The 217,701-nt window shown below is 62.1% G+C and carries 210 protein-coding genes, 3 tRNA genes and 4 pseudogenes (2 of these 217 only partly in view); 93 read left to right on the top strand and 124 right to left on the bottom strand.

Annotated features, from left to right (window positions below; translation table 11 throughout):
* Positions 1-924: the 3' portion of a M23 family metallopeptidase gene (locus QM694_RS16900; protein ID WP_415008086.1), read on the top strand. It extends 699 nt beyond the left edge of the window; only the last 924 of its 1,623 coding nucleotides appear in the window; its start codon lies beyond the left edge, outside the window; the stop codon is at positions 922-924.
* 21 nt (positions 925-945) lie between these two features.
* Entirely contained in the window at positions 946-2,127 is a 1,182-nt protein-coding gene (locus QM694_RS16895) for an MFS transporter (RefSeq protein WP_415008085.1), read from the top strand.
* On the opposite strand, the gene QM694_RS16890 is transcribed toward QM694_RS16895, so the two are convergent.
* Positions 2,117-2,899: a 3-hydroxybutyrate dehydrogenase gene (locus QM694_RS16890; protein WP_415008084.1), complete on the bottom strand. Its 783-nt coding sequence runs from the start codon at positions 2,897-2,899 to the stop codon at positions 2,117-2,119. The genes QM694_RS16895 and QM694_RS16890 overlap by 11 nt on opposite strands.
* 13 nt (positions 2,900-2,912) lie before the next feature.
* Positions 2,913-4,046 carry a patatin-like phospholipase family protein gene (locus tag QM694_RS16885; protein WP_415008083.1) on the bottom strand — a complete coding sequence of 378 codons (1,134 nt, stop codon included), beginning with the start codon at positions 4,044-4,046 and terminating at the stop codon, positions 2,913-2,915.
* 127 nt (positions 4,047-4,173) lie between these two features.
* On the opposite strand from QM694_RS16885, the gene QM694_RS16880 reads away from it, so the two are divergent.
* Entirely contained in the window at positions 4,174-4,656 is a 483-nt protein-coding gene (locus QM694_RS16880; RefSeq protein ID WP_415008082.1) for an SRPBCC family protein, read from the top strand.
* 3 nt (positions 4,657-4,659) lie between these two features.
* Here QM694_RS16880 and prmC read toward each other — a convergent pair whose 3' ends face one another.
* From prmC to QM694_RS16845, 7 genes are all read right to left on the bottom strand, one after another.
* Positions 4,660-5,499: a peptide chain release factor N(5)-glutamine methyltransferase gene (prmC, locus tag QM694_RS16875; protein ID WP_415008081.1), complete on the bottom strand. Its 840-nt coding sequence runs from the start codon at positions 5,497-5,499 to the stop codon at positions 4,660-4,662.
* The gene (gene prfA / locus QM694_RS16870) at positions 5,489-6,562 is read right to left on the bottom strand and encodes a peptide chain release factor 1 (protein ID WP_415008080.1); all 1,074 of its coding nucleotides are present in this window, start codon (positions 6,560-6,562) and stop codon (positions 5,489-5,491) included. The genes prmC and prfA overlap by 11 nt, the downstream gene beginning before the upstream one ends.
* A gap of 294 nt (positions 6,563-6,856) precedes the next feature.
* The gene (locus QM694_RS16865; RefSeq protein WP_415008079.1) at positions 6,857-7,414 is read right to left on the bottom strand and encodes an NYN domain-containing protein; all 558 of its coding nucleotides are present in this window, start codon (positions 7,412-7,414) and stop codon (positions 6,857-6,859) included.
* Positions 7,415-7,555: 141 nt separating this feature from the next.
* Entirely contained in the window at positions 7,556-8,374 is an 819-nt protein-coding gene (locus QM694_RS16860) for a hypothetical protein (RefSeq protein WP_415008078.1), read from the bottom strand.
* Positions 8,375-9,073: 699 nt separating this feature from the next.
* Positions 9,074-10,627, bottom strand: a complete 1,554-nt coding sequence (locus QM694_RS16855; RefSeq protein WP_415008077.1) for a DHA2 family efflux MFS transporter permease subunit — start codon at positions 10,625-10,627, stop codon at positions 9,074-9,076.
* On the bottom strand, positions 10,624-11,721 hold the full coding sequence (locus tag QM694_RS16850) for an HlyD family efflux transporter periplasmic adaptor subunit (protein ID WP_415008076.1): 1,098 nt from the start codon (positions 11,719-11,721) through the stop codon (positions 10,624-10,626). Before QM694_RS16850 ends, QM694_RS16855 begins: the two co-directional genes overlap by 4 nt.
* A complete protein-coding gene (locus QM694_RS16845) occupies positions 11,718-12,200 on the bottom strand; it encodes a MarR family winged helix-turn-helix transcriptional regulator (protein WP_415008075.1) in 483 nt (160 codons plus the stop codon). The genes QM694_RS16850 and QM694_RS16845 overlap by 4 nt, the downstream gene beginning before the upstream one ends.
* A 122-nt stretch (positions 12,201-12,322) precedes the next feature.
* On the opposite strand from QM694_RS16845, the gene QM694_RS16840 reads away from it, so the two are divergent.
* Positions 12,323-12,736 (top strand): GFA family protein, encoded by a 414-nt coding sequence (locus QM694_RS16840; protein WP_415008074.1) that lies wholly within the window; start codon positions 12,323-12,325, stop codon positions 12,734-12,736.
* A gap of 8 nt (positions 12,737-12,744) precedes the next feature.
* Here QM694_RS16840 and QM694_RS16835 read toward each other — a convergent pair whose 3' ends face one another.
* From QM694_RS16835 to QM694_RS16825, 3 genes and pseudogenes are all read right to left on the bottom strand, one after another.
* Positions 12,745-13,833 carry a helix-turn-helix domain-containing protein gene (locus QM694_RS16835; protein WP_415008073.1) on the bottom strand — a complete coding sequence of 363 codons (1,089 nt, stop codon included), beginning with the start codon at positions 13,831-13,833 and terminating at the stop codon, positions 12,745-12,747.
* A gap of 113 nt (positions 13,834-13,946) precedes the next feature.
* Positions 13,947-16,212, bottom strand: a pseudogene (ptsP, locus tag QM694_RS16830) (phosphoenolpyruvate--protein phosphotransferase).
* Between the two features lie 88 nt (positions 16,213-16,300).
* Entirely contained in the window at positions 16,301-17,557 is a 1,257-nt protein-coding gene (locus QM694_RS16825; protein WP_415008072.1) for an aspartate kinase, read from the bottom strand.
* Positions 17,558-17,697: 140 nt separating this feature from the next.
* On the opposite strand from QM694_RS16825, the gene ubiG reads away from it, so the two are divergent.
* The 6 genes and pseudogenes from ubiG to QM694_RS16795 all read left to right on the top strand — a co-directional run bounded on the left by ubiG (position 17,698) and on the right by QM694_RS16795 (position 21,185).
* Complete coding sequence (gene ubiG / locus QM694_RS16820) at positions 17,698-18,441, top strand: bifunctional 2-polyprenyl-6-hydroxyphenol methylase/3-demethylubiquinol 3-O-methyltransferase UbiG (RefSeq protein ID WP_415008653.1); 744 nt, start codon at positions 17,698-17,700, stop codon at positions 18,439-18,441.
* Positions 18,441-18,920, top strand: a complete 480-nt coding sequence (locus QM694_RS16815; RefSeq protein WP_415008071.1) for a GNAT family N-acetyltransferase — start codon at positions 18,441-18,443, stop codon at positions 18,918-18,920. Before ubiG ends, QM694_RS16815 begins: the two co-directional genes overlap by 1 nt.
* Positions 18,917-19,384: pseudogene (locus QM694_RS16810) on the top strand (deoxyribodipyrimidine photo-lyase); the annotation flags it as partial. The gene QM694_RS16815 and the pseudogene QM694_RS16810, both read left to right, overlap by 4 nt.
* Positions 19,385-19,537: 153 nt before the next feature.
* Positions 19,538-20,335, top strand: coding sequence for a cryptochrome/photolyase family protein (locus tag QM694_RS16805; protein WP_415008652.1), 798 nt, complete (start codon positions 19,538-19,540; stop codon positions 20,333-20,335).
* Between the two features lie 69 nt (positions 20,336-20,404).
* Complete coding sequence (locus tag QM694_RS16800) at positions 20,405-20,950, top strand: NADPH-dependent FMN reductase (RefSeq protein WP_415008070.1); 546 nt, start codon at positions 20,405-20,407, stop codon at positions 20,948-20,950.
* 4 nt (positions 20,951-20,954) lie between these two features.
* Positions 20,955-21,185, top strand: a complete 231-nt coding sequence (locus QM694_RS16795) for a hypothetical protein (RefSeq protein WP_415008069.1) — start codon at positions 20,955-20,957, stop codon at positions 21,183-21,185.
* A gap of 31 nt (positions 21,186-21,216) precedes the next feature.
* Here the strand turns inward: QM694_RS16795 and QM694_RS16790 are convergent, their stop codons facing one another.
* From QM694_RS16790 to QM694_RS16775, 4 genes are all read right to left on the bottom strand, one after another.
* Complete coding sequence (locus QM694_RS16790) at positions 21,217-22,440, bottom strand: MFS transporter (protein ID WP_415008651.1); 1,224 nt, start codon at positions 22,438-22,440, stop codon at positions 21,217-21,219.
* Between the two features lie 80 nt (positions 22,441-22,520).
* Entirely contained in the window at positions 22,521-23,189 is a 669-nt protein-coding gene (rpe, locus tag QM694_RS16785; RefSeq protein ID WP_415008068.1) for a ribulose-phosphate 3-epimerase, read from the bottom strand.
* Between the two features lie 5 nt (positions 23,190-23,194).
* Positions 23,195-24,205, bottom strand: coding sequence for a type I glyceraldehyde-3-phosphate dehydrogenase (gene gap, locus QM694_RS16780; RefSeq protein ID WP_415008067.1), 1,011 nt, complete (start codon positions 24,203-24,205; stop codon positions 23,195-23,197).
* Between the two features lie 106 nt (positions 24,206-24,311).
* The gene (locus QM694_RS16775; RefSeq protein WP_415008066.1) at positions 24,312-25,337 is read right to left on the bottom strand and encodes a phytanoyl-CoA dioxygenase family protein; all 1,026 of its coding nucleotides are present in this window, start codon (positions 25,335-25,337) and stop codon (positions 24,312-24,314) included.
* 81 nt (positions 25,338-25,418) lie between these two features.
* Between QM694_RS16775 and QM694_RS16770 the strand changes: the two genes are divergently transcribed.
* Positions 25,419-26,693 (top strand): DUF3422 family protein, encoded by a 1,275-nt coding sequence (locus QM694_RS16770; RefSeq protein WP_415008065.1) that lies wholly within the window; start codon positions 25,419-25,421, stop codon positions 26,691-26,693.
* Here QM694_RS16770 and QM694_RS16765 read toward each other — a convergent pair.
* On the bottom strand, positions 26,620-27,396 hold the full coding sequence (locus tag QM694_RS16765; protein WP_415008064.1) for a DUF2161 domain-containing phosphodiesterase: 777 nt from the start codon (positions 27,394-27,396) through the stop codon (positions 26,620-26,622). The genes QM694_RS16770 and QM694_RS16765 overlap by 74 nt on opposite strands.
* Here QM694_RS16765 and QM694_RS16760 point away from each other — a divergent pair.
* The 8 genes from QM694_RS16760 (at position 27,395) to QM694_RS16725 (ending at position 34,745) form a co-directional block, all read left to right on the top strand.
* Complete coding sequence (locus QM694_RS16760) at positions 27,395-28,462, top strand: fatty acid desaturase family protein (protein WP_415008063.1); 1,068 nt, start codon at positions 27,395-27,397, stop codon at positions 28,460-28,462. The two genes, QM694_RS16765 and QM694_RS16760, sit on opposite strands and share 2 nt — an antisense overlap.
* A 29-nt stretch (positions 28,463-28,491) precedes the next feature.
* The gene (locus QM694_RS16755; protein WP_415008062.1) at positions 28,492-28,806 is read left to right on the top strand and encodes a MocE family 2Fe-2S type ferredoxin; all 315 of its coding nucleotides are present in this window, start codon (positions 28,492-28,494) and stop codon (positions 28,804-28,806) included.
* A 3-nt stretch (positions 28,807-28,809) separates the two neighbouring features.
* A complete protein-coding gene (locus QM694_RS16750) occupies positions 28,810-30,030 on the top strand; it encodes an NAD(P)/FAD-dependent oxidoreductase (RefSeq protein WP_415008061.1) in 1,221 nt (406 codons plus the stop codon).
* A 64-nt stretch (positions 30,031-30,094) separates the two neighbouring features.
* On the top strand, positions 30,095-30,700 hold the full coding sequence (locus tag QM694_RS16745; RefSeq protein ID WP_415008060.1) for an FMN-binding negative transcriptional regulator: 606 nt from the start codon (positions 30,095-30,097) through the stop codon (positions 30,698-30,700).
* Positions 30,701-30,773: 73 nt separating this feature from the next.
* Positions 30,774-31,655, top strand: a complete 882-nt coding sequence (locus QM694_RS16740; RefSeq protein ID WP_415008059.1) for an ABC transporter permease — start codon at positions 30,774-30,776, stop codon at positions 31,653-31,655.
* Positions 31,652-32,455 carry an ABC transporter permease gene (locus QM694_RS16735; protein ID WP_415008058.1) on the top strand — a complete coding sequence of 268 codons (804 nt, stop codon included), beginning with the start codon at positions 31,652-31,654 and terminating at the stop codon, positions 32,453-32,455. Before QM694_RS16740 ends, QM694_RS16735 begins: the two co-directional genes overlap by 4 nt.
* A 17-nt stretch (positions 32,456-32,472) precedes the next feature.
* Positions 32,473-33,615 (top strand): extracellular solute-binding protein, encoded by a 1,143-nt coding sequence (locus QM694_RS16730; protein WP_415008057.1) that lies wholly within the window; start codon positions 32,473-32,475, stop codon positions 33,613-33,615.
* A 50-nt stretch (positions 33,616-33,665) separates the two neighbouring features.
* Complete coding sequence (locus QM694_RS16725) at positions 33,666-34,745, top strand: ABC transporter ATP-binding protein (protein WP_415008056.1); 1,080 nt, start codon at positions 33,666-33,668, stop codon at positions 34,743-34,745.
* A gap of 3 nt (positions 34,746-34,748) precedes the next feature.
* On the opposite strand, the gene QM694_RS16720 is transcribed toward QM694_RS16725, so the two are convergent.
* From QM694_RS16720 to QM694_RS16685, 8 genes are all read right to left on the bottom strand, one after another.
* Positions 34,749-36,395 carry an ABC transporter ATP-binding protein gene (locus QM694_RS16720; RefSeq protein WP_415008055.1) on the bottom strand — a complete coding sequence of 549 codons (1,647 nt, stop codon included), beginning with the start codon at positions 36,393-36,395 and terminating at the stop codon, positions 34,749-34,751.
* Complete coding sequence (locus QM694_RS16715) at positions 36,392-37,288, bottom strand: ABC transporter permease (protein ID WP_415008054.1); 897 nt, start codon at positions 37,286-37,288, stop codon at positions 36,392-36,394. The genes QM694_RS16720 and QM694_RS16715 overlap by 4 nt, the downstream gene beginning before the upstream one ends.
* Positions 37,285-38,256: an ABC transporter permease gene (locus QM694_RS16710; RefSeq protein WP_415008053.1), complete on the bottom strand. Its 972-nt coding sequence runs from the start codon at positions 38,254-38,256 to the stop codon at positions 37,285-37,287. Before QM694_RS16710 ends, QM694_RS16715 begins: the two co-directional genes overlap by 4 nt.
* Positions 38,257-38,404: 148 nt before the next feature.
* Positions 38,405-40,009 carry an ABC transporter substrate-binding protein gene (locus QM694_RS16705; RefSeq protein WP_415008052.1) on the bottom strand — a complete coding sequence of 535 codons (1,605 nt, stop codon included), beginning with the start codon at positions 40,007-40,009 and terminating at the stop codon, positions 38,405-38,407.
* 192 nt (positions 40,010-40,201) lie between these two features.
* Positions 40,202-41,797: an ABC transporter substrate-binding protein gene (locus QM694_RS16700; RefSeq protein WP_415008051.1), complete on the bottom strand. Its 1,596-nt coding sequence runs from the start codon at positions 41,795-41,797 to the stop codon at positions 40,202-40,204.
* Positions 41,798-42,084: 287 nt separating this feature from the next.
* The gene (locus tag QM694_RS16695; protein ID WP_415008050.1) at positions 42,085-43,032 is read right to left on the bottom strand and encodes an Hsp33 family molecular chaperone; all 948 of its coding nucleotides are present in this window, start codon (positions 43,030-43,032) and stop codon (positions 42,085-42,087) included.
* On the bottom strand, positions 43,025-43,957 hold the full coding sequence (gene argF, locus QM694_RS16690) for an ornithine carbamoyltransferase (RefSeq protein ID WP_415008049.1): 933 nt from the start codon (positions 43,955-43,957) through the stop codon (positions 43,025-43,027). Before argF ends, QM694_RS16695 begins: the two co-directional genes overlap by 8 nt.
* Positions 43,958-43,964: 7 nt before the next feature.
* Positions 43,965-45,146, bottom strand: a complete 1,182-nt coding sequence (locus QM694_RS16685) for an aspartate aminotransferase family protein (protein WP_415008048.1) — start codon at positions 45,144-45,146, stop codon at positions 43,965-43,967.
* Positions 45,147-45,545: 399 nt separating this feature from the next.
* Here QM694_RS16685 and QM694_RS16680 point away from each other — a divergent pair, with 399 nt between their 5' ends.
* Positions 45,546-46,079 carry a GcrA family cell cycle regulator gene (locus tag QM694_RS16680; protein ID WP_415008650.1) on the top strand — a complete coding sequence of 178 codons (534 nt, stop codon included), beginning with the start codon at positions 45,546-45,548 and terminating at the stop codon, positions 46,077-46,079.
* Positions 46,080-46,094: 15 nt separating this feature from the next.
* Here the strand turns inward: QM694_RS16680 and phoB are convergent, their stop codons facing one another.
* The 7 genes from phoB to phoR all read right to left on the bottom strand — a co-directional run bounded on the left by phoB (position 46,095) and on the right by phoR (position 53,443).
* Positions 46,095-46,796: a phosphate regulon transcriptional regulator PhoB gene (phoB, locus tag QM694_RS16675; RefSeq protein ID WP_415008047.1), complete on the bottom strand. Its 702-nt coding sequence runs from the start codon at positions 46,794-46,796 to the stop codon at positions 46,095-46,097.
* A complete protein-coding gene (gene phoU / locus QM694_RS16670) occupies positions 46,797-47,522 on the bottom strand; it encodes a phosphate signaling complex protein PhoU (RefSeq protein ID WP_415008046.1) in 726 nt (241 codons plus the stop codon). It abuts the gene before it with no gap.
* 20 nt (positions 47,523-47,542) lie between these two features.
* Positions 47,543-48,358: a phosphate ABC transporter ATP-binding protein PstB gene (gene pstB, locus QM694_RS16665; protein WP_415008045.1), complete on the bottom strand. Its 816-nt coding sequence runs from the start codon at positions 48,356-48,358 to the stop codon at positions 47,543-47,545.
* A gap of 20 nt (positions 48,359-48,378) precedes the next feature.
* Positions 48,379-49,686 carry a phosphate ABC transporter permease PstA gene (pstA, locus tag QM694_RS16660; protein WP_415008044.1) on the bottom strand — a complete coding sequence of 436 codons (1,308 nt, stop codon included), beginning with the start codon at positions 49,684-49,686 and terminating at the stop codon, positions 48,379-48,381.
* Positions 49,683-51,140 (bottom strand): phosphate ABC transporter permease subunit PstC, encoded by a 1,458-nt coding sequence (pstC, locus tag QM694_RS16655; RefSeq protein ID WP_415008043.1) that lies wholly within the window; start codon positions 51,138-51,140, stop codon positions 49,683-49,685. Before pstC ends, pstA begins: the two co-directional genes overlap by 4 nt.
* 85 nt (positions 51,141-51,225) lie before the next feature.
* Entirely contained in the window at positions 51,226-52,257 is a 1,032-nt protein-coding gene (locus tag QM694_RS16650; RefSeq protein WP_415008042.1) for a PstS family phosphate ABC transporter substrate-binding protein, read from the bottom strand.
* Between the two features lie 100 nt (positions 52,258-52,357).
* A complete protein-coding gene (phoR, locus tag QM694_RS16645; protein WP_415008041.1) occupies positions 52,358-53,443 on the bottom strand; it encodes a phosphate regulon sensor histidine kinase PhoR in 1,086 nt (361 codons plus the stop codon).
* A gap of 81 nt (positions 53,444-53,524) precedes the next feature.
* Here phoR and QM694_RS16640 point away from each other — a divergent pair, with 81 nt between their 5' ends.
* Positions 53,525-54,478, top strand: coding sequence for an alpha/beta hydrolase (locus QM694_RS16640; protein ID WP_415008040.1), 954 nt, complete (start codon positions 53,525-53,527; stop codon positions 54,476-54,478).
* Between the two features lie 18 nt (positions 54,479-54,496).
* Here QM694_RS16640 and QM694_RS16635 read toward each other — a convergent pair whose 3' ends face one another.
* The gene (locus QM694_RS16635) at positions 54,497-55,108 is read right to left on the bottom strand and encodes a L,D-transpeptidase (protein WP_415008039.1); all 612 of its coding nucleotides are present in this window, start codon (positions 55,106-55,108) and stop codon (positions 54,497-54,499) included.
* Between the two features lie 152 nt (positions 55,109-55,260).
* Here QM694_RS16635 and QM694_RS16630 point away from each other — a divergent pair, with 152 nt between their 5' ends.
* Together QM694_RS16630 and QM694_RS16625 are read left to right on the top strand one after the other, a co-directional pair.
* Positions 55,261-56,211 carry an alpha/beta hydrolase gene (locus QM694_RS16630; RefSeq protein WP_415008038.1) on the top strand — a complete coding sequence of 317 codons (951 nt, stop codon included), beginning with the start codon at positions 55,261-55,263 and terminating at the stop codon, positions 56,209-56,211.
* Complete coding sequence (locus tag QM694_RS16625) at positions 56,208-58,226, top strand: CocE/NonD family hydrolase (protein WP_415008037.1); 2,019 nt, start codon at positions 56,208-56,210, stop codon at positions 58,224-58,226. The genes QM694_RS16630 and QM694_RS16625 overlap by 4 nt, the downstream gene beginning before the upstream one ends.
* Before the next feature lie 41 nt (positions 58,227-58,267).
* Here the strand turns inward: QM694_RS16625 and argE are convergent, their stop codons facing one another.
* Positions 58,268-59,416, bottom strand: coding sequence for an acetylornithine deacetylase (gene argE / locus QM694_RS16620; protein ID WP_415008036.1), 1,149 nt, complete (start codon positions 59,414-59,416; stop codon positions 58,268-58,270).
* A gap of 6 nt (positions 59,417-59,422) precedes the next feature.
* On the bottom strand, positions 59,423-59,815 hold the full coding sequence (apaG, locus tag QM694_RS16615) for a Co2+/Mg2+ efflux protein ApaG (RefSeq protein ID WP_415008035.1): 393 nt from the start codon (positions 59,813-59,815) through the stop codon (positions 59,423-59,425).
* A 74-nt stretch (positions 59,816-59,889) separates the two neighbouring features.
* Between apaG and QM694_RS16610 the strand changes: the two genes are divergently transcribed.
* The 5 genes from QM694_RS16610 (at position 59,890) to nhaA (ending at position 63,699) form a co-directional block, all read left to right on the top strand.
* Positions 59,890-61,026, top strand: coding sequence for a 2'-deoxycytidine 5'-triphosphate deaminase (locus tag QM694_RS16610; protein ID WP_415008034.1), 1,137 nt, complete (start codon positions 59,890-59,892; stop codon positions 61,024-61,026).
* Positions 61,023-61,520 (top strand): GNAT family N-acetyltransferase, encoded by a 498-nt coding sequence (locus tag QM694_RS16605; RefSeq protein ID WP_415008033.1) that lies wholly within the window; start codon positions 61,023-61,025, stop codon positions 61,518-61,520. Before QM694_RS16610 ends, QM694_RS16605 begins: the two co-directional genes overlap by 4 nt.
* A gap of 13 nt (positions 61,521-61,533) precedes the next feature.
* Positions 61,534-61,608 (top strand) — tRNA-Gly (locus QM694_RS16600).
* A gap of 205 nt (positions 61,609-61,813) precedes the next feature.
* Positions 61,814-62,323, top strand: a complete 510-nt coding sequence (locus QM694_RS16595) for a hypothetical protein (RefSeq protein ID WP_415008032.1) — start codon at positions 61,814-61,816, stop codon at positions 62,321-62,323.
* Positions 62,324-62,484: 161 nt separating this feature from the next.
* Positions 62,485-63,699 (top strand): Na+/H+ antiporter NhaA, encoded by a 1,215-nt coding sequence (nhaA, locus tag QM694_RS16590; RefSeq protein WP_415008031.1) that lies wholly within the window; start codon positions 62,485-62,487, stop codon positions 63,697-63,699.
* Here the strand turns inward: nhaA and QM694_RS16585 are convergent.
* Both QM694_RS16585 and QM694_RS16580 read right to left on the bottom strand, forming a co-directional pair.
* Positions 63,665-65,014 carry a sensor histidine kinase gene (locus tag QM694_RS16585; protein ID WP_415008030.1) on the bottom strand — a complete coding sequence of 450 codons (1,350 nt, stop codon included), beginning with the start codon at positions 65,012-65,014 and terminating at the stop codon, positions 63,665-63,667. The genes nhaA and QM694_RS16585 overlap by 35 nt on opposite strands.
* Positions 65,011-65,676, bottom strand: a complete 666-nt coding sequence (locus QM694_RS16580; RefSeq protein ID WP_415008029.1) for a response regulator transcription factor — start codon at positions 65,674-65,676, stop codon at positions 65,011-65,013. The genes QM694_RS16585 and QM694_RS16580 overlap by 4 nt, the downstream gene beginning before the upstream one ends.
* 124 nt (positions 65,677-65,800) lie before the next feature.
* On the opposite strand from QM694_RS16580, the gene QM694_RS16575 reads away from it, so the two are divergent.
* The gene (locus QM694_RS16575; protein WP_415008028.1) at positions 65,801-66,301 is read left to right on the top strand and encodes a hypothetical protein; all 501 of its coding nucleotides are present in this window, start codon (positions 65,801-65,803) and stop codon (positions 66,299-66,301) included.
* A gap of 44 nt (positions 66,302-66,345) precedes the next feature.
* Positions 66,346-66,735, top strand: a complete 390-nt coding sequence (locus QM694_RS16570) for a hypothetical protein (protein ID WP_415008027.1) — start codon at positions 66,346-66,348, stop codon at positions 66,733-66,735.
* Positions 66,736-66,779: 44 nt separating this feature from the next.
* On the opposite strand, the gene QM694_RS16565 is transcribed toward QM694_RS16570, so the two are convergent.
* Genes QM694_RS16565 through QM694_RS16550 form a run of 4 tightly spaced genes read right to left on the bottom strand, consistent with a single transcriptional unit; the run spans position 66,780 to position 70,752 of the window.
* On the bottom strand, positions 66,780-67,178 hold the full coding sequence (locus QM694_RS16565; RefSeq protein WP_415008026.1) for a cupin domain-containing protein: 399 nt from the start codon (positions 67,176-67,178) through the stop codon (positions 66,780-66,782).
* Complete coding sequence (locus QM694_RS16560) at positions 67,178-68,200, bottom strand: ABC transporter permease (RefSeq protein WP_415008025.1); 1,023 nt, start codon at positions 68,198-68,200, stop codon at positions 67,178-67,180. The genes QM694_RS16565 and QM694_RS16560 overlap by 1 nt, the downstream gene beginning before the upstream one ends.
* A 9-nt stretch (positions 68,201-68,209) precedes the next feature.
* Positions 68,210-69,715: a sugar ABC transporter ATP-binding protein gene (locus QM694_RS16555; RefSeq protein WP_415008024.1), complete on the bottom strand. Its 1,506-nt coding sequence runs from the start codon at positions 69,713-69,715 to the stop codon at positions 68,210-68,212.
* A gap of 11 nt (positions 69,716-69,726) precedes the next feature.
* Positions 69,727-70,752 (bottom strand): sugar ABC transporter substrate-binding protein, encoded by a 1,026-nt coding sequence (locus QM694_RS16550; RefSeq protein WP_415008023.1) that lies wholly within the window; start codon positions 70,750-70,752, stop codon positions 69,727-69,729.
* Positions 70,753-70,962: 210 nt separating this feature from the next.
* Here QM694_RS16550 and mtnK point away from each other — a divergent pair, with 210 nt between their 5' ends.
* Positions 70,963-72,249, top strand: coding sequence for an S-methyl-5-thioribose kinase (gene mtnK / locus QM694_RS16545; protein WP_415008022.1), 1,287 nt, complete (start codon positions 70,963-70,965; stop codon positions 72,247-72,249).
* Positions 72,250-72,252: 3 nt separating this feature from the next.
* Here mtnK and glpK read toward each other — a convergent pair whose 3' ends face one another.
* From glpK to QM694_RS16530, 3 genes are all read right to left on the bottom strand, one after another.
* Positions 72,253-73,737 (bottom strand): glycerol kinase GlpK, encoded by a 1,485-nt coding sequence (gene glpK, locus QM694_RS16540; RefSeq protein WP_415008021.1) that lies wholly within the window; start codon positions 73,735-73,737, stop codon positions 72,253-72,255.
* Between the two features lies 1 nt (position 73,738).
* Entirely contained in the window at positions 73,739-75,232 is a 1,494-nt protein-coding gene (gene glpD / locus QM694_RS16535; RefSeq protein WP_415008020.1) for a glycerol-3-phosphate dehydrogenase, read from the bottom strand.
* Positions 75,233-75,313: 81 nt separating this feature from the next.
* Positions 75,314-77,050, bottom strand: coding sequence for a glycosyltransferase family 2 protein (locus QM694_RS16530; protein WP_415008019.1), 1,737 nt, complete (start codon positions 77,048-77,050; stop codon positions 75,314-75,316).
* Positions 77,051-77,144: 94 nt separating this feature from the next.
* Here QM694_RS16530 and QM694_RS16525 point away from each other — a divergent pair, with 94 nt between their 5' ends.
* Positions 77,145-77,939, top strand: a complete 795-nt coding sequence (locus QM694_RS16525; protein ID WP_415008018.1) for a transporter substrate-binding domain-containing protein — start codon at positions 77,145-77,147, stop codon at positions 77,937-77,939.
* Here QM694_RS16525 and QM694_RS16520 read toward each other — a convergent pair.
* Both QM694_RS16520 and QM694_RS16515 read right to left on the bottom strand, forming a co-directional pair.
* Positions 77,915-79,003 (bottom strand): quinone-dependent dihydroorotate dehydrogenase, encoded by a 1,089-nt coding sequence (locus tag QM694_RS16520; RefSeq protein ID WP_415008017.1) that lies wholly within the window; start codon positions 79,001-79,003, stop codon positions 77,915-77,917. The genes QM694_RS16525 and QM694_RS16520 overlap by 25 nt on opposite strands.
* Positions 79,000-79,338 carry a DUF952 domain-containing protein gene (locus QM694_RS16515; protein ID WP_415008016.1) on the bottom strand — a complete coding sequence of 113 codons (339 nt, stop codon included), beginning with the start codon at positions 79,336-79,338 and terminating at the stop codon, positions 79,000-79,002. Before QM694_RS16515 ends, QM694_RS16520 begins: the two co-directional genes overlap by 4 nt.
* Before the next feature lie 93 nt (positions 79,339-79,431).
* On the opposite strand from QM694_RS16515, the gene QM694_RS16510 reads away from it, so the two are divergent.
* Positions 79,432-80,067, top strand: coding sequence for a S24 family peptidase (locus tag QM694_RS16510; protein ID WP_415008015.1), 636 nt, complete (start codon positions 79,432-79,434; stop codon positions 80,065-80,067).
* A gap of 61 nt (positions 80,068-80,128) precedes the next feature.
* Here QM694_RS16510 and QM694_RS16505 read toward each other — a convergent pair whose 3' ends face one another.
* The 4 genes from QM694_RS16505 to QM694_RS16490 are packed head-to-tail and all read right to left on the bottom strand — an operon-like array spanning position 80,129 to position 84,651.
* On the bottom strand, positions 80,129-81,547 hold the full coding sequence (locus QM694_RS16505; protein ID WP_415008014.1) for a hypothetical protein: 1,419 nt from the start codon (positions 81,545-81,547) through the stop codon (positions 80,129-80,131).
* Positions 81,504-82,151, bottom strand: a complete 648-nt coding sequence (locus QM694_RS16500) for an ATP-binding protein (protein WP_415008013.1) — start codon at positions 82,149-82,151, stop codon at positions 81,504-81,506. The genes QM694_RS16505 and QM694_RS16500 overlap by 44 nt, the downstream gene beginning before the upstream one ends.
* Before the next feature lie 3 nt (positions 82,152-82,154).
* Positions 82,155-83,771, bottom strand: coding sequence for a lysine--tRNA ligase (locus tag QM694_RS16495; protein ID WP_415008012.1), 1,617 nt, complete (start codon positions 83,769-83,771; stop codon positions 82,155-82,157).
* 55 nt (positions 83,772-83,826) lie between these two features.
* Complete coding sequence (locus QM694_RS16490) at positions 83,827-84,651, bottom strand: dienelactone hydrolase family protein (protein ID WP_415008011.1); 825 nt, start codon at positions 84,649-84,651, stop codon at positions 83,827-83,829.
* Between the two features lie 37 nt (positions 84,652-84,688).
* On the opposite strand from QM694_RS16490, the gene QM694_RS16485 reads away from it, so the two are divergent.
* Together QM694_RS16485 and QM694_RS16480 are read left to right on the top strand one after the other, a co-directional pair.
* The gene (locus QM694_RS16485) at positions 84,689-87,511 is read left to right on the top strand and encodes an ATP-dependent DNA helicase (protein ID WP_415008010.1); all 2,823 of its coding nucleotides are present in this window, start codon (positions 84,689-84,691) and stop codon (positions 87,509-87,511) included.
* Between the two features lie 24 nt (positions 87,512-87,535).
* Positions 87,536-87,934: a hypothetical protein gene (locus QM694_RS16480; protein WP_415008009.1), complete on the top strand. Its 399-nt coding sequence runs from the start codon at positions 87,536-87,538 to the stop codon at positions 87,932-87,934.
* A 198-nt stretch (positions 87,935-88,132) separates the two neighbouring features.
* Here the strand turns inward: QM694_RS16480 and QM694_RS16475 are convergent, their stop codons facing one another.
* On the bottom strand, positions 88,133-88,336 hold the full coding sequence (locus QM694_RS16475; RefSeq protein WP_415008008.1) for a type II toxin-antitoxin system CcdA family antitoxin: 204 nt from the start codon (positions 88,334-88,336) through the stop codon (positions 88,133-88,135).
* A 101-nt stretch (positions 88,337-88,437) separates the two neighbouring features.
* On the opposite strand from QM694_RS16475, the gene QM694_RS16470 reads away from it, so the two are divergent.
* Positions 88,438-88,851 (top strand): tellurite resistance TerB family protein, encoded by a 414-nt coding sequence (locus QM694_RS16470; protein WP_415008007.1) that lies wholly within the window; start codon positions 88,438-88,440, stop codon positions 88,849-88,851.
* Here QM694_RS16470 and QM694_RS16465 read toward each other — a convergent pair.
* A complete protein-coding gene (locus QM694_RS16465; RefSeq protein ID WP_415008006.1) occupies positions 88,839-90,164 on the bottom strand; it encodes an MATE family efflux transporter in 1,326 nt (441 codons plus the stop codon). The two genes, QM694_RS16470 and QM694_RS16465, sit on opposite strands and share 13 nt — an antisense overlap.
* Before the next feature lie 48 nt (positions 90,165-90,212).
* On the opposite strand from QM694_RS16465, the gene QM694_RS16460 reads away from it, so the two are divergent.
* Both QM694_RS16460 and pdeM read left to right on the top strand, forming a co-directional pair.
* Positions 90,213-92,684: a ligase-associated DNA damage response DEXH box helicase gene (locus QM694_RS16460; protein ID WP_415008005.1), complete on the top strand. Its 2,472-nt coding sequence runs from the start codon at positions 90,213-90,215 to the stop codon at positions 92,682-92,684.
* Positions 92,677-93,354 carry a ligase-associated DNA damage response endonuclease PdeM gene (gene pdeM / locus QM694_RS16455; RefSeq protein ID WP_415008004.1) on the top strand — a complete coding sequence of 226 codons (678 nt, stop codon included), beginning with the start codon at positions 92,677-92,679 and terminating at the stop codon, positions 93,352-93,354. Before QM694_RS16460 ends, pdeM begins: the two co-directional genes overlap by 8 nt.
* Here the strand turns inward: pdeM and QM694_RS16450 are convergent.
* Positions 93,347-93,787, bottom strand: coding sequence for a DUF3429 domain-containing protein (locus tag QM694_RS16450; RefSeq protein WP_415008003.1), 441 nt, complete (start codon positions 93,785-93,787; stop codon positions 93,347-93,349). The genes pdeM and QM694_RS16450 overlap by 8 nt on opposite strands.
* A gap of 1 nt (position 93,788) precedes the next feature.
* Complete coding sequence (locus tag QM694_RS16445) at positions 93,789-97,076, bottom strand: peptidoglycan-binding protein (protein ID WP_415008002.1); 3,288 nt, start codon at positions 97,074-97,076, stop codon at positions 93,789-93,791.
* Positions 97,077-97,362: 286 nt separating this feature from the next.
* Here QM694_RS16445 and QM694_RS16440 point away from each other — a divergent pair, with 286 nt between their 5' ends.
* Positions 97,363-97,803 carry a MerR family transcriptional regulator gene (locus QM694_RS16440; protein WP_415008001.1) on the top strand — a complete coding sequence of 147 codons (441 nt, stop codon included), beginning with the start codon at positions 97,363-97,365 and terminating at the stop codon, positions 97,801-97,803.
* A 75-nt stretch (positions 97,804-97,878) separates the two neighbouring features.
* Positions 97,879-98,736, top strand: coding sequence for an NAD(+) diphosphatase (nudC, locus tag QM694_RS16435; RefSeq protein ID WP_415008000.1), 858 nt, complete (start codon positions 97,879-97,881; stop codon positions 98,734-98,736).
* On the opposite strand, the gene QM694_RS16430 is transcribed toward nudC, so the two are convergent.
* Positions 98,724-99,596, bottom strand: a complete 873-nt coding sequence (locus QM694_RS16430; RefSeq protein WP_415007999.1) for a prephenate dehydratase — start codon at positions 99,594-99,596, stop codon at positions 98,724-98,726. The two genes, nudC and QM694_RS16430, sit on opposite strands and share 13 nt — an antisense overlap.
* Positions 99,593-100,342 (bottom strand): 3-deoxy-manno-octulosonate cytidylyltransferase, encoded by a 750-nt coding sequence (locus QM694_RS16425; RefSeq protein ID WP_415007998.1) that lies wholly within the window; start codon positions 100,340-100,342, stop codon positions 99,593-99,595. Before QM694_RS16425 ends, QM694_RS16430 begins: the two co-directional genes overlap by 4 nt.
* 117 nt (positions 100,343-100,459) lie before the next feature.
* On the opposite strand from QM694_RS16425, the gene QM694_RS16420 reads away from it, so the two are divergent.
* The 8 genes from QM694_RS16420 (at position 100,460) to QM694_RS16385 (ending at position 109,589) form a co-directional block, all read left to right on the top strand.
* Positions 100,460-101,005 carry a c-type cytochrome gene (locus tag QM694_RS16420; protein WP_415007997.1) on the top strand — a complete coding sequence of 182 codons (546 nt, stop codon included), beginning with the start codon at positions 100,460-100,462 and terminating at the stop codon, positions 101,003-101,005.
* 110 nt (positions 101,006-101,115) lie between these two features.
* Entirely contained in the window at positions 101,116-102,015 is a 900-nt protein-coding gene (locus QM694_RS16415) for an ABC transporter substrate-binding protein (RefSeq protein ID WP_415007996.1), read from the top strand.
* Positions 101,966-102,976 (top strand): ABC transporter substrate-binding protein, encoded by a 1,011-nt coding sequence (locus QM694_RS16410; RefSeq protein WP_415007995.1) that lies wholly within the window; start codon positions 101,966-101,968, stop codon positions 102,974-102,976. Before QM694_RS16415 ends, QM694_RS16410 begins: the two co-directional genes overlap by 50 nt.
* Positions 102,973-104,742, top strand: a complete 1,770-nt coding sequence (locus QM694_RS16405) for an extracellular solute-binding protein (protein WP_415007994.1) — start codon at positions 102,973-102,975, stop codon at positions 104,740-104,742. The genes QM694_RS16410 and QM694_RS16405 overlap by 4 nt, the downstream gene beginning before the upstream one ends.
* Positions 104,743-104,792: 50 nt before the next feature.
* Entirely contained in the window at positions 104,793-105,911 is a 1,119-nt protein-coding gene (locus QM694_RS16400) for a microcin C ABC transporter permease YejB (RefSeq protein WP_415007993.1), read from the top strand.
* Positions 105,912-105,915: 4 nt separating this feature from the next.
* The gene (locus QM694_RS16395; RefSeq protein ID WP_415007992.1) at positions 105,916-107,010 is read left to right on the top strand and encodes an ABC transporter permease; all 1,095 of its coding nucleotides are present in this window, start codon (positions 105,916-105,918) and stop codon (positions 107,008-107,010) included.
* A complete protein-coding gene (locus QM694_RS16390) occupies positions 107,007-108,635 on the top strand; it encodes an ABC transporter ATP-binding protein (RefSeq protein WP_415007991.1) in 1,629 nt (542 codons plus the stop codon). The genes QM694_RS16395 and QM694_RS16390 overlap by 4 nt, the downstream gene beginning before the upstream one ends.
* A 9-nt stretch (positions 108,636-108,644) precedes the next feature.
* Positions 108,645-109,589, top strand: coding sequence for a 2-hydroxyacid dehydrogenase (locus tag QM694_RS16385; RefSeq protein ID WP_415007990.1), 945 nt, complete (start codon positions 108,645-108,647; stop codon positions 109,587-109,589).
* A 150-nt stretch (positions 109,590-109,739) separates the two neighbouring features.
* Here QM694_RS16385 and QM694_RS16380 read toward each other — a convergent pair whose 3' ends face one another.
* The 3 genes from QM694_RS16380 to QM694_RS16370 all read right to left on the bottom strand — a co-directional run bounded on the left by QM694_RS16380 (position 109,740) and on the right by QM694_RS16370 (position 112,381).
* On the bottom strand, positions 109,740-110,582 hold the full coding sequence (locus QM694_RS16380) for a C40 family peptidase (protein ID WP_415007989.1): 843 nt from the start codon (positions 110,580-110,582) through the stop codon (positions 109,740-109,742).
* Positions 110,583-110,591: 9 nt separating this feature from the next.
* Entirely contained in the window at positions 110,592-110,936 is a 345-nt protein-coding gene (locus tag QM694_RS16375) for a MarR family transcriptional regulator (RefSeq protein WP_415007988.1), read from the bottom strand.
* Between the two features lie 74 nt (positions 110,937-111,010).
* Positions 111,011-112,381 (bottom strand): leucyl aminopeptidase family protein, encoded by a 1,371-nt coding sequence (locus QM694_RS16370; protein WP_415008649.1) that lies wholly within the window; start codon positions 112,379-112,381, stop codon positions 111,011-111,013.
* Positions 112,382-112,510: 129 nt separating this feature from the next.
* On the opposite strand from QM694_RS16370, the gene QM694_RS16365 reads away from it, so the two are divergent.
* On the top strand, positions 112,511-113,290 hold the full coding sequence (locus tag QM694_RS16365; protein ID WP_415007987.1) for a tetratricopeptide repeat protein: 780 nt from the start codon (positions 112,511-112,513) through the stop codon (positions 113,288-113,290).
* 73 nt (positions 113,291-113,363) lie between these two features.
* Here the strand turns inward: QM694_RS16365 and QM694_RS16360 are convergent, their stop codons facing one another.
* From QM694_RS16360 to QM694_RS16320, 9 genes are all read right to left on the bottom strand, one after another.
* Positions 113,364-114,335, bottom strand: coding sequence for a type II secretion system F family protein (locus tag QM694_RS16360; RefSeq protein ID WP_415007986.1), 972 nt, complete (start codon positions 114,333-114,335; stop codon positions 113,364-113,366).
* A 15-nt stretch (positions 114,336-114,350) separates the two neighbouring features.
* A complete protein-coding gene (locus QM694_RS16355) occupies positions 114,351-115,376 on the bottom strand; it encodes a type II secretion system F family protein (protein WP_415007985.1) in 1,026 nt (341 codons plus the stop codon).
* Between the two features lie 26 nt (positions 115,377-115,402).
* Positions 115,403-116,899: a CpaF family protein gene (locus QM694_RS16350; protein WP_415007984.1), complete on the bottom strand. Its 1,497-nt coding sequence runs from the start codon at positions 116,897-116,899 to the stop codon at positions 115,403-115,405.
* A gap of 2 nt (positions 116,900-116,901) precedes the next feature.
* A complete protein-coding gene (locus tag QM694_RS16345) occupies positions 116,902-118,164 on the bottom strand; it encodes an AAA family ATPase (protein WP_415007983.1) in 1,263 nt (420 codons plus the stop codon).
* Between the two features lie 49 nt (positions 118,165-118,213).
* On the bottom strand, positions 118,214-118,924 hold the full coding sequence (locus QM694_RS16340) for a CpaD family pilus assembly protein (RefSeq protein WP_415007982.1): 711 nt from the start codon (positions 118,922-118,924) through the stop codon (positions 118,214-118,216).
* A gap of 11 nt (positions 118,925-118,935) precedes the next feature.
* Entirely contained in the window at positions 118,936-120,387 is a 1,452-nt protein-coding gene (locus QM694_RS16335) for a type II and III secretion system protein family protein (RefSeq protein WP_415007981.1), read from the bottom strand.
* A gap of 10 nt (positions 120,388-120,397) precedes the next feature.
* Positions 120,398-121,231 (bottom strand): Flp pilus assembly protein CpaB, encoded by an 834-nt coding sequence (cpaB, locus tag QM694_RS16330; protein ID WP_415007980.1) that lies wholly within the window; start codon positions 121,229-121,231, stop codon positions 120,398-120,400.
* Positions 121,232-121,330: 99 nt separating this feature from the next.
* On the bottom strand, positions 121,331-121,831 hold the full coding sequence (locus QM694_RS16325) for an A24 family peptidase (protein ID WP_415007979.1): 501 nt from the start codon (positions 121,829-121,831) through the stop codon (positions 121,331-121,333).
* A 198-nt stretch (positions 121,832-122,029) separates the two neighbouring features.
* Positions 122,030-122,209 carry a Flp family type IVb pilin gene (locus QM694_RS16320; protein WP_415007978.1) on the bottom strand — a complete coding sequence of 60 codons (180 nt, stop codon included), beginning with the start codon at positions 122,207-122,209 and terminating at the stop codon, positions 122,030-122,032.
* Positions 122,210-122,723: 514 nt separating this feature from the next.
* On the opposite strand from QM694_RS16320, the gene QM694_RS16315 reads away from it, so the two are divergent.
* The 4 genes from QM694_RS16315 to QM694_RS16300 all read left to right on the top strand — a co-directional run bounded on the left by QM694_RS16315 (position 122,724) and on the right by QM694_RS16300 (position 125,409).
* Complete coding sequence (locus QM694_RS16315) at positions 122,724-123,179, top strand: pilus assembly protein N-terminal domain-containing protein (protein WP_415008648.1); 456 nt, start codon at positions 122,724-122,726, stop codon at positions 123,177-123,179.
* Positions 123,180-123,378: 199 nt separating this feature from the next.
* Positions 123,379-123,945: a TadE/TadG family type IV pilus assembly protein gene (locus QM694_RS16310; protein ID WP_415007977.1), complete on the top strand. Its 567-nt coding sequence runs from the start codon at positions 123,379-123,381 to the stop codon at positions 123,943-123,945.
* 9 nt (positions 123,946-123,954) lie between these two features.
* Positions 123,955-124,509, top strand: a complete 555-nt coding sequence (locus QM694_RS16305; protein ID WP_415007976.1) for a TadE/TadG family type IV pilus assembly protein — start codon at positions 123,955-123,957, stop codon at positions 124,507-124,509.
* Positions 124,510-124,566: 57 nt separating this feature from the next.
* Complete coding sequence (locus QM694_RS16300) at positions 124,567-125,409, top strand: EamA family transporter (RefSeq protein ID WP_415007975.1); 843 nt, start codon at positions 124,567-124,569, stop codon at positions 125,407-125,409.
* A 56-nt stretch (positions 125,410-125,465) separates the two neighbouring features.
* Here QM694_RS16300 and mbfA read toward each other — a convergent pair whose 3' ends face one another.
* Positions 125,466-126,422: an iron exporter MbfA gene (gene mbfA, locus QM694_RS16295; RefSeq protein WP_415007974.1), complete on the bottom strand. Its 957-nt coding sequence runs from the start codon at positions 126,420-126,422 to the stop codon at positions 125,466-125,468.
* A 125-nt stretch (positions 126,423-126,547) separates the two neighbouring features.
* On the opposite strand from mbfA, the gene QM694_RS16290 reads away from it, so the two are divergent.
* The gene (locus tag QM694_RS16290) at positions 126,548-127,696 is read left to right on the top strand and encodes a phosphatase PAP2 family protein (protein WP_415007973.1); all 1,149 of its coding nucleotides are present in this window, start codon (positions 126,548-126,550) and stop codon (positions 127,694-127,696) included.
* Positions 127,697-127,767: 71 nt separating this feature from the next.
* A complete protein-coding gene (locus tag QM694_RS16285) occupies positions 127,768-128,940 on the top strand; it encodes a phosphatase PAP2 family protein (RefSeq protein WP_415007972.1) in 1,173 nt (390 codons plus the stop codon).
* On the opposite strand, the gene QM694_RS16280 is transcribed toward QM694_RS16285, so the two are convergent.
* Complete coding sequence (locus QM694_RS16280) at positions 128,880-129,407, bottom strand: hypothetical protein (protein ID WP_415007971.1); 528 nt, start codon at positions 129,405-129,407, stop codon at positions 128,880-128,882. The genes QM694_RS16285 and QM694_RS16280 overlap by 61 nt on opposite strands.
* The gene (lepA, locus tag QM694_RS16275) at positions 129,407-131,209 is read right to left on the bottom strand and encodes a translation elongation factor 4 (RefSeq protein ID WP_415007970.1); all 1,803 of its coding nucleotides are present in this window, start codon (positions 131,207-131,209) and stop codon (positions 129,407-129,409) included. Before lepA ends, QM694_RS16280 begins: the two co-directional genes overlap by 1 nt.
* 453 nt (positions 131,210-131,662) lie before the next feature.
* Between lepA and QM694_RS16270 the strand changes: the two genes are divergently transcribed.
* Complete coding sequence (locus QM694_RS16270; protein WP_415007969.1) at positions 131,663-132,499, top strand: hypothetical protein; 837 nt, start codon at positions 131,663-131,665, stop codon at positions 132,497-132,499.
* Between the two features lie 45 nt (positions 132,500-132,544).
* Here QM694_RS16270 and QM694_RS16265 read toward each other — a convergent pair whose 3' ends face one another.
* Genes QM694_RS16265 through QM694_RS16255 form a run of 3 tightly spaced genes read right to left on the bottom strand, consistent with a single transcriptional unit; the run spans position 132,545 to position 136,485 of the window.
* Positions 132,545-133,045 carry a GNAT family N-acetyltransferase gene (locus QM694_RS16265; RefSeq protein ID WP_415007968.1) on the bottom strand — a complete coding sequence of 167 codons (501 nt, stop codon included), beginning with the start codon at positions 133,043-133,045 and terminating at the stop codon, positions 132,545-132,547.
* 49 nt (positions 133,046-133,094) lie between these two features.
* Positions 133,095-135,575, bottom strand: a complete 2,481-nt coding sequence (gene hrpB / locus QM694_RS16260; RefSeq protein ID WP_415007967.1) for an ATP-dependent helicase HrpB — start codon at positions 135,573-135,575, stop codon at positions 133,095-133,097.
* Positions 135,562-136,485, bottom strand: coding sequence for a carbohydrate kinase family protein (locus QM694_RS16255; RefSeq protein WP_415007966.1), 924 nt, complete (start codon positions 136,483-136,485; stop codon positions 135,562-135,564). Before QM694_RS16255 ends, hrpB begins: the two co-directional genes overlap by 14 nt.
* A gap of 165 nt (positions 136,486-136,650) precedes the next feature.
* Between QM694_RS16255 and zwf the strand changes: the two genes are divergently transcribed.
* The 4 genes and pseudogenes from zwf to eda all read left to right on the top strand — a co-directional run bounded on the left by zwf (position 136,651) and on the right by eda (position 141,260).
* The gene (gene zwf / locus QM694_RS16250) at positions 136,651-138,129 is read left to right on the top strand and encodes a glucose-6-phosphate dehydrogenase (RefSeq protein ID WP_415007965.1); all 1,479 of its coding nucleotides are present in this window, start codon (positions 136,651-136,653) and stop codon (positions 138,127-138,129) included.
* A complete protein-coding gene (gene pgl, locus QM694_RS16245; RefSeq protein ID WP_415007964.1) occupies positions 138,126-138,782 on the top strand; it encodes a 6-phosphogluconolactonase in 657 nt (218 codons plus the stop codon). The genes zwf and pgl overlap by 4 nt, the downstream gene beginning before the upstream one ends.
* Before the next feature lie 22 nt (positions 138,783-138,804).
* A pseudogene (gene edd / locus QM694_RS16240) lies at positions 138,805-140,620 on the top strand (phosphogluconate dehydratase).
* Between the two features lies 1 nt (position 140,621).
* Positions 140,622-141,260, top strand: a complete 639-nt coding sequence (eda, locus tag QM694_RS16235) for a bifunctional 4-hydroxy-2-oxoglutarate aldolase/2-dehydro-3-deoxy-phosphogluconate aldolase (protein ID WP_415007963.1) — start codon at positions 140,622-140,624, stop codon at positions 141,258-141,260.
* A 2-nt stretch (positions 141,261-141,262) separates the two neighbouring features.
* On the opposite strand, the gene QM694_RS16230 is transcribed toward eda, so the two are convergent.
* The gene (locus tag QM694_RS16230) at positions 141,263-141,982 is read right to left on the bottom strand and encodes a DUF599 domain-containing protein (RefSeq protein WP_415007962.1); all 720 of its coding nucleotides are present in this window, start codon (positions 141,980-141,982) and stop codon (positions 141,263-141,265) included.
* Positions 141,983-141,986: 4 nt separating this feature from the next.
* The gene (locus QM694_RS16225) at positions 141,987-143,570 is read right to left on the bottom strand and encodes a peptide chain release factor 3 (protein WP_415007961.1); all 1,584 of its coding nucleotides are present in this window, start codon (positions 143,568-143,570) and stop codon (positions 141,987-141,989) included.
* Positions 143,571-143,684: 114 nt separating this feature from the next.
* On the opposite strand from QM694_RS16225, the gene QM694_RS16220 reads away from it, so the two are divergent.
* From QM694_RS16220 to QM694_RS16205, 4 genes are read left to right on the top strand one after another with little or no spacing between them, the layout of a single operon-like run.
* Positions 143,685-144,632, top strand: a complete 948-nt coding sequence (locus QM694_RS16220) for a glucokinase (RefSeq protein WP_415007960.1) — start codon at positions 143,685-143,687, stop codon at positions 144,630-144,632.
* A 4-nt stretch (positions 144,633-144,636) separates the two neighbouring features.
* On the top strand, positions 144,637-145,242 hold the full coding sequence (gene pncA, locus QM694_RS16215; protein ID WP_415007959.1) for a bifunctional nicotinamidase/pyrazinamidase: 606 nt from the start codon (positions 144,637-144,639) through the stop codon (positions 145,240-145,242).
* Between the two features lie 26 nt (positions 145,243-145,268).
* Positions 145,269-145,901, top strand: a complete 633-nt coding sequence (locus tag QM694_RS16210; protein ID WP_415007958.1) for a fumarylacetoacetate hydrolase family protein — start codon at positions 145,269-145,271, stop codon at positions 145,899-145,901.
* Entirely contained in the window at positions 145,898-146,767 is an 870-nt protein-coding gene (locus QM694_RS16205; protein ID WP_415007957.1) for a DMT family transporter, read from the top strand. The genes QM694_RS16210 and QM694_RS16205 overlap by 4 nt, the downstream gene beginning before the upstream one ends.
* 148 nt (positions 146,768-146,915) lie before the next feature.
* Here the strand turns inward: QM694_RS16205 and QM694_RS16200 are convergent, their stop codons facing one another.
* On the bottom strand, positions 146,916-148,352 hold the full coding sequence (locus QM694_RS16200) for an aldehyde dehydrogenase family protein (protein WP_415007956.1): 1,437 nt from the start codon (positions 148,350-148,352) through the stop codon (positions 146,916-146,918).
* 73 nt (positions 148,353-148,425) lie between these two features.
* Between QM694_RS16200 and QM694_RS16195 the strand changes: the two genes are divergently transcribed.
* The 3 genes from QM694_RS16195 to QM694_RS16185 all read left to right on the top strand — a co-directional run bounded on the left by QM694_RS16195 (position 148,426) and on the right by QM694_RS16185 (position 151,307).
* On the top strand, positions 148,426-149,292 hold the full coding sequence (locus tag QM694_RS16195; RefSeq protein WP_415007955.1) for an NAD(P)-dependent oxidoreductase: 867 nt from the start codon (positions 148,426-148,428) through the stop codon (positions 149,290-149,292).
* 162 nt (positions 149,293-149,454) lie between these two features.
* Positions 149,455-150,954: a malonate--CoA ligase gene (locus tag QM694_RS16190; RefSeq protein WP_415007954.1), complete on the top strand. Its 1,500-nt coding sequence runs from the start codon at positions 149,455-149,457 to the stop codon at positions 150,952-150,954.
* A complete protein-coding gene (locus QM694_RS16185; RefSeq protein WP_415007953.1) occupies positions 150,954-151,307 on the top strand; it encodes a VanZ family protein in 354 nt (117 codons plus the stop codon). Before QM694_RS16190 ends, QM694_RS16185 begins: the two co-directional genes overlap by 1 nt.
* On the opposite strand, the gene QM694_RS16180 is transcribed toward QM694_RS16185, so the two are convergent.
* Positions 151,291-151,989 carry a cyclase family protein gene (locus tag QM694_RS16180; RefSeq protein WP_415007952.1) on the bottom strand — a complete coding sequence of 233 codons (699 nt, stop codon included), beginning with the start codon at positions 151,987-151,989 and terminating at the stop codon, positions 151,291-151,293. The two genes, QM694_RS16185 and QM694_RS16180, sit on opposite strands and share 17 nt — an antisense overlap.
* Before the next feature lie 132 nt (positions 151,990-152,121).
* Between QM694_RS16180 and QM694_RS16175 the strand changes: the two genes are divergently transcribed.
* Complete coding sequence (locus QM694_RS16175) at positions 152,122-152,865, top strand: siderophore-interacting protein (RefSeq protein WP_415007951.1); 744 nt, start codon at positions 152,122-152,124, stop codon at positions 152,863-152,865.
* Between the two features lie 15 nt (positions 152,866-152,880).
* On the opposite strand, the gene QM694_RS16170 is transcribed toward QM694_RS16175, so the two are convergent.
* The gene (locus QM694_RS16170; protein WP_415007950.1) at positions 152,881-153,714 is read right to left on the bottom strand and encodes an aldo/keto reductase; all 834 of its coding nucleotides are present in this window, start codon (positions 153,712-153,714) and stop codon (positions 152,881-152,883) included.
* A 2-nt stretch (positions 153,715-153,716) separates the two neighbouring features.
* Entirely contained in the window at positions 153,717-154,382 is a 666-nt protein-coding gene (locus QM694_RS16165) for an RraA family protein (RefSeq protein WP_415007949.1), read from the bottom strand.
* Positions 154,383-154,611: 229 nt separating this feature from the next.
* On the opposite strand from QM694_RS16165, the gene QM694_RS16160 reads away from it, so the two are divergent.
* Positions 154,612-155,373: a hypothetical protein gene (locus tag QM694_RS16160; RefSeq protein ID WP_415007948.1), complete on the top strand. Its 762-nt coding sequence runs from the start codon at positions 154,612-154,614 to the stop codon at positions 155,371-155,373.
* Positions 155,374-155,489: 116 nt separating this feature from the next.
* On the opposite strand, the gene megL is transcribed toward QM694_RS16160, so the two are convergent.
* From megL to QM694_RS16140, 4 genes are all read right to left on the bottom strand, one after another.
* A complete protein-coding gene (gene megL / locus QM694_RS16155; protein WP_415007947.1) occupies positions 155,490-156,692 on the bottom strand; it encodes a methionine gamma-lyase in 1,203 nt (400 codons plus the stop codon).
* 272 nt (positions 156,693-156,964) lie between these two features.
* Positions 156,965-157,330 carry an AraC family ligand binding domain-containing protein gene (locus QM694_RS16150; protein ID WP_415007946.1) on the bottom strand — a complete coding sequence of 122 codons (366 nt, stop codon included), beginning with the start codon at positions 157,328-157,330 and terminating at the stop codon, positions 156,965-156,967.
* Positions 157,323-158,774, bottom strand: a complete 1,452-nt coding sequence (locus tag QM694_RS16145) for an FAD-dependent oxidoreductase (RefSeq protein ID WP_415007945.1) — start codon at positions 158,772-158,774, stop codon at positions 157,323-157,325. The genes QM694_RS16150 and QM694_RS16145 overlap by 8 nt, the downstream gene beginning before the upstream one ends.
* A gap of 21 nt (positions 158,775-158,795) precedes the next feature.
* The gene (locus tag QM694_RS16140; protein WP_415007944.1) at positions 158,796-159,758 is read right to left on the bottom strand and encodes a 3-keto-5-aminohexanoate cleavage protein; all 963 of its coding nucleotides are present in this window, start codon (positions 159,756-159,758) and stop codon (positions 158,796-158,798) included.
* A 127-nt stretch (positions 159,759-159,885) separates the two neighbouring features.
* Here QM694_RS16140 and QM694_RS16135 point away from each other — a divergent pair, with 127 nt between their 5' ends.
* The 5 genes from QM694_RS16135 (at position 159,886) to QM694_RS16115 (ending at position 164,190) form a co-directional block, all read left to right on the top strand.
* Positions 159,886-161,241: an aspartate aminotransferase family protein gene (locus QM694_RS16135; RefSeq protein WP_415007943.1), complete on the top strand. Its 1,356-nt coding sequence runs from the start codon at positions 159,886-159,888 to the stop codon at positions 161,239-161,241.
* Positions 161,242-161,322: 81 nt separating this feature from the next.
* Positions 161,323-162,045, top strand: a complete 723-nt coding sequence (locus QM694_RS16130) for a GntR family transcriptional regulator (RefSeq protein ID WP_415007942.1) — start codon at positions 161,323-161,325, stop codon at positions 162,043-162,045.
* A 101-nt stretch (positions 162,046-162,146) separates the two neighbouring features.
* A complete protein-coding gene (locus tag QM694_RS16125) occupies positions 162,147-163,031 on the top strand; it encodes a substrate-binding periplasmic protein (protein WP_415007941.1) in 885 nt (294 codons plus the stop codon).
* 37 nt (positions 163,032-163,068) lie between these two features.
* Complete coding sequence (locus QM694_RS16120; RefSeq protein ID WP_415007940.1) at positions 163,069-163,737, top strand: amino acid ABC transporter permease; 669 nt, start codon at positions 163,069-163,071, stop codon at positions 163,735-163,737.
* Between the two features lie 15 nt (positions 163,738-163,752).
* Entirely contained in the window at positions 163,753-164,190 is a 438-nt protein-coding gene (locus tag QM694_RS16115) for an acyl-CoA thioesterase (protein ID WP_415007939.1), read from the top strand.
* Positions 164,191-164,371: 181 nt separating this feature from the next.
* On the opposite strand, the gene QM694_RS16110 is transcribed toward QM694_RS16115, so the two are convergent.
* Positions 164,372-164,983, bottom strand: coding sequence for a TetR/AcrR family transcriptional regulator (locus tag QM694_RS16110; RefSeq protein WP_415007938.1), 612 nt, complete (start codon positions 164,981-164,983; stop codon positions 164,372-164,374).
* Positions 164,984-165,065: 82 nt separating this feature from the next.
* On the opposite strand from QM694_RS16110, the gene QM694_RS16105 reads away from it, so the two are divergent.
* Positions 165,066-165,530, top strand: a complete 465-nt coding sequence (locus QM694_RS16105) for a cupin domain-containing protein (RefSeq protein WP_415007937.1) — start codon at positions 165,066-165,068, stop codon at positions 165,528-165,530.
* A 323-nt stretch (positions 165,531-165,853) separates the two neighbouring features.
* Here the strand turns inward: QM694_RS16105 and QM694_RS16100 are convergent.
* Positions 165,854-165,943 (bottom strand) — tRNA-Ser (locus QM694_RS16100).
* 112 nt (positions 165,944-166,055) lie between these two features.
* Here QM694_RS16100 and msrA point away from each other — a divergent pair.
* Together msrA and QM694_RS16090 are read left to right on the top strand one after the other, a co-directional pair.
* Positions 166,056-166,709 carry a peptide-methionine (S)-S-oxide reductase MsrA gene (msrA, locus tag QM694_RS16095; protein ID WP_415008647.1) on the top strand — a complete coding sequence of 218 codons (654 nt, stop codon included), beginning with the start codon at positions 166,056-166,058 and terminating at the stop codon, positions 166,707-166,709.
* Positions 166,710-166,735: 26 nt separating this feature from the next.
* Positions 166,736-167,641 (top strand): hypothetical protein, encoded by a 906-nt coding sequence (locus tag QM694_RS16090; protein ID WP_415007936.1) that lies wholly within the window; start codon positions 166,736-166,738, stop codon positions 167,639-167,641.
* 3 nt (positions 167,642-167,644) lie between these two features.
* Here the strand turns inward: QM694_RS16090 and gyrB are convergent, their stop codons facing one another.
* The 5 genes from gyrB to rpsT form a co-directional block, all read right to left on the bottom strand.
* Positions 167,645-170,095, bottom strand: coding sequence for a DNA topoisomerase (ATP-hydrolyzing) subunit B (gene gyrB / locus QM694_RS16085; protein ID WP_415007935.1), 2,451 nt, complete (start codon positions 170,093-170,095; stop codon positions 167,645-167,647).
* Complete coding sequence (recF, locus tag QM694_RS16080) at positions 170,092-171,255, bottom strand: DNA replication/repair protein RecF (RefSeq protein ID WP_415007934.1); 1,164 nt, start codon at positions 171,253-171,255, stop codon at positions 170,092-170,094. Before recF ends, gyrB begins: the two co-directional genes overlap by 4 nt.
* A 9-nt stretch (positions 171,256-171,264) precedes the next feature.
* Positions 171,265-172,377 (bottom strand): DNA polymerase III subunit beta, encoded by a 1,113-nt coding sequence (dnaN, locus tag QM694_RS16075; protein WP_415007933.1) that lies wholly within the window; start codon positions 172,375-172,377, stop codon positions 171,265-171,267.
* Positions 172,378-172,475: 98 nt separating this feature from the next.
* Positions 172,476-173,891 (bottom strand): chromosomal replication initiator protein DnaA, encoded by a 1,416-nt coding sequence (gene dnaA, locus QM694_RS16070; protein ID WP_415007932.1) that lies wholly within the window; start codon positions 173,889-173,891, stop codon positions 172,476-172,478.
* 705 nt (positions 173,892-174,596) lie between these two features.
* Positions 174,597-174,863 (bottom strand): 30S ribosomal protein S20, encoded by a 267-nt coding sequence (gene rpsT / locus QM694_RS16065; RefSeq protein WP_415007931.1) that lies wholly within the window; start codon positions 174,861-174,863, stop codon positions 174,597-174,599.
* A 176-nt stretch (positions 174,864-175,039) separates the two neighbouring features.
* Here rpsT and QM694_RS16060 point away from each other — a divergent pair, with 176 nt between their 5' ends.
* Together QM694_RS16060 and QM694_RS16055 are read left to right on the top strand one after the other, a co-directional pair.
* Entirely contained in the window at positions 175,040-175,381 is a 342-nt protein-coding gene (locus QM694_RS16060) for a phosphomannose isomerase type II C-terminal cupin domain (RefSeq protein WP_415007930.1), read from the top strand.
* Positions 175,378-176,274 (top strand): ROK family protein, encoded by an 897-nt coding sequence (locus QM694_RS16055; RefSeq protein WP_415007929.1) that lies wholly within the window; start codon positions 175,378-175,380, stop codon positions 176,272-176,274. Before QM694_RS16060 ends, QM694_RS16055 begins: the two co-directional genes overlap by 4 nt.
* 4 nt (positions 176,275-176,278) lie before the next feature.
* On the opposite strand, the gene QM694_RS16050 is transcribed toward QM694_RS16055, so the two are convergent.
* Complete coding sequence (locus QM694_RS16050) at positions 176,279-177,268, bottom strand: Gfo/Idh/MocA family protein (RefSeq protein ID WP_415007928.1); 990 nt, start codon at positions 177,266-177,268, stop codon at positions 176,279-176,281.
* 215 nt (positions 177,269-177,483) lie between these two features.
* Between QM694_RS16050 and QM694_RS16045 the strand changes: the two genes are divergently transcribed.
* The 3 genes from QM694_RS16045 (at position 177,484) to choV (ending at position 180,546) form a co-directional block, all read left to right on the top strand.
* Positions 177,484-178,440, top strand: a complete 957-nt coding sequence (locus QM694_RS16045; protein ID WP_415007927.1) for a choline ABC transporter substrate-binding protein — start codon at positions 177,484-177,486, stop codon at positions 178,438-178,440.
* Positions 178,441-178,504: 64 nt separating this feature from the next.
* Positions 178,505-179,356 (top strand): choline ABC transporter permease subunit, encoded by an 852-nt coding sequence (gene choW / locus QM694_RS16040; RefSeq protein WP_415007926.1) that lies wholly within the window; start codon positions 178,505-178,507, stop codon positions 179,354-179,356.
* Complete coding sequence (gene choV, locus QM694_RS16035) at positions 179,356-180,546, top strand: choline ABC transporter ATP-binding protein (protein ID WP_415007925.1); 1,191 nt, start codon at positions 179,356-179,358, stop codon at positions 180,544-180,546. The genes choW and choV overlap by 1 nt, the downstream gene beginning before the upstream one ends.
* Here choV and QM694_RS16030 read toward each other — a convergent pair whose 3' ends face one another.
* From QM694_RS16030 to QM694_RS15985, 10 genes and pseudogenes are all read right to left on the bottom strand, one after another.
* Complete coding sequence (locus tag QM694_RS16030; RefSeq protein ID WP_415007924.1) at positions 180,547-181,716, bottom strand: phosphopentomutase; 1,170 nt, start codon at positions 181,714-181,716, stop codon at positions 180,547-180,549.
* Positions 181,716-183,026 carry a thymidine phosphorylase gene (deoA, locus tag QM694_RS16025; RefSeq protein WP_415007923.1) on the bottom strand — a complete coding sequence of 437 codons (1,311 nt, stop codon included), beginning with the start codon at positions 183,024-183,026 and terminating at the stop codon, positions 181,716-181,718. Before deoA ends, QM694_RS16030 begins: the two co-directional genes overlap by 1 nt.
* Before the next feature lies 1 nt (position 183,027).
* Positions 183,028-183,811, bottom strand: a pseudogene (locus QM694_RS16020) (purine-nucleoside phosphorylase).
* On the bottom strand, positions 183,808-184,203 hold the full coding sequence (locus tag QM694_RS16015) for a cytidine deaminase (protein ID WP_415007922.1): 396 nt from the start codon (positions 184,201-184,203) through the stop codon (positions 183,808-183,810). Before QM694_RS16015 ends, QM694_RS16020 begins: the two are co-directional and overlap by 4 nt.
* Position 184,204: 1 nt before the next feature.
* Complete coding sequence (locus QM694_RS16010) at positions 184,205-185,167, bottom strand: ABC transporter permease (protein WP_415007921.1); 963 nt, start codon at positions 185,165-185,167, stop codon at positions 184,205-184,207.
* Between the two features lie 4 nt (positions 185,168-185,171).
* Positions 185,172-186,269, bottom strand: coding sequence for an ABC transporter permease (locus QM694_RS16005; RefSeq protein WP_415007920.1), 1,098 nt, complete (start codon positions 186,267-186,269; stop codon positions 185,172-185,174).
* A complete protein-coding gene (locus QM694_RS16000; RefSeq protein WP_415007919.1) occupies positions 186,269-187,786 on the bottom strand; it encodes an ABC transporter ATP-binding protein in 1,518 nt (505 codons plus the stop codon). Before QM694_RS16000 ends, QM694_RS16005 begins: the two co-directional genes overlap by 1 nt.
* A 165-nt stretch (positions 187,787-187,951) precedes the next feature.
* Positions 187,952-188,953, bottom strand: a complete 1,002-nt coding sequence (locus QM694_RS15995) for a BMP family lipoprotein (protein ID WP_415007918.1) — start codon at positions 188,951-188,953, stop codon at positions 187,952-187,954.
* A 109-nt stretch (positions 188,954-189,062) separates the two neighbouring features.
* Entirely contained in the window at positions 189,063-189,821 is a 759-nt protein-coding gene (locus QM694_RS15990) for an SDR family NAD(P)-dependent oxidoreductase (RefSeq protein ID WP_415007917.1), read from the bottom strand.
* Positions 189,808-190,587: an SDR family NAD(P)-dependent oxidoreductase gene (locus QM694_RS15985; RefSeq protein ID WP_415007916.1), complete on the bottom strand. Its 780-nt coding sequence runs from the start codon at positions 190,585-190,587 to the stop codon at positions 189,808-189,810. The genes QM694_RS15990 and QM694_RS15985 overlap by 14 nt, the downstream gene beginning before the upstream one ends.
* Before the next feature lie 106 nt (positions 190,588-190,693).
* On the opposite strand from QM694_RS15985, the gene QM694_RS15980 reads away from it, so the two are divergent.
* Positions 190,694-191,116, top strand: a complete 423-nt coding sequence (locus QM694_RS15980; protein WP_415007915.1) for an Hsp20 family protein — start codon at positions 190,694-190,696, stop codon at positions 191,114-191,116.
* 4 nt (positions 191,117-191,120) lie between these two features.
* Positions 191,121-191,384, top strand: a complete 264-nt coding sequence (locus QM694_RS15975; RefSeq protein WP_415007914.1) for a DUF1150 family protein — start codon at positions 191,121-191,123, stop codon at positions 191,382-191,384.
* Between the two features lie 54 nt (positions 191,385-191,438).
* On the opposite strand, the gene ptsN is transcribed toward QM694_RS15975, so the two are convergent.
* The 8 genes from ptsN to QM694_RS15935 form a co-directional block, all read right to left on the bottom strand.
* Positions 191,439-191,912 carry a PTS IIA-like nitrogen regulatory protein PtsN gene (gene ptsN, locus QM694_RS15970; protein ID WP_415007913.1) on the bottom strand — a complete coding sequence of 158 codons (474 nt, stop codon included), beginning with the start codon at positions 191,910-191,912 and terminating at the stop codon, positions 191,439-191,441.
* Between the two features lie 25 nt (positions 191,913-191,937).
* Positions 191,938-192,513 carry a ribosome hibernation-promoting factor, HPF/YfiA family gene (gene hpf, locus QM694_RS15965; RefSeq protein ID WP_415007912.1) on the bottom strand — a complete coding sequence of 192 codons (576 nt, stop codon included), beginning with the start codon at positions 192,511-192,513 and terminating at the stop codon, positions 191,938-191,940.
* A gap of 180 nt (positions 192,514-192,693) precedes the next feature.
* Positions 192,694-194,223: an RNA polymerase factor sigma-54 gene (gene rpoN, locus QM694_RS15960; protein ID WP_415007911.1), complete on the bottom strand. Its 1,530-nt coding sequence runs from the start codon at positions 194,221-194,223 to the stop codon at positions 192,694-192,696.
* A gap of 18 nt (positions 194,224-194,241) precedes the next feature.
* Complete coding sequence (lptB, locus tag QM694_RS15955) at positions 194,242-194,994, bottom strand: LPS export ABC transporter ATP-binding protein (RefSeq protein WP_415007910.1); 753 nt, start codon at positions 194,992-194,994, stop codon at positions 194,242-194,244.
* A gap of 45 nt (positions 194,995-195,039) precedes the next feature.
* Complete coding sequence (locus tag QM694_RS15950; RefSeq protein ID WP_415007909.1) at positions 195,040-195,573, bottom strand: LptA/OstA family protein; 534 nt, start codon at positions 195,571-195,573, stop codon at positions 195,040-195,042.
* Positions 195,570-196,220, bottom strand: coding sequence for an LPS export ABC transporter periplasmic protein LptC (gene lptC, locus QM694_RS15945; RefSeq protein WP_415007908.1), 651 nt, complete (start codon positions 196,218-196,220; stop codon positions 195,570-195,572). Before lptC ends, QM694_RS15950 begins: the two co-directional genes overlap by 4 nt.
* The gene (locus QM694_RS15940; protein ID WP_415007907.1) at positions 196,204-196,815 is read right to left on the bottom strand and encodes a ribonuclease D; all 612 of its coding nucleotides are present in this window, start codon (positions 196,813-196,815) and stop codon (positions 196,204-196,206) included. The genes lptC and QM694_RS15940 overlap by 17 nt, the downstream gene beginning before the upstream one ends.
* A 25-nt stretch (positions 196,816-196,840) precedes the next feature.
* A tRNA-Leu gene (locus tag QM694_RS15935) sits at positions 196,841-196,925 on the bottom strand.
* 145 nt (positions 196,926-197,070) lie between these two features.
* Here QM694_RS15935 and QM694_RS15930 point away from each other — a divergent pair.
* Positions 197,071-198,051 carry a complex I NDUFA9 subunit family protein gene (locus QM694_RS15930; protein ID WP_415007906.1) on the top strand — a complete coding sequence of 327 codons (981 nt, stop codon included), beginning with the start codon at positions 197,071-197,073 and terminating at the stop codon, positions 198,049-198,051.
* On the opposite strand, the gene QM694_RS15925 is transcribed toward QM694_RS15930, so the two are convergent.
* Complete coding sequence (locus QM694_RS15925) at positions 198,018-198,839, bottom strand: undecaprenyl-diphosphate phosphatase (RefSeq protein ID WP_415007905.1); 822 nt, start codon at positions 198,837-198,839, stop codon at positions 198,018-198,020. The two genes, QM694_RS15930 and QM694_RS15925, sit on opposite strands and share 34 nt — an antisense overlap.
* A gap of 134 nt (positions 198,840-198,973) precedes the next feature.
* Here QM694_RS15925 and QM694_RS15920 point away from each other — a divergent pair, with 134 nt between their 5' ends.
* From QM694_RS15920 to QM694_RS15910, 3 genes are read left to right on the top strand one after another with little or no spacing between them, the layout of a single operon-like run.
* Positions 198,974-199,657, top strand: a complete 684-nt coding sequence (locus QM694_RS15920) for a glutathione S-transferase family protein (RefSeq protein ID WP_415007904.1) — start codon at positions 198,974-198,976, stop codon at positions 199,655-199,657.
* A 4-nt stretch (positions 199,658-199,661) separates the two neighbouring features.
* A complete protein-coding gene (gene queG / locus QM694_RS15915) occupies positions 199,662-200,774 on the top strand; it encodes a tRNA epoxyqueuosine(34) reductase QueG (protein WP_415007903.1) in 1,113 nt (370 codons plus the stop codon).
* Positions 200,771-201,631, top strand: a complete 861-nt coding sequence (locus tag QM694_RS15910; RefSeq protein ID WP_415007902.1) for an SDR family oxidoreductase — start codon at positions 200,771-200,773, stop codon at positions 201,629-201,631. The genes queG and QM694_RS15910 overlap by 4 nt, the downstream gene beginning before the upstream one ends.
* On the opposite strand, the gene QM694_RS15905 is transcribed toward QM694_RS15910, so the two are convergent.
* A complete protein-coding gene (locus tag QM694_RS15905) occupies positions 201,621-202,415 on the bottom strand; it encodes an alpha/beta hydrolase (RefSeq protein WP_415007901.1) in 795 nt (264 codons plus the stop codon). The genes QM694_RS15910 and QM694_RS15905 overlap by 11 nt on opposite strands.
* 137 nt (positions 202,416-202,552) lie before the next feature.
* On the opposite strand from QM694_RS15905, the gene QM694_RS15900 reads away from it, so the two are divergent.
* From QM694_RS15900 to QM694_RS15890, 3 genes are read left to right on the top strand one after another with little or no spacing between them, the layout of a single operon-like run.
* The gene (locus QM694_RS15900; RefSeq protein WP_415007900.1) at positions 202,553-203,830 is read left to right on the top strand and encodes an efflux RND transporter periplasmic adaptor subunit; all 1,278 of its coding nucleotides are present in this window, start codon (positions 202,553-202,555) and stop codon (positions 203,828-203,830) included.
* On the top strand, positions 203,827-204,531 hold the full coding sequence (locus QM694_RS15895; RefSeq protein ID WP_415007899.1) for an ABC transporter ATP-binding protein: 705 nt from the start codon (positions 203,827-203,829) through the stop codon (positions 204,529-204,531). The genes QM694_RS15900 and QM694_RS15895 overlap by 4 nt, the downstream gene beginning before the upstream one ends.
* On the top strand, positions 204,531-205,739 hold the full coding sequence (locus QM694_RS15890; RefSeq protein ID WP_415007898.1) for an ABC transporter permease: 1,209 nt from the start codon (positions 204,531-204,533) through the stop codon (positions 205,737-205,739). The genes QM694_RS15895 and QM694_RS15890 overlap by 1 nt, the downstream gene beginning before the upstream one ends.
* On the opposite strand, the gene QM694_RS15885 is transcribed toward QM694_RS15890, so the two are convergent.
* The 7 genes from QM694_RS15885 to hisS all read right to left on the bottom strand — a co-directional run bounded on the left by QM694_RS15885 (position 205,740) and on the right by hisS (position 213,373).
* Positions 205,740-206,936, bottom strand: coding sequence for a lytic murein transglycosylase (locus QM694_RS15885; protein WP_415007897.1), 1,197 nt, complete (start codon positions 206,934-206,936; stop codon positions 205,740-205,742).
* Positions 206,937-206,975: 39 nt separating this feature from the next.
* Positions 206,976-208,646 (bottom strand): SulP family inorganic anion transporter, encoded by a 1,671-nt coding sequence (locus QM694_RS15880; protein ID WP_415007896.1) that lies wholly within the window; start codon positions 208,644-208,646, stop codon positions 206,976-206,978.
* Positions 208,647-208,759: 113 nt separating this feature from the next.
* Complete coding sequence (locus QM694_RS15875) at positions 208,760-209,101, bottom strand: plastocyanin/azurin family copper-binding protein (protein WP_415007895.1); 342 nt, start codon at positions 209,099-209,101, stop codon at positions 208,760-208,762.
* 4 nt (positions 209,102-209,105) lie between these two features.
* Entirely contained in the window at positions 209,106-209,756 is a 651-nt protein-coding gene (locus tag QM694_RS15870) for a hypothetical protein (RefSeq protein WP_415007894.1), read from the bottom strand.
* Between the two features lie 147 nt (positions 209,757-209,903).
* Positions 209,904-210,599, bottom strand: coding sequence for an ATP phosphoribosyltransferase (gene hisG / locus QM694_RS15865; RefSeq protein WP_415007893.1), 696 nt, complete (start codon positions 210,597-210,599; stop codon positions 209,904-209,906).
* Positions 210,596-211,735 (bottom strand): ATP phosphoribosyltransferase regulatory subunit, encoded by a 1,140-nt coding sequence (locus QM694_RS15860; protein WP_415007892.1) that lies wholly within the window; start codon positions 211,733-211,735, stop codon positions 210,596-210,598. The genes hisG and QM694_RS15860 overlap by 4 nt, the downstream gene beginning before the upstream one ends.
* A gap of 138 nt (positions 211,736-211,873) precedes the next feature.
* Positions 211,874-213,373 carry a histidine--tRNA ligase gene (gene hisS, locus QM694_RS15855; protein WP_415007891.1) on the bottom strand — a complete coding sequence of 500 codons (1,500 nt, stop codon included), beginning with the start codon at positions 213,371-213,373 and terminating at the stop codon, positions 211,874-211,876.
* A gap of 87 nt (positions 213,374-213,460) precedes the next feature.
* Between hisS and QM694_RS15850 the strand changes: the two genes are divergently transcribed.
* Positions 213,461-213,688: a hypothetical protein gene (locus QM694_RS15850; protein ID WP_415007890.1), complete on the top strand. Its 228-nt coding sequence runs from the start codon at positions 213,461-213,463 to the stop codon at positions 213,686-213,688.
* A gap of 39 nt (positions 213,689-213,727) precedes the next feature.
* On the opposite strand, the gene QM694_RS15845 is transcribed toward QM694_RS15850, so the two are convergent.
* The 5 genes from QM694_RS15845 to QM694_RS15825 all read right to left on the bottom strand — a co-directional run bounded on the left by QM694_RS15845 (position 213,728) and on the right by QM694_RS15825 (position 216,664).
* Positions 213,728-214,321, bottom strand: a complete 594-nt coding sequence (locus QM694_RS15845) for a hypothetical protein (RefSeq protein WP_415007889.1) — start codon at positions 214,319-214,321, stop codon at positions 213,728-213,730.
* Between the two features lie 4 nt (positions 214,322-214,325).
* Positions 214,326-215,171 (bottom strand): fumarylacetoacetate hydrolase family protein, encoded by an 846-nt coding sequence (locus QM694_RS15840; RefSeq protein ID WP_415007888.1) that lies wholly within the window; start codon positions 215,169-215,171, stop codon positions 214,326-214,328.
* 13 nt (positions 215,172-215,184) lie between these two features.
* Positions 215,185-215,763, bottom strand: a complete 579-nt coding sequence (locus tag QM694_RS15835) for a hypothetical protein (RefSeq protein WP_415007887.1) — start codon at positions 215,761-215,763, stop codon at positions 215,185-215,187.
* Positions 215,760-216,218: a hypothetical protein gene (locus tag QM694_RS15830; RefSeq protein WP_415007886.1), complete on the bottom strand. Its 459-nt coding sequence runs from the start codon at positions 216,216-216,218 to the stop codon at positions 215,760-215,762. Before QM694_RS15830 ends, QM694_RS15835 begins: the two co-directional genes overlap by 4 nt.
* Positions 216,219-216,286: 68 nt before the next feature.
* Positions 216,287-216,664, bottom strand: coding sequence for a c-type cytochrome (locus QM694_RS15825; protein WP_415007885.1), 378 nt, complete (start codon positions 216,662-216,664; stop codon positions 216,287-216,289).
* Between the two features lie 99 nt (positions 216,665-216,763).
* On the opposite strand from QM694_RS15825, the gene QM694_RS15820 reads away from it, so the two are divergent.
* Positions 216,764-217,701 carry the 5' portion of an FAD-linked oxidase C-terminal domain-containing protein gene (locus QM694_RS15820; protein WP_415007884.1) on the top strand. 553 nt of this gene lie beyond the right edge of the window, so the window shows 938 of its 1,491 coding nt (coding positions 1-938); its start codon is at positions 216,764-216,766; its stop codon lies beyond the right edge, outside the window.

Raw genomic sequence — 217,701 nt, 5'->3', positions numbered from 1 at the left:
GGCCCCAAGGAAACCATCACGGTTGATTCCGACGAAGACGGCCAGTTCACCGCCGCCATCGAGGGCGCCAAGGACGGCACCAAGTCGCAATATGCGCAGTACAATCACTTCCACGCCAAGGCAAAGGTGGGCGCCAGCCTCTATGCCACGGCGAAGGACAACAACATCCCCGACTACATCATCTCCGAATTGACGCGCGTGTTCGGCTATGACGTCGACTTCCAGCGCCAGGTGAAGCCCTCCGACACCTTCGAGGTGTTCTACGGCAACCCGCTCACCGGCTCTTCCTCCAAGCGCAAGGTGCTGCATTACGCGCAGCTCACCCTCGGCGGCAAAACCAAGACCTATTACCGCTACACCACCGCCGACGGGCAGACCGATTATTACGACGAGAACGGCCAGAGCGCCCAGCGCGCCCTGCTTGCCACCCCGGTGTCTGGCGCCCGCATCACCTCGGGCTTCGGCATGCGCATCCATCCGCTGCTCGGCTATTCCAAGATGCACACCGGCATTGATTTCGGCGTTCCCTATGGCACGCCCATCCGCGCGGCGGGCACCGGCACCATCACCAAGGCGGGCCGCTATGGCGCCTATGGTATCGCCGTCGAAATCGCCCACACTTCCAAATACGAAACGCTCTACGGCCACATGAGCAAGCTCGCCTCCGGCATCCGCCCGGGAACGCGCGTCAACCAGGGCCAGATCATCGGCTATGTCGGCGCCACCGGCCGCGCCACGGGCCCCCATCTTCACTATGAAATCCGCATCACCGAGCGGCCCGTCAATCCGGCCACCGTCAAGGTGGCGGGTGGCAAGCAGCTGGGCGGCAAGGAGCTGGGCAAGTTCCGCATGCTGAAGCAGAAGGTCATGGCGATGATGCAGCAGGCGCCTTCGTCCACGCAGGTGGCGCAGGCCAATCAGTAAGCAAAGCGGGAGACGCCTCCGTTGCGCGTCTTCCTCACTTTTCTCGCAGCCTATATTCTCAGCCAGTTCTACCGCTCCTTCCTGGCCGTCATCGCGCCTGAACTGGCGCGCGCGCTTGCACTCGACCCGCAGGCGCTCGGCAATCTGCAAGCGCTGTGGATCGCCGGATTCGTGGCGATGCAGTTTCCGGTCGGCTTCGCGCTTGACCGTTTCGGCCCGCGCCGCACCGTGTCGCTCATCATGCTGGCGGCGGTGGCAGGCGCCATTCTTTTCGCCAGGGCGCAAACGGCCTTCGCGCTCAACGCAAGCATGGTGCTCATCGGCATCGGCTGCAGCGCCATCTACATGGGCGGCATTTTCGTCTTCGGGCGGATGAACAGGTCCGAGCATTTCGCCCTTCTCTGCTCGCTGCTGCTCGGCATCGGTTCGGCTGGAAACCTGCTCGCCGCCACGCCCTTGGCCTATGCGGCGGAAACCATCGGCTGGCGCGGCGCGATGCTGGGCATGGCGGGCCTCACCGTGCTCTCGGCGCTTGCCACGTTCCTGCTGATCCGCGATCCGCCGCGCCTCACCCACGACGGCGGCGGCAGCTTCATCTCAGGGGTCAAGACGATCCTCTCCATCCGGGCGCTGTGGCCGCTGCTGCCGCTCACCGCCGTGGGCTATGCCATCGTGCTGGCCGAACGCGGCCTGTGGGCGGGCCCCTATTTTTCCTCCGTACACGGACTTGATGCGATCCAGCGCGGCAATGCGCTCTTGATCATGGCGGCGGCCATGTCGGCGGGCGCCATTCTCTATGCGCCGCTCGACCGCTGGCTGGGCACGCGCAAATGGATCGTCGTCACCGGCAGCGCCCTCACGGCCTTCTGCCTGTTGGCCCTCTCGCTCCTCAATCCCGCAACGCCCATGGCCGTCCTCATCATGGCGGCGCTGGGCGGCTTCGGCATGACCTATGGCGTGTTGATGGCGCATGGCAGGAGCTTCATTCCCGATGCGCTGCTCGGCCGCGGCATCACCATGCTCAACATCCTGTTCATCGGCGGGGCAGGCGTGTTGCAGCCGATCAGCGGTTGGGCGATGAAAGCCATGTCGGCGCTGCCGCCGGCTCAAGCCTACGCGCATCTGCACATGGCCTTCGCGCTGGCGCTGATCGCGGCGCTCGCCTTCTATCTCCTGTCGCGGGAAAAGCGCGTCAGTTCATGAACCAGCCGTGGCTCGCCACCACGGATTGCCCGGTCAGCGCATTGCTTGGGAAGGCCGCGAAGAACAGCGCCAGTTCGGCAATGTCCTCCACGGTGGTGAATTCGCCATCCACCGTATCGCCCAGCATCACCTTCTTGATCACCTGCTCCTCGCTGATCCCCAGGGCCTTCGCCTGCTCGGGGATCTGCTTGTCAACGAGCGGCGTCCGCACGAAGCCGGGACAGATCACATTGGTGCGCACGCCATGGGGCCCTGCCTCCTTGGCGATGGTGCGGGCCAGCCCCATTAGCCCGTGCTTCGCCGTCACGTAAGCCGATTTCAGCGGCGAGGCGAGCTTGGAATGCACCGAGCCCATATAGATCAGGCTCCCGGCATTCTGCTTGTACATCTGCGGGATCGCCGCCTTGGTGATCAGGAACGCGCCATCAAGATGGATGGCCAGCATGCGCTTCCAGTCGGCGAATGAAAAATTCTCGACCGCATTGACGATCTGAATGCCGGCATTGCTGATGGCGATGTCGAGCCGCCCATAATCCTTGATGGTGCGGGCGATGCCATCGTTCACCTGCTCCTCGCTCGCCACATCCATGGCAATGCCGATGGCCTTGCCCGGCCCCTGCGCCGAAAGCTCCCGCGCCGCCGCCTGCGCGGCCTCGGCCTTGAGGTCGGCGATCACCACGGTCGCGCCCTCGGCCACATAGCGTCTGGCGATGGCAAGGCCAATGCCGCCCGCCGCACCCGTCACCACCGCCACCCGGTTTTCAAGTTTCATGGAATATGTCCTCTCATTTTACTTTCTCGCCGCGGGCGAGGTCATAGGTCACCATATCGGCGCGGGCGCCGCCGCGCTTCGCCCAGGCCGCCCTGGAAAGGCTGGCCGCCACATCGGCACGGCCCTGCTCCCAGTGTTCCGCCATGGAAACGCGGGAGAAATCATAGTCGCGCGCATGGCCCTCGTAGGCGGGCGCGCTGTGGATGAGATGCATGACCGACACTTCCGGCTCATCCGGCAGGGCGGCCAGCAGCTTCACATCCGGGTCGTCGCGCAGATTGGCGGGAAGTTTCCGCAACACGCGCTTCATGGCGCGGCGCAGCTTCACCTTCTCGCGCAGCATGTCGGTGGAAAGCCTGGTGCGGCTGGAATAGCGGATTTCCTTCTCGCGCGCGGCGGCGTCGAGAAGCGTCTCCGGCACCTGCCCTTCGGCGCTGAACAGGTCGACCTGAAAGATCGACAGCGCCGGGGCCGGGGCCGGCTCGTCCAGCACATATTGCAGCGGCGTGTTGGAGACGACGCCGCCGTCCCAGTAATAGTCGCCGTCGATTTCAATGGGCGGCAGGCCCGGCGGCAAGGCGCCGGAGGCCATCACATGCTCCACTCCCAGCGTCTGCTTGGCGGAATCGAAGTACGTAAAATTGCCGGTGCGGATATTGACGGCGCCCACCGAAAGCCTGACCGGGCTGTGCGCGAGGCAGTCGAAATCGACCAGTTCCCGCAGCGTTTCGCGTAAGGGTTCCGATGAATAATAGCCAAGGCTGGCGGGCGTCGCCGCAGGCGTCAGCACCGGCGGGAACAGCCGCGGCGTGAAAAAACCCGGCGCTCCGCCCGCCAGTCCCATCAGCGCGCTCGCCCCGTTGAAGGCATTGCGCACGTGCACATGGGAGGAGAACGGCTGGCATTGCAGCCCGCTGGTCACCCGGTTCCAGAAATCGCGGAGGCGCGCCACGCGGTTTTCAGGCCGGTTTCCGGCGATGATCGCCCCGTTGATGGCGCCGATCGAAATGCCCGCCACCCAGTCGGGCGCATAGCCCTGCTCGGCCAGCGCCGCATAGGCGCCCGCCTGATAGGCCCCAAGCGCGCCGCCGCCCTGCAGCACGAGGATGCGGTATGGGCCGGGCCGGGACTCTGACTTGTCAAACATGCCCTTCACTTAGGAGCGTTGATGCTGCGGCGCAACACGCGGAGGCGTGTGATTGCGATGCCCCCTCCGGGCAGGAACCGAATGGCTCTGCAGGCGTTTTCGTCCGTCTGGCAGCGCGGAGCCTCGCATGGACATTCACGACACCGATCCCGCCCTCGATCTGGTTCTGGAACGCGATATCCCCGTCCCGCGCGCCAAGGTGTGGGAGGCGTGGACGACGCCGCATCTCCTCAAGCAATGGTTCTGCCCCAGGCCATGGATGGTGTCGGACTGCGAAATCGATCTCCGCCCGGGCGGCACGTTTCACACCGTGATGAAAGGCCCGGAAGGCCAGGAGATGAACAACACCGGCTGCGTCCTGCAGGCGGTGGCGGAGGAATTGCTGGTCTTCACCGATTGCCTCGGTCCCGATTTTCGCCCGGCGGCCAAGCCGTTCTTCACCGGCATCATCCTGCTCACCGATGCGCCCCATGGCACGCATTACAAGGCCATCGCCCGCCACGGCAGCGAAGAGGCCGCCAAAACCCACGCCACCATGGGCTTCGAGCAAGGCTGGGGCACAGCACTCGACCAGCTTGTCGAGCTGATGACAAAGGGAAAGGTGGGATAGCCCTCACACGAAGCGCAACACCCTCACACGTCCTCCCAGATCGCGGTGGCGGGCGGCTTCGCGGAAGCCTGCCCCGGCAAAGATCGCCGCAATATCCGCCTCCTGGCCTACGCCGATTTCCACCAGCACATGCCCGCCGTCCTCGAGATGCGCCCCGGCCCCTGCGGCGATCCTGCGGTAGGGGTCCAGCCCGTCGCCGCCGCCGTCCAGCGCCAGATGCGGGTCGAAGCCCTTCACCTCGGGGACAAGCCCGGCGATCTCCCCCCTGGGGATATAGGGCGGGTTGGAGACGATCAGGTCAAAGCGGCCCTCCACGGCTTCAAACCAGTCAGACCTGAGCAAGGCCAGCCGCCCCGCCACCCCCAAATCTTCCGCATTGCAGCGTGCCACCGCCAGCGCCCCGGGCGACACATCCACCGCCACACCGCTCGCGCCCAAACACTCCGCCAGCAGCGTGATGGCGATGATCCCTGAGCCGGTGCCGAGGTCCAGCACGCGGCTGCCCTCACCCATCAGCGGCAATGCTGCTTCGATCAGCGTCTCGGTATCAGGCCGGGGATCCAGCACGGCCTCCGTCACGCGGAAGGGCCGGCCATAAAACTCCCGCTTCCCTAAAATCCGCGACACGGGTTCAGCCTCAAGCCGCCGCGCCAGCATGGCCCGCAGCCGCACCACGGCCTCCTCCCCCACCACGCGCTGAGGCTCGGCCACCAGCTCCGCATGGTTCAGGCCTGCCGCCGCCTGCAGCAAAAGCCTCGCATCGAGTGCTGCCGTCTCAAAGCCCTTCGCCTCCAGCGCGGCGCGGGCCTCCTTCAGAAGACCTGCCGCCGCCTCAGGCTTCATCCTGCGCCGCGAGCAGTTCCGCCTGGTGATTGTTCATCAGCGCCTCCACCATCTCCTCCAGCGCCGGGCCTTCCATGATCTGGTCGAGCTTGTAGAGTGTTAAGTTGATGCGATGGTCGGTGCAGCGGCCTTGCGGAAAATTATAGGTGCGGATGCGCTCCGAGCGGTCGCCCGATCCCACCTGCCCTTTCCGCGAGGCCGAGCGTTCGCTGTCGATCCGCTGGCGCTCGATTTCATAGAGCCTCGCCCGCAGCAGCTTCATCGCCGCGTTCTTGTTCTTGAGCTGCGATTTTTCCGTCTGCTGCGCCACGGCGATACCGGTCGGGATGTGGGTGATGCGCACGGCGGAATCGGTCGTGTTCACCGATTGCCCGCCGGGGCCGGATGAGCGGTAGACGTCGATCCGCAAATCCTTGTCCTCGATTTTAATGTCCACCTCTTCCGCCTCCGGCAGCACGGCCACGGTGGCGGCGGAGGTGTGGATGCGCCCCTGCGTTTCGGTGGCGGGCACGCGCTGCACGCGGTGAACGCCCGATTCGAATTTGAGATGCGCGAAGGCCCCCGCGCCATAGATGTTGGCGATCACTTCCTTGTAGCCGCCATGCTCGCCTTCGCTGGTTGAGATCACCTCGACGCGCCAGCCCTTGAAAGCCGCATAGCGCTGATACATGCGGAACAGGTCACCGGCGAAAATCGCCGCCTCGTCGCCCCCCGTGCCGGCCCTCACTTCGAGAATCACGTTCCTGTCGTCGGCGGCATCCTTGGGCAGAAGCAGGATGCGGAGCGCCTGCTCCATGGCGGGAATGGTTTCGTCGAGCGCCGCGCGCTCGGCCTCCGCCATCTCGGCCATCTCGCCGCCCGCCTTCACCATCTCCTCCGCCTCGGCGCGCTCGGCATAGGATTTCTTCAGCGCGATCGCCGCCTTCGCCGTGGGCTCGAGATCGGCATATTCGCGCGACAGCTTCACAAACGCCTCGCCTCCCGCCCCGCTCGAGAGCTCATGCTCCACGGCGGCGAAACGGTGAATGATGCGGTCCAGCTTTTCAATCGGAAGGGCAGCCATGGCGGGGCCTTGTAGCGGAAGGCCGGATGATCCGGCAACGGGGGGCTTTGCTATGCCCTATCCCTGCAAATGCGCCTCAATGTCTTCGCCCCGCGCGAGCGGGGAGAAGAAGGGGACCCATCGCCCTTGCGATGGGGGAGATGAGGGGCACCCGGATATTGCGAGAACGTTTGTTGGCCTGAATTAGGTGTGCCAATACCACAAGGATTTTATGTGGGCACATCATACTCTTTGGGGCACCGGATCGGATATCCGCCATTGGTCGGCATTATTATTGAAGGAAATCGGCACTTCTCAAGGTCTTCTTTTGTCAACTTTCGCTTTCCCGCGGCATAGTTGGCAATGTTTGTGGAGATATCTTTTCCAGGCGGGACAACAGTAACAAGAACTCTTGCCCTCAAAATGGTCGCGAAGGAATCTTGCGGTTGCGGCTTGGTCGGAGTCCGCGCTCAGTAGATAAGCCCAGTCGAACCTATCGTGCATTGCGTCAGAGAACACGCTAAGAGCCAAATTGATGTCCGTCTGCTTTTCCGTTTCTTTTGTCCCTACAATACCACAATGCCTGCAAGCATCGGTTTCTTGTTCCATGTAGTGCCCCAGCACAGTCTCGACCAATCCAGTAGATTCCAGAGCCTGGATATACTTTTTGTGCCTAGCCAAACGGTTTGGGTCGTTCCTTTGATAGGCTGTACAATACGTTACGCCTACAAGCTCATGGCCTCTGTCTTGGCAGATAAGTCTACCCAAAGCCGTTAAGTCCAGCCATTTAAGATGACTGGCGCCTAATCTCTGAATTGGGTGGTAAAGATTGAAGCCATCGACATAGAGGATGGCTCTAGGGTTCTGCGGCATTCTCGACTCTTGATTTTAACGCCTCTTCGCATTATAAAGAAAGCACGACGCTGAGTAACGCCAGCACCCAATGGGTTACGGTCTATTGGTCTAATGTTTAGAAAACCCCGGTCAAAAGCCGGGGTTTTTTATTTCTGTTAGCTAATCGGGACCAGTATCCGTGGATGAATCTTCATAGACTAGATCAAGGCTGTTTGCGAGAATTTGCAACCATAGCTTTCGCTTGTTTGCAGCCCATACCGCACCCGAAGGTGGCAATTTATTGATTAACCCTTGAATAATAGGGTCAATTTCGCGGAGCGGTGATGAGGATCCACCACCCGCAAAGATTGTTGGAGGTTTAACTTCTTGGGATAGCGGCAACGTCTTAGCCGGTTCAACCACTCCTGGTTGTGACGCCCCTTCCATACGCGGACGTACTAGACGTTCCTTCCCACTATCAAAAAAACCAGCCAATTGAGCTGACTTTTCAAATGCTTGGCGCGCTCTGTCGGTGACTTTTCCTGAGACACCAAGCGTTTCCATTTCACGCTCAAGAGCCTTAGCAGGCGGCAAATTATGTCCGCGAAATTTGTCAAATATCTGATTATAGAGCGGAACCGCCAGAAATGCCTCAACCTTTGCAGACTTTTCGTTTTCGGGAGACACAATACGTTTGCCCAAATCAGTCAGCAAGAAGGCGCTACGCCCATCTTTTGCAACAAGCCCAAAGCTCCGCGCGGCAGATGTTTTTTGACGAAATGCCCCAGAGAGGGTTTGCCCCATTTGAGCTGCCAACTCATCCTGATCGCAAGTTCCAAAGCCGCATCGGCTATAGATAGCCTTTGCAACCTCTATTGCAAAATCCAGCGCCATGTAGGGAAAATCGATCGATGACATTTCCCTAAATTCTTTAGATTGGTCTCGTGTAACCGCAGAAGCCTTTGACGCCTCTTGAAAATCAACCTTTTCGACTGTCATAAGAGCACCTCACGCCTATACACAGGCAGCACAATACACGAACGGGACAATGTTTCAAGGCGTGAAAATATAATTATGCGCTTTCGTTATGCGCAACGCTTGCGCGCAATACGAATCAGATGTATTATTTTGACCGTTGCCTGGTAATGAAAACGGCACGGGGTTAGGAGCCCGTGCCGTCTTAAGTTGCCAGCGTCTCCCGGTGCCTGTGAGTGCCAACCCAGGAGCGATAGCGGTCGGATAGTTAAGTGTGTATATACGCCGATTTGCCTGAGAACGCAACTGGCACGCCCTCAGATAGGAGGTGCCAAATGACAGCGATTGCTTGTCATTGGGTGTCCCCATACACTCGTGTTCGCTTCGGCAAAACCGAGTTTGTATGCGGACATTGGCGGTGCTGCTGGTAACGGCTGACCGTTAGATAACCCGCTCTGGCTCCGCGTGACGCGGTCAGAGCGGGCCTACTAATGGACCCACCGCGGAGAGGACCAAGAGACGAAATTGACAGAGTCAATTTGGGAGGCATGTTTTTGGCACCTTAAATGCACGCTGCACCACCCCAAAAATCACCCCGCACCACAAGTTTTCACGCGAAAATGCACCAAAAACCATGTATTTTCAGACCTAGGAAATGTTTCACATGAAACATCTGCGGCCAAAAAATCCATGCCTTTCCCCGGCCATTTTCCGACCCAGAACTCAGTGATCGGCGGTGGCCACGGGGGCAGCCTTGGCGCCCTTCTTCTGCCCTTTGAAGGCGAGGATCAGCGGCACGCAGACGAGGCCCATGAGGGTCATCAGCAGGAAGTCATTCTGATAGGCGATGATGGCCGCCTGGCCGCTCACCAGCTGGTCGAGCATCGCCACGCCGGTGGTGGTCGAAGGGTCCAGCACCGGGCTGGGGTTCAGCTGCATCCCCAAATTGAACGGCGTCACATATTCGGCGAGCCTGGCATGCATGGCGGTGGTGGTGCTGGTCAACTGCGCGATGACGATCGACACGCCGATCGAAGACCCCAAGTTGCGGATCAGCGTCCAGATGGCGGCGCCCTCGGTGCGGAGCGTGGCTGGCAGCGTGGCGAAGGCCACGGTGTTGAGCGGCACGAAGATCAGCCCCAGCCCCACGCCCTGCACGATGCTCGTCCACACGATGGTGAACACCGAAACATCGGGCGAAATCCCCACCATCACCCACAGCGACAAAGTGGAACAGGCCATGCCGATGCCGATCAGGATGCGCGCGTCGATGTAGCTCAGAAGCCTGCCAACGATCATCATCGAGATCATGGTGCCGACGCCGCGCGTTCCCAGCAGGAAGCCCGCATCGAGCACCGGATAGCCCATGATGTTCTGCACGAAAGGCGTGATCAGCGCCACCGAGGCCAGCAGCAGAATGCCGACGATGAACATGAAGAAGACGCCCAGCGAGAAATTCCAGTCCCTGAAAATCGCCACGGGAATGAAGGGTTTTTCGGCGGTCAGCGTATGGGCGAGGAAGAAATAGGCGGCAGCGCCGGCGACGATCGCCTCGATGATGATCTCGTTCGATTCAAACCAGCTCAGCGTTTCGCCGCGGTCGAGCATGAGCTGCAGCACGCCGATGGCGAGGCTCAGCGTGATAAAGCCGAACCAGTCGAAGCGCATCTCGCGGGGCTTGGTGTCGGGCATGAAGAACAGCAGGCCCGCCACCGTGGCGATGCCGAAGGGCAGGTTGATGAGGAACACCCAGCGCCAGGTGTAATACTCCGTCAGCCAGCCGCCCAGCGTCGGCCCCATGATCGGCCCCAGCATCACGCCCATGCCCCAGATGGCCATGGCTTGCCCCCGCTTTTCGGCCGGGAAAATATCCATCATCACCGCTTGCGACAGCGGCACGAGGCCAGCGCCGAAGACGCCCTGCAGCATGCGGTAGGCCACCATGTCGGTGATCCCCTGCGCCGCGCCACACAGCACGGACGCCACGGTAAAGCCTGCTGCGGCAATGATAAACACGCGCTTCCGGCCATAGCGCACGGCCAGCCAGCCGACGGGGGCCGTCATGATGGCGGCGGCGACGATATAGGAGGTCAGAACCCAGTTCACCTGGTCGATGGTGACCGAGAGCGAGCCCTGCATATAGGGCAGCGCCACATTGGCGATCGTCGTATCCAGCGCCTGCATGATGGTGGCCAGCATCACGCAGACGGTGATCAGCACGCGGCGCGGTTCAGCGGCGGCCTGCGGTGCCGGGATGGAGATTGCGGCGGCGCTCATTCCCCAACGGTCTGGGCGGCCGCCTCCATGCCGATCATGCCCGCCAGCGAGCGGCTGCGCTTGGTGTCGATGTCAACATTGGCGCTCATGCCGGAGCGCAGCTTCGAGGTGTCGGCGCCCGGATCGAAGGTGATCCGCACCGGCACGCGCTGCACAACCTTGACCCAGTTGCCGGCCGCGTTCTGCGCCGGGATCACCGAGAATTGCGAGCCGGTGCCGGGGCTTATCGATTCGACATGGCCCTTGAGCGGCGCTTTCGGGAAGGCATCGACGGTGATCGTCACCTCTTGGCCCGGGATCAGATAGGTGATGTCGGTTTCCTTCGGGTTGGCGTCCACCCACACGTCATCGGTGCTCATGATGGCGAACACCGTGGTGCCCGCCGCAAGATAGCGGCCAAGCTGGATGTTGGTCACCTGGGTGGCCACGCCATCCATCGGCGCTTTCAGCACCGTGCGGTCGAGGTTCCATTGTGCCTGGTCAAGCGCCGCCTTGGCCTGCTGCCACGGCGGATAGGATTCAATCGGAGCCGCGGCATTGCCGCCGATCTGGCTCAGGATGTCGCGCTGGCTCTGCTGCAGTACCTCGAGCGCCGCCTTGGCGTCCTGCAGCGAGATGCGATAGGTGTCGACATCGGAATTCGAGACGACCTTGCTGGCGAGCAGCGATTGCTTGCGGTCGAGATCGGCCTGCCTCAGGGCAACCGTATCTGTCGCCAGCGCGATCTGCGGCTCAAGCCCCTGATATTTCACCTTCAGGCTGTCGAAATCGGTGGCAGCGCGGGCCAATGCGGCCTTTGCTTCGTTGAAGGCGAGTTCATAGGGCGCGCGGTCGAGCGTGAAGAGCACGTCGCCCGCCTTCAGGTGCTGGCCCTCGGTTACGGCAATCTTGTCGATGGTGCCGGAGATCTCGGGAGTCACCAGCACCTTCTGCGCGCCGACATAGGCGTTGTCGGTCGAGATATAGCGTCCGCCATTGAGATAGACAGCGGTGCCGCCGCCCAGCGCGATCAGAGGCACGCCAATCAGCAGGATCGACCTCAGCCAGCGGCGGCGCGGTTTTGCAGGGGTTGGGGTTTCCGGAGTGTCGCTCATGATGCACGTGCCTTCCTTGCGCGGGCGCCGGTTTCATCGGCGGCCTGCATGATCTTGAGATTGCGGTGGAGGTGATCGAGCGTCGCCATCATGCGGTGGATGTCCGTCTCAGCCACGCCGTCGAACAGCTCGTCAGCCAATTGCTCCTTGAAATCATCCATGCCGGCGATCCGCTCTTGGCCAGCGGCGGTGATATAAAGCCGGTTGCAGCGGCGGTCGGCCGGGTCCTGGCGGCGCTCGATCAGGCCTTCGGCCGAAAGCTGGTCGGCCACCCGCACCATGGCGATCGGCTGCACTTCCAGCCCCTCCGCCAATTCAGTTTGAATCTGCCCGTCCTGCCGCGCCAGCCGCGCTAGCGTTGAATATTGGACGCGTGTCATCCCATAGGGGCGGAGGCGCTGTTCCACGAGAAGCCTGATGGCCCGGGCGGTTTCAACAATCCGGATGCCCGCCTCGCGCAATGTCTCTGTCTTGTTCATGGCATATAATATACAAGCGATATTATATTCTTCCCATACCGGAATTGCGGGGCTGGTTTGCCAAAGGTGAAGGAACGGCGGTACGGTGCGGAAAGGAAGACTTAACCTGCCGGAAGATGCCGATGGGACAAACGATCACCGAGGGCCGCTGCCATTGCGGTGCCGTGCACTGGCAGTTTGCAGGCGAAATTCCTGACGCCACGGTGTGCAACTGCACGATCTGTCAGAGGACTGGCGCGCTCTGGGCCTATGATTTCGTGGACGATGCGATCCGCGTCTCGGCCCCGCCAGACGGCCTCACCTATTATATCTGGGGCTCGCGGTCACTGGCCTATGAGTTCTGCGCGACCTGCAAGAACCTTGTGAGCTGGCGCGCCATGTCGCCGGGCAAGGACGGCCGGACCCGCATTGCCGTGAACCTGCGGCTTGCAGACCCCAAGGCGGTGGCGGACATTCCGCTCCTTATCTTTGATGGCCTCAATACGTTCGAAGACCTCCCGCCCGATGGGCGGAAGGTCTCCGATCTCATGTTCTGAGAGACGTCTTAGCTATTGACGCCGAGATTCTTGAGATCGAGCGAGCGGCCGACGAGAATTTCACCTGGCGTGCCGAGGATGCCCTTCTCTTTCCCGTCGATCACGTAGCTCAACAAACCACCGTCGCGGGCAATGACCACGAGGCCATTGCGGTTAGGAACCTTGTAGGTGTCGCCCTTCATCAGCATCTGGGTCATCACCACATTGCCCTGCTGATCTTCGATTCTGACCCAGACGGGGGCCTTGGCCTTGAGGATCAGGCGCGAGCCTTCATTGCGGGAGCCGAATTCGCGGCCATCCTTGGTGAGCGTGGTGTCATCGGCACTCGCGACCTTGGCGCCGGGCAGATTGCCCGTCTTGGTGTCGACGTTGTTTTCGATCAGCGCCGTCAGTCCATCAAGATTGGTACCGGCGGTTTCATCCGTATCGGCATCAGCCGTCGCGGGGGCTTGCGCATCCGGCAGCGGCTCATCCGTGACCGCCACAGTAGCGGTGTCGGTACCCGTGGAGGCTGTGGGCATGGGGTCGGCCGCGGGTGCCTGGGCCTGCTGGGCCGAGGCCGTGTCTTCGGATGACGGCGTCATCATCACATAACTGACCGTGGCGAAGAGGAACATAGCGCCGGCAATCGACGCGATAAGGCCACCCGTTCCGCCGGGAATGCCATCCAGCCTGAAATTGAACTTCGGCATCGCCGGAAGCTTCGCGAAGCGCAGAATCTTGGCGCTGGACAGCGGTGCGGGATTGGCGGGATGCGGCGCTTCCGCAGCCATTTCGGGATAGGGCAGGAAATGCGCGTAATGCGTGACCAGCGGCTCGGGATCGAAGCCCAGATAATAAGCATAGCTGCCAATCATGCCCAGCGCTTCGCTGCGCTCGGGCATGCGCGTCATGTCGCCATATTCGATGGCTTCAATATGATAGGGGTGAATGCCTGTCGCTTCCGAAGCATCCTCAAGGCTCAAGCCCCGCTGCTCGCGCTCGCGCTGCAGGAACCAGCCCGCCTCCCCGGCGGGATCGAGATGGCCATCGGGCTTCTCGCGGAAGTGCGCTTCAGAATCTTCGGAAATCACAGAACCGGGAATCTGTTCGTTCATCGCTTACTCTCAGGAACCTGACGGTTAACCGTCCACTAACGCTGTCTTTTCCTGAGAATGCCGTGAAATGGTGAACGCGAGGCTAACGCGCCGGAAAAATTAACCCTAAGGCTTCAAAGCGCCACGCCGTTGCGCTGCGCGAATTCCAGTAACTCGGCGCGAATGGAATGAAGCGGGCTCTTCAACAATGGCTCGACGAAGGCCCAGAGCTTGCGCTGGTCTACGCTCCTTACCATCGCCTTCACCGGCCCGATGGCGGAAGGCACCATGGAGATCGAGGTGAGACCAATGCCGATCAGGCCCATCGCCTCGAGAGGCCGTCCACCCAATTCACCGCAGAGCGTGACCGGCTTGTGATGCTGGTTTGCCTTTTCGACGATTTGCCGCATGGCTCCCAGTGCCGAGGGACTCAAAGGATCGTAGCGGCCGGCAAGACGGGGATTTCCGCGATCCGACGCGAAGAGAAACTGCACCAGATCATTAGAACCAATCGATGCGAAATCGACCATCGGCAGCAGCTGGTCGAGCTGCCAGATGAGCGATGGAATTTCGATCATCACGCCCAGCTTCAGCGGCGACGGCAACTTGTGCCCTCGGGTGAGAAGATAATTCTTCTCGATCTCCAGCACTTCCAATGCGCGGCGGTATTCATCTACATCGGCGATCATCGGAAACATGATCTTGAGCGGGACACCTTCCGCCGCGATCATCAGTGCACGGAGCTGCAGCCTGAGCAACGCCGGCCTGTCGAGCGACATGCGGATCGAACGCCAGCCCATGGCGGGGTTTTCTTCCTTCGGCTGCTTCAGATAGGGAAGAACCTTGTCGGCCCCGATGTCGAGCGTGCGGAAGGTGACGGGTTTGCCCTTGGCTTGCTCGATGATGGTTGAGTAATGACGGACCTGCGAGGCGAGGCGCGGAAAGCGCTGCGCCATCATGAACTGCAATTCGGTGCGGTAGAGACCTATTCCTTCCGCGCCCGAAATCGTGGAGATGCGGCAGGTCGACGATCAGGCCGGCATTGATGTTCAGCTCGATTTTCACGCCATCCTTGCTGATCGCCGGCTGGTCGCGAAGAGCCGCAAACTGCGCCTGCTTGCGCGCATAGAAGCGAACCTTCTCGGCATAAGCTTTCTGCAGATCAGAGGATGGGCGGACAAAGACCTCGCCCGTGCCGCCGTCTATGATGAGCGGGCTTCCCGTGTCGACGAGATCAATGAGCCCTTCCGCCTGGCCAACAGCGGGAATGCCAAGTGCCCGCGCGACAATGGCCACATGGCTGGTGCGCCCGCCCTCTTCAAGGATTACGCCGCGCAGTTTGGAGCGGTCGTAGTCAAGAAGTTCGGCTGGGCCCATGTTGCGCGCCACGACGATGGAATTTTGCGGAAGGTCGCCGCGCGAGGCCGTTGCCACGGCACCCGTCAGGATGCGCATGAGCCGGTTCGACAGATCGTCGAGATCATGCATGCGTTCGCGCAGATAGGGATCGGGCGTTCGCATCATGCGGGCGCGATTGTCGCTTTGCACGCGGTCCACCGCCGCTTCCGCCGTGAGGCCGGTATCAATGGCCTCACGCAGCCTGTTCACCCAGCCCTTGTCATGAGCGAACATGCGGATGGTTTCGAGCACGTCGGAATATTCATTGCCCCGCAGCGCGTCTGAGCCATCCACCAGTTCATCGACATGGGCACGAAGCTGGGCCACGGCATCATCAAGACGCCTGCGCTCCTTGGGGATCAACTCGGCAATCAGGTTTTCAATGACGACGCGTGGCTCGTGCAACACTGCATGGCCCAACGCCACGCCGTCGGCCAATAAATCCCCCTTGAGATGGTGGGCGCGCTGATGCGCGACGTCGGCGGCGACCTCGCTCGCCACTTCCTTCAATTCGCCGGACGCAATGATCTCCGCCAGCACCATGGCGGTGGTCTGCAGCGCCTCTTCTTCTTCCTCGGAATATTGGCGGCGGGTGCGGTTTTGCACCACGAGCACGCCGATCACCGTACCCCCGCGCATAATAGGCACGCCGAGGAAGGCGTTGTAAATTTCTTCGCCGGTCTCGGGCAAATATTTGAAGGCCGGGTGGTTCTGCGCATTGGCGAGGTTGAGGCCGATGGCCTGCTTGGCGATGGTGCCGACGAGTCCCTCGCCCACCTTCAGCTTGGATTTGTGCACGGCCTCATGCTTCAGGCCTTCGGTGGCGTATAATTCCAGAACGTCGCCCGGGCGCATGACATAGATCGAGCACACCTCGGCAACCATGTTGCCGGCGATCAGGGCCGCGATCTTGTCGAGCCGGGTTTGCGCCGTGACCGGCTCCGCCATGACCTCGCGGAGCCGCCGGAGCAGGACACGCGGGCCAAGGGCGGAAGTAGCCATCAGCCGGTGTCCTCGCGCACAGCAGCACGTACCGTTTTCCAGCGGCCGCCGCATTTGATCAGTGAACGGAGGGTGAGGTGCATCTGTGTCAGGCCTTGGCGTCCAGCCCATAAGCGGTGTGCAAGGCACGCACCGCGAGTTCCGTATAGGCTTCGTCGATCAGCACGCTGACCTTGATCTCCGAGGTGGTAATGGCCTGGATGTTGATGCCCTTGTCGGCCAGCGCCCGGAACATGCGGGATGCCACGCCCGCGTGGCTGCGCATGCCGATGCCAACGACAGAAACTTTCGCCACATCGGCGGAGTGGGTCAACTCCATGAAGCCCAGCTTGTCCTTGATGCCGTTCAGCACTTCCAGCGCCTTGCGCAGATCCTTGCGGGCGACGGTGAAGGTGATGTTGGCATTGGTACCGTCAGTCGAGATGTTCTGGACAATCATGTCGACGCTGATATCGGCTTCGGCCAAGGGCCCGAAGATCGAGGCAGACACACCCGGCTGGTCCTTCACGCGGCGGATGGAGACTTTCGCCTCATCACGCGAATAGGCGATACCACTGACGACATGCTGTTCCACGATACGATCCTCATCGCAAACGAGTGTTCCGGGCCCCGTGCCATCGGGCTTGTTCTGGTTCGGCGAATCGGGCGCCTCGAAGCTCGAACGCACCTGCAAGGGTACCTTGTAAACCATGGCGAGTTCAACCGAGCGCGTCTGCAGCACCTTGGCGCCCAGCGAAGCCTGCTCCAGCATTTCCTCATAGGAAATGCGGTCGAGCTTTTGTGCTCCCGTCACAATCCGGGGATCAGCAGTGTAGACGCCGTCTACATCCGTATAGATGTCGCAGGCCGCATCGAGCGCCGCCGCGACGGCCACCGCTGAGGTGTCAGACCCGCCACGGCCCAGTGTGGTGATCCGCCGATCGGGGCCGATGCCCTGAAAGCCGGCGATGACCGCCACCTGGCCCTGCTCCATGCGCTTGCGGATCTCATCACCCTCAATGGCGGCGATGCGCGCGGCGCCATGCACGCCATCAGTCTTGATCGGAATTTGCCAGCCCGCCCAGGAGCGCGCCGGGATGCCCATATCCTGCAGAACGATGGCCAGCAAGCCGGCAGTAACCTGTTCGCCTGAGGCGACCACGGCGTCATATTCGCGCGCATCGTGGACAGCGGCGGCTTCCCGGCACCAGCCCACCAGCCGGTCGGTGGTTCCCGACATGGCGGAAACGACCACGGCGATGTGGTGGCCTGCCTTCACCTCGCGTTCGACGTGGCGGGCGACATTGCGGATTCTCTCGATATCCGCAACGGACGTCCCGCCGAACTTCATAACCAGACGGCCCATCGGCCAAAACCTTTCAATTCCCTGCGAACAGGCGCGGGGGCCAAATGCGTTTAGACTGAACCCTTGATGCGGTGCGGTGTTCTCATAGATGACAGGCTTCGCTTATGCAATAATGTGACGGAGCAAAAATGGACCCTGACATGACCGCCGCCGCCACCCAGACACTCGACCCTTCGGAAGTGGAGAAATTCTCAAGGCTCGCTGCCGAATGGTGGAATCCCAAAGGGAAGTTCGGCGTGTTGCATGTCTTCAATCCGGTGCGTCTCGCTTATATCAAGGAACAGGTGTGCGCCCGCTTCGGCCGCGACCCTATGGAACGCAGGCCTTTCACGGGTTTGCGGTTTCTGGACATTGGTTGCGGGGGCGGCCTGTTGTCGGAACCCATGGCGCGGCTTGGCGCCAGCGTCGTGGCTGTCGATCCGTCGGAGAAGAATATCCGCACCGCATCCGTGCATGCCGGCGAACAGGGGCTTGCCATTGATTACCGGGTGGGAACGGCGGAAAGCCTTGCCGCCGCCGGCGAGGCCTTTGATGTGATCCTGAACATGGAAGTGATCGAGCATGTGGCGGATCCTGAAGGCTTTACCCGCGTGTGCGCCGCCATGCTCAAACCTTCCGGCCTGATGTTCGTGGCAACGCTCAACCGTACCCTCAAGAGCTTTGGCCTTGCCATCATTGGGGCTGAATACGTCTTGGGCTGGCTGCCCAAGGGCACACACCAGTGGGAGAAGTTCATCACGCCGCAAGAATTGAGAGACTGGCTTTCCGGGAATGGCCTTGTGGTGAAGGATAAGTCGGGGGTCACGTTCAGCCCTATACGGAATATCTGGCGGAAATCCCGGGACATGGACGTGAATTACATGCTGGTGGCCCGGAAAGATTGATGCCGCCGGGATTTTCGATCCGGCGCTATCGTCCATCCGATGCGGCGGACTTGGCGCGCATCTTTGAACACTCGGTAAAGGGGCTTGCCAGCCGCCACTACACAGCCGGACAAGTCGCGGCCTGGCTATCCGATGCCCCGGACGAAAATTCGATTGCCGAAGAGAATGAAGATGGGCAAGTCTTCCTGGCTGTTACCCAAGATGATCACGCCGTAGCTTACATCGATCTCGAACCGGATGGCCACATCGACATGCTTTTCTGCCTCCCAGAATTTGCGGGGCGTGGCATTGGCTCAGCTCTTTGCCGCGAGGCCGAACTGGCTGCACGCGAAGCGAGCCTCCAGCGGCTGTTCGTTGAGGCCAGCGAATCGGCAAAACCGGCATTTGAGCGAAACGGCTTTCGCATCGTCGCCCGGAACGACTTTGAGATCAATTCCGTCGCCATCCACAATTATCGGATGGAGAAATTTCTGCGGTGACCATTCCCTCCCTTTTGTGGCTGCGGCAGGATCTTCGCCTGTCGGATCATCCCGCGCTGGTTGCGGCGGCGGCACAGGGGCCGGTCATATTCCTGTATATACAGGACGAAAATGCTTCTGATTGGAAACTTGGCAGCGCTTCGAATTGGTGGCTCTATCAAAGTCTTACCGCGATCGCGAAGAAAACCCACATCGTCCTGCGGCGGGGACGGCCAGAAACCGTGGTCGCGGACGTGTTACGACAGACGGGCGCGGGCAGCGTGCATTTTACCAGAGGCTATGCGCCATGGTCCGCCGTCGAGGAAGTGCGGGTAAAGGCGGTTGCAGACGCGGCAGGGGTGGCGTGCCATCGCTATGGCGGGTTTCTGCTGCATGAACCCGAAGCAATCCGCAACGGGCAAGGCGACCCCTACAAGGTTTTCACGCCTTTTGCGCGAGCCTGCTTCTCGCGCGGAGAGCCGCGATTGCCGAAGCCTGCGCCGGCATTCACTCCTTGGACAAAATTCATTGATAGCGAGTCGCTATCGGATTGGAAACTTGTTCCCGATTGGGCGGCTGGCTTTTCCAACTGTTGGCAGCCGGGCGAGGCCGGAGCGCAAGAAAGACTGTCCCAATTCGTGGATGACGTTCTCGCTGGCTATGGCGCTTCACGTGATTTGCCGGCGATGGACGGCACATCGCGCCTTTCACCACACCTGCATTTCGGGGAAATTTCCCCTGCACAATGCTGGCATGCGGTACGAGCCGCAGCAGCACAACGGCATGGTGCTGTGGACGCGGATGCGGAGAAATTCCTGACGGAACTGTTGTGGCGGGATTTTTCATGGCATCTCCTGCATCATTTCCCTGAGTTGCCGGAAAAACCTTTCCGGCCGGAATTCGCCGATTTCCCTTGGGAGACCAATCCCCAGAGCCTCAAGGCCTGGCAGAAGGGCCTTACAGGCTACCCGATCATCGATGCCGGGATGCGCGAGTTGTGGGCCACCGGCTTCATGCACAACCGGGTGCGGATGATCGCAGCATCCTTTCTCATCAAGCACCTGCTCATCCCCTGGCAGGAAGGCAAACGCTGGTTCTGGGATACGCTGGTGGATGCCGACCTCGCCAACAATGCCGCAAGCTGGCAGTGGGTCGCGGGATCGGGGGCGGATGCCTCACCCTATTTCCGGATTTTCAATCCCGTGCTGCAGGGCGAGAAATTCGATTCCCAGGGCGATTATGTGCGGCGCTGGGTGCCGGAATTGGCAAAACTCCCGGCACAATGGATTCACAAGCCGTGGGAAGCGCCTCCATCCATCATGAGCAGCGCGGGAGTCATTATCGGCAAGACCTACCCCGCGCCCATCGTGGACCATGGCTTTGCCCGGAGCCGCGCATTGGCAGCGCTCAAGACTCTCAAAGGCGCTGATGCCTGAGGCCTTCGCGATGGACTGGCCGCCCCGGGCGAGGCTAAGCTCAAGTTCCGGGCGGGAGGGACAAGGACCATGCAGCTTCTGGCGATCAGCGGCGCGCTCCGCAAAGGCTCCACCAACACCGGGCTCCTGCGGGCGCTGAAGGAGATGGCGCCCGAGGGCGTCACCATCGACATCGCCACGCTGCATGGCATCCCGCTTTATGACGGCGATGAGGAAGAGGCGCATGGCAAGCCCGAAGCGGTGAAGGCGCTCGATGCTAGGATCGCCAAGGCTGACGGGCTGATCTTCGCCTGCCCCGAATATAATTTCTCGGTGCCGGGTGTTCTGAAAAACGCCACTGACTGGCTGTCGCGGCGCTCCACCTCCTTCAAATGGAAGCGCACCGGCATCGTCGGCGCGGGGGCCGGTTTCTTTCACGGCACGGGCCGGTCGCAATATCATTTCCGGCAAAATCTTCAGGCCCTGCAATGCATCGTCATGCCAAGGCCGGAAATCTTCGTGAACCACAATGAGGAGAAATTCGACAAGGACGGCAACCTCACCGATCCCACCACGCGCAAATTCCTCGGCGAATGGCTCACGGCTTTCATCGAATGGGTGGAAAAGAAGCCGTAACGGGATGGAACGGGCCAAGCGGGAATTTCTTGCTGTTCACGATTATCAGACTGGTGGGGTGTGGGTTATCGTCTATGCCCGCTCCAAGGAAGAAATCGCGAAACGGTTTCCGCTGCTTCATGTTGTATTGTCTAGACCCGCTTGGCTAACAGAAACGCACTACGCCGACATCAGGTCAAGGTTCTATCAGGATATCGACAAGCCGTCCGAGGTTTGGTTTGCGGCATTAAGTTAGAGAGGATCCGTTCGCTGGCAAGCAATGAACCTCAAGGAACTGTTTGTGGCGCGAGCACTTCCGTCCGTTTGCGAAATGGCCGGAACAGCATGGCGATGAGAAAAGCCCCGATGCCCATGCCGAAGCAGGAGATATAGAGCCAACCATAATTGCCGGTATGGTCGAAAATCCAGCCCCCGAGCAAGGGGCCCGTCGACATGCCGAGGCTTCCCGCCATGGCCGTGCCGCCGATGATGGTGCCCATCATGCGGAGCGGAAAATTCTCGCGCGCCAGAACCGAATAGAGCGGCATGATGCCCGCATAAGTGAAGCCGAAGATCACCGCCACCGCATAGAAGGAGGCGAGGTTGCTGGCGAAGAAATAGCCAAGCGCGCCCACGGCCTGAATGAGCAGGCCAGCCACCAGCACATGCTTGGCCCCCAGCCTGTCGCCCAGAAGGCCAAAGCCGATGCGGCCGCCCATCCCCGCCAGCCCTTCGAGGCTGTAGATGGTCACCGCCGTGATGGCGGGAATGCCACAGGCGATGGCATAGCTCACGGTATGAAAGATCGGGCCTGAATGCGTAGCGCAGCAGAAGAAATTGGTGAGCGCCAGAATGACGAATTGCGGCGACCACAGTGCCTGCGAGACCGACATCTCCGGCACCGCGTCGGCGGATTGTGCGGCAGCCGGTGCTCCCGCCTCGAGAGCCGGAGGGCGGCGAATAAGGAATGCGGCGGGGATCATCAGCACCGTGACGATGAGGGCGATCCACAGATAGCTCGCCCGCCAGTCCATGCGTTCCACCAGCCAGGCGGCCAGCGGCGACATGGTGAGCGGCGCCATGCCCATGCCGGCCGAGACGAGCGAGACGGCAAGGCTCCTGTGCGTGTCGAACCATCCCGTCACCGCCGCCATCATGGGCGCGAAGATCGCCGCCACGGCGATGCCCACCAGCAGCCCGAACACAAGCTGGAACTCCCACAGCGTGCGGCACTGGCTCACCAGCGCGATGCTCACCGCCAAAAGGATGGAGCCGATCAGCACCACGGCCCTGGGGCCGATGCGGTCGGCCAAGCTGCCCCAGAACATGCTGCCAAAGGCCATGGCGAGGAAAGCAATGGTCATGGCGCTGGAAATGCCGGTGCGCGACCAACCCGTCGCCTCAGCCATCGGCACGATGAACACCGGCAGCGCGAACATGGCCCCGATCGCCACGCAGCCCATAAGGCCGCCCGCCGCCACGATCACCCAGCGATAATGCTTCTCAAGCATCGTCATTCCTCCAAGACTTCCCTTGCGCCAAAGGAAAGGCAGGAGTTTTATACGCAACCTATTGGTTGCCTGTCAATCCTTCAAGCTGAAATGCTCTCAGCCCCCACGCGCAGCGCCTTGATGGCGGCGGCGTAGTCTTTGGACTTGAAGATATTGGAACCGGCGACCAGCACATTGGCGCCGGCCCTGACGACAGCGCCCGCGGTCTCAGGCGTGATGCCGCCATCAACCTCGATGTCGATGTTCCGCCCACGGACGAGTTCGCGCACCTCTGTGATCTTTTCCAGCATGGCGGGAATGAAAGCCTGGCCGCCGAAGCCGGGGTTCACCGTCATGACCAGCACAAGGTCAAGCCGGTCCAGCACATGGCGGATGGCGCTGACGGGTGTTGAGGGATTGAGCGAGACTCCGGCGCGCTTGCCCAGTGAACGGATGGCCTGCAGGGAGCGGTCGAGATGCGGCCCTGCCTCGGCATGAACGGTGATGCCGTCCGCCCCCGCCCTGGCGAAGCTTTCGAGAAAGGGATCCACCGGCGAGATCATCAGATGCACGTCGAAGGGCTTTTTGGTGACCGACCGGATCGACTGCATCACCGGCACGCCGAAGGAGATATTGGGCACGAAATGCCCATCCATCACGTCAATGTGGATCCAGTCTGCGCCGCCCGCATCAAGCGCCCGCACCTCCTCGCCCAGCACCGCGAAATCGGCGGCGAGGATCGACGGCGAGATCAGCAGCGGTCGGGCCATGGATTTCAGATCAGCTTGCCAAGCGCCACTGCCGTGTCGCCCATGCGGTTCGAGAAGCCCCACTCATTGTCGTACCACGACAGGATGCGCACCAACGACCCTTCAATGACCTTCGTCTGGTCCATGTGGAAGGTCGAGGAGTTGGGATTATGATTGAAGTCGATCGAGACGTTGGGATCATTGGTATAGCCCAGGATGCCCTTGAGCTTGCCATCGGCCGCTGCCTTGATGGCCGCGTTCACCTCTTCAGCACTCGTCTTCTTCTTGGCCACGAACTTGAAATCGACAACCGAGACATTGGGAGTGGGGACACGGATCGAGGTGCCGTCGAGCCTACCCTTGAGCTCAGGGATCACCAGGCCGATGGCTTTGGCAGCGCCGGTGGAGGTCGGGATCATCGACATGGCGGCGGCGCGGGCGCGGTAAAGGTCCTTGTGCATGGTGTCGAGCGTCGGCTGGTCGCCCGTATAGGCATGAATGGTGGTCATGAAGCCGTGATCGATGCCGATGGCGTCATTCAGCACCTTGGCCACAGGAGCCAGACAGTTGGTGGTGCAGGAGGCGTTGGAGATGACGATGTGGTCCTTCGTCAGCTTGTCGTGGTTCACGCCATAGACGACCGTGAAGTCCGCGCCATCAGCAGGCGCCGAAACGATGACGCGCTTGGCGCCGGCTGTGAGATGCGCCGCCGCCTTGTCGCGGGCGGTGAAGATGCCGGTGCATTCGAGCGCGATGTCGACGCCCAGATCCTTCCACGGCAGCGTGGCCGGGTCCTTGATGGCAGTCACCTTGAAAGTGTCGGTGCCGATGCCGATCGAGTCGCCCTTCACCGTCACCTCATGCGGGAATTTTCCGTGCACGGAATCATAGCGCAGCAGGTGGGCATTGGTTTCGACAGGCCCCAGATCGTTGATCGCCACCACGTCGATGTCCTTGCGGCCGGATTCATAAATGGCGCGGACAACATTGCGGCCGATGCGGCCAAATCCGTTGATGGCAACGCGAACCTTCGTCATGGCGGTCTCCGATTTTGCTCTGTCCGGGCGCCGTTATAGCCGTTTTCAGGCGGCGCGGAAGGGGGATGGCGGAATCAGCGAAAATTCTGATGGGCGCACCGCAAGCTCAATCCTGAAGCGGTGTTTTCAGTCCCTTGGCGACCCAGCTGTTGCGGACAATCCCGAGTTTTGCTCCCGCATCCAGCGCCGACCACAGTGCGGGAATGCGGCGTTCGGCGAGGCCCGGCACACTCATGAGATCAAGGCCAGTCCACGGCAGAAAGGGATTGCGCCGCCCGAAGGACCAGATTTCCACCCGGCGCGACGGCCTCGCGCTGAACCCCCGCGCATGGAAGCCCACCGTATCGGCCACCACCAGCGTATTGGCGGGCACCGCAAAGGTGCGCGGTGAGGGCAGCTTCATGCGGGCGAGGTCATCGGGGCCGACGCGGAATGAACCGCGAGCGGAATAGCGGTCGGGATTGTCCGCCGCCTTCAAACTCATCCCGGTTTCCCAGTCCAGCCTTTCGGCGGTCATGCGATGCGATCCGGGCACATAAACAAAGGGGCCCTCATCTTTAGCCACATCGGTCAGGAACAGCCAGGCCTTAACGCTGGGATGAAAGGTGTCGGCATGAATATTGGTCTGCGGATCAGGCACCCCCTCGCGGACATGGGACAGGATGGTCTGGATATAATGCAGCGGCTCCTGATCGAAGGACCCAACATAACGAAGAAGCCCGCGCCAGTCCGGCCGGGCCAAAAGAGCGCGCACCGCCGGCATCGCACTCAGTGCCTTTGGATCGAGCGCCAGCCGGCGGGTGATGGTGTCGCCCTGCACCATCTCGCGTGCTGGCCCTTCAAAGGCGAAAACCTGCTCCCGCAAGCGTGAAAATTCCTCAGTAGGCAGGTAGTTTTCTTTCACCACGAAACCGTCGCGGTCAAAGGCCGCCCGGTCCTCATCACTCACGCGCGCAGCGAGGCGGCGGCGGCGCGACCACGCCAGATCATGCGCCAGCTTCACGCGCGCACGGTGTAAACCCCAGCGATTCAGGGTGGGAGAGCCGATCACCTTGTTGTCCCGGAAGGATTTCGCGCCGCTCGCCAGGGCGAGCGTCCAGAGCGGCAGCTTCACAATATCGGCGGCTTTCATGGGGGCAAGTCTAGCGCCGCATATTTGCAAACGCCACTCCGCCGCATTGACCCATTTTCACGCCATCCCTATGCGATGGACATGGCGATGATCGATCACGAATTGAGACTGGTTCTCAATGACGAGCTGCACGGGCGGCCAGGCATGGCGGTCACCGCGCCCTGCCGGATCACGCATCTGGCCTTCACCGTGGATGATGGCGGCGGCGAGCCCCTGAACGCCATCGCGCGGCTGTGCGATGCGCTGGGCGTCAAGCCGCCGCAGGCCGGCGCGGTGCACCATACGGCGGAGCTGCAGGGTGGTTCGCTTAAATATGAGCGGCATGGCGAGTTTTACCGCATCAGCATCATCGCCAATGGAGACGGCAAACCGGAAGCCATTGCCCTGCTGCCGCTGGGCTGGCTCGATACACTGCCGGGCAAGCGGCTGGTGGCGATTCATACCCACATTCTCGCCCAGTCTGCTCCCGCCCCCACCTTGAAGAGCCTTGCGGCCTTGTTTCACGACGGCGAAGTGGCGGGGTCGCTGGTGACGCGGGGTGGCGCCACCCTCTACACGGATTTCCGCATCGGCGACGATGGCTACACGCGGATGCTGGTGCATGACCATGGCGTTCAGCCACTCAGACTTGGCCGCGTCGCCCGACGCATCCATGAGATCGAAACCTACCGCATGATGGCGCTGCTTGCCTTTCCGTTGGCGCGGCAGCTTCAGAAGGAGCTGGGGCCTCTGGAAAAGGGGCTCGCCCGCACCATCGACGGCATGCTGGCGGCGCAGGCGCCGGACGAAGATGCGCGGCTTCTGGGCGAACTCAGCCACATCGCGCGCGATGTGGAAGAAATGTCCAATCGGGCGAGCTACCGTTTTGCCGCCGCGCGTGCCTATGCGTCACTGGTGGCAAAACGCGTGGCGGAACTGGGCGAGGAGCGGGTGGCGAATTGCCAGCGCCTCGGCGTGTTTCTTGACCGCCGTTTCAGCCCGGCGATGACCACTTGCCAGGCGGTGAGCGACCGGATTGCCGGGCTGGCGGCGCGCACCGAGCGGGCCTCCAACCTGTTGCGCACCCGCGTGGACATCGCGCTTGAGGCCCAGAACCAGCGGCTGCTGCGATCGATGGAATCGCGCTCGCGCCAGCAGGTGATGCTTCAGGAAACGGTCGAAGGCCTCTCGGTGGTGGCGATCAGCTATTATTCCATCGCCATCGTGTCGAAAGTCTTCGAGGCGCTTGGGCCTTACATTCCGGCGCTGGAAAGCAAGTCCGCCATGCTCGTTGCCATCCCCATCATCCTCGGGCTCGTCTGGCTTGGCCTGCGGCGGATTCATGCGCGGGTGCAGCGCGCGGTTCATCGCGGGTGAGCAGCAGGGCGATGGCCCCGGCATAGTCACTCAATGCGGCAACACCTTTGGGCGTCAGGCCATAGACGCCGCGCTCAACGCGCTCGAACCAGCCATAGACATCGCCGTGCAGAATGGCCTGGGCCCGCGCCACATTCGTCTGTTCACGGAGCAGCTTCACCTTGACCGGACCATCCTTCAGCGCCTGCGCGATGCGGAGCGCATCCTGCCGGTAGGCGGTCATCAATGGCCTTCGCGTGCTGCCGCCGGCATTGGGATCGCCGACGCGGTTGGCGAATTCCCTGAGCAGCCGGGTTTTGCGCGGCGCCAGTTTGCGGGGCGCATAGGGTGCGGGATCACACACCGCTTCCACCGTTTCGCCGCGCACCGTCAAAAGCCCCAGCCCCAGCCTGCGGCAGAGCTTCACGAGATCGTTTCTGAGGCTTCTCTTCGGTTCGGCGATGGCGAGATAGACAGTGTCCGTCACCGCCTGCCGGTCAATGCCCTGCAGCAGCAGTTTCAATGAAAACCCGGTCTTGAGTTCGACGATTACCGGCGGTTCGTCACCCCGGACAGCCAGCACGTCGCAACCGCCGATTTCAGCCTTGGCGGCGTAGCCCTGTGCTTCCAGAAAGCGCTTGATCGGCGGGTAAAGATCGGTTTCCTTCACGGCACCAGTTCCTACACGATCAGCCGCTGCGCCGTAAGCCGGAACCTGTTCCATGAACATGCCCTTCACACCCCGCGACTACAGCCTGACCGGCCCCGAGGCTCAGCATGCGCTGGAGAGAGGCCTCGCCTCCGCCGAATGGTACCGTGCGCCCATCCCACGCAAGCGCATGAAGGAGCTGATGCAGCGATCCGACGGCCCGGCCATTCGCGATACCATCCTGTGGGTTCTGGGCTTTTTAATCACCGGCGGGCTGGCGGTGTGGTTCTGGCCGACACTTTGGTCTATTCCGTTCTTCCTCGCCTATGGCGTTCTCTATGGCTCCTCCAGCGATTCGCGCTGGCATGAATGCGGGCATGGCACCGCCTTCAAGACGCCGTGGATGAACGATGTGATCTATCACATTGCCTGTTTCATGATCATGCGCGAGTCGACGGTCTGGCGGTGGAGCCACACCCGCCACCACACCGATACAATCATCGTTGGGCGCGACCCGGAAATCGGCGTGATGCGGCCCACTGTCGTTCTGAAGGTGATCTCCATGTTCTTCGGCATTCCGCAGATCATCGGGGAAACCAGAAGCCTGCTCCTGCATGCCTCGGGCAAGCTCACGCCGGCGGAAGAAACCTTTATTCCTGAGATGGAGCGCTACAAGGTCTATCTGGTGGCGCGTATCTGGCTTCTCATCCATTTCGCGGTGATCGCGCTGGCAATCTATATGCGCTCCATCCTGCCAATGCTGCTGGTGGGGCCGCTTCCCACCATGTATGGCGCGTGGCTGCATATCGTCACCGGCCTCACGCAGCATGCGGGCTTGCGCGAGGACGTGCTGGACCACCGGCTCAATTCTCGCACCGTCTACATGAACCCGCTCATGCGCTTCATCTACTGGAACATGAACTATCACATCGAGCACCACATGTTCCCCATGGTGCCCTATCACCAGTTGCCCGCACTTCATGAAGAGATGAAACCCTATTGCCCCACGCCCTATCCCAGCATTTTTGCGGCCTACCGCGAGATCATCCCGGCGCTCATCCGGCAGGTGAAGGAACCGGGATGGGCGGTGGAACGCACCCTGCCGCCCACGGCGGTTGCAACGCCCGCAGCGGCGGAATAGACAGGCGCTCCGGAGTTTGGGAGCGTGTCATGGCGCAATGGGTTCAGGCCTGTGCGGAAGGCGATATCGACGAGGAAGACGTGAAACGGTTCGATCACGCGGGCCGCACCTTCGCGCTCTACCTGTCGCCCGATGGCCAATATTACGCGACTGACGGCCTGTGCACGCATGAGAAGGTGCATCTGGCCGATGGCTTGGTGATGGGCGGTATCATCGAATGCCCCAAGCACAATGGCCGTTTCGACTATCGCACGGGAGCCGCCAAGGGTGCCCCTGTCTGCGTCGATCTCAAGACCTATCCGGTCAGGCTCGAGGGCGGCAAAGTCCTCATCGATATCGGGTAATCCATGACTGAAGCAGCAATGGTGATCATTGGCGCGGGGAAAGCCGCGGCGCGGGCCGTGGTGGGCCTGCGCGAGTTCGGATGGGAAGGCCCCGTCACGCTGATCGGCGAGGAGGTGCATCCGCCTTACGACCGGCCGCCGCTGTCCAAGGCGGCGATCATGGCGGATGAGCATCCGGAACCTGTGGTGCTGCTCGATGAAGCCACCATGACCTCGCTCAATGCGCAGTGGATCAGGGGGCGCATGGCCACCGCCATCGACGCCAGTGCGAAAAGCGTCACGCTCTCGGACGGCCAGGTGATCCCTTATGCGAAACTCCTGATCTGCACCGGCGCCAAGCCGCGCAAGCTGCCGATGCCGGGTGCGGAGCGCGCCCTGTTGCTGCGCGACCATGAAGACTGCATCGCCCTTCGCCAGGCGTTTTCGCCGGGTGTAAGCGTGGCGATCATCGGCGGCGGCTTCATAGGGCTTGAACTCGCCTCCAGTGCCGTCAAGCGCGGCTGCACCGTGTCGGTGATCGAGGCGCTGCCGCGTATTCTGGCGCGCGCCGTGCCGGAAGAGATTGCGAAAGTGGTGGCGGCGCGCCATGCGGAAGCGGGCGTCGAGATCATCACCCAGGCCCGCATTGCCTCAATCACGGAAGACGCCGTGCTGCTGGAAGATGGCCGCAGCGTTCCCGCCGATATTTTGATTGCCGGCATCGGCGCTTCGCCTGCCATCGGGCTTGGCGAGTCGGCGGGCCTCGCCATCGACAATGGCATCGCCTGCGACGCGCACATGCGCACCAGCGATCCCGATATCTATGCGGCGGGGGATTGCTGTTCCTTCATCCATCCGCTGTTCGACAACCGCCGCATGCGGCTCGAAACATGGCGGAGCGCCCAAGACCAGGCGGCGGTTGCTACGGAGAATATGTGCGGCGGCAGCAAGCCCTATCTGGCCGTGCCGTGGTTCTGGTCAGACCAATACGAGCTCAGCCTGCAGATCGCGGGCGTTCCGGCGGATGGTCCCACCATCGTCCACCGGCCGCTCAAGGATGGTGCCTTCGTGCTTTGCCATCTCCGCGACGATGGCACGCTGGTAGGCGCCAGCGGCATCGGCTCGGGCAACAGCGTCAGCCGCGACATCAAGATGCTGGAACTGCTGATCGGCAAGCAAGCCAAGATCCCCGCCGAGGTGCTCGCCAATCCCGACACGCAGCTGCGGACATTGCTCAAGGGCTAGCGGCCTGCCGTAAAGCCTTGAAACTGGCTTTTCCCCGGCAGGGCTGCCGGCCTATGCTCCAGCCATGTACATTCCGCCTGCATTCCTTGAAACTGACCACGCCGCCATCTCTGCCGCCCTGAAGAACAGCGGCCTTGCCAATCTCGTCACCATGACGGAGGACGGCCTGATCGCCACGCCCCTGCCGCTGCTTTTCGATGAAGCGGAGGGCCCGTATGGCACGCTTTACGGCCATGTGGCGCGGGCCAATCCGCAATGGCGTTTGCCCGTCACGGGCGACGCGCTGGCGATCTTCATGGGACCTGACGCGTACGTCACGCCATCCTGGTATGAAACCAAGCGGCAGACCGGCAAGGTGGTGCCGACGTGGAACTACGTCACTATCCACGCCTATGGCAGAATTGAATTTTTCGAGGATGAAACACGGTTGCTTAGCCTCGTGACCCGGCTGACGCACTTTCACGAAAGCCAGCGCGCCGATCCCTGGGCCGTATCCGATGCGCCATCGCAATTCATCGCCTCGCAGCTTCGTGGCATCGTGGGATTACGGCTGCCGATCACGCGGATCGAGGCCAAACGCAAGATGAGCCAGAACCGTTCGGCGGAAGATCGCGCCGGGGTTGCAGAGGGGCTACGCGATACTCCGCTTGCAGGGCTCATCGCGCCATAACGCGCATTGACAGGATGGCAGACGGGTTCCTAATCTCTCTCCAAGAATAAAAAGTGCGCGGGAGTAAACGTAATTGCAGGCGTCGCTTCTTTCAGCGGCGGAACGGCGAAGGCCTTGGCTGCTGCTGTCCCCCACGCTCGCCGCGCTGATCTTCCTGATGGTGATCCCGATCATCATCATGTTCATCTACACTTTCTATACGTTCCAGACGGCAGGCGTTGAAACGCGGAGTTTCAACACCGCGAACTGGCACGAGTTCTTCACCGATCCCTACTACCACCGCTTCCTGCTGAAGACCTTCCGCATCGCGCTGGAAACTGCCGTGCTATGCGGCATCATGGCGTATCCGCCCGCCTATTTCATCGCCATGAGCCAGTTCAAGCACAAATGGCTGCTCCTGCTCCTGCTCATCGTGCCATTCTGGATTTCCTTCACCATCCGCACCTTCTCGTGGATTCACATCCTCGGCGAACAGGGCGTCATCAATGCGTCGCTGATGGGGCTGGGCATCATCACCGAACCACTGCCGCTGCTTTACAATGAGGGCTCGGTGATCATGGGCATGATCCATTTCCTGCTGCCCTATGTGATCCTGAACATCTATGTGAGTCTGGAGGGCATCGACCGGAACCTGATTTCGGCGGCGCGCACGCTGGGCTGCACGGAGTGGCAGGCCTTTCGCGAAGTGACGCTGCCGCTGTCGCTGCCGGGCCTGGGCGCCGGATTACTGCTCAGCTTCGTACTGGCGGCGGGCAGCTATGTAACGCCGCAGATCCTCGGCGGGCGTTCGGACTCGCTGTTCGGCAACTTGATCTTCAACACCATCATGAAAGAACTGAACTGGCCGATGGGCTCCACGCTGTCCATCGTCCTGCTGGTGCTTCTCGGCATCCTCGCGGTGATCTACAGCCGCTACATGGGCCTCTCCACCATCTTCAAGGGGCTCAGCCGATGACGGATACAAAGGGCTGGGGGTGGCGCGCCATCCAGGCGGCAACGGTGCTGGTTTACATTTTCATGTTCGCGCCGATCCTTGCGGTGGTGATCCTGTCCTTCAACGCCTCGCGCTTCGGCGGCTTCCCCATGACGGGCTTCAGCCTCCACTGGTATGCGAAGCTTACGGAAAACGAAGCCGTGCTCAGGGCTTTTTATACATCGCTCTGGATCGGCTGCCTCACCGCCGTGATCTGCACCGTGCTCGGGGTCATGGCGGCGGTGGCGCTGGTGCGGTATGAATTTGCCGGGAAGGAATGGGTGAACTCGCTCATCGTCGGGCCGGTGCTGGTGCCCGAAACGGTGCTGGGCGTCGGCCTTCTGCTTGCCAATCGGTGGATCGGCTCCAAGCCCAACTTCGTGCTGCTGTTATGCGGGCACATCCTGCTGTCGCTGCCTTATGTGGTGCTGGTGGTACAGGCCAGGCTCATCGGCGTGAAGCGCGTGTTCGAGGAAGCGGCGATGTCGCTGGGCGCCAACCGCTTTCAGACCTTCCGCGAAATCACTCTGCCGCTCATCATGCCTGCGGTGTTCGCAGGCCTTTTGCTCGCCTTCACCATTTCCTTCGACAATGTCACGGCCTCCGTCTTCTGGCGGCCGCCGGGGGTTGAAACAATGCCCACGCAGATCCTGTCGATGCTGAAAGTCTCGATCAGCCCGGAAGTCAACGCGCTGGGCACCTTGATGATTTTGGTCACCATCGGAGTACCGCTCATCGGCGGCGTGGTTTCGCGCCTCATGATGCGGCGGAGCGTTGAATAACCAAGGGAGACGTCACTATGAAAATAAGCCAGACCAAACGCCTTGAGCGGCTGCTTGACCGCTATCAGAATGGCGGCCTCGACCGCCGCACCTTCCTCGGCCTTGCAGCGGCTGCGGCCGCGACGACGGGCCTCAGCACGCGCTGGACGGGACAGGCGCTCGCCGCCGTGAGCGAGGTGCGCTTCGACGGCTGGGGCGGCGTGGTGCAGGAGGCGATCGACAAATACGCCTTCCAGCCGTACACGGCCAAGACCGGCCGGAAAGTGGTGCAGGGCACCTTTGACGACGAAAACGTGGTGCTCACCAAGATCAAGAGCGCCAATCCCGGCGATTACCAGATCATCCATTCCTCGGGCGTGGAGTACTACAAGAAGTACATCGACGGCGGCTATGTGTCGGAGATCGACGAGTTGAAGATCCCCAACATGGCGAATGTGATGACGGCGATGATCGCGCCGTTCCGCAAGATGACGCCGAAGCTCTCCTGCGTGCCGTTCGATTACGGCACCACCGGCATTGCCTATAACACCAAGGTGATCTCGAAAGAGGAAGCCGAGGAGAAGGGCGCGGCTCTTCTCGCCGACAAGAAATATGCCGGCAAGATCGGCGCCTATGGCGATATGGTTACCCGTGTCTGGTATGCCTCGCTGCAGACCAATCAGGACCCCAACGACGCCAAGGACATGGACGCCGTGTGGGCGAAGATCCGTGAAGCGCGTGACCTCACGAAGAAATACTGGGGTTCGGGCGCCGAGCTCATGGACCTGCTCGCCAAGGAAGAGATCGTCGTCACCGATGCCTGGTCGGGCCGTATCGCGGCACTGCAGCAGCAGGGAACGCCCGTCGCCTACCTCGACCCCAAAGGCAGCTACGCCTGGATGGAGGACATGCTGATCCTCAAGGGCTCGCCGATGGACGAGTGCGAAGAGCTGGTGAACTTCATGCTGGAGCCCGCGACGTCCATCGCGGTCGCCGAGGGCCAGAACTACCCGCCATCGCTTGATCCCAAGAAGGTGAAGCTCACCGAGAAGATCGAAAAACTTCCCGCCTTCGATCCGACTGGCGAGATGAAGTCCTTGACCTTCGCAAATCCTGACTATTGGGCCGCTCACAACGACGAATGGACCAAGGAATGGAACCGCATCTCCAACGGTGATTGATCAACACGCCCCTTCCTCCTCACGGGGGAAGGGGTTTTCCGGAATTCATGATGTCCTCACCCGCCGCAGACCTTCAGAATGTCACGCTCCGCTATGGCAATTTCACCGCCGTAAAAGACGTTTCGCTTTCCATCGCCAAGGGCAGCTTCGTGACACTGCTCGGCCCCTCTGGCTGCGGCAAGACGACGATCCTCAGATCGCTTGCGGGCCTTGTCACGCCAACGTCGGGTGAAATTCACATTGCCGGCAAGCGCGTCAACGATGTGCCGATCCATCAGCGCAACATCGGGCTGGTGTTCCAGAATTACGCACTGTTCCCGCACAAGACGATTTTCGACAATGTCGCTTTCGGCCTCAAATACCGCAGCGTGCCGAAAGACCAGATCGCGGCCAAAGTGAAGCGGGCGCTGGAGATCGTGCGCCTGCCGGGCGTGGAAAAGAAGCTGCCATCCGAACTTTCGGGCGGCCAGCAGCAGCGCATCGCGCTAGCTCGCGCCATCGTCATCGAGCCGCATGTGCTGCTCCTCGACGAACCGCTCTCAGCACTGGACGCAAATCTGCGCGAGGAGATGCGGATCGAGATCAAGACCATCCAGCGCGAGGTGGGCATCACCACTCTCTTCGTGACGCATGACCAGGAAGAAGCGCTCGCCATGTCGGACGTCATCGTGGTGATGAACCATGGCGTGGTGGAACAGATGGGATCGCCTGAAGAGGTTTATAATTCGCCCGCCACGCGCTTCGTCGCGAGTTTCCTCGGCCAGTCGAACCTGCTTGACGGCACAGTTACCGAAACGGCGCCGGGCCGTGCCACCGTCGCCGTGGATGGCGGGCCGAAGATCGAGGTTGCCGCGCCCAAATCCATGAAGGCCGGAGACAAGGTCACGGTGATCGTCCGTGCACAGAAGATCACGGTCGGCGGAACGGGCGGCAATGTGCTTCCCGCCCGCATCGCCGCCACCGCCTATCTGGGCGGCACGGCGTCTTACGTGCTGGATGTCGGAAAGCTGAAACTGCAGGCGATCAATCCCATCGCCGGGAAAGTCTATCGCGAAGGCGAAGACGTGAAGATCAGCTTCGCGCCCGGTGATACGGTGCTGCTCGACAAGGACGGCAAGCGGATCGGCTGATCTTTACGCCGGAGCCTTGACGCCGCGCTTTTCGAGCAGGCGCGTGAGCCAATCCGGATCCATTTCAGGCACGGACGACAGCAGCAGCTCGGTATAGGCGGGATAGGGCGGCGACAGGACTTTTGACTTCGGCCCCTGCTGCACCACCTTCCCCTGATACATCACCACGATTTCATCCGAGATGGCGCGCACCGTGGCGATGTCGTGGGTAATGAACAGGTAGGAAATGTTCATGTCCTTCTGCAGCCGCATCAGCAGCGAGAGGATTTCCTCCTGCACGATCTGGTCGAGCGCTGAGGTCACCTCATCGCAGATGATGAGATCAGGCTCAGCCGCCAATGCGCGGGCAATGGAGATGCGCTGCTTCTGGCCGCCCGACATTTCGCCGGGCAGGCGGTCGATAAAGCTTTCATTCAGTTCGATCATTTCCAGAAGTTCGACCACCTTGCGGTCGCGCGCCTGGCCGGTGAGGCCGAGATAGAACTCAATCGGCCTGCCGATAATATCGCGCACCCGCTGCTTGGGGTTCAGCGCCGTATCGGCGGACTGATAGATCATCTGGATCTTGCGCAGCGTGTCCTTGTCGCGGCCTTTGAGATCGCGCGGCAGCGGCTTGCCGTTGAAATAGATTTCGCCCTTGGAGGGCGGCAGCAGGCCGGTGATGGCGCGCGCCAAGGTAGACTTGCCCGATCCCGATTCTCCCACGACCGACACGGTGCGCCCGCGCGGCACCTGCACGGTGACGTTATCAAGCACCTTCACTACGCCGGAATAGCTGGCGTCGACATTATGGATGCGGAGAATGATATCGTCGCTCAGAGACTCGGGCTTCTGCAAAGAGCGCACGGCCCACAGCGTCTTGGTGTACTCCTTGGTGGGTGATTTCAGCATTTCGCGGGTGGGCGCTTCCTCCACCTCATTGCCATAGCGCAGCACCATGATGCGATGGGCCATCTGGGCCACCACGGCAAGGTCGTGGGTGATATAAATCGCCGAGGTGTTGAACTGCTCGACAATGTCGCGCATGGCCGCCAGCACTTCCACCTGGGTGGTCACGTCAAGGGCTGTGGTGGGTTCGTCGAAGATGATGAGGTCAGGCCGGCAGGACATCGCCATGGCCGTCATGGCGCGCTGCAACTGGCCGCCCGATACCTGGTGGGGATAGCGCTCGCCGATGGTATCGGGCTTCGGCAATTGCAGGCGCCTGAACAGGTCGCGCGCATCGGCCTCGGCCTTGTCGCGGGGCATGATGTGATGGCGCACCGCCGTTTCGACCGTCTGGTCGATCAGCTTGTGGGCGGGGTTAAAGGATGCGGCGGCACTCTGCGCCACATAGGCGATGCGCGAGCCCATGAGCTGGCGCCGTTCTTCGTCCGATGCATTCACCAGATCGATGCCGTCAAACATGATGGTGCCGCCGGAGATACGGCAGCCGGGCTTGGTATAGCCCATGGCGGCGAGGCCCAACGTGGATTTGCCGGCACCCGACTCGCCGATCAGTCCCAGAACTTCGCCGCGCTTCAGCGTCAGGTCGACGCCCTTGACGATGGGATGCCAGACATCATCCGACATGCCCTCGATCTTGAGGCCCCTGATTTCCAGAAGGGTCTCGCCTTTGACGCGCTTCTTGTCCGCAGGCTTTTTGCTCATTCGCGCAAACCACTTGTCTTGTGCAGGAACCAGTCGACCACGAAATTCACCGCCACGGTCAGCAGCGCGATGGCGCCGGCGGGATAAAAGGGAACCGGGATATAGGGAAAATGCACGGCGGGCATCGCGATAAGGGTCTTGTTCTCGGCCACCATCGAACCCCAGTCGGCGGTGGGCGGCTGGATGCCGACGCCCAGAAAGGACAGCGCGGAAATGGTGAGAAACACGAAGCAGAAGCGCAGGCCGAATTCGGTGATCAGCGGCGGCAGGATGTTTGGAACGATTTCCCGGAAGACGATCCAGCGCAGTTTTTCGCCGCGCAGCTTGGCCGCTTCGACGAAATCCATCACCACGACGTTCAGCGCCGTGGCGCGCGCCAGGCGGAACACGCGGGTTGAATCGAGCAGCGCCAGGATGAGGACCAGAATATAAATGTTCTTGCCAAAGACGGCGAGCAGCATCAGCGCGAAGATCAGAACAGGAATGGCCAGGAACGCATCGACGATGCGCGACACCGTTTGGTCCAGCCAGCCCCTCTGCAGCGCCGCCAGAACGCCCATCGTACCGCCGATGAAGAAGGAGATCAGCGTGGTAATCAGGGCAATGGCGATGGTGTTGCGGGCGCCAAAGATCAGCCGCGAAAACACATCGCGGCCGATCTGGTCGGTGCCCAGCCAGAACTGCGCGCTGGAGGGCTGATAGGCGCGGCCCGCCACGTCGGCTTCGCCATAGGGCGCGATCCACGGCGCGAAAATCGCGGCAAGCGCGTAGATCAGGATGACGATGATGCCGAACCAGGCGGTCAGCGGCGCTTTCTTGAGTTCGCGCCAAGCTGTCTCAACCCAGCTGCGGCGCTGGCGGATGGAGCGGATCGGTTGGGTTTCAGCGGTCATTTCGGGTGCAGCAGCCTCGGATTGGTGACAATCGAGATGACGTCGGCGGTGAGATTCAACAGGATATAGGTTGCGGCGAAGATCAGGGCACAGGCCTGCACCACCGGCATGTTGCGGCTGGACACCGAGTCCACCATCAATTGCCCGATGCCGGGATAAACGAACACCACCTCCACCACCACCACGCCGACCACGAGATAAGCAAGATTGAAGGCGATGACAGTGACAATGGGCGCCCAGGCGTTGGGAAGCGCGTGCTTGAGGATCACCTCGCGCGGCGGAATGCCCTTGAGCCTTGCCATTTCGATATAGGGGCTGGCCAGAAGATTGATGATGGCGGCGCGCGTCATGCGCATCATGTGGGCGATGATCACCAGGGTCATGGTGAGGGCCGGCAGCGCCGCGCGGTATACGTGCTCGAAGAACGGCGTATTCGCGTCGACTGTCGACATGGTGTAGAACCACCGGTACTTCAGCGCGAAAAAGAACATCAGAATATAGGCGATGAAGAACTCCGGCGTGGCGATCGTCGTGAGGGTCACGGCGTTGACGATGCGGTCAAACCATGAATTGCGCTTGAGCGCCGCCAGAAGGCCGAGCGCCAGCGATACCGGCACGGCGACGATCGCCGCCATCATCGCGAGAAAAAAGGTGTTGTAGAGGCGCGGCGCGATGACACTGGCGACGCTCAGCTTCACGCTGCCGCCCACGCCCGCGTAGGAATTGCCGAAATCGCCGTGGAGCACGCCGAATATCCATTCGAAGTAACGGATATAGGCGGGGCGATCCAACCCAAGTTCATGGTTGAAGGCAGCAACCGTCTCAGGCGTCGCGCCCTGGCCCAGAATATTCTGCGCATAGCCGCCGGGCAGCATTTCCAGCGACAGAAAAATCACCAACGACACAATAAACAGGGTCAGAAGCCCAAGGCCCAAACGCTGCAAAACCGTCCGCAAGACAGGATGCATTTCGACTCCCCGTTGATCCTCTTTGCGGGATCATTAGTTCCGTCATTGAACTGTAGCAGATCACAATCGTGACGCTAGAGAAAACGAGAGGAGCCGGTGCGCCATCTGACGCACCGGCCCAGCGTGAACTACCCCAAACGCGTCACGCTCAGGCAAACCACCAGCGTTCGGCGATCTTCATGCCGTCCATCGGCCAATTGGCGGCCGTGTCGCCATGCGCCAGCGTGTTGGCATGGGCATCGACGAAGGAGTTGAAGACGACATTGATGAGACCGCCATCATCGTGCAGAAGCTGCTGCATCTCCGCATACATGGCGGCGCGCTTCTTCTCGTCCGTCTCGACGCGGGCGGCGACGAGCAGTTCGTTGAAGCGCGTGTTGTACCACTTGGTGTCGTTCCAGGCCGCATCCTTGGCGTAGGCGGTGGTGAACATCCAGTCGCAGTTGGGCCGCCCCGACCAGTAGGTGGCGCAGATCGGCTTCTTCATCCACACGTTATCCCAGTATGAATCTTCGGGCTCGCGGATGACGTTCACCTCGATGCCGCAGGCCTTAGCGCTTTCCTGCCAGATCAGCGCCGTGTCGGTGGCCCCGGTGAAGGCCGTCTCGGCGACCGAAACATCGATCTTGAGCGAGTCGAGGCCCGCCTTTTTCAGCAGGCTCTTCGCCATGGCGGGGTCATAAACATGCTTGGGCATCGGATCGACGGCGAATTTCACCGCCGGGGAAATCGAGTTGTCGTTGCCCACCGTGCCGTGATTGAGGAAAATCTTCTCGAGCACCGACTGACGGTCGATCGAGTATTTGATGGCGTTCCTGACATCAGGATTGTCGAGCGGCTTCGACGTGCAATCCATCACGTAGATATTGTGCGCGTAGCCAGTCTTCTCGAAGATCACGAGGTTGGGATTGGCCTTGAGCAGGTCCAGCGTCTTGAGATCGCAGGACTGCATGTAGTCGATCTCGCCGGCATTCAAGGCGTTGGTGCGCGCCGTGGTATCCTTGATCGACAGGCCGACGACGTCATCGAACCACGCCTTTCCGGTCTTGAAGTAATGAGGATTGCGCGTCAGTTCCGTCTTGACGCCGGGATCGAACTTCACCAGCGAATAGGGGCCGGTGCGCACGCCCGAGGACCAATCCGCCGTGCCGTCCTTGTTGGCGGGCATGATCGGCAGATGGTAGTCGGAACAGATATAGGAGAAGTCGGCGTTGCCGCCGCTCAGCGTGATGACGACGGTGTGCTTGCCATCGGCCTTGATGGACTCCATGGGCGCCAGGAGCGATTTGGCCGCCGATTTGGTGCCGGCGATCGAGTGATGCTTGTAAGACGCAACGACATCCTCCGCCGTCACGTCCTTGCCGTTGTGAAAGACGGCGCCCTTGGGCAGCTTGAATACCCATTTCTTCGCGCCATCGGAGGATTCGAAGCTCTCCGCGAGATCGCCCACGGCGTTGCCCTTGGCATCCACTTCGGTGAGGCTGTTGGACAGGGTGCCCCACATGCAGGTGCCAGTATACTGGTCATAATAGAGGCCGGGATCGAGGGAATCCGTGGTGGCGCCCTGCGACAAACCCAGCCGCAACGTGCCGCCTTTCTTGGGCTCGGCACGGGCGGCGCGTGAAAACATGGTGTCGGCCGCGGCCAGCGTCAGGCCAGAAGCAAGCGCCAGCTGCGTGAAGTCGCGGCGCGACATCTTTCCCTTGCCAGCAAGTTTCGCGGCATCGTTCAGTTTATTCATGGTCTCGGACATTGGTCACTCCCCAAGGTTTGCTTTTTCCCATGCAGAGTGTGGACCACAGCGTTGTTCCTTGCGGGCGGCCTTGTCATGCCGCTCGTGAGCTGCGTTCCCGCAATTGCTGCACAGAGTTTTTCATAGAGATGTGGCCCCGTCAATCGTCCGGCGGGGCCACGCATCGTTACATCGTTGAGATGCAGCGATGGCTTACGCCATCCACCAGCGCTCCCAGCAATAGCCGCCATCATCGTCGAAGTCGGAATTGAAGTCGCCGTGGCCGATCTTGTTATTCATCGCGCCAACGTAGTTGTTGTACATCAGCACGATCTGGCCGCCATCGTCGTGAACGAGCTGCTGGCACTCCGCATACATTTCGGCGCGCTTCTTGTCGTCCGTCTCGGCGCGGGCCGCGACGAGCAGTTCGTTGAAGCGCGGATTCTTCCAGTGCGTGTCGTTCCAGGCGGCATCAGCCGCAAGTGAAATCGACAGGAAGGCGTCGACCGACGGGCGGCCGCCCCAGTAGCACATGCACCACGGCTTCTTGAGCCAGACGTTGTCCCAATAGGCGTCGTTCGGTTCGCGGATCACGTTGATGTCGATGCCCGCCGCCCTGGCATGCTCCTGCATGAGGAGCGCCGTGTCGGTGGCTCCGGCGAAGGCCGCCTCCGAGGTGGAGAGATCGACCTTGATGGTCTCAAAGCCGGCCTTCTTGAGGAGCGATTTCGCCTTGTCGGGATCGTAGCTGTATTTCGGCTGCGGATCGATGGCGAATTTCATCGCCGCCGAGATCGGATTGTCGTTGCCGGGCGAGCCATAGCCGAACAGGATCTTGTCGACGAGTTCCTGACGGTTGATCGCGTATTTGATGGCCTGGCGCACGTTCACGTCGTCGAACGGCTTCTGGTCCACCATCATGGGCGCCGTGTAATGCGCGAAGCCCGACACGTTGTAGAGCGAGGTATCGGGCGCACTCTTCAGCATGTCGATGGTCTTGAGATCGGCGCGGTTGATGTAGTCAACTTCGCCGGACAGGAAGGCGTTGGTGCGCGCCGCCACGTCGACGATGGCAAGCTGCTCGATGGCGTCGAACCAGGCGTCCTTGAAGTAGTTGGGGTTGCGCTCATAGCTGGCCTTGACGCCCGGCTCGAAGGACTTAAGCACATAGGGACCGGCGCCAATGCCCTTGTCCCACATGATCTTGCCGCCCTCGGAGGGATACATGCCGAGGTGATAATCGGTGACGAGATAGGGGAAGTCACCGTTGCCGGCGGAGAGTTCGAAGATCACCGTGTCGGGGCCATCGGCCTTGACGGATGTGACGGCCGAGAGAACCGCCTTGGCGGGCGACTTGGAGTCAGCGCCAATGTGATAATTGATGGTGGCGACGACATCATCGGCGGTCAGCGTCTTTCCATTGTGGAAGGTGATGCCCTTGCGGATCTTGAAAATCCACTTCTTGGCCCCATCGGCGGCCTCGAAGCTTTCGGCCACATGCGGCACGGCCTCGCCCTTCACGCCCACCTGTACGAGCGGAGCGCCGAACAGCGACTTGCCGAAGTGGAAGGTGAAGCCGTTGGACCACGTCGCCGGATCGAGCGAGTCCGTCGTCTGGCCGTGACCCATGGCGGCGCGGAAGGTGCCGCCCTTCTTGGCTTCGGCGCGGGCGGCGGTAGAGAACAGCGTATTGGCCGCCGCGATCGTGACGCCCGAGGCGACGCAGAAGGACATGAAGTCGCGGCGCGACAGCTTGCCCATGCTGACGGCTTTTTGCGCCTGCTTGAGCTTGAATTCAAATTCGGTCATGCGTTTCTCTCCTTGAGTGACCTGATCTTCGGTATAGCGGAGCAGAGACGGTGAACCGGCGCGCAATCCATGGCGAACCCTGTGCCATGACCGGCGCGCAAGACGTCTCCCCTGTTTTTCTTCTTCGTGGGGAGCTTGACGCCCCCTTTCCATTTTTCAGCCTCTCACGCCGTTTAGCGGCGGTCAATGCTGGCGATAGCAAGGTTTGACGATTTCATCGTGAAAACTGTGAGAGATGCGACGGCTTCATTCCAAAAACCGACATCGCGCAATTTTCTCACCAGGACTCAGGCGGCGGGGAAGTCCGCGGGATCGAAGCTGTAGGCGGTGGAGCAAAATTCGCAGGTGACGGTGATCTTGCCATTGTCCACCATATCGGCACGGTCTTCCGGCGGGAAACGTTCCAGCATGGTGGTGATCGCGTCCCGAGAGCAGGTACAATGGCGGTGGAGCGGTGCCGGGGGATAAACCGTCACGCCATCCTCGTGGTAGAGGCGGTAGAGAAGCTGCTCCGGAGTGAGAGTCGGGTCGAGCATCTCGTGGTCCTCAACCGTATCAAGCAGCAGCCTGGCCTTCACCCAATCATCATGTTCGGCAGGCTGGACAGCGCTGCCTTCGGGGGCATCGCCGGACTGGACCGGCAGCGGGCTTGATCCGCCTTCGCGCGGCAGATGCTGCACCATGATGGCGCCCGAACGCCAATGTTCGCCGCGTTCTCCGCGCGCCAGAAGCGGCCCCGCCGCCAGCCGGATTCGGGTGGGGATCTGTTCGGACTGGGCAAAATAGGTGTGCGCCGCCGCCGTCAGGTCGCCGCCATCCAGCGGCACGATGCCCTGATAGCGTTCCATGTCGACGCCCTGATCCACCGTCATGGCAAGATAGCCCTTGCCCAAGAGCGTGGCCTGTGTGGGCGATTGCAATGCCTCAACTTTGGCACGGTCGAAGCGCGCGTAGCCCCGCACGCCGCCCGGCGAGAGGTAGTCGGCCACCAGCATGTCCACCGGGCCATCGGTGCGCGTCTGCAGGATGAACTTGCCCTCGAATTTCAGCGTCGCGCCCAGCATGGCGGTGAGCGCAACGGCCTCCGCCAGCAGGCTTGAAACGGTGGCAGGATAATCATGGCGGTGCAGAATGTCGTCTACCACCGGCCCCAGACGCACGAGGCGGCCGCGCACGCCGAGCGGCTTCACCTCGAAAGGCAGAACCAGATCGTCGTGAGCAACCCGATCAGCCATTGCCGCCCAGGCAGTGCAGCAGGATGCTCTTCTGGATGTGCAGGCGGTTTTCCGCTTCGTCGAAGATCAGCGAGTTCGGCCCGTCCATCACCGCATCCGTCACTTCCTCGCCTCGATGGGCGGGCAGGCAATGCATGAACTTGGCATTGGGCGCGGCGAGCTTCATCAGCCGCTCATTCACCTGATAAGGTTTGAGCAGATTATGGCGGCTCGCCACGTCTGTGTCGTGCATGGACACCCATGAATCGGTGATGACGCAATCGGCATTCTTCACCGCCTCTTCAGGCGATTCCGTCACCGTCACATGCGCCTTCTGCGCCTTGGCCCAGTTCAGCAGTTCGGAGGATGGCATCAATGGCGCGGGGCAGCCAAGCCGCAGCGTGCCGCCCAGCTTCGCCACCGCATGAATCCATGAGGCGGCGACATTGTTGCCGTCGCCCACCCAGGCCACCGTCATCTTTTTCAGCGGGCCTGAATGCTCTTCCAGCGTCATCACATCGGCCATCACCTGGCAGGGGTGGGATGCCGGGGTGAGCCCGTTGATAACCGGCACCGTGGCGTGTTCGGCCAGTTCCGTAAGGCTCGAAAGCTTGGAAGCGCGGATCATGATGGCATCGACATAGCGCGACAGAACCCGCGCGGTGTCCGCCGCCGTCTCGCCGCGGCCTAGTTGCATGTCGCCTGCGGAAATCACCAGCGTGTCGCCGCCAAGCTGCTTCATGCCCACCTCGAAGGACACGCGCGTGCGGGTGGAGGGCCGCTCGAAGATCAGCGCCAGAACCCTGCCCTTGAGCGGTTCCCCGGGCTCGCGCTCACCTTTGGGCTTGCCCCGGCGGGCATCCTTCATGGCGCGGGCTTGCGCAATAATGCCTTCGAGCGTGGAAGCCGAAAAATCGGACAGGTCGAGAAAATGCCGTGGTGCCATGGAAGCCTCACGCGGCCTTCGCTTCAAGCGCGCGGCAGGCGCGGTCGAGACGGTCCACGGCGTCAGAAATATCGGCATCGGTGACGACGAGCGGCGGCAGAAGCCTCACCACATTGTCGCCCGCCCCGATGGTAAGGAGATGCTGGTCCAGGGCCGCAGCCTGCAGCGCCGTATTCGGCACCTTGCACTTGATGCCCATCATCAGCCCCGTGCCGCGGATGTCCTCAATGATCGCGGGATGCTCGTCCTTCAGCCGCGCCAGCTTCTGTTTGAGGGTCAGGGCGCGCTGCTGAACGCCGTCGAGAAAGCCATCGGCCAGCACCACGTCCAGAACGGCATTGCCGACAGCCGTGGCCAGCGGATTGCCGCCGAAGGTCGAGCCGTGGGTGCCCGCCGTCATGCCCGCCGCCGCCTTCTCCGTGGCAAGGCACGCGCCCACCGGAAAGCCGCCGCCAATGCCCTTGGCGATCGCCATGATGTCGGGCGTGATGCCCGTCCATTGATGGGCGAAGAATTTGCCGGTGCGGCCGACGCCCGACTGCACTTCGTCAAGCACCAGCAGCAGGCCGTTGTCATCGCAGATCTGCCGCAGCGCGCGCAGGAATTCGGCCGGAACGGGCCGCATGCCGCCCTCGCCCTGCACCGGCTCGATCAGGATGCCGGCGGTCTCCGCCGTGATGGCCTTCTTCACCGCTTCGAGATCGCCGAACGGCACCTGATCGAAGCCTTCGACTTTGGGGCCGAAACCCTCGATGTATTTCGCCTGGCCGCCCGCCGCGATGGTGGCCAGCGTCCGGCCATGGAACGCGCCTTCAAAGGTGATGAGCCGGAATTTCTCGGGGTGGCCATGGAAGGCGTGATATTTGCGCGCCATCTTGATCGAACACTCCAGCGCTTCGGCGCCGGAATTTGTGAAGAACACGGTATCGGCGAAGGTCGCATCGATCAGCCTGCCGGCCAGCTTCTCCTGCCCCGGCATCTGGTAGAGGTTCGAGGTATGCCAGATCTTGTGCGCCTGTTCGGTCAGCGCCTTCACCAGATGGGGATGGGCATGGCCGCAGCTCGTCACTGCGACGCCCGCACCGAAATCCAGATATTCCTCGCCCTCCGGCGTGAAGACGCGCACGCCCTCGCCCCGCTCAAAGGAAACCTTGGCGCGCGCATAGGTGGGGAGAACGGGCGAAATCATGGTCCTGGGCCTTGGTTGCAAAGGGAAATGGCGCCCACCGGGGAGCGGACGCCATCCATTGTGGAAAACTTATAAGTCCATGATCGCCAAGGGTCAATTGCGGCTTTGGAGGCCCATATCAGGGGTGAGTCAAAACAGCGCATGGACCGGCGATTCGGGCGGGTTGTAAGACTTCGTTAACCATGACCCTCAGGCGAATAGCTGGGGAAAACACGAGAAACGGCGGGTTCGGGTTGTTGCAGACGAGTCACCGCGTATTGTAGTGTCGGCGTACTGAAGCTACGAAATGTAGCGTTTCATGGGCAATGAAAACTGTTGGGCGTCAGGACTTGGGTTCTGGCGAAGGATGAGGGATTCCGCGTGACGACAGACCTTCAAGACATGCAGGGCGGGGCGAAACTGTCCTGGACCGATGAACGTGTGGAACTGCTGAAGCGGCTGTGGGCGGAGGGCCTGAGCGCCAGCCAGATCGCCGGACGTCTGGGCCAGGGCGTCACCCGCAATGCGGTGATCGGCAAGGTTCACCGCCTCAACCTGTCGGGCCGCGCCCAGCAGACGCGCACCGCCGCCCCGCGGGCGCCCCGCAAGCAGCGTGAGCCGTCGATCCCCGGCCGCAGCACCGGCATGCCGTCATTGCCATCGGCGGGCGCTACGGCGCTCAAGCCGATGATGCGGGCCGAGCCGCAGATGCGCCTGCAAACGCTTCCCGCCCCCGAGCCGGTGCGTTTGGTGGACCTGCCCAAGGGCGGTCGCGTGACCATCCTTCATCTTTCGGACAAGACCTGCAAATGGCCGATCGGCGATCCGGGGGCGGAAGATTTCTGCTTCTGCGGCCATGGCCCGCGTGAAGGCTCGCCCTATTGCGAATATCACGCAAGGCTTGCCTACCAGCCGCTGCAGGACCGGCGGAACCGCCGGGTTTCATACGGCTGACAATAAAGGGAAAGCCTAAGCGGCTTTCCCAAATCTCTCGTCGAAGGAATAGCCCATACCGCGCACCGTGCGGATGGGATCAAGCTCGCGGCCGCGGCTCAGCGATTTGCGCAGGCGGCCGACATGCACATCCACCGTACGCTCATCCACATAGACATCCCTGCCCCACACCGTATCGAGCAATTGGGCGCGCGAATAGACGCGGCCCGGGTTCTGCATCAGATGCTCAAGCAGGCGGAACTCGGTGGGTGACAGGCCGATATCGCGCGCCGAGCGCGTCACCCGCCTCGTCTTGCGGTCAAGTGACAGGTCACCGGCCTTCAGGATATCAGCCACCGCCTCGGGGTTGACGCGGCGCAGAATGGTACGCACCCGGGCCAGAAGCTCCGGCACGGAAAACGGCTTCACCATATAGTCGTCGGCGCCCGTCGAAAGGCCCCTTACCCGCTCGGCCTCTTCGCTCCTCGCGGTGAGCATGATCACCGGAATGTCGCGCGTCTCGGCGCGGGTGCGGAGAAGGCGGCACACTTCGATGCCGGAAATTCCGGGGAGCATCCAGTCGAGCAGGATCAGGTCCGGGCGTTCCTCGCCCACGAGATGCGGCACATCCTCGCCCTGCGCGGTCACGCGCACGCGATAGCCTTCAGCCTCGAGATTATAGCTCAGCAAAATCTGGATCGGCTCTTCGTCTTCGACGATGAGAATGGATGCGCTCATTTAGAGGGCCTTTCCACCCGGCATGTCGACAGTCATCGAGGATGTTGCATCCTTCTTGGGCCGCTCTTCGGCGATCGACCGGCCCGTCACCAGATAATGAATGTTCTCGGCGATGTTGGTGGCGTGGTCGCCGATGCGTTCCATGTTCTTGGCGCCGAAGAGAAGATGCGTGCACAGGCCGATGTTGCGCGGGTCTTCCATCATGTAGGTCAGCAGTTCGCGGAAGATCGAGTTGTAGAGTGCGTCCAGCTCTTCGTCCTCGCGCCACACCTGCATGGCCTTTTCATCGTCAAGCTGGGCATAGGCATCGAGCACCGAAGCCAGCTGATGCTGCGCGCGCTCACCCATGCGCGACAATCCCGTCACCAGCTTGCGCGGCAGCGTGTCTGATATGGCGTGGGTGCGCTTGGCGGTGTTTTTTGCCAGGTCGCCGATGCGCTCGAGGTCGGACGAAAGCCGGATCGCCACCATGATCTCGCGCAGGTCCCTGGCCATGGGCTGGCGCTTGGAGATGGTGAGGATGGCTTTTTCTTCCACTTCGCGTTCGAGGTCATCGATGCGCCGGTCGGCGGCAATGACCCTGTCGGCCAGCGCGGTATCGCGGCGGATCAGCGCGTCGATGGAGCCATCGAGCTGCTCTTCGGCCAGACCGCCCATGCGGGCCAGCAGCGTCTTGAGGTGCGCCAGTTCCTCGTCATAGGCGCGGACAATGTGATTGTCGGACATCGTAATCTCCGTAAACGGGCTCAGCCGAAGCGGCCGGTGATATAGTCCTGGGTGCGCTTTTCCTGCGGCGTCGAGAACACCTCGTCGGTGTCGCCGAACTCCACGAGATTGCCGAGATGGAAGAAGGCGGTGAGCTGCGACACGCGCGCCGCCTGCTGCATGGAATGGGTGACGATGACGATGCAGTAATTCTGCCGGAGTTCGTCGATCAGTTCCTCGATCCTCGCGGTGGCGATGGGATCAAGCGCCGAACAGGGTTCGTCCATCAGGATCACTTCCGGGTTCACCGCAATGGCGCGGGCGATGCACAGGCGCTGCTGCTGGCCGCCGGAGAGGCCAGTGCCCGGCGCATTGAGGCGGTCCTTCACCTCTTCAAACAGGCTCGCCTTCTTTAGCGAGTTGACGACAATTTCCTCAAGGTCGGTCTTATTGTGGGCGAGGCCGTGGATGCGCGGGCCATAGGCCACGTTCTCGAAGATCGACTTCGGAAACGGATTGGGCTTCTGGAACACCATGCCGACATTGGCGCGGAGCTGCACCACATCAAGGTCGCGGTCATAGACATTGCGGCCATCGAGCGTGATGTCGCCGGTGACACGGCAGGAGGGGATCGTGTCGTTCATGCGGTTGATCGAGCGCAGGAAGGTAGACTTGCCGCAGCCCGAGGGGCCAATGAATGCCGACACGGCGCGGTCGGGAATGTCGATCGAGAGATGCTTGATGGCGTGTTTCTCGCCGTAATAGACGTTCACATCGCGGGCCACGATCTTGACCGGGCGCTCCGCGATGATGCGCGGGTGGGCTGGCGTCACGACCGTCTGGGGCATCATGTTCATGTCAGGAAAATCCTTTCGGGTTACCAGCGCCGCTCGAAGCGGCGGCGGAGATAGATGGCGCCGGCGTTCATCGCGAAGGAGAACAGCAGCAGGATGATGGTGGCCGCACCCGTCCGCTCGGTGAAGCCGCGTTCGGCCGAGGTGGCCCACATATAGATCTGGATCGGCAGCGCGGTGGCGGGTTCAAGCGGCGTCTTCGGCGGATCGACCACGAAGGCCACCATGCCGATCATCAGCAACGGCGCCGTTTCGCCCAGCGCGCGCACGAGGCCGATGATGGTGCCGGTGAGAATGCCAGGCACCGCCAGCGGGAGAACATGGTGGGCGATGGTCTGCATCTTCGACGCGCCGACGCCGAGTGCGGCCTCCTTGATCGACGGCGGCACGGAGGCCAGCGCGGCGCGGGTGGCGATGATGATCGTTGGCAGCGTCATCAGCGACAGCACGAGGCCGCCGACGATCGGCGCCGAGCGCGGCAGGCCCATGGTGTTGATAAAGATGGCGAGGCCCAGAAGGCCGTAGACGATGGAAGGCACGGCAGCGAGGTTGTTGACATTCACCTCGATGATGTCCGTCCAGCGGTTCTTGGGCGCGAACTCCTCGAGATAGACGGCACCGGCCACACCAAAGGGCACGGCCAGCAGCACGACGATGAGCATCATGTAAAGCGAGCCGACGAGCGCTACGAGAAGCCCTGCGGTTTCTGGCTGGCTGGAGGCGCCCGCCGTCAGCAGCGTCCAGTTGAAGCTCTTGCTGATTTGGCCTTTCTGCACCATGGCATCGATCCATGAGAGCTGCTGATCGCTCAACTGGCGGTTGGCCTCCGGCACCTTGCGGTCGATAGCGCCCTTCAGCAGCGCATCGACATCGCCTGCCGCCGTCACCTCGACGGTTTTTGTCTGGCCGATGATCGAAGGGTCAGCCAGCACCATGTCGCGCAGCTCAACGTCGACGCCGCGCGACAAGAGATCGGCTGCCTTCTTGCGCAGCGGCTTGTTGTTGGGATCGACGCCAACTTCGGCATAGATGGCGTTCTTCGCCAGCTTGGCATAGTCGGCCTGAAACAGCGTGGTGCGGTCACGCTTGCCGTCCGGGTCGATGACCGCCGCATCGAAGGTTACCGGCAGCGCGATGTGGCTCTGCTGGAAGGCGGTGTAGCCCCGCGAGATGATCGACGCGAACAGCACGAACACCGCCAGGAAGCAGAAGGCGATGGCAGCGATGCCATAGGCACGGAAGCGGCGTTCGGCGGCGTTGCGCTTCGCCAGGGCCTTGGCCTGCGCATCTCGGCTGACCGCGGCGCGGGAAATTTCGGCGGTGGCGGTCATTCATACTGCTCCCGGTATTTGCGGACGATATAGAGGGCCACCACGTTCAGCCCCAGCGTGATGATGAACAGCGTGAGGCCGAGCGCGAAGGCGACGAGCGTCTGCGGTGAGTTGAATTCAAGGTCGCCCGTCAGCTGGCTGACGATTTTCACCGTCATGGTGGTGACCGGCTGGAAGGGATTGAGCGTGAGATTGGCGGCAATGCCTGCGGCCAGAACCACGATCATGGTTTCGCCAATGGCGCGCGACACGGCCAGCAACACAGCACCCACGATGCCCGGAAGGGCGGCAGGCAGTACGACGCGCTTTATGGTCTCGCTCTGCGTGGCGCCCAGCCCATAAGAGCCTTCGCGCAATGAATTTGGAACGGCGCTGATGATGTCGTCGGAGAGGCTCGAGACGAAGGGAATGATCATCACGCCCATCACGAAGCCCGCCGTCAGCACGCTGTTGGCGGAAATGTCGAGACCCACAAGAGAACCCGTGTTGCGCAGGAACGGCCCCATGGTGGTGAGCGCAAAGAAACCGTAGACGATGGTCGGAATGCCGGCGAGGATTTCCAGTACCGGCTTTGAGATGCCGCGCACCTTGCTGGACGCATATTCCGACATATAAACAGCCGCCAGCAATCCAATGGGCACCGCCACCAGCATGGCGACGAAGGTGATGAACAATGTGCCCCACAAAAGCGGCAACAGGCCGAATTGGCCAGCGGATTCACCGCCGCCCGCCGCCGAGAAGCGCGGGTCCCACACGGTTCCGAACAGGAAGTCGAACACCGGCACGCTGCGGAAGAAGTGGATGCTCTCGAACAGCACCGACATCACGATGCCGACGGTGGTCAGCACGGCGACGGTCGAAGCAAGGATCAACCCGCCTTCGACCACAAGCTCTACGGCATTGCGGGCGCGGAACTGCGCGGTGAGTTTCCGGGAGGCGTAGAAGAAGCCCAGAACCGCAAGCCCCAAGGAAATGATGGTGAGCGCGATCCGGCTTGCGCCTTCGAGATTGGCCTTATGGAGCGCCGCATCGATCATGAAGGGCTGCGGCGCGGAGCCCATCAGGATGCCCTTCTCCTTGAGAAGGTTCATGGCCGCATCGCCGCCCTGCCGCAGCACGTCGAGATCGGCGGCGCTGAGGATGTTGATGCTGGACGCCAGCTTGTCGATGGCGCTGAAAATCAGCGAGCGGTCGCCGCTCGAGAGCGCCTGCACATCGGCAGGCAGCGCCGAGGCAACCGTGTGTTCAATCACACCGGGCGCGAAGGCCAGCCAGCCCAACGCCACAAGCAAGGCGGGTATGGCGGTGGCGATGGCGAGATAAAAACCATGGTAGGTTGGGCGCGAATGGGTATTCTCATTGCTGGCCGCAAGTCCCATGGCGCGCGAGCGCCCCACGATATAGGCGGCGAGGCCCAACACGATCAGAAGCAGAAGCAGATAGCCTGCAGGCATGTTCGTCCCCGAGCCTTAACGCCTTGACGTCTCACAAAGAGGAAAAGCGCGGGAACACTTGCCCCCGCGCTTCTGTTTCAAAAGATCAGTTGCTGAGAACCGTGCCGGCCTTGACGGCGTCCTGGATGGACTTGAGTTCAGCCGCGGGTTCCGGCACGAGGCCCTCATCCGCCAGCGCGCCATCGCTGCCCGACATTTTGTCGGATACGAAGAACTCGGTGTATTCCTGCAGGCCCGGCACCACGCCGATGTGCGCCTTCTTCACATAGAAGAACAGCGGGCGGGAGACGGGATAGGTGCCGTTGGCAACCGTCTCGACCGACGGCACGATGCCATCAACTGTCGCGACCTTCAGCTTGTCGGCGTTGTTCTCGTAGAAGGAGAGGCCGAACACGCCCACGGCCTGCTTGTTGGCGTCGATGCGGGCAAGCGTTTCGGTGTAGTCGCCATCGATGTCAACAGCAGCACCGTCCTTGCGCATCTTCACGCAGGCTTTGCCAGCATCATCCTTGCTCAGGCCGCCCGCCACATAGGCGTCGAGACCCTTGGTGTCCTTGCAGCCGGCCGCAAGAACCTTCTGCTCGAACACTTCGCGGGTGCCGTGCTTTTCACCGGGCACGAAAGCGACGATCGGCATGTCGGGGAGGCTGGCGTTCACGTCCTTCCAGCTCTTGTTGGGATTGTCGGCCATCTTGCCGTCAACCGGCACCTGGGCGGCAAGCGCCAGATAGAGATCCTTGGGGGTGAGGGCGATGTCGCCCACCGACTTGTCGACGGCGAAGACGATGCCGTCATAGCCGAACTTCACTTCCATCACGTCCTTCACGCCATTGGCGGCGCAGGTGGCGAGTTCTTCCTTCTTGATGGGGCGGGAAGAGTTGGCAATGTCGATGGTGTCATCGCCCACGCCCTGGCAGAACTGCTTGATGCCGGCGCCCGAGCCGCCGGACTCAACCACCGGCGTCTTGAACTGCGAATAGGCCTTGCCGAATTCCTCGGCGACGATCTGGGCATAGGGAAGCACGGTGGACGAACCGGCGATGTGAAGCTGGTCGCGGGCAAGCGCGGGGCCTGCGAAAAGGGCAATCGCGCTGGCGGCGATGAGAATGCGTTTCATGTTTGATCTCTCCTGTTTTCGGACGGGCGGAATCTAGGGAGCCGACATGAGCGTTATATGAAGGTTGGATGACGTGTTTGTGACGGTCTATCCTTTTGATCTAACTGTACAATGGCAGATGGATTGAAAAGGTGCTGCCCGCTCCGGGCCGCGAGGTGACGATGAGTTTACCGTGGTGGCGGTTGAGGATGTGCTTGACGATGGCAAGCCCCAGCCCGGTGCCGCCGCGCGAGCGGCTTTCCTGCACGTTCACCCGGTAAAAGCGTTCGGTGAGGCGGGGAATATGCTCCTCCGCGATGCCGGGCCCATAGTCGCGAACCGAAAGTTCCGCATAGCCTCCCGCTGCGCGGCTGGTGATTTCAATCACCTTCCCGGCGTACCCATATTTGAGCGCGTTCTCAACGAGGTTCTGCACCACCTGCACCAGCTCGTCACGGTCGCCCTTCACCAGCAGCGGCTTTTCGAGATCGAGCCTGATCTCGCAGCCGTCCTCTTTCGCCATGCCACCCAGAAGATCGGCGACATGCGCCGCCACATGCGCCAGATCGACCGCGCCCTGCGGCCTGAGATGCTCATTCATTTCGATCCGCGACAGTGAAAGCAGATCATCGATGAGGCGCTTCATCCGCCCGGCCTGGCTGCGCATGAGGCCCAGAAACTTCGTGCGCGCCGCCTCATCATTCCTGGCCGCGCCCAGCAGCGTTTCGATGAACCCTGAAAGAGAAGCAAGGGGCGTCCGCAATTCATGGCTGGCGTTGGCCACGAAATCGGCGCGCATGCGCTCGATCTGCTGTTCGCGCGTGAGGTCACGCAGAACCAGAAGCGCTCCGTTGGGTGAATCCTCCGTCCACGGAACAGGCGCCACATGCACGGCGAATTGCCGGGGTTGCGGCAGCCGCGCTTCAAACTCGATGCTGGCCAACTCGCCGCCGTTCAAGATGTCCTGCACCGTGTCGAGCACCGAGGGAGCACGGATCGCCGCCGCCAAATGCTGCCCCAGGGGATCGAGACGGAGCAGGCTCTTCACCGCCGGATTGGCGGCAATAACGGTGCCCGATGAATCGGTGACCAAAGCCGGGTCAGGCAGGGCCTCGACAAAACCCGCCACCAGCGGACGCGGCGCTTCGCGCGTTGCGGCCTGCGGCACATCGGCTGCGGCTTCGGGTTTGGCAAAGGGCCAGGGCATGGGAATCGATAGACGGCCTACGCTCATTCGGGCAGATATATCCGCTGGATATGACAGATTTGCCGCAGGGAATGAAGGATCATGTCGGAGACGCCGGTCGATCCCGGAATGCTCACCTTCTACAAGGCGCTTTCGGCACAGTCGCCGCCTGAATCGGCGCAGTGGCCGCTGCCGCGCCAGCGCAAGGCGTGGGACGATGTGTGCCGGCAGTTCCGCGCTCCCCGGCCGGAGCGCCTCATCGTTGAAGACCTCGACGCCAATGGCGTGCCGGTGCGGGTGTTCCGCCCGCCGGGCAATGATCCCAAGCCCGGGGTGATCTATGGCCATGGCGGCGGCTGGGTCGTCGGCTCGCCCGAAACCCATGACGACATGTGCGCGGAAATCGCCGATCAGGCGGATGTGGTGGTGGTGCTGATGGATTACCGGCTGGCGCCAGAGCATCCCTATCCCGCCCAGCTTGAGGATTCACTCGCCGTTCTGGAGTGGATGCGCTCCTCGGGCCGCGCCATGGGGATTGATCCCACCCATATCATTGGTGCCGGAGATAGCGCGGGCGGGCAGATGACGGTGGGCCTTGCCCTGGCGCTGCGCGAGAAGGGCCTGCCGCAGCTTCGCGGCATGATGCTGATCTATCCGGTTCTGGGGGCTGATACTGAAACCTCTTCCTATCTGCGCAATGCCAATGCGCCCTGCCTGACGCGGGACGAGATGATCTTCTATCTCGACGCCTTCCTTGGCCCCCGTGGCGGAGCGCCGTGGCACGATCCCAAGGCGGTGCCGAACATCGCAACCGATCTTTCAGGCCTGCCACCTGCCTCCATCACCGTCGCCGCGCATGATCCGCTCTGCGATGACGGGCTGATCTTCCATGAAAAGATGAAGGCGGCGGGCATTCCCGTGGCGTTACGGCGCGAACCGGCGCTGGCCCATTCCTATATGCGGGCCCGCCATGTGAGCGCGCCTGCCATGGCGGGGTTCAAGGCCATCGTCGAGGCCACACGCTCGCTCGCGCATGAAGGGCGCCTGCCCGGTTAAGGCACGCGCCCCCAAGTCTTAGAGAACGGTGACGGTCGCGCCGATTTTCACGAACTGGTAGAGTTCGGTCACGTCCTCGTTCAGCATGCGGATGCAGCCCGAAGACGCCGCCTTGCCGATCGACTTCGGCTCATTGGTGCCGTGGATGCGGTAAATCGTCGAACCCAGATAGATGGCGCGGGCGCCCAGCGGGTTCTTGGGGCCGCCAGCCATGAATTCCGGCAGCTCGGGGCGGCGCTGGCGCATTTCAACCGGCGGCCGCCAGGAGGGCCACTGGGTCTTGGCCGACACCTTGTTAGTGCCCTGCCATTCAAAGCCCGGCTTGGCGCTGGCGATGCGATACTTCGCGGCCTGGCCGTTGCCGATCACGAAATAAAGCGCGTTCTCCCGGGTGTTCACGATGATGGAACCGGGGGCCATTTTCGTCTGGTAGGCGACGATGGCGGCGCGCCTGAACTGGGCATTGGCCCTGGGAGCCTGCGACGGTGAGACAGCCTCATCGGAGGCGCTGTAGGAGGCCGGAACGATCACCACGCCCGCGAAGGGCTTCGTGGTATCGGCAAAGGCCGATGCGCCGAAAAGGCCGGCGAAAACCGTGGCGGCGGCGATGGTGTTGATGATCCTGGACATTATCGTTTCCCTCTCGAATTGCGTTTGTGAAGCCAGTTCTAGTGGGCCGCGCCTGAACCAAGTCTGGCTGCGATCTTTAACTGGCGTTCATGTTTGAAGCGGTGGCCGGGGCTTGTATCTTGGGCAGGGCTGAATAATGTGCCGCCCGTCACATGAGCCAGAAATCCGACCAAAAATTCGCCGCGGTCACCGATCCGGGCCTGCGCGACTTCCTGATCGCGGGGGAACGCTTCTATCCGGCGGATGCGGTGAACTTCACCATGGCCGAGCAGCGGGCCTTCTATGACCGCTATGCCGCGCATTTCCGCAAAGACCGTCCGCATGGGGTCGAAACGGAGGAACTCCGCATCGGTTCCGTGCCCTGCCGCCTTTACCGGAAGCGCGGAATGTCCAGCTCTCCCGCTCTTCTCTATCTGCACGGCGGCGGCTTTGTGCTGGGCGGGCTGGAAAGCCATGACGACGTGTGCGCCGAACTCTGCGATGGCGCTGATGTGGATGTTTTGGCGGTGGAATACCGCCTCGCGCCGGAACACCCTTTTCCCGCCGCTTTCGAGGACTGCTGCCGCGCGCTCGCGCATCTCGGCAAAACGCATGACCGGATTATCGTGGGCGGCGACAGTGCTGGCGGCAATCTCGCCGCCGCCGTGGCGCTGTGGGCGCGTGACGAAGGTGGCCCCAAACTTTCAGGGCAGGTGCTGATCTATCCGGGCCTCGGCGGCGACATGAGCCGCGGCTCCTATGTCACACAGGCCCATGCGCCGGGCCTTTCCACCACCGACGTTCAATATTACCGCGACACCTACAAGGGCGGCGGCAGCAAATATGCCGAGCCCCTGCGGGAAACGGATTTCACCGGCCTGCCGCCCGCCTTCCTCGTCGCCGCCGGGCTTGATCCCCTCCATGATGATTGTTTCGCCTATGCCGGATGCCTGCTCGCGGCCGGTGTGGCGGCAGAAGTGCGTGACGAGCCGCTGCTCGTCCACGCCTTCCTCCGCGCACGGAACATGAGCGCGCCAGCCCGCGCTTCCTTTACCGCCATCACCGCCGCCGTGGCATCGCTTGCCCATCACGGAACTCTCCCCTCCGAAAGGACCGCAGCATGACCATCACCACGATCAAGACCTTCCCGCGCAAGGTGAAGGAGATCGAGAACATCTGGATCACCATGTCGGATGGCGTGAAGCTGGCGGCGCGCATGTGGCTTCCGGCGGACGCCGAGAAGAACCCCGTTCCGGCGCTGCTTGAATATCTTCCCTACCGCAAGCGCGACGGAACCTATGTGCGCGATGCGCTGACGCATCCCTATTTCGCGGGCCACGGCTACGCCTCGATCCGCGTCGACATGCGCGGCAACGGCGATTCCGAAGGCATCATGCTCGATGAATATACCAGGCAGGAGCAGGATGACGCGCTGGAGGTGATTGCCTGGATCGCGCGGCAGAAATGGTGCAGCGGCGCCGTCGGCATGTTCGGCATTTCATGGGGCGGCTTCAATGCGCTGCAGGTGGCGGCGCGCAAGCCCCCGGCCCTCAAGGCCATCGTCACTATCTGCTCGACCGATGACCGCTATGAGGACGACATTCACTACAAGGGCGGCACGCTTTTGAACGAGAACCATGGCTGGGCCGCCACCATGCTCGCCTATTCTTCCCGCCCGCCCGATCCCAAGATCGTCGGCAACAAGTGGCGCAAGATGTGGATGGAGCGCCTCAAGGCCGAGCCCTTCCTGCTCATCGACTGGCTGAAGCATCCGCACCGCGATGCCTACTGGAAGCATGGTTCGGTGTGCGAGGATTTCAGCGCCATCGATGCGGCGACGCTGGTGGTGGGCGGCTGGAACGACGCCTATTCCAACGCCATACCAAGACTCATGAAGGGGCTTCGCTGCTCGCGCAAGGCGATCATCGGGCCATGGGTGCATAAATATCCGCATTTCGCGGTGCCGGAGCCGCGCATGGGATTCCTGCAGGAGTGCCTTCGCTGGTGGGACCAGTGGCTCAAGAGCGAGCCCACCGGCGTCAACCGCGATTCCGATTTCCGCACCTACATCATGGACAGCTACAGGCCCGGCAGCTTCCCGGAGCGGATCGAGGGCCGCTGGGTGGCGGATAATTTCTGGACCTTCGGCAACATGGACACCAAGACCTGGTTCCTGAATGCCGATGGCATCGGCGGTGCTGCAGGTGAAGAGAAGGCGCTCACCATCTCTTCGAAGCAGACGACTGGCGCGGATGGCGGCGAATATTGCATCATCTGGCTCGGCCCCGAATTCCCCGGCGACCAGCGGCGGGACGACGAGCAGTCGATCACCTTCGATTCACCCGCCCTCGTGGCCGACATGGATATCGTCGGCCAGCCCGCCATCGAGATTGATTTCTCGGTGGACAAGCCGGTGGCCTCCGTCGCCGTGCGCCTTAACGATGTGTGGCCAACGGGCGAGGTGACGCGCATCACCTATCATTTCCAGAATCTCTGCATGCGCGAAAGCCGGGAGTTCCCGACCGCGCTTGAGCCCGGCCGCCGCTACCGCATGAAGATCAAGATGGATGACATCGCATGGCGCATCCCCAAGGGCCACAAGCTGCGCGTGTCGATCTCCACCAGCTACTGGCCGATGATGTGGCCGGCACCCGAGCCCGTCACGCTCACCGTCTATGCAGGCACATCCACCGTGCTGGTGCCGATCCGCAAGGCGATCGACAATGAGGTGCCGCTGTCGTGGAAATCATCGGAAGCCGCACCGCCTGCGAAACAGAAGGAACTGAAAAAGGCCTGGCACAAGCGCGAAACCACGGTGGACGAGAAGACCGGCGCCATGAAGCTGGAGATCGTCGATGATTTCGGCCAGCAGGAAATCGCCCCGCATGGCATGGTGATCTCCGCCTGCGCGCGCGAAAACTATTCCATCCTGCCAGACGATCCGCTCTCCGCCGTGCAGGAAACCCACTGGACCGAGGAGCGCCACCGCGGCACCTGGTCTGCCCGCACCGAAACCTACGGCCGCCTCACCGCCACCAAAACGCACTGGCTGGTGTGGGGCAAAATCGAAGCCTTCGAGGGCAAGAAGAAGGTGTTCGAGAAGGAGTTCAACGAGCAGATCGAAAGGAAGCTGCAGTGACAGTTTTGGTCACCCTTCTCCCGCGTAGTGGGGAGGGGTGATTACTGAACCAGCCTCTCCATAAACCCCTCGCATTTCCGCAGTTCGCTCACCGCGATAAATTCATCGGGCTTATGCGCCTGTTCGATGCTGCCGGGGCCGCAGACGACGGCGGGGATGCCGATTTGCTGGAAGAGGCCGGCCTCGGTGCAATAGGAGACGGCGTGGGTGGCGTTGGCATCGGTGAGATGCAGCGCCAGATGCTCGGCGGGCGAAGTTTCATCGGGTGCGAGCGCCGGCACGCGGTTGGTGCATTCAATAGCGATGCCGGTTTCGGGCGCCACGCGCTTCATTGCAGGCTCCAGCGTTTTCGCGAAGGCCTCGAAGCGGCGCGGCACGAAATCGGGATCGGTCGTTGGCAGAAGCCGCGTCTCCCAGGTGAACTCGCATTTCCGCGGAATGATGTTCTTGGCGGTGCCGCCGGAAATCACGCCCACATGCACGGTGGAATAGGGCGGATCGAAACGCTCTGTGGGATCACCCTCGGCAATCAGCTCCTGCTTGAGGCGCGACAGTTCGCCAATCAGCTCCGCCCCCACCATGATCGCATTGACGCCCTGATGCGTAAGGCTCGAATGCGCTTCATGCCCCGTCACTTCGGTTGAAAAGGTGACGGCGCTCTTGTGGGCATTTACAACCTGCATCAGCGTCGGCTCACCGACGATCACCGCGCGCGGCTTCGGCAGGTGATCGCGCATGCGGGCGACGAGCGGGCGCACGCCCTTGCAGCCCACCTCCTCATCGCAGGAAAGTGCGAGATGAACGGGTGTCCTGAGATTGGCCTTGAGAAATTTCGGCACCATGGCCAACGCCACGGCGATGAAGCCCTTCATGTCGCAAGTGCCGCGCCCGTAGAGTTTGCCGCCGCGCTCTTCCAACGTGAAGGGGTGGCTGGTCCAGTCCTGCCCGTCCACCGGCACAACATCGGTGTGGCCCGAGAGCACGACGCCGCCGGCGATGTCAGGCCCGATGGTGGCGTAGAGATTGGTCTTGAGACCCGCCTCGTAATCGACGCGGAGATGCGGCACGCCCCAGCCGTCGAGATAATCCTCCACCCATGCAATCAGCGGAATGTTGCCGTCCCTGCTGGTGGTGTCGAAGCTCACGAGACGCGCCAGCATCTCCTCGGTGGAATAAATCTGTCCGGTCATGGTCACTCAGTTGATGGCGTGTTTGTCGTGCGGGCAGTCGAGGGAGAAGGCGGGAATATCGACATTGAACATGTTACCGCCCTCTCCCTGCATCTGGTAGCAGCCTACCATGAACCCCGAAGGCGTCTTGAGCGGGCAGCCCGATGTATATTGAAACGTGTCGCCCGGCTTCAGCACCGGCTGCTCGCCCACCACGCCCGCACCCCGCAATTCCTGCACCTTGCCGGTGGCGTCGGTGATCTTCCAGTAGCGCGTGCGCAGCGTCACCGTTTCGGGGCCATGGTTTTCCACCACGATGGTGTAGGACCAGACGAAATGCCCCTCGTCGGGCTTCGACTGGCTTTCCAGGAATTGCGGGCGGACGACGACCTTGATGCCCCGTGTGATGCGCTCATACATGGCGCGCATCCTAGCCGAGACACCGGTATTTTCCACCCCGCAGAAGGGCCTTGCGGCTTTCCGGCAAATCCGCCATGTCAGACCCCATGCTGAAACGTCAGGCCACGCCAAAGAGCCTTCAGGGCATATTGCCCGCCCGCGCCATCGCGGATTATTGCGCGCATGGGTTCATCGCCCTGGCCCGCCCCGCCGATGCCGACCAGATTCAGCCAGCCAGCCTTGATTTGCGGCTGGGCGAAGTAGCCTATCGCGTGCGCGCCTCATTCCTCCCCGGCCCCCGCAGCACGGTGGCCCAGCGGCTGAAGGAATTGGAGCTTCATCGCATTGACCTGACCGGCGGCGCGGTGCTGGAAACAGGCTGCGTCTATATCGTGCCGCTGCAAGAAAGCCTGGCGCTGCCCGAAGGGATTTCCGCCACCGCCAATCCCAAAAGTTCCACCGGCCGGCTCGATATTTTCACCCGCGTCATCACCGATCATGCACAGGCCTTTGATACCGTGCCGGAGGGATACAGGGGGCCGCTCTACGCCGAGATTTCGCCGCGCACCTTTCCGATCCTAGCGCGCACCGGTTCGCGCCTGTCGCAGATCCGCTTCCGCGCCGGGGCATCGCTCGCCAGCGATGCGCTGATCCGCGCGCTCCATGCGCAAGATCCGCTGATCGCCGAGGGCGAAGCAGACATTCACAACGGCCTGGCGCTCTCCGTCGATCTCTCGACACTTCCCGGCGAAGGGCCGGTTGGCTTCCGCGCCAAGCGCCACGCCGGACTTGTGGATGTGGACAGGAAAGCGGCGCTCGATGTTCTCGACTATTGGGAACCGATTTGGCGGCGGGGCTCCCTGGTGCTCGATCCCGACCAGTTCTATATTCTCGCCTCCAAGGAAGCGGTGCGCGTGCCGCCCACCCATGCGGCGGAGATGGTGCCCTTCAATCCGCTGGTGGGCGAATTCCGCGTGCATTACGCGGGTTTCTTCGATCCGGGCTTCGGCCATTCGTCAGGAGCGGGCGAGGGCTCGCGCGGCGTTCTTGAAGTGAGAAGCCATGAGGTGCCGTTCATTTTGGAAGACGGGCAGATCATCGGGCGGCTGGTCTATGAACCTCTCACCGAAGCGCCGGAGAGCGTCTATGGCCAGGGCATCGGCTCCAACTACCAGCGGCAGGGGCTGAAGCTCTCCAAGCACTTCAAGCCGTTTGATCTTTCCATCCGATGAAGGTTCGCGCGATCAAGGCGGGCGACCTTGACGATCTCACCGCCATGGCGGCGGAATTCAAGACATTCCTTGGGCGCATCGAAGGCAAGCGGCCGCGCATCGACAGGGCGAAGCTTCGCGCCGAACTCAAGGCCGGCGGCTTCGGCAAGCGGCGGTTTTTTCATGGCCTGATCGCCAAGGATGCAAGCGGGCCTCAAGGCTACGCACTCTATCACTTCGGCTTCAACAGCAATTTCAACTGCGGGACTCTCTTCATCTCCGATCTCTTTGTCAGGGGCAACGCGCGCGGGAAAGGCATCGGCCACGCACTGATGAAAAAGGCGGCCGCAATCGCCAGAGACAAGGGCTGCGGCCGGATGGAATGGACGGTGTGGAACATCAACGCTCCCGCCATCGGCTTTTATGTCGGTCTGGGCGCTAAAGCGACCGATGACGAAATCATCATGGGGGCGGCGCTGGGGAAGGCGCTTTACGTCAAGCTGGGCCTCGCCTAATATCGCCTCCGATGCGGGCGTAGTTCAGTGGTAGAACGGTAGCTTCCCAAGCTGCATGTCGTGGGTTCGATTCCCATCGCCCGCTCCAATTTTCATCAATTCGGAAATTACAGGCCACATTTTTCAGCGCAGCTCTATTTACGGTCGCAACATCCGCACCTTGCAACGCATTAACCCGCTGCCCGCTCCCGTCAATGCAGTGTTGCAATCGCTCTCCACGGTTATTGCTGCGCCGCACCGTTGTTTCCCGCACAATGGCGCGTGACGGTTCGTGAGTGGAGGGGATGACACGCATGTTCAAAAAGGCAGACAAGCCGGAAGAGTCTGTGCCGTCGGTGAAGGCGGCGCGTTACCCGTCTTATCTCCCGCCACCCGCCATTCTCAATGCGCTGGTGCAGCCGGGGCGCGATGCCAAAGGCCGCGATACCGTGACGATGCCGAAAGAGGTGTTCCACAAATTGCTTGCCGCCATCGCCGCGCCGGTGTTTGACGAAGCGGATTATCTTGCCCGCTATGCCGACATCCGCACGCTGGTTCAGAAGGGAAAGATTCCATCTGCCCTCAGCCATTTCGCCTCTGACGGCCACCGCGAAAAACGCGCGACTGCCAAAATGCCCGTTGACGATGACTGGTACCGCGCCACCTATCCTGACGTGGCGCAGGAAATCCGCAACGGCAAGCTGCGCGACGGCACGGAGCATTTCAGGGTGTTCGGATATCAGGAAGCCCGCGTGCCCGCCAAGGAATGCCAGGCCGATGTGGCGGAGTGGACATCCTTGCTGAAACGTTTCGGCAAGACCTAACGGGGGGATACAGGGCTTTCATTTTGAGTCTCTGCCGCTTGCCGATTTTTCTGGAAATTCCCGCCCGCCCTCCCAGATAGGAACGATCTCCGGCGTGTGCTGCGTGCGTGGAGGGACTGCAAATCAACGGAGAATGAAACCTCTGTTGCGGAGTGCAGACCATGCAGCGCCATATCCACGCCTCATCACACGGCCTGATTGATTCCACCGTCCGCCGCTTCCTGGCGAGCGAAGCATCGGCTGGGCTGCTGCTCATGTTCAGCGCAGCCTGCGCGCTGGTGTGGGCCAATTCTCCCTATGCAGATCTTTATTTCAGCGCCCTTCACACGTCTCTTGGCCCTCTCTCGCTACAGCACTGGATCAACGATGGGCTGATGGCCCTGTTCTTCCTGATGGTGGGGCTGGAAATCAAACGCGAGATGATCGACGGCGGGCTATCAAGCTGGCCGAAGCGCCTTTTGCCGGGCGCGGCGGCGCTGGCGGGCATGCTGGTTCCCGCACTTGTCTTCAGCGTCTTCAATCTCGCCGATCCGGCGGCGCGCGCGGGATGGGCCATTCCCGCCGCCACGGACATTGCCTTCGCGCTCGGCATTCTTGCATTGCTCGGATCGCGCGTTCCGGTTTCGCTGAAACTCTTTCTCACCGCCTTGGCGATCATTGATGACCTTGGCGTGGTGCTGGTCATCGCGGCCTTCTACTCGCACGGATTTTCACTTGCTGCACTGTGCGTCGCGGCGCTTGTGATGGCGGTGCTTGTTGTTCTCAACCTGCGCGGCGTCTCCATCCTCTGGCCTTATCTTGCCCTTGGGCTTCTCCTGTGGGCACTGGTACTGATGTCGGGCGTTCATTCCACCATCGCCGGCGTATTGCTGGCGCTTACCATCCCCGTGAACCGCACGCCTGCGTCGCCCGAAGCCGCGCCCGCTCATTCACCGCTGCACCGGTTGGAGCGCGCTTTGCACCTGCCGGTGGCCTCTCTGGTGCTGCCGATCTTTGGCCTGGCCAATGCGGGGCTTTCATTTGAAAACGTCACGCTGGCGAGCTTTCTGTCGCCGCTCACGCTTGGCGTGGCGGCCGGATTGCTTGTTGGCAAATTTGTTGGAATTTTTGGAGCCGTAATATTGCTGGTGCGGCTCGGGCCTGCTGATCTTCCTACGCATGCCACATGGCGCCAGACCGCCGCCGTCTCGCTCATCTGCGGCGTGGGCTTCACGATGAGCCTGTTCATCTGCCAGCTCGCCTTTGAGGATGAGACGCTACAAACCCAGGCGAAGCTCGGCATTCTCACAGGCTCGGCGCTGGCCGGGATGCTGGGATACTTGCTGCTGCGCTTCACGCCTGTCAGGCGCGCAGAGGCAGGCGAAGTTCCGCATTGAGGCCGCCGAGCGCGGCGCTGCGCATCAAGGCCAGCGTGCCGCCATACAGTGCCGCAAGCTCGGCCACGATGGACAGTCCGAAGCCATGACCCGGCACTTTCTCATCAAGACGCCTGCCCGGCTGCAAAGCCTCAATGATCTCGCTATCGGAGAGGCCGGGCCCATCGTCCTCAATTGCCAGGACGGCACTGTTCTCATCCCGCCTTGCGCTGATCCGCACGGCGGACCCGGCCCATTTGAACGCGTTGTCCAGCAGGTTGCCCGCCATCTCGTCGAAGTCGCGCGCATCGCAAGGGACGGAGAGATCGTCCGGGCACTGAACACTGCATGAGACCGTGCGACTCGCGTTGATGTGGCGCAGCGTTTGCGCGAGATCGGCCAGGCGCGGCGCAATCATCAATGGCAGATGCCGGGTTTGCGGCATGGCCGCCATCCGAGCGCGGCCCAGATGATGGCGGATGCCCTGTTCCATGCGCTCTGTCAGCGCCAGCAGTCCATGATCGGCGTCTTTTGCCGACAAGGCCAGCGACAGCGTGGCGAGTGGGGTTTTGAGACTGTGCGCGAGGTTGGCGGAATGAAGCCTTGCCGCCTCGAGACGCTCGGCATTCTGGCGGATCAGCGCATTCAGCTCCTGCGCCAGCGGGCGCAATTCGGCGGGCGCGCGATCGGGCACCTCCGACGCGCGGCCTTCGGCCACCTCATGCACGGCCTGCTGCAAACCGCGCACGGGTTTGAGGCCAATCCGCACCTGCAGCCACAGGCCCAGAAGCAGCAGCGCGCCAAGCGCCAGAAGCGAAAGACCCATGGCGGTCAGGGCTTCCGTCAACGGGCCCGTGACGGCGCGGCCGGGCGCCGTGGCCGTCACCAGAACCGCTGCGCCGTTCACGGAATAGGAGCGTGTCCGCGCATGCAGCATCTCGCCATGACGGTCGCGGGCCAGCGTAGGCGCGGAGCCGGTCAGGACGATCTGCCGCCAGTCGAAGTGCGGCGTTTCAACCTCGATTTCGTCGCCTTCGAGCGACGCCGAGGTGATGGTGCTGTTGCCGCCCTTCACCTGCCAGTACCAGCCGGAATGCAGCCGCTGGAAATCCGGCGACTCGCCCCGCGCGCTGAGTGCGATCGCGCCGTCGGGTTGCTGAACGAGATGCGCGCCGACATCGCTGATCGTAGCGTCAAGCCGCTGGTCAATCTGCCCAATGATAAAGCGTTGCAGGATCGCGCCGATGAGGAGCGCCGCCACGATCACCGCCGCCGCGATGGCCAGCGCCCCGCCCGCCAGCAAACGCCCCGCGAGAGATTGCGGCGCGAACCTCATGCATTGGCCTCCACGAGGCGGTAGCCCAGGCCCCGCTCGGTTTCTATCATGGCGCGGCCGATCTTGCGCCTGAGCCTGCCGATGATGACCTCGACCGAGTTTGACTCCACATTGGCCTCGCCATCATATACGCGCTCCATGAGGTCCATGCGGTCCACGGTGCGCCCCTTGCGGTACATGAGGCACGAGAGCACGCGCCATTCCAGCGCGGTCAGCTTCAGTGGCAGGCCTTCGAATTCAAATACGCCGGTCTGCGTGTCGAAGGCGAGCGGCCCGCATGAAAGTTTTGATGCCGCGTGGCCATTGGCGCGCCGCACAAGTGCCCGCAGCCTGACGATCAGTTCCTCGATCTTGAACGGCTTGGTGAGGTAGTCGTCAGCGCCGGCGCGGAATCCTTCCACCTTGTCCGTCCAGCTATCGCGGGCGGTCAGGATTAAAACCGGCAGGCTGCGGCCTTCGGCGCGCCAGTTGTGCAAGATCGAAACGCCATCAACTTTGGGCAGACCAAGATCAAGCACTACCGCATCATAACGCTCCGTGGCGCCCAAATGCTGCCCATCCTCGCCATTGCCGGAGATATCGACGGCAAAATTTTCGGCGCGCAGCGATTTGGTAATCGCCGCAGCCAGCACGCCATCATCCTCGACCAACAATACGCGCATTCACATCCTCATTCGCCGCCGCTTTCGGAAACATCGCTGAACCGAATCTGAACGGCGGCATTCAGGGCGGGTTTCGATGAGGAGAATATAGGTCTGTCATCGCAACCCAGAAAGGATGCAAATGATGACGGAAGACATCACTCATTCGACAGTTGACGAGGCCCCTTCTGCGCCCCAGCGCCGCTCAACGCGCTGGGCCGCCATGGCCTTCGGCGCGGTGGCGCTTCTCATGGCGGGGGCCGGCGCAGGCGGCATTGCCGTCAATGCGCTCCATCCCACGGCCGTGATGGCGCCCATGCAGCCTGCCGCGATCAGCGCCATGCAGGACTGGAGCACCGTCACCATCAAGGGCCAGGTGGTGGAACTGTTCGGCAACAAGTTTGTTGTCGAGGACCAGAGCGGCCGGGCGCTTGTCGAAACAGGCCGCGCCGGTGAAGACGGCACATTGGTGAACAAGGCAGAAACCGTGACGGTACAGGGACGCTTTGAACATGGCTTCATCCACGCGCAATTCATCGTCCATGCCGATGGCAAGACGGTATCCGTCGAACCGCCGCATCCGCCGGGCCCCCATGACTGGATGCGCCACGTGCTCGGCGCCGCAACGCCACCCATGAATTTCTAGCCGGAACTTTCTGATTTCAATCGTGCACTGGAAAGGAGACACACATGTCCATGAAAGCACTGATCGCCGCCGCAGCACTCGCAGCTTACGCGGTGCCTGCCCTCGCGCAGGATGCGCCGCCCCCGGCTCCCAAGCCCGACGCGCCGCCGATGACTGATGGCGGGCCGGATGGTCCCGGCGGCCCGGGTGGCCCAGGGGGCCCAGGCCGTCCGCCCCATGGCCCGCCGCCTCCGGGCGAGTTTGCCTCGTTCGACATCAAGCTGGGCCGGGGCGCTGGCCTGCATGTCGATTGCGGCAAGGAGCAGATCAAGGTGTGCATCGACGCGGCAGCGCCTCTGGTCGACAAGGTTTCGGCCATGCTCGACAAGCTGCCGCCCGAGCCGCCCCCGCCGCCCGGCAAGATGCCGCCTCCTCCCCCGGGCAAGAAACCTTAAATCGCCGTTACAAGCGCGCCGCGTCCCGGATCCGGGGCGCGGCTTCAATCGCGCCGGTATTGCGCATCGGACACGTGCTCCAGCCAGTCCACGGCCTTGCCACCAAGCTTTTCCTGAATGGCAATGTGGCTCATGGCGTTCGCTGCGGTGGCGCCATGCCAGTGCTTCTCACCGGGCGGAAACCACACCACATCGCCGGGGCGGATTTCTTCCACGGGGCCATCTTCGCGCTGCGCCCAGCCAAGGCCCGATACGATGAACAGCGTCTGGCCCAAGGGGTGGGTATGCCAGGCGGTGCGGGCACCCGGCTCGAAGGTGACAAGCGCGCCCGCCACGCGGGCAGGATCGGGGGCGGAAAACAATGGTTCGATCCGCACCGCGCCGGTGAAATACTCCGTTGGCCCCGTTCCCGAAGGTTCCGTCCCGTTGCGCCTGATCTCCATCAGTCCTCCGCCGTACTCCGTTCACGGAGCACTTGGGCATAGACGTTGATGATCAGTGCCGCCAGCAGGATCAGGCCGCGGATCAATATCTTGAGGAACGAGTTGATCTGGATATGGTCGAGGCCGTTGTTTAGAACGCCCAGCACCAGCAGGCCGATGATGGTGTTGCCGATGCCGCCCCGGCCGCCGAACAGACTGGTGCCGCCGACAACCACGGCGGCGATCGCATCGAGCAGGAAGGTGTCGAACTGGTTCTGCTGCGCCGAGCCGAAATAGGCCACGCCCAGCATGCCGGCGATGCCGGAACACATGGCGCAGATCACCATCACGGCGGCGATGATGGCGCGCACATTGACGCCCGAATATTCCGCCGCCTCGCGGTTGCCGCCCACCATATACACATAGCGCCCGAAGCGCGTGTAGGTGAGCACCAGATGCGCCACCAGCAGGAACAGCAGGCAGACGATAATTGTCCAGCGCACGCCATAGATCGATTGCGAGCCGAGATAGGTGATGAGATCGGGATAGGAATAGGCGATCTGCCCGCGCACCAGCATGGCCGAAATGCCGTTGGCGATCTGCATCATCGCCAGCGTCATGATGAAGGAGGGAATGCCGATCCGCGTTACGCCGAAGGCGGTGATGAGGCCGAAGGCTCCCGCCGAGGCCAGCGTGAGGATGATGGCGATCCAGCCCTGCATCGGCAGATTGTCGATGTTCACATAATCGGGCTGGAGCGTGAAATAGGCCATCACGATGCCCACCGCATTGGCCACCGCCGCCACCGAAAGATCGATTTCGGCGGTCAGGATCACGAAGGTCAGCCCCACCGCGATGATGCCGGTGATCGACACCTGCGAGAGAATATTCGCGGTGTTGTCGAGCGTAAGGAACGACGGTGAGGCGATGGTGAAGAAGGCGATCAGCGCCAGCAGCGTGAAGACGGGCGCGATGTTGCGCAGCTGGTCTTTCAGGAAATGCCCGATTGAGGATCGCGGCGCCGAAGTGTCAATGCTTGTCATCTGCCCTGCCTATGCCGCCGCGAGAAGATCGCTCTTCTCGATGCGCCCGGTTGAGAATTCAGCGCTCACGCTGCCTTTTTTCATCACTGTCACCCTGTCGGCCAGGGTGAGAATCGTTTCAGGTTCTGTGGAAAGCACCAGCACCGCCACGCCCCTGTCGCGCAGCGACTTGACGATGCGGATCACGTCTTCCTTGGCGCCCACATCCATGCCGCGGGTCGGCTCGGAGAGAATCAGAACCTTGGGCAGATGGGTGATCCATTTGGCCAGCGCCACCTTCTGCTGGTTGCCGCCCGACAGCGAACCCAGCGCGATCCCGGCGCGCGGCGGCCTGATCTGCAGATCCTTGATATGCGCCTCGGTGATGGCGCGCTCTTTCTTCGGCTTCAGCCACAGCCGGTTGATGCGGTCGAGAATGGCAATCGACACATTCTTGTAAACCGGTTCGCCGCGGAACAGCATCATGCGGCGGTTCTCAGGAAGATAGGCGATGCCTGCGCGGCGCGCCGCTGCTGTTGATGCAAGCTTCACCGCCTTGCCATCAATCGACAGCGTTGCATGGCGGAGCGGCGTCTTGCCGAACAGGGCGCGCGCCAGTTCGATCTGCCCGCAGCCCATGAAGCCATAGACGCCGGTGATCTCGCCCGCCCGGAGCGCAATCGAGAACTGCTTGCCCGGCTGCTCCAGCTTCAGCACCACCTTGCGGCTGTCATCGGCTGACAGTGTGGCGACCTCGCCCATGTGAAGTTCGGCGGAGCGTTTGCCGATCATCAGGCCGATCACCTTGTCCTTGGTGAGATCGGTGGTGTTCTCGGTCGCCACCTTCTCGCCGTTGCGGAACACGGTGACGCGGTCGGAGATCGCAAGCACGTCATCCAGGAAGTGCGAGATGAACACGATGGAGCGGCCTTCGCCGCGCAGCTTGCGCAGCACGGTGAACAGACGCTCCACTTCCGGCGGCGACAGCGCCGAAGTCGGCTCGTCGAGAATGATGATCTGCGCGCCAGAGAACAGCACGCGCGACAGTTCCACAAGCTGCTGCAGACCCACCGGCAGCGCGCCCATGCGCGTCTTGGGATCGATGTCGAGGCCCAAGCTCGCCATCAGCGTCTTCGCCTCGCGGTTCATGCGCGTCCAGTCGATGGTGCCTGCGGGCGTCACCGGATGGGCGCCGAGAAACACGTTCTCCGCCACGCTCAGGTCGGGAACGATGGACAGTTCCTGATGCACCATGCCGATGCCATTGTGGAGCGCATCGCGCGCCGAGCGCAGATGCACCTCACGGCCATCGATCTTCATCACGCCTTCGGAGGCCATGTGCACTCCGGCGATGATCTTCATCATGGTGGATTTGCCGGCGCCGTTTTCGCCCACGAGGCCGTGGATTTCGCCGCGCTCCAGCGTGAAGCTCACGTCGCGAAGGGCATGGACGCCGCCGAACTGCTTCGACACGTGAGACATTTCGAGCAGGGGCGGCGAACCGTCCCTGCTCTTATTCCGTTGCTCTTCAGTCATGCACGCTCAAATCAGATGAGGAAGTTCTTCTGGAGCCAGAGCATGCCGGCTGCTGTCTCCTTGGTGACGACCGGGCCGTCGGCGAGGATCGAGGCCGGAATTTCCTTGCCCGTCTTCTCGCCGCCGATCACAGCCGCAACACCGGCGGCAATCGACCAGCCATGGATGCGGCAGGACGGGTTGCGCACCGTCGCGGCCATCACGCCGTCGAGCACGGCGTTCACGGCGGGCGGCATGGCGTCAACACCGCCGATCACAATGCCGGTGCGGCCCTTGGCCTTCATCACATTGTAGGCGGCAAGCGCCATGTCGTCATTGTGGAAGAAGGCCGCCGCGATGTCGGGGTTCTGGGTGAGGATCGATTCCCAGATGCGCGCCACCTTGGTCACGTCCCAGTCGGCCGGTTCCTCGTTGATGACCTTCACATCGGGGAAGCCCGCGACCACCTGTTTGAAGCCTTTGGCGCGGCCTTGCGCGCCGGTGTGGCCCAGCGCGCCCTGCGTCATCACCACATTGCCCTTGCCGCCGATCTTGGCCATCAGCGCCGATGTGACGAGCGAGCCCATCAGCACGTTGTCGGGCGCGATCTCGGTATGGATGGCGACGGTTCCAGCAGGCGCGATCAGCGTATCCATGCCGATCACCGGCGAACCTGCGTCGATCATCTTGTTAACGGGATCAACGAGCGTGCCGATGCCGAAAGGCTGAATCGCCACGAAATCCCACTTCTGCGAGGCCATGTTGTCGATCGAGGCGCGCTGCTTGGTGGCGGACAGTTCGCCGTCGAACCACGTCACTTCGACATTCATCAACTGGCCCCAGGCTTCGGCAGCCTGCTTGCCCTGCGCGCACCATGTAGCCTGAAGGCCGGCGTTGGACATTGCCGCCTTCAGCGGCTTCGAAGACTTCTTCAATTCCTGCGCCATGGCGGGGTCGAAACCGGCGCTGGCCAGAAGAGCAGCGGCGAGGCCAGTCTTGCCCACCTTGCGGAAAACGTCGCGGCGCGTCGCCGCTTCGCGGATCAGTTCGTCGAGCATTTGCATTTCTCCCATTGTCGTGTGGCAAACCCGCCCGCGCGTTGATCCGCGCATGACGCCGCCCGAATTCATCATATAAATGGACATTCATCACTGTCCACCGCGAAACGCGCAATTGCAGCGCAAAAGATGCTTCGCACCTGCAACAGCAGGGCCGCTGGACAAACGCAGCGAAATGACTTTCAAAGCGCCAGCCGTTTGGAGTGCCCCATGACTGACCTGCCTGCCGGATATCGCGCGCTTGATGCGAAGGCGCTGGCCAATTACCTCGCAGAACTCAAGCCCGTTGCGTTGCGCCTCGGCGGTTCCCCGCAAAGCTGGAGCATCGAAGAAGTCGGAGACGGCAACCTCAACCTGGTGTTCAAGGTGCATGGGCCAGCAGGGGGCGTGATCGTCAAGCAGGCGCTGCCCTATGTCCGTTTGGTAGGCGAAGCGTGGCCGCTGCCTCTTTCCCGTGCACATTATGAGCACATGGCATTATCTGGGCAGCGGCGGCTCACCGGCGCGCTGGTGCCTGAAATCTATCACTACGATGAAAGGCTGGCGCTGATCGTCATGGAACTGCTGGAGCCGCACATCATCATGCGGCGCGGCATGATCGCCGGCACCGTTTACCCAAAATTCGCGGACGAGATCTCCACCTTCCTCGCCGAGACGCTGTTCCATACCTCCGACCTGGCGCTGACGGCGGATGTGAAGAAGGCGATGATCGGCGCCTTCTCCGGCAACACCGCCCTCTGCAAGATCACCGAAGACCTGATCTTCACCGATCCCTACCGCATCGCCAAGCTCAACCGCTGGACAAGGCCGCAGCTTGATCCGTATGCGGAGCGTTTCCGCGGGGACGGAGATCTCAAAGTTGCCATCTCGCGGCTCAAGCTCAAGTTCCTGTCCTCGGCGGAAGCCATGCTGCATGGCGACCTGCACACCGGCTCGGTGATGCTTACGGCAGAAGACACGCGCGTCATCGATCCGGAATTCGCCTTCATGGGACCGATGGGCTTCGACATCGGCGCGGTGCTCGCCAATTTCCTCATCAGCTTTTTCTCTCAAGCCGGTCATGAGGAAGGCCCCGGCGCGCGTGACAGCTACCGCGAATGGATTCTCGAAACCTTCACGTCGATCTGGGAAGGTTTCGCGGCAAAGTTCCTGGCGCTGTGGGAAACGCAGGCCAAAGGCGACGCCTACCCGTCTGATCTGTTTCAGGGCCCGCTGGGCGTGGCGCGGCTGGCCGGGGAACGGCAGGCCTACATGCAACGCCTGTGGGCGGATACGGTGGGCTTCGCCGCCGCCAAGATGATCCGCCGCATTCTGGGCCTTGCCCACAACATCGATCTCGAATGGATCAAGGATGCGGACATGCGCGCCCGCTGCGAGGCGCGCGTGCTCACCCTGGCGCGCGACATGATGGTGAATAGCGGAGACTATCCAACGCCGCAGTCGATTGTTGCGGCGGCGCGGCATTTCGATCAGTGGCAGCCGCCGCTTGGCGGCTGACCGTCAGGCGAGGAGCTTTCGCACGGTGTCCTTCCAACCCTGATATTTGGCGTCGCGGAGGGCTTGCGTCATGCGGGGCGTGAAGCGGTGCTGTTTTTTCCAGAGCTTCGCAAATTTCTCTGGTGCGGGCACCATGCCAGTGGCAAGCCCGGCAAGATAGGCAACGCCCAGTGCCGTTGTTTCCATCACCTTCGGGCGATCCACAGGAGCGGCCAGAATGTCGGCCAGGAACTGCATGGTCCAGTTGGAGGCTGACATTCCGCCATCGACGCGCAGCACGGTATTGTCCGCCGATCTCCAGTCGCGCCGCATGGCGTCGAGCAGATCGCGTGTCTGGTAGCAGACGGATTCGAGCGTAGCGCGCGCCAGTTCCTTCTCTGTCGTGCCACGCGTGAGACCAAAGATCGCGCCGCGTGCTTCGGGGTTCCAGTGCGGCGCGCCAAGCCCGACGAAAGCCGGAACGAGATAGACCTGCTCTTGCGGATTGGCCTCTGCCGCGAGAGAGCCCGTTTCAGCCGCCGTCTTCACCAGCTTTAACCCGTCGCGCAGCCATTGCACCGCGGCGCCGGCGATGAAGATCGCGCCTTCCAGCGCGTAAGAGGTCTTGCCATCGAGACGATAGGCAATGGTGGTGAGAAGGCGGTTCTGCGAGGCAACGGCAGTGGCACCGGTGTTCAGCAACACAAAACATCCGGTGCCATAGGTTGATTTCACCATGCCCGGCGCGAAGCAGGCCTGGCCGACGGCGGCGGCCTGCTGGTCTCCCGCCACGCCGCGAATGGGGATCTCCTCGCCAAACAGTTCCGCATCGGCAACGCCATAATCCGCTGCGCAATCCCTGACGTCAGGCAGGATGCTGGCGGGAATGTTCAGCAGGCGGAGCAAGTCTTCGTCCCACATTCCGTCATGGATATTGTAAAGCAGGGTGCGAGAGGCATTGGTGGCATCGGTTGCATGCACCTTTCCGCCGGTCAGCCGCCAGATCAGGAAGCTGTCGACGGTGCCGAAGGCCAGTTCGCCGCGCTCCGCGCGGGCGCGGGCATTGCGCACGTGATCGAGCAGCCAGGCAATCTTGGTGCCAGAGAAATAGGGATCGAGCAGCAGTCCGGTTTTCTGTGAGACCAGCGGTTCATGTCCTTCGGCTTTCAGCTTGGCGCACATCTCCGCCGTTCGGCGGTCCTGCCAGACGATGGCTTTGTGAATGGGCTTGCCGGTTTTCCTGTCCCAGATCACCACCGTCTCCCGCTGATTGGTGATGCCGAGCGCCGCCACTTCGCGCGCCTTCGCCTTGGCCGTGCGCAACACGCCCTTTGCGGTGGCGAGCACCGATGCCCAGATTTCTTCCGGGTCATGCTCCACCCAGCCGGGCTTTGGAAAATGCTGCGGAAACTCCTGCTGGCGGACGGCAAGCGGCTCGAGCTTTCTGTCAAACAAGATCGCCCGCGTCGAGGTGGTGCCCTGATCGATAGCGAGGATCAGGGGCGGCATGTCAGGCGGCTGCCGGTTGCTTGGCGAACCATTCGCGGAGCGCCGACTGCTCGGCGATCGACATATGCAGTCCCAGTTTCGAGCGCCGCCACAGGATGTCTTCCGGCGCCCGCGCCCATTCCTTGTCGACCAGCCATTGCGCCTCGCGCTCCGACAGGGCCCCGAAGCTCTGGCCCAGATCCTTGGCGAAGCGCGCACCCTCCAGCATCTTCGCCGCATCGGTGCCATAGGTGCGGAACAGGCGGGCCGCCTCGCGCTGCGGCAGGAAGGAATAGGCCTTCTGCAGGGTTGAGATTTGTTCCTCCACCTGGTCATAGGGGAAATCGCCGCCGGGCAGATGCGCCGAGGCCGTCCAAGGCTTGCCCAGTGCCGGGAAGAAGGGCGCTATTTTTTCCAGCGCATGTTCCGAAAGCTTGCGGAAGGTGGTGATCTTGCCGCCGAAGACCGACAGTAGCGGGGCGCCGCCGTCGGGATGATCGAGCTTCAGCACATAGTCGCGCGTCGCTTCCTGCGCCTTCGAGGCGCCGTCGTCATAGAGCGGGCGGATGCCGGAATAGGTCCAGCGCACCATCTCGCGCGTCACCGGCCGCTTGAAATATTCGCTGACCGAGGCGAGCAGATAATCGGCTTCCTTTTCGGAAATATGCGGACTGCCGGGATCGCCCTTGTGATCCTCGTCGGTGGTGCCGATGAGCGTGAAGTTCTGCTCATAGGGAATGGCGAAGCAGATGCGGCCATCGGCGTTCTGGAAGATATAGCAGCGGTCGTGATCATAAAGGCGGTCCACTACAAGGTGGCTGCCCTTCACCATGCGGATCTTGTCGGGATCGTTGCGGCCAACGACTTCGCCCAGCACCTGGCTGACCCATGGGCCGCCGGCGTTGATCAGCACCTTGGCGCGGATGGTTTCGGGCGAGCCACCGTCGCGCTCAACGGTCAATTCCCATGCGCCATCGGCGCGCCTTGCTTTGGTGCAGCGCGTGCGGGTGCGGATAACAGCGCCACGCGCCGCCGCATCCCGTGCATTGAGCGCCACCATGCGGGCGTCCTGCACCCAGCAGTCGGAATATTCGTAGCCCCGCGTGTATTCATCCTTCAGCGGCTGGCCCACCACGTCGCTGCGCAGGTCCACGCTGCGGGTGGGCGGCAGAATCTTCCGGCCGCCCAGATGATCATAGAGAAACAGGCCAAGCCTGAGGATCGGCCTTGGCCGCAGGCCCGCGTGATGCGGCAGCACGAAGCGCAGCGGCCAGATGATGTGCGGCGCCGCCTTCAACAAAACCTCGCGCTCGATCAGCGCCTCGCGCACCAGCCGGAATTCGTAATGCTCGAGATAGCGCAAGCCGCCGTGAATGAGCTTCGTCGAAGCCGACGATGTGCCCGACGCCAGATCCCCCTGCTCGGCCAGAAACACGCTGAGCCCACGCCCCGCCGCATCCCTCGCTATTCCGCAGCCATTGATCCCGCCGCCGATAACAAAGAGATCGTAAGTCAATGCACTGGCTCCACTGAATTCCGGAAAGGCCCTGATCTAGCCAGTCAGCGGGCGAATGGCAATTGCGCCAGCCGGTGCCGCTCAAGCTTTCCCGCGGCGGCGTTTCTGGAAGCTGGACAGGCCGTGCTCTGTCTTGTTCCAGTGAAAGGGCGCGCGGATGAATTGCCACAGCGCCAGCCATGCGGCGGCCGACATGAGCAGCCAGTAGACCGGCATGGTGAGCAGCGGCAGCACCCAGCAGAAGATGCGCTGCCGCCTGAGCGCGCGCCGCCCCGCCAAGAGCGTCACGCCATAGCCCGTCGCGAAAACGGCGAGATTGAGACCTGCCAGCCCCCGTGCAAACCAGCCCGCTTCCTCCGGCAGCACGGGATGGATCACCAGCATTGCCAGTGAGGCCGCCATGCAAAGCGGATGCAGCAGGGCCGAGGCGAAGACGCCCAGCGTCAGCGCCTGCATGGCCCAGAACCCCGACGCGCCCAGTTCGCCCCACACCCGCGCGGGATCACGCATGTGCACCAGCCAGGTGATGAGAAAACCTTTCAGCCAGCGCGCCCTCTGGCGCATCCAATTGCCCAGACGCACGTTGGCTTCTTCATCTGTCTTCGAATCGAGAACGCCGGTACGATAACCTGCCCGCGACAGACGCAAGCCCAGATCGGCATCCTCCGTCACATTATATGGGTCCCATGCGCCTACCTTGCGCAGAAGACCGGCGCGGAAGTGATTGGAAGTTCCACCCAGCGGCAGGGGCAGATGATGATTGGCAAGGGCGGGCAGCAGCAGGCCAAACAGCGTCGCATATTCGATGGTGAATTGTTTGGTGAGCCAATTTTCGTCTTTGTTGAAAAACACAAGTTTTGCCTGCAGACAGGCAACATCTTGCGGCAATCCTGCAAAGGCATTCGCGGCGAGCCGTGGCTGCCTCGCCTCTGGAGTATCCTCGGCATCATAGATCGTCAGCAATTCCCCCCGCGCAAAGCGGAGCGCATAGTTCAGGGCGCGCGGCTTGGTCTGCAATGTGCCAGCCGGAACGATGATCACCTCGAACTGCGGCGGCAGTTCCAGCCTGGCAAACAGCCGCCGCATGGGGAGATCACCTTCCTCGAGGATCAGCTTGATGTCGAGGCGCTCGGGCGGGTAATCCAGCGCCGTCAGCGCATTCAGCAATTGCCGGACCACGCGGGTTTCGCGGAACAGCGGCACCAGCACGGAATAGACGGGAAGATCTGCATCGGCGAGAGTCACCGGCGTTGCCCGCGCGTGGCGCAGCGGCGGCAGCAGGCAGAGGATGCGCAAGGCCACGACGGCCAGAAAGAACAGTGCCGCGATCAGGCTTGCTGCCGCCCACGCTGCATCGAAGGGAAGCGTAAGCATGCCCAGCACCACAGCCGATGCCAACACCAGCCCCACGCCGATTTGCGCGGAGGTAAGCCGGCGGCTGGCGGAAAACTCCGGCCGCATGCGCGCCAGCCCCAGAGACGCGCCCTTCTCCAGCGCCTTGCCATGGATAAAGCGAACGGCTTCGTGAAAATCCTCAAGGCTGGCCGAGGCGGCAATCCGCGCGCCCCGCTGCTCCGCCAGATGCAGCGCCTGCGCGCCACAGGCCGCATAGAGCTTCACGCCCGGCATGGTGATGATGGGGACGAGCTTGTCCTCCAGCGCCTGGTCCACCTCTTCGCGCGGCAGGCGGCGCAGCGCATCGGCAAGCTCGGCTTGCGAGACGCGGGGCAAGACATTGCCATGAAGTCCGGCTATCTTCCCGTCATAGAGTGCGTTTTCGGCGAAACCGAACAGCAGGTGGCCGTCATCAGCACTCACGGGCAAGCCATTAAAATTTTGTAATTAAATGAACTATCGTAACGTCAGATTCACAAGCATCTTTTGGGTGTATTTGTTCACCATTAGCATACTTATGGTTGCGTCCGCATCGCACGCTGCTGAGGGCTACCGCCTTCCGCAGTTCCGCCATGTGAAGGCCGATGCGCAGATGCCGCAGGTGCCGATGGACCAGAAGCTCACCCTTCTGGCCGATGAGGATTATGCGCCCTTCAGCTTCCGCGGGCGCAATGGTCAGCCGGCAGGCCTTGCGGTGGAATTGGCGCTGGCCGCCTGCGCGGAAATCGGCGTCACCTGCGATGTGGCGCTGAAGCCCCTGCCAAATCTCGTGCCGGAGCTTGCGGCGGGGCATGGCGATGTCATTCTCTCCGGCCCCCGCATCGATGCGGCGCTGCTGGAAACCACCATCATGACGCGCGGCTGGTTCCGCTCCTCGGCGCGGCTTCTCGTCCAGACCGGAAGCCCGCTCAAAAAGGCCGACCCCCGCGCGCTCGAGGGCAAGCGCATCGGCGTCATCGCGGGCAGCGTCCATGAGGCGTGGGTGAAGGAGCTTCTGCCAAAAGCCGAAACGGTGACGTTTGACGATTGGCCCAAGGCACAGGCGGCGCTCAAATCAGGCGGCGTCGATGCGCTGTTCGGCGACGGGCTGCCGCTCATTTACTTCATCGGCGGCGATGCGGCGAAGGGCTGCTGCCGCCTGCTCGACGGCGCCTATTTTGATTCGCCCGGCTTGAGCCGCAATGCCGCCTTCCTGATGAAGCCGGAGCGCACCGATCTCCGCGATGCCTTCGACGTGGCGCTCGACCGCCTGCAGGAAAACGGCGTCAGCGAAAAGCTCTTCAACGCCTATGTGCCGCTGTCGCCCTGGTGAGCCCAGTCTTTCGCCGCTGAGCCGGTGATCGCCGCCAGCGACTCCTTGCCCGAGACGGCAAACCTCTGGCGAAGCCCCTCGAGAATGGCGGGCACCAGTCCCGGGCCTTCATAAACCAGCGCCGAATAAAGCTGCAGCAGCGTGGCGCCGGCGGTGATCTTGGCCCAGGCCTGTTTCGCCGAACCAATGCCGCCCGCGCCCACAAGCGGAATTCTTCCTTTCGTCAGTAAATAAAGTTTCGCAAGCTGCCGTGTCGAAAGTTCAAACAGCGGTTCGCCCGAAAGCCCGCCCATCTCATCGCGCGCGCGGGAGATCAGCGTGGGCCGCGAGATGGTGGTGTTGGACACGAGGATGCCATCCACAGCGCCTCGCCCACAGCTTTGCGCGATGTCCTCCAGTTCGTCACCACGCAAATCGGGAGCGATCTTCAGCAGCATGGGCGGGCGGCGCGCCTGCTTTTCCCGCGCCTCATTCAACCGGGCCAGCAGTGCATCGAGTTCGGCGCGCGATTGCAAAGCCCTCAGCCCCGGCGTGTTGGGCGAGGAAATATTGACGGTAAAATAATCCGCGATGGCGGAGAAGAAGGCGATGCCCTGCACATAATCGGCGATGCGGTCGCCCGAATCCTTGTTGGCACCGATGTTCACGCCCACGATGCCGGGCCTGCCCCGCCGCGCCTCCAGCCGTTTCAGCGCCGCCCAGTGGCCGTCATTGTTGAAGCCCATGCGGTTGATCACCGCGCGGTCTTCGGCGAGGCGGAAGAGTCGCGGCTTCGCATTGCCCTCCTGCGGCTTCGGCGTCAGCGTGCCCACCTCGACGAAGCCAAAGCCCTGCGCCAGCATGGCATCGGCGACTTCGGCATTCTTGTCGAAGCCCGCCGCAAGGCCCAGCGGATTGGGGAAGTCCAGCCCGAAGGCCGAAACCTTGAGAGAAGGCGGAGACGCCACGGCGCGGCCCTTCGGCAGAACCGTCAGTGCACGGATGGTCAGCCGGTGCGCCTTCTCGGCATCCAGCATGTGGATGAAGGGCCTCGCCAGCGGAAAGGCCTTGGCCACAAGGCTCATCGCGGCACCTCGGACGGAAATTCATGCGCGCCATCGCGAATCGGCAGCGGCCTCACCCACAGCGCCGCCGAAGGATCGATCACGCCATAGACATGGGGAAACAGATCGCCGCCGCGCGATGGTTCCCAGGTGAGCGTCAGCGCCTCTTCGGGCAATGCCACCAGCACCAGCCCCTCCTGCCCGGCGAAATGCCGCCGTGCCGTTTCCCGCACCTGATGCGCTGCCGAAAGATGAATGAATCCATCGGCATGATCGACGGGCGATCCGGTAAAGCGGCCAATCGTTTCGGCAGCGGACCAATCGGCGGCGGGGCAGATTTTGTAGACGAGGGCCATGAACCCCCCATAGGCGGGAAAAGCCTTGTGGACAATACGTCCACAATAAGGTATTTTCTCCTACCTGATAAGAAAACTTCCTTGAGGCCCCTCATGTTCAATCACACCCAGGTCTGGACTGCCCTCGACGTGCTGGCCGAGCGTTATGGCTTCTCGGCCTCGGGGCTCGCCAAGAAGGCGGGGCTTGATCCCACCTCCTTCAACCCCTCCAAGCGCAACAGGCCGGATGGCCGCCCGCGCTGGCCCACCACCGAAAGCATCGCCCGCGTGCTCTCAGCCACCGGCGCCACGATGGAGGAATTCACGCAATTGCTGATGGGCCGCAAGGGCCAGCCGCCGGCCAGGCGGCATATTCCGCTGCTCGGCCTGGCGCGCGCCGGGCGCGGCGGCTTCTTCGATGATTCGGGCTTTCCCGCGGGCTCCGGCTGGGAGGAGATCGACGTGCCCGGCATCACCGACCAGAACGCCTATGCGCTGGAGATCACGGGGGACTCGATGCTGCCCGTCTACCGCGAGGGCGACACCATCATCGTCTCGCCCTCCGCCTCGATCCGCAAGGGCGACCGCGTGGTGGTGAAAACCGCCGACGGGCAGGTGATGGCCAAGATCATGCAGCGCCAGACCTCCCGCACCCTCGAACTCGCCTCCTTCAATCCCGAACACGCCACCAAGGTTCTGGACATGAAGGACGTCGACTGGGTGGCGCGGATTCTGTGGGCGAGCCAGTAGGGGATTATTTTATTTGCAATCAAAGGCAACACAATATGAGTTGCCTCACACTTAGCCAATCTCAATCCACCTCGAAAAAGCTTTTACCGGTGATTCCTGCACGATCAAAGAAGGCCTTATTCCTCATACGCGCATCGCTGATGAGCGTGTCCCACCCGATTAATTCAATAGAACCAAGGAAGCCGCTTTTAGGAAAATAGACGCGCCCGCGCCCATCGGTAGTCGGCTGCCATGAGTAGGTCCATTCATCGAGCTTGCCGATTATGTCTGCCACTATGAAGCAGTGGAACACGGTGTTTTTATCAAGCTTGATAGGCCTGCCCCGAACGTCAGTTAGCTTGCCACTTTGCAGCCGCTGGACATACCGCTCTACCTGAAACTGCGGGTTTTCATCATCGGCATAACCCGTTCGCCCTGGCCTTTTGAACTCAATCAACAGCACGCTCGATGCCCCATCGGTCTGTCGAAGGCCGTGGACATAATCGAAAATGAGAATATCCGCGCGGTCTTCGCTATCAAACGCTTTTGCTAGCGCGCTAAATTCAACGTCCGAACTAAAATACTCAGCAAAGGTTAGCCTTTCGTCCACAATCCAAAGATCATGACTTGCCGAAGAATCCACACGCCGGTCTCTATCATCCGAAACGTTGTTGACCTTCACAGGGCAGATGAACGAGTGAAGAATGTCCTCCCGTTGATAGGCACTGTCTCTGTCGTCATCACGAACCTTCTCTAAAAGGATTTCGATGAAGTCCAAGACTACCTTGCGACGTACCACATATTCGGCAAGGCTTCGCTGTTCCGCGTCCTCAAGAGCTTTGCTCGCCTCAGCGATGGCTGCTGAGAATGTATTGGCATCGGCGGTTTCATCCTTGAGCCGGACTAGTACGTTGCGGATTTTTTCAGCCTGCCGTTCATCGCGCCGGAACCGTTCGCGCGAGAGGTGCCCATAAATGGCATCCTTATTCAACTCACCGGATGGAACCTTGCTCTGCAGTTCCTCCGCGTCGCCAAAGGCAACAGACGGATAGGTTGAGGTAATCGTTTTAATGATTTCGCGTTGTTCCCCCTTGAGCTGCGACAACGGCTCGGCCAAGAATTTCTCTATGTGCGGAACGCAAACGTCATTGATGATCTTATCGATCACCGCATCTTCGAATATGAACGCCGTTCGCTCCTGATTGACATTCTTGTCAAGATACTCGCCTGTCACGATGGCATGAAAGACGCGATCGCCATTCGGCCCGAAGTATTTGAGGCCCAGTTTACCGTCAATGGATTGCGAATGAACAGTGCGATCATGGGCAATGAAATGCACGAAATGCGATCCTTTTAGATCCGAACTAGCTACCTTGTCGCACTCCATGAGCGTAAGGTGAAGTGTTCCATAGTCTTCCGTCTTGAGTTCAATATCCGGTTCGCGCCGATGGACAATGTCATTGATGGAGTCCGGATAATTCCGCGAACTCATCGTTGACATGGACGGCAACCAGCGGCGCGCGGCCACCTATGAAGACGGGTAGAAAATGTGAGGTCAGGTGCTGGAACACGGAGCTATCCCGGCCCGGAAACTTGTCGTGATAGCCGTTCGCTCGCAGCCCCTCGAATTTGACTTGAAACATGGAGTCGGAAACGCCCTCGGCCAACTCAACCGCTTCCTCTTGAATCTGTTCCTCAAGTGCAAGAACAAATTTGAACTTCCGCCGTTTGAACTCCTCGCCGTCTTGAAAAACAAACTCAACTGAGATTCGGTCAAAGCAATCCAGCCACAGAAGACGGCCAACGCCTTTGCCGCCAATCTGAATTTTGTTGTCGGTGTCAGTGGTGGTGAACGCATCCCAATTCTCTGTGTTTAGACCGAGTCCATTGTCCTCCACTGCTGCCCAAACATTTTCTTTATTACGATTGGTCGAGACGGTGACCACCACCCTGCCGCTCTGTGTGACCGCATCCCCAAAGCGGGCCTGCGTTGAATGAATGGCGTTACTTACAGCCTCGAACAGCGGCTGTAACGCGCCTGCGACATTAGTCGGTTTGGGCAGTCGTTCGATGCGTCTGACGAGATTAGGCCGAAGAGAGGTCATAATCTAATTCGCCAGTTCCCCCGCCGCCGCCTTCTCGATCAGCTTGCGGGTGTTCGCCAGGCCATAAAGCGCTGCGAAGGAGCCGAAGCGGGGGCCTTTTTCTTCGCCCAGCAGCACCTGGTAGAGCATGTTGAACCAGCCCTGCCCCACGCCCACCGAGCCGTCCTTCTGCGCCGTCTTATAAGGATCGCGGCGGCCCACATCATAGACCTTGAGCTGGATTTCCTCGGGCGTGGCGCCTTCGGGCAGGGCAGCGAGCGCCGCCGCCAGATCCTCGAGCGCCTTCCTCTCATCCTCCGTAGGCGGACGATATTTCTTCTGCGGCTTCACGAAATCATGGAAGTAGCGCACGGCATGGCCGGTCAGCGCATCGAGGCGCGGATGCGTCTCGGGTGAAAGGGCCGGCGCATAGCGGCGGATGAAGGCCCAGAGGCCTGACTTGTCCTCGGCATTGGCCACCGTGGCGAGGTTGAGGAGCAGCGCGAAGGATACCGCACCCTCTTCAGGCTTGGGCGGTTGCCCGTGATGAATATGCCAGGCCGGATTCATCAACCGGTCCTTCGCCTCCTGCCTTGGATAGGCCGAGAGGAAGGCCGCGTAATCGTCAACGGCGCGGGGGATCACGTCAAAGTAAAGCCGCTTTGCCTCGCGCGGCTTCGTATACATATAAAGGGCCAGCGAATCCGGATCGGCATAGGTCAGCCATTCGTCGATGGTGAGGCCGTTGCCCTTGGACTTGGAAATCTTCTGGCCCTTGTCGTCGAGGAACAGCTCATAGACGAAATGATTGGGCGCCGTGCCGCCGAGGATTTCGCTGATCCGGTCATAGACCGGCGCGTTGGTTTGATGATCCTTGCCGAACATCTCGAAGTCAACGCCCAGCGCCGCCCAGCGCATGCCGAAATCGGGCTTCCATTGCAGCTTGGTGCGGCCGCCGCGCACATCCAGCGTCACGTTGGTGCCATCCTCATCGGCAAAGGTGATGGTGCCCTGGCTTGGGTTCACATCCTTCATCGGCACATAGAGCACGCGGCCCGAGGTGGGCGAGATCGGCAGGAAGGGCGAATAGGTGGCCTGCCGTTCTTCGCCCAGCGTCGGCAGCATCACCGCCATGATGTCATCAAACTTTTCCAGCGCATGGATCAGCATGCCGTCAAAACGGCCGGACTTGTAATAGTCGGTGGCGCTGGCGAATTCATATTCAAAGCCGAACGTATCAAGGAAGCGCCGGAGCATGGCGTTGTTGTGGTCGCCGAAGCTCGCATAATTGCCGCCGAAGGGATTTGGCACCGAGGTGAGCGGCATGTGCAGATAGGGTTCGAGCGCCTTCCGGTCAGGCACGTTCTCGGGGATTTTCCGCATGCCGTCCATGTCGTCGGAAAAGCAGAGCAGGCGGGTGGGGATGTCGCACAAAAGCTCAAAGGCACGGCGCACCATCGTGGTGCGCGCCACCTCGCCGAAGGTGCCGATATGCGGAAGCCCCGAGGGGCCATAGCCCGTCTCGAACAGCACTTCCGTCTTGCCGAGTTTCTTCGCACGCTCGACGAGCTTCCGGGCTTCCTCGAAAGGCCAGGCCTTGCTGTCCTGGGCGGCGGCGCGAAGTGCGGGATCGGCGGTCATGTATGGGCTTCCTGTGTGAGCGCCGCTGTTTAGGCAGCGCCGGAAGCCCCGTCAATCAGGTCACGTATTTCTTCAGGAACGCCACGGTGCGGCTCCATGCCAGGTCGGCGGCGGCCTTGTTGTAGCGGGCCGCGTTGGTGTCGTTGTTGAAGGCGTGGTTCACGCCGTCATACATATAGATTTCATAGGTCTTGCCATTGGCCTTCAGCGCCGCCTCGAAGGCGGGAATGCCGGCATCGATGCGCTCGTCGAGCCCGGCATAGTGGAGCAGCAGGGGCGCCTTGATCTTCGGCACGTCCTCCGCCTTGGGCTGCATGCCGTAATAGGCGACACCGGCCTTGAGCGAGGGATCAGCCACCGCCAGCGCGTTCACCTGGCCGCCGCCCCAGCAGAAGCCGACAGCGCCGGTTGGCTTGCCCGTGGCGGCCAGCACTTTCCGCGACATGTCCGTCACGTCTTCGGCCTTCAGCGTGCCGATCATGTCGCGCGCCTTGTCGGCATCCTCCGGCGTGCCGCCAAGGCCCGACAGGTAATCGGGAGCAAAAGTCCAGAAGCCTTCCAGCGCCATGCGCCGCGCCACGTCCTTGATATGGGCGTTGAGGCCGCGGTTCTCGTGGATGACGATCACCGCCGCCGTGGCCTTGCCGTCCACAGGTTCGGCCACATAGCCGTTGATGCCCACCACCTGCAAGCCGGTCTTGAGGCGCGCGTCGCCCTCAGGCACCGTTTCGGCCTGCGCATAATTGTTTTCGAGCAGCGACAGGATGGGGAGCGCCGCCGCCGTGCTGCCCGCCATGCCAGCCAGTTTTTCCATGAAATCACGGCGATTCATCCCGCCATGCGTGAAGCGATCGAAGAGATCGATGAACTTTTGTTCCATGGACGTTCTCCCTGTCGTGACCTAAATCAAGAGACTGATGCTGATTCATGACGAAACATGGGCCGCGGTTCCGTCGGCGGCGCTGGCGGGTGTTACGCTGGCCACCGGCGGCGGCACGCTGAGCGCTGCCGAGGGCCTATCGCTTATGGCCAGCCGCCCGCATCTCGTCTGCCACATCGGCTTCATGGCGGAACGGCTGGGTGTCGTCTCCGGTTCCCCGCGCGCCCTCATTCGCACGGCGAAGGAGCAGAAGCATTTCGATGTGGCAGAGTTGTTCGCCTTCGTCTGCCCGGCGCGTTTCGCCACGCCCACCCCGCAGGGCCTCGCGCGCTCGCTGGCGCTTGACCCGGCAGACAGCGATACGGACACGCTGCGCCTGATCGCCGAAGACCTGCTGGCCCGCCTTGCCAACAAGCATTACCCGCTGATCCGCGAGGCGGCGGAAACGGCCACCTTCCTCGCCCGCGCAAACTGGCCATGGGCCAGGCCTGTGATGCAGGCGCTGATCAAGGCCAACCCCAGGCTCGACATCGGCAGCTTCGCCACCGGCCTCAATGTGTGGGACCGGCTCGAGGACTGGGACGATGATGGCGGCAGGCCGCCGGGCCGGCAGGAGCCCGTCACGGCGGATGAGGCGCAGGCCTTCCTCGCCGATATCCTTGGCCGCGAGTCCGAGCGGCGCAGCGCGCAGATGGATTATGCCGGGGCCGCCACGCACGCCTTCGTGCCCCGCCAGCGCAAGGAGGAGAACGCCATCCTGCTGGCCGAGGCGGGCACGGGGCTGGGCAAGACGCTGGGCTATCTCTCCGCCGCGTGGCTGTGGGCCAGGCGCAACAACGCGCCGGTCTGGGTTTCGACCTACACCAAGAATTTGCAGCGCCAGCTCGATCAGGAGACGGCGCGCCTCGTGCCCGATCCCGATGAGCGGCGCAGCCGCATCGTCATCCGCAAGGGGCGCGAAAATTATGTGTGCCTTCTCAACATGCAGGAGGTATTCGGCCGCTTCACCTCAGCCAATCCGCGTGCGGCACTTCTCGCCGGGCTGATTGCCCGCTGGGCGCGGTTTACGCGCGATGGCGACATGGTGGGCGGCGATTTTCCATCCTGGCTGCTGTCATTGTTCAGCGAAATGGGCGGAGACGCCGACGGGCGCTCCATTTCACCCGGCTCTCTGGGCCTCACCGACCGGCGCGGCGAATGCATCTATGCGGCCTGCCCGCACTACCGCAAATGCTTCATCGAGCGCTCGGCGCGGGCCGGGCGCAAGGCCGATATCGTCATCGCCAATCACGCACTGGTGCTGCATCAGGCCGCCGTCGATCATGCGCTGGGCGTCGCCGCGACATCGGAAGAGGAAGCGGCCCCCGGCGGCATAAGGCGCATTGTCTTCGATGAGGGACACCAGCTTTTCGATGCCGCCGACTCGGCCTTCTCCGGCCATCTGACAGCACTCGAGACGGCGGAACTGCGGCGCTGGCTCAGAGGCCCCGAAAGCGAGCGGCGGCGGGGCCGCGGCCTTGCAGAGAGGATCGGCGATCTCGTTTCTGACAGCGAAGATGGCGAGCGGCTGCTCGACCATGTGCTGCGCGCCGCCCTCACCCTGCCCGGCCCCGGCTGGACGCGCCGTGTGCAGGCGGGCGTTCCCGAAGGCGCAACCGAACATTTCCTGAACCTGGTTCGCCAGCAGGTTCTGGCGCGCGCCGAGCAGAGCGGCGGCAACACCATGGAAACCGATTGCCTGCCGCTCGTCGATCATCTCGCGCAGGCGGCGGGCGATCTGGCGGCGGCGCTGATCGATCTCAAGAAGCCGATGGCGCTGCTCGCCGCGCTTCTGGCGAAGAAGCTCGATGCCGAGGCGGAAGAGCTTTCCACCTATGACCGGGGCCGCATCGAAGCGGTGTCGCGCTCGCTCCGGCGGCGCGGCGAATTGATGGTGGGCGGCTGGATCGACATGCTGTCGCGCCTCCTCGAAGACCGGAATCCGCTGTTCATCGAATGGTTCGCGGTGGAACAGGCCTTCGGGCGCGAGTCCGACGTAGGCCTTCATTCGCACTGGGTCGATCCCACGGAGCCTCTGGCGCTGGCGGTGCTGAAACCCGCCGATGGCATCATCGTCACCTCGGCCACGCTGAAGGACCGCCCGCCGGAAATCCCCGACGACTGGACGAATGCGGAAATGCGCACCGGGGCCGTGCATCTGCCCTATCCCGTCACGCGCATCAGCTGGGAGTCGCCCTTCGACTATGGGGCAATCAGCCGCGTCATCGTCGTCAATGATGTCAACCGCGAGGACCTCGATCAGGTGGCCGCCGCCTACCGCGAATTGTTCATCGCCTCGGGCGGCGGGGCGCTGGGCCTGTTCACGGCGATTTCGCGCCTGCGCGGCGTGCACAAGCGCATCCTGGCGCCGCTCGCGCAAAAGGGCCTGCCGCTCTATGCCCAGCATGTCGATCCGATGGACACCGGCACGCTGGTCGACATGTTCCGCGCCGAGCGTGATGCCTGTTTGCTCGGCACCGATGCGGTGCGGGACGGCGTGGACGTGCCGGGCGATTCCTTGCGCCTCATCGTGCTCGACCGGGTGCCGTGGGGCACGCCCACCATCCTCGAACGCGCCCGGCGCGAGGCGTTCGGCGGCAATGCCTATACCGACATGGTGGTGCGCCTGCGCCTCAGGCAGGCGTTCGGGCGGTTGATCCGCCGCAGCGGCGACCGCGGCTGCTTCGTCGTCCTCGACCCAAGGCTCGCCACCCGCTTCCGCACCGCCTTCCCGCAAGGCGTCTCCCTCGACCGCATGGGGCTGGTGGATGCGATCGACGCGGTGAAGGGGTTTGTGGTAAATGGCCGACAACCCAAGTGAATTGCAGCAGACCGGAGACGAAGAATGAAAAAACTTTTGACGGTCCTTGTATTTTTCTTGCTAGGTTACAACAACGCCATGGCAAAATTTGTCAATAATTTTGAAGAATGGCAGAAGAGAAATCATGAATCTCAAACACTATACGCGATGGGTTTGTACGACGGACAAGCTGTCCCAAATGAACTTGATAAAAACGCTGTGGCAGAAGCCAATGGCCTGGATGAATGTGCTCGCGGCCTAAAGCTGACGGGAGAGTTTGTTGCTAGTGCAATCACCGGATTCTATGAAGCACATCCCGAGGTTCAAGCGCGCTCGGCAATGTTTGTATTCCGCAATCAAATCGAAGGCGTTTTATGCGTGACTTATATAAATTCTGAGCGCGTGAAATTTGGATTGGCGCCGTGGCCAATTGGTGGCCCATAGACAATATCGATTTACTACAAGACCCCTTATCTATCTTTTGCTCTGCGTTCTAACACCTGTCATTCCGGCGTACGCCGGAAGCCAGACTTTCCGCCAGCAAACTTGTTGAACGATGGATCCCGGCATCCGCCGGGATGACAGGTGTGGGCAGTCTCATCTTCAATCCAACAGCGGTTATGATAAGCACAGCCTTGCCAATCACCAACACCGCACGCCATCAGACCAAACACCGTTGGCTTCAATGTCGGCGTTGTAAGCATCAATAGCTTTGCGGCTTTGCGCGAGCCATAACTCGGCCGCTTCTTTGGAAACTGGATGAGCCGCAGAAGAGGAGCGGCAGGCATCCCTGCGCTGCCCACCACTTGCGGACGAATCAATGCGTATGAACTTTTCCGCTTCCATGCGCCAAGACTATGCACAAGATGACGTCCAAGAACAGATGCACTCCCCATCTGGACATCCCCGCCCCACTCGTCTAGCCACGGGCGCGACAGGAGAGGTTCATGCCAGGCACGATCAGCACCGAGCAGGCGCTCATTTACATCATGGTCACCATGTCGGGGGTCGAGGGGCGCATCAACCAGATCGAGTTGGCGGAGATCGGCCATATCGTGAAGCACCTGCCGGCCTTCCGCCACTTCGACCAGACGCGCCTCACCACCGTGGCGCAGGAGGCGGGCGAAATCCTGCAGGAGCCGGAAGGCTTCACCGCCATTCTGGGGCTCGTGGCCGAGGCGCTGCCGCCCAAGCTCCGCGAAACGGCCTATGCGCTGGCCGTCGAAGTGGCGGCGTCCGATCTCGCGGTGGGCAAGGAGGAGTTGCGCTTCCTCGCCATCCTCAGGGATAGGCTGAAACTCGACAAGCTCGTCACCTCGGCGATCGAGCGTTCGGCCATCGCGCGCTATCAGGCGGTCTGAAACAGCCGCCGTTCAATCGCGTTCATGCGGCTCCAGAAGGTCAGGCCGCGGGTGATGAGAAAGATTTCCAGCGCCGCCCACAGGCCGTGATTGCCGAAGGGCCGCTCCAGCAGCGCCCAGGCCGCGAGATAAACCGCCACCGAGACGATCATCATGTTACGCATGTCGCGCGTCGCCAGGGCGCCCGTGAAGATGCCGTCGAACTGGAAGCAGACGGCGCCGAGGAAGGGCGTCAACGCCGCCCATCCCAGATAGTGCCGCGCCGTCTCGCGCACTTCGGGCGACACCGTCATCATATCGATCAGCGGCGGTCCTGCAAACCAGATCAGCAGCGACAGCACCGCGCCCGTCACCACCGCCCAGAGTGACGTCAGCCACACAGCGGCGCGATAGCGGGTCAGGTCGCGCGCGCCCGCCGCCTGCCCCACCAGCGCCTCCGACGCATAGGCGAAGCCGTCGATCAGGAAGGCCGCCACCTCGAAGAAATTCATCAGCACCGCATTGGCGGCGATGATGAGATCGCCGGCGCGCGCGCCACGCGCGGTGAACCACACGAAGGCGAAGACCACGCAAAGCGAGCGGATCATCACGTCGCCATTCATCGCCATGGTGCGCCAGATGCGCGCGCGGTCGAAAATGCGTGCCCAGTCGAAATGGCCGGAGAACTGGCGGAGCAGCCGCACGGCCAATGCCAGCGCCAAGAGGGCCGAGAGGATTTCCGCCAGCAATGCTGCCAGCCCCACGCCATCGCTCGTCATGCCGAGGCCCAGAACGAAGGCGGCGCTCAGCGCCATGTTGACGAGGTTGAGAAAGAGCTGCACCAGAAAGGCGAGCTTCGCCTTCGCCTGGCCGATGAACCAGCCGATCACGCAATAATTGGCGAAGGCGAAGGGCGCTGACCAGATGCGCAGGTTGAAATAGGCCTCGCCATGGCTTCTCACCTCCGGCGAGCCGCCCATCAGCGGAAAGGCGATGGCGCGGATCAAGGGGGAGAGCGCGATCAGCAGCAGCCCCGCCACGGCGGCAATCATCAGTGCACGGATCAGCACCGCCACCAGTTCGCCCGTGTCGCCCGCTCCCACCGCCTGCGCCGAAAGCCCGCCGGTTGACAGCCTCAGGAAACCGAAGCCCCAGAAGATGAAGGAGAAGATCAGTGAACCAACGGCAATCGCCCCTATATAGAAGGGGTCCGGAAGCTGCCCGATGATGGCGGTGTTCACCACGCCGATCAGCGGCTCCGAGACATTGGAGAGCATGATGGGAACGGCAATGGCCAGCACGGAACGGTGGCTTAAGGCTGCGGGAGCGGGCATGGCCGGGCTCTGTTGCGTGTTGGCGCAGGCCAAGTCAAGCTTCGCCGCATGATCCTGCCAAAGACATTTCAGGACTGGTTCGCGTCACGCGGCTGGACGCCCCGCCCGCACCAGCTTGCCATGCTCGATCATGCGGCGCGGAACCAGAGCGCGCTGCTGATTTCCCCCACCGGCGGCGGCAAGACGCTGGCCGGTTTTCTGCCGAGCCTCGTGGAACTCGCGCAATCGCCCACGCGCGGGCAAGGAATCCACACGCTCTATGTCTCGCCCCTGAAGGCGCTGGCGGTTGACATCGCGCGCAATCTCGAAGCGCCGGTGGCCGAAATGGGCCTTCCAATCTCGATTGAAACCCGCACCGGCGATACGCCCCATTCCAAGCGCCAGCGGCAGCGGCAGAAGCCGCCCGATATTCTCATAACAACGCCAGAGCAACTGTCGCTGCTCGTCTCCGATCCGGGTGCTGCGCATATGCTGGCGTCACTCCGCTGCGTGATCCTCGATGAGCTTCATTCGCTCGTCACCTCGAAGCGCGGCGTACTGCTGTCCCTCGCACTGACGCGCGTTCAAACCCATGCGCCGCAGGCCCGCCGTGTCGGCCTCTCCGCTACGGTGGCCGATCCCGATGCGCTCCGGGCGTGGCTTGTTCCCACCGGCGCGCCGCCGGCACCGCTTGTGATGGGCAAGCCCGGCGCTCCGCCCAATATCCGCATCCTGCAATCCGTCGAGCGCGTGCCATGGGCCGGGCATTCCTCGCTCTACGCGATCCCCGAAATCTATGCCGAGATCGGCAAGGCGGGGATGACGCTGGTGTTCGTGAACACCCGCTCGCAGGCGGAAGCGGTGTTCCAGGCACTGTGGGAGGCGAATGAGGATCATCTGCCCATCGCCCTTCACCATGGCTCCCTCGATGTGGCGCAGCGGCGCAAGGTTGAGGCGGCGATGGCCGAGGGCAAGCTCCGCGCCGTCGTCTGCACATCCACGCTTGATCTCGGCATTGACTGGGGCGACGTCGATCTCGTCATCCATGTCGGCGCGCCCAAGGGGTCGAGCCGCCTGCTGCAGCGCATCGGCCGCTCCAACCACCGGCTGGACGAGCCGAGCGAGGCGCTGATGGTGCCCTCCAACCGCTTCGAGGTGCTGGAATGCGAGGCGGCGCGCCATGCCGCGCGCGCCAATGCGCAGGACACGGAATATCCGAGCGTGAAGAAGCTTGATGTGCTGGCCCAGCATATCCTTGGCCGTGCCGTGGCGGGGCCGTTTCATCCCGATGAGCTGTTCGCGGAAGTCACCAGCGCCTGGACCTATCGCAACCTCACACGCGACATGTTCGATCAGGCCGTCGATTATGTGTCAACCGGCGGCTATGCGCTCCGCGCCTATGAGCGTTATGCGAAGCTGAAACCCCAGCCCGACGGCACGCTCAGGATCGCCCATCCGCGCCTGGCGCAGGCCTATCGCATGAATGCCGGCACCATCGTCGAGGCGGAGATGCTGAAAGTCCGCATCGCTTCAGTGAAGCGCAGGCTGGGGAAGCGCGTGGTCACCGGCGGCCGTGTGCTGGGCGAACTTGAAGAATGGTTCCTCACCCAGCTTTCGATTGGCGACACCTTCCTGTTCTCGGGCGAAATCCTGCGCTTCGAGGGGCTTGATGAATTCGGCGCACTGGCCAGCCGCAGCAATGCCTCGGAACCGATGATCCCCTCCTATCAGGGCGGCAAGTTTCCGCTCTCCACCTATCTCGCCGAGCGGGTGCGCGAAATGATCGCCGACCCAAAGGCATGGGGATCGCTGCCGCAGCAGGTGCAGGACTGGCTGAGCCTGCAACGCTTCAAATCGGTGGTTCCCGATGCTGAGCAGATGCTGGTTGAGACGTTCCCGCGCGCCAGCAAACATTACATGGTGCTTTATCCGTTCGAAGGCCGCCTCGCGCACCAGACGCTGGGCATGCTGCTGACGCGCCGGCTTGAACGCTGGGGCGCGCAGCCGCTTGGCTTCGTCGCCTCCGAATACGCACTCGTCGTGTGGATGGTGCGCGACGTGTCGCTGATGATCGAAAGCGGCAGGATTTCACTGGCGCGGCTTTTCGACGAGGACATGCTGGGCGACGATCTCGAAGCCTGGCTTGCCGAATCAAACCTGATGAAGCGCACCTTCCGCAACGCCGCCATCATCGGCGGGCTGATCGAGCGCAACATGCCGGGCAAGGAAAAGACGGGGCGGCAGGTCACGATGAACACCGATCTGATCTATGATGTGCTGCGCTCGCACCAGCCCGATCACATCCTGCTCCGCGCCGCCTGGGATGATGCGGCGGACGGGCTGATCGACATTCACCGGCTGGGCGGGCTGCTCAAGCGCATCCGCGGCAAGATCATCCACCGGGCGCTCGAGATGGTGTCGCCGCTCTCGGTGCCGGTGATGCTTGAGATCGGCCGCGAATCTATCTACGGCGAGGCCCATGATGCCCTTCTCGCCGAAGCCGCGGATGCCCTCATCGACGAGGCCATGCGGCTTGTCTAGGTCTCACCGCATCACCCTGTCGGGGCTCGATTTCATTCCCGATCTGTCGGGCGCGCTTTATGCGCCGGAGTTCCGCACGCTGCTGGTGGCTGATCTTCATCTCGAAAAAGGTTCAAGCCTGGCGCGGCGCGGCGTGCATCTGCCGCCCTATGACACGCGCGAGTCGCTGAAGCAGCTTCTGGCCGTCATTGCCCTTGTGAAGCCGGAGCGGCTGGTTTTTCTCGGCGACAGCTTCCATGACGGCAAGGCGCGCGAGCGGATTTCGGCGGATGACCTCGCAACGCTGCGCGCCATCACGCAAAGCCATGCCACCATCTGGATCACCGGCAATCATGATCCCGCACCTCCCGCCGACATTGGCGGCGTGATCGCGAGCGAGATCGCCCTTGGCCCCGTCACGCTCCGCCATGAACCGCGCGCGCTGGCCCAGGATGAAAATGAAATTGCCGGACACCTTCATCCGGCGGCGGCCATCGCCCAGCGCGGCATGCGCATCCGCTGCCGCTGCTTTATCGCCAATGGCCGGCGCATCGTCATGCCAGCCTTCGGCAGCTACACGGGCGCCCTCAGCGTGCTGGCCGAACCCTTCGCTCAGCTTTTCGATGAGTATGAGGTGTGGATGATCGGCGGCAGGGCCATCCACCGCTTTCCCTCGCACAAGGTCAGATAAGCGGCACCAGCATCGCCAGCAGCGAAATCACGGCACCCGCCGACAGGATGGCGCGGAGCGTGCCGAACCAGCGCGGCAGCTGCCCGCTGTCAGCACTTTTCACATCCCACATCGCCTGCAGCATAAATCCGGCGATGAGCAGACCCACGCCCATCAGGGGCTGAGGCAGAAGAATGGCGAGCCAACCCGCAAGGGCGGGAATGATGCTGACAAAAAAATCCTGCGTGCGGCCATCGCCCAGCGCCTTGCCCCAGCGGATGCCGCCGAGGAACGACAGCACCACCGCGCCATAGGCAATGCCGCCGCGAATGCCCTGACCCTGCGCGAGGCCGCCTAGCGGCATCCATTGCGAGAGAGCGGCGGCGAGAAAAGGCAACACACCGGCGAGGCCGAGAACAAGCGGCAGCGCCGGAATGCGGCTGTTCCCGCTCACATCAGCCAGCCTTGGCCTCCATGGCGGCGATCAGGTCGGGGTTGATATCGCCCGTTACCTTGAGGCCCGACTGCAACTGGAAGAGGCGCACGGCAGCCGCCGTGCGGGCGCCCATCTGGCCATCGGGTGTGCCGACATTATAGCCGAGCTTCGAGAGAAGCTGCTGGGCCTTGAGGATCGGTGTGGCCTCCGACGAGGCGGAAGCGGAGGGCGGCTCCTCCTGCATGGGGGCCGAGGCTTCGGCGCTCCATGCCGGATTGTTGACGGCCACCACATTGGCAAAGTCAACCGAGACATCCGGCGCCCACGCGGCGATGCGCGCGGTCATCTTCTGCATCGCGCCAGGGTCCATCTTCTTGGCAAGCTCGGCGGCGCGGTTGGCGGCGTCGGTGTCGCCCTGCTTGGCGGCCTGCATATACCAGAAATAGGCTTCGCCCGTGTCGATGCCGGTTCCCAATCCCCGCTCATAAAGTACGGCGAGATTGAACTGGCTGTCCTTCAGGCCGCGCTTGGCGGCTTCCGAAAACCAGCGGAAGGCCTTGTCGAAGTTTGGCGTTCCCGCATCACTGCCCGAGGCAATCACGGCGGCGTTGTGCATCGACTTCACGTTTCCGGCCGCCGCTGCCTGCTCATACCATTTGAGCGCCAGCACCGCATCCTGCGCCACGCCTTTGCCGCGCTCATAAAGCGTGGCGACGCGATAGGCCGAAGGGGCGAGGCCCTGCTCGGCTGATTTCTGATACCAGTAGGCGGCCGAGGCATAGTCCTGCGCAACCGTGTTGCCATCCATGAACCGGGTGGCGACGACAAATTCCGCCACGGGGTCGCCCGCGTTCGCAGCATCGCGCAGCGCCTGATTCCCGATCTCGGCAGGGAGTTGCTTTACCGGTGCTGCCGCCTGCGACGTATCCGCCACGAGCGAAGCCACGGAGGCGCTGTTGGCCTTGGTGGGCAGCGATGCCGTGACCAGCGCATCGGAGACGTTCAACCCGTCCTTCGCATCGTTCGTAGCCACCGTCACGGCAGCGGGAGCCACAACCGTGTCGGTCACAACCGGCGTATTCAGCGCAATGGGGGCGGCCAGCGGTGCCGGCGTTTCAACCGACGTGGTTTGCTTCGGCGTCGGTTGCGATTTCAGCAGCTTCTGCCCGACGAAGAGCGAGGCCGAAACGACGAGCAGCGCGGCAATCGCCGCATAGACCAGCTTGCGGCGCATCGCCTCTTTTGAAGCAGGGGCCGGCTTGATGGGCGGAACGGGCTTTGGCGCGTCCGGAGCGGCATCAGCCTTTAGCTTGGCCGCGCCAATCTTCGAGGCCTTGAGAAAAGGAACCTTGAGGCTCAATCCTTTCAATCCACGCGGCTTCAGTGTCTTGCGGTTTTCCGCCGTGATGGCCGGGGTTTTTTCGAGCGCCGCCTGATGGGCGCGGCGGGCCAGGGCAAGATAATCAACTTCGCCATCCAGCAGGGATGGCTGGGTAAAATCAGGCTCGGGGGCCTTAGGCAGTTCGGCTGCCGCAGCCGGGGAATCGGCGGCAAAGGGCATCACGGGTTCGGGCGCGGGCGGAACCGGATCAAACACCGGCGCACTGGCGTGGACCTGCTCCGGTTCGGGCGCGGCCCATACGGGTTCCGCGGGGGCTGTCTGCATCATGCTCATCGCAAGCTGGTGGCCTGCGGCTGACGTTTCGAGTTCGGCCAGCTTGGCGACGATCTGCTCCAGCGTCTCATGCACAGCCGAGAGCGTGTCCTGGCTGCGCTGGTCGGAGGCTGCCGCACTTTCACGCACGGCGCGGAGGCCTTCTTCGAGGGCCGCCATCTCGGGGGTTGGGCCGTCCATGGTGTGTTCACGCGAACCGAGGAATCGCTCGGCCACGCGGCTGGCGGCGTCTTCCGCTGCTTCCCGAGCGGCGGTCTTGCTCTGCTCGACACTCTCGAAGAGCTGGCTGATCGAGCGTTCGATGGTGGCAAGATGGCCAAGCTGCTGCTCGCTACGGCCGATCCTGTCATTCACCGCTTCAAGCTGCTGCTCGAACGCCGCCAGCGCATCGGGGTTGCCGGTATGGATCTCGGCCTCCGACAGGCGGTGATCGAGTTCGGCAATGCGCCGCTCGAGGTCGCCGAACTGCGGCATCGAGCGGTTCGACTGCTGCACCTGCTCAAGCCGCTGCGCCACGTCGCCGATGCGGCGGTCCATGTCGGCCAGCGGACGCAGGTCAGGGCCTTGCGCCACGCGCGCCGAAAGCTGTTCCACCGCGAGGCTCAGGGCCTGCACGTCGCTGTCGCTGGCCACGCCCGCCTGCTGGTCGTCGATGCGCTGATGAATGTTGCCGATCTCGGCCCGAAGGCGCTGCAGTTCGGCGGGCGGCGGCTGGTTGGCGAAGGAGGCCTGCGCATCCTTCAGCAGCGAAAGGACGCGCGTTTCGAGATCGTGGAGATCGCGTTGCGCCATCGCGGTGGCGGATGAACGCGCGTCCTCGGCCCAGTTGCGCGAGTCCTCTCGCAGCGATTCCATGCGATGGGCGAGGCCGTCGAGTTCGCGGCGCACGATGTCCGGCAGGCCCTGGTTCTGCGCTGCCTGTTCGGAGCGCTGCATCCTGTCCGCCAGGCCGGCGAGGCGGCTTTCCAGGCTGGCGATGACCGGCGTCGATTGCAGCACGTCTTCACTCATCGCATTGGCGGTGCGCTGCGCCAGGCTGCTCAGCTTGTCCTGCATCGCCTGAAGCTGGGCGTGAACGCCCGTCTCGCTCTGCTCGATATGCGAGACGACGTTGCGGATGGCGCTTTCAAGCGCCGGAAAGCCCGGCACATCCTCGGGGCGTTCAAACGCCCTGGGGCGGGCGGTGACGGCAATCTGGCGGCCCAGCACGGAAAGGCGCTCGTTCACTGCGGTGAAGGCTTCGACCGCCTGGCGTTCGTTGTTTTCAACGCGGGTCAGGATGCGGTTCATCGCCTCGCGGTCGCCGCCGCGCTCCTGCGGCTCGAACGAACCGATGGTGGCGGCTTCCTGGTCGCGGCGGGCCAGGCGGCTCAGCTGCTGGGCAATGTCTTCGAGGCGCATGGTCGTATCGTCCGTGACGGCCCGGTCGGCCTTTGGGGCGGTGGCGGAAATTTCTTCGCGCACGCCCTGTTTTGGAGCTTCTTCACCTGCACCCGCGGCTTCCGACTGGTCGAGAATCATCGTGTTCAGCCATTCGCCAAGCGTCATGCCGGAGCGTTTCGCCGCGTCCTTGGCTGCCTCGCGCACTTCCGGCTCGATGCCCTTCACGCTCCATGGAATGCCCGGTTTCATTGTGTTTCTTCCGTCCCCTGCATCAGCGCTGCCCAGGTTCCCGAAGAGTGGGAACGCGGAAAGCCTGCTGGATTTCCCTGTGCAAAAGTTAACGGGTTTGGTAAAGATTTGGTTAAGCGGTTGATCCGTGGGCGCGAATCGCCGTCCGGAATTCCTTCGGAAGCCTCCCCGACACGGATAAACCATAGTTTGAAGCGAAGCGTTGCGGCGGATTGCTGAAGCTGATGCTAAGGCGTATTGAACATTTTCAGCAAATTTGAAAAGACCTGCGAGGCTGGAGACACAAATGGCGACACCCGAAACCAAGGATCGCAGCAACCGCGACCGCACCTATTCGATCACCGAACTCTGCCGCGAGTTCGACGTGACGCCGCGCACGCTGCGCTTCTACGAGCAGAAGGGCCTGCTTCATCCCGCCCGCCGCGGCTGGACGCGCCTGTTCAGCTACCGCGACCGCGCCCGCCTGCAGCTCATCCTGCGCGGCAAGAAGGTCGGTTTTGCGCTGGAAGAGATCAAGGAGATGCTCGATCTCTACAATCTCCGCGACGGCCAGCTCACCCAGCTTCGCATCGCCTCCACCAAGATGCGCGAACGGCTTGAGGCCCTGCGCAAGCAGCGGGTTGAGCTTGAAGACGCGATCGCCGATCTCGAACGCACCGTCGTCGTCGTGGACGGCATGCTCAAGGAGCGCGAGGCGGCAATCCCCAAGGCTGCCGCAGCAGGCTGAGCGCCGGCAACCCTTGCAGTTTCAGCGCGTCCGGGTGAAACCTCGCCGGGCGCGTTTTCTTTTGGAATATCCTCGATGTCTCTCCTCGCCTATCTCGGCAATGATCTCGACCGTTCCGCCAACCAGCGGAGCGACGAGGCGTGGCTGAACGAACGCCGCATCACCGCCACCTCTCGCCTGGTGCGCCTGAAGGGCGACAGCGTGCTGATCGTCGAGGAAAGCATCTCGGTCAGCGGCATGGTGGAGGCGCCCGAGGCGGTTTATTTGGGCCGCGACGGCAGTGATGTTCACTGGTTCGCCGCGCCGGGCATCGAGGAAGGCCCCTACCGTGATCTTCGCGGGCTCACCTCCGAAGGCACGGTGCCTGACCGCGAACTTGGCATTCTCGCCCATGCGCGTTCATTGCTGCACTGGCACAGCCGCCACCGCTTCTGCTCCAATTGCGGGTCGCCCACCGAGATGCGCGATGCGGGCTACCGCCGCCATTGCCCCTCCTGCGGCAGCGATCATTTTCCGCGCACCGATCCGGTGGTCATCATGGTGGCGCGGCATGAGGGCAGGCTGCTGCTGGGCCGGCAATCAAGTTGGGCGCCGGGCATGTATTCGGCGCTTGCCGGTTTCATGGAGCCGGGAGAGACCATCGAGAACGCGGCGCGCCGCGAGGTGTTCGAGGAGTCAGGCATCCAGGTGGGGCAGATCAGCTATGTGGCAAGCCAGCCCTGGCCGTTTCCGGCCAATCTGATGATCGGGCTCATCGGCGAAGCGCTGACCAGCGACATCGTCATCGACAAAAAAGAGCTGGAAGACGCACGCTGGTTTTCAGCCGATGACATTCGCGCCATGCTGGCGGGCACGCATCCGCAAGGCTTCACGGCGTCACGGCCCACGGCCATCGCCCACCATCTCATCCAGGCGGCGCTTCAGCCCGGCTGAGGCACCATCCGCTGCTTCAGTTCGGCACGGAAGGGGCTCGCCTTGTAAACGCCCAGCACGCGGAGATGGGTAGTGAAGAACTCCAGCTCCTCCAGCGCCAGCCTGACATTCCTCTCCGACGGATGGCCTTCGATGTCGGCATAGAACTGCGTGGCCGAGAACTGGCCCTCGAGCTGATAGGACTCGAGCTTGGTCATGTTCACGCCATTGGTGGCGAAGCCGCCCATCGCCTTGTAGAGCGCGGCGGGTACGTTCCGTACACGGAAGACAAAGCTGGTCACCACCGGCTGATCCTCGGGCTCGGCGTCATGCGGCGTAGACGAGAGCACGACGAAGCGCGTGGTGTTGTGGGTTTCGTCCTCGATATTCTCCCGTGCGATTTCGAGGCCGTAAATCTCGCCCGCCAGTTTCGTGGCGATGGCGGCGCGGGCGGAATCGCGCAGTTCCGACAATTCGCGCGCCGCACCCGCCGTATCGGCGGCGACGATGGGCCTGATCTTCAGTTCACGGATCACCTTGCGGCACTGGCCCAGCGCGTGCACGTGGCTGTGCACGGAGGTGACGCGGGCGAGATCGGCCCCCGGCACGATCAGCAACTGATGATGCACGGGCAGGAAGTGCTCGCCCACGATATAAAGATTGGCGCGCGGCAGCAGATGGTGGATGTCGGCTACGCGGCCCGCCACCGTATTGTCGATGGGAATCATCGCCAGTTCGGCAGCGCCCTCGGCCACCGCCTGGAAGGCGTCCTCGAAGGTGTGGCAGGCCATCGGCTCGTGGCCTGGATAGGCTTCGATGCAGGCGATATGCGAGTTGGCGCCCGGTTCGCCCTGGTAGGAAATTTTCGGCTTTGCGGTCATGGCGTCTTCTTCAGCATCTGGCGGGCCATTTCAAGTTCGGCGGGCGTGTCGACGCCCAGCGGCACGGTTTCCACCCGCACGGCGACGATCCGCATGCCGTCATCGAGTGCGCGCATCTGTTCCAGCTTGCGTTCGGATTCACGCGGGCTCACGGGCAGGCTCACGAAGCGTTCCAGCACATCGCGGCGATAGGCATAGACGCCGATGTGATGCCAGTAAGGCGGCTGATGCTCCGGACCAACCTTCCGCACGAAATCGCGCGCGAAGGCCACCTCGCGGTCATCCGAAAGCGGTGCGATGGCCTTGACGATATTGGGGTTCGCCACATCGGCATCGTTTTCGATCCGCGCCGCGATGGTTGAGATGTCGGCCTGTTCATTGCCAAGGCCCGCCAGGCAGCGCTGTACCGAAAGCCCATCGATGGTCGGAAGGTCGCCCTGCAGGTTCACCACATATTGAAAGCGCTTCTGCGGGTCGCGCAGCGCCAGGGCCTCGGCGATCCGGTCGGAGCCCGAGGGGAGTGACGGATCGGTGGCGATGGCATCGCCGCCATGGGCGCGGATGGTCTGGGCGATCTCGTTTTCCGCCGCCGCCACCAGCACCTGCCCGATATTCGCTTCCATCGCCCGTTTCCACACATGGACGATCATCGGCAGGCCGTTGATATCCGCCAGGGGCTTTCCGGGAAGCCTGACCGAAGCCATCCGCGCCGGAATGACGACGATGGTATTATGCTGTTCTATCATGGGTTTGGACCGGGGCGCGGCAAATTGTTCAGGCTGTCTTATACGTATTGCGGCGGCGCGGAGAAACAATTACTTTCCGCGCCCAGACTGGCGGCACCAAAGGATACGGCCCATTCCATGAACAGCTTTGAATTCAACAAGATTGCCGGCGCAGTGCTTGGAACCGCGCTTCTGGTGTTCGGACTCAAGGCTCTGGCCGGTATCGTCTACCATTCCGATATTCCGGAGAAGCCGGGCTTCAAGATCGACGTGACGGAGGCCAGCACCGGCGGCGCATCGGGCGGCGACAAGCAGCCTGCCGTGTCGCTGGGAACGCTTCTGGCGGCCGCCGATCCCAAGAAGGGCGAGGCTGTTTCCAAGCAGTGCCACGCCTGCCACAGCCTCGACAAGGGCGGGCCCAACCTTACCGGGCCTGATCTCTGGGGCGTGGTCGGACGCAAGCACGCCAGCCATGAGGGTTTCGAATATTCCGCCGCCATGAAGGCCCATGCCGCCGACGCCTGGACCTATCAGGCCCTGTTCGACTTCCTGAAGAAGCCCGCCGCCGCCATTCCCGGCACCAAGATGACCTTCGGCGGCATCCCCAAGGATACCGACCGCGCCAACCTTCTGGCCTATCTGAAAACCCTGTCGGATGCGCCGGTGGATTTCCCGGCCCCGTAATCGCCGCAAATCTCGCGAAGATTTAACACCGGCAGGCTTCTGTCGGTGTTTTCTTTTGTGCCGCGATCTGTGTAACTGAACACAAACCTTTTCCGGAGACATGCCCTTTCATGCCCCTGACGCGCCGCTCGCTGCTCAAACTCGCAGGCCTCGCCCCCTCAGCCAAACTCATCGGCATCCAGCTTGCCCACGCCGAAGACCGGCAATTCCAGCATGCGCTCACCTTGTTCAGCGACGTCAAGTATGGCCCGGACTTCAAGCATTTCGATTATGTAAATCCGCTGGCGCCGAAGATCGGGCGCGTGCGTTTCGGCATCATCGGCTCTTTCGACAATCTCAATCCCTACACCTACAAGGGCGAAACGGCGGGCGCCGCCAGCAACGACACGCTCACCTCCTCCTCGCTTGATGAGCCCGCCACCAAATACGGCCTCGTCGCCGAAAGCATGTGGCATCCGCAGGACCGCTCGCTGGTGGTCTACCGGCTGAGGCCCGAAGCGCGCTTCCACGATGGCGTGGCGATGACCCCCGATGACGTGATCTGGAGCCTTGAGGCGCTGCGCGCCGCGCATCCGTTTTACAATGCCTACTACAAGAACATCGCCAGGGCCGAGCAGACGGGCGAGCGCGAGGTGACCTTCACCTTCTCGGAAGCCGGGAACCGGGAACTGCCCTCGATTACCGGCGACCTGCCGGTGCTTCCCAAGCACTGGTGGACGGGAACGGACGCCAAGGGCAAGCCGCGTAACATTCAGGAAACTTCGCTGGAGGTGCCGCTCGCCTCCGGCAGCTACAAGGCGGTTGAAGTCAAGCCCGGCGTATCCTTCAAGCTCAAGCGCGTGCCCGATTACTGGGGCAGGGATCTGCCGGTGAACGTGGGCACCGACAATTTCGACGAGATCGAATATGTCTATTTCCGCGATGCCAATGTGGCCTTCGAGGCCTTCAAGGGCGACCAGTATGACTGGCAGCTTGAAATCAAGCTCCAAGGCGTGGGCCACGCAGTATAATTTCCCCGCCATCACCAAGGGCCGGGTCATCAAGGAACAGATCGCCACGAAGAATGTCGAGGGCATGCAGTGCTGGTGTCTCAACTTGAGGCGCGACAAGTTCAAGGACCAGCGCGTCCGCCGCGCCTTCAACCTGGCCTTCGATTTTGAATGGTCGAACGCCAATCTGTTTTTCGGCCAGTACACGCGCTCGCGCAGTTTCTTCAACAAATCCGACATGGAGGCGCAGGGCCTTCCCGATGCGGAAGAGCTTGCAACCCTCGAACCATTGCGCGGCAAGATTCCCGATGCCGTTTTCGCCACGCCTTACGCCAATCCGGTGAATGCCACGCCGCAGGACCGGCGGAAGAATCTGCGCGAGGCCGCGAAGCTGCTGCAGGATGCGGGGTGGATGGTCACCCAGTCCGGCGCCCAGTCCAGCCTGCAAAACACCAAGGGCGAAAAGTTCGAGGTTGAATTTCTGCTTGATTCGCCGCTGTTCGAGCGCATTGCGCTGCCCTATCAGCAGCAGTTGCAACTGCTTGGCATCAGCGCCACCATCAAGACGCCGGACAGCGCGCAATATGAGCGCCGCATGCAGAATTTCGATTTCGACATTGCGGTGGCCAAATGGGCGCAGTCGCAATCGCCGGGCAATGAGCAGCGCGATTTCTGGGGCAGCGCGGCGGCAGCCCGCGATGGCAGCCGCAACTATGCCGGCATCGCCGATCCCGCCATTGACCAGATCATCGAGAAGATCGTTTTCGCGCCTGACAGGCCGAAGCTCGTCGCCGCCTGCAAGGCACTGGACCGCGTGCTGATGGCCAATGAGTTCGTGGTGCCCATGTGGTTCCTCGCCGCCAGCCGCATCGCCCGCTGGGACCGCTTCTCCTATCAGTCCATTCCCGATTTCAGCCTGGGCTTCCCCTCCACCTGGTGGTGGGACGAGGAAAAGGCAAAGGCCGTGGCCGCCAGGGCATGAAGCTCTTTTCCGCCTTCGCCGCACTCGCGCTCTCCGCCACGCTCGCCCATGCGCAGCCTGCCCATGGCCTCTCGGTGTTCGGCGATCTCAAATACCCGCCTGATTTCACGCATTTCGATTATGTGAATCCGGACGCGCCGAAAGGCGGAAAGATGTCGCTCATCGGCATCGTCGCCATCGACACGTTCGACAGCTTCAACGGCTACATTCTCAAAGGCGATGCCGTTCAGGGCTATGAGCTGATGTTCGACAGCCTGATGGCGCGCGCCATGGATGAGCCCGATGCCGTCTATGGACTCGTTGCCAAAACAGCCGACCTTTCGCCCGATCACACCACGCTCACCTTCACGCTGAGGCCGGAGGCGCGCTTCGCCGATGGTACGGCGCTCACATCAGCCGATGTCTGCGACAGTTTCCGCCTGCTCTCGACGCTGGGGCATGAGCGCATCCGCCTCACCATCCGCGAGGTCAAATCCTGCGATGCGCCCGATCCCGAAACGGTGCGCTACAGTCTTGCGGCCAACGCGCCGCGCGATCTTCCGGTCACTGTGGCGCAACTCCCCATCTTCTCGAAGGCCTATTACGCCACCCATGATTTCAGCAAGCAGACGCTGGACCCGCCGCTGGGCTCCGGCCCCTACCAAATAAAATCCTTCCGGCCCGGCGAATACGCAACTTATGGGCGGCGCGCCGATTACTGGGCCAAGGATTTGCCCGTCAACCGGGGCCGCTTCAATTTCGACGAACTCCGCTATGATTATTTCCGCGACCGCACAGCAGCGTTCGAGGCGCTGAAATCGGGCGTCATCGATCTCCGCGAGGAATATACCTCGCGCGACTGGGCCACGGCCTATGATTTTCCGGCGGTGAAGGATGGCCGCGTCATCCGCGAGGAATTGCCCGATGAAACGCCTTCGGGCGCGCAGGGCTTTTTCTTCAATCTCAGGCGGCCGCAGTTTCAGGATATCCGCGTGCGGCAGGCCTTCAATCTCGCCTTCGATTTCGAATGGGAGAATGCCAATCTCTTCTACAATTCCTACACCCGCACCGCGAGCTTCTTCGAGGAATCGGACCTGAAAGCCGAAGGCCTGCCCTCGCCCGAAGAATTGAAACTGCTGGAACCGATGAAAGCCGAGTTGCGCCCGGAGGTCTTCGGCCCCGCCATCATGCCGCCGGTCAGCGATGGCTCGGGGCAGGACCGCAAGCTGCTGCGGCAGGCGGCGAAACTTCTCGGCGACGCGGGCTGGACAGCCGATGGCGGCCTGCTCAAAAACGCCCAGGGCCAGACGCTCGATGCCGAATTCCTGATCGACGCGCCGGTCTATGAGCGCCTGCTCGGACCCTACATCAAGAACCTCCGGCTCATCGGCGTCAACGCGACGCTGCGCACGGTTGATGAGGCGCAATACCAGCGCCGCCACGACCAGTTCGATTATGACATCATCTCCAGCCGTTTCTCGATGGGCAATACGCCGGGCTCGGAGCTGCGGATTTACTTTGGCAGCGCGTCGGCCAAATCGCCGGGGAGCTACAACATGTCGGGCGTCGCCAGCCCCGCCATCGACGCGCTGATCGAGGATGCGGTGACAGCGCCCACGCGTGACGCCCTCAACACCGCAGGCCGTGCGCTCGACCGCGTGCTGCGCGCCGAACAGTTCTGGGTGCCCAACTGGTACAAGCCGACGATCTGGGTGGCGCATTGGGATGTCTTCAGCCGCCCCGCCGTCAAACCCAAATATGATCGTGGAATCACCGATACCTGGTGATATGACCCTGTAAAAGCCCAGCGAATCAACCGCGAGAACTGACCCTTCAGATGGGCGCCTATATCCTCAAACGCCTGCTGCTGATGATCCCGACGCTGTTCGGCATCATGCTGATGACCTTCGCCGTCATCCAGTTCGTGCCGGGCGGCCCGGTGGAGCAGGTGATCGCCAGGATGCAGGGCAACAATGCCGACTCGCTGTCGCGCATTAACGGCAATTCAGGCAATGAAGCGGGCGGCACGCAGGACCAGACGTTCAACAATAGCGCCGGCAGCGGCGGGGCTGTCAAATATCAGGGCGCGCAGGGGCTCGATCCCGAATTCATCAAGTCGCTGGAAAAGCAGTTCGGCTTCGACAAGCCGCCATCCGAGCGCTTCCTGCTGATGATGAAGAACTATCTCACCTTCAATTTCGGCGACAGCTATTTCCGCGACCGCAGCGTCGTCAGCCTGATGATCGAGAAGATGCCGGTGTCGATCTCGCTCGGCCTGTGGGTCACCATCGTGCAATATCTGATTTCCATTCCGCTCGGCATCCGCAAGGCCGTGAAGGATGGCGGCAGCTTCGACATCTGGACCTCCGCGGTCGTCACCGTGGGCTATGCCATCCCCAGCTTCATCTTCGCCATCATGCTGATCGTGCTGTTCGCGGGCGGCAGCTATTATTCGATCTTCCCGCTGCGTGGGCTTACGTCGGATAATTTCAGCCAGCTCGATTTTATCGGCAAGATCAAGGACTATGCCTGGCATCTGGTGCTGCCGCTGGCCGCCATCGGCATCGGCAGCTTCGCCACCACCACGCTCCTCACCAAGAATTTCTTTCTCGATGAAATCCGCAAGCAATATGTTGTCACGGCGCGCGCCAAGGGCCTCACCGAGCGGCAGGTGCTTTATGGCCATGTCTTCCGCAATGCCATGCTGCTGGTGATCGCCGGATTCCCGGCCGCCTTCCTCGGCGCCTTCTTCGCCAGTTCGCTGTTGATCGAGCAGGTCTTCTCGCTCGATGGGCTGGGCTATCTCTTCTACAAGGCGGCGCTCGACCGCGACTATCCCATCATCTTCGCCAATCTTTATATTTTCACGCTCGTCGGCCTCGTCGTGAATCTCATTTCCGATCTCACCTACACGTGGATCGATCCGCGCATCGATTTCGAAAGCCGGGACGTCTAGGGGCATGCAGCTTTCGCCCCTCAACCGCCGCCGCTGGGATCTCTTCAAGGCCAATCGCCGGGGCTTCTGGTCATTCACGATCTTTCTCGTGCTGTTCATCGTATCGTTGTTCGCGCCGGTGATCGCCAATGACCATCCGATCCTCGCCTCCTACAAGGGCGAGCTACTATTCCCCACCTTCCGCGATTATCCCGAATCCAAGTTCGGCGGCTTTCTGGCCATCACCGATTTCCGCGATCCCGTGAACCAGGAAGAGATCGAAGCCAATGGCTGGATTCTCTGGCCGCCGATCCGCTACTCCTACAACACCGTCAACACCGAGATTCCAAGCCCGGCGCCGTCGCCGCCCGCCTTTTCGCTCACCCGCGATCAGGCCTGCGCCAAATATCCGCTCGGCGCGAAAGACCCCAACTGCGTGGCCGGCAACATGAACTGGCTCGGCACCGACGATCAGGGTCGCGATGTGGTGGCTCGGGTGATCTATGGCTTCCGCATCTCCGTCGCCTTCGGCCTCATCCTCACGCTGCTCTCCTCGATCATCGGCATGGCGGCGGGCGCTGTGCAGGGTTATTTCGGCGGCTGGACCGACCTGCTGTTCCAGCGCTTCCTCGATATCTGGACATCGATGCCGACGCTTTACCTGCTCATCATCCTGGGGGCCGTCATCACGCCCACTTTCTGGATTCTGTTGGGCGTGCTGGTGCTGTTCTCGTGGACGGGGCTGGTGGGACTGGTGCGCGCCGAATTCCTCCGGGCCCGGAATTTCGAATATGTGCGGGCGGCCAAGGCGCTGGGGCTTTCCAATGCCAGGATCATCTTCAAGCATCTGCTGCCCAATGCCATCGTGTCCACCATCACCTTCATGCCCTTCATTCTTTCGGGGTCGGTCACCACGCTTACCTCGCTCGATTATCTGGGCTTCGGCCTTCCCGCAGGCTCTGCGTCGCTGGGCGAGCTGATCGCCCAGGGCAAGAACAATCTGCAGGCGCCATGGCTGGGCATCACCGGCTTCTTCGTCATCTCCATCATGATGTCGCTTCTCGTCTTCTCCGGCGAAGCGGTGCGCGATGCGCTTGATCCGCGAAAGACCTTCACATGAGCGAGGAGCTGCTGGCCGTCAAAGACCTCTCGGTGGCCTTCCGCAATGGCCAAGCCACCTCGCTGGTCGTCGATCATGTCTCATTTTCCGTCAACAAGGGCGAGACGCTGGCGCTGGTGGGCGAATCGGGTTCCGGCAAATCCGTCTCCGCCCTCTCCATTCTCAAACTGCTGCCCTACCCTTCGGCGTCTCACCCTTCAGGCTCGATCCTGTTCAGGGGCCGGGATCTCCTGACCGCCAGGGAAGACGAGTTGTGCGCCGTGCGCGGCAACAAGATTTCGATGATCTTCCAGGAGCCGATGACCTCGCTCAATCCGCTCCACACCGTGCTGCACCAGATCAGCGAGGTGCTGAAGCTGCACAAGGGCTTGCGCGAGCAGGCGGCGCGCGCCCGCACCATCGAGCTTCTCGGCAAGGTGGGCATCCGCGATCCCGAGACGCGGCTTCTCGATTATCCGCACCAGCTTTCGGGCGGCCAGCGCCAGCGCGTGATGATCGCCATGGCGCTCGCCAATGATCCGGACCTGCTCATCGCCGACGAGCCGACCACGGCGCTCGATGTCACCGTGCAGGCGCAGATTCTCAAGCTGCTGAAAGACCTGCAGTCCGAGAACGGCATGGCGCTGCTGCTCATCACCCATGATCTCGGCATCGTGCGCCACATGGCCGATACGGTGGCTGTCATGAAGAAGGGCCGCATCGTGGAACAGGGCGAGGCCAAGGCCATCTTCGCCAACCCGCAAGACCCTTACACGCGCATGCTGCTCTCGGCAGAGCCCAAGGGCCTGCCGCCGCCTGCTGATCTTTCGGCGCCGGTTGTCATGGAAACCAAAGGCCTCAAGGTGTGGTTTCCCATCAGGCGCGGCTTCATGCGAAAGACGGTGGGTTACATCAAGGCGGTAGATGGCATCGACGCCGTGGTGCGCGCCGGGCAGACGCTGGGCGTGGTGGGCGAATCCGGTTCCGGCAAGACGACGCTCGGCCTTGCCATGCTGCGGCTCATTTCCTCCAAAGGCCCCATCCTCTATCTTGGCAAGCCCATCGACGGTTTCAATTCGCGCATGATGCGGCCCTTGCGCAAGCACATCCAGATCGTCTTTCAGGATCCTTATGGGTCGCTGTCGCCGCGCCTCTCGATCCAGCAGATCGTCGAAGAAGGCCTGTCGGCGCAGGGCAAGACGCTCTCCTATGCCGAGCGGCGGCAGCGCGTCGCCGCTTCGCTTACCGAAGTGGGACTCGATCCGGAGGCCATGGACCGTTATCCGCATGAATTCTCCGGCGGCCAGCGGCAGCGCATCGCCATCGCCCGGGCGCTGGCGCTCGATCCCAAATTCATCATGCTGGATGAGCCGACCTCGGCGCTTGATATGTCGGTGCAGGCGCAGATCGTCGATCTGCTGCGCGGCCTGCAACAGAAGCATCATCTCGCCTTCCTGTTCATCAGCCATGATCTCCGCGTGGTGCGGGCTCTGGCCAATGAGGTGATCGTCATGCGCAATGGCGTGGCGGTGGAATCGGGGCCAACGGCTGAGGTGTTCTCCGAGCCCAAGACCGATTATACAAAGGCCCTCATCGCCGCCGCGCTCAATCTCAAGGCGGCGCCCGACACGCTCGTGAAGCAATAGCGGAACACCATGGCATTTCTTTTCATCACACCGACGTGGGATACGGCCACATGGGTGGCCTCGATGCGGAAGGCAGCACCAGCGCTTGATGTGCGGAACTGGCCCCAAGTGGGCAATCCCGCCGATGTCGCCTATACCGCCGCATGGCTGCCGCCGCCCGATGTCGTGAAGGGCCTGCCCAATCTCAAGGTCATTTTCTCGCTGGGGGCCGGTGTTGACGCGATTTTGAAAGATCCGACACTTCCCGCCGAAACGCCCATCGTGCGCGTCAACGATCCCGATCTTACCATGCGCATGACGGAATATATCGTGCTGCAGGTGCTGATCCATCACCGCCAGCAGCGCCGCATTGACGCGAACCAGCGGAAGAAAATCTGGGATTCCTTCCCCACCCATGCGGCCTCGGCCCTGAGCGTCGGCATCATGGGCATGGGCGTATTGGGGCAGGACGCGGCGGAGAAGCTGCGCGATCTCGGATTCAAGGTGGCGGGCTGGTCGCGTTCGCGCAAGACGGTGCGCGGCGTTGAGAGCTTCGCAGGCGCAGCAGAGCTCGATGCCTTCCTCGCCCGGACCGATGTGCTGGTGTCGCTGCTACCCGCAACACCCGATACGGACGGCGTCATCAACCGCGCCACGATCCGCAAGCTGTCGCGCAAGGGCCCGTTCGGCGCGCCCATTCTCATCAATGCCGGGCGCGGCCGCCAGCAGGTGGGCGAGGATATTCTCGCCAGCCTCGATGCGGGCGAACTTCACGCGGCGACGCTCGATGTGTTCGCCGTCGAGCCGCTGCCGCCCGACAGCCCGTTCTGGACGCACCCCAAAGTCACCGTCACCCCCCATTGCGCCGCCGACAGCGATCCCGACACCATCTGCGCCTATATCGCCCAGCAGATCGAACGATACGAGACAGGGCTGCCGCTGGAAAATCTGGTGGACAGGCTACGCGGGTATTGAAACCTTTACGTCTTCCCCCCGCGCCAGCGGGGGGAAGAAGGGGACCCGTCGCGTGAGCGATGGGGGAGAAGAGGGGCACCCGGTCTCTTTGCAAGAACATCCGTTGGCCCCTCTCCTCTCCCCGCTGACGCGGGGCGAGGACTAAAATGCCTACAGCCTCCTGATGCTCGTCACCGGCGATCCGGTTGCGGCGATGCGGTCCACCGCGTCGCGCAGCGGTTCTTCCACCACCATCATGTGATGGCCATTGGCGTGCAGCAGCGTCTCGGCATCGGTCATGATACCAACATGGCCTTCCCAGAACACGAGGTCGCCGCGCTTCAGGCCATCGAAGCCATTGACCATCAGCTTCTGCCCGAGGCTCTTTTCCTGCATGTCGCTATCGCGCAGCGCCGGTTTTCCCGCCGCCTCGAGCGCCACCTGCACGAGGCCGGAACAGTCCAGCCCCTCCGCCGTCTTGCCGCCCCAGTAATAGGGCACGTGGTGGAACTGCTGCGCCACCGCGACATAATCCTCCGCCCACTGATCAACTGCCGCAAGATGTGCGGCGATCACGAAGCGGCCGTCGGCCAAGGCGGCGAATTTTCCGTCATGGCCCGTCACCGTCACGGCGGCATTCAATGACACTGCCATGGCGGGCTGCGTCTTGATGCTGGCGGCGGGATAGAGAAATGTCGAGCGCACCGCCACGCGATGGGTCGGCGGAGTGATCGTCTCGCTCAGGGCGGAACGCCTGACATAGCCCACATAGCCGTCACGGTCGAACTGCGCGAAGGCCCAGCCGTCACGCTCCTCGAAGACGCGCAGCGTCTCGCCCAGAAGCCCTTGCGACAGTTGCATCGCATCGCCCTGCGGCCCGCGATGGATCGGCACCAACGGCACAACCACCTGGCGCGGCTGGCCCTCAACGAAATCGCGCGCATCCACCTGCCCCTTCAGGCGGATGTCCGCGAGGTCGGGCCGGTAGGCGTTGAGGCGTTTGTCGAGGCTCATGCGGGCCCTTCAGAATTTCCGTGATTCCCGCGCAATGGTATCAGCAAAACGCTCGAGATAAAGCGCTCCCGCCACGGTGCGCTGGATCAGCACGTTGCGGCGGTCGGCCTCGTCGCGCCGCCTTGTCACGAGGTCGAGCTTGCCCATGCTGTCGAGCGCCCGGGTGATCACCGGCTTCGACACGCCGAGTTTGGCGGCAAGCCCCCGCACCGTATGGGGCGGCGCTTCCAGATAGACGGTGAGCAGAATGGTGATCTGGCGCAGCGACAGGTCGGGGTCGTCGTCCCGCACCATGGCGAGGGCAACGTCATGCCAGAGCCTCAGGGCGATCGCGGATGTGATGACGAGGGCCATTCGATTCAACCCCGCAACGCCGTTGATTGTTACGGGACCGTATCAGATTTGCGCAAAGCCTGGTTTTCCGCAAGTCAGTTGCCGTAGCGATGGCGAATCATGGTGAAGAGTGCCCGCTGCCCTTGCGCCTCGGCGCCGCGCGGGCGGCCCGGTTTGGCGGCCGGAGTCCATGCGAAAATATCGAAATGGATATAAGTCTTGGCCTTCTCCACGAAGCGCTTGAGGAACAGTGCGGCGGTGATCGACCCGGCAAATCCGGAGTCGCCGGAATTGTTCATGCTGGCGATCCCCGATTCAAACAGCCGCATATAAGGCTCCCAGAAAGGCATGCGCCACAGCGGATCATTCTCGCGCGCCGAGGCGAGGCCCAGCGCCTGCGCTGCCTCATCATCATCGGTGTAGAAGGGCGGCAGATCGGGGCCGAGCGCCACGCGCGCCGCGCCTGTGAGAGTCGCCATATCAACCAGCAAATCGGGCTGCTCCTCATCGGCCAATGCCAGCGCATCGCCCAGGATCAAACGCCCCTCGGCATCGGTGTTGCCGATCTCGATGGTGAGGCCCTTGCGGCTTGTCAGCACATCGCCGGGCCGGAAGGCATTGCCGGCAATGGCATTCTCGACCACCGGGATCAGCACGCGCAGGCGGACATTGAGTTTCGCCGCCATGATCATCTGGGCAAGGCCCAGAACCGTCGCAGCACCGCCCATGTCCTTTTTCATCAGCAGCATGCCGGAGGCCGGCTTGATGTCGAGGCCGCCGGTGTCGAAGGTCACGCCCTTGCCCACCAGCGTCACCTTGGGCGCGCGCTGCGGACCCCAGGAAAAATCGATGAGGCGCGGCGCGCTGGCGCTGGCCTTGCCCACGTGGTGCACCATAGGAAAGCCAGTCTCCAGCGCCTTGCCCGAGACAACCTTCACCTTCGCCTTGTGGGCCGCGGCAACGGCGCGCGCCGCCCGTTCAAGCTGGTCCGGCCCCATGTCGGAGGCGGGGGTATTGACGAGATCGCGGGTGAGAAAGGCAGCCTCCGCGGCGCGCAGCACATCGGCGCGGTCCACGCTCTCCGGGCACACGAGCTGCGCCGGGTCAGCGAAACTCTTTCCGTAGGCTGAGTATCCATAGGCTTCGAGGCACCATCCCAAAGCCGCGAGATAGGCATCCTCCACATCTCCTGCGAGTTCATAGACGCCAGCCGGCAAGGCGCGGGCGAGCTTTCCGAGGCTGAAGGGATCGGCCCCCGCGCTCATCCCCGCCACCACCTGCGCAATGCCGCCCCTGCCATCCGGCAGCAGCACATGCCGCCCGGGCTCGCCCGCAAAACCATTGGCCGCGCACCAGCCCTGCGTCTCTTTGGAAAGGGTCTTGCGGAAGGCCGCCCAGCCATTGGGCGTCACCACCTGAACCAGCGTGGCTTTGCCGCCTGAAGGCAGCAGGATGTCTTTTGGCAACATGATGGGTCTCTTTCAGCGTTAAGAATGGGTAACCGGGTATGGTTAACGGTTTATTGACCACTCGCTTCCATGGTGGGCAGGAATTTAACGCATGGCTTCATGCGCCATTCCGCCGGAGTTTTCATCATGTTGCTTTCGCCACGCCACCGCCATTTCGCTGCGGCTTTGATGATGATGGCCTCGTCCTTGAGCCTCGTCGCCTGCCAGCGGTCGGGCAGCGGCGCTGATCCGATGGCGACGGGCTCGACCTCCGCCGCGCCTGCCTCCTTCAAACAAACCGCCAAGCTCGGCGAAACGTGGAAGGCCGATCCCACCAATGCCGGCAAGGGCATTGCCTATGCGAACGGCCTCGAAGCACTGGGGCAGACGGACCAGCAGCTTCAAGTTCTGCAACAGATCAGCCAGAGCAACCCCAACGACACCAAGGTGGCCAGCTATTACGGCAAGAAGCTCGTGCAGGCAGGCCAGGCATCGGATGCGCTGCCCATCCTCGAAGCCGCCGCGGCGGCTCCCGACGCCGATTACCGTGTTCACTCGGCGCTGGGTTCGGCCTATGACCAGCAGCAGCTTTTCGACAAGGCGCAGGCCGAATATCAGAAAGCCCTTGCGCTCAAGCCCAATGATTTGAGTGTCCTCAACAACATGGCGATGTCCTATGCGGTACAGGGCGATCTGAAGAGGGCCGAAGCCACATTGCGGCAGGCTCAGGCGCTTCCCAATTCGCAAAGCCAGCCGCGCATCCAGCAGAACCTCGCACTGGTTGTCGGATTGCAGGGGCGTTTCGACGAGGCGCGGAAGATCGCCAGCGAAGACCTGCCGCAAGACCAGATCGACGCCAACATGGACTATTTGCAGAAGATGCTGTCGCAGCCCAACACCTGGCAGCAGCTCTCCAACAAGGGGTAGCTATTCCCCCGCACGAAGAAGGGCGCGGAACTCACATTCCGCGCCCTCTTCTTTTGGCAGGGTTCGGTGCCAGCTATTTTAACTTCAGCACCAGGATGAGCGACGGCCCGAGGATGACCACGAAGATTACGGGCAGGAAGAACAGGATCATCGGCACCGTCAGCTTGGGCGGCAGCGCGGCGGCTTTCTTTTCGGCTTCGGACATGCGCATGTCGCGGTTTTCCTGGGCCAGCACGCGGAGCGCCGTGCCCATGGGCGTGCCGTAGCGTTCCGACTGGATGAGACTGGTCACAACCGAGCGCACAGTGGCAAGGCCGGTGCGCTTGCCGAGGTTTTCATAGGCCTTGCGGCGCTCCTGCAGATAGGAGAGTTCGGCCACCGTCAGCGTCAGTTCTTCCGCCAGCGGCACCGAGGCCGAGCCGATTTCGCGCGCCACACGCTGCATGGCGGGCTCGATCGCCATGCCCGATTCCACGCAGATCAGCAGCAGGTCGAGGGCGTCGGACCACGCCTTCTTGATTGATTCCTGACGGCGCTTCACGAGGTTCTGCAGCATGATGCGCGGAAAATAGAAGCCGAAGATCAGCCCCGCGCCGGTCGCCGCGACGCGCATGGGCGGCGCAATGCGGTTGGCGAACACCGTCGAGGAATAGACGAACACCAGAATGCCGAGCACGATCGGCACGACGAAGCGAGCGGCGAGAAAGACGATCAGGTGGCGTTCACTGCGCAGGCCAGCCTGGCGCAGCGAGTCGCGCGAGGATTCGGCCTCGAAGATGCGGCGCAGGTTCAGCGCCTCGACGAGCTGCGAGATGAGATCGGTTTTGGCTTTTTCGCGCAGGCGCGTTTCACCGCCCATCAGGCTGGCGCGCTGGGCGGCGCGCAGCCTTTCACGCTCCTGCCCGACGGTCTTCATGCGGTCCCGGAGCTTGTCGCCCTCGAAAATCGGGGCAGCAAGGGTCAGCACAGTCGCAAATGCCGCCATGCCCACCAGAATGGTGACGATGACTTCCATCTGCAGCAGGCTCTTGAGAAGTTCAAACATGGGAAAACGCCTGGGCTAGATTTGAAAGTTGATCATCTTGCGCATCACCAGGACTCCGGTGCCCATCCAGATGGCGCAGCCGGCAAGCAACAGGTTCCCGGTGGTGGTGTTGAAGAGCGGGTTGAGATATTCCGGATTGAGAACCGTCAGGCCGCCCATGATGACGAACGGCAGCGCGCCGATAATGGCGGCGGATGACTTCGCTTCCTGGCTGACCGCCCTGATCTTGGCCTTCATCTTCTTGCGGTCACGCAGAACCTTGGACAGATTGTTGAGTGCTTCCGAAAGGTTGCCGCCGGTCTTCGACTGAATGGCCATGACGATGCCGAGAAAGTTTACCTCCGACAGCGGCATGCGGTCATACATGCGCTCGATGCCCTGATCGAGCGTGATGCCGACGCGCTGGCCTTCGACCACCTCCAGGAATTCAGGGCCCACAGGCGGGCCTGATTCGGCGGCGATCACCTTCATGGCATCGGACACCGGGAGGCCGGCCTTCAGTCCGCGCACCATGACGTCGATGGCGTCGGCGAAATCATTGAGGAAGATGTTCTGGCGGCGGCGGCGCAGGAAGCCCAGGAACCATCGGGGAAAGCCAAAGGTACCGACCAGAAAGGCGAGGATCGCAACATACCACGGAATGCTGAACACGATGGGCACGATGGCAAACAGGATCCCGGTGATGAGCGACGCCATCCAGAAGGTGCGGGTGGACATGTCGAGGCCGGACTGCATGATCATCATGCGCAGCGTCATGCGCTTCTTGCGCTCGGCCTTCTCGCGGTCCTCGATTTGCTTCAGCGTCTCCTGAATCTGCTTGCGGCGGCTGTCCTTCTGCCCGTCCATCAGGCGGCCCGCGGCGGCGCTCTTTTGCGGCGCGCTCAGGGCTGCCCGGCGGCCATCGGCGATCGCCTTGACGCGCTTGCTGCCGCCCTGGTCCGAAAACAGCGGAAATAGGAGGGCGATCGCCACGCCGCCCACAGCAACCGCCACCATGGCGATGAACGCCAACTGCGTGATATCCTGGCCGAACAGCGTCATTCTTTCAAATCCTGCGGGGGGCGGGCTTATTCATCATTGCGGGCTTCGGCCTTCTCAAGCGCGTCGGCCAGCCTGCGCTCTTCATTGTAATAGCGAGCGCGGTCCCAGAAATGCGGACGCGCGATGCCGGTCGAGCGGTGGCGGCCCAGCACTTTGCCGTTGGCATCCTCGCCTACGATTTCGTAGACGAACAGATCTTGCGTGATGATCACGTCGCCTTCCATGCCGATCACCTCGGTGATGTGGGTGATGCGGCGCGAACCGTCGCGCAGGCGCGCCGCCTGGACGATCACGTCAATCGAACCGCAGATCATTTCCTTGATGGTCTTGGAGGGAAGCGCAAAGCCTCCCATGGTGATCATCGACTCGAGACGCGACAGGCCTTCGCGCGGCGTATTGGCGTGCAGCGTGCCCATCGATCCGTCGTGGCCCGTGTTCATCGCCTGCAACAGGTCGAACGCTTCGGGTCCGCGGACTTCGCCGACGATGATGCGTTCAGGGCGCATACGCAGGCAGTTCTTGACGAGATCGCGCATGCTGATCTCGCCTTCGCCTTCAAGGTTGGGCGGGCGGGTTTCGAGGCGCACGACATGCGGCTGCTGCAGCTGAAGTTCAGCGGCGTCCTCGCAGGTGATGATGCGCTCGTCGCTTTCGATATAGCCGGTCAGGCAGTTCAGCAGCGTGGTCTTGCCGGAGCCCGTACCGCCGGAAATCAGAACATTGCAGCGTACCCGGCCAATGATTTCGAGAATGCTGGCGCCTTCCGGCGTGATCGACCCGAACTTTACCAGGTCGGGAAGCTTGAGGCGGTCCTTCTTGAACTTGCGGATGGTGAGCGCGGGACCGTCGATCGACAGCGGCGGCACGATCACGTTGACGCGCGAGCCGTCGGGCAGGCGGGCGTCGCAGATCGGGCTCGCTTCATCGACGCGGCGGCCGATCTGGCTGACGATGCGCTGGCAGATGTTGAGAAGCTGGGCGTTGTCGCGGAAGCGCACGCCGGTCTTGTGCATCTTGCCGTTCACTTCGATGAACGTCGTATTGGCGCCGTTCACCATGATGTCGGCGATGTCATCGCGGGCCAGCAGCGGCTCAAGCGGGCCATAGCCCAGAACGTCGTTACAGATGTCCTCGAGCAGGTCTTCCTGCTCGGCAATCGACATCACCACGTCCTTGAGGGTGATGATCTCGTTGACGATGTCGCGGATTTCGTCGCGCGCCGCCTCGCGGTCGAGCTGGCCGAGCTGCGTCAGGTCGATGGCGTCGATCAGCGCGTTGAAGATCGTGCTTTTGATGTCGTAGTAGTTGTCCGACTTGCGGCTGGACACCGCGGGATCGACGCGGGGCGCTGCATGCTGCGGCGCCGGCTGCGGCATTCCCGCCCTTGCGCCGGCCGATCCCGGCAGCGGCAGATCGGGGATGGCGCCGGGAGGCGTCGACAGCGCCGCGGGAACCGGGGTTCCATGGCTCCCCGGCCCAAATCCGGCTGGCTTCGCAGTATCGCCGGTACGCTTTCCAAACATGCTTATTTCTTCCTGAGCTTCGTAAATTTGTCGAGAAGCGAGAAGCCGCCCTTGGCCTTTGCGGGTTTGTCGCCGCCAGCGATCGCCTGGGCGAGGCCGTCGAGAGCTTCGGCTGCCTTGGATTTGGCCGCCACCTCGAAAAGCATCTGGCCATTGCTCTGCGCCGTGCCGAAGGACTGCGCGTCATATGGAATGACCGCGGCGATTTCCGCGGCGATGGCCTTGCCGAATTCGGCCGCCGGAATTTCGGGGCGCTTGGGCACGCCCACCTGGTTCAAAATGATCTTGGGCGCCTCGTCGTTGGGACGCGCCTGCCGGAGCATGTCGTAAAGGTTCTTGGTGTTGCGCAGGCTGGCGAGTTCCGGCGTGGCGGTGATCACCACGAGGTCCGCATGGGTCAGCGTGTATTTGATCCAGGGCGCCCACATGTTCGGCACATCCACGATCACGCAGGGCACGCTGCCGCGGATCGCATCGAGGATAGTTTCAACGGCATGCGCCTCGATATTCACCTCGCGGTCAACACCACCCGGCCCGCTCAGCAGGCTCAGCTTGTCACCGAGCTTGGTCAGCAGGCGGTCGATCAGGGTGGCGTCCACACGGTCCGGCTGGCCCAGTGCGTCGATGATGCCGTTGGTGGTGTCCTGGTTGAAGTTCAGGCCCGCCGTTCCGAAGGCAAGATCGAGATCGGTGATGACCGTATCGGTGGCAAAGCGTTTCGACATCTGCCAGGCGATGTTGTGGGCGATGGTGCTGGAGCCGACGCCGCCTTTCGAGCCGACGAATGCGATGACGCGGCCGACCGGCGCCGCCTTGGGATCGTGATAGAGGTTGGCGACGGTTTCGATGATCTGCAGCTGGTGAAGCGGCGCCACCAGATATTCGCTCACGCCCTGGCGGATCAGTTCACGGTAGAGAATGACGTCGTTGAGATGGCCGATCACCACCACCTTGGTGCTGGGGCCGCAGACCTGGGCGAGCTGGCCCAGTTCGGCGAGGATCGCATCGCGCGAGCCATGCGATTCAACGATTAGCACATTGGGCGTCGCTTGCCCGGCGTACACTTGCGCGGCGGCAGGAATGCCCCCCAGCTGGATGGTAATGTGGGCCCGCGACATGCGGCGGTCGCTGGCGGCACTCTGGATGGTTTCCGCCGTCTGCTGGTTGTCGCAGAAGGCGTGGATATTAACGCGCGGCACCATGGCCACGAGCCCCGTGTCCGGGACCGGCGAGATGGCGGCTGCCTGTGATGATGAGCTTATCATGGTGTCGATCCTGCGAGGAGGCTTCTCGTTCACGCCGTCCGGCGCTCTGTTACTTGTCTTCCGTCGTGCTCTGGTTTTTGAGCGTGCCGGTGGACTGCTCTGCGGCGGCGCCCTGCGAGGCCTCGCCGTTGCCATAGTAGACTTTCATTGCTGCCGTGCGGTTGGCGGCGATGATCGGCGTCTGCGTACGCGGACGTTCGAAGTCCTCGGGGTTGGAGACCATGGCGGCGATGTTCTGCTGGAACGCGCAGCCGAAGTTCGGATAATCGCGGTTGGCCGGGTCATTGCCGAGATTCATGGACCAGTCACCGCACTCCTTGGTCACCGCCACCTTGCGCTGATAGCTCACCAGGACGGGAGAACCTGCGCCGGCGGAATATGAGGCCGCATAGATGCGGGTACGCGGTACGCCTTCATCGGCAAGCATCTGCGTCACCTGCAGCGCCGCCTCGCGGCCGCCTACACCGCCGGACGGATACTTCACCGTCACGGCCGAATTGGCATTGGCCACCGCATCGCGGGCGAAGTTCTGCACGGCGTAAGTTTGTTCGCTGCTCAGCATTCCCTGATGCGCCACCACCCCGACCTTGACCGGCGCGTTCTTCACGCGGATCGGATAGCGGTCATAGAAGGCGCTCGACCGCGAGTTGGTGCCGAAATCGGGATCGTCTGTCTGGCACCCGGCCAGCAGGAACGCGGAACAGATGACGGAGGCAACTCCAAGGTGGAAGAGGGCCTTCGTTTTGCGGACTTCACTCATAACCATCCCCACTATTCAATGATGTAGCCGACGTTGCCATGGTAGACGCCTTCCGGATGCCGGCCGGCGGAGCCGTAAACCTGGTTGAGGCGGCTGAACAGAATGGCCTGGCGGTCGGTCGCGTCGTTAAACCGGTCGATTGGCGTGGCAAGCTGCTTTTCGTTCACAGGGCTCACGACATAAGGCGTCACAATCACCGCAAGTTCGGTCTGGTTCGCCTGAAACTCGCGGCTGCGGAACAGCGCGCCAAGGATCGGCAGATTCTTGAGGCCCGGCGTGCCTTCCACACGCTGCTGCGATACGTCCTTGATAAGGCCGGCCAGCATCATCGATCCGCCGCTCGGCAGTTCGAGTGTGGTCGAGGCGCTGCGGCTCTTGAGGGCAGGCATGCCGTCAACAGCGTTGGTATAGTCCAGATCGCTCACCTCGGTATTGATCAGCAGGCTGATGCGGCCTTCCGAAAGTACGATGGGCGTGAACCCGAGCTTGACGCCATAGTCCATGAACTTGATCGTCGACGTACAATTCCGGGTGCCGTCGCTGCTGCTGTCGTCGCAGCTATAGCCCGAGCGGTATGGGAACTTGCCGCCCGCCAGGAAATCGGCCTTCTGGCCGGAGATCGCGGCCAGCGTCGGCTCGGCCAGCGTATGCAATACGCCATCCTGCTCTAGCGCCTGAATGCTGGCCTGGATATCGACGTGCTTGCTGTTGAACCCGACGGAGCCGGTGAGGTTGAACGGAAGGCTGCTCACGGTGGTCGGGTTGGTCGTCGCGGCGCCCAAAGCAAACTTGCCCACGTCGATCGCCAGATTGTCGAGGTTCATGCCAAGGCGCTTCAGCACGTCGCGCTGGATTTCCACTACGCGGACTTTCAGCATTACCTGGTCGGCATCGGCGATCGCCATGGCGTTGACGACGGCGGTATCGTCGCCTACGAATTTCCCGGCCAGTTCAATCGCCAGCTTGGCGTCGCCGGCATTGGCTGCCGTGCCGCCCACCACCACCTTTTCATTGATGGTGTCGACGGTGATGCGCGAGCCCGGAATGGAGCGTTCGATCAACTTCTGCAGCGCCGTCATGTCGAGCGCCACTTCCAGATCGAGATTCATGATCTGGCGGCCATCTCGGTCGAAGAAGAAGATGTTGGTCTGCCCAGCAGCGCGGGCGAACAGATAGGCGGTCGTCTTGTTGCGCACGATCGCATCGACGATCGTGGGGTCGCCGACGATCACATCCTTCACTTCCGCGGGCAGCTTGATGACAGCGGACTTGTGAAGGCCGAGGCGGACGAAATGGCCGTCATCGGTGGCGCCGGGCCCCTGCGTCAGATCGCTGGCGAGGGCGGGGCTGAGACCGGGAAGCGGCGCTGCGGCTGCAAGGCCCGCGAGCGCCAGAGCGCCGATCACGGTTCCTCCGCAGCTGGTGAACATCTTGAAGGCGTGGGTCAGTTTATCAATCAACATTGCTCTTGCCTCAGCGGCTGGACGTGATGGTTTCGACGCCGTAGCGGACGAACAGACGGTCGTTGCCTCCGCTCGGGCGTTGCTTGTTGGTGTATTTGTCGGAGAGCTGAGGGCCGCCGTCATCGAGGCCCTTGTCGCCGTTCTCGGCCATGGATCGCAGGGCAAGAGACAGTTCGCCCGCATCCTCGATCATGGAAATCACTTCCGACTGCTGCGGCGTCAGTTCGAGCGTCGCCGTCTTTCCCTCGGTGACCGTAACCTTATCTTCTCCGGGCTCCTGGCGGTAGATCTGGTTGATGGCCAGAACGCGCACGTTGGTCAGCACCGTCTCGCTCTTCACCACCTTCTGCGAGCCGTTCGAATTGTCGAGCTTGCGTGTGAGAATCACGTCCACGCGGTCATTCGGCAGAATGAAGCCGCCCACCGCGGAGCGTTCCGAGATCGCCACCGAGATGGCACGCATGCCTTTGGGAAGAATGGCGCTCATGAAGCCGGACTGGTCCGGCATGATCAACTTCTTCTCGACGATCGGCTCGCCGTCGAAGATCGGCAGGCGGGCGCGCGCCGACTGGAGCTTCTCGCGCGCATCCGGCATCGCATCCTTGGTGATCATGCCATTGCCGACATTGTTCTTGGGCCAGTCGCGCCAAGTAATGGTGCTGTCGACGAGGCGCTCGCCCATGCCCATGTCCTTGGCCGCCACCAGCACCTGCGCCATCGGAACCTTGTTGATCTCGACGACCTTGGGATCCGCCTTGTGGCCAATGGCCTTGTAGGCAATCATGGCCGCGCCGATCGTGCACGCCATCGCAATGCCGAAGGTGATAACGCGCACTTTACTCATCGATCAGATCCCCGTCCAAGAAGCACAAGACGTGCCGGTTGATTTACTTTCGTCCGGAATGGTCAAATTAGTGTTAACCTTGCCCGGCGGTGCGAAAAATCAGGCGAGGTGCGGCATCCACCAGCTTTGCGGGAACGCCAACAAGGCGCCGATGGCGAAGGCATAGCCATAGGGAACATTGGGCTTGATCTTGCCGAACCGCTTGAACAGCGGGCCATCCTTGATCTCCGATGTCATGTTCACCATCGACCATGCGCCGACAACGACGGCGAGGATGCCGCCCGCCAACGCGGTCATCACCAGAAACGGCATCACGTCGGGCCAGCCCATCCACAGGCCCGCTGCAGCCAGCAGCTTTGCATCGCCGCCGCCGAAAAGGCCGAGCGAAAAAATGATGAACCCGGCGAAGAACAGCGCCGCGCCAGTCGCCAGATGCCAGCCGAAAACGCCCAGCGGCATTCCGGTGAATAAGGCCATCGGAAAGAAGCTCAGGGCGATCAGCAGCACAAGGCGATTGGAAATGCGCATCGCGAGCGCGTCTCCGGTGCCGGCGGCGATCATGAGCACAGGGAACAAAGTCAGGGAAAGGAAGTGAATCATGCCGGCAAATCTCCAGGCCGGACCCGTCCGGCGCCGCGCCGAGATTTCCACAATTGCGTTTAAGGCAGGGTTAACCGGAAGCGTGGGGCGTTAAGAATTGAAAAAGAAAACCCGCCGCTCCGTGAGGAGCCGCGGGCTTTCCGAAGCATCGCAGCGAAGCAGGCGAACGCCGCCCACCCCGCCGTGGCGCATGAAGTCTTAGTTGCCCGGGACGCCCTGGGAGATCTGGCTGGCGAGGCTCGAGAACTTGCCGGTGATGGCGGAAGCCAGGAGCGGCATCGCAGTCACGAGGGCCAGGCCCATCGCAGCGGCGATCAGGCCGTATTCAATGGCGGTCGCGCCGGATTCGTCCTTGATGAAACGCACAAACTTGGTCATTTGATACTCCATTAATCAGCACTTGGTTCATCACTCACGGTGCTTCATGCGCCGCGCCCTTGAACCATGAGGGCACCTTAGCCAGCGCAGTTTAATAGCAAGTAAATCTGACCGTCTCATTCGCTTAATTGCCGCCGATCGCGCTGATTTGGTTACCGAATTGCGATTCAACTCTATAAAATTTTATGTATTCTGGTTTTAACTGGTAAATTCCGCGATAATTCTCCACTTATACTTGCGGACCCAGAAGTTTCCACGCCTGTCAGCGCGGCTGACGCAGCGGTGGCAACCCGCTCTACGCGGAATGCCAGGGCTGGCTGCAACGATATACTTTTAACCAGCTTGACCCGCGTGGGCGAACAATTGGTTTTCCGATCCTTGGTTGCTGGCAAACCACGGCGTTTAAGGGAACATTCACCATTCCGGGTTCAAATGCAAAGCCATTGCCCTTCCCTTTCACACACACGCAGAGAGACATTTGATCATGAGCCTCAGGAATTTTGTTTGCGGATTGGTGTTCCTGCCGGCGCTCGCGGCACAGACGTTCGCAGCCGAGCCGCTGACCCTGACGCAGGACCATTCTCAGGTTCTTACCCTCAACCGTTCGCCGGCGATCGTGGTGGTCGGCAATCCCAGCATTGCCGAAGCGACGATCCAGGGAAATTTCCTGTTCCTTCACGGCCGCGGCTTCGGATCAACCAATATCATGATCTTCGATGACCAGGGCAAACAGCTCGCCAATTATGAAGTGGACGTCACCTCCGGCAGCGACAACACGGTCACCATGATCAAGGCGGCCCAGTTGAACACTTATGTCTGCCCGGTAGGCAGGGATTGCGAATCCATCATGCACCCGGGCGATTCATATGATTATTTCAAGTCGCAGGCCAAGCAGCCGAACGAAGACAAGATCAATCTGGCGACTGGCCAGAAAAGCGCCGACGCCAAGGAGCCGCCTCCGGCCCAGTGAGAGAAAGACCCATGTTCAAGAAAGCCCCGCCTCGCCGGGGCTTTTTATTTGCATCCGGTAATAATTTATCAACCATTTCCCAAACATGCCGGATTATCGTCTCCGGATTCACCCGCGATAAAGCATGACCTGCTAGTGATCTTGCACATAAAGATCGACCAAGGTCGGATGTCCCGCTTTGGATCACAGGGAGTTGGTCATGCTGGTGCGGCTGGCGAAGGCATTGGGGCAGCGGTTCCGCCGCATCAAGGAATCGGAAAGCGGAGCCACGGTCGTCGAGTTCGCCATGGTCGCGGGACCATTCTTCCTGGTCCTTGGATGCATCTGCGAGACCGGCCTCGTCCTGTTCTCGGAATATGTGCTGCAGAACTCCACCCAGGAGGCGGCCCGCTTGGTGCGCACCGGGCAGGTGACGGCCACCGACGGGACCATCATCATGTCGGCGGCCGATTTCAAGGCCAAGATTTGCGACACCGTCGGCATTCTTCTGGACTGTACCGACGACGTGACCGTCTATGTCAACAGCGCCACCAATTTTGCCACACTGACAACTTCGATCGGCGATCCCAAGGACATCGGCCCCATGTCGACGGGCGCCAAGCCGCCGATCGTGTTTACCCCGGGCGGCCAGTTGAAGGCCGCAGCCGTCATCGCAACCTATGACTGGGATTTCGTTTTTCCGTTCATGGATTTTCTCGGCAATATCAACAGCGACAAGGCCAGGCGCATATGGGGCCTGGCGATCTTCCGCAACGAACCATTCTGAGTCCTGATCATGATGCGCAAACTCAACGCCTTTCTCCGCGACAATCAGGGTATCGCCGCCATCGAAATGGCGTTCATCCTGCCGCTGCTGCTGTTCCTGTATTTTGGCCTTTTCGACATCACGGCGATGATTTCGCTGAACCGCAAGATCACCTATTCCGCCAGCGTCGTGGCGGACCTGGTGACACAGAAACAGTCGACGATCGCCTCCACCGAAATGGACGATTTCTTCAACGCCGCGGCGTTGGTGCTGAAGCCGACGCCGGTCAGCGGAGTCCGGATCGAGGTCTACCAGTACCGCAAGGTCTCGAACGCGGTCACCAATCAATGGTCGAAGAAGAGCACGGGCGGAACCGCATGCGGCGCGCCCGCGACGACAGGGTTCAACAATCTGATGACCGATGGCAACGACCTGATCGTGGCTGTCGTCTGCACCACCTACAAGCCCTATATGGCAAGCTTCCTCGGAGACTATATTCTCGGCAGCGCAACCTTCAACATGAGCGAGCAGATCGCCCTCCGGCCGCGCTCGTCCTCGACGCTGGACTGCACCGGCTGCTCATAAGCCGCTGGCATCGGCGGGGTGCTGGCGCTATGAGGAGCGCGCCCGCCGGAGTTTGCCTTGACCCTCACCGTCTTTCTCGCCGTTCTCGCCGCTGCCGTGATGCATGCGGGCTGGAATGTGCTAGTCAAGCTCAAGCTTGACCGCTTTCTCTCCCTCTTCCTGATCCAGACGCTGATGGGCGTCATGGGTCTCGCGATGGTGGCGGTGTTTCCGCTCGCCGCTTTCGCCAGCCTGCCCTATGCGCTGGCCTCTGGCGTTCTGCATCTGGGATATAATCTGTTCCTGGCCCGCAGCTATCGCACCGGCGATCTCAGCCAGGTCTACCCGATCGCGCGGGGCGGCGCGCCGCTGCTCACGCTTTGCGTCACCTGGTTCGCCGCCCATGAACAGGTGAGCCCGCTTGGCGCGCTGGGCGTTTTGGTGCTCACGTCGGGCATCTGGCTCGTCAGCCTTGCCGGCAAGAAGCAGGTGCGGCTTGATGGCATGACGCTGTTCTTCGCGCTCGGCACGTCGGTGTTCATCGCCGCCTATACGGTGGTGGATGGCCTTGGCGGGCGCGCCTCGGGATCGCCGTCCAGCTATGCCGGGCTGGTCTTCGTGTTCGATGCGCTGTTCCTGCTCGCCTATGGCGTGATTTCGCGGGGACCCGGCATCATCGCCAGCGTCGCCCCGTTCTGGCGCATGGGCGTTGCCGGGGCGGCGCTGTCGGTCGGCGCCTACTGGATCGCCATTTGGGCCATGTCGCGCGCGCCCATTTCGGCGGTCGCGGCGCTGCGCGAAACCAGCATTCTCTTTGTGATGCTGCTCTCCATGCGGGTGCTGAAAGAGAAGGTCACGGGCTGGCGTCTCGGCGGCGCGGGCCTCATCGCGGCAGGCGCAATCCTGCTCAGGCTTTCCTAGTTTCGCTTGCGCAACTTTCTACCCTCAAGCGTCAGAGCACTTGAAGGTCCGTGGCGCTAGGCACTGCCGATCAGCACGCCGGTCAGGAACACCAGCAGGCCGCCCAAGGCAATCTGCAGCGCCGCCTTGATGAAGGGCGTGTCCATGAATTTATAACGCACCCAGGCGATCACCCAGAGTTCGATGAAGACCACCGCCACGGCAATCCAGGTCGCCACGTTGAAGTCGGGGATCAGATAGGGAAGCGTGTGGCCCAATCCCCCAACCGCCGTCATGATGCCTGAAGCCAGCCCACGGATGACCGGTCGGCCGCGCCCGGTCAGCTTGCCGTCATCGGACAAGCCTTCGGCGAACCCCATGGAGATACCAGCACCCACCGATGCGGCAATGCCGACCAGAAATGTCTCCCAGGTGTTCTGCGTGGCGAAGGCGGCGGCGAACAGCGGCGCCAATGTGGAGACAGAGCCATCCATCAGCCCCACGAGGCCAGGCTGCACCACCTCAAGCAGGAACAGGCGCTCCTTCGCGTCGCCCTCCTCGATCTTCACGTCGGCGGGCACCAGCCTGTCGCCAAGCTGGGCGGCGCGTGATTCATGCGTCTTTTCGGCCTCGGCCAGCTTCAGCAACAGCGCCTTGATCGCGGGGTCCATGGCGCGCGCCGCCGCCTGCTTGTAGAAGCGGTAGTTTTCAAGTTCGATCACCTCGGCGCGCTGGCGCATTTCGGCGATGTTCATCGGCGCGATGGCCCAGGCGGGTTTATGCTTCACGAAGCCCTTGATATCGGCACGGCGGATCAGCGGAATGAAATCGCCAAACCTCTTCTGGTAGAGGTCGGTCAGCCAGCGGCGGTGTTCATGCTCCTCCTCGGCCATTTCGGCAAAAACGGCGGCGGAAGCGGGGAAGTTTTCCAGAAGAGCATGACCGAAGCCCGCATAAGCGCGCGCGTCTTCATCCTCGCTGGCAATGGCCAGCGCCAGCAATTCGCGTTCTGTCAGTTCGGCAAAGCTTTTCATGGACTCTCCCGCCCATCTCCTTCCTGAAAACAGGTTCAATCCGCGATTCAACGGCAGTTGAACGGCCGCTTCAACCCGCCCTTAAGGCTCTCCGGGGGATACTATCCCCCTTCGCGAGGAAACTCATGACCAATATTGCTTTTCCCGACTTGAATGATCATTTGGCCGGGCACATGGGCGCGCGGCTCAAGGCCATCGGCAATGCGGTCTGGTTCGGTGTCTATAGCCATGGTACCCTTTACCTTCTGGCAATCGCGACCTATTGCGCCGGCCTGGCGGAAAGCGCGTGGCTGGGCGCTCCCCTGTCGTTAGGGCTGGTGGGCATGCTCAGCGGCACAACATTCGCTTTCCTGTACCTGATCATCAGCATCTGGCTGGCCGGGGATCTCGTACGGCTGTGGTGGACAGGGTATCGCGGCAGTGCCGTAAAGGCCATAAAAGACCGCCTCCTTGACGACATTCTCGCCCCGGAGCGCATTTCCAACACACTCCATTCCATCGTGGCCGTGAATATTCTTTTCGTCGGCTTCCTGACCATCAAGAAGAACATTCCGCTTGCCGTTCCCTTCGCGTGGGATCCGGCTCTCTCCTCGCTCGACAGGGTCCTTCATTTCGGAGTCCTTCCTCATGAGATCCTGTCGCCACTGCTGGCCAGCCCGCTGGCGATCTTTTTCCTGAACCTCGTCTACAATTTCTGGTTTGTCGTCCTCACGGTGTTCTTTTTCTGGCAAGGCTTCCGCAAGAGAGACACTCTTTTGCGGCAGCGCTTCCTGCTCTCCTACATGCTGACATGGGTTCTCGGAACCTGCCTGCTCGGAACGCTCCTGTCCTCCGCCGGTCCCTGCTTCTATGGCCTGGCGGTGCAGGGGCCAGATCCCTATGCGGGGCTTCTGGCAGAGCTTCATCACGCCAACACGATCTATCCCGTCTGGGCCGTCCCCACGCAGGAGCTGCTGTGGCAGAGCTACACGAGCGGCCATGGCGACATTGAGGGCGTGTCCGCCATGCCGTCCATGCATGTGGCGACAGCCGTGCTGTTTTTGCTCTGCGCCATTGGCTCAGGGATACGCTGGCTGGTGTGGTTCACCGCAATTTTCGCGTTGCTTATCTTCACAGGCTCTGTGGTGCTCGGCTGGCATTATGCGGTGGATGGCTATGCGGGCGCGGCCATTGCGCTCATCGTCTGGACGCTCGCCGGTTGGTGGGTGAAGCCTCAGCCTCTGAAGCCGCAGGCCATGCGGAATTTCTCGAACCCACCGCCCCCGGCGATATAGACATTGGTGGGGGCGGCGTCCCTTTCTGCTTCATCAGCAATTTGTTAGTGCAGTTTTGATAGGGCTAAGTCATGAATAATCATGATCTTTCCATCCACGGTCCTTCCACTTACGCGCGGCAGCTTGCACACGCGTTGCGAGATGGGTTCCGGGTCCATGCCCTCCTTTATCTCTTCGCGCTGATTGTTCTGATGGCGGCAGTTCTCGAATTGAGAATAGTTGGATTGCCGCTCGACCTTCAGATGGTGATGCTGTTCACCGGGCCGGTTCTCATCGTGCTGATGATCATGGTTCTAGGCGGACTCGCGGCGGAAATGATCCGTCTAGCGCGCAGTGGTTATCGGGGCAGCGTCATGGCCGCGCTGAGCGCCAAATTGCGGAACGACTATTTCGCACCCATCAGGGTCGCAAACGGGCTTCATGCTGCCGTGTTCATGACCATTTACATGTCGGGTTACACCTTCATCAGACGCGCCATTCCGCTCGCTAACCCTTTTTCCTGGGATCCAATTTTCTCGCCCGCTGATCGCTACTTGCATTTTGGTTCTCATCCGTATGAGTGGGTGGCGCCAGTTCTGAATCATACGTGGATCACATTTCTTCTGAATGTTAATTACAATGCATGGTTCTTTGTGATGTTTGCGTGCTGGTTCTGGCAAGGTTTCGGCTCGCGGGATACTGAACTCCGCCAGCGATTTCTTCTGGGATTCACACTTACTTGGTTTCTCGGAACCTGTGTCCTTGGCACTATCTTTTCTTCGGTAGGCCCCTGCTTTTACGGACGTCTTATTTCAGGTGAAGACCCGTACGCGCCACTGATGACCTGGCTCCAAACAGCGAATGGTGAAATTCGCATATGGTCACTTAACGTGATGGATAAGCTTTGGGCCAGTTATGAAAGCGGAAATGGATTGGTCAATGGAATTACCGCCATGCCATCCATGCATGTTGGCACATCGATCCTGTTTGTACTGCTTGGCTTTGCGTCCGGTTATCGCAAGTTGGGCTGGGCACTCTCATGTTTTGCATTGTTGATTTTCATCGGCTCGATCCATTTGGGCTGGCATTATGCCATCGATGGCTACGCCGGAGCCGCTGTTGCGGGATTGGGCTGGTGGGCGGCGGGGGTGCTTGTACGTTGGGACCGTAAGCTGCGCGCCGCTGCGGGAATTTCTGGCGAGAATCAGCCCCTGATGCCGCAGGCTTTGCGGAACTTCTCGAACTCCGCACCACCCGCGATATAGACATTGGTGCCGGCGCTGCCGTTCATGGCCCAGAACGTATAGTCCTTGCGGTCGAGCAACGCCCGCCACAAAGGATCGCCCACCGTCACGGTGATTTCCGCCTGCTCATTGTAGAGCGAGCGGCCGTCCTTCACCGGCTTGAAGGTCACGTCCTTGGGATAGCGCTTGCCATAGGCCTTGATGGTGATGCGCCATTGGCCCGCCTTCTCCACCAGCGTGCTGTCATCCTGCCCCGCGCCGTCCTTGCCCACCGGCATCAGCAGGCGGATTTTGCTGGAGCCTTTGCTGCAAGTGAGATGCGTGAGGATGAAATTCTCCGAAACGAGGCTGCCGTCCACGCCATCCATCTCGTCATAGACAGCGCCGCCCTGAACGGCGGCAAACTTGGCCGCGTGGTCCTCCTGCTCCTGGGCGATTGCCGGCAAAGCCAGCATCGTCAGTGCACAGAGGACCCACGCGGCGCGCATCAGTTCTCGTCCATCTTGAGGGCGGAGATGAAGGCTTCCTGCGGAATCTCCACCTTGCCGAACTGGCGCATCTTCTTCTTGCCTTCCTTCTGCTTGTCGAGCAGCTTGCGCTTGCGGCTGATGTCGCCGCCATAGCATTTGGCCGTCACGTCCTTCCGCATGGCGGAGAGCGTTTCGCGCGCCACGATCTTGCCGCCAATCGCCGCCTGGATGGGAATCTGGAACATGTGGCGGGGGATCAGCTCCTTCAGCTTCTCGCACATCACACGGCCGCGCTGCTCGGCCCGTCCCCGGTGCACGATCATCGCCAGCGCATCCACGGGCTCGGCATTGACGAGAATCTGCAGGCGCACCAGGTCGCCCTCCTCGTAATCCAGCATCTTGTAGTCGAAGGAGGCATAGCCGCGCGACACGGATTTGAGCCGGTCATAGAAATCGAACACCACTTCGTTGAGCGGCAACTCATAGACCAGCATGGCGCGCGCGCCCGCATAGGTGAGCTGCTTCTGCCGCCCGCGGCGGTCCTCGCACAGCTTCAGGATCGAACCCAGATAATCGTCGGGCACCAGGATGGTGGCCTCGATCCACGGTTCCTCGATCGACAGGATCAGCGTCTGGTCGGGAAGGTCAACCGGGTTGTGCAGTTCGATCTGCGTGCCGTCGCGCAGATTCACCTTGTAGATGACGGATGGCGCCGTGGTGATGATGTCGAGGTTGAACTCGCGCTCCAGCCGCTCGCGGATGATCTCGAGATGAAGAAGGCCGAGGAACCCGCAGCGGAAGCCGAAGCCCAGAGCGGCCGAGGTTTCCATGTCGAAGGAGAAGCTCGCATCATTGAGCCTCAGCTTCCCCATGGCGTCGCGCAGATCCTCGAAGCGCGCCGCATCGACGGGGAAGAAGCCCGCGAATACCACCGATTGCGCCGGGCGGAAACCGGGCAGCGGCGTCACGCTCATGTTCTTCTCGTCCACCACCGTGTCGCCGACGCGCGTGTCGGCCACCTGCTTGATGGAGGCGGTGAAGAAGCCGATCTCGCCCGGCCCCAGTTCGTCGATCATTTCCTTCTTGGGGCGCGACACGCCCACGCGGTCAAGCTGATAGACGGCATTGGTGGAGACGAGCCGCACCTTCTGGCCCTTCTTCATCACGCCATCGACGATCCGCACCAGCACGACGACGCCGAGATAGGGGTCATACCAGCTGTCGACCAGCAGCGCCTTCAGCGGTGCATTGCGATCACCCTTGGGCGGCGGCAGGCGATTGACGATGGCTTCCAGCACCTCCGGCACGCCCACGCCCGTCTTGGCAGAAATGGGAATCGCATCGGACGCATCGATGCCAATCACATCCTCGATCTGCTGGCGCACGCGGTCGGCATCGGCGGCGGGCAGGTCCACCTTGTTGAGAACGGGCACGATCTCGAGATTGTTGTTGATGGCCTGATAGACATTGGCCAGCGTCTGGGCTTCCACGCCTTGCGAGGCGTCAACGACGAGCAGCGCCCCTTCGCAGGCGGCCAGCGAGCGGGAGACCTCATAGGCGAAGTCCACATGGCCCGGCGTGTCGATGAGGTTCAGCACATATTTTTCGCCGTTCCTCGCCGTGTAGTCGAGGCGCACGGTGTTGGCCTTGATGGTGATGCCGCGCTCGCGCTCGATGTCCATGGAGTCGAGGATCTGGTCCACCATCTCGCGGTCGGAGACGGCGCCGGTCATCTGGATCAGCCGGTCGGCCAGGGTGGATTTCCCGTGGTCGATATGGGCGATGATGGAGAAATTGCGGATATGGGCGGTATCAATCATGTCGCCGCGGTGTATGGCGGGGCATCCCGGCAAGGTCAAGCGGAGGGGAAATGGAGACATCCCCCTCCACCCGTTTCGGGAAAGACGAGGTGGAGCGGCGGGGTGTGGGATCAGAGAAACGTGTTCTCTCACCTGTCATCCCGGCGGTAAGCCGGGACCCAGACTTTCAATCTGCACACCGTTGGCCAAGACTGGGCACCGGCGTTCGCCGGTGTGACAGGTGAAGGGGTTTCAATTCATCTCCCTCTCCCCGTTGCGGGGGCGGCCGGGTATGGGATCATCCTGCCAACTCCCGGCTGAACAACGCTCCTTCTCTCACGTCACCCTGACGACAGTCAGGGTCCCGCTTTCTGGCGGTTGAAGCGGGATTCTGACTTGCGTCAGAATGACGGATGGTAGAGAGCAAAAAGACCAGGGTTGGAAAACCGCGCCCATCCCCGCTAGAAGCCCGCCATGCGGCTTCCCCTTCACAACGTGATTCCCCTCACCAAAATCATTTTCCAGACAGTGGTGAAATATCCCGTCCCGCTGCTCAAGGCCTTCGCCTGGCCTGCGCTCATATTCGTGGTGTTTCCGTGGGCTGTCCTGCCTCTCATGAGCAGTTTTCCAGAGCTTGGCATTTTTCTGTTCCCCGGACTTTTGATGGGCTTTCTAGCGTCCGTCACTCTCGTCGGAATCGTGCGCTATCTTGACCTCGATAAAGACCCGCCGCTCGATCCGCGCCGCATCGCATTGCGCGCGGTAGGGCATGTATCGCTCATCCTCGTTCCGCTCTATATTACGCTCTATCTCTATATGACTTTCGACACCGCTTTCCAATTGGCGGTGTTCGCAACGGGCGGAGCCTTAAATACCAAATACTATGATGTCCTGCTCACCGACATCACACAGTTTGCCTTTGCCAGCATCGCAATGGGAGTTCTCTATCCACTTACAGGTCCAATCGCGCTGCTGGAACGCGTGGAGATAAAAAGCGCTTGGCGCATGGTCCGCGACAGCCTGCCCGCTCTCCTGATGCTCGCGGCGCTGCTGCTGCTGATCGTCATTTGCGGAAACATGGCTTATAACTATTTGGTTTCCGGCATAAAACATGGGCTACTCAGCGCAATGATATCCATGCCGCGTGCGGCGCTGATCTTTTCTTTCCTCGCCTACCTGCTCAATCTCCCTCTGCTGTTTTTCACCCTCATCCTCCCCGCCATCGCGGTGGCGCATCTCACGGAAGGGCTGGGGCGGCGAATTCTCGGATCGGTGATGGTGCTGGCCTCCGCGCCGGAGAGCCAAAAGTAATTGCGCCTTTTCGTCTTCCCTCCGCGCGAGCGGGGCGAGGACGTCTTACCTGATCGCCTCGAAGCCCTTGTGATAGGTCACTTCGCCCGTCACAGGCGCGCCGGACCAACACCGAGACTGGAAATAGTGCGGCGGAACATCGCCGTAGCGCAGGGCATGATCGCTGGTGAAGCCGAAGCGGCGGTATAAACCCGGATCGCCCAGCACGACGCATCCCTTCGCACCCATCCGTTCAAGCCGTCGCAGGCCTTCCGCAATCAATGCGGTGCCGGTGCCGCGGCGCTGCAAGGCGGGTGACACGGAAACAGGCCCCAGCCCGAACCATCCCGGTTCCCTGCCGTCGATCAGCACCGGCGAGAACGCCACATGGCCGATCACCGCGCCCTCCCGTTCGGCGACGAGCGACAGCGTGAGCGCGCCCGCCTGCCGCAAGGCATCGACAATCGCGCCCTCGGTCTGGCTGCTGTGCGGCGCATCCCTGAAGGCCTCTTCGGTGAGCGCGCGAATGGGCGAAATGTCCGAGGGTGTTTCCGGGCGGATGATCATGCGGACATGTTTGGCGCAGCGGCGGGTGATTCACAACGCCAGCCGCGACCTACCGCAGCCTCCGTGGCTTCACCGGGGCGGTGTTGAGCGGGTCTTCGGGCCAGGAATGTTTGGGATAGCGGCCGCGCATGTCGGCGCGGACGGACGGGTAGGCGTTGGTCCAGAAGGTCTCGAGCGACTGGGTGACGGCGAGCGGGCGGCCGGCGGGTGACAGGAGTTCGATGCGGAGCGGGCTCCGGCCATCGGCGATGGCGGGCGTCGCCGCGAGGCCGAACATTTCCTGCAGGCGCACGCGCAGCACCGGATCGCCCTCCGTCTCATAGTCGATCCGCACATCGGCGCCCGACGGCACCTCGACGCGCTGCGGCGCCAGCCTGTCCATGCGGCGGATCAGATCATGCGGCGCCATGGCCTGCAGGATCGCCAGCATGTCCAGCCGCTCGAGATGCGCCTTGCGGGTGATGCCCGCCAGATAGGGCGTGAGCCAATCGCCCAGCGAGGCGAGCAGCGCCTCATCGGAAAGATCGGGCCAGCCCTCTTCCGGGCGCAGGCGGCGCAGAAACATCACGCGGGCGCGGAAACCCTTCGATCCCTCCGTCCACGGAAGGCTTTGCAGGCCCATGGCCGCAACGCCCTCGGCCATCGCCGCCGCCATGGCTTCGGGATCGGCTTTGGCGATCGGCTTTTCCTCCAGCACCAGCGCGCCCAGCAGGCGCTTCCGCGATGCGATCACCGCGCTGCTGCGCTGGTCCCATGCCACCTGCTCGCGCGTCTCGATGTCGCTTGCGAAATTCTCCTCGATCTCGCGCAGGCTCAAGGGTGCTGCGAGAAAGATTTTCTGGTCGCCCGTTGCGCCATCGGTGGTGGCGATGGCCAGCCAGTCCTGAACCGCCAGCGCGTCATGCTCGGGCAGCACCGCGCCGCCACCGCCCGCCATGCGATAGCGCCCGCCGCCGCCCCGCCGCTGGGCGATGCGATCAGGCCAGGCGAAAGCCACCAGCAGCCCGGTGGAGACGTCCTCCGCCTCGCCTTTGATGCCCGCAATCTGGCGGATCTGCTTCGCCGTGGCGCGGATGCGGTCGCGCGCCGCGCCTCTCACCAATGACAGCCGCTGCGTGAGATCGACGCCCGCCGAGCGCGGCAGGCCGTCACGCTCGGAGAGAAGGGCCGCCAGTTCCGCCGCCAGTTCGCTTTTGCCGCGCACCACCATGTGGGCGAGGCGGGGATGCAGCGGCAGCTTCACCATGGCGCGGCCCGGCGCGGTGATCCGGCCTTGCGCGTCGATCGCTTCCAGGCGTTTCAGCACATCGCCGGCCTGCGCGAAGGGGGCTGAGGGCGGCGGGTCGAGCCAGTCCAGCGCCTTCCCATCGGTGATGCCCCAGGCCGCGAGTTCCAGCACCAGCGGCGCCAGATCGGCGGTGAGGATTTCCGGCGGGTCATGCGGCACGAGAGCGCGCGTCTCGGCCTCGGGCCACAAACGATAACAGACGCCCGGCCCCAAACGGCCCGCGCGGCCCCGGCGCTGGTCGGCGGAGGCAAGCGACACGCGGATGGTTTCCAATGCCGTCATGCCGGTGGCCGGATCAAAGCGCGGGCTTCGCTTGAAGCCGGTATCGACGACCGCGCCGATGCCATCAATGGTGAGGCTCGTCTCGGCGATGGTGGTGGCCAGCACGATCTTGCGTTCGCCTGTGGGCGACGGCCTGATCGCCGCATCCTGTTCGGCAAAGCCCATGGCGCCATAGAGCGGCCGCACCACGACACTAACGGGCAGCGCCGCGTCGTTCAACATTTCCGCGGTGCGGCGGATTTCCGACTCGCCCGGCAGGAAGACGAGGATGCTCTGCTCCGTTTCCGCCAGTGCGGTTTGAACGGCGCGCGCCGCATCCGGCGCGATGGTCTGGCGCTGGGCCTTGGCGAGATAGCGCGTCTCGACGGGAAAGACGCGGCCCGGCGCATCGATCACCGGCGCATTGCCAAGGTGGGCCGACACACGCTGCGCATCGAGCGTTGCCGACATCAGCAGGATACGGAGATCGGGCCTCAAGCCCCGCTGAATGTCACGGCTGAGCGCCAGACCCAGATCGCCGTCGAGCGAGCGTTCGTGAAACTCGTCGAAAATCAGCAGGCCGGTATCGGAAAGCTCCGGATCAGTCTGAAGCCTGCGGGTGAGGATGCCCTCGGTCACCACCTCGATGCGGGTGGCGTTCGACACCCTGCGCTCGAGCCGCACCGTATAACCAACGGTCTGGCCGATCTCCTCGCCTAGCGTGTCCGCCATGCGATGGGCTGAGGCGCGAGCAGCCAGGCGGCGCGGCTCCAGCATGACAATCTTGCGGCCTTCCAGCCACGGCTGATCGAGAAGTTTCAGTGGCACCCGCGTGGTCTTGCCCGCCCCCGGCTCGGCCACCAGCAGGGCTGAGGGCTTCTCCGCCAATGCGGCGGCGAGATCGGGAATGACGCGGTCAACGGGATAGTCCATGGCGCGCACTGGTTCAGGATTGCGCGCCCGCTTGTCAAGCAAGCTCATGCGCCCAGGGCGGATCGGCCCCGGGACGCGACACGGTGACGGCGGCGGCGCGCGCGGCAAAAGACAATGCGGCGCGAAGCTCGTCCTCGCCGATCGCCATCAGCTTCGCCTTGGAGAGCAACTTCGTCTTTTCGAGATGCGCCAGAAACCCCGCTGTGAACGTATCGCCCGCCCCCACCGTATCGGCCACCTTTACCGTCACCGGCGGAATGGCGATGGAGAATCGCGGCGTGAAGGCTTCCGCCCCTTCGCCCCCTTTGGTGACGACGACGATCTTCGCCCCCGCCTTCAGCCATTTCTTCGCGGCGGCTTTCACATCTTTCTTGCCGGTGATCCAGGCAATGTCCTCGTCCGAAATCTTGAGGATGTCGGCCATGGCGATCAGGCGGCTCAGGCGCTGAAGATAGGTGCGGCGGGGGCCGATGATCGACGGCCTGATGTTGGGATCGAGGCAGATCACCCGGGTCTTTGCCTCGCGCTTCATCAGCGCCTCCAGCGTTGATCCGCCGGGCTCGGGGCTCAGCGAGAAGGAGCCGAAATGCAGCGCCGTCACGTCTTTCGCCAGCTTCGGCAAATCCTTTTTCGTCAGCATGCGGCCGGCGGAATTGTCATCGAAGAAGGAATAGCGGGCATGGCCGTTCTCGAGCTTGACGAAGGCCAGCGTCGAGGGCTTGTCCCATGTCTTCACATATTTAAGGCTCACCTTGCTGGCCTTCAGCCCCTCGCGCAGGCTGTCGCCGAAAAAGTCGGTGGAGAGGCCGGTGAAGAAGCCCGTCGCCTGTCCCAGCCGCCCCAGCGCAATCGCCGTGTTGAAGATCGAGCCGCCGTTGAAGGGCTGGTAGCAGGCCAGGCCATCGGCGGTGGTGCGGGGCAGGAAATCGATCAATGCCTCGCCGCAGCAGACAATCATGGCGCCTCCCCTTGCGATTTTGCAGAGTTGTTATGCCGATCTATGGCGCAAATCCGCCCCAATGGCAATAAATCATGCTGCTTGAATTATTGCCAAGGTGCTTGCATGGCCGTAAATCAGGGTTATTGAGGGGCGCACATCAGAGGCCGCCTACGAGGATTTGTCATGACCACCCGCATCATTCCCGTCGATGTTTTCGATCTCGTCGTGTTCGGCGCCACCGGAGACCTGTCGCAGCGCAAATTGCTGCCCGCCCTCTATCACCGCGATGCCGACGGACAGATCCCGCCGGGCGCGCGCATCATCGGCACGTCGCGCAAGCCCATGTCGCGCGATGCCTTCCGCGCCTTCGTGCTGTCGGCGATTGAAACCTATGTTCCGGCGGAAGAGCGCAATCCCGTTTTCATCAAGCCCTTCCTCGAGCGTTTCGACTATGTGGCCGTCGATGCCGCGTCGGAAACGGGATGGGCGGATCTGGAAAAAATCTTGGCGCCTAACCCGGATCGCATCCGGGTGTTCTATCTCGCCGTCGGCCCCGATCTGTTCGGCTCGATCTGCGACCGTATTGGCGCGCACAAGCTGGTGACCCCCAAGGCGCGGGTGGTGATCGAAAAGCCGCTTGGCAAATCGGGCGAGTCGGCCAGGGCCATCAACGATGAGATCGGCAAGGTTTTTCCGGAACAGTCGATCTACCGCATCGATCATTATCTCGGCAAGGAGACCGTGCAGAACCTGATGGCACTGCGCTTCGCCAATGCGCTGTTCGAGCCTTTGTGGAATTCCGCACACATCGATCATGTGCAGATCACCGTGGCCGAAACTCTGGGCGTCGAAGGCCGCGCCGGCTATTATGATACGGCGGGCGCGCTGCGCGACATGGTGCAGAACCACATCCTGCAGCTGGTCTGTTTGACGGCCATGGAGCCTCCCGCCTCCACCGCCTCCGATCCGGTGCGCGATGAAAAGCTGAAGGTGCTGAAATCGCTCAAGCCGATCACCGGAGAGGCCGTGTCTTCCGCAACGGTGCGCGGGCAATACCGGGCGGGCGCGTCGGGCGGCGTGGCGGTGCCCGGCTATCTCGATGAATTGGGCAATTCCGACTCCACCACCGAAACTTTCGTCGCCATCCGCGCGGAAATTTCCAACTGGCGGTGGAATGGCGTGCCCTTCTATCTCCGCACCGGCAAGCGGCTGGAGAAGCGCGAGTCGGAAATCGTCGTCACCTTCAAGCCCATTCCCTATTCGGTGTTCGAGGTCACGGCAGGGCCGATCACGCCGAACCGGCTGGTGATGCGCCTGCAGCCCGATGAGGGCGTGAAGCTCTGGCTGATGATCAAAGATCCCGGCCCCGGCGGCATGCGCCTCACTCATGTGCCGCTCGACATGAGCTTCGCCAAGGCCTTCACCGCCCGTCACCCCGATGCCTATGAGCGCCTCATCATGGATGTGGTGCGCGGCAGCCAGACGCTGTTCATGCGCCGTGACGAGGTGGAAGCCGCGTGGAAATGGATCGATCCGATCCTTGATGCGTGGAAAGGCTCCAACGAGCCGCCCAAGCCTTACACGGCAGGTACATGGGGGCCCTCGGCGGCGGTGGCGATGATCGAGCGCGATGGCCGCACCTGGTATGAGGATGTCGCGTGATCGCAACCGAACATGACTTCGCGGACCGGCAGGCGCTCGCCACCGCATTGGCAGGCGATGTCGCAGCGGCCTTGACGCGCGCCATCACGGCCACAGGCTCCGCCGTGCTGGCGGTCTCCGGCGGCACCACGCCGAAACTGTTCTTCGATGCGCTGTCAGGGGAAAAGCTGGCGTGGGATCACGTCACCATCACGCTGGTAGATGAACGGCAGGTGCCCGATACCAGCGACCGCTCCAATGCGAAGCTCGTCAAGGAGCATCTGCTGAAGAACGAAGCCGCGGCAGCGCGCTTCGTGCCGATGTTCGGAACGCCAGCGGATCAGATGCCTGCCCGCCTCGATGTGGTGACGCTTGGCATGGGGAATGACGGCCACACCGCGTCGTTCTTTCCCGGCGGCGATACGCTCGCCGAAGCCATTGATCCCTCAACACCGCAAAAGATCATCGCCATCTCGGCACCGGGGTCGGGCGAGGCGCGGCTCACCTATACGCTGCCCGTCCTGCTCGCCGCAGGCTTTCGTGCCCTTCATCTTGAGGGAGACGAAAAGCGCGATACACTGAAGCGGGCGCTGGCCGATGGCCCGGTCCCCGATATGCCGGTGCGCGCCGTTCTGCGATCGCCGTCACCTGTTTCGATCTACTGGTGCCCCTGAACGGGCCCTTAGGAGTTTGCCGATGTCCGTCCGTGAAACCATCTCCGCCGTCACCGAAGACATCATCGCCCGCAGCAGGCCATCGCGGAAGCGCTACTTGGATCGCATCGAGAGCGCCGTCGCGCATCAGCCGAAGCGCAAGACGCTGGGCTGCGCCAACATCGCCCATGGCTTTGCCGCCTGCGGCCCGCATGACAAGGAAGCGCTACGCTATGGCTCGGGGCCAAACCTCGCCATCGTCACGGCCTTCAACGACATGCTTTCGGCGCACCAGCCCTATGGCGTCTATCCTGACATCATCAAGGAGGCGGCGCGCGAGGCGGGCGGCACGGCGCAGGTGGCGGGCGGCGTTCCCGCCATGTGCGATGGCGTGACGCAAGGCGAAACGGGCATGGACCTGTCGCTGTTCTCGCGTGACGTGATTGCGCTCGCCACCGCCGTCGCGCTGTCGCACCAGATGTTCGATGCCGCGGTCTATCTGGGCGTCTGCGACAAGATCGTGCCGGGCCTCATCATCGGCGCATTGTCCTTCGGCCATCTGCCGGCGGTGTTCGTTCCGGCCGGCCCGATGACCACCGGTCTCGGCAATGATGAGAAGGGCAAGATCCGCCAGCTTCACGCCGAAGGAAAGGTCGGGCGAGAGGCGCTGCTCGATGCGGAAGCGAAAGGCTATCACGGCCCCGGCACCTGCACCTTCTATGGCACAGCCAACACCAACCAGATGCTGATGGAGATCATGGGCCTGCATCTGCCGGGCGCCACCTTCATCAATCCCAACACGCCGCTCCGCGACGAGATCACCCGCGCCTCGGCCAAACAGGCGCTGTCGCTCACCGCACTCGGCAACAACTACACGCCCATCGGGCGCATCTATGACGAGAAGGCCGTGGTCAACGGCGTCGTCGGCCTGCTGGCCACCGGCGGTTCCACCAATCACACCATGCACCTGATCGCCATGTCGGCGGCGGCGGGCATTTCACTGACATGGGATGATCTCGCGGCGCTCTCGAAGGCGGTGCCGCTCATGTCGCGCGTCTATCCCAATGGCAAGGCTGACGTGAACCACTTCCACGCGGCGGGCGGCATGGGCTTCCTCATCCGCGAGCTTCTGGGTGCCGGGCTCCTGCACGAAGACGTGACGACGGTGATGGGCCAGGGCCTCTCCAGCTATCTGCAGGAGCCGCGCCTCGCGGATGATGGGTCGCTCGCCTGGGCGGATGCGCCCGCGACATCGGGCGACGAAGCGGTGCTGCGCGGCGCATCGAAAGGTTTTCAGGCCACGGGCGGCCTCAACCTGCTCACCGGCAATCTCGGCCGCGCGGTCATCAAGGTGTCGTCCATTCCCGCCGACCGCCATGTGATCGAAGCACCGGCGCGCATCTTCCATTCGCAGGAGGAACTGCATGTCGCCTTCCGTGCCGGTGAGTTGAACCGCGACATGGTGGCGGTGGTGCGCTTTCAGGGGCCGAAAGCCTCCGGCATGCCGGAGCTGCACCGGCTCACGCCGCCGCTGGCGGTGCTGCAGGACCGCGGCTTCAAGGTGGCGCTCATCACCGATGGCCGCATGTCCGGTGCATCGGGCAAGAATTCCCGCCGCCATTCATGTAACGCCTGAAGCCGCCGATGACGGGCCTCTGGCGCGTGTGCGGGATGGCGACATCATCCGCCTCGATGCCGATCAGGGCGTGCTGGAAGTCAAGGCCGATCTGTCATTCAGGCCGCCGGTGAGCATTGATCTCTCCTCCAATCACGATGGCACGGGGCGCGAATTGTTCGCGGCCTTCCGCGCCAATGCAGGCCGCGCCGATCAGGGCGCTTCGATTTTCCAGGCGGTGTGACATGACACGGGATGTTCAGAACGGCGTTGAAGCAACACTCAAGGCCGCGCCCGTGGTGCCGGTCATGGTCATCGACGATCAGGCCGATGCGGTGCCCCTGTCGCGCGCGCTGGTCAAGGGCGGCTTGCCGGTTCTCGAGATCACGCTCAGGACGCCCACCGCCCTCGACAGCATCCGCGCCATCATCGCCGAAGTGGAAGGCGCGATTGTCGGTGCGGGCACGGTGCTCGATGCGCAGAAGCTTGCGGCTTGCGAGAAGCTGGGCTGTGCCTTCGCCGTCTCGCCCGGCTCCTCGCCAAAACTTCTCGATGCGGCGCAGGACTCAGCCGTCCCGCTTCTGCCGGGCGGCGTCACGGCGTCCGAATGCATGGCGCTTCTCGAACGCGGCTACCGCTTCCAGAAATTTTTCCCCGCCGAACCGGCGGGCGGCGTCGCCTATCTCTCATCGCTCGCCTCGCCCCTGCCGCAGATCATGTTCTGCCCCACAGGCGGCATCACGCCGCAATCGGCACCGAGCTACCTGAAGCTCCCCAATGTCATCACGCTCGGCGGCTCATGGATGGCGCCCAAGAAGCTGATCGCCGCCAAGGACTGGGCCGGCATCGAAGCCCTGGCGCGCGAGGCGTCGAAGCTCGCGTAATCTCAGCCGCGCGGATGGGTGAGTTCATCCAGCGCGTCGACATATTTGCCGATGGCGCGCGCCGTCACCGAGAACATCTGCCGGTAATAGAGAAGGCCGGTGATGGCGATGGTGGCCGCGATGCACCAGTAAGGCCCCGCGAACAGGAACAGCGCCGCGATGGCGTAATAAAATCCACGGATGCCGGTGTTGATGGAGCGCACCGCTTCGGTGAGCACGATCGCCGCCTGCTCCACCATCACGCCCGACAGCACCGGGTCTTCGGTGTCGTCCTGCAATCCGCCCAGCAGCGCGAAGGTGTAGGAGAGCTTGCGCATCGCATAGGTGAAAGCGAAGAAGCTGAAGCCCAGAATGAAGGCCAGCACGGCAAAGTAAATCGTGAACAGGTCGGAACTCATCCGGTCGACGAATTTCAGTTCGCTCGCCGTTTCATAGATGTGGTTCACATTCACCAGCGCGCCGACGAGGCCCGCCAGCACCAGCAGCGTGGCGGAGCCGAAGAAGGAAATGGAATTGGAAATATGCCCCAGCAGGATCGCATCGAACATGCGGTAGCGGCGGCCGATGTCGCCATGCATCCGCAGCCATTGCAGCCGCACCACATGAAGCTGGCTGTTGAGCGAGCCCTTGCCAATGGTGCGCAGGATCACCGAATAGAAGCCCCACAGGCCGAAGATCAGGCAGATGGCGAAGGCCTGCGGCAGTCCCAGATCAGGCGGCATCCCTTCACCTCGCGCGGTGCATTTCCTTGATCTCGGTCACCCGGATATCGGGCGACCGTTCCAGCGTGTAGTTCAGGCTGAAATCCGATTGCGCCATGAAGACGGGATCGCCGTCAAGGTCATTGGCGATGGAGAAGCGGTTGGCGTCGACGAATTCCTCGAGCTTCTTGCGGTCATCGGCGGCAATCCAGCGCATCACCTCATAGCGCGTCGGCTCGAAGGAGACGGGCACGCCATATTCGTTGGCGAGGCGATCAGCCAGCACGTCGAGCTGCAGCGCGCCCACCACGCCGACGATGGCGGCCGAGCCATCGACGGGCAGGAACAGCTGCACCACGCCCTCTTCCGCCAGCTGCTCCAGCGCCTCGCGCAGCTTCTTAGCCTTCATGGGATCGCCCAGCTTCACGCGCCTGAGGATTTCCGGTGCAAAACTTGGAACGCCGGTAAACACCACATCCTCGCCTTCGGTCAGCGTATCGCCGATGCGGAGCAGCCCATGATTGGGAATGCCCACCACATCGCCCGCGAAGGCTTCATCGGCAATCGAACGGTCCTGGGCGAAGAAGAATTGCGGCGCGGTCAGCGCCACCGTCTTGCCGGTGCGCACCAGTTTCACTTTCATGCCGCGCGTCAGCTTGCCGGAAGCAAGCCGCATGAAGGCGATGCGGTCCCGGTGATTGGGGTCCATGTTCGCCTGGATCTTGAACACGATGCCGGTCATCTTCGGCTCAGTCGCATGGACAACGCGGCCCGCCGCCTGCTGGTCGCGCGGCGGCGGGGCATAGGCGATCAGCGCCTGCAACAGATCGCGCACGCCAAAATTCTTCAGCGCCGAACCGAAATAGACCGGCGACAGATGGCCTTCGAGGAAGGACTGGCGGTCGAAGCTGGTGCACAGATCCTTCACGAGGTCGATCTCGTCGCGCCACTTGGCCAGCGTGTCGCCCTTGATGAGGGTGCCGATCAGCGGATCATCAGGGCCCGAGACGGGAACGCCTTCCGGGTCCTGCTCCAACCGCCTCACGCGCGGGCTCTGGAGATCATAGGTGCCGGCGAAATCGCGGCCCTGGCCGATCGGCCACACCATGGGCGCGACGCTCAGGGCCAGCCCCTTCTCGATTTCGTCCAGAAGGTCCAGCGGGTCGCGCGCCTCGCGGTCCATCTTGTTCACGAAGGTGATGATGGGGATGTCACGCAAGCGGCAAATCTCGAACAGCTTGCGGGTGCGCGCCTCGATGCCCTTGGCCGCGTCGATCACCATGACGGCGGCATCGACGGCGGTGAGGGTGCGGTAGGTGTCCTCGGAAAAGTCCTCATGCCCCGGCGTGTCGAGCAGGTTGAACACCACGCCCTCATATTCAAAAGTCATCACCGATGTCACCACCGAGATGCCGCGCGCCCGCTCGATCGACATCCAGTCGGAACGCGTGCGGCGGCGGTCGCCCTTGGCGCGCACCTGCCCCGCCAGCTGGATGGCGCCGCCGAACAGCAGCAGCTTTTCGGTCAGCGTCGTCTTGCCGGCGTCGGGGTGGGAGATGATGGCGAAGGTGCGCCTGCGCGCCACTTCCTGTTCGAGCGGGCTTGTCACGGGTCTATCCGGATTGAAATTGTTGGGCTTTCCCTAGACGGGTTTGGCGGATGCGTAAAGCTATCAGTTGCTCCCAAAGGGCTTCCGTGGCACTGGAAGGCAAAGGGGAGTCCGATGGCGGAACTGGCACTGGTCGGCGATATCGGCGGCACGAATTCACGCTTCGGACTGGTCGAGCCCGGCTCCACCGAGGTGCATAACATCGACGTTCACAAGAACGACGAATTTACCTCGCTGGAAGATTCAATTGCCCATTATGTGAAGGGGCAGGGCCTCACCGGCCTCGCGGCGGCAGCCATCGACGTGGCAGGGCCGATCGAAAGCGAGGTCATCACCCTCACCAACCGCGACTGGAGCTTCACCCGCGAAAGCCTGCGCAAGGCTGCGGGTGCGGCGCAATTCCGTCTGCTCAATGATTTCGAGGCGCTGGCGCTGGCGCTGCCGCATCTGGGGCCTGATGACGTGGTGCAGATCGGCGGCGAAACCCCGTCGCACCCGCAAGTCAAGATCGTGCTCGGCCCCGGCACCGGGCTTGGCATGGCAACGCTTGCGCCCTTGCCGCAGGGCGGCTGGATGGCGCTGCCGGGCGAGGTGGGCCACATCACCCTTCCCGTCGTCACGCAGGAAGAATTCGACTGGCGCGAGAAGATCACCCGCCCCGGCGTTCCCTCCGAAACCGAGGATGCGATCACCGGCGGCGGGATTTTGCGCATGTATGATGCCATCGCCCCTCAACCCACGCTCACCACGCCCGAGCAGATCATGCAGGCGGGCCTCGCCGGAACCGATCCTTACGCGGTGAAGACCATCGACCAGTTCATCATCTGGCTGGCCCGCATCACCGGCGATGCGGCGATGACCATGCAGGCGCTGGGCGGCGTTTATCTGGCGGGCGGCATCGTGCCGTCGCTGGTCGGCAAGCTGCAGACCGGCCCGTTCCGCCGGATCTTCGAGGAGAAGGGCAAGATCGCCCATGTCATGCGCCCCATTCCCGTCTATGTGATCGTCGACAAGTTCCCCGCCTTCAAGGGCTGTGCAGCGGCCATCGCCGCGATGAGGTGAAACCATGCGCCGGGATGATGAGATTCTGATTGTCGTCGATGTGCAGAATGATTTCTGCCCCGGCGGGCGGCTCGCGGTTTCCGGCGGCGATGAGGTGGCGCCGCTCATCAACCGCATCGCGCAAGGGTTCAAGCATGTTGTGCTCACGCAGGACTGGCACACGCCGCATCATTCCTCCTTCGCGTCGAGCCACCCCGGCAAAAAGCCTTTCGAGATGATCGAGATGCCCTATGGCCCGCAAGTGCTGTGGCCCGATCACTGCATCATGCACACGGAGGGCGCCGAATTTCACAAGGGTCTGCATGTGCCGCATGTGGAACTCATCATCCGCAAAGGCTATGACCGCGCCATCGACAGCTATTCCGCCTTTTTCGAAAACGATCACAAGACGCCCACCGGCCTCAACGGCTATCTCCGGGAGCGCGGCTTCAGGAAGGTGACACTTGTTGGCCTCGCCTTCGATTTCTGCGTGCGCTACTCGGCCGAGGATGCGCGGTCGCATGGCTTTGAAACCGAAGTGATCGAAGGCGCCTGCCGCGCCATCGACCTCAATGGCTCCGCCGCGCAAACGCGCGCCTCCTTCGCGGAACGGGGCGTCGTGCTGGCGTGAGTTTGCTGTTTCCCGCACAGCCGCAGATGAGCTTGCCCGTGCGCGGGCGCTCTGAGCGTTTGCCGGTGCATCGCATCTATTGCGTCGGGCGGAACTATGATGAACATGTGAAGGAAATGGGCGGCGTCGCAGGCCGCGATCCGCCCTTCTTCTTCACCAAGCCCGCCGATGCGCTGGTCACGGACGGGCGCTTTCCCTATCCTCCATCGAGCCATGACGTTCACCATGAGATCGAACTGGTGGTGGCGCTGGGGCCTGATCTTAAGCCCTTCGCCTATGGCGTGGGCCTCGACATGACGAGGCGCGATCTTCAGGCCGAGGCCAAGAAGCTCGCAAGGCCGTGGGACACCGCCAAGGGCTTCGATCATTCCGCGCCCATCAGCCCGCTGGTGCTGGCGGAAGACACCGGCCATTTGCAGGCGGGCGCCATTACGCTGGACGTCAACGGCGTCAGGCGGCAAACGGGCGACCTGTCGCAGATGATCTGGTCTGTGTCTGAAACCATCGCCGCACTCGCAGGCCTGTTCGAGCTGAAGCCGGGCGACCTCATCTTCACCGGCACGCCGGCGGGCGTTGCCGCCGTCAAAACCGGCGACGTGCTGCTCGGACATATCGATGGCTTGGGCGATCTCGACGTGACGGTGGTTCCCTCCGCGTGAGCCCGCGCAGCAAGGGCATCCTGCTCATGGTCCTCGCGGGGGCCATGTTCTCGCTCCTCGACTCGCAGGCGAAAGAGGCGATCCGCACGCTCCCCGTCTCGGTGGTCGTCTTCTTCCGCTATCTCATCGCGGTGTTCATGGCCGCCGCCGTGCTGTGGCGCACCGGCACGCCGCAACTGTTCCTCACCCGCCATCCCGCCCTGCAGGTGCTGCGCGGGCTTCTGCTGCTGATGTCCACGGGGTTGAACTTTCTGGCGCTGCAATATCTGCAGCTCGCGCAAACCTCGGCCATCGCCTTCACCGTGCCGCTATGGGTCTGCGCGCTCTCGGTTCCGCTTTTGGGCGAGCGCGTCGGCGTGCAGCGGTGGACGGCGGTGATCGTTGGCTTTCTCGGCGTCCTCGTCATCATGCGGCCGGGCACGGGCAGCTTTCACTGGGCGATGTTCATGTCGCTCGCCTCGGCCCTTGCCAGCGCGCTCTACAACATCGTGACGCGCAAGGTGGGCGGGCGCGACCGGGCGGAGACGTCGCTGTTCTATGTCAGCCTGTTCGGGGCGATGTTCGCGGTCATGCCGCTGCATTTTCAATGGCAGGTGCCGCAGGGCTGGCAATGGCTGCAACTCTGCGGCATCGCGCTCGCCGGTTCGCTCGGGCATTTTTCGCTCATCCAGGCGCACCGCCTCGCGCCCGCTTCAGTGTTGGCGCCCTTTTCCTATACGCAGATCGTAAGCATGATTTTCATGGGCTATCTGCTGTTCGGCGATCTCCCGGATTTCTGGACGCTGGTGGGCGCTGCCATCGTGGTGGCCAGCGGCCTCTTCGTCTTCATGCGCGAACAGGTGCTGGCAAAGCGCAAACGGGGCTAAGGCGTCAAACACTCAATTGCGCGCGCTCTCTCACTTCCGTCTTTCCCGCGAAGGCGGGAATCCCGCTTCTCCTCCACATATTTTGCCGCATGAAAGCGAGGCCCCCGCCTGCGCGGGGGTGACGGCACGTGGAGGAAGGTTCTGTCTATCAGGCCAGCGTGTAAGCCGTCTTTACCGCGGTATAGAACTCCGCCGCGAAACGGCCCTGCTCGCGCGCGCCATAGCTTGAGCCTTTGCGGCCGCCGAAGGGCACGTGGTAATCCACGCCCGCCGTGGCGAGGTTCACCATCACCATGCCGGCGGCGGATTTCTTGCGGAAGTCGGTCGCGTATTTGAGCGAGGTCGTATAGATGCCCGACGACAGTCCGAAAGGCGTATCGTTGGCAACGCTCAGTGCCTCATCATAGCTCTCCACCTCGATCACCGACGCAACGGGGCCGAAAACTTCCTCGCGGTTGATGCGCATGGAATTCTTCGTTCCCGTGAACAGCGCGGGGCTCAGATAGAATCCCTTGGTGTCGCGGTTCAGGCGCTCGCCGCCCCACGCCAGCTGGCCGCCTTCATCGCGGGCGATGCCGATATATTTTTCATCCTGCGCCATCTGCGATTCATCGACGACGGGGCCGATCACCGTGCCCTCCTTCAGCGCATGGTCGACCTTCAACGCCTTCATCGCATCGACGACCTTGGCGACGAACTTGTCGTGAATGCCCTTCTGCACGATCAAGCGTGAGGAGGCCGTGCAGCGCTGCCCGGCCTGGAAGAACGCGCCATCAACAGCGCCCGCCACGGCGGCGTCGAGATTGGCGTCATCGAGCACGATCAGCGGATTCTTGCCGCCCATCTCAAGCTGGAACTTGGCGCCGCGCGACGCGCAGGCCATCGCCACCTTGCCGCCGGTCTCAACGGAGCCGGTGAAGGAAATGGCGTTCACATCGCGCGAGTCGAGCATCGTCTGGCCAACCACCGAGCCGCGGCCCATGACGAGATTGAACACGCCCTTCGGAATTCCCGAGCGCGAGAGAATTTCGGCCAGCGCCCAGGCGCAGCCCGGCACGAGATCAGCGGGCTTGAACACCACCGCATTGCCGAAGGCGAGCGCCGGCGCCATTTTCCAGGCCGGAATGGCGATGGGGAAATTCCACGGGCAGATGAGGCCGACGACGCCCACCGCCTCGCGCGTCACCAGCACATCGACGCCGGGGCGCACGGAGGCAACCGCAACGCCCTCCACCCGCAACGCCTCCTGCGCGAAGAACTTGAAGATCTGCGCGGCGCGCATCGTTTCGGCGATGCCGTTGGAGAGCGGCTTTCCTTCCTCGCGCGCCAGCAGGCGGCCGATCTCATCCTTGCGGGCCAGCAACTCGACGCCCACGAACTCCAGCACATCGGCGCGCTGCTGCGGGGTGGCCGCGGCCCAGCCGGGCTGCGCCGCCTTGGCGGCGGCAATCGCCGCTTCGGTCTGCGCCTTGTCGGCCTGCGCATATTCGCCGACGATGTCGCTCACATCGGAAGGGTTGATGTTGTTGCGGGCGGATGCGCCTTCAAGCCATTCGCCATTGATGAAATTGCGGTGCAGCGCCATGATGCCGGTTCCCTGATTGACATTCCCGTAAACAGGGCGCGGACCCTAGCGGCGGGAAGCTTTGGAGGCAAGAATGCAGGCCGGACTGATTGGCGCAGGCATGATGGGCCACGGCATGGCAGCCAATCTGCTGAAACATGGCCATGGCGTCACCGTCGTCGCGCACAGGAACCGCGCGCCGGTCGATGACCTTGTGAAGCGCGGCGCGAAGGAAGCCGTCAGCGCGGCGGAATTGGCCAAGGCGTCTGACATCATCCTGCTCTGCGTCTCGACATCGAAAGTCGTTGAGGAGACCATCGCCGCCCTGCGCTCCGCGCTGCGGCCGGGCCATATCATAATCGACACCGGCACCTCCGCCCCCGCAAGCACGCGGAAGCTCGCGCATGATCTGGCGCAGATGGGTGTGGGCTATGCCGATGCGCCGCTCACCGGCGGGCCGGAACAGGCGGAAGCGGGTCAGCTCGGCATTTTCCTGGGCGCCGATGACAAGACCTTCGCCGCCATTCAGCCGGTACTGCCGTCCTTCGCCACCACCATCCGCCACATGGGGCCGCCGGGCAGCGGCCACACCGCGAAGCTCATTTCAAACTATCTCGTGACAGGCATGGTGGCGCTGGTGGCCGATGCCTTCACCGCCGCCCATGAAGCACAGCTCGACTGGCGCAATCTCTATGAGGCGATGCTCAACGGCTCCGGCAATTCCGGCGTGCTGCGCAAGATGGTGGAACCGGCCCTCAAGGGGGATTTCGACGGCTACCGTTTCTCCCTCGCCAATGCGGCGAAGGACATCGGCTATTACATGGGGCTGGCGGAGGAACTTTCATGCGAGACGCCGCTGGCAAAGGCCGTCAATTCAGTTTTCGCGGAAGCGGTCGCCACCGGCCATGGCGGGCGGAACGTCAGCCATTTGCTCGATCCGGCAATTGATGACGTGAGCTAGAGAAAGGGCCATGCCGGGCGCTGGGTCAGGGGCGTGACAGGGGAACGCCCGGGCATGGCCTTCAGGTGCACAGGCAGGGAGTTGGACGCCTCCCCGTGGCTTTGACCTGACACGCAGGCTGTGACAAGGACATGACAGGCCCCTGACAGACTCGTTTTCCGCATGACCAACGCCAATCTCTATTTCCTCCTCGATCAGCGCTTCGCCGCCGAAGGCGCGCGCCCGGCGATCCGCAGCCGGGACGGCGCAGCGATGACGTTCCATGATCTCAGGACAGGTGCCGCGCGCTATGCCCATGCGCTGGCCGCCCTTGGCGTCGAACCTGGCGACCGGGTGACGGTGCAGGTGGAAAAATCCCTGGCCGCTGTGCTGCTTTATCTGGGCTGCCTGAAGGCGGGCGCGGTCTTCCAGCCGCTCAACACTGCCTACACCGAATCCGAAGTTGACTATTTCGTTGGCGATGCCGAGCCGAAAATTATCGTCTGCGATCCGGCGCGGCAGCAGGCCTACCGCGCGCTGGGTGATGGGCACAAGGTTCTGGCGGTGGTCAATCTCGATCAGCACGGCCAAGGCTCGCTGGCCGATCTGGCCTCCCGCATGGACGAGCAGGGCGAGACCGTGGCGCGCGGTCCTGATGATCTGGCGGGGCTGCTTTATACCTCCGGCACCACCGGGCGCTCCAAGGGCGCGATGATCACCCACCGCAATCTCTCCTCCAATGCCGAAAGCCTTATAGAGCTGTGGCGCATCACCGAAGACGATGTGCTTCTCCACGCGCTGCCGATCTTCCACGTCCACGGGCTTTATGTGGCGCTCAACACGGCGTTCCTGTCGGGCGCGGAAATCATCTGGTTCGACCGTTTCGATGCGGCGGTGGTCATCTCAAGCCTTCCCTCGGCCACGCTGATGATGGGCGTTCCCACCTTCTACACGCGGCTGCTGGGCACAGCCTCCTTCACGCGCGACACTTGCGCCAGGATGCGGCTGTTCATTTCCGGCTCGGCACCGCTCCTTGCCGAAACGCACACGGAATTTTCCGCCCGCACCGGCCATGCCATCCTCGAACGCTATGGCATGACGGAAACCGGCATGATCGCATCTAACCCCTATCAAGGAGCGCGCGTGGCGGGCACGGTGGGCTTCGCGCTGCCCGGTGTGGACGTGCGCATCACCGGCGGCCAGCCCGGCGTTCTCGAGGTCAAGGGCCCCAATGTCTTCAAGGGCTATTGGCGGATGCCGGAGAAGACGAAAGAGGAGTTTACTGCGGACCAGTATTTCATCACCGGCGATGTCGGCACCATTGATGAAGAGGGGCGCATCGCCATTGTCGGGCGCGCCAAGGATCTCATCATCTCCGGCGGCTTCAACGTCTATCCGAAAGAGGTGGAGGAGGTGCTGGATGCGCTGCCCGGCATTCTCGAATCCGCCGTCATCGGCGTGCCGCATCCCGATTTCGGCGAAGGCGTCATCGCCGTCGTCACGGCCAAAGGCCCGCTGCCGCCGGAAGCGGAGATGATCGCCCATGTCTCGGCGAAGCTGGCGCGCTTCAAGGTGCCGAAGCGCATTCATGTGGTGGAGGAACTGCCGCGCAATGCCATGGGCAAGGTGCAGAAGGCGGAGCTCCGCAAGCGCCATGCCGATGCGTTCAAGGCCCCGGCGTGATGGCCCTGCAGCGCCGCCTGTCGCTGATCGCAGGCGTCATCGGATACCTCATCATCGTCATCCTGTCGGTCGTCCCGGCGGTGGACAGGCCGCACACGGGTGCGGGCGGCGGATCGGAACATTTCGCCGCCAATGTGCTGGTGGCGGCAGCGCTGTCCTTCGGCCTTGCCGCCAACCGGCTGCGCATCGCGGCGCTCATCTTCCTGTGCGCCAGCGCCGGCATTTTGGAAATCGTGCAGCGCTATATTCCGGGCCGGAATTCCGAACTCTGGGGATTCTTCACCAGCAGCATGGGCGCGGCGCTGGGCGTGCTGATCGGCGCAATCATGTTCCGCCTTATCGCTTCGGAATAAGCGCCACCGCGCGCACCGGCGCGCCGGAGCCCCCTTCCACATGCAAGGGCAGGGTCACCAGCTGGCACACCGGCGGCAGCTTTTCGAGATTGGTAAAATTCTCGCCAATCAGGATGTCCCGCCCCAGCAGCACGAGATGCACGGGATAATCATCGCTGCCAAAGGGATCGATGGACATGCAATCGGTTGCCACCAGCCGCACCTTGCGCTCCGCCAGAAGCTCCGCCGCAGCAGCGGAAAGGCCCGGCCAGTCGCGGGCAAATTTTTCGCTCTCGGTGGGGTGGCGCCAATAGCGGTCCCAGCCGAAGTTGAACATCACCGCGTCACCCGGTTCGATCGCCCCATGCTCAGCCTCGAAGGCGAGGATGCGTTCGGGCGGAAGCGTACTCATGGGCAAAGCATCGCGGGCGTCGATCTTCACCATACGGCCGAAGAAGCGCTCCACCGGTACATTGTCGATGGTGCGGCCGCCCGGCACGAAATGCAGCGGCGCATCGAAATGCGTGCCGCTGTGCTCGCTGAAGGCCAGCGAATGATTGCAGGCGATGTCGCCCTTCGCAAAGCCGAACACTTCCACCTGCCGGAACACCGGATCGCCCGGCCACACCGGAATGCCATTGGCCATCTTGTGGGTGAGGTCGATGCGCAGGAAATCGTCGGAGCTCAAGTCAGGCGTGGTCATCAGTCAGGGGTCCGGCACTCGGGAGACGCCCAAGCTGCATGAGACCCATGCGTCCGGCAAGGCCCCTCGGCGATTTACATTCGATATATCGTCACTAAATCAGGGCTGGAAACAGACGAAGGTTGCACTCCCATGGACCATGCCATCACCCGCCACCGTTACGAACTCAAGAAGCGCGCCCTCACCGTCAGGAACAAGACCCACATCACCCCCAACATGATCCGCATTGTCCTCGAGGGCGAAGACCTTGCCGATTTCGACAGCCGTGGCGCCGATGACCATGTGAAGATTTTTGTCGGCGGAAACGGCGCGGAAGAACGGCGCGACTACACGCCCCGCCGCTTCGATGCGAAGGCGCGCACCCTCACCCTTGATTTCGCGCTGCATGAGGCAGGCCCCGCCACACACTGGGCCATCGCGGCGAAACCCGGTGACGCGCTGATGATCGGCGGCCCGCGCGGTTCCACCCTCGTGCCGCCCAGCTTCGACTGGTGGCTGCTGATCGGCGATGAGACAGCGCTTCCCGCCATCGGCCGCCGCATCGAAGAGCTTCCCGCCAAGGCCCGCGTCATCGCCCTTGCCGCCGTCACCGATGCGGCGGAGGAACAGAGCTTTGAAACAAAGACCAGCCTCTCCCTGCACTGGGTGCATCGCCCGGCAACGTCTGCGAATGATCCCGATTCCCTGCTCTCAGCACTTGGCAAGATCGCGCTGCCGCCCGGAGACGGATTTGTGTGGATCGGGGCGGAAGCCCGCGTCGCCCGCGCGCTCCGCGATTACATGGTGAAGGAGCGCGGCCACCCGCTGCACTGGCTCAAGGCCTCAGGCTATTGGCTCCAGGGCGTGGCTGATGCCCATGACAAGCTGGAAAACTGAAGCAGCGCTTCCTGCTTACACAATATCCAGCGGCATCTTGCGCCTGGGCGGCGGGAAGGCGGCATCGATCTCGCGCAAATCCTGCGCCGTCAATTGAAGCGTTCCCGCCGCCGCATTCTCGATCATGCGTGCGGCATGCGACGTCTTGGGAATGGAGATTACGCCCGGCAGCCTGAGCGTAAAGGCGATGGCCACCGCCGAGGCAGAGACTCCATGGCGGTTGGCGATCTTCTGCAACACGGGATCGCGCAGAAGCGGCCCTTCGCCCAGCGGGCAATAGGCCATCATGGCCATGCCCGCCGCATGGCATTTGGGATAAAGATCAAACTCCATGCCACGGCTCGCCGCATTGTAGAGCACCTGGTTCGCCGCACAGCCCGCGCCGTCCGAAACGCCCGCAAGCTCGCCTAAGTCGCGCGTGTCGAAATTGCTCACGCCCCAATGCCTGATCTTGCCTGCCGCCTGCAATTCCATGAACGCCGCCACCGTATCGGCCAGCGGGTAGGAGCTGCGCCAGTGCAGCAGATAGAGATCGATCATGCCGGTGCCGAGGCGCTTCAGGCTCCGCTCGCAGGCAGCCACCGTGCCGCGCCGGCTGGCGTTCGACGGCAGCACCTTGGAGACGAGAAACACCTTGTCCCGCTTTCCTGCGATGGCCTGCCCCACAAGCTCCTCGGAGCGGCCCTCGCCATACATTTCCGCCGTGTCGATCAGCGTCGTGCCATGGGCAATGCCGGTTTCGATGGCGCGGCGCTGCTCCGCCTCGTCACGATCGCCCACGCCCATCTTCCATGTTCCAAGCCCCAGCGCCGGAACGGCCTCGCCGCCGGGAAGCGTCACGGTCTTCATGGTCAGATCGCCTCCGGCACCGAAAATGTTTCAACCAGCGAACCGCCTTTTTCCAGCGCTGCCATCCATTCAGCTTCCATCTTCACGCGCTGCTGCGCGAGGCTGAGAAGCTCCGCGGCGCGCGCCAGCGGGATGATGGCCACGCCGTCATTGTCGCCCAGCACGATGTCGCCGGGCTGCACCACAACGCCGCCCAGCGTGATCGTGCCGTTCACATGCCCACGCTCCTTGCTGAGCGGGCCCTTCGCCGTATTGCCCAAAGCGAAGAGGGGGAAATCCTCCCACGCGGCAATCGTATCGATGTCGCGCACCGCGCCGTTCACCACCAGCCCGGCGATCTTTTTCTTGCGCACATAGCCGCAAAGAATCTCGCCGCAATAGGCCGTCTCGCGGCAGCCGCCCGCATCCACCGTTACAACTTCACCGGCCCGCGCCATATCAAGCGCATGCAGCATGGCGCCAAAATCCGAGCGCTCGCACCACGCCGTCACCGCCTGCCCCGCCATGCGGCGTCCAGGCGCAAAGGCGCGCAAGGGGCGGATCAGCGGATCGATGACAATAGGGAGCCCCGCAATATCGGAGGCGATGGTCACCGGGATGCTCTTCCACGCTGCGAGCGTTTCCGGCGGCAGGCGTTCAAAGGTCGCGCGGTGGACGATGGTGGGCATGAGAGCTCCGATCATACTGAGATATTCTGTTTCAGCATCATGGCTCACGAAGGTGCCGAAAGCTAGATTCAAGACAGGCCCATGTTTGAGACCATCTGCCGAGATTATTCAGAGCCAAAGCGCCCCTATCGCACTTTTATTGTTGTCACTACCAGAATTGAATATGTTGTTACATACTGTCGTCGGCATTGTTAATTTACAACCCACAACACATTGGATGACAAGTAGAATGGCTCCTCTTGATCCTGAAAAATCCGCTATTATGAGAAAAGGAACTCGCGAGTCAGCTGTTGCACTATTGGAAGATGTGCAGCGGTTTCGCGAGATACTCTCGAATCCAACGCCTGATCGAGTTACTCTTAGACATTTGGTTGCACCTCTACGCCGAATATTGATCGACAACGATTTGGCTAAAGTTGCCGGACCGCGAATAGGAAAGATTAGGATAAAAGCTCCTAACACCGCTCGTCTCGCAGACTCTTGGCCTACAGGTGTACTTGGTTTCTACATCGCAGGCGGTGCGCCCATTTTTGATACGAGCGCCAGAGATATGATGGTGATTCCTGTAGAATTGGACGAAAAACTCGACAAGACTCAAATTGACAAGTTTTTGCTTCTTGATGCCCATTCCTTCATGGCTCAAAGGGTGCTGTATTTTCAGGGAAAATGGATAACTAGATTGGCTATTCTAGAATACATTGGGTACGTAGCAGCAGGAATCCACTCACCGTCTCATGACAGAGTCATTTCGCCGGAGCAAAGAGTGCTCGCAGAGATTCGAGCGAGCGCAGCTTTTGAGAAAGATAATTTGATTTTTGGGGAAAAGTTATTTCGTGTTCCACCTATCGACGAAGAGCCAGCTTTTGTATGTTCCCCAGCGCGGGTGGATGTATTGCTATGGGAAATATTGTCTACTACTCACTATCTCTCCAATTCTCCAGATATTGCAGCCCTTGAGGCTTATATTAAAAAGGAGATGAACCTACCTTGATGGGTTTTATATCATGCCAACATACCAACTCTTTGTTCGGGAAAACGCGAACAATACCCTTGGAAGATGTGGTGTAATCGAGAAAGGAGACAAAACTCCAGCGGCCTCTTGCCTCCTCACAACCCGTCCAGCGCCTGCTCGAAATCGTCCAGCAGGTCGTCCGTCGTCTCAAGCCCCACCGACACCCGGAGCAGCCCGTCTGTTATGCCGTTCTTCGCGCGGTCTTCGGGGCTGACGATGGCGTGGGTCATGCTGGCGGGATGCTGGATGAGCGTTTCGGTATCGCCAAGGCTGACCGCGCGGGTGACGAGCTGAAGCCGGTTCATCAGCGCCATGCCCTGCGCGATGCCGCCCTTGAGTTCGAACGAGAACAGCCCGCCCGGCAGCGCCATCTGCCGCTTCGCCAGCTCGAATTGCGGGAAGCTCTCAAGGCCCGGATAGGAGACGCGATGCACCTTGGGGTGGGCCTCGATCAGCCGCGCCAGCGCCAGCGCGGAGGCGGCATGGCGCTCCATGCGAAGTTCCAGCGTCTTCAATCCGCGCAGCAGGAGAAAGCAGTTGAAGGGCGAGAGCGTCGCCCCCGTCATCCAGCGCAGACCCGTGGCGCGGATTTGGCCCACGGTCTGCGCCGTGCCTACCACGATGCCGCCCAGAAGATCGCCGTGGCCGCCCAGATATTTGGTGGCCGAGTGAACCACGATATCGGCGCCAAGCTCCAGCGGGCGCTGCAGCACCGGCGTGGCGAAGGTGTTGTCCACAACGACCGTGGCACCCGCCGCGCGGGCCGCTTTCGCAACAGCCGCGATGTCGATCACCCGCAGGTTCGGATTGGCGGGGGTTTCAAAGAACACCAGCCTGATCTTGCGGTTGAGCGCCTGCTTCAGTGCCGCCGCATCGTTGAAGTCCACCACATGCACCTTCACGCCGAAGCGCGGCAGGGCCTGGGTGAAATAGGCGAAGGTGTTGCCATAGATCGTGTGGTCGATCACCACCTCGTCGCCGGCATTCAGCAGCGTCAGCGCGGTTGAGGAGATGGCGGCCATGCCGGATGCGGTGGTCATCGCCGCCTCGCCGCCCTCGAGGCTCGCCATGCGGGTTTCTAAAATGGACTGCGTGGGGTTGCGGGTGCGGCCATAGATATAGCCCGCCCGCTCGCCCCGGAACATTTCCGATCCCGCCTCGGCCGTCTCGAAGGCGTAGGTCGAGGTCATGTAGATGGGGGGCGTCAGGGCGCCCTGGGCGTCGGCGGGATCATAGCCCAGGTGGATGGCGCGGGTGGCGAGGCCCTGCGGGCGGTTGCGCTTGGGAGGGGTGGTCATGGGCGGGCTCCTTTCGGGGGCGCCTCCCGCGCGGCGCGGAAATTGACAGAGTCAATTTCCCTGGCATCGAAACGGCTACCCAAACACAACAATTCTGCATGGTTTTTGCACCCAAAAGCTACTGAAAATCATTGAAAATGCAACAACATCAACGCTCATAGGAATATGTTCCACGTGAAACAGCGTGGGCAAAAATTATCGCGAAAACCGGGGAACAATGGCGGTGATTTGGGCCCTTAGCGATCCGCAGCCCGGCGCTGGCGCTGCAACCATCAAGGCTCCGCCATGCCGTTCCGCCTTGCCCAGTCATAAGGGTAAAGCGCGTAGAAATAGGCGCAGCGGCGGCCAGTCATGTCATAGTCCAGCGTACATCCTTCAGGCAGCCACACAATGTCGCCGGGGCCGCAGTCATATTCATGACCGCCAGTGCGCACGATCATGCTTCCTTCGTGGATGAACAGGATCTCGTCATAGAGCGTCGTCCAGTGGACGCAGATGTTTTCGCCAACTTCAAGCCCGCCGCCCATATTGCGGCTGATCCGCTCATTGATCACCCGGGCGATTTGTGTTTCGCCGCCGGGCGCCTTGCAGCTTTTAAACGGCAGCGACTTGAACGCAAAATGTTCGGCTTCAGCCATGACCTGCTCCTCGTTTTGACTTTATGGGCCGCGATGTGGTGATGCCGCCCGGTGCGAATGCCGAAAGACCGCGGCTCACCGGATCGACGGCGCGGCCGAGTTGCTCCTGAGCATCCTTGCGGCGGATGGCGGCGCGAACCATATGGGCGCCGATATAGCGGATAGGCTCCGGCGGCAGCCACCGCTCGGGCGTCCGCACAAGTCCGCAAGACGACCATTCATTGCGTTTGCCCAGCGCAAGACTGGCAAGAATGCGGCCCGCCACAGGCGTCGTGGCAAGCCCGTTGCCCGAAAATCCGTAGCCATAGAAAATATCGGGATGGCCCGGCAGCGGCCCGAACAGCGGCAAGCCGCTCCGGGTGCGGTCAATCGGCCCGCACCATGATTCCGCAAAGGGAATATCGGCGAGCGCGGGGTGGCCGCGCTTCACCACCTCATGAATCGCCTGTTCCCGGGATGAGCGGCCTTCAAAGCGATGCCCCGCACCCTGCCCGAAGCCCAACCGTCCAAAGCCGATGACGCCGCCGCTGATACCAGGGTTGAACCGATGATCTTTGGTGCTGCGGAAGCCGGTGACAAAAGTTTGCGAATCTCCCATCAGCGGCTTTTCAAAATAGCCCGCCTGCTTCAGGCGGTCCGGCACGGGCGCCGTCACCGCGTCATCACTGGTCATCACCACGATCCCAGAGCGCAATTCGGGGATGGCGAGCGACCATGCGTTCATGGTGAGAACGACGCGCTCAGCCGTGATGCTTCCCTTCGCCGTTATGACTTCCACAGGCGATGCGCGCTTGAGTTCCGTCATCGGCGAATTTTCATAGATGGCAATGCCACGCCGCAGCGCCGCACGGCGAAGCCCGCGCACCAGCTTGCCGGGGTGCAACGTGCAGGCCTCTGGGTCGTAGATCCCGCCCATAAAGGATTGGCTTCCGGTCATTGCCGTGATCGTCGGCGCATCGATCCCCCGGAAAGGGTGCAGGTCATGCCTGGCTAGCGTGGCGAGAATGCAGTTCCACGCGCCCATGTGCGCCTTGCAGGTCGCGCCCCAGATCCAGCCGTCACCGCGAATTTCCGCATCGATGTCTTCCGCCGCGCAGAATTCCCTGAGAAATGCCGCCGAACCGGCAAAAGCGTGTCCAAGCCTGATGGCGTCCTCGCTGCCGCCAAAGGCCTCAAGCGCCGCAAACTTCGCCCACTGCGACAGCACCATGCCGGAATTGCGGCCACTGGCGCCACCGCCGCAGATGTCGGCCTCGACAATGGAAATGGACAATCCTGGAGATTGCCGCTGAAGTTCAATCGCAGTCCACAACCCCGCCAAACCGCCGCCAACGATGCAGATGTCGGACTGGCTTTTTCCAATGAGCTGGGGCGCATCGGTTTCGCCCTCGGCAATCGCCTCGCGCAGCCATGGGCAGCGGCCTTCCCTGCGGGTTGGCGTCATGGAATGACAATCATCGTCCAGTTAGAACGCCACACGGTCTCCCCCCTTGAGCTTCAGCCTTTCCCGCGCTTCGGCGGGCGTTGCGATTTCAAGCGAAAGGCTTTCGATGATCCCGCGGATTTTGGCAACCTGTTCGGCATTGCTCTTCGCCAGCTTGCCGCGTCCGAGATAGATGCTGTCTTCAAGTCCCACGCGTACGTTGCCGCCCATAGCGGCGCCGATGCTGCAAAGCGCCATCTGGTGCCGCCCGGCGGCAAGAACCGACCATTCATATTCCGCACCGAAAAGCCGGTCGGCGGTGCGGCGCATGTGGGCAAGATCCTCAGGATGCGTGCCGATGCCGCCGAGAACGCCGAAAATCGTCTGGATCAGCAGGGGCGGTTCCAGCAGCTTACGGTCGACGAAACTGGCCAGCGTGTAGAGATGGCCCACGTCGTAGCATTCGCACTCGAACTTGGTGCCGTGGCCTTGGCCGAGATCACGGATGAACCGCTCGATCTGAGCGAACGTATTGGACACGATATTGTCCCGCGTGCGTTCGACATAGGGTTTCTCCCATTCGTATTTCCATTTGTCGATTTTCTCGGCCACCTGGAAAATGCCGAAGTTCATCGACCCCATGTTCAGCGAGCAGAGTTCGGGGCTGGCGCGAAGCGGGGCCGCGAGCCGGTCTTCGATGCTCATTCCCAGCGAGCCGCCCGTGGTGATGTTCACCACCGCATCGCAGCTCTGCTTAATGCGCGGCAGGAACTGCATGAACACATCGGGGCTGGCCGTGGGCCGTCCGTCTTTGGGATCACGGGCATGCAGGTGAATGATGGATGCACCCGCCTCCGCCGCAGCGATTGATTCCCGGGCGATTTCCTCGGGCGTGATGGGAAGAAAAGGCGTCATCGAGGGTGTGTGGACCGAACCCGTTACGGCGCAGGTAATAATGACTTTGCGCGGAGACTTTGCCGGAACTGGAGCAGGATTGGCGGACATAAAATCTCCCATGCGAAATGCCGTTCATTGACAGGCTTATTGGCAAACTCTAACATCACAGTGAATGTGATCACAAGTGCAATAAATCGGCTTTCCGGGAAAATCAGAGCGGCTGGGAGAATTTGAAATGCAGGCAAGCAAGGCAGCAGGTAAACGCAACATGGATCTCGCCGCAGCAGTGGGCGAGGCGGAGCAGCGCTATGCCGCACAGAATCCCAAAAGCCTTGCACTGGCAAAAAGCGCCGCCGCGCATATGCCAGGCGGCAACACCCGCACAACCGTCCACTACTCCCCGTTCCCGCTTTATTTCAGCAGCGGGGCGAACAGCCGCGTCACTGATTCCGACGGGCATTCCTACGCCGATTTCGTCAACGAATTCACGGCCGGGGTCTTTGGCCACTCGAATGCAGTGATTGCCGACTCCATCCGCGAGACATTGGCGGGCGGCATCAATCTCGGGGGATGCACGGCCCACGAGATCGCCCTGTCCGAGGAGGTGCGGAAGCGCTTTCCCGCCATGGAACTCATGCGGTTTTGCAACTCCGGAACCGAAGCCAACCTGCTCGCCCTGGCCACCGCGCGCGCTTTCACCGGCAAGCCCGCCGTGCTTGTTTTCGACGGCGCCTATCACGGATCGATCATCTATTTCGTGAGCGGCGCCTCGCCGTTGAACATGACATTCGACTGGATATTCACGCCTTTCAACGATCTGGAACGGGCCGCGGCGGCGATCGCCGAAAATGCTCACAAGCTGGCAGCGGTCATCGTCGAGCCGATGCAGGGCGGCGCCGGCGCCATCCCCGCGGCGCCCGGATTCATCGCCGGGCTGCGCGCGGCCTGCGATGAGAACAAGGTGCTTCTGGTGCTCGACGAAGTGATGACCTCGCGTGTCGGCTATGGCGGCTTGCAGGGCAAGCTTGGCGTGAGTCCCGACCTGACGACGCTCGGCAAATACGTTGGCGGCGGCCTGACGATCGGCGCGTTCGGGGGGCGCGCCGACATCATGGAAAAATTCGACCCCTCGCGGCCCGGCGCCTATCCACACGGCGGCACCTTCAACAATAACGTTCTGGCGATGGCCGCCGGCCATGCGGGCCTGACGAAAGTACTGTCGCGCCAGCGCGTCGAGGCCATGAATGATCTCGGCGACGTGCTGATCGGCAAACTGTCCGCCGTGGCCGGAAAACACCGATTGCCCGTGCAGATCACCGGCCAGGGCTCGATTTTCGGCATCCATTTTTCCGCTGGCCCGGTGCACAGCGTGGCTGATCAGCTGCGCGCCGAAAAAGGCCGCGAAGCTTCCGTCGCGGACCTCAAAAAGCTCTTCCACCTCGAGATGCTGGCAAACTCTTTCTATGTGGCGCGGCGCATTTCGGGCAATCTCTCGATCGAAACCACCGCGGCGGAAGTTGACGGGCTTTGCGAGGCCTTCGACACATTTTTGTCCGTTCACGGCGGCCTGATCCGGGACGTGATGGCGTAGGCGTGCCTTGCCGCGGGAAGAGCGCTATGTTGACGCCATGACAGTGAGTCGGTGAACCGGCGCGTTATCTGGACAACCCACATGATCACAAAAACAAACCTGAAAGTGGTTGCGGGGGAGCGGAAGATCGCGCCCGCTTCCGAAAACAACACGCTTGTCGTGCCCAAGTTGCAGCGTAACACCCTCAATGAAGAAGTGTACGAGCAACTCAAGCAAGCGCTGATGTCCGGGCAGATTGAGCCGGGCTCCACGATGACGATCCGCAGCCTCTCGGCCTCGTTCGGCATAAGCCCGATGCCGGTGCGCGAGGCGCTGCGCCATCTCGTGGCCGAGCATGTACTGGAACTGCTGCCGAACCGCAGTGTGACGGTGCCGGTGATCACGGTTGAGCGCTTCCGCGAAATTACCCGCATCCGCATGTCTCTCGAAGGGCTTGCTGCGGCCGAGGCCGCACCCTTGATTGGCGCGACGGAAATCCGCCAGATGGCAGAGATCAACAAGAAAATGGAAGTTCTGAACGCGGTGCAACGGCCGGACTATCTGGTTGCCAACCGCGAGTTTCACTTTCTGCTGTATCAGAACTCGCAAATGCCGACGCTGGTTAAGATGATTGAGGCGCTCTGGCTGCAAATCGGCCCCCTGCTGACCTTGCATATGAAAGCCGGCAAATCGCCGGGCAAAGCGGCCGAACACCACCATCGCGCCGTGCTGGAAGCGCTTTCGCAACGCGACGCCGCCAAAGCCCGCAAGGCCATCGAAAGCGATCTCGAAGACGCCGCCAAGGTAATTTCCGAAAGCCTCTGAGAGATTTTGCCGGAACCGCGCCCTCCATTCTTGACAGGTCTCATGTCTTGATACATCGTATCTTGTGATCACAAGAATATAAACAGGAAGGGAACGCCGACATGACTCTGCGCAGTTCGTTTACACGCCGCCAGGCACTGGTTGGATCGGCCATGCTGGCCCTGGCGTTCACCGCTGTCGGCGCATACGCCGATACGCTTGACACCATCAAATCCTCGGGCGTGTTCACAGTCGGCAACGGCGTGGTTGGCAGCAAGCCGTGGATCTGGAAGGATGACGCGGGCAACTACACCGGCATGGAATGGGAGATGATGAACTATGTCGCCAACAAGATCGGCGCCAAGAAGGTGGAGGTCGTGCCGGTGGATTGGGGCGCGCTCATTCCCGGCCTGACGGCCAAGCGCTGGGATGTCATCTTCTCCGGCATGACCGTCACCGAGGAGCGCCGGCAGGGCGCCGGCATCGAGTTCTCCCGCCCCTATTATTTTGAAAGCGACCGCATCGTCGTAAAGAAAGACTCTCCCGCCCAGAAGCCCGAAGACCTTGCCGGCAAGACGATCGGCGCGCTGGTGGGCTCGGTTGAGGAAATCCAGGCGCGGCAGCTCGTCGCCAAGGGGATTGGCGGCGAGGTCAAGGCCTTCAACGACCAGCCCTCGGTCTTTCTTGCCCTGAACAGCGGACAGGTGGATGCGGTGGTTTCCGACAATACCTCGCTGGGCGGCCAGTTGCAGATCACGCCGGAGCTTCGCACCGTCGGCGGCATTTACAGCCTGTCGGCGGACGAAAAGTGGCAGGACGCGCAGGCCAAGGCCCCTTACAAGTTTGGCGGCGACGGCGTCGGCATCCGCAAGGAAGATACCGAACTGCTGAAAGCGATCAACGACGCATTTGACGCGATGGACGCCGACGGCACGCGCGAAGCCATTCTCAAGAAGTATGGCGTGTGGGATGAATCCCTGACGCGCGATGCGATGATGACGAAATAACAATCGGCCCCGTCGGCCGGTCGCGGAAGCGGGGCCCATGATCGACTTCTTCACGGAATTTGTACCAAAATACCTTCCGGTACTTTTGCTTGGCGCATTCGTCACGCTGCAACTCTGCTTTTGCAGCATGGCGCTGGCGATCGTTATCGGCATTGCATCGGCGATCGCCGCCATCGCGGGCGGCAGGTTTGCGCGGGGTCTCGTTGCGGCATATGTCAGCATTTGCCGCGGCGTACCGCTGATCGTCATACTTCTGTTTATCTATTTCACGCTGCCAAACCTGGGCATCAGGCTGCCGGCGTTCCTGGCGGGCGTCGTTGGACTCAGCATCAATCTGGGCGCCTATCTCAGCGAGGTTTTCCGGGCCGCGATCATGGCCGTGGACGGAGGCCAGATGCAGGCAGGCGAAGCGCTGGGCCTCACGCGCGTGCAGATCTACCGGAAGATCATCATTCCGCAAGCCGCCATCATCGCCGTGCCGACGGTTGGCGGCTATTTCATTTCGCTTCTCAAGGACTGCGCGCTGGTATCCTTCATATCGGTGGAAGAACTTCTGCGCAGCGCCAACTACATTATTTCCGCCACCTTCCGCAGCATGGAGACTTACTGCCTAGTCGGCATCATCTACTATGTCATGAGCGTCGTGGCAGCGAAGGCCATTGCGATGCTTGAGCACAAGCTGCGCCCTGCCTACCTGCGAACCTGACAGGATTTGCCGCCGATGACGGAACAGCCCTCCCCCGTCGGTCTCGAAACCTACAGAGGCGTTGCGTATCCATGGTTCTGCGATTCCATGGGGCACATGAACACGCAGCACTATTGCAGCATGTTCGACATCGCCACATTTCATTTCCTCGCCAGTCTCGGCGGCTTGAAAAATCTGAAACTACGGGGCTTCGGCTGGGCGGACCGGAAACAGACGATCATCTATGAAAAGGAACTGCTTGCTGGTGAACTCGTGACCGTTTTCACCTTGGCCATCCGGATCGGCCGCACGTCGATCACCTTTCTGCATCGCATGCATAACACGGAAACCAACGTGCTTCACGCCAGCTGCGAGAATGTTACGGTACTATTCGATCTGGAAAAGCGCAGCGCGGCGGAACTCACCCCGGAGATGTGCTTGCGAGCCGAAGCTTGTCTTCTGCTGGGAGAATGAATTGCTTTTGCCGGGCAGTTATCAGGAGCAGGGCGTCAGTGTGGGATAGTCACAAGACCCAGTGATCCGCTCCCTGCGCAAGCAGTCACTCCAAGGCTGGTCTACCCATCCTGCTTCTCGCTCTTCGCCACGATGCGCAGGGTGTCATCAGGGAGGGCCGCTGCAGCTTTGAAGCTTACCGCTATTCCGCCGCGATGATAGCACTTCGCAGGAGCCTTGCGAAAAGCCGTCGCTTCTCCATGTCATCGCACATCATTCGCTGTATTGAACGCCAAACCGGGAAATCCATCAGCGCAAGCACAAGCTGAAGGGCTGTGTCCGACAAGGCCTCGCCCCTCAGCGCCTCATGGACGAAGGCCGCAATGCCTGCCTCTACGGCTCGTAGAAACTGGTCAAGTTCCGGGATGAGATGCCGGTCAGCATACGCCTTGGTAAGCCGGAACGCGCCGCGCCGATAAAACGCGTCCACCTCATCGACAAGGCGCTGTAGCCGATCCTCTGACCGGTCAATGCCTTTGAATACTTCCGATGCCTGTTGGGGTACTGGCGGGGCCATCTCTTTCCAGACATGAGCGCCGCAGGCCGCGACCAATGATCCCGGTGTGGGAAAATGCCGATAGACCGTGGCCGCGCCGATGCCAGCTCGCTTGGCGACGTCGACAAAAGAGGTCGCTGCGACGCCGTTCTCGTCGTGCAGCAACATTGTAGCGGCAATAATGCGCTCGCGGGTTTCGTCCTGGGTCTTTGCACGCTCCCGCATGCGATAGGTGCGGCGGCCAGTTCTATTTTTCATATTGACGATAATACTATTCCGTGGAATTTATATTCCGGTAAATTGCCCCATAACGAGGCAAATGTCCAATGAGGATGTCACCGTGAACATAGCTGTCCCTACCAATATGGCTTCGCATGTCGAGGAGCGCCGGTTTCTCGGCCTGCCGACCTGGATCAAGGGAAATCGGGAGATTACCGGCGGTCACTTCAGTCTAATTGAGCAAATCATCCCGGCCGGTTTCGAGTCGCCGTGGCATATCCATCATTCCGAAGACGAGTCGTTTTACGTCATAGAGGGGCAAATGTCGGTGATCGTGGATGGAAACGGAAAATTGCTTCGGGCAGGAGACTTCGCCTTCGGCCCGCGAGGCATTCCGCATGGATTTCGTATCGAAGGGCAAGGCCCGGCCAAAATCCTGCTGATGACCACCGGAAGCGATTTTGCTGATTTCATTGCCGAGACGAGCGTGCCGGCAGGCACTCCCCCAGCTGCTCCAGATATGGCGTTGCTGATGTCGGCGGCGGAGCGGCACAACCTCGCTATCCTTGGCCCACTTCCGCAATAGGACGGCGAATTTGGTGATGGAACCAGAGCGGCTTCCAACACCCGGAAGATTAGGTGCATTTCTTGCGGTCGGCGACGGCCCGGAGCGAGATCAGGTCGACGCGGTGGCACGAGGGAAATGGATTTTGGTATAGTTGCAGCAACCGCTGCAGGAATGAGGGGAACGGGCGTCATTCCGGCGAGGGGAAAAGGATTCGGGGGAATAGGGGACCGTAGAAAGCGGCTACGTCCTCGCTTTGCGCTAGCCCTCCACCCCGCTCGGCGGGACAAGGAAAACGTCCCGATAAAAAGATATAGATATTTCAACTCATTGAGAGATATTTTTGGCGGAAGAGGAGGGATTCGAACCCTCGATACGCTTTCACGTATGCACGCGTTCCAGGCGTGTGCCTTAAACCACTCGGCCACCCTTCCTTGAAAGTGGGCGCACTATAGCCATCGAAAGCCGTTAATCAAGCACTGTTGAATGGCGTTTACCGCTGCGGCACACTACATCCCGGCCATCGCAAAAGAGGAAGGAAAACCCATGCTGTTCTCCCGCCGGAAGGCCGAATCGATCGATGCCGCCCATGCGCTCGCGGGCCGCGCCACGGAAATTGCCACCGCCGAAACCCATTTCGTCAACGGCCATGCGCTGAAGGGCCCCTATCCCGCAGGCAGCGAGCGGGCCATTTTTGCTCTCGGCTGCTATTGGGGGGCTGAGCGCAAGTTCTGGCAAGCACCCGGCGTCTGGGTGACGGCGGTGGGCAATGCCGGCGGCTTCACGCCCAATCCAACCTATGAAGAGGTGTGCAGCGGCATGACCGGCCACGCCGAATCCGTGCTGGTGGTCTATGATCCCAAGCTTACGAGCTATGAGGCGCTGCTGAAGCTGTTCTGGGAATCGCATGACCCCACACAGGGCATGCGGCAGGGGAACGACGTGGGCACGCAATACCGCTCGGCCATCTATTGGACAACGCCCGCCCAGCGCGACCAGGCGCTTGCCTCCAAGGCGCAATATGAAAAAGCCCTGATGGCCAAGGGATATGGCCCCATCACCACGGAGATTGCAGAAGCTGGCCCCTTCTACTTTGCCGAGACCTATCACCAGCAATATCTTGCCAAGAACCCGCGTGGCTATTGCGGGCTTGGCGGCACCGGCGTCACCTGCGCCATCGGCACGGGCGTGGCAGCTTAACGGCGGAGAGGCGGCGGAGCGGCGGAATGATTTCACGGCGCCGCCTCATCGCTTCCGCCGCCGCGCTTGCCTTTCCGGCATCCGCCTGGGCCAACGCGCGCGACCTGTCGCTTGATCTTCACGGCTGCAAGGCGCGCATTACCTACGACGGCGACACCGCATGGTCGGACCTGATCGCCGCCTGGGTGCGGAAGTCCGCCGATGCTGTCTTCACATTCTACGGGCGCTTTCCCGTGCCAACGCTGCGCATCGTGCTGCCGCCGATGCTGGGCGACAGCGTGGGAACAGGGAAAACTTTCACCGGCGACACGCCGCAAATCCGCATCGCCGTGGGCACCAAGACGAGGCCGCAAACATTGCTCACCGGCGACTGGGTGATGGTGCACGAAATGGTGCACCTGGCCTTCCCGTGGATGAACGGCCGTCATAACTGGATGGCGGAGGGCATCGCCGTTTACGTGGAGCCGATTGCGCGGGCGCAGGCGCGCCACATCAGCGCCGAACAGGTCTGGGGCGATTTCATGCGCGACATGCCGCGCGGCCTTCCCAAATCCGGCGACAAGGGGCTCGACAACACCATCACCTGGGGCCGCACCTATTGGGGCGGCGCATTGTTCTGCCTGCAGGTGGATATCGCCATCCGCCAGAAAACGAAAAACGCCAAGGGGCTGCGGGATGCGCTGCGCGCCATCAACCAGACGCGGGATTTCCGCAAGAGCTGGGATTTCGCCGAAACGCTGGGTATCGGCGACAAGGCGACGGGCGCAACCGTGCTGCGCGATCTCTATGCCGCCAACCGCAATCAGGCGGTGAAGACCGATCTTCCCGCTCTTTGGAAAAGCTTAGGGCTGATCGCCGACCCATCCGGCGACGCGCGTTTCGACGACACGGCGCCGCTGGCGGCGATCCGGCAAGCGATCACCCAGGCTTGAGCGTCAAACGTCTAGATTGGCGACGCTCAGCGCGTTGTCACGGATGAAGTCACGCCGCGGTTCCACCACGTCGCCCATAAGCTTGGTGAAGATGCCATCGGCCTCGTCAAGTTCCGCCACGCGCACACGGAGCAGCGAGCGGACATTGGCATCGAGCGTCGTTTCCCAAAGCTGCTCGGGGTTCATTTCGCCAAGACCCTTGTAACGCTGCAGCGTGATGCCCTTCCGGCCCGCCGCAAACACGGCTTCAAGCAGTTCCGTCGGCCCGTGGATGACCGTTTCCGAATCCTTGCGGCGGAGACGCGCAGGCTTTGTGTAGACCTCCTGCAAATGCGCTGCCTTGCGGTCAAGGCGGATGACATCGGCGGAAGAAATCAGCTTGCCGTCGAGCACCCAATTCTCGGTGACGCCGCGCACCTCGCGCGTGAAGGAGAGGCCGCCATCGCTGGTGGGCTGGCCTTGCCAGCCGCGTTCGGTTTCTTCCGACAGCGTATCGAGACGGCGGGCGATATATCCCGCCGCACCATTGGCATTTTCGGGATTGGAGAGGACTTCCGGGTTGAGCGCACCGGCAATCGCCGCCTGTTCCACGACCATGCGGGAATAGCGCGAGTGCAGCGCATCGAGCGCGGCGCGGATCGACAGCGCATCCTCCACGATGGCGCGCAAATCGGCGCCGCCCCGCTCGCTGCCGTCGCCCAGGGCCAGCGTCGAGCCTTCAAGGCCCGTCTCAACGAGATAGTCCTCAAGCGCCTTGGCGTCCTTCAGATATTGCTCGGACTTGCCGCGCGTTACCTTGTAGAGCGGCGGCTGGGCGATATAGAGGTGGCCGCGCTCGATCACCTGCGGCATCTGCCGGTAGAAGAAGGTGAGCAACAAGGTGCGGATATGCGCGCCGTCCACGTCGGCGTCGGTCATGATGATGATCTTGTGATAGCGCAGCTTCTCGACGTTGAATTCCTCGCGGCCGATGCCGGTGCCAAGTGCGGTGATCAGCGTGCCGATCTCAGCCGATGACAGCATCTTGTCGAAGCGGGCGCGCTCGACGTTGAGAATCTTGCCGCGCAACGGCAGCACCGCCTGGTTCTCGCGGTTGCGCGCCTGCTTGGCGGAGCCTCCGGCCGAGTCGCCCTCGACGATGAAGATTTCGCTCTGCGCCGGATCGCGGTTCTGGCATTCCGCCAGCTTGCCGGGAAGCCCCGCCATGTCGAGCGCGCCCTTGCGCCTTGTCAGTTCACGGGCCTTGCGCGCCGCTTCGCGCGCGGCGGCCGCTTCCACCACCTTGCCAACGATGATCTTGGCCTGCGAGGGATGTTCCTCGAACCACGCCGTCAATTCCTCGTTGATGAGATTTTCGACGACAGGGCGCACTTCGGAAGAAACAAGCTTGTCCTTGGTCTGCGAGGAAAACTTGGGATCTGGCACCTTGACGGACAGCACGCAGGTCAGGCCTTCGCGCGCGTCATCACCGGTCAGCGCAATCTTCTCGCGCTTGGCGATGCCGCTTTCGGTGGCGTAGCTGTTGATGACGCGGGTCAGCGCGCCGCGGAATCCGGCCAGATGCGTGCCGCCATCGCGCTGTGGAATGTTGTTGGTGAAACACAGCACATTCTCATGATAGCTGTCGTTCCACCACAGGGCGCATTCCGTGGTGATGCCATCCTTCTCGCCCCGGATCATGATGGGCTCCGGCACCAGCGGCTGCTTGGCGCGGTCGAGATAGCGCACGAATTCGGCGATGCCGCCTTCATAGAAAAGCTCAACCTCATGCGGCTCCACGCCACGCCGGTCAGCCAGCAGAATGCGGACGCCGGAATTGAGGAAGGCCAGTTCGCGCAGGCGGTGTTCCAGCGTGGCGAAATCGAATTCCGTCCTGGTGAAGGTTTCGGTGCTGGGCAGGAATGTCACCTCGGTGCCACGGCGGCCCGGCGCCAGTCCCACCACCTTCAGCGGCGCATCCGGCTCGCCATGGGTGAAGCTCATGAAATACTCATTACCGGCGCGGAAGATGGTGAGCTTGAGACTCACCGATAGCGCATTCACCACCGAGACGCCCACGCCATGCAGGCCGCCTGAAACTTTGTAGGAGTTCTGATCAAACTTACCGCCGGCGTGAAGCTGGGTCATGATCACTTCGGCAGCGGAAACGCCTTCGGTGGGATGAAGATCGGTCGGGATGCCGCGGCCATTGTCGGTGACGGTCACCGAGCCATCGGCATTGAGCGCCACCGTCACGCGGTCGGCAAAGCCCGCCAGCGCTTCGTCGATCGCATTGTCGACGACTTCATAGACCATGTGATGCAGGCCCGAACCATCATCGGTGTCGCCGATATACATGCCGGGGCGCTTGCGCACGGCATCAAGGCCTTTCAGGACCTTGATCGACTCCGCGCCGTATGCCTCAGCATCCGGCTTGCCGTTCTGTTCGTTACCATTCTCGTTGTCACCGCTCATCGCGTTTTTCTCATGTCCGAAACTGTTCCGGCCTCCACATGGAGAACCGCTGAAGTCTTGCCGAGGCCGTCAAACAATTCGGCATCGGTTCCCGTCATCCACGCCTGTGAGCCCAAGGCCTCGAGGCTCTCGAACAGGCCGCCGCGCCGCGTGCGGTCGAGATGGGCCGCCACTTCGTCCAGAAGCAGCAAGGGCGCCACGCCCGTCTCGGTTTTCACCGCGCTGGCCTGGGCCAGAATGAGGCCGATCAGCAACGCCTTCTGCTCGCCCGTCGAGCACTGTCCGGCGGGCATACCCTTGGGGCCGTGGATCACCGAAAAATCACTCCTGTGAGGCCCTTTCAACGTGCGTCCGGCGGCGCGGTCAAGCCCCCGCGAATCGGCAAGTATCTTACGATATTCATCCTCCGCACGCACGGCCGGCATGGCGGAAACCAGCGCCTCAACCTCGCCATCAACCGCCACAATTCCCCAAGGAAACCGGCTTCCGGTGCGCACCCTGCCGATATGTTTCTGGAGAGCGTCAATGCCTGTCAGGCGGGCGGCTGCGATGGCGACACCCGCCTCTCCCATATGGGCTTCAAGGCTGGAAATCCAAGCCTGATCGGCGCGCGGATCCTCCAGAAGGAGGTTCCGCTCGCGCATCACCTTTTCGAACACCAGAACCCGCGATCCATGCTCGGGATCGAAGGCCTGGACCAGGCGGTCGAGAAAGCGGCGGCGGTCTGAGGCGGGGCCCGCAAAGAGCCGGTCCATCGCGGGGGTGAGCCAGAGCATGCGCATGTGCTGGCCGAGCGCGCCCGAACTTCGCTCCACGTGACCGTCGATCAGCACAAGGCGGCTCTGCCCACCGCCATCGCCGCCCTCGCCCTGCCCGCTCCAGCCGGTGCCGAGCGAGACGGGGCCATCCGCCGCGTCAAGCTCTGCTGAAATGGCCCATGTGCCATGGCCGCCCAGCCGCGCCAATTCGTCGAAGCCTGCGCCCCGCAGGCCGCGGCCAGGTGAAAGAAGCGAGATGGCCTCCAGCAGGTTCGTCTTGCCCGCCCCATTGGGGCCCGAAAGCGCTATGAGGCTTTTGTCCGTCTCGAGCCTCAGCCCCGCATAGTTGCGAAAGTCAGTGAGGGTGAGGCGGGTCAGCTTGAGGGATTTTGCAGCGGCCACGGACTCCGCTTAGACCCGCATCGGCATCAGCACATAGAGCGCCTGCTCATCGCCCGGATCGCTCACGATGGTAGGCGAGCCTGCATCGGCGAGATTGAACACCATGGCATCGGAGCCGATCTGCGCCGCCACGTCGAGCAGGTAACGGGCGTTGAATCCGATATCGATGGGATCGGCGTCATAGCTGGCGATCAGTTCATCCTCGGCGGAGCCGGAATCGGGATTGTTCACCGTCAGCACCACCTTGCCGCTGGAGATATTGAGCTTCACGGCGCGGCCCTTCTCCATCGAAATGGTGGAGACGCGGTCCACCGCATCGGCAAAGCCCCTGGTATCGACTTCCAGCGTCTTGTCATTGTTGCGCGGAATAACGCGCTCATAATCCGGGAAGGTGCCGTCGATGAGCTTCGAGGTGAGCACGAGATTTCCGGCGGTGAAACGGATCTTGCTGGCGGACAGCGCCACTTCGACATCGCCGTCGAGGCCTTCGATGAGTTTCACCACCTCCAACACGGTCTTCCTTGGCACGATGACGCCCGGCATGCCCTTGGCGCCTTCAGGCCGCGCGACCTGCGCCTGAGCCAGGCGGTGGCCGTCGGTGGCAACGGCGCGCAGCAACGCACCATTGCCGGCCTCATGCAGATAGATGCCGTTCAAATAATAGCGCGTCTCTTCGGTGGAGATGGCGAAGCGGGTCTTCTCGATGAGACCCTTGAGATCTGCGGCGCTCAGCGTGAAGCGGTTGGGCATGTCGCCCGCCGCCAGATCGGGGAAATCCTCGGGCGGCAGCGCCTGCAGGGAGAAGCGCGAACGCCCCGCAAAGACGCCGACCCGATTCTGGCCGGATGCCAGATCGAGTTCAAGCTGAGCGCCATCGGGAAGCTTGCGCACGATGTCGTAGAGCATGTGGGCGGGAACAGTGGTCGAGCCTGCGCGCGCCACTTCGGCGGGCACGCTTTCAACAATCTCAATGTCGAGGTCGGTTGCGGTGAGTTTCAGTTCCGCACCCGTAGCCTGCACCAGCACGTTGGAGAGAATGGGAATGGTGTTGCGGCGCTCCACCACGCTCTGCACATGGTTCAATGCCTTGAGAAAGGCCGAGCGTTCGATGGTCGCGCGCATAAAGAAACATCCCCTGTCCACACCTCCCGCCACGCTGTGGTGGCCTGCAGACTTTGGCGCGGAAAGTGGCCTATTTCAAGGGCTGGAACTGTGGAAAACTATGCCTGTTCAACCAGCCGGATCAGCAGCGCCACTTCGCGGGCCAGCTTGTCATCCGTCTTGATCTGGTCCTCGATCTTGCGCACGGCGTGCAGCACGGTCGAATGGTCCCTGCCGCCAAACCGCCTGCCGATTTCCGGCAACGAACGGGCAGTCATCTTCTTGGCCAGATACATGCCGATCTGCCGCGGCACCACCACCGTGCGGGCGCGGCGCGGCGACAGGAGGTCGGTGCGGGCCACGTTGAAATGGCGTCCGACGATCTTGAGAATGTCATCGATCTTGATGCGCGAGCCATCCGGATTGGCCTGCATGTCGCGCAGCACCATTGAGGCCAGATCAAGGGTGATCGGCGCATTGTTGAATTGCTGATAGGCCATCACGCGGTTCAGCGCGCCTTCGAGCTCGCGGCCGGAGCCCGTAATGCGGTTGGCGATGAAATCCAGCGCCTCGTCGGGAATGACAAGGCCCGTGTCGCGCTGGCGCAGAATGGCATAGCGGCTTTCGACGATGCGGCGGCGAAGGTCGAGATCAGGCATTTCGATATCGACCACCAAGCCGCCCATCAGGCGCGAGCGCATGCGCTGGTCGATCATGTCAAGCTGGGCAGGCGGCACGTCCGCCGCCACGATCACCTGGCGCTTGGCGTCGACGAGAGAATTGAAATTGTGGCAGAACTCCTGCTGCATGGTCTTGCCCTGCAGGAACTGGAAATCGTCGATCAGCAGCACATCGACGGCCTGAAACTGATCCTTGAAGGAAATCGTGTCCTTCTGCCGGAGCGCCAATACAAAGCTGTACATGAAGCGCTCGGCGGTCAGGAACATCACCTTGCGGTCTGGCTGGCGCTCACGGATGCGGTGGCAGACGGCATTGAGAAGATGCGTCTTGCCGAGGCCCGACTGCGCATGGATGAACAGCGGGTTGAAGCTGATGGGCGCGCCTGCCAGCGCGTCGGCCACGCGGCAGACGGCGGCATGTGCCAGCTGGTTGGAGCCACCCACCACGAAGCTCTCGAAGGTCTGGGTGGGATCAATGGCGCCAGCGCGGTCTAGCGACAGAGCCTGCTGCGGCAGCGGATTGGGAACAGCCATGGCAGGCATCGCCACGGGGGCCGGGCGTTCAGCAACTTCGGCCACGCGCGGCGCGACGCCGCTGGTGCGCACCCTCACCTGCACGGTATCGAGCGCGCCCAGTTCCGCCTCGCCGGTCTTCTGCAGACGTTGGAGATAATGATTCTCGATCCAGGATTTCAGGAAGCGCGTGGGCACCGAGACGGCAAGGCGGCCGTTCTGGCAATCCTCCATCTCCATGCGGGCAAACCAGCTTGAATAGAGATCCTCGCCGAGTTCGGCGCGCAGGCGCTGCGCCACGCGGTCCCATTTCTGTTTGAGATCGGCTGAAATTGCGTTCATCTGATATGCCAGACTTCTTGAAAGCGCCTCGCGGCGCGAAACTGCCCAACAGGCAAACGCAACTGCGCCTGCCCGCACCCTGTCTTGTCCGCCGCCAGCTGCTAGCCGACGGGGAAACCTGTGTTTTCGTGAGTGTTCATGTCCGCCCCTGTCTGCGCGTTGAGGTTCATTTGTTTTTGCCGTTACGCCTACTCATCACTGCGCAAATCTTCTCCGTCCGGGCGGAACACAGCCCGGTTGTCCATTTGCCTTCACATGCTGGTGCGGCCAAGGCCTTAAAACCTGCCGCTGGGGTTTGGACCCCCGATTGCACGGCTGGCCGTCCAACCCGCCGCGCAGGCAGAACCTACAAAAACGGTGCCTTTCGCTGCAACTTGAATCGAATGATTTTCCGTACACGGAACGCCATGTTTTACCGCCAAAGCGTGCCAAACTGGCACGGAGAGGCGGTAAGTTAATGAAGAGTCGCGGGTTTTCGTGAGGCGCCTATCGTCCAAATCTGCGGCAATTTTGCCACAACCGGCAACCATGGCGGGTGTCCGGCTACAACTCCCCGGGAGCCGTCACCGCCCTGAAATTTATCCGGTTGGACAAGTTTATGAAACATCACGATAATTTCTGCGCAGAACGCTCCGTCCCCGGACAAACGAAAACGCGCCGGAGTTTCCTCCGGCGCGCTCCAAATCTTTGACGTGTGGAAAAGTCTTAGGCTTTCAGGGCCTTCACGCGGCTGGTGAGGCGCGAAACCTTGCGCGAAGCGGCGTTCTTGTGCAGCACGCCCTTCTGGGCACCGCGCATCAGTTCCGGCTGGGCAGCCTTGAGAGCGGCGAGAGCAGCCGCCTGATCGCCCGAGGCAATCGCCTCCTCGACCTTGCGGACGGAGGTGCGGATGCGGCTGGTGCGCGCCGTGTTGATGGCATTGCGGCGGGTGGCGGCGCGGTTGGCCTTCTTCGCCGATTTCGTATTGGCCATTGGGCTTTACTTCCTGCTTGTCTGAATCTCGTGAGATGGGCATCAATGACAAATGCCGCCTGCGGCAAGCAGACGGCCAGCATCGCCGGTCCATCGGGTTGGCGGGCTTATAGGGGCGGGCAATGCCGCCGTCAATTGCCTTTGACGGGTTCTCCCGTCTAAGGCCAGGAGGCAGGATGAGTTCGGAAACGAGGCCTTGGGGCGCTTTCCATGTGCTGGATGAACAGCCCGGTTTCAAGGTGAAGCGCATCACCGTGAAACCCGGCGGCAGGCTGTCACTCCAAAGCCACAAGCACCGGGCCGAACACTGGACGGTGGTGGAAGGCATTGCCACCGTCACGGTGGGAGAGACCGTGACCACGCTGACCCGCGCCCAATCCGCCGATATTCCCAAAGGCACCATCCATCGGCTGGAAAACCATCATTCCGAAACGGTTGAACTGATCGAAGTGCAGTTCGGCGACTATCTCGGCGAAGACGACATCACCCGCTACGACGACATTTACAACCGCACATGACCCAGCGCATCGGCATCGATCTCGGCGGCACCAAGATCGATTGCGCGCTGCTTTCGGAGGCAGGCGAGGTGCAGCATTCCATGCGGGTGGAAACGCCACAGGGCTATGATGCCATCGTGCGCGAGATTGCGGCGCAGGCCTGGGCGGCGCAGCAGGTGGCGGGCGGCAAGGCCTCAATCGGCATCGGCTCACCCGGCTCGCAATCACCGCTCACGGGTCTCTGGCGCAACAGCAATATCGTGGCCTGCAACGGCAAGCCTTTCGCCGCCGATCTGGCGGCAGCCATCGGACAGCCGGTGAAACTTGAAAATGACGCCAACTGCTTTGCGCTGTCGGAAGCACTCGACGGCGCGGGCAAGGGCTCTGGCACGGTGGCCTTTTTCACGGTCGGTACAGCACTGGGCGGCGGGCTGGTGATCAATGGCCGGCTACATGTGGGAGCGAATGCGGAAGCAGCGGAGTTCGGTCACACTGGCCTGCCGTGGCCCACTGATGGGGAATGGCCACCTCTTCCCTGTTTCTGCGGCAAACGGGGGTGTGCTGAACAATATGTATCGGGCACCGGCCTCGCGCGCGATTACAAAGTAGCAACCGGACATGCTCTTCCGGGAAAGGAGATCGTGAAACGCGCACGCTTCGGCGAAACAGAGGCGAAGGCGGCGCTGGCGAGGCTTCAGGACCGTCTGGCGCGCGTGGCCGCCAATCTGGTTGCGGTGATCGATCCCGATGTCTTCGTGATCGGTGGCGGGCTCAGCACGCTGCCGGAACTGGTGGAAGAGCTGCCGCCGCTCATTGCACACTACAGTTTTTCAGGCAGCGCGCAGGTAAAGGTGTTGCGCGCCGCGCATGGCGAAACGAGCGGCGTGCTGGGCGCGGCGCGTTTGTGGGATTGACGCTTCAGGGCTTCTCCCACTTGCCGCTTTTCTCGGAGCGGAAGAATGCATCGATGATCTTCATGTTCTGGATCGCATCCTCAATGCCATAGGCAGGCTTCTGCTTCTTGCGGATGGCGCGGCCAAAGGCTTCGGCCTGCAACATGTATTGGTCCGAGATCGGCAGTTCGATCCACTCACCCACATTCATGTCCATGCCCTGCACGAACATGCGGTTGGGCTGATCGGGCGGGGCGTTGAAGGGTATTTCGATCTCGATGCGGCCTTTCGTGCCGCCGATCTGCACCCGTTGAAAAGGCGCCATCTGCGTTGACACGGTGAAAGACAAATGCCGGCTATTGCCGAAATCCGCAAGGCCGCCCGCCGTGCGGTCCACCTTGAAAGCGGGATCACGATCAAAGGTGGCGGTCACGCGCTTCGGCTCGGCATCGAAAATGAAGCGCGACACGGTGATGGGATAGCAGCCGATATCGAGTAGTCCGCCGCCGCCAATCGCCGGATTGTTGCGGACGTTTTTCGGATCGCGGTTGAAATAGGAGAAGAACACCTGAACGGCGCGCACTTCGCCAATCCGCCCCTTCTTCACCAGCCGCTTCGCTTCAAGCCATTGCGTGGCATGGCGCACCATGAAGGCTTCGGCGATGTTCACATCCTTGGGCGCCTTACGAAGCTGCGCCGCCTCCTTCGCCGTGATGGCGATGGGCTTTTCGCACAGCACGTGCTTGCCAGCCCTCGCCGCCATCAAGGTGAGCGGCACATGCAGGTGATTGGGCAGCGGGTTGTAAACGGCCTCGATTTCGGGATCTTCCAGCATCTCCTCATAGGAGCCGTAGGATTTGGGGATGCCCAGTTCCATCGCCGCCTGCCGCGCCGTTTTCAGCTTGCGCGAGGCGATGGCCACAACTTCAAGATCCCGGCTCTTCATCATGCCGGGAATGACCTTTTCCATTCCGATATTGGCGGTTGAAATGATGCCCCATTTGACCGGCTTCATGCGCGTGCTCCCATTTGGCTAACTGACTTGTAACAATCGATGGCGCGCTTGCAACCGCAAATGCCGCTTTTGAACCGAACATGGTCTTACGCCATGATTTCGTTCGCAAACTTCGCGTGCTGAGGCTTGACTGTGATCTCCTGCGGGTCTGTATTTGGAAGACAGGCCGCTGGCGCTCCGGGTGGATGTGCGCGGCTATAACAGGGAGGACGTGCATGTCATTTACATTCAAAACCGCCGCCGCAACGCTGCTTCTGGGCGTGGCGCTGGCGGGTCCGGCGTTTGCCGGCGATGCCGACAGCTGCAAGACGGTGCGCATGTCGGACGTGGGCTGGACCGACATCACCGCCATCACCGCCATGACCGGCGGCATTCTGGAACAGATGGGCTATACCGGCGACATCAAACAGCTCGCCGTGCCCGTCACTTTTGCCTCGATGAAGAGCGGCGACATTGACGTGTTCCTCGGCAACTGGATGCCGTCCATGGAAGGCGACATCCGCGCCTATCTCGACGACAAGTCGGTGGAGCAGGTGTCAGCCAACCTGCCTGAAGGCGCAAAGTATACGCTGGCCGTGCCGCAATATACTTATGACAAGGGTCTGCACGACTTCAAGGACATCTACAAATTCAAGGATTCGCTTCAGGGCAAGTTCTACGGCATCGAACCCGGCAATGACGGCAACCGGCACATCCTCGACATGATCAAGGATCCGCAGTTCAAGCTTGACGGCTTCGAACTGGTGGAGAGTTCGGAAGCGGGCATGCTCTCACAGGTGCAGAAGGCAACCTCGGCGAATGAGGACATCGTGTTCCTCGGCTGGGCCCCGCATCCCATGAATGTGAATTTCAAGATGCAGTATCTGACGGGCGGCGATGCGCTGTTCGGACCCAACTTCGGCGGCGCCGTCGTCTATTCGACGGTGCGCAAGGGCTATCTCGACCAGTGCCCGAACGTTGGCAAATTCATCAAGCAGCTCAAGTTTGATGTCGGCATGGAAAACGAGATCATGGGCCAGATCCTCAACAACAACGCCGATCCCAAGGAAGCGTCAATCGCATGGGTGAAGGCGCATCCGGATGTGCTCAATGCATGGCTGGACGGCGTGACGACCTTCGACGGCTCCGGCCCGGCAATTGACGCGGTGAAAAAAGGCCTTGGCATCCAATAAATTTCGGTGACAACATGAAAGGCGGGTCCGGCACACGGACCCGCCTCTTTTCTGCGCGGACTCCATGGAACAGATTTTCAAGCTGTCCTTCATCCCCAAAATTCCTTTGGGTCTCTGGGGCAAGGCGATATTCAACTGGTTCACCACCAATTTCGATTTCTTCTTTCGCGGCCTTGCCTGGGCGATGGGCGTGCTGCTGGATGGCTGCGTGAATGCGCTCTTGGCGGTGCCGCCGGTTTTGCTGGCGCTGATCTTCGCCATCATCGCCTATGCGCTGCAGCGTTCGTGGAAGCTGGCGCTGGGCACGCTGCTGGGCTTTCTGCTGATGCTGAACCAGGGACTATGGAAAGACACGATCCAGACGCTGGTGCTGGTGGTGGCCTCCACCATGGTATCGATCGCCATCGGCATTCCCTTGGGAATCTGGGCGGCCCACAGCCCCAAGGTGTGGCGGGTGCTGAATCCGGTCCTCGACCTCATGCAGACCATGCCGACTTATGTATATCTCATTCCGGCGCTGATCCTGTTCGGCCTCGGCATGCCATCGGGCATGCTGGTGACGGTGATCTTTGCCGCACCTGCCCCCTTGCGCATGACCTATCTGGGATTGACCTCGGTGCCCCGCGCGCTGATCGAGGCAGGGCAAGCCTTCGGCGCCACGTCGCGCCAGCTTTTGTGGAAAGTGGAACTGCCGGCGGCGCTGCCCACCATCATGGCGGGCATCACCCAATGCATCATGCTGTCACTCTCCATGGTGGTGATCGCCGGGCTGATCGGCGCCGCAGGCCTCGGCAGCCAGGTGGTGCGCGGCTTGAACCAGATGAACATTCCGCTCGGTGTTGAAGCGGGCGTGGCCATCGTGATCCTCGCCATCATCCTCGACCGCGTGACGCGCGTGCGGCAGGGAGCGCATTGATGAGCGCAGCCGTCGAATTCAAGAACGTCGACATCATGTTTGGCGAGCGGCCGGAAACGGCGCTGGCTCTGCTCGACAAGGGCGCCACGCGGGCGGAAATCCTCGAGCGGACCGGCAATGTGCTGGGCGCGGCGGGCGCCAATCTCACCGTGAAGGAAGGCGAGATCAGCGTGCTCATGGGGCTTTCGGGCTCCGGCAAGTCCACGCTCCTGCGCGGCGTCAACGGGCTCAACACCGTGTCGCGCGGCAGCATCTTGGTGAAGCACGGCGGCAAGATGGTGGATGTCGTCACTTGCGATGCGGAAACGCTCCGCCAGGTGCGTCAGCATGCCGTCGCCATGGTGTTCCAGCAATTTGCGCTCTTGCCCTGGCGCACGGTGGCGGAGAATGTCGGCTTCGGCCTTGAACTCGCTGGCGTTCCCGAGACAGAACGCAAGGCGCGCGTGGACAAGCAATTGAAGCTCGTTGGCCTTGACCAATGGGCGGGAAAATATGCGCATGAGCTTTCGGGCGGCATGCAGCAGCGTGTGGGCCTTGCCCGCGCCTTCGCCACCGAAGCGCCGATCCTGCTGATGGATGAGCCCTTCTCGGCGCTCGATCCGCTGATCCGCACCAAGCTGCAGGATGAATTGCTGCAACTTCAGAAGACGCTGAAGAAGACCATCATCTTCGTGTCGCATGATCTCGAGGAGGCGCTCAAGATCGGCAACACCATCACCATCATGGAATCCGGCCATATCGTGCAGTCAGGCCCGCCGGAAGACATCGTCTTGAAGCCCGCCAATGATTATGTGCGGGAGTTCATCGCCAATGTGAACCCGCTCTCGGTGCTGACCGCCTGGAACGTCATGCGCTCGCTGCATGAGCTTGAAAAGGCGGGCGAGGACTGGGTGTGGCTCGACCGGCGCAAGACCACGCGCTTCCGGCTTGACGGAGGCCGCAAGGTGCTGGCCGCCGAGCGTGAGGGCAAGCCCGCGACATGGGTCACCTGCGCCGACGTCGAGAAGCCGGTGCCCGCCAACACGCGGCCCGTCTATTGGGCAAGGCCGGGAACGTCGCTGAAAGTCGTCATGCTGGCCATGCACAATGCCGACACGGCGCCTGTGGCGATTTTCGACGAGGAAAACCGTTTCCTCGGCGCCATCGGCGTGCGCAATGTGCTGCAAGCCGTGCTGAAACGGCAGGACTGATCACCAGGCGGTTCCGCTCGCCAGCGGCGGCAGACGCAAATGCCTGGCGATGCTCTGGCCGATATCGGCAAAGCTCTTGCGATGGCCTACAGTGCCCGGCGCAATCCCCGGTGACCAGATCATGATGGGCACCTGTTCGCGCGTGTGATCGGTGCCCTTCCATGCCGGATCATTGCCGTGATCGGCGGTGAGGATGAGAAGATCATCCGCATGCAGAGCATCGAACAGCCGGGGCAGCATGGCGTCAAACGCTTCGAGCAGCCGGCCATAGCCCTTAGGGTCACGGCGATGGCCGAATTCGGTGTCGAAGTCGACAAAATTGGCCATCAGGACACCGCCATCCGCGAGCGCGGCGAGTTCCCTGATGACAGTGTCCATCATCGCCGGGTGCCCCGACACCTTCACCTCGCGCCCCGTGCCGCGATGGGCATAGATGTCGCCGATCTTGCCGACGCTGACCACGGCGCGGCCTTCCCCTGTTGCCACATCAAACAGCGTCGGCGAAGGCGGTGCGATGGCGTAGTCCTTGCGATAGGGCGTGCGAACGAAAGCGCCACGCGCCTCGCCCACGAAGGGCCTTGCGATGACGCGGCCGATCATCAACGGCAAGGTCAATTCGCGCGCCACGGTGCAGACCTCATAGAGGCGCTCGCGGCCGAAATGCGTTTCATGGGCGGCGATCTGCAGCACGCTATCCGCGCTGGTGTAAGCGATGGGCTTTCCGGTGCGGATATGCTCCTCGCCATAATCCTCGATCACCTCGGTGCCCGAGGCGTGGCACATGGCCAGAAGGCCCGGCAGTTTGCAGCGGGCAACAAGCGCATCGATCATCTCTTGCGGGAAGGCCGGAATGGTATGGGGGAAATAACCCCAGGCAAAGGGCACGGGGCACCCGGCGATTTCCCAATGGCCGGTGATCGTATCCTTGCCGCGCGACACTTCGGTGGCCACGCCATAGCGCCCGGTCAACTGTGTTTCAGCAAGCGGGTTGCGGCCCGTCGATAATTGCGCCGCCAGCCCCAAGCCGAGCGAGGCCATATGCGGCACGTGCAGCGTCATGTGATCGCAGATGTGGCCCAGCGTGTTGGCGCCCCGGTCGCCGAAACTTTCCGCATCCGGCGCGCCGCCGACGCCGAAGCTGTCAAGCACAAGCAGGATTGCGCGCGGCATCAGGATGGCCCGATGCGTGCGAGGATAGGCGCCGTTTCGGCACCGCCATCGCCGATCGCATAAGCGGATTTGACGATGGCCGCCGCGCGCGAGAAGCCCTCCTCATCCGCGGCGTGGATGAGGCAGAGCGGCGTGTTGGCATCGGAAATAAAATTCTTGCCCAGAAGCTGCGACAGGCCAACGCGGTGATCAATCACATCGCTCGCGGTGTGGCGGCCGCCGCCCAGTTCGATAACCGCAAGGCCCAGATCGCGTGTCCTGATTGAGCTGACCAATCCATCTCCATCCGCATAGACGGGGCGAACAATCGGCGCAGCGATAAGATGTGCATCACAATGTTCAGCAAAATCCGCAGGGCCGCCCAGCGCCTTCACCATGCGATTGAACCGCTCTACGGCATCGCCCGCCTCCAGGCTTCGTTCAAGCTGCGCCACCGCATCCGCATGCGATTGCGCAAGGCCCGCGCTCACCAGAAGCTCGGCTCCCAGGCCAACCGTGATGGCATGAACGCGGCTGTTCCGGATGCGGCCCATGAGGAAGCCGCAGGCATGTGCGATCTCAATCGCATTCCCCGCGCAAGGCGCCAGGGGTTCGTCCATGTCAGTGATGAGGGCTGTTGTTTTCAACCCTGCGCCATTGGCGACGCTGACGAGGCTCTGCGCCAGCGCCTCCGACTCTTCGCGCGTGGCCATAAACGCGCCGGAACCGGTCTTGACGTCCAGCACCAGATGCTGAAGCCCCGCCGCCAATTTCTTCGACAGGATGGAGGCCGTTATGAGCGGTATGCTCTCCACCGTCGCCGTCACGTCGCGGATGCCATAAAGACGCTTGTCGGCGGGTGCGAGGTCGGCGGTCTGGCCGATGATGGCGCATCCCGCCTCGCGAACCACTTTGCGGAACAGCGCCAGATCGGGCTGTGAGACATAGCCTGGAATGGAATCGAGCTTGTCCAGCGTGCCGCCGGTGTGGCCCAGGCCCCGTCCTGAAATCATCGGCACATAACAGCCGCAGGCGGCCAGCATGGGCGCCAGCATCAGCGAGATGTTATCGCCCACGCCGCCGGTTGAATGCTTGTCCACCACCGGCCCCGGCACATCCCAGTGCAGGACCGTGCCCGAGTCGCGCATGGCCAGCGTCAGGCCCACGGCTTCTTCAGCACTCATGCCGCGAAAGAAAACCGCCATGGCGAAGGCCGCCACCTGCCCTTCGGAGATCGCGCCTTTCGTCAGCCCGCCAATGAACTCGCGCACCTCTTCGGTGGTGAGGCTTGCGCCATCGCGCTTGCGGCGGATCACTTCCTGCGGCAGCACATCAGCCTCGAGCGAAGAAAGTTGTGAGAAGCCGCGTCATGCGGTCGGAGGCTTTGGCCCCTTCGCTCTTGGTTTCGGCATGGCTGGGAGAGGCCCCCTCGATGCCCGCCGCCAGATTGGTGATCACCGAAAGCGCCGCCACCTTCAACCCAAAGCGGCGGGCGAGAATGGTTTCGGGCGCTGTCGACATGCCCACCGCATTGCCGCCGATGATCTGCATCATGCGGATTTCGGCGGGGGTCTCGAAAGAGGGGCCGGAGTACCAGCAATAGAACGCCTTCATGGAGTGCGATGCCTTCCGCGTCCGCCGCCGCGCGGAAGCGGGCGCGAAGGGCCGGATCATAGGCATTGGTCATCGGCACGAAATTTTCATCGCCATGCTGGCCGATCAGCGGATTCATGCCCGCGCAATTGATGTGATCGGCGATCAGCATCAGCGCGCCGGGCCGCATCTTTGCATCAAGCGATCCCGCCGCATTGGTGAGGATCAGCGTCTCGATGCCGGCCTCTTTCAGGATTTCGATGGCCGGACGCATGACGGCGGCATTGCCGGTTTCATAGGGGTGCGCGCGCCCCGCCAGCACGGCCACATCCACGCCGCCGAGTTTGCCCGCATAGAGTTTCCCCGCATGGCCGGAGATTTTGGGAACCGGGAAGCCGGGAAGCTCCGTATACGGAATAATCAGCGGATCGGACACAGCCTCGGCTACAGCACCGAGGCTGGAGCCGAGGATGATGGCGGTCTTCGGCGCGCGGCCCTTCAGTGCCTTCGCCAGCGCATTCATTTGAGATGATCCGGCCCGAAGGACACCGGCAGCAATTCTTCCAGCGTGAAGGTGCGGCGGATCGTACCGTCCTCGCCGCAGATGTGAATCTTGACATCGGGGGCCGCGAACTCGCGGATCTTCTGGCGGCAGCCGCCGCATGGCGTCACCAGTCCCTCGCCTGCGCCGATCACCGCCACTTCCGTGACTTTCGTGCCGCCGCCCATGATCAGCGCGGAAATGGCGGAAGGTTCGGCACACCAGCCCTGCGGATAGGAGGCGTTCTCGATGTTGCAGCCGCCGAAGATCCGGCCTTTCTCATCCCGCATGGCGGCGCCGACGAGAAACTTCGAATAGGGGGCGTGGGCTTTCAGGCGCGCGGCCCTGGCGGCCTCGACGAGATCGCGGCTCATGTCAGCGGTCCTTCGTATAGGGCAAGCCCGACGCCTTGGGCGGAATCGACTTGCCGATGAAACCTGCCAGCAGAATGACGGTCAACAGATAGGGCAGCATGTTGATGAACTGGACGGGAATTTCCACGTCGAACAGCTTCTTGCCCTGGAGCGGCGTGCCCGCGGCCTGCAAGAATCCGAAGAGAAGACAGGCATAGAGCGCGGGCCATGCCCGCCAGTTGGCGAAGATCAGGGCGGCCAGCGCCATGAAGCCGCGCCCCGCCGTCATGTCGCGCACGAAGCCCGCCGAAAGGGATGTTGAAATGAACGCTCCCGCGATGCCGCAGAGAACGCCGGCAATCAGCACGGCGCGATAACGCAGGCCCGCCACCGAGATGCCTGCCGTATCGACGGCCTGCGGATTTTCACCCACGGCGCGCAAGCGCAATCCGAAGCGGGTGCGCGACAGCGCCCAGGCCGTGAGCGGCACCAGCGCAAAAGCCAGATAAGCAAGAATGGAATGGCCGGAAACGATATGCGCCAAGGTGCCCAGCACCGGCACATCATAGAGATCCGACAGGCCGGGAATGTCGATGGGCATGAAGCGCGCATCAGGGCCAAGCGATGGCGTGCGCCCGCCTTCGCCAAACCATTTGTTGCCCAGCACCACCGCGAGGCCCGCCGCCAGCATGTTGATGGCAACGCCCGACACCACCTGATTGCCGCGCTGGCTGATCGAGGCATAGCCATGCACCAGCGAGAAGGCGAGCGAGACGGCAATCGCCGCTGCAAGGCCCGCCCAGGCTGAATTGGTGACGGCCGCCACGCTGGCCGCCGCGAAAGCCGCCGCCAGCATCTTGCCTTCAAGGCCAATGTCCACAACGCCCGACCGCTCCGACCACAGGCCCGCCAGGCAGGCGAGGATCAGCGGCACCGAGAGCCGGATGGTAGAGGCAAGAATTTCATTTATGAGCGGCAAATCCATCGCGTCACTCCCCGCTCTGCGTGAAGTAGCGCGTGAGGGCCGGGCGGAAGGTTTGTTCCAACGCGCCCATGAACAGGATGACGAGGCCTTGCACCACCACGATCATGTCGCGGTTAATGGCGGGCCGCGCGAAGGAGAGTTCGGAGCCACCCTGATAAAGCACGCCGAACAGCAGCGAGGCCAGCACGATGCCGAAGGGATGCGAGCGGCCCATCAGCGCCACGGCAATGCCGACGAAACCGGCGCCGCCCACGAACTCAAGCAGCAGGCGGTGCTGCACGCCGAGGATTTCATTGGCGGCCAGAAGCCCGGCAAGCCCGCCCGAGATCACCATGGCGATGATGATGATGCGCTTGACGTCGATCCCGGCATAGATGGCCGCCTCGACATTCGCCCCCACGGCGCGGATTTCGTAACCCAGCTTGGTGCGCCACAGCAGATACCAAACAGCCCATGCCGCGAAGAAGGCGAGGAATACGGTGGGATTCAATGGCGATGAGGCGAGCCTGACGCCGAACAGATCGCGGGCGATCTCGCGGAAGCTCGGGATATAGGCGGCGTCGATCTCGCGGCTTTCCATCGCCATGCGGCCCAGCGGGCGGAACCAGTAGTTGATGAGATACTGGATGAGGCTGGCGGCGATATAGTTGAACATGATCGTGGTGATCACGATGTGGCTGTCACGCTTGGCCTGAAGATAGCCAGGGATGAAGCCCCACAGCGCACCGAATACGGCGCAGGCAATGATAGCCAGCGGGATGACGATGAACCACGGCATGAAGCCAAGGCCAAGGCCGACGATGGCCGCGCCCAGCCCGCCGATATAGGCCTGCCCCTCGCCGCCGATGTTGAACAGCCCGGCGTGGAAAGCCACCGCCACGGCCAGCCCGGTGAAAATGAAGTTGGTGGCATAGTAGAGCAGATAACCCCAGCCCTTGATCGAGCCCAACGCGCCTTTCAGCATGATCCACAGCGCATCAATGGGGTTCTCGCCGATGATGATAACGACGAGACCCGCCACCAGCAGCGCGATCAGCAGGTTGAGCAGCGGGATCAATCCCATATCGACCCAGGCCGGAAGTTCGCCCCTTTGGTTGGCCATCACGCAGCTTCCTTCGTGACACCAGCCATCAGCAGTCCAAGTTCGCGTTCATCCGTGCTGGCGTCGCGCTCACCCATGATGCGGCCCGCGAACATGACGGGGATGCGGTCGGAGAGGGCGCGGATTTCATCAAGCTCCACCGACACCAACAGGATGGCCTTGCCCTGATCGCGCAATTCGATGAGGCGGCGGTGAATGAATTCGATGGCGCCAATGTCGACGCCGCGCGTCGGCTGGCCGACGATCAGGAGATCGGGATCGCGTTCGATCTCGCGCGCCAGGATGATCTTCTGCTGGTTGCCGCCGGAAAATTTGGCGCTCTTCAGATAGGGATCGGACGGGCGCACGTCGAACTCGTTCATTTCCGAACGGCAGCGCTCCACCACCTTGTCGCGGTCGAGGCGGAAGCCCTTGCCGAGCGATTCTTCATAGTGCCAGCCGAGGATCGCCGATTCGGATGCGTCGAAGGAGGTGATGAGGCCGCGGTGCTGGCGGTCTTCCGGCACGTGGGCCAGGCCTTCCTGCCGGAGATAGCGCGGATCGCAGGTGGGCCCGCATACCTTGTTTTCAAAGATGATCTCGCCCGATGTGGGCTTGGTGATGCCGGCCACCAGATCGAGCAATTCAGACTGTCCGTTGCCCGACACGCCGGCGATGCCGACAATTTCACCCGAGCGCACGGTGAAGGAGACATTGTCCACCCGCGCCACGCCCTGCTTGTCTTTCCAGGTGAGGTTCTTGACCTCCAGCGCCACCGCACCGGGCTTCGCTGGCCCCTTTTCCACCCGCAGCAGCACGCGGCGGCCCACCATGAGTTCGGCCAGTTCGCCAACATTCGTATTTTTGGTTTCTTTCGTCGCCACCAGTTCGCCCCGCCGCATGACCGAGACGTGATCTGTGATGGCCATGATCTCGCGCAGCTTGTGGGTGATGAGGATGACGGTCTTTCCCTCATCCCTCAGTGTACGGAGAATCCGGAAGAGGTGATCCGCCTCATCCGGCGTCAAAACGCCCGTGGGCTCATCGAGGATCAGAACGTCCGCGCCCTTGAAGAGCGCTTTCAGGATTTCCACCCGCTGCTGCAGGCCCACGGGAAGTTCGCCGACAATCGCGTCGGGATCGACGTCCAGCTCATATTCCTTGGCGAGGCGCGTCAGTTCGGCGCGCGCCTTGGCCAAAGCAGGGCCGATCAGCGCGCCGCCTTCCGCGCCCAGCACCACATTTTCGAGCACGGTGAACGGCTGCACCAGCATGAAATGCTGGTGCACCATGCCGATGCCATGGGCAATCGCGTCCGATGAGGACCGGATGCGCACCGGCTGGCCCTTGATCCGGATTTCCCCCTTATCAGCCTGGTAGAAGCCAAACAGAATCGACATCAGCGTGGATTTGCCGGCGCCATTTTCGCCGATGATGCCGTGGATCGAGCCCTGGCCGATGGCCAGCGTCACATCCTTGTTGGCGTGAACGGCGCCAAAACGCTTGTCGATGCCGATCAGTTCGATTGCCGCGGTCATCCGTGACGCCTGTATGCCTCACCCCGGCGGGGATGAGAAAGGGACCCATTGCGCAACCATGGGGAGGTGAAGGTCATGTTCGTCTGCCGTCCCCTCACCCGTCCCATGCTTGCGCACGGGCCCCTTTCCTCTCCCGCTCGCGGCGGGAGAGTCGTCGTGCCCTGCTTATTCAACCGGGCACTTGTTGTCGTCCATGTAGTCATGCACCTTGATGGTGCCCGCAATGATGTCAGCTTTCGCCTTTTCCACCGCCGCCAGCATTTCGGCTGTGATCAGCGGCTTGTTGTTGTCGTCCATGGCATAGCCCACACCATCTTCCGCGAGGCCCAGCGCCTGGATGCCCGGCTTGAAAGTGCCGTCCTTGCCCGACTTCATGACATTGTAGACGGCGACATCGACGCGCTTCACCATCGAGGTCAGAACCTTGCCGGGATGAAGGTAGTTCTGGTTGGCGTCAACGCCGATCGACAGCGCGCCGCCATCGGCCGCCGCCTGCAGCACGCCTAGGCCCGTGGCGCCCGCCGCCGCGTAAACAACGTCCGCGCCCTGCGCCATCTGGCCCTTGGTGATTTCGCCGCCCTTGACGGGATCGTTCCAGGCCGCGCCCGTATCGCCCGTCATGTTCTGGAACACCGTGGCGTCCGGCTTCGCCGCCTTGACACCCTGCACGTAGCCGCAGCCGAATTTGCGAATCAGCGGAATGTCCATGCCGCCGACGAAGCCGACCTTGCCGGTCTTCGACGCCATGCCCGCCAGCATGCCAACGAGATAGCTGCCCTCATGCTCCTTGAACACGATGGACTGCACGTTCGGCAGATCGACGACCATGTCGACGATGGCGAATTTGAGGTCCGGATATTCCTTGGCGACCTTTTCCACCGCCGCAGCCTGGGCAAAGCCCGCCGCGATGATCGGGCTATAGCCCTGGTCGGCGAAGTTGCGGATCGCCTGTTCGCGCTGCGCCTCATTGGCGATTTCGAATTCGCCATAGGCAATGCCCGTCTCGGTCTTGAACTTCTGGGCGCCGTTATACATCGACTCATTGAACGATTTGTCGAACTTGCCGCCAATGTCGAACACGATGGCGGGTTTGTCGTCCGCCGCATGAGCAAGCCCTGCCATCATCGCAAAGGCGGCGGTGGCGGCCAATAATGTACGTCTCTTCATGAAAACCTCCCTGATTGTCCCATCACGCTCCCGCCCACCGCTGACATGGGCGGCACGGCAATTTTTATCACTTGATCAAATGGCTTTGCCGCCGTCAAGCGTTGGAACGTCACTTCCCCGCTGTGGTCGCGAAATCAATCTGGAGCGCCGCGCCAGTCACCGGCTTCAAGCGCGGCGAGGCGACCATGACGATAAAGGCGGCGATTTCCTCCGGCGCCGCGAAGCGTGTGCGCGCGCCTTGTGGATAAATAGCACGCAGGCGCGCCAGATAGCCTTCCGGATCACCGCCGCCAAAGGCTTTGGCCTGGTACTGCAGCATCGGCGTTTCAACATCGCAGGGACAGATCGCGTTGACACGGATGCCTTTTGGCGCAAGTTCGAGGGCCATCGCCTTGGTGAGCAGCACAACGCCGCCTTTCGATGCGCAATAGATGGCCGCCCCGGCATTGCCCATGAGGCCGGCGTCAGAGGCGATATTGATAATCTGGCCTTCGGTTTTCTCCAGTTCGGGAATGGCATAACGGCAGGTAAAAAATGTGCCCTTGAGGTTGATGTCCAGCGTCCTGTCCCATTGCGCCTCGGTCATTTCCGCGCTGCCGCCCTCAACCCATACGCCAGCCGCGTTGACCAACACGTCAAGACGGCCAAATCGCGAAACCGTCTCAGACACCATGCGGGCACAGTCCTGAATCCTCGCGACGTCACCGGTGATCGCAAGGTGGTCAGAAGGAAAATCCGTGGGCCGCAAATCAGCAATGGCGATATTGGCGCCAAGCGCGTGGAATTCCGCAGCCGCGGCGCGACCCATGCCACCGGCGCCACCAACGATCAGCACCGTCTTGCCAGACCAGTCATCAGTACCAGCCATCAGGCGCACCCTTGTATTCGGCGATGGAGTTGCCGCCATCCACCACGAGTGTCGTGCCCGTCACATAGCTTGCCTCCGTGCCGGCAAGGAACAGGATCGCCGCGGCCACCTCGTCCGGCGTGCCGGACCGGCCCGCCGGCGTTGCCTTGCCAGCGCGAACTTCAGGCTTGGTCTGGGATGCCGTGGCGATCCATCCCGGCAATACCGCGTTGCAGGTGATGTTGCGTGAGGCATTCTCGATGGCGACGGTGCGCGTCAGCCCCGCCATGCCGGCCTTCGCTGCGGAATAGCCACCGCTACGCGGGTTGGTGACCAGAGGGCCCGTCACCGAGGAGACATTGACGATCCGCCCATATCGCCGCCGCTGCATGGAGGGCAGGCTGGCGCGAATCATGTTGAACGCCGTGGTGAGGTTGAGGCTGAGATGCTCCTGCCATTCTGCGTCGGAAATTTTCTCGACGCGCGAGGCGACACTCTTGCGGCCAGTCTGGATCATCCCGGCATTGTTCACCAGGATATCGACACGGCCAAAATCCCTGCGCACACCGTCAACCAGATGCTGCGCGGCATCCGCGCCAGTCAAGTCCGCTGTATATCCCTTGTGCGCACAGCCCAGTTCGGCGGCGCGCTGGAGGATGCGGCTGGTGGTCGATGTGACCGCCACGCGCGCGCCTGCCTCCGCCAGCGCCTTTGCTGCGGCGAATCCGATCCCGTCCGGGCTTCCCGCCCCCGTAACCAGGGCAACCCGCCCCTTAACGCCAATCATGCTCCACCCTTGAAACCCAGCCTTGCGGTTTTCATATTAGCCGGAACCGGAGCAGTGGTGCCAGATGGGCCGTCAATCCGGGTGCTGCTTTCACAAGGGCAAAGACATGACACGACTTTCGGTTTTTTCATCTCCTCTGCTGCTGGGCTTCGACGAGCTTGAACGCATGCTCGACCGCGCCAGCAAGACATCCGGTGACGGATATCCGCCCTATAATATCGAGCGCCTGCCGCGCGCCGAGGGCGAGGCCGAACGGCTTCGCATCACCCTCGCGGTCGCCGGATTTGCGCGCGACGAGATCGACATTACCATCGAGGAAAACCAGCTGGTGATCCGTGGCCGCCAGAACGATGGCGACGGACGGGACTACCTGCATCGCGGCATTGCCGCCCGCCAATTCGCCAGAAGCTTCGTGCTGGCTGACGGCATGGAAGTGCGCGGTGCCAGGCTAACAAATGGCCTTCTGGAGATCGGCCTCGAAAAACTGGAACCCAAACGGCTGGTGCGCCGTATCGAGATTGGAGGATAATTCCATGAACACTGAATTGGAAAAGAAGATCGTTGCAATGTCGCCGGAGGATTTCGCAGGGCTGGGCGGTGGCGCCCTTGCCTATATCCGCGAGATCGAAGGCAAGGACGCCATCCGCATGCTGGGCGACGAGGCCAAGGTGAACCCCACGGCCAAGCTCTATTGCCTCTATGCCGCCGATGGCACGCCGATCTCGATTTCCGGCACGCGCGAGGCTGCCGCCGGAAGCGCCTTCGAGCATGAACTCATGGCAATGAGCCTGCACTGATCTTTCGATCAATGAGATTAATCATGGCCGGGAGCAATCCCGGCCATTTTCGTTTCAGGCGGCGGAGGCTGAGGGCGATCCCGTTGGCTCGGTCAGGATGGCGTAAAGCCCCTCCGCCGTTTCCGTGCCGCGCAGCTTGGCGACAACCTGCGGATCACGGAGCATGCGGGAGATGCGCGCCAGGGCTTTCAGATGATCGGCACCGGCGTGATCAGGCGCCAGCAGAACAAACACCAGATCAACCGGCTGTCCATCCACCGCGTCGAAATCGATGGGCTGCGCCAGCTTGGCGAACAGCCCGTAAACGCGGCCCAGCGTGGCAATCTTGCCGTGCGGGATGGCAATGCCCTGGCCGATGCCAGTCGATCCCAGCTTCTCGCGCTGCAACAGGGTTTCGTAGATGATGCGATGATCAATCGCCACGCGTTTTGCCAGCGCCTGCGACAAATCCTGCAGCAATTGCTTCTTGTTCGGCGCCTTGACATTGGCCAGCACCGATTGGGCATCGACGAGATCATCAAGATTCATGGGCATTCACCCTGCGCGAGCGCGTTCACGTTGCGGCCGTCTTGGCATCTACCCAGCCGATGTTGCCATCCTGCCTGCGATACACGACATTCAGGTCTCCGTGGCCGCTGTTGCGGAACAGCACGAAGGGAACGCTGGAAATATCAAGCTGCATCACCGCCTCTCCCACCGTCAGCTCCGGCACGCTGGTTGCGGCCTCGGCGACGACAACCGGATTGAGGTCGGAAGGTTCAACCTCGACATCGGCGGCGGGGCTGATGACATAGCTCGCGGCTTCCATCTGCCTCACAGGCTCGCGCCGCGTCTTGTGATGATCCTTGAGGCGCTGCTTATAGCGCTTGAGCTGCTTTTCCAGATGCTGGGCGGCGCCATCAAAGGCGGGATGCGCTTCGGCGGCCGATCCATGCGCCTGCAGCACGAGGCCGGTGGCCAGATGCAGCGTGATGTCGGAATTGAAGGCGGCGCGCTGCTTCTCCACGGTCACATGGCCGCGCACCGTGCCTTCGAAATATTTCTGCTGAAGCCCTGACAGGCGCTCCTCGACATGGCTGCGCAGCGCGTCACCGATATCGAGGTTCTTCCCGGTGATCTTGATTTGCATCGCGGGCAAAATCCTTGTTTCGCCTCACCACAAGGTGGGCGCTCCCAAACCAAACGTCAACCGGCTGTCACGTGATACGGTCTCGCCCGTTGCAACCGCTTCGCGCATTCTCTTTTGCAGATTGGGCGATCCCTCCTGCGCGCCGAAGCGGGCGGAACCTAGTCGCGGCCTTACGCGCTGTCAACGGCCCTTGGCGGAGGCCGCCCGGGATTCTCTGCGGCGCTGCACGGAAGATTGAATTCCCAACGATTCCCGATATTTGGCAACTGTCCGGCGGGCAATTTCAACGCCTGCGTCTTTCAGTTTTTCGACAATCGTATCGTCCGAAAGGATATCGCTCCCCTCGCCCGCGATCATCTCCTTGATCCGGTGGCGCACCGCTTCCGCCGAATGCGCGTCACCCTCCGAATCGGAGCTCGCGATGGCTGTCGTGAAGAAATATTTCATCTCAAAGATGCCGCGTGGAGTCGCCATGTATTTGTTCGACGTGACCCGGCTCACGGTTGATTCGTGCATCTCGATGGCTTCCGCTACCGTCTTCAGATTGATTGGCCGGAGATGCTGGACGCCCAGCACCAGAAAGGCATCCTGCTGGCGCACGATCTCGCGCGCCACCTTGAGGATCGTCTTGGCGCGCTGGTCGAGGCTTTTCACCAGCCATGTGGCGTTGGCCTGGCACTCCGAGAGATAGAGCTTGTCCTCGCTGCGCGCGGCGGATTTCGACACGGTGGCGAGGTATTGATTGTTGATGAGCACGCGCGGCAGCGTGTCGGTGTTGAGTTCAACGAGCCATGATCCATCCGGCGCTGCCCTGACGCTGACATCGGGAATGACCGGCTGCACCGGCTCCGAGCCAAAGGCATGGCCGGGCTTGGGATTGAGATGCTTGAGTTCCGCCACCATGTCGCGGAGGTCATCGGCATCCACCTTGCATAGCGATTTGAGCGCCGCATAATCACGTTTGGCCAAAAGTTCCAGATTGTCGATCAGCCTGGCCATGGCGGGATCGTAGCGGTTGGCCTCGCGAAGTTGCAGCGCCAAGCATTCCTTGAGATCGCGGGCGAATACGCCCGGCGGGTCGAAGCCCTGCAGAATCGCCAGCACGCGAAGGATATGGGCTTCATCGGTGCCCAGTGTTTCCGCCACGCCCGGCAGATCGCCCGTGAGGTAGCCCGCCTCATTGACCATGCCGACGAGGTGCTGGCCGATCAGCCGGTCCACCGGATCGGAGAGCGAGAGGTTCAACTGGTTTTCCAGATGCTCGGACAGGGTTTCGGGCCTGGTCAGCGTGGCGGCGAAATCCATCTCGTCATTGTCGAGGGATATACCGCCCGCCGGCCGGAAGGATGACCAGCCGGAATCGGTCGGCCCCGGCGCGGCACTCCGGCTTTCCACGTCGGCGCGCGCCTCATGGGTGTAGACATTGTCGAGATCGGTATCGAGCGTCTTCATGCGCTCTTCGGCGGCGCCGCCCGCGCTCAGCTCCTGCACCATGTCGGGGCGGTCCTGCGACCGCTCCGTCGCTTCCGGCTTTTCGCGCACCTCGCCGCGTTCGTCGCGTTCGAGCAGCGGATTGCGCTCAAGCTCGCCGTCAACGAAGGCCTGCAGTTCGAGGTTGGACATCTGCAGCAGCTTGATTGCCTGCTGCAATTGCGGCGTCATGACCAGCGACTGGCCTTGCCGGAGTTCAAGCCTCTGGTTCAGGGCCATGGCGGCCGCGCAACGATGCTACAGGCTGAAGTCCGCGCCGAGATAATAGCGCCGGACATCCGCGTTGTTGACGATCGCATCTGGCGTACCCTGGGTCAGGACCTTGCCCTCATGGATGATGAGGGCCGTGTCGATGAGATCGAGGGTTTCGCGCACATTGTGATCCGTAATAAGCACCCCGATTCCCCGAGCGGTGAGCTGTCGCACCAGCTTGCGAATATCACCGATCGCAATCGGATCAATTCCGGCGAAGGGTTCGTCGAGAAGCATGAAGCGGGGATTGGCCGCGAGGGCGCGGGCGATTTCAACACGGCGGCGTTCGCCCCCAGAGAGCGCAACAGCCGGCGAATTCCGGATATGGGCGATCGAAAACTCATCGAGCAACTCACGCAACTGACTTTCGCGCTTTGACTTGCTGGACTCGACGAGTTCAAGCACGGCGCGAATATTTTCTTCCACCGTGAGGCCGCGGAAAATCGAGCTTTCCTGCGGAAGATATCCGATCCCCAGCCTTGCCCGCTGATACATGGGCAGGTGGGTGATATCCGCGCCGTCCAGGCCGATCATCCCGTCGTCGGCGGCAATCAGCCCGATGATCATATAGAACACCGTCGTCTTGCCGGCACCATTGGGCCCTAGAAGGCCCACGGCTTCACCGCGCTTCACGGACAGCGAGACGCCCCTGACGACCGGCCTCCGCTTGTAGGTCTTGGTCAGACCCTCCGCCACGAGGCCGTCATGGCTTGCCGTCACTGCACCGTTCTGCGTCACCTGAGTTACCGCCAAATAGGTTTAAATATATCTAAAGCGAGAGGATCACTTGGGAACGAAGCTGCCTTTGACGCGGCCGCCCGTCATTTCCATCTGGTTGGTGTCGAGATTGGCATGGAGATGCTGGCCCTTCAGCACCGTCTGGCCCTGCACCACCGTGACGTTGCCCATCACTTCGAGAATGTTGGTCTGCACCTCGAGGGTGCCGGAATCGCCAGTGATTTTTTCCTTGGGGTTGGTGATCACCACATTGCCGCTGAAATCCAGATGATCCGCCTGGGTCTTGGTGGTCCCGTCGGGCTGTTTGGCGTCGGAATATTTCACCTGCAGCTTGTCGGCGTTGAGCGTGGTGTCGCCCCGCTTGGCGATCACATGGCCGGTGAAGATGGCAATCTTGTCCTTGTCGTGAATGACCGTCGAATCCGACTCGATATCAACCGGCAGATCCGGCTTCGTCTTCTTGTCCGTGGTGGTGGTTGTCGTCGTGGTTTTTGCGGGCGTGGCGGGCGCTGTTTCGGGCCAGGCGGGCAGCGCCAGCAGGGCCAGCGCGGGGAGCGCCCATAAAATCTGCCTTCTCATTGGATACTGTCTCCTTTTGCGGGCGGCCCCCCGAAATGCGTCTTCACGCCATTCAAGAACAGAATATCGTCGCCGTCATTGGTTATTTCCATCCCGTTGGCGCGCACGATCATGTCATTCGATGTCACCACCACGGGCACGTTCGAGGTCAGCTTCTGCTCCTTGAGATAAACCTTGGCGGTGTCCATTTTTGCCGTCGTCCCATCGCCCCGGACAATCACGACGTTTCCGGCAAGATCAGCCTGTTTGGTGTCGCTGTTATAGACAGCCGTATCTGATACCACAGTTGAAGGATTGGCATTCGCCTGATTGAGGACCGCCTTCATGGTTTTCATGTGGATGATCGAGGTGTTGGCGGGGTCCTGCCAGGCGTGGGTGGCGGTGACCTTGTAGGGCTGGTCCTTGCTATCCCGCCCGGTAATGACGGAATTGTCCGAGGTGATCTTGTCCGGATTGTCGATAGTGGGCGGAGCGGGCGGCGTGGCCGGCACCAGATAGGCAAACAGGCCCGCCTGCAGCACGAAGACGGCGGCAAACCCCGCCACAGCGGCGATGCTGATCCAAGTGAGAATGGGCGCGATGCGCGCCCGCAGAACAGCCTGCCGGATAGCGCCCGTGCTTGTGTCTGCTTCAGTGTGCGAAGACATCGTCCTCGGTCCAGCCACCGAGGTCGAGCGCGGCGCGCACGGGAATGAAATCGAAACAGGCCCGCGCCAGGGCGGTTCTGCCCTCGCGCTCCAGCATCTGGTCAAGCCTGGCTTTCAACTCGTGAAGATAAAGCACGTCCTGCGCGGCATATTGCTTCTGGGCATCGGACAGCACATGGGCGCCCCAGTCGGAGCTCTGCTGCTGCTTGTTCAATTCGATGCCCAGCAATTCCTTCACCAGATCCTTGAGCCCGTGGCGGTCGGTGTAGGTGCGGGTGAGCTTGGAGGCGAGTTTGGTGCAATAGAGCGGCGCCGTGTCGACCTCCAGATATTGCTTCATCACAGCCACGTCGAAGCGGGCGAAGTGGAAAATCTTCATGACCTTCGGGTCAGTCAGCAAGGCCTTGAGATTGGGGCAATCGTAAGACGCGCGGTCCACCTGAACCAGGTGCGCATTGCCGTCGCCGGAGGAAAGCTGCACAAGGCACAGCTTGTCGCGGCGCGGGATCAACCCCAGGGTTTCAGTGTCAATCGCAACGGCCGGGCCGAGGTCCAGTCCGGCGGGCAGGTCGCCCTTGTAGAGCTTGATGGCCATGATCCCTGCCGTCCGTTACAGTATTTGGTGCCCTGAAGAGGACTCGAACCTCCACGACTCTCATCGCTAGTACCTGAAACTAGTGCGTCTACCAATTCCGCCATCAGGGCAACGGGGCGTCTCATAGGGGGCTGGCCCCTCGATTGTCAACCCAAGGCGGGCACCCCGGGCCAAACCCCGCGCCGTTTTGCGCCTTTGCAAGGCGGCAGGCCACGGCTAAAAGCCAGACATTCCCGGCAACAAGGACGGCATCCCGTGACGCAACAGGCTTCCGACAGGCTCATCACCATCATCGGCGGATCAGGGTTCGTTGGCCGCCATGTGGTCAGGTCCCTTGCCCGCCGGGGCTACCGTATCCGCGTTGCCTGCCGGAGGCCTGATCTGGCGGGCCATCTGCAGCCTCTGGGCACGGTGGGGCAGATCATGCCGGTGCAGGCCAATGTCCGCTATCCCGCCTCACTCGCCGCCGCCTGCGAGGGTGCCTATGCCGTCATCAATCTGGCAGGCGTGCTCTATTCCGCAGGCGCCCAGAGCTTTGACGCCGTGCATGTGTTCGGCGCTGAAGCCTCCGCCAAGGCCGCCAAGGCGGCGGGTGCACGGATGTTCATCCAGATGTCGTCGATTGGTGCCTCGCCTGAGTCCGCCAGCGATTACGCAAAATCCAAGGCCGAGGGTGAGATGCGCGCCAAGGCGGCCTTCCCCGGCACCATGGTCATCCGCCCTTCGGTGGTGTTCGGGCCGGAAGATGATTTCTTCAACCGCTTTGCCGCCATGAGCCGCTTTGCCCCCGCCCTGCCGCTGATTGGCGGCGGCAAGACCCTGTTCCAGCCGGTCTTCGCAGGCGATGTGGGCGAGGCGATCGTGCGGCTTCTCGACCGTGGCATTCCGGATGGCCGCACCTATGAGCTGGGCGGCCCGGATGTGCTGAGCTTCAAGCAGCTCATGACCTTCATCCTCGACACGGTGGAGCGCAAGCGCCTGCTCATCCCGGTGCCATGGGCCGTGGCCAAGGTGCAGGGCATGTTGCTGGGCCTGCTGCCCAAGCCGCTGCTCACCTCGGACCAGGTTCAATCGCTCAGGTCAGACAATGTGGTGAGCGAAGAGGCAAGGCGTGAGCGGCGCACGCTGGAAGGCCTGGGCATCACCGCGTCCGGCATCGAGGCTATCGTGCCCGCCTATCTCTACCGCTTCCGCAAGGCCGGTCAGTTCACCGCGCCCAAGGGCGTGCCGGAATAAATCAGCCCCAGCAGCACCGCGCCCAAGAGGATGCGATAGGCCGCGAAGGGCAGGAAGCTGATGCGGCGGATCAGCTGCATGAGAATGGTGATCGTCCCGAGCGCCACGAAAAACGTGAGAATGGTGCAAAAAATGGCGGCGGCTGAAATCGGCTCATGTTTCGCCACGGCTTTTCCGACCACATAAAAAGATGCTGCCGCATTGGCGGGAATGCCGCAGAGGAATGAGAAGCGCGCCGCTTCCGAGCGGATGAACCCCAGCCCGCGGCCCGCTGTCATGGTGATGCCGGAGCGGCTGGTGCCGGGGCTCAGGGCCAGCGCCTGCGCCGAACCGATGATCAACGAAGTCTTCCAGTTCATGTCCGACATCTTGCGGACGGCCAGGCCATAGGCGTCGCACACGTAAAGCAGCGCGCCAAACACGATGGCGTTGATGGCGATCAGCGTGGGGCTGCGGAAATGATCGATGAGATGCGTGGCTTCGAGAATGAAGCCGATGATGACGATGGGCACGGTGGCGATGGCCACATTCACCATCAGGCGAGAGCTGGCGCTGTGCTGGCCGCGCGCCGCATCCACAAGGCCGTGCAGGATCGACAGCACGTCACGCCAGAAATAGACGACCAGCGCCCCCAGCGTGCCGAAATTGGTCATCGCATCGAAGAGCTTGCCCTGATCCGGCCAGCCGGTGAGATAGGGGACCAGAATATTGTGGCCCTCGGAGGAGATCGGCAGGAATTCGGTGATGCCTTGCACAAGGGCCAGGACAATGATCTGCACGAAAGACATGAAGGAAGTGCTCCGGGGCGAATCGCTTGCTGCAATGGCGAACGGGTTTTATACGGCGGATTCACCCGGAGCAATTAAAGCAGAAGCCCCGCTCCGGCCATGACAAAAAGTTCATTGCGTATGTTCCGGAGACCATGGCCACACTCATCCACTTCGCCCTCGATCCCTTCGGACGCCGGATGCGGCTGGCGCTGGCCGAATATGGCGGCGGCGCCGAACTGATCGAGGAGCAGCCTTGGGCGCCCTCCGCCGACATCTTCCAGCTCAATCCGGCGGGCACCCTGCCGATCTTCATGGAAGACAGCAGCACGGCGATCTGCGGCGTGGAAGCGATCGGCGAATATCTGGAAGAGACGCGCAGCGAAAAGACAAAACTTATTCCCGGCGATGTTTATGAGCGCGCCGAAGTGCGCCGCCTCGTCGGCTGGTTCGACACCAAATTCTACGCCGAAGTGACCGAGCCGGTTCTCACTGAAAAGGTGATCCGCCGCTTCCTGAGGCGCGAGGATGGCGGCGGCGCGCCTGATATGGGGCGGGTGCGCATGGCCGCAACACAGCTTCGCAATCACCTCGATTATATCGGCCACATCACCGATCACCGCATCTGGATGGCGGGCGAAGACCTCTCCCTCGCCGATCTGGCGGCGGCGGCGCATCTGTCGGTCGTCGATTATTTCGGCGACATTCCGTGGGCGGATTATCCCGTCGCCAAATCCTGGTATCAGCGCATCAAGTCGAGGCCGTCGTTCCGCACGCTGCTGGCCGATCAGGTGCGCGGGCTTCCGCCCTCCGCCATCTACCCCGATCTCGATTTCTGAGGCGATGGCCTTCACCCGCGAGGCCCTGAACGCCCGCGCCCGCGCCGAAGGCTTTGACGATGTGCGAGTGGCCCGCGATCTGGGCGATCCCGCGCAGGGCGAGCGCCTTCATCAATTCCTGGGCGATGGCCATCACGGCACAATGACATGGCTCGATGACACGAAAGACCGCCGTATCCACCCTCAAGCCATGTGGGCGGAGGCCAAAAGCGCCATCGTGCTGGCGGTGAATTACGGCCCCGACGCCGATCCGCTGGCGAGGCTTGCGCGCAAGGACACGGGCGTGATCTCGGTCTATGCGCTCAACCGTGATTATCATGACATCCTGAAAGGCGGCTTGAAGCGGCTGGCCCAGTGGTTCGCGCATGAAACGGGAGCGGATGTGAAGGTGTTCGTCGATACAGCGCCCCTGATGGAGAAGCCCCTCGCGGCGCGCGCCGGGCTGGGTTGGCAGGGCAAGCACACCAATCTCGTGTCGCGGCGGCTGGGATCATGGTTCTTCATCGGCAGCATCCTCACCACTGCCGACCTTGCGCCCGATGAACCCGAGAGCGATCATTGCGGAAGCTGCCAGGCCTGCCTCGACATCTGCCCGACGCACGCGTTCCCCGCCTCCTACCGCCTCGATGCACGGCGCTGCATTTCCTATCTGACCATCGAATATGCGGGGCATATCGCGCCTGAATTCCGCGTGCCGATGGGCAACCGCATCTATGGCTGCGATGATTGCCTGGCGGTGTGCCCGTGGAACAAGTTCGCCCACACTGCCTCTGAAGCCAAGCTCAAGGCGCGGGACGATCTCATGGCGCCTGCCCTGTCTGAACTTTTGGCACTCGACGATGCAAAATTCCGGACACTGTTTTCGGGCTCGCCCATCAAGCGCACGGGGCGCGACCGCTTCATCCGCAATTGCCTGATCGCAGCGGGCAACAGTGGCGATCCTTCGCTGTTGCCCGTTATCGAACCCTTGTTGAGTGATCCGGCACCGGTCGTGCGGGCCATGGCGGTCTGGGCTTCGCGTCAGCTCGCCGATGCGCAATATGCGCAAAGCCTGCGAAGCCGCTTTGTGGAAACCGAACTGGATGCCGATGTAAGAGCCGAATGGAGCGCGGCATGAATCATTTGCTCTGCTTCGGCATGGGATTTTCCGGCAAGGCGCTGGCGTCACGGCTGAAGAGCACGGGCTGGACAATCACCGGCACCAGCCGTAGCGCCGAAGGGGCCGCGGCGATTGCGGCGGCGGGTTACAAGACCCTGGTTTTCGACGGCAGCGCCCCGTTGCCGTCCGCCATGTTTGACGGCGTGACCCACGTGGTCATCTCGGTGCCCCCCGATAGTGGCGGCGATCCTGTTCTTCATCGGCACACGGATGATTTTGCAAATCGTGCCGGCCAGTTCGCGTGGGTGGGCTATCTCTCCACCACCGGCGTATATGGCGATCATGGCGGGGATTGGGTGACGGAAGAGACGCCTCTCACTCCCAATACCGAACGTGGCGCCAAGCGGCTCGCCGCCGAAACGGCATGGCTGAACATTCCCGGGTTGCCGCTTCAGATTTTCCGTCTGGCGGGAATTTATGGGCCGGGCCGCAATCAGCTCCTCCCGGTTCTCGATGGCACGGCGAAGCGCATCGTGAAGGAAGGCCAGGTGTTCAGCCGCATCCATGTGGATGACATTGCCGAAACCCTGTGCGCTTCCATGGTGAAGCCCGCGCCGGGCCGCGCCTATAATGTCTGCGATGATCTCCCCGCCCCGCCGCAGGATGTGGTTGAATACGCGGCAGAGCTTCTGGGCCTGCCGCCGCCGCCCGGGATTCCGTTCGAGGAGGCCCAGCTTTCGCCGATGGCGCGGAGCTTTTATGCCGATTCGAAGCGCGTCTCGAATGCGCGGATCAAGCGCGAGCTCGGCGTGAAGCTACGCTATCCCACCTACCGCGAAGGACTTGCGGCGCTGGCGAAAGAGATCAAACGCTGATTCCGTCGGCGCGTTCGGCGAGGCGCAGCACCGTCTCGCGGATCAGCGCCAGCTGGCCCGGCTGCGACAGGCGGTGATCGCCGCCCTTGATCAGCGTCAGCGTCACATCGCTTCCTCTCAGCATGCCAAAGGTCTTCACCGCATGAGCCGCCGGGACATCGGGATCGGCATCACCCTGCAGAATGCGCACCGGGCACGGGCAGGCAAGGCCCTCTGCCATCATCAGATGCTTCTGCCCGTCATCCAGCAGTTTCGCGGTGATGGAATAGGGTTCGCCATAGGCCGATGGCCGTTGATAGACGCCGGTCTTCTTCAGTTTCGCCCTGTCGTCCTCGCTCAGGCTTGGCCACATCAGCGCCTGCGTCATGTCGGTGGCGGGCGCGATAAGAACGAGGCCTGCGATGCGTTTGGCGGTGGCCACATCTTCCGCCAGCAGGCGTTTCAGCAGCAGCAGCGTCAGCCAGCCGCCCATGCTGGATCCAACGACGATCCTGCGGCCACCCGCCTTATGGGTGAACATGTGCTGCGCCTGATCGAGCCAGGCCGAGATTGTGCCATCGACAAAGAGCCCGCCTGACTGGCCGTGGCCGGAATAGTCGAAACGGAATGATGGCCGCCGTGTGTCGCGCGCCAGCGCGGCCAGCGTTTCCGCTTTGGCGCCCTCCATGTCGGACTTGAATCCGCCGAGCCAGAAGAAGCCGGTCTTGGCGGGATTGAGGCCGCCATCCTCGCGAAAGGCAAGGCGCGTGCCGTCGGGAGCCGTTTCGAATTGCAGGGTTGTCATGGTGAATCAGTGTAAAGGACTGCGGCACAATAGCGGCAGAGAGCCCCCTGCTGCCAGCCACATTTCGCGCCTATATTGCGACGGAATGGACGGGATTCCCCGTCTTGTTCCCGTCAACCCGTTTGCGCGCGAGAAAGATGAATATTCAAACCGTTCCGGCACCGAAGGAGATCGAGAAGGCCTTAGGCCTGAATGGCGCCCACAGGCGGCGCGTGTGGCTGCGCCGGGCGCTCTGGCTTCTGGTTGCGCTGGCGCTGCTGGCGGGCGGGTTCTGGTGGTACCAGCACCGGCAGTCGGCGCAAACGGCCATCAGCTATACAACGCAGCCCGCCCAGCGCACCGACCTTGTGGTGCAGGTGCAGGCGACCGGCAATATCCAGCCGACCACGCAGGTGGATGTGTCGAGTGAGATGTCAGGCGTTATCCGCGTAGTGAACGTCGACAACAACAGCCTCGTCAAGAAGGGCGATGTGCTGGCCGAACTCGACACCGTAAAATCGCAGGCGCAGCTCGAGCGTACCAGGGCTTCTCTTGCCTCGGCCCAAGCGCGCGTCGCCACGGCGCAGGCCACCGTCGAAGAAATGAACGTCGCCCTCGCACGCACGCAGGCGCTCCGCGACAAGGGCGTGTCCTCCGCTCAGGTGTTCGATACGGCCAAAGCCGCCGCCGACCGCGCCACTGCGGCGCTTGCGGAAGCAAAGGCCGATGCGGCCGTGGCGGAAGCCGATGTAAAATTGCAGCAGACCGATCTCGACAAGTCGCGCATCCTCTCGCCCGTCGACGGTATCGTGCTGAAACGCTCGGCTGAGCCGGGGCAGACGGTTGCCTCGTCGTTGCAGGCCCCGGTGCTTTTCACGCTCGCAGAAGACCTGCGCCGCATGCAGGTGGAGGCCAATGTAGACGAGGCCGACATCGGCTCCGTGAAGACCGGACAGAAAGCCTCCTTCACGGTGGACGCCTATCCGGGCCGCGCCTTCCCGGCGGAAATCCAGACCATCGAGTTCTCGCCGCAGACCACAGACAATGTGGTGACCTATACGGCGATCCTCACGGTGGACAATCAGGACCTCTCGCTCCGTCCCGGCATGACGGCCACCGCCAATATCACGGTGCAGGATATTCCCGATGCCCTCACAGTGCCCAATGCGGCTCTGCGCTACCAGCCGCCACAAGCCGAAAAAGCCCAGGGCTTCAGCATCACCTCGATCTTCATGCCACGCATGCCGCGCTTCGAAAAGAGCGCCAACAAGCCGATCACCAATGGCGAGCGAACGCTCTATGTGCTCGAAAACGGCAAGGCCAAGGCAGTCTCCGTCAAGACGGGGGCCACCAACGGGCAGCTCACGGAAATCGTTTCCGGTGATCTCAAGGAAGGCGACCAGGTGATCGTCTCCTCCAAGTCGGGCGGCTCGTGAACAGGAACGTTCCTCTCGTCGAATTCCAGGGCATCCAGCGCCTCTATGGCGAGGGCGAAGGGTTGGTGCGCGCGCTGGCTGGTGTTGACCTGCATATCTTTCCAAGCGAGTTCGTGGCGATCATGGGGCCTTCGGGTTCCGGCAAATCCACCGCCATGAACATCATCGGCTGCCTCGACCGCCCGACGCATGGCCGCTATCTCTTCAACGGCGTCGATGTGACGGGCCTCGGCCACGACCAGCTGGCGCTGCTCCGGCGCACCTATCTGGGCTTCGTGTTCCAGGGCTATAATCTTCTGGCGCGCACCACGGCGGTTGAAAATGTCGAGCTGCCGCTCGTCTATCGGGGCATGGCGCGCGAGGAGCGGCGCGAGCGCTCCATCGCAGCACTCCGGCAAGTGGGGCTTGCGGGACGGGAAGACCACACGCCCGCTCAGCTTTCCGGCGGCCAGCAGCAGCGCGTGGCGATTGCCCGCGCCATCGTCTCCGATCCTTTGCTTCTCCTCGCCGACGAGCCGACCGGCAATCTCGATTCGGCGAGAAGCCAGGAAATCATGGAACTGCTCACCCATCTCAACACCGCCAACGGTCTCACCGTGGTGATGGTGACGCATGAGCCCGACATGGCCGCCTATGCGGGCCGCAACATCCACTTCCTCGACGGCCGCATCGAAAGCGACTCATTGAAGAGGGCCGCCTGATGGTGTGGGAAGCCGTCAAGCTGGCGCTCAGGTCGGTGACGCGCAATGCGCTCCGTTCCTTCCTCACCCTGCTCGGCATCGTGATCGGCGTCGCCGCCGTGATCGCCATGGTCACCATCGGGTCCGGCACGTCTCAGAAGGTGCAGAGTTCGCTCTCGGCACTTGGCAGCAACATGCTGATCGCGAGGCCTGGCGCCAACACCTTCGGGCCTCCCACGGGAAGCGATGCGCGCTCCTTCGAGGAGAAAAACGTCACCGCGCTCCGGGCCAATCTCACAGGCGTGCGCGGCATTGCGCCCTCCTCGCAGAAATTGGCCGTCGTGGTGTTCGGCGCGCAGAATTTCGAGACGACGATCACCGGCACCGATTCCGATTTCTTCACGGTGCAGGATTGGACCCTCACCGAGGGCCGCCCCTTCAGTGACAGCGAAATCCGTTCCGGCGCGTCGGTCTGCGTGGTGGGCGAAACCATCCGCACGACATTGTTCGGCTCGCTTGATCCGGTGGGACAGCAATTGCGCGTCGGCAATTTCTCCTGCCTCATCATCGGGCTTCTGGCGCCAAAGGGGCAATCGGCCTTTGGCAGCGACCAGGATTCAACCGTCATCATGCCGATGCGCACCTATCAGCGGCGGCTGGCCGGCAACACGCGCATCTCAACGATCTCGATTTCCGTCACCGAGCAGAGCGATATTCCCAATGTGCAGGCGGCGGCGGAGCAGATTCTCCGCGAACAGCGCCGCATCGGCCCCAATGACGAAGACAATTTCACCGTGCGCGACATGACTCAGATCGCCAGCACGCTGGCCTCGACATCCACGGTGATGACGGGATTACTGGGCGCGGTCGCGGCCGTCAGCCTGCTGGTCGGCGGTATCGGCATCATGAACATCATGCTGGTGTCGGTGACAGAGCGCACGCGCGAGATCGGCATCCGCCTCGCCATCGGCGCGCTGGAAGGCCAGGTGCTCACGCAGTTCCTCGTCGAGTCGATCGTCCTGTCGCTTCTGGGCGGGATCATCGGCATCCTGACGGGCCTCGCCATCGCCGGCGCCGCCTCGCTCGGCATGGACATTCCCTTTGCGGCGGATATCCGCATCATCGCCCTGGCCTTCATCTTCTCAGGCCTGATCGGCGTGGTGTTCGGTTATTTTCCGGCACGGCGGGCGGCGCGCCTCGATCCCATCGAGGCGCTCCGGCACGAGTGATCAACCGCCGATGGCGCGCAGGAAATCGGCGTCGGGATAGGAGTCGGCGGGCAGGCCCATTTTGATCTGCATGTCCTTCACCGCCGCGCGCGTCGAGGCGCCGGCCTTGCCGTCGATGTCGCCCACGTCATAGCCCTTGCTCACCAGAATCTTCTGCAACTCGATGATCTGCTGATAGGTGAGCGGCGTCACCGTGCCGTTGCCGGGCGACAATTTCGGCGCGCCCGCGATGCGCGTGGCGAGATAGGCGGCGGTCGTCGAGTAGACGAGGCTTTCATTCCACTTGAGATAGGCCGTGGTGAAATTGTCATAGGCCAGGAAAGCCGGCCCCTTGCGGCCCATCGGCAGCAGCAGCGAGGCCGGGAAACTGTCTGACTTGAAGCTGCCCTTCACGCCCCATTTCGCCCATTGCGAGCGGGGATGCTGAATGGCGATATCGGCTTCTTTCCACGGCATGTCGGCGGGAACGCTTACCTCCTGCAGCCACGGCTGGTTCGGCTGCCAGCCATGCTTGATCAGCAGCGCCGCGCTGGAAGCAATCACATCGGGAATGCTCTTGCGCAGGTCGCGCCGCCCGTCGCCGTCATAATCGACGGCGGTTTCATCATATTCCTTGGGCAGGAATTGCGTCTGGCCGATCTCCCCGGCCCACGCCCCGCGCATCTCGGCGGCGGAAAGGTCGCCCTTGCCCACCAGATCAAGGGCGGAGAGAAGCTGCGGGCGGAACTTGTCGGGGCGGCGGCAATCCCAGGCCAACGTCGCCAGAGACTGAATGGTGGGCAGGTCGCCGATGTTGCCGCCATAATCCGTTTCCAGCGCCCAGAAGGCGAGGATCACCGGGGCCGGCACACCATACTGCTTCTGCACGCGATCAAAGATGGGCTTGTATTGCTGCATCATCGCCTTGCCGCGGGTGATGCGGCTGTCCGACACCATCTTGGCCTGAAAGTCGAGGAAGCTCTGGGAAAAAATGCTTTGCGCACGGTCGCGCTTGATGATCGAGGGATCGTAGGAAACGTCATCCAAAGCGGCGATGCCGCGCGCCGAAATTCCCTGTGCCGCCGCTTCCGCTTTGACCTGCTTGATGAAGCCGTCGAAGCCCTTGGCGGAGTTTCCGCAGCTTGCCGCCGCCCACGCCCCTCCTGTCATGCAGAGGATTGCAGCCATGCTGGCAGCCAAAAGCCTGTGGTTCGGCATTCGAAACTCCTGATTCTCCGGTTAGACCCAAAATGAGCGCTATTCGTCTTGCGCGTCAATTTCAAGGCCGTGGCGGATCGCCCTGGCGCAATCGGCAATGGTGTGGCCGTAATGAACGTGAGGTTTCCTGATGCCGTATTTGATGAGATCGCGGCGGACGGAGGCGGGAGCGCCGGTGAGGTACACCACCGCGCCATGCTTGTGCGCCACCTTCAGGAAGCCATGCAGGGAATGGGCGGCGGAGTAATCGACGAAAGGCACCTGCGCCATGTCGAGGATGAAGCCCTTGGGCGGATCGCCGATCCGCTCCAGCGTGGCGGCCACGGTCGAGGCGGCGCCGAAGAAGAACGCGCCGTTGATGTGATGCACCACGATGTCCTTGTCGGCCAGCAGCGCATCGGCCTCGGCGTCCTCGGAGGAATCGGCGGTGTGGTGATGAGTCCTGACCTCCGTCGCCTGCGCCATCCGGTGCATGAACAGCAGCGCCCCCATGGTGACGCCCGCCACGATGCCTTCGGTCAAGTCGCGGAATACGGTAAGCCCGAAGGTGGCGAGCAACACCGCCGCATCGCCCCTCGTGGAGGTGAGGAGCGATTTGAACTCTGCCTTCTCGGCCATGTTCCAGGCGACGACGGCCAGAATGCCTGCTAGCGCGGCGAGCGGGATATAGCCGGCCAGCGGCGCTGCCACGGCCATAAACAGCAGCACGAACAGCGAGTGCAGGATGCCAGAGACGGGGCTCGTTCCGCCGGCGCGGATATTCGTCGCGGTGCGCGCGATGGTGCCGGTGGCGGTGATGCCGCCGAACAGGGCCGATCCGATATTGGCAATGCCTTGCGCCATCAACTCCGTGTTGGAGCGGTGACGCCTGCCGGTCATGCTGTCGGCCACCACGGCGGAGAGCAGCGATTCAATGCTGCCGAGCAGCGCAATCGACAGGGCCGAGGGGATCAGCGCGTGGAATTTTTCCCAGCTGAAGGCGGGCAGCCCCGGGGCCGGCAGCGAGCGCGGGATGCCGCCGAATTTCGACTGGATGGTCTGAACATCCAGTTTCAGGAAAAACACCAACGCTGCGGTGAGCACCACGGCGATCAGAAAGCCCGGCCAGTGCGGCTTCAGCTTGCGCAGGATCACGATGAGCGCGATGGTGAGCACCGCGATACCCGTTGCCTCGATGTTCAGGGTGGGCCGCGCTTCCCACAACGCGATGATCTTGGGGATCAGCGCCGCGGGCTCCGCCCCCGGCAGGCTGAGGCCCAGAAGGTCCTTGATCTGGCTGGCGAAGATGATCACGGCGATGCCCGCCGTGAACCCGACCGTGACGGGATGCGGAACATATTTGATGTAAGTGCCGAGCCTCAACGCGCCAATGGCGAAGATCACCACGCCCGCCATCATGGTGGCCAGCAGCAGCCCGTCATAGCCATACTGGTCGACAATCGAAGCCAGCAGCACGATGAAGGCGCCCGCCGGGCCACCGATCTGGAAGCGGCTGCCGCCCAGGGCCGAGATGATGAAGCCGCCGACGATCGCCGTATAAAGCCCCGCCGCAGGCGTTGCATGGGAGGCGATGGCAATGGCCATGGAGAGCGGCAGGGCGACGATGGCAACGGTGAGGCCTGCCACCGCATCGGCGCGCAGGCGCGAGAGGCTATAGCCTTCACGCAGGGTCGAAAGGGATTTCGGGGCAAAAAAACCGGAATTGGGCATGGAGGAAAACCGTGATGAGAGATCACAGTTTACGCCTTCACTCGCTCAAGGCCAAGAGAGAATGCGGCGCGGAGGTTCCCCCGGGAACCTCCACGTCGCACCCCGAGACCACGCTACGGTATGACCGTCACCGTGGCCTTCATGCTGTTGTGGCGCTTGCAGAAATAGGTGTAGGTGCCGGGCGTCGTGAAGGTGAAGCTGTAAGTGCCGCCCTTCTTGAAGAAGCCGGAATCGAACACCTTGCTTTCCTTTCCCGGCGCGCCCGATGTCACCGAATGCTCAATGTCATCACCATTGGTCCAGGTTACCGTGGTTCCAACCTTCACCTCGAGATTGCCGGGCTGGAACTGGAACAGCTTGATGGTGGCGGCCTGGTCCATGGCGAAGGCGGGCTGGCCAAGAGCCAGAACGCCCAGCACGCCAGCCGCGCCGCCGAGAACCGCGATGCGTCTCATCGCATCAATTCATCGCGAACTTGTCGGGGAACTGCGCGGCGATGGCCTCCGCCAGCGGATCGGCGATCATCTGCATGTGATGCGAGGCTTCGCGGATCTTCTGGTAGGCGAGCGTCTGGTTGTGCGCGGCCTGCGCATCGACCACGTCCTTGAGGCTCAGGATGTGCATCTTCACAAGGCCGGTAACGGCATCCTTGGGCAGGTTGGGATTGGCGGAGTTGAGGAAGGCCGCGAAATCGGCGGCATAGCCCACCAGATCGTCCACCGCCTTTTTCTGCCCCTTCATGGAGCCCTTGGCCTTGGCCATGGTGTAATCCACGAAGAAGCCGATGTGCTTGCGCCACAAGGGCAGGAAGGCCTCGCCCGCCGCATCGCCATAGACGGAGCCAATGGCCTTGGCGATGTCCTGCGAATTGGCATCGAGTGTCGCAGCGGCAGCCTTGAACTCCTTCATGCGGCCGCCCAGTGCCGCACCTGTCGCATCAGCGGCGAGTTCGGCATGTTCGGCGAGCAACTGGTTCAGCGCCACGCGGAGGTCGGAGGCTTTCATCATTTCAGCGGCACCGGCGGACGGTGCGTGCGCAACGGGTGAAAGCCCGCTTGAGGCCAGAAGGGCGGCGAAGGCTGCGGCAGCGAATGAGGCGCGGAATGTCATGAACGTATCTCCCCGGAGGTTTTGCCGGCGCACAGGAGCGTGCGTCCGGTTACAGGGAATACGCGAGGAGCGTCACACGGGACGCAGCCGATTCCATCACTTCAACGTGCGGAAGTTATTTGAAACTCTTGCGCGTGTGTTTCGTAATTAGGCATCCACCACGGCGGCGAGCGCCGCCTTCAGCGCCGCAACGCGGGGGTCAGCTGCCGCCTCCGAGCGCCCCGCCAGAACAGCGGTGGATTTGAGGATCACGCCATCATCGAGAATTTTCAAATGATTGGCGGCCAGCGTCGACCCCGTGGTGGTGATGTCGACGATGATTTCGGCGATGCCTGCGGCGGGCGCACCCTCAGTCGCCCCCAGGCTTTCGACGATGCGATAACCTGTCACGCCTTTTTCGGCGAAAAACCTCCGGGTGAGATTGTGATATTTGGTGGCGGCGCGGAGCCTCCGGCCATGACGGCCATAGAAGCTTTCCGAAACCTCATCGAGATCGGCCATGGATCCCACGTCAAGCCAGCATTGCGGCACCGCCACCACCACATTGGCCGGGCCGAAGCCGAGCCGCACCAGAAGCTCCGTCGACGGATCATCTGGAGCGATCTTCTCGCGCAGCAAATCCTCGCCGGTAATGCCGAGGTCGATCTTGCCGTCACGCAGGTTCTGGGCGATCTCAGACGCCGAGAGGAAGGCGATTTCGATCTCATCAGCGCCGGTCAGACGGCCGCGATAGCCGCGTTCCGATCCCAGCCTCTCGATGCCATAGCCTGCCTTTTCCAGACGTGCGGCGGAGGCGTCCATCAACCGGCCCTTGGAGGGAATGGCAAGGGTGAGCGTGCTCATGCCAGCACCGCCTTCAACCGGTCGGTGTGGATGGCGCAGCCCACGGCGGGGATGGGCTTGGCGGCGCCCATGTCGGACAGGAGATTATCATAGCGCCCGCCGCCCGCCACCGTCACGGGCCCATGCGGCGTATCGGCATCGATCTGGAAGGTGAAGCCGGTATAATATTCAAGCTCGCGCCCGAAGCCCGCCGCGAATGTGAAGCGGCGCGGATTGAGGCCCAGTTCCTCCATCTCGAACAGGCGCCTGGCAAAGGCCCCGCGTGCGGCGGTGAAGCGCGGACCATCGGCAATGCCCGCCAGTTGCGCATCGATCGCGGCTGCTTCGCCAGTGACGGCGAGATAGGCATTGAGGCGATCCGCCTTGGCCTGCGCCAGCGGCGTTTCGCGGCGGTCGGCGGCCTTGGCTTCAAGGCGGGCGGCGATCTCATCCACATCGCGCCCGCCCACCAGCGGCAGATTATGGGCGACGAGTTCAAGTTCGACCAGCGTCTGGGCATCGGTTTCGCCCAGGCGGTCGATCAGAGGTGAAATGCTGGTGCGCCGCAGGGCGCGTTCGGCGCAAAAGCTGTCCAGCAAGACACGGAAGGCCTGCGGCCGCCAGAAATGATGGCGCAGGCGCTGCCGCCAGCGGGCGGGCATGTCGGTGTCATCAAGCAGCGCAGCGAAAAGCCCGAGATCGCCCAGCGTGACGCGCATTTTGGAAAGGCCTGCCGCCTCCAGCGCGCTGATCGTCAGCTTCAGCACGCGCGCTTCGGCAGCGGCGGCATCCGGCGCGGAAAACCATTCAAGGCCGGCTTGCGTGAATTCCTGCGGGCTCAGCCGTTCATCGGGAAAGCGGAAAGCGGGTCCGCAATAGCAATAGCGCGTCTCGGCACTTGCATCGCCCGCATGGCTCAGATGATAGCGGCAGGCGGGCACGGTGAGATCGGGCCTGAGGCAGATTTCAGCGCCGGAAGGATCGGTGAACACAAATGTCCGTGCACGGATGTCCTCGCCAGAGCGTTCAAGGAAAATGTCGGCGGGCTGCAGGATGTCGGGGGCGATGAAATCAAATCCGGCGCGCTCGAACACCGCCATGATGGTGGCGTTCTGCCGTTCCAGCGCCGCGCGCTCGGTGGGTGATTTACCGGGCATTGCAGTTTCTTCCCTCCCCCCTCGCGGGGGAAGGTGGCGCGAAGCGCCGGATGAGGGGGTGGTTGAGTTCAGCGCGACCCCTCATCCCCTTCGGGGCACCTTCTCCCGCAGGGGGAGAAGGCGAAAAGCGGGCACGGCTCATAGGCTGAGCGCCTTCTTCACCGCGCTCACCAGCTCATCTTCTTTCACCGTCACCTGCGCGAGACGCTGGGCGGCATATTCCTCGCGGGATGCGATGCCGGAGGCGAGTTCGGACCCGAGGCGCAAATCCTTGATCTGCACCTCGCCTTTGGCCTGTTCATCGCCGCCCTGAATGACCACGAGCGGGGCACCCCGCTTGTCGGCATATTTCATCTGCGCCTTCATGCCGGCGGTGCCGACATACATTTCGGCGCGGATGCCCTCCGTGCGGAGCGTCTGCACCATGCGCCAGTAATCGCCCTGCCGGTCTTTATCCAGAACAAGCACGACGACCGGGGCGGTGACGTTCAACTCCTCCGCCTTGCCCACCAGCTTCAGCGCCGAATAGAGGCGCGACACGCCGATCGAAAATCCGGTGGCCGGAACCTGCTGCCCGGTGAAGCGCGCGACCAGATCGTCATACCGCCCGCCACCGCCGACCGAGCCGAAGCGCACGGGCTTGCCATCCTCATCCGTGGTGGGGATCAGTAATTCGCATTCAAAGACGGGGCCAGTGTAATATTCGAGGCCGCGAATGATACTTGGATCAATCGCAATTTGATCAGAAGAATACCCAGATCCATCAAACAATCGATCCATATCGCCAAGCTCGGCAAGGCCATCGACAAATTTGGAATTTGCTCCGAAACTCAGCTTTCCATATTCCCGCAAAATCGCAGAATTGGATTTTCCTTCTAAGTCACCACTCTGCTTCAACCAAATAAGCTCTCGAATGGCCACTATAGAAACAGGAGAAAGTTGCGCTCCGGGTGTGTGGTCTCCACTTTCATCTGTACGGCCATCACCGAGGAGAGCTTCAACTCCGCTCCACTTCAGTCGATCAAGCTTATCCAAAGCACGCAATACCGTGAGGCGTCGAGCCTGATCGCTTTCTTCGACCAAGCCGATGTGTTCCATCATGCCGTCCAAAATTTTTCGATTATTGACATTGATCCGATACTGCCCGCGCTCCAGCCCCAGCGCTTCCATCGTATCCGCCGCCATCATGCACACTTCGGCATCGGCGGCGGGAGACGCACTGCCCACCGTGTCGGCGTCGAACTGCATGAACTGGCGAAAGCGGCCCGGGCCTGGCTTCTCGTTGCGGAACACCCAGCCCTGCCGGTAGCTTCTGTAAGGGGTGGGCAGCTTCTGCTGGTTCTCCGCCACATAGCGGGCGAGCGGCGCGGTCAGGTCATAGCGGAGCGACAGCCACTGGCCGTCATCGTCCTGAAAGGAAAACACGCCCGCATTGGGCCTATCCTGATCGGGCAGGAATTTGCCCAGCGCATCGGTATATTCAATGAAAGGCTGCTCCACCGGCTCGAAGCCATAGGCCTCATAGACGGTCTGGATCTTCGCTAGCATCTGGCGGACGCCGCGGATTTCCTCCGCGCCAATGTCGCGGAACCCCTTGGCCACCCGGGCCTTTGGGCGATTTTGCTTGTCAGTGCTCATGGTGGGGGCTTCTAGGCGAAGGCGGGAAGCGGGGCAACCGTGCTGTCGCCGCTGGCCCGCCGCCCGTGCCTGTGTCAGCATCGCGCCATGGCGGCCGGGCGCACCATCGGACTGGCGATTTTGGGCACGATCCTTGGGATCGCCGCCGGCGGCGGGCTTGGCCTCTTGGGCGGCCTCGGCTGGACGGAGCTGATGAGCACCTCGAGCTTCGAGGGCTATTCCGGTTTCGTCGTCGCCTATTGGATTCTCGGCGGGCTCATCCTCGGCGCGCTGGCGGGATTGATCAGCGGCGTGCGCCTGGCACGCCGCCGTTGAAAGGCCGATGCTCAGCCTTCAGAGATGCCCTCGGGCGGGTCAGTAAACTTCACCCACATCAACGCCCGACAGCAGGATGAGTTGTGCGCACCAGATGCGGATACCCTCGCCGCTCCAGCGCACGACGACATGGTATTTGCCGTCCTGGTTTCCCTCGAGAATCCATTGGGCTCCATCCATGCCGTCTGCATTGGGGAGTTGCGTCTGCATCTCCCAGAAGCCGAGACTGTCCAGTCCTTTTCTGAGATTCCGTGTGAGTTCCGAATTGATCTCGACTGTCTTTTCCAGGCTCAGCGTGCCGGGGTCGTAACCGCCCGCGCCACTGGCCATCCTGACCGTGAGGCGTGAGGTTCCGTCCGGCCGGAACAGCAGCGTGAAGGCCATCGGGTGATGGAAAGTGCGAAGCCACGTAAAGCGATAGAGAACGCGATCTGGAGAAGGATTGAGAAGCGGAGCCTCCCTGAGCGCCGTGAGTTGGCGCGAATACCATTCCTCTTCAAACGCACCGGACCCAATACCGATCCTGTCGAGAGCATTGGGTGGGAAAAATCGCGCGCCACCTGCCGAGGCACAGACAGAAAACCCCGCGAGCAGGAGCAGCACACCGGCCAGCACCCGCACGCGGAGAACCATTACATCACTTGTCCCGCACCACAGCCTGATGCTGTTCGCCCAGGCCTTCAATGCCGATGCGCATGGTGTCGCCGGGTTTGAGGTAGCGGGGCGGCTTCATGCCCATGCCGACGCCGGGGGGCGTGCCGGTGGTGATGATGTCGCCCGGCATCAAGGTGAAGAATTCCGAGAGATAAGCGACGATATGCGCCACGCCATAGACCATGGTGGCGGTGGAGCCATCCTGCACGCGCTCGCCATTGAGATCGAGCCACATCTTGAGCTTCTGCGGATCCTTGATCTCGTCGGTGGTCACCAGCCAGGGACCTATGGGGCCGAAGGTGTCGTAGCTCTTGCCCTTTGTCCACTGGCCGGAGCGCTCGATCTGGAATTCGCGTTCCGACAGGTCGTTGACTGTGCAGTAGCCCGCCACATGGGCCATGGCGTCTTTCTTCTTGATGTTCTTGGCCTTGGTGCCGATGATGACGCCAAGCTCCACCTCCCAGTCGGATTTCTTCGACTTGGGCGGCAGCGTCACCACGTCATTGGGGCCGGAGATGCAGCTCACGTGCTTGGTGAAGAGGATGGGCTCGGGCGGCACGGTCAGGCCCGATTCCGCGGCATGGTCGGAATAGTTGAGGCCGATGGCGATGAACTTCTGCGGGTTGGCGATGCAGGCGCCGATCCGGGGATTGCCGCGCACGAGGGGTAGCGATTCCGGCTTGATCTTGCGCAGCCGCGCCAGCCCTTTGGGCGAAATCGCCTCGCCCGCGATGTCGGGCACGATGCTTGAGAGATCGCGGATCTTGCCATTGCCGTCGACGAGGCCCGGCTTTTCCTTGCCCTTCGGACCGTAACGCAGAAGTTTCATGTATCGCCCCCATTTAAAGTTTAAGCGCCGACTCGTGCCAGCGCGGTTGATAGCCCAGGCGCAAAATGGCGATGATTGACGGCGCTGTCAAAACCCTTCCGCGCAGGGAGGCATTGCAGGGAATGGCGCCGGCATAGCCGCCAAAGCTCCAGCGCAGCAGCCTGCCCTTCAGGAGTGCCAAGGCATGGCCATCGCGCTCCACCATCACGCCATCGGGAAGGCCGCCCAAGGTTTCCGTCCCGCGGGGCGCCAGGCGCTCGGCATGAAGCCGCCTGTCGAAGCTTTCGACTTTTTCGCCTGCGAGAAACGCTTTCGCTTCGGCGCGGCGGCAAAAGAAGCAGGGGCGGTGGCCCGCCGCCAGCGCCGTCACCTCATCAAGGAAGAACAGCGATGTGTAGCCATCACCCATCGGGTCGTGGTGCTGGTCTTTCCAGTGGAGTTCACAGGCAATCCAGTGCCGGCTGGCCCAGCGGCGTGTGCCCAGCGTCTTGTCACCGCGATGAAATTTCCCGCCGCGATTGCCCATCAGCGTGCCGCGTTCCGGCACGGCATGGATCGCGCCCCAGGGATCGACGCGGTTCTGCAGCGTCACGGCACTTCCGGCGCATCTTGGGCGCAGGCCTTCTCACCCAATGGATTCCTGATATCGCAGGCCGAGAGGCGCCGTATCTCATCGAAATAGGAGGCAGGCCGTTCGCCGCATTCGATCAGGGCCACGCGCTTGCCGCTTCTGGCGGTCACCTCCACACCCGCATCCGGCCCTGTCACCGTATCGGGTTCGGTGCTGGGCGGATTGTCGCGGAAGAAGACATGATAGGTGTAGCCGCCGCGCATGAAGCGCACATTCGCTTCATAGAGATGCGCCTTGAAGCGGTGCGAGAAGAACAGGAGCTTCCGCGAGTCCGCCGGGTTTTCAGGATAGGACAGTTCCTCGCCGCGCTCGGTCCTGTAGACATAGCGAAGGCCGGTGGTGTTGCCCTGTTCGTCGGTGACACCGCAGATGCCGACGAAGCGCTGTTCGTTCGTGGTTGCGCAGCCGAACAGCACCGTCTCGCCATCGCCGCAGGCCTTGGCGGTAAGCGAAAGGCCTGCGAGGCAGGCGAGGCTGAGCAGCGCTACTTGAGCGTTTTCAGATAGGCGATGACGTCGGCGCGCTGGTCGGGCTTCTTCAGGCCGGCAAAGGCCATGCGGATGCCGGGAATGAAGGCCATCGGGCTTTGCAGATATTTGTCGAGGTTGGCGTCGTCCCATTTCGCCCCCGTTGCGCCGAAGGCCTTCATGGCATCGGAATAGGCATAGCCTTCCACAGCGGCGGCCTGCCGTCCATAGACGCCCAGAAGGCTGGGGCCGACCTTGTTGGTGGCGTCGGTCATCGAATGGCAGGCCTGACATTGGCGGGCCAGCGACTGGCCTTTCGTGGCGTCGCCATCGGCCCGCGCCCCGGCGCTCATCAGGGCGAGCGCCATCATTCCCAACACCAGTGACTTCTTCATTCTCCGTCTCCGATCATCCAAAGTTGCCAAGCGGCTGTGCCGCCCGTATCGTTGCCGGAAACCATACGCCTTCTGCGCTGCAACCGGACTGCGACATCAATGCTCACCATGCCTGTTCCCGACGAGAACACCCTTGCCCGCAGGCGGGAGATCGTCACGGCACTGCGGCAGATCGTAGCGGGCGAGGGGGTGATCGAGACGCCCGCCGAAATGCGTGCCTATGAAACCGACGGACTCACCGCCTACCGGCAGATGCCCTTGGCGGTGGTGCTGCCCTCCACCACGGCGGAGGTTTCGGCGGTCCTCGAATACGCGCATCGCGAGAAGATCAAGATCGTGCCGCGCGGTGCCGGCACCTCGCTTTCCGGCGGCGCGCTGCCGCTGGCCGATGGCATCCTGCTGGGCATGGGCAAGTTCAACCGCGTGCTGGAGATCGACTATGCCAACCGCTGCGCCGTGGTGCAGCCGGGGGTGACCAATCTCGCCATCACCAAAGCGGTCGAATCGAAGGGCTTCTATTACGCGCCCGATCCCTCCTCGCAGATCGCCTGCACCATCGGCGGCAATGTGGCGGAGAATTCCGGCGGCGTGCATTGCCTGAAATACGGCCTCACCGCCAATAATGTGCTGGGCATCGAAATGGTGCTGATCACCGGCGAGGTGATCCGGCTGGGCGGCAAGCATCTCGACAGCGAGGGCTATGACCTTTTGGGTGTAATGACCGGTTCGGAAGGCCTGCTCGGCGTGGTCACCGAGGTGACGGTGCGCATATTGCAAAAACCCGAGACAGCGCGCGCCGTGCTGGTCGGCTTTCCCTCCAGCGAGCAGGCAGGGCAATGCGTGGCCGACATCATTTCGGCCGGCATCATTCCCGGCGGCATGGAAATGATGGACCGGCCCGCCATCCATGCGGCGGAGGATTTCGTCAATGCGGGTTACCCGCGCGATGTCGAGGCGCTGCTGATCGTCGAACTCGACGGGCACAAGGTCGAGGTCGATCATCTGATCGAAGCGGTCTCGGCCATCGCCGCGAAGAA

This window comes from Aestuariivirga sp., assembly GCF_047602625.1.
Taxonomy (GTDB): domain Bacteria; phylum Pseudomonadota; class Alphaproteobacteria; order Rhizobiales; family Aestuariivirgaceae; genus Aestuariivirga.
Note: the sequence above shows the minus strand (reverse complement) of the source record. Positions and strands in the feature narration are given on the sequence as shown.

What these genes read in the sequence shown, in the direction of transcription:
- QM694_RS16890 (WP_415008084.1), bottom strand. Translation starts at nt 2,899, where the DNA reads ATGAAACTTGAAAACCGGGTGGCGGTGGTGACGGGTGCGGCGGGCGGC.
- QM694_RS16885 (WP_415008083.1), bottom strand. Translation starts at nt 4,046, where the DNA reads ATGTTTGACAAGTCAGAGTCCCGGCCCGGCCCATACCGCATCCTCGTG.
- QM694_RS16880 (WP_415008082.1), top strand. Translation starts at nt 4,174, where the DNA reads ATGGACATTCACGACACCGATCCCGCCCTCGATCTGGTTCTGGAACGC.
- prmC (WP_415008081.1), bottom strand. Translation starts at nt 5,499, where the DNA reads ATGAAGCCTGAGGCGGCGGCAGGTCTTCTGAAGGAGGCCCGCGCCGCG.
- prfA (WP_415008080.1), bottom strand. Translation starts at nt 6,562, where the DNA reads ATGGCTGCCCTTCCGATTGAAAAGCTGGACCGCATCATTCACCGTTTC.
- QM694_RS16865 (WP_415008079.1), bottom strand. Translation starts at nt 7,414, where the DNA reads ATGCCGCAGAACCCTAGAGCCATCCTCTATGTCGATGGCTTCAATCTT.
- QM694_RS16860 (WP_415008078.1), bottom strand. Translation starts at nt 8,374, where the DNA reads ATGACAGTCGAAAAGGTTGATTTTCAAGAGGCGTCAAAGGCTTCTGCG.
- QM694_RS16855 (WP_415008077.1), bottom strand. Translation starts at nt 10,627, where the DNA reads ATGAGCGCCGCCGCAATCTCCATCCCGGCACCGCAGGCCGCCGCTGAA.
- QM694_RS16850 (WP_415008076.1), bottom strand. Translation starts at nt 11,721, where the DNA reads ATGAGCGACACTCCGGAAACCCCAACCCCTGCAAAACCGCGCCGCCGC.
- QM694_RS16845 (WP_415008075.1), bottom strand. Translation starts at nt 12,200, where the DNA reads ATGAACAAGACAGAGACATTGCGCGAGGCGGGCATCCGGATTGTTGAA.
- QM694_RS16840 (WP_415008074.1), top strand. Translation starts at nt 12,323, where the DNA reads ATGGGACAAACGATCACCGAGGGCCGCTGCCATTGCGGTGCCGTGCAC.
- QM694_RS16835 (WP_415008073.1), bottom strand. Translation starts at nt 13,833, where the DNA reads ATGAACGAACAGATTCCCGGTTCTGTGATTTCCGAAGATTCTGAAGCG.
- QM694_RS16825 (WP_415008072.1), bottom strand. Translation starts at nt 17,557, where the DNA reads ATGGGCCGTCTGGTTATGAAGTTCGGCGGGACGTCCGTTGCGGATATC.
- ubiG (WP_415008653.1), top strand. Translation starts at nt 17,698, where the DNA reads ATGACCGCCGCCGCCACCCAGACACTCGACCCTTCGGAAGTGGAGAAA.
- QM694_RS16815 (WP_415008071.1), top strand. Translation starts at nt 18,441, where the DNA reads ATGCCGCCGGGATTTTCGATCCGGCGCTATCGTCCATCCGATGCGGCG.
- QM694_RS16800 (WP_415008070.1), top strand. Translation starts at nt 20,405, where the DNA reads ATGCAGCTTCTGGCGATCAGCGGCGCGCTCCGCAAAGGCTCCACCAAC.
- QM694_RS16795 (WP_415008069.1), top strand. Translation starts at nt 20,955, where the DNA reads ATGGAACGGGCCAAGCGGGAATTTCTTGCTGTTCACGATTATCAGACT.
- QM694_RS16790 (WP_415008651.1), bottom strand. Translation starts at nt 22,440, where the DNA reads ATGCTTGAGAAGCATTATCGCTGGGTGATCGTGGCGGCGGGCGGCCTT.
- rpe (WP_415008068.1), bottom strand. Translation starts at nt 23,189, where the DNA reads ATGGCCCGACCGCTGCTGATCTCGCCGTCGATCCTCGCCGCCGATTTC.
- gap (WP_415008067.1), bottom strand. Translation starts at nt 24,205, where the DNA reads ATGACGAAGGTTCGCGTTGCCATCAACGGATTTGGCCGCATCGGCCGC.
- QM694_RS16775 (WP_415008066.1), bottom strand. Translation starts at nt 25,337, where the DNA reads ATGAAAGCCGCCGATATTGTGAAGCTGCCGCTCTGGACGCTCGCCCTG.
- QM694_RS16770 (WP_415008065.1), top strand. Translation starts at nt 25,419, where the DNA reads ATGGCGATGATCGATCACGAATTGAGACTGGTTCTCAATGACGAGCTG.
- QM694_RS16760 (WP_415008063.1), top strand. Translation starts at nt 27,395, where the DNA reads ATGAACATGCCCTTCACACCCCGCGACTACAGCCTGACCGGCCCCGAG.
- QM694_RS16765 (WP_415008064.1), bottom strand. Translation starts at nt 27,396, where the DNA reads ATGGAACAGGTTCCGGCTTACGGCGCAGCGGCTGATCGTGTAGGAACT.
- QM694_RS16755 (WP_415008062.1), top strand. Translation starts at nt 28,492, where the DNA reads ATGGCGCAATGGGTTCAGGCCTGTGCGGAAGGCGATATCGACGAGGAA.
- QM694_RS16750 (WP_415008061.1), top strand. Translation starts at nt 28,810, where the DNA reads ATGACTGAAGCAGCAATGGTGATCATTGGCGCGGGGAAAGCCGCGGCG.
- QM694_RS16745 (WP_415008060.1), top strand. Translation starts at nt 30,095, where the DNA reads ATGTACATTCCGCCTGCATTCCTTGAAACTGACCACGCCGCCATCTCT.
- QM694_RS16735 (WP_415008058.1), top strand. Translation starts at nt 31,652, where the DNA reads ATGACGGATACAAAGGGCTGGGGGTGGCGCGCCATCCAGGCGGCAACG.
- QM694_RS16730 (WP_415008057.1), top strand. Translation starts at nt 32,473, where the DNA reads ATGAAAATAAGCCAGACCAAACGCCTTGAGCGGCTGCTTGACCGCTAT.
- QM694_RS16725 (WP_415008056.1), top strand. Translation starts at nt 33,666, where the DNA reads ATGTCCTCACCCGCCGCAGACCTTCAGAATGTCACGCTCCGCTATGGC.
- QM694_RS16720 (WP_415008055.1), bottom strand. Translation starts at nt 36,395, where the DNA reads ATGAGCAAAAAGCCTGCGGACAAGAAGCGCGTCAAAGGCGAGACCCTT.
- QM694_RS16715 (WP_415008054.1), bottom strand. Translation starts at nt 37,288, where the DNA reads ATGACCGCTGAAACCCAACCGATCCGCTCCATCCGCCAGCGCCGCAGC.
- QM694_RS16710 (WP_415008053.1), bottom strand. Translation starts at nt 38,256, where the DNA reads ATGCATCCTGTCTTGCGGACGGTTTTGCAGCGTTTGGGCCTTGGGCTT.
- QM694_RS16705 (WP_415008052.1), bottom strand. Translation starts at nt 40,009, where the DNA reads ATGTCCGAGACCATGAATAAACTGAACGATGCCGCGAAACTTGCTGGC.
- QM694_RS16700 (WP_415008051.1), bottom strand. Translation starts at nt 41,797, where the DNA reads ATGACCGAATTTGAATTCAAGCTCAAGCAGGCGCAAAAAGCCGTCAGC.
- QM694_RS16695 (WP_415008050.1), bottom strand. Translation starts at nt 43,032, where the DNA reads ATGGCTGATCGGGTTGCTCACGACGATCTGGTTCTGCCTTTCGAGGTG.
- argF (WP_415008049.1), bottom strand. Translation starts at nt 43,957, where the DNA reads ATGGCACCACGGCATTTTCTCGACCTGTCCGATTTTTCGGCTTCCACG.
- QM694_RS16685 (WP_415008048.1), bottom strand. Translation starts at nt 45,146, where the DNA reads ATGATTTCGCCCGTTCTCCCCACCTATGCGCGCGCCAAGGTTTCCTTT.
- phoB (WP_415008047.1), bottom strand. Translation starts at nt 46,796, where the DNA reads ATGAGCGCATCCATTCTCATCGTCGAAGACGAAGAGCCGATCCAGATT.
- phoU (WP_415008046.1), bottom strand. Translation starts at nt 47,522, where the DNA reads ATGTCCGACAATCACATTGTCCGCGCCTATGACGAGGAACTGGCGCAC.
- pstB (WP_415008045.1), bottom strand. Translation starts at nt 48,358, where the DNA reads ATGAACATGATGCCCCAGACGGTCGTGACGCCAGCCCACCCGCGCATC.
- pstA (WP_415008044.1), bottom strand. Translation starts at nt 49,686, where the DNA reads ATGACCGCCACCGCCGAAATTTCCCGCGCCGCGGTCAGCCGAGATGCG.
- pstC (WP_415008043.1), bottom strand. Translation starts at nt 51,140, where the DNA reads ATGCCTGCAGGCTATCTGCTTCTGCTTCTGATCGTGTTGGGCCTCGCC.
- QM694_RS16650 (WP_415008042.1), bottom strand. Translation starts at nt 52,257, where the DNA reads ATGAAACGCATTCTCATCGCCGCCAGCGCGATTGCCCTTTTCGCAGGC.
- phoR (WP_415008041.1), bottom strand. Translation starts at nt 53,443, where the DNA reads ATGCCCTGGCCCTTTGCCAAACCCGAAGCCGCAGCCGATGTGCCGCAG.
- QM694_RS16640 (WP_415008040.1), top strand. Translation starts at nt 53,525, where the DNA reads ATGTCGGAGACGCCGGTCGATCCCGGAATGCTCACCTTCTACAAGGCG.
- QM694_RS16635 (WP_415008039.1), bottom strand. Translation starts at nt 55,108, where the DNA reads ATGTCCAGGATCATCAACACCATCGCCGCCGCCACGGTTTTCGCCGGC.
- QM694_RS16630 (WP_415008038.1), top strand. Translation starts at nt 55,261, where the DNA reads ATGAGCCAGAAATCCGACCAAAAATTCGCCGCGGTCACCGATCCGGGC.
- QM694_RS16625 (WP_415008037.1), top strand. Translation starts at nt 56,208, where the DNA reads ATGACCATCACCACGATCAAGACCTTCCCGCGCAAGGTGAAGGAGATC.
- argE (WP_415008036.1), bottom strand. Translation starts at nt 59,416, where the DNA reads ATGACCGGACAGATTTATTCCACCGAGGAGATGCTGGCGCGTCTCGTG.
- apaG (WP_415008035.1), bottom strand. Translation starts at nt 59,815, where the DNA reads ATGTATGAGCGCATCACACGGGGCATCAAGGTCGTCGTCCGCCCGCAA.
- QM694_RS16610 (WP_415008034.1), top strand. Translation starts at nt 59,890, where the DNA reads ATGTCAGACCCCATGCTGAAACGTCAGGCCACGCCAAAGAGCCTTCAG.
- QM694_RS16605 (WP_415008033.1), top strand. Translation starts at nt 61,023, where the DNA reads ATGAAGGTTCGCGCGATCAAGGCGGGCGACCTTGACGATCTCACCGCC.
- QM694_RS16595 (WP_415008032.1), top strand. Translation starts at nt 61,814, where the DNA reads ATGTTCAAAAAGGCAGACAAGCCGGAAGAGTCTGTGCCGTCGGTGAAG.
- nhaA (WP_415008031.1), top strand. Translation starts at nt 62,485, where the DNA reads ATGCAGCGCCATATCCACGCCTCATCACACGGCCTGATTGATTCCACC.
- QM694_RS16585 (WP_415008030.1), bottom strand. Translation starts at nt 65,014, where the DNA reads ATGAGGTTCGCGCCGCAATCTCTCGCGGGGCGTTTGCTGGCGGGCGGG.
- QM694_RS16580 (WP_415008029.1), bottom strand. Translation starts at nt 65,676, where the DNA reads ATGCGCGTATTGTTGGTCGAGGATGATGGCGTGCTGGCTGCGGCGATT.
- QM694_RS16575 (WP_415008028.1), top strand. Translation starts at nt 65,801, where the DNA reads ATGACGGAAGACATCACTCATTCGACAGTTGACGAGGCCCCTTCTGCG.
- QM694_RS16570 (WP_415008027.1), top strand. Translation starts at nt 66,346, where the DNA reads ATGTCCATGAAAGCACTGATCGCCGCCGCAGCACTCGCAGCTTACGCG.
- QM694_RS16565 (WP_415008026.1), bottom strand. Translation starts at nt 67,178, where the DNA reads ATGGAGATCAGGCGCAACGGGACGGAACCTTCGGGAACGGGGCCAACG.
- QM694_RS16560 (WP_415008025.1), bottom strand. Translation starts at nt 68,200, where the DNA reads ATGACAAGCATTGACACTTCGGCGCCGCGATCCTCAATCGGGCATTTC.
- QM694_RS16555 (WP_415008024.1), bottom strand. Translation starts at nt 69,715, where the DNA reads ATGACTGAAGAGCAACGGAATAAGAGCAGGGACGGTTCGCCGCCCCTG.
- QM694_RS16550 (WP_415008023.1), bottom strand. Translation starts at nt 70,752, where the DNA reads ATGCTCGACGAACTGATCCGCGAAGCGGCGACGCGCCGCGACGTTTTC.
- mtnK (WP_415008022.1), top strand. Translation starts at nt 70,963, where the DNA reads ATGACTGACCTGCCTGCCGGATATCGCGCGCTTGATGCGAAGGCGCTG.
- glpK (WP_415008021.1), bottom strand. Translation starts at nt 73,737, where the DNA reads ATGCCGCCCCTGATCCTCGCTATCGATCAGGGCACCACCTCGACGCGG.
- QM694_RS16525 (WP_415008018.1), top strand. Translation starts at nt 77,145, where the DNA reads ATGGTTGCGTCCGCATCGCACGCTGCTGAGGGCTACCGCCTTCCGCAG.
- QM694_RS16520 (WP_415008017.1), bottom strand. Translation starts at nt 79,003, where the DNA reads ATGAGCCTTGTGGCCAAGGCCTTTCCGCTGGCGAGGCCCTTCATCCAC.
- QM694_RS16515 (WP_415008016.1), bottom strand. Translation starts at nt 79,338, where the DNA reads ATGGCCCTCGTCTACAAAATCTGCCCCGCCGCCGATTGGTCCGCTGCC.
- QM694_RS16510 (WP_415008015.1), top strand. Translation starts at nt 79,432, where the DNA reads ATGTTCAATCACACCCAGGTCTGGACTGCCCTCGACGTGCTGGCCGAG.
- QM694_RS16505 (WP_415008014.1), bottom strand. Translation starts at nt 81,547, where the DNA reads ATGTCAACGATGAGTTCGCGGAATTATCCGGACTCCATCAATGACATT.
- QM694_RS16500 (WP_415008013.1), bottom strand. Translation starts at nt 82,151, where the DNA reads ATGACCTCTCTTCGGCCTAATCTCGTCAGACGCATCGAACGACTGCCC.
- QM694_RS16495 (WP_415008012.1), bottom strand. Translation starts at nt 83,771, where the DNA reads ATGACCGCCGATCCCGCACTTCGCGCCGCCGCCCAGGACAGCAAGGCC.
- QM694_RS16490 (WP_415008011.1), bottom strand. Translation starts at nt 84,651, where the DNA reads ATGGAACAAAAGTTCATCGATCTCTTCGATCGCTTCACGCATGGCGGG.
- QM694_RS16485 (WP_415008010.1), top strand. Translation starts at nt 84,689, where the DNA reads ATGCTGATTCATGACGAAACATGGGCCGCGGTTCCGTCGGCGGCGCTG.
- QM694_RS16480 (WP_415008009.1), top strand. Translation starts at nt 87,536, where the DNA reads ATGAAAAAACTTTTGACGGTCCTTGTATTTTTCTTGCTAGGTTACAAC.
- QM694_RS16475 (WP_415008008.1), bottom strand. Translation starts at nt 88,336, where the DNA reads ATGGAAGCGGAAAAGTTCATACGCATTGATTCGTCCGCAAGTGGTGGG.
- QM694_RS16470 (WP_415008007.1), top strand. Translation starts at nt 88,438, where the DNA reads ATGCCAGGCACGATCAGCACCGAGCAGGCGCTCATTTACATCATGGTC.
- QM694_RS16465 (WP_415008006.1), bottom strand. Translation starts at nt 90,164, where the DNA reads ATGCCCGCTCCCGCAGCCTTAAGCCACCGTTCCGTGCTGGCCATTGCC.
- QM694_RS16460 (WP_415008005.1), top strand. Translation starts at nt 90,213, where the DNA reads ATGATCCTGCCAAAGACATTTCAGGACTGGTTCGCGTCACGCGGCTGG.
- QM694_RS16445 (WP_415008002.1), bottom strand. Translation starts at nt 97,076, where the DNA reads ATGAAACCGGGCATTCCATGGAGCGTGAAGGGCATCGAGCCGGAAGTG.
- QM694_RS16440 (WP_415008001.1), top strand. Translation starts at nt 97,363, where the DNA reads ATGGCGACACCCGAAACCAAGGATCGCAGCAACCGCGACCGCACCTAT.
- nudC (WP_415008000.1), top strand. Translation starts at nt 97,879, where the DNA reads ATGTCTCTCCTCGCCTATCTCGGCAATGATCTCGACCGTTCCGCCAAC.
- QM694_RS16430 (WP_415007999.1), bottom strand. Translation starts at nt 99,596, where the DNA reads ATGACCGCAAAGCCGAAAATTTCCTACCAGGGCGAACCGGGCGCCAAC.
- QM694_RS16425 (WP_415007998.1), bottom strand. Translation starts at nt 100,342, where the DNA reads ATGATAGAACAGCATAATACCATCGTCGTCATTCCGGCGCGGATGGCT.
- QM694_RS16420 (WP_415007997.1), top strand. Translation starts at nt 100,460, where the DNA reads ATGAACAGCTTTGAATTCAACAAGATTGCCGGCGCAGTGCTTGGAACC.
- QM694_RS16415 (WP_415007996.1), top strand. Translation starts at nt 101,116, where the DNA reads ATGCCCCTGACGCGCCGCTCGCTGCTCAAACTCGCAGGCCTCGCCCCC.
- QM694_RS16410 (WP_415007995.1), top strand. Translation starts at nt 101,966, where the DNA reads ATGACTGGCAGCTTGAAATCAAGCTCCAAGGCGTGGGCCACGCAGTAT.
- QM694_RS16405 (WP_415007994.1), top strand. Translation starts at nt 102,973, where the DNA reads ATGAAGCTCTTTTCCGCCTTCGCCGCACTCGCGCTCTCCGCCACGCTC.
- QM694_RS16400 (WP_415007993.1), top strand. Translation starts at nt 104,793, where the DNA reads ATGGGCGCCTATATCCTCAAACGCCTGCTGCTGATGATCCCGACGCTG.
- QM694_RS16395 (WP_415007992.1), top strand. Translation starts at nt 105,916, where the DNA reads ATGCAGCTTTCGCCCCTCAACCGCCGCCGCTGGGATCTCTTCAAGGCC.
- QM694_RS16390 (WP_415007991.1), top strand. Translation starts at nt 107,007, where the DNA reads ATGAGCGAGGAGCTGCTGGCCGTCAAAGACCTCTCGGTGGCCTTCCGC.
- QM694_RS16385 (WP_415007990.1), top strand. Translation starts at nt 108,645, where the DNA reads ATGGCATTTCTTTTCATCACACCGACGTGGGATACGGCCACATGGGTG.
- QM694_RS16380 (WP_415007989.1), bottom strand. Translation starts at nt 110,582, where the DNA reads ATGAGCCTCGACAAACGCCTCAACGCCTACCGGCCCGACCTCGCGGAC.
- QM694_RS16375 (WP_415007988.1), bottom strand. Translation starts at nt 110,936, where the DNA reads ATGGCCCTCGTCATCACATCCGCGATCGCCCTGAGGCTCTGGCATGAC.
- QM694_RS16365 (WP_415007987.1), top strand. Translation starts at nt 112,511, where the DNA reads ATGTTGCTTTCGCCACGCCACCGCCATTTCGCTGCGGCTTTGATGATG.
- QM694_RS16360 (WP_415007986.1), bottom strand. Translation starts at nt 114,335, where the DNA reads ATGTTTGAACTTCTCAAGAGCCTGCTGCAGATGGAAGTCATCGTCACC.
- QM694_RS16355 (WP_415007985.1), bottom strand. Translation starts at nt 115,376, where the DNA reads ATGACGCTGTTCGGCCAGGATATCACGCAGTTGGCGTTCATCGCCATG.
- QM694_RS16350 (WP_415007984.1), bottom strand. Translation starts at nt 116,899, where the DNA reads ATGTTTGGAAAGCGTACCGGCGATACTGCGAAGCCAGCCGGATTTGGG.
- QM694_RS16345 (WP_415007983.1), bottom strand. Translation starts at nt 118,164, where the DNA reads ATGATAAGCTCATCATCACAGGCAGCCGCCATCTCGCCGGTCCCGGAC.
- QM694_RS16340 (WP_415007982.1), bottom strand. Translation starts at nt 118,924, where the DNA reads ATGAGTGAAGTCCGCAAAACGAAGGCCCTCTTCCACCTTGGAGTTGCC.
- QM694_RS16335 (WP_415007981.1), bottom strand. Translation starts at nt 120,387, where the DNA reads ATGTTGATTGATAAACTGACCCACGCCTTCAAGATGTTCACCAGCTGC.
- cpaB (WP_415007980.1), bottom strand. Translation starts at nt 121,231, where the DNA reads ATGAGTAAAGTGCGCGTTATCACCTTCGGCATTGCGATGGCGTGCACG.
- QM694_RS16325 (WP_415007979.1), bottom strand. Translation starts at nt 121,831, where the DNA reads ATGATTCACTTCCTTTCCCTGACTTTGTTCCCTGTGCTCATGATCGCC.
- QM694_RS16320 (WP_415007978.1), bottom strand. Translation starts at nt 122,209, where the DNA reads ATGACCAAGTTTGTGCGTTTCATCAAGGACGAATCCGGCGCGACCGCC.
- QM694_RS16310 (WP_415007977.1), top strand. Translation starts at nt 123,379, where the DNA reads ATGCTGGTGCGGCTGGCGAAGGCATTGGGGCAGCGGTTCCGCCGCATC.
- QM694_RS16305 (WP_415007976.1), top strand. Translation starts at nt 123,955, where the DNA reads ATGATGCGCAAACTCAACGCCTTTCTCCGCGACAATCAGGGTATCGCC.
- mbfA (WP_415007974.1), bottom strand. Translation starts at nt 126,422, where the DNA reads ATGAAAAGCTTTGCCGAACTGACAGAACGCGAATTGCTGGCGCTGGCC.
- QM694_RS16290 (WP_415007973.1), top strand. Translation starts at nt 126,548, where the DNA reads ATGACCAATATTGCTTTTCCCGACTTGAATGATCATTTGGCCGGGCAC.
- QM694_RS16285 (WP_415007972.1), top strand. Translation starts at nt 127,768, where the DNA reads ATGAATAATCATGATCTTTCCATCCACGGTCCTTCCACTTACGCGCGG.
- QM694_RS16280 (WP_415007971.1), bottom strand. Translation starts at nt 129,407, where the DNA reads ATGCGCGCCGCGTGGGTCCTCTGTGCACTGACGATGCTGGCTTTGCCG.
- lepA (WP_415007970.1), bottom strand. Translation starts at nt 131,209, where the DNA reads ATGATTGATACCGCCCATATCCGCAATTTCTCCATCATCGCCCATATC.
- QM694_RS16270 (WP_415007969.1), top strand. Translation starts at nt 131,663, where the DNA reads ATGCGGCTTCCCCTTCACAACGTGATTCCCCTCACCAAAATCATTTTC.
- QM694_RS16265 (WP_415007968.1), bottom strand. Translation starts at nt 133,045, where the DNA reads ATGATCATCCGCCCGGAAACACCCTCGGACATTTCGCCCATTCGCGCG.
- hrpB (WP_415007967.1), bottom strand. Translation starts at nt 135,575, where the DNA reads ATGAGCTTGCTTGACAAGCGGGCGCGCAATCCTGAACCAGTGCGCGCC.
- QM694_RS16255 (WP_415007966.1), bottom strand. Translation starts at nt 136,485, where the DNA reads ATGATTGTCTGCTGCGGCGAGGCATTGATCGATTTCCTGCCCCGCACC.
- zwf (WP_415007965.1), top strand. Translation starts at nt 136,651, where the DNA reads ATGACCACCCGCATCATTCCCGTCGATGTTTTCGATCTCGTCGTGTTC.
- eda (WP_415007963.1), top strand. Translation starts at nt 140,622, where the DNA reads ATGACACGGGATGTTCAGAACGGCGTTGAAGCAACACTCAAGGCCGCG.
- QM694_RS16230 (WP_415007962.1), bottom strand. Translation starts at nt 141,982, where the DNA reads ATGCCGCCTGATCTGGGACTGCCGCAGGCCTTCGCCATCTGCCTGATC.
- QM694_RS16220 (WP_415007960.1), top strand. Translation starts at nt 143,685, where the DNA reads ATGGCGGAACTGGCACTGGTCGGCGATATCGGCGGCACGAATTCACGC.
- pncA (WP_415007959.1), top strand. Translation starts at nt 144,637, where the DNA reads ATGCGCCGGGATGATGAGATTCTGATTGTCGTCGATGTGCAGAATGAT.
- QM694_RS16210 (WP_415007958.1), top strand. Translation starts at nt 145,269, where the DNA reads ATGAGCTTGCCCGTGCGCGGGCGCTCTGAGCGTTTGCCGGTGCATCGC.
- QM694_RS16200 (WP_415007956.1), bottom strand. Translation starts at nt 148,352, where the DNA reads ATGGCGCTGCACCGCAATTTCATCAATGGCGAATGGCTTGAAGGCGCA.
- QM694_RS16195 (WP_415007955.1), top strand. Translation starts at nt 148,426, where the DNA reads ATGCAGGCCGGACTGATTGGCGCAGGCATGATGGGCCACGGCATGGCA.
- QM694_RS16190 (WP_415007954.1), top strand. Translation starts at nt 149,455, where the DNA reads ATGACCAACGCCAATCTCTATTTCCTCCTCGATCAGCGCTTCGCCGCC.
- QM694_RS16185 (WP_415007953.1), top strand. Translation starts at nt 150,954, where the DNA reads ATGGCCCTGCAGCGCCGCCTGTCGCTGATCGCAGGCGTCATCGGATAC.
- QM694_RS16180 (WP_415007952.1), bottom strand. Translation starts at nt 151,989, where the DNA reads ATGACCACGCCTGACTTGAGCTCCGACGATTTCCTGCGCATCGACCTC.
- QM694_RS16175 (WP_415007951.1), top strand. Translation starts at nt 152,122, where the DNA reads ATGGACCATGCCATCACCCGCCACCGTTACGAACTCAAGAAGCGCGCC.
- QM694_RS16170 (WP_415007950.1), bottom strand. Translation starts at nt 153,714, where the DNA reads ATGAAGACCGTGACGCTTCCCGGCGGCGAGGCCGTTCCGGCGCTGGGG.
- QM694_RS16165 (WP_415007949.1), bottom strand. Translation starts at nt 154,382, where the DNA reads ATGCCCACCATCGTCCACCGCGCGACCTTTGAACGCCTGCCGCCGGAA.
- QM694_RS16160 (WP_415007948.1), top strand. Translation starts at nt 154,612, where the DNA reads ATGGCTCCTCTTGATCCTGAAAAATCCGCTATTATGAGAAAAGGAACT.
- megL (WP_415007947.1), bottom strand. Translation starts at nt 156,692, where the DNA reads ATGACCACCCCTCCCAAGCGCAACCGCCCGCAGGGCCTCGCCACCCGC.
- QM694_RS16150 (WP_415007946.1), bottom strand. Translation starts at nt 157,330, where the DNA reads ATGGCTGAAGCCGAACATTTTGCGTTCAAGTCGCTGCCGTTTAAAAGC.
- QM694_RS16145 (WP_415007945.1), bottom strand. Translation starts at nt 158,774, where the DNA reads ATGACGCCAACCCGCAGGGAAGGCCGCTGCCCATGGCTGCGCGAGGCG.
- QM694_RS16140 (WP_415007944.1), bottom strand. Translation starts at nt 159,758, where the DNA reads ATGTCCGCCAATCCTGCTCCAGTTCCGGCAAAGTCTCCGCGCAAAGTC.
- QM694_RS16135 (WP_415007943.1), top strand. Translation starts at nt 159,886, where the DNA reads ATGCAGGCAAGCAAGGCAGCAGGTAAACGCAACATGGATCTCGCCGCA.
- QM694_RS16130 (WP_415007942.1), top strand. Translation starts at nt 161,323, where the DNA reads ATGATCACAAAAACAAACCTGAAAGTGGTTGCGGGGGAGCGGAAGATC.
- QM694_RS16125 (WP_415007941.1), top strand. Translation starts at nt 162,147, where the DNA reads ATGACTCTGCGCAGTTCGTTTACACGCCGCCAGGCACTGGTTGGATCG.
- QM694_RS16120 (WP_415007940.1), top strand. Translation starts at nt 163,069, where the DNA reads ATGATCGACTTCTTCACGGAATTTGTACCAAAATACCTTCCGGTACTT.
- QM694_RS16115 (WP_415007939.1), top strand. Translation starts at nt 163,753, where the DNA reads ATGACGGAACAGCCCTCCCCCGTCGGTCTCGAAACCTACAGAGGCGTT.
- QM694_RS16110 (WP_415007938.1), bottom strand. Translation starts at nt 164,983, where the DNA reads ATGAAAAATAGAACTGGCCGCCGCACCTATCGCATGCGGGAGCGTGCA.
- msrA (WP_415008647.1), top strand. Translation starts at nt 166,056, where the DNA reads ATGCTGTTCTCCCGCCGGAAGGCCGAATCGATCGATGCCGCCCATGCG.
- QM694_RS16090 (WP_415007936.1), top strand. Translation starts at nt 166,736, where the DNA reads ATGATTTCACGGCGCCGCCTCATCGCTTCCGCCGCCGCGCTTGCCTTT.
- gyrB (WP_415007935.1), bottom strand. Translation starts at nt 170,095, where the DNA reads ATGAGCGGTGACAACGAGAATGGTAACGAACAGAACGGCAAGCCGGAT.
- dnaN (WP_415007933.1), bottom strand. Translation starts at nt 172,377, where the DNA reads ATGCGCGCGACCATCGAACGCTCGGCCTTTCTCAAGGCATTGAACCAT.
- dnaA (WP_415007932.1), bottom strand. Translation starts at nt 173,891, where the DNA reads ATGAACGCAATTTCAGCCGATCTCAAACAGAAATGGGACCGCGTGGCG.
- rpsT (WP_415007931.1), bottom strand. Translation starts at nt 174,863, where the DNA reads ATGGCCAATACGAAATCGGCGAAGAAGGCCAACCGCGCCGCCACCCGC.
- QM694_RS16060 (WP_415007930.1), top strand. Translation starts at nt 175,040, where the DNA reads ATGAGTTCGGAAACGAGGCCTTGGGGCGCTTTCCATGTGCTGGATGAA.
- QM694_RS16055 (WP_415007929.1), top strand. Translation starts at nt 175,378, where the DNA reads ATGACCCAGCGCATCGGCATCGATCTCGGCGGCACCAAGATCGATTGC.
- QM694_RS16050 (WP_415007928.1), bottom strand. Translation starts at nt 177,268, where the DNA reads ATGAAGCCGGTCAAATGGGGCATCATTTCAACCGCCAATATCGGAATG.
- QM694_RS16045 (WP_415007927.1), top strand. Translation starts at nt 177,484, where the DNA reads ATGTCATTTACATTCAAAACCGCCGCCGCAACGCTGCTTCTGGGCGTG.
- choW (WP_415007926.1), top strand. Translation starts at nt 178,505, where the DNA reads ATGGAACAGATTTTCAAGCTGTCCTTCATCCCCAAAATTCCTTTGGGT.
- choV (WP_415007925.1), top strand. Translation starts at nt 179,356, where the DNA reads ATGAGCGCAGCCGTCGAATTCAAGAACGTCGACATCATGTTTGGCGAG.
- QM694_RS16030 (WP_415007924.1), bottom strand. Translation starts at nt 181,716, where the DNA reads ATGCCGCGCGCAATCCTGCTTGTGCTTGACAGCTTCGGCGTCGGCGGC.
- QM694_RS16015 (WP_415007922.1), bottom strand. Translation starts at nt 184,203, where the DNA reads ATGAGCCGCGATCTCGTCGAGGCCGCCAGGGCCGCGCGCCTGAAAGCC.
- QM694_RS16010 (WP_415007921.1), bottom strand. Translation starts at nt 185,167, where the DNA reads ATGGATTTGCCGCTCATAAATGAAATTCTTGCCTCTACCATCCGGCTC.
- QM694_RS16005 (WP_415007920.1), bottom strand. Translation starts at nt 186,269, where the DNA reads ATGGCCAACCAAAGGGGCGAACTTCCGGCCTGGGTCGATATGGGATTG.
- QM694_RS16000 (WP_415007919.1), bottom strand. Translation starts at nt 187,786, where the DNA reads ATGACCGCGGCAATCGAACTGATCGGCATCGACAAGCGTTTTGGCGCC.
- QM694_RS15995 (WP_415007918.1), bottom strand. Translation starts at nt 188,953, where the DNA reads ATGAAGAGACGTACATTATTGGCCGCCACCGCCGCCTTTGCGATGATG.
- QM694_RS15990 (WP_415007917.1), bottom strand. Translation starts at nt 189,821, where the DNA reads ATGGCTGGTACTGATGACTGGTCTGGCAAGACGGTGCTGATCGTTGGT.
- QM694_RS15985 (WP_415007916.1), bottom strand. Translation starts at nt 190,587, where the DNA reads ATGATTGGCGTTAAGGGGCGGGTTGCCCTGGTTACGGGGGCGGGAAGC.
- QM694_RS15980 (WP_415007915.1), top strand. Translation starts at nt 190,694, where the DNA reads ATGACACGACTTTCGGTTTTTTCATCTCCTCTGCTGCTGGGCTTCGAC.
- QM694_RS15975 (WP_415007914.1), top strand. Translation starts at nt 191,121, where the DNA reads ATGAACACTGAATTGGAAAAGAAGATCGTTGCAATGTCGCCGGAGGAT.
- ptsN (WP_415007913.1), bottom strand. Translation starts at nt 191,912, where the DNA reads ATGAATCTTGATGATCTCGTCGATGCCCAATCGGTGCTGGCCAATGTC.
- hpf (WP_415007912.1), bottom strand. Translation starts at nt 192,513, where the DNA reads ATGCAAATCAAGATCACCGGGAAGAACCTCGATATCGGTGACGCGCTG.
- rpoN (WP_415007911.1), bottom strand. Translation starts at nt 194,223, where the DNA reads ATGGCCCTGAACCAGAGGCTTGAACTCCGGCAAGGCCAGTCGCTGGTC.
- QM694_RS15950 (WP_415007909.1), bottom strand. Translation starts at nt 195,573, where the DNA reads ATGAGAAGGCAGATTTTATGGGCGCTCCCCGCGCTGGCCCTGCTGGCG.
- lptC (WP_415007908.1), bottom strand. Translation starts at nt 196,220, where the DNA reads ATGTCTTCGCACACTGAAGCAGACACAAGCACGGGCGCTATCCGGCAG.
- QM694_RS15940 (WP_415007907.1), bottom strand. Translation starts at nt 196,815, where the DNA reads ATGGCCATCAAGCTCTACAAGGGCGACCTGCCCGCCGGACTGGACCTC.
- QM694_RS15925 (WP_415007905.1), bottom strand. Translation starts at nt 198,839, where the DNA reads ATGTCTTTCGTGCAGATCATTGTCCTGGCCCTTGTGCAAGGCATCACC.
- QM694_RS15920 (WP_415007904.1), top strand. Translation starts at nt 198,974, where the DNA reads ATGGCCACACTCATCCACTTCGCCCTCGATCCCTTCGGACGCCGGATG.
- queG (WP_415007903.1), top strand. Translation starts at nt 199,662, where the DNA reads ATGGCCTTCACCCGCGAGGCCCTGAACGCCCGCGCCCGCGCCGAAGGC.
- QM694_RS15910 (WP_415007902.1), top strand. Translation starts at nt 200,771, where the DNA reads ATGAATCATTTGCTCTGCTTCGGCATGGGATTTTCCGGCAAGGCGCTG.
- QM694_RS15905 (WP_415007901.1), bottom strand. Translation starts at nt 202,415, where the DNA reads ATGACAACCCTGCAATTCGAAACGGCTCCCGACGGCACGCGCCTTGCC.
- QM694_RS15900 (WP_415007900.1), top strand. Translation starts at nt 202,553, where the DNA reads ATGAATATTCAAACCGTTCCGGCACCGAAGGAGATCGAGAAGGCCTTA.
- QM694_RS15890 (WP_415007898.1), top strand. Translation starts at nt 204,531, where the DNA reads ATGGTGTGGGAAGCCGTCAAGCTGGCGCTCAGGTCGGTGACGCGCAAT.
- QM694_RS15885 (WP_415007897.1), bottom strand. Translation starts at nt 206,936, where the DNA reads ATGCCGAACCACAGGCTTTTGGCTGCCAGCATGGCTGCAATCCTCTGC.
- QM694_RS15880 (WP_415007896.1), bottom strand. Translation starts at nt 208,646, where the DNA reads ATGCCCAATTCCGGTTTTTTTGCCCCGAAATCCCTTTCGACCCTGCGT.
- QM694_RS15875 (WP_415007895.1), bottom strand. Translation starts at nt 209,101, where the DNA reads ATGAGACGCATCGCGGTTCTCGGCGGCGCGGCTGGCGTGCTGGGCGTT.
- QM694_RS15870 (WP_415007894.1), bottom strand. Translation starts at nt 209,756, where the DNA reads ATGACATTCCGCGCCTCATTCGCTGCCGCAGCCTTCGCCGCCCTTCTG.
- hisG (WP_415007893.1), bottom strand. Translation starts at nt 210,599, where the DNA reads ATGAGCACGCTCACCCTTGCCATTCCCTCCAAGGGCCGGTTGATGGAC.
- QM694_RS15860 (WP_415007892.1), bottom strand. Translation starts at nt 211,735, where the DNA reads ATGCCCGGTAAATCACCCACCGAGCGCGCGGCGCTGGAACGGCAGAAC.
- hisS (WP_415007891.1), bottom strand. Translation starts at nt 213,373, where the DNA reads ATGAGCACTGACAAGCAAAATCGCCCAAAGGCCCGGGTGGCCAAGGGG.
- QM694_RS15850 (WP_415007890.1), top strand. Translation starts at nt 213,461, where the DNA reads ATGGCGGCCGGGCGCACCATCGGACTGGCGATTTTGGGCACGATCCTT.
- QM694_RS15845 (WP_415007889.1), bottom strand. Translation starts at nt 214,321, where the DNA reads ATGGTTCTCCGCGTGCGGGTGCTGGCCGGTGTGCTGCTCCTGCTCGCG.
- QM694_RS15840 (WP_415007888.1), bottom strand. Translation starts at nt 215,171, where the DNA reads ATGAAACTTCTGCGTTACGGTCCGAAGGGCAAGGAAAAGCCGGGCCTC.
- QM694_RS15825 (WP_415007885.1), bottom strand. Translation starts at nt 216,664, where the DNA reads ATGAAGAAGTCACTGGTGTTGGGAATGATGGCGCTCGCCCTGATGAGC.